Raw genomic sequence first — 230686 nt, forward strand, 5'->3', positions numbered from 1 at the left:
CTTGCCACAGGCTTTAGGTATGGCAGTTGCGTCAACTATTTTTGCTTTTATTACAAAGAGTAATCGACAAGCTAAACCATATAGATCTAAGAGTACTTATTTGAATATTATTAGTGGTATCTTCTTTGCTTTTGCCGCTTTGACATATTTGATCTCATCACGTAAAGATGTGAATGGATTAGCTACTGGATTTACGCTTTCACAAATGAATGTTATTATCGGAACACTTGGTGGTATCTATATCCTGCATGAAAGAAAGACACATAAAGAAATGATCATGGTTATTTCTGGATTGATCTTGGTTGTCGTGGCCGGAATTATTACAGCCTTCATATAAAAATAATTTAAGTCTTGATCTGAAAGGGTTAAGACTCTTTTTTTGAGATTTATAAAAAAATATTATTGACAGCGCTTACACAACAAGATATGATGTGCTCGTAAGCGTAAGTAAAACGGTTTACTGGTTTGAGAGGTGTTTCACTTTGAAAAGAAATCATAAAACAACGATTAGAGATGTTGCTAATAAAGCAGATATTTCGGTCACAACAGTTTCTTTAATTCTAAATGGCAAAGGTGATCGCTTTAGTGAAGAAACAAAAGAAAAAGTTCATAAAGCTCAGACAGAGCTGGATTATTATCCAGACTATTATGCAAGAGGATTGGTAGGACAGAGAACCAATTCAATCGGCATTGTGATTCCGGATATTATGAATCCTTTCTTTGCTAGTTTAGGATTGAGTGTTGAGCAGGCTGCCATCCCTAAGGGTTATTTTCCTCAAATCTTTAGTGTCAACGGTTTTAAAGAGAATATCGATTATTTTATTGAGCAATTTGCTTCAGGAACACAAAAGGGTTTGATTTTAGCGGCTCCAGGAGCATCTAAAGAAATTGTTGATAAATTATCGACGCATAATAATATTCCCATGGTACTAACTGATCAAGCTGATTTAAATATTGATGATGATCGGGTTTTGATCAATGAAGAGGTATCAGGAGAACAGATTGCGGAACATATATTATCTCTAGGTCATAAGCATGTCGCTTTTGTAATACCTGAATCGTTGACAATGAACTTAGTAAAACGTTTTACTGGTTACGAAAAAGCTTTTAAAAATCATAATTTGAGAATTGAAAAGGAGTTGATTTTTAGAGCAACTTTTGGACCAGAAGGTGGTGTTGAGGCAGCACATAAGATTGTTCAGACTAATGCCACAGCTGTTATAGCCATTAATGATGATGTGGCGATGGGTGTTTACAAGGGCTTGAATTTATTGGACAAGAGAATACCCGAAGATTATTCAGTCGTTGGTTTCGATGATATTAATTTAAATAAATATTTGACGCCGAGTTTAACGACTATGGCCCAACCAATAGATGAAATTGGTGAACAAGTGGTAGAACTATTAATTAATCGAATCAAAAATCCCAGTAGTGCAAAGAAGACAATTATTCTAAATACTAAGTTAAAAATTGGAGATTCAACAAGAAAAGTGATTTAAGAGGGGGACGAACTGATGAAAAAAGGTTTAGTTTTGAATACTCAGATTTCCGCAGTGATAGCCGATATGGGTCATTTTGATACTTTGTCAATTGGAGATGCTGGTATGCCAGTACCTGCCGGAACAAAGAAAATTGATTTGGCCGTTCAAAAGGGTTTACCTAGCTTTATTGATGTTTTACAGAATGTACTTTCAGAATTACAAATTCAAAAGGTATATTTGGCAGAGGAAATTAAAACGCAGAATCCTGAACAATTGGCTAATATCAAAAAGTTGATCGATGTACCAATCGAATTTATTCCACATGATGAAATGAAAAAAAGATTAAGTACTAATAAGGCTTTCATCCGTACTGGTGAAGCTAGTCCGTTTTCAAATATCATTTTAGAGAGTGGAGTCACATTTTAACCGGAGGTGATTTTTTATGAAGATTGAAATGAAAAATATTTCTAAAGCCTTTGGTACTAATAAAGTTTTGGAAGGTGTTAATTTCACTGTTCAATCTGGAGAAGTTCATACTTTGATGGGTGAAAATGGTGCTGGTAAATCGACACTAATGAATATTCTTACTGGCCTTTATGATGATGATGGCGGAGAAATTTATGTCGATGGTAAGCAAACACAATTTAATGGTCCGCTTGATGCGGAACAACATGGAATTTCTTTTATCCATCAAGAAATGAATAATTTTTTGGAAATGTCAGTTGTTGATAATATGTTTCTTAATAAGGAAATAAAAAACAAATTTGGCATTATGAATGAAAGCAAAATGCATGAACAAGCTAGATTCTATTTAAATAAATTGGGGACCAAGATTGATGTCGATAAGCCAATTGGAACGTTGAGCGTAGGGCGTCAGCAGATGATTGAAATTGCCAAGTCTTTGATGACGGATGCTAAGATTATTATTATGGACGAACCAACTGCAGCTTTAACTGAAAATGAAATTGCACAACTATTTGAAGTAGTACGTGATTTGAAAAAACAAGGTGTTGGTTTTATCTACATTTCTCACCGTATGGAAGAAATTTTTGAAATTGCGGATAAAGTAACAGTAATGCGTGATGGTATTTCTATTAATGAGTATTCAACTAAAGATGTAAATATGAAACAATTAGTCAAAGATATGGTTGGACGTGAAATTGGAGACTTCTATCCGGACCGTGACCCTCATTTTGGTAAAGTTTCGCTTGAAGTTCAGCACCTATCGGAAAAAGGTGTTTTCAGTGATGTTAATTTTCGAGTTCACGAAGGTGAAATCTTAGCATTTTCTGGATTGATGGGTGCTGGAAGAACAGAAATCATGCGCTCTATCTTTGGAATTGATCCTCATAACGAAGGTAAAATCTTGATTGATGGTAAGGAGGTGCATATTCATTCGCCTCAGGAGGCTATCAAAAATCAAATTGGTTTCTTAACAGAGAATCGTAAGGATGAAGGTCTGATTTTAAATGACTCATTGCGTGACAATATTGCTTTACCATCGATTGGTGGATTTGTTAAACACGGGATTATTGATGACAAATCTGTAAACGATTTCACAAATATGTTAATGAAACGTTTGACGGTTAAGGCTCAAAGTGCTGATGTTAGTGCTGGTAGTTTGAGCGGTGGTAATCAGCAAAAGGTAGTTTTGGCTAAATGGGTCGGTTCAGGATCTAGAGTGTTGATTTTAGATGAGCCTACTCGTGGTGTTGATGTTGGTGCTAAACGTGAAATTTATGACTTGATGAATGAATTAACTGATCGGCATGTTGCTATTATTATGATTTCAAGTGATTTACCAGAAGTTTTAGGTATGAGTGATAAAATTGCAGTCGTTTATGAAGGTAAGATTACAGGAATCGTAGATACAAAGACAGCAACACAAGAGTCAGTTATGACTTTAGCGACAGGGGGATCAAACGATGGAAGAACAAACTAAAATCGCTGAGAAAAGCGAAAAAAGTGGTTTTAATTTCAAAAAGTTTATTAGTAAGTTAGGACCTTTGGTAGCCTTAATTATTTTGATTATCTTGGTTACTGCTCTGAGTCCAGGATTTATTCAACCTAGTAATTTATTAAACCTATTGAGACAAGTATCAATTAATGCCGTAATTGCCTTTGGGATGACCTTTGTAATTTTAACTGGTGGTATTGATTTGTCGGTTGGTTCAATCCTTGCTTTAACTGGTGCGGTAACGGCCTCAATGTTGGCCAGTGGCACTTCAGCAATTGTCGCTTTGCTAGTCGGATTTTTAATGGGTGGACTTCTAGGATTCTTAAATGGGATTTTGATTGCCTATGGTAAAGCCGCACCATTCATTGCTACATTAGCAACTATGACCATTTTCCGCGGTGCTACATATGTATTTACAAATGGTAATCCTATTACTGGGGCCAAGATGAATAACAGTTTTCTTTTCCAATTTATGGGTCGTGGCTACTTGTTAGGAATTCCAGTTCCAATCTTTATTATGGCAATTGTTTATTTAATTTTATATGTCTTGTTACATAAGACAACATTTGGACGTAAAACATATGCTTTGGGTGGCAACGAACAAGCTGCTTACATTGCTGGTGTTAAGACAAAAATTGTTACAATGTGGATCTATACTATTTCTGGATTGATGGCATCATTAGCTGGAATCATTTTAACTTCACGTTTGAGCTCTGCCCAACCGGATGCTGGGACATCTTATGAAATGGATGCTATTGCCGCTGTTGTTTTAGGTGGTACGTCATTGGCTGGTGGTAAAGGTAGAATCTTTGGAACTTTAATTGGTGCCTTGATAATTGGTACATTGAATAACGGTATGAATTTGTTGGGAATTTCCAGTTTCTATCAACAGATCGTTAAAGGTATTGTAATTTTGATTGCTGTACTACTAGATAGACGTTCATCAAATGATTAATCATATTAAGGGGGATTTTCTATTATGAAGAAATCTTTAAAGCGTGTACTTTTAGCAGTTAGTATCTCTGCATTAGCTATGTTTACTCTAGCAGGATGTGGAAAGTCAGGTCTTGACTCAGGTGGATCAAGTGATTCTAAAGTAGAGACTAAGAAACCTAAGGACATTAAAGTTGGAGCTTCACTATCAACTTTGTCCAATCCATTCTTTGTTTCCGTTAAGAAGGGGATCAATGATTTAGCTAAGAAAAATGGAACCAATGTCCAAGTTTCTGATGCACAAAATGATACAGCTAAACAAAATAATGATATTGAAGATTTAATTACTAAAAAGGTTGATGTTTTGATCATTAACCCAGTAGATTCATCAGCTATTACACCGGCTGTTAAAGACGCAAATGATGCGGGTATTCCAGTCATCACCGTTGATCGTTCTAGCGAGGGCGGAAAGGTTTTGACTTTAGTTGCTTCTAATTCCACTAAAGGTGGTAAGATGGCCGCTGAGTTCTTGATCAAGAAGTTGGGTAACAATGCTAAGGTTGCTGAACTACAAGGAATCCCAGGAGCCTCAGCAACTCGTGAACGTGGTAAAGGTTTTGACAAGTATGCTAAAGGTAAACTAGATATTGTTGCTAAACAAACAGCTGGATTTGATCGTGCAAAAGGTTTGAGCACTACAGAAAACATTCTTCAAGGAAATTCAGATATTGTAGGAATTTTCTCACAAAATGATGAAATGGCTCTAGGGGCTGTTCAAGCTGTCAAGTCAGCTAACAAAGATATTGCTATCGTTGGTTTTGATGGTGAAGAAGATGGTATCAAGGCTGTCAAGTCAGGTAAAATGGCTGCAACAGTAGCACAACAACCAGAAGAAATGGGACGTTTAGCACTACAAGCTGCATATGATCATTTCAATGGTAAAAAAGTTAAAAAGAATATTGAATCACCATTGAAATTAGTTACAACTGATAGTTTAAATAAATAGTAATCAACATGAATTAAAGGGGAATATGAATTTACTTCATGTTCCCTTTTTTGGAGGAGAGCAAAATGGCAAATAAAGTAGTTGTAATCGGAAGTATTAACGTTGACAGTATCATGCATATCGATAACTTACCCAAACCTGGTGAGACTATAAAAATGAATTCCTTCTCGAAAGCTGGTGGTGGTAAGGGTGCTAACCAAGCTGTTGCTGCGGCCAGATCAGAAGCAGATACTAGTTTCATTGGTCGTGTTGGGGATGACGGTAATGGAAAATTAATGTTGAAACTCTTAAAAGAGGATCATATAGATACAAAACACGTTACAGTAGTTCCGAAGGAAGATACGGGGCAATCATATATTCTTCTACAAAAATCAGGTCAGAACTCCATTATTTATCAAGCAGGTGCCAATGCTTTGGTAACTGCCGAAGATGTTGATCAAGCTCAAGATACGATTAAGCAGAGTGATTTTATTGTTACAGAATTCGAGACACCAATCCCAGCTGCTATTGCTGCCTTTAAAGTTGCTCATACGGCTAAGAAGGTAAAACGATGTATTAATTGACTCGCCGTTAAAGACATCCCTGAGGAACTCTTAAAATTGACAGATATCATTACTCCTAATGAGACGGAAAGTGAGTTAATTTCAGGTATTAAAATTACTGACGAGGATTCTTTGAAAATGTCTGCTGATTTTTATCATAATTTAGGAATCAGTGGTGTAATTATTACTTTGGGATCAAAGGGTTCATTTGTTTCTCTAAACGGTAAGTCAGAACAAATTCCAGCCTTTAAAGTCAAGGCTGTTGATACCACGGCCGCAGGCGATACCTTTATTGGTGCGTTAGCATCTGAATTGAATCCAGATCTATCTAATATCCATGATGCAATTGTCTATGCAAGTAAAGCTTCATCATTAACAGTTCAAAAATTAGGAGCTTTTCCTTCAATTCCTAAACGCGAGGCTGTTCTAAAATAAACTAAAAAACACGTCGAAAATTAATTCGGCGTGTTTTGTTTATTTATTGATTTTTATATCAGAGAGTTTATAAATTTAATTGATTTGTATCTCAATACTATACAAATTGGGAGGATATTTATTATAAGTAGTATTAATGAGAAAATCACATTTGTAATGTATATATCTAAGGAGAATATTTTCGCCAGATATTTTTGTCTATTTCTATCTGACGGCTATAATATACTTCCTTTTGAAAAAAATGTTAAATAAAAACTCTTGAAATCACTTCTGATATTTACGTAATTTTGGTGGGATATAACTTCGAATGAAGTCGTGAATTTCAGTTAAAGAATTGCTAAATAGCAGAGTTTTTCGAGTTTCAGATTCCATAAATCCTTGATCAACCATTTCATCGAAGAAACTTTCCAATTTGTCATAATAGTGGTTTACATTAAAAAAGATACAGGGATGTGAGCTGACACCGATGATAGTCCACGAAAAGGCTTCGGAGATTTCCTCAAGAGTTCCAGGACCACCGGGTAAAGCAATATTAGCAACAGAATTTTGTAACATGGCTTCTTTACGTTCTGACATGGTTGAAACGATATCCAATTTTGATAAATTAGTGTGTGCTAAATGACGGTCGAAGAGTTGTTGCGTGATAATTCCGTGAACAAAACCATTATCAGATAAAACACTGTCAGCGACGACATTCAGAATATTTGGAATGCCACCGCCATAAGTTAGACCATAATTATTTTGAACCAACCAGTGACCAAGATCTTGGGCGCTAGTAGTATAAATTTCTTGGTTACCAGTAGAGGCACCACAATAAACAGCAATATTTTTCATTTTTTAACCTCGTTATTAAATATCAAAATTGGTTTCTCGTTTGAGTCGACGGTAGTAAAGAACCGAAGCAGTATCTAGAGCATCTAAAGCCCGTAGTTGGTCGTCAGAAAGTTCTTTAGTACTTAGGGCTAATAGGATAAAGGTTGTATAGAGTTTCTTAGGTGACAAATCTAAGCCCGTAGATTCACTGTCACGTTTGAGATCACGATGTAAGGCAGGAACAGTCAATAATGGTGTATTGGCGGCCTTATTTCGACTTAGAAAAAGATTTTGATCATCCCAAAATGATCTGAAAGGTTCAATGTAAGTTTTATAAATGTCGAGAAACTTCTGTTCATCAGGGTTAAAGGTCAGTTGATTGAATTTACGATAGAAATCGGGTGCCAAGGCCTCTTTGTAGTTAAAACCCTTAGAAATGATTAAAATTAATAGTCTCGTATAAACACTCAAATCCGATTTTAAATATTCAGGTAGTTTTAAGAAAACAACTGTAGGAAAATCAGTTTGTTTGGGGACAGCAACACTATTAATATTTAAGGTCGGTATTTCAGGCGTTTTCTTGACGCTAAAGAGATATTTGAAGTAAACATTAAGATTACTGATAACTTTGTTGATTGTACTAGGACTAAGCTGTAAATTCTCGAGCATAAAGTCTTTAAAAAGACGGACATCCATCTCGTGGACATCTTGGATACTTTCAGATATTTTATATTCTGTATTGTGTTGAATTGTGTAATTGAAAAAGTCAGTTAATGAATTCAAATATTCAGTGTGTGCTTTGTCAGAAATATGCCTAGTTTTTAAATGAGCTTCAAAACCAGTTAAATAGGGGATTTTTACCATTTGAGACCCTCCTTTTGTCAATATTATACCGTTACTTAAAACGACTAACCAAATTTAGTCTAATTTTGAACAAATAAATAGTGGCAGCAATCTATGATTACTGTCACTAAGGGATGATACTGTATTAATTAATTGTTACATCTAAAGCTTGATCGCCAGCCAAGACGTCCTTTTCCTCGAAAGTACCCATTTCTTTGACAGCATCAGAATTAGTGATGATAGTCATGATTGAGGAATCTTTCTTAGCAGCTTTGATTTGTTCAAGATCCATCGTTGCTAACTTTTGACCAGTTTTAACAGTTTCACCCTCCTTGATAAACATTTCGAAAGGTTTACCTTTTAATTCAACTGTATCGATTCCTAAGTGTAACATGATCTCTAGACCATGTTTAGAAGTAATCATCAAAGCATGCTTAGTAGGGAACACTGTGCCAATCACACCGCCGATAGGTGCTACAATTGTACCATCTGATGGAGCAACAGCAAAACCATCTCCCATAAGCTTTTGTGAAAAGACTGGATCACTAACTTTATCCAAATGTATTAATTTACCATTTGCGGGTGCAACAAATTCATCAACTTTTTTTCTAGAGAATAACCCCATAATTAAATCTTCCTCCTTGATGTTTTAGCAAGTAAGGATGATACAGATATAAGTTATACTTGCTAATGCGCTTAAATTACTTATGATATAGATAGATTTAAATTCATTGAAAGCGCTTAATCACTCATATATAGTATAACTCCTGAAACATAATTTCAATAAAAAACGGGTATATACCACAATACTTAACATAAAAACAATAAATAGAAATAATTTTTTAATAAATTGAAAGAGGAAAAACAAATGTTTACTAAAATTTATTATCATGTATATTCAATCAGAGGTCATAAGTATGTGATTGGAGCTACCAAAAAGGGACTGTCTTTTGTTGGTTCCCGTGATCAAGATTTTGAAGAAGTAAGACGATTTTATCCAGAAACCGAGTTAATGGACGCTGAACAAATAGTAAATAAATATGCGAACCAAATTCGAGAATATTTGTTAGGAAAAAGACAAGAATTCTCATTAAAATTAGATATTTCTGGAACAAAATTTCAAGAATCAGTGTGGGATCAGTTAAAGAAAATACCATATGGTCAAACAAGCAGTTATACAGAGATTGCACAGTCAATTGGTAATCCTAAAGCTGTTCGTGCCGTTGGATCTGCTGTAGGTAAGAATCCTGTATTAATTGTTATTCCATGTCATCGGGTTATAACCAAGAATCAACAATTGGGCAATTATCGTGGAGGGTTAGCAATGAAACGGGAGCTATTAACTTTGGAAGGAGCAATTAATTAATAATGGTTTACTTTCCAGTAGTCATAGGGTAAACTTACCCTTGAATTTAAGTGAGTAAATACTTACTCACTATACTTTTCTTCAGGGGTGACTATAGATGGTAACAACAGCTATTTCCATAGATGATGTATCTAAGAGTTTTGATAAAAAATTGGTTTTAAAAGATGTCAATTTACAAATCACAGAGGGTAAGATTATTGGGTTAATTGGTCCTTCAGGTGCTGGCAAATCAACTATTATCAAGATTATTTTAGGAATGGAAGTACCAGATTCTGGAACGACAATGATTTTTGATAAAAAGATGCCTAATCGAAGATTATTAGGTCAAATAGGTTATATGGCTCAGACAGATGCCCTATATGAACAATTAACAGGACGAGAAAATCTTAAGTTTTATGCTGACATGAAAGGATTAAATAAACGGGATGTTATAGAACAGATAAAACATGTAGCTCAAGTAGTTGATTTAGTGATCGACTTGGATAGACGTGTTAGTGGTTATTCGGGTGGAATGAAGCGTCGTTTGTCTTTAGCCATTGCTTTACTAGGGTTTAACCAAATTTTAATTTTAGATGAACCGACGGTAGGGGTTGATCCGGCATTACGTAAACAGATTTGGTCTGAGTTGCAAAAATTAAGGGATGATGGAAAGACGATTCTGGTAACGACACATGTTATGGATGAAGCTGAATTAACTGATGAGGTGGCTCTTTTGTTGGGCGGAGAGATTATTGCCGATGATACTCCTACCAAACTGAAACAAGCTTATCAGGTGGATTCGGTTGAAGAAGTATTTTTAAAAGCGGAGGCACAACAAAAATGAGAACGTTAATGATTGCTCAAAGGGTTATTAAAGAACTATTTCGAGATAAAAGAACATTGGCATTGATGTTTCTAGCACCTATTTTAATTCTCTTTTTGATGAAGTTAGTTTTCTCTGTTAATTCACAGACTGATGTTAATGTAGCAACTGTAAATGTTAGCACTAGTTTGAACGAGAGCTTGAATAAGGCTAGTCACGTGTCAATTACTAAATATGACCAAACCAAAAAGGCCCAAAAGGCCTTAAAAGATAAGAAAGTCGATGCCGTAATTAACTATCGCGATAATAATTTTTACGTCAAATATAGCAACGTCGACGCCAGTAAGACTAATGCTACTAAATTAGCTTTAAACAGTGCTTTATTACTCAATTCAATAAAGCAGATGAAACACCAATTACAAAAATTGCAATTGGCTCTGGGAATACCGGCGAATAAAACTAAGTCGGTAAGTAAACCCAAAATTCATAATAGTTACGTCTATGGAAACTCGAAGACAAATTTCTTTGATAAAATAGTACCTATCTTAATGGGATTTTTCGTTTTCTTCTTTGTGTTTTTGATTTCAGGGATGGCTTTATTGAATGAACGAACATCTGGTACTTTGAGTCGATTGTTGGCAACGCCGGTTAAAAGATCGGAAATTGTTTTTGGATATATGCTCAGTTATGGCGTAATTGCTATTCTACAAACACTAGTGATTGTCCTATTTACTGTGTGGGCTTTAAATGTTGAAGTCGTCGGCAGTATTTTTTACGTAATTTTAATTAACTTCGTTTTAGCATTAGTCGCGTTAGCGTTCGGTATTTTAATGTCGACATTTGCTAAATCAGAATTTCAGATGATGCAATTCATCCCATTAGTAGTTATTCCTCAGGTGTTTTTCTCAGGAATCATTCCATTAGATACGATGGCTAAAGGCGTTAGAGTGATTTCTTATATTTTACCTTTAAAATATGCGGGTGATGCGTTAACTGGGATAGTTATGTCAGGAGATGGGTTTGAACGGATAGTAATACCTATAGTAGTATTATTGGGATTCTTAGTCATTTTGACGGTGTTAAATATCTTAGGATTGAAGAAATATAGAAAGGTTTGATTAGATGGAGAAAGCATTTCAGGATTTAGACGATTGGTTAGCTGTAGAGAAGATGCCTAATGGTAAGAAGCGTGTCCTACAGGCGGCTGTGACACTTTTTTCTCAACAGGGATATGACGGGACTTCAACGGCGCAAATTGCTGAGATGTCTAAAATGAGTCAAGCTACAATCTTTAAGTATTTCAAATCAAAAGAGGAATTATTGCTGTTTATAGTAAAACCATTGATTGAACATATATTGCCAGGATATGGTAAATCATTTGCTCAAGAACTACAAAATAATGGGGATGATTTAGAGAGCTTAATCCATTTCATTGTTTTTAATCGTTATCAATTCTTAGTTCAGAATAAAGATGCGGCAATTATTTTGATTTCACAGCTTCTGATCAATGATGAAATTAAGAATATGCTCTTTAATGAAATTCAGGTGATGAAAGATATATTTATCGATAATGTTTGGAAACCATTGGTTAAGACTGGTGAACTGAGGGATGATCTTGATCTATTGCAGCTCCTGAGAACTGTTATTGGGCAAATTCTCTTATATTTCTTACAGAGTCAGCGGATTTTGCAAATTGATGATCAGAAACAGATTGAGTCGGATTTGATTAAGATCGAACATACAGTTATTTTAGCAATTAAAAAATAAGTTCTATTTGCCAAGTGTGATATGCTTGTTTTAATTGATTTTAAACAGTCTGAGGGGTAGTTTACCTTGAATTTAGAAGCCATTTTAAAAGAAGAGTTTGGATATGATACATTTAGAATCGGCCAAAAAGAATTAATTGAAAAAGTTTTATCCGGTGAAAAGGCTATGGGGATAATGCCTACCGGTGGTGGTAAGTCAATTTGTTATCAGCTACCGGCCACTGTTTTACCTGGAGTGACCTTGGTCGTTTCGCCCTTGATTTCCTTGATGAAGGATCAAGTTGACAGTTTGAATGAAGTTGGTATTCCAGCGACCTTTTTGAATAGTACCGTTGAGTGGCATGATCGTGAAGAACGCATGCGCTATATCGAAACTGGTGCTGTCAAATTGCTATTTGTGGCGCCTGAAAAGATTGTTAATGATGAATTCTATAGTTGGCTGTCACAATTAGATATATCATTGATTGCTATTGATGAGGCTCACGTCTTATCTTCCTGGGGACATGATTTTCGTAGTAGTTATTTAGAGATGATACCGTCTTTGAAGAAGCTACCTGGCAGTCCAGCCTGGCTAGCATTGACGGCTACAGCTACACAGCAGGTTCAAGATGACTTGGCAGGCATCTTAGATATACCAGAGCAAAATATCGTTAAAACTGGCTTTAAACGGGCTAATTTAACCTTAAAGATTGAACGTGGTGTTGATAAGCTAAAATTTGTTTCTGATTATGTTCAAAGTCATGCAAAAGAGTCGGGAATTATTTATGCTGGTCGACGTGAAGATGTTGATAATCTATATAATTATTTTCAAGGTAAAGGTATTCGTATTGGACGCTATCATGCTGGTTTGAGTGATGAAGAACGTCATCAGCAGCAAGAAGATTTTCTTTATGATCGTACAGATGTTATCGTTGCTACAAATGCTTTTGGAATGGGAATCAATAAGACTAACGTGCGTTATGTTTTGCATTATTCTATTCCGGGAACAATTGAAAGTTACTATCAGGAAGTTGGTCGTGCGGGACGTGATGGATTACCAGCTGAAGCGGTATTGTTGTATGCACCTGCTGACTTGAATCTACATCGTTTCTTTATTGATAAGTCTTTAGGTGATGACGATTATAAATTAAGCCTAAAGAATAAGTTATTTAAGATGAGTCAATATGCCGAAACTGAATCTTGTTTAATGAAATTCATTCTAGATTATTTTGGTGAGGAGAATACAGAACCGTGTGGTAAGTGTTCAAATTGTTTGGATAATCGTGAGATAGTTGATATTACTGCGGATGCACAAAAAGCTTTGAGTTGTGTTGTAAGGATGGATCAGAAGTATGGTAAGAAGATGATCACAAGAGTTTTGGTGGGAAAAGACGATGTAGCTAATGATTGGCGTCATTTTGAAAAATTATCTACTTTTGGCATTTTTAAAGACAATACTTTGAAACAAACTAGTCGTCTATTGGATTTTTTAACTGCAAATGGTTTTTTAAAGAGCAGTGGAGGAAAATATCCTATTTTACTGTTGTCTGATAAAGGTTTAGATGTTTTGAAGGGAAAAACTTCTGTCACTAGAAGAAAAGAAGAGAAGGTGGCCGCAGAATCGAAATCAATCGTTGCTGATGGTAGTTTCGATGAGGAACTCTTTGAACAATTACGTAAATTACGTTTGAATTTGGCTCGTGAGCAAGGCATAGCACCGTTTATGATCTTCTCTGATAAGACTTTGAAGAATATGTGTCAAAGTATGCCAACTAATAGTGAAGAGTTTTTGGCTGTTAGTGGGGTAGGAAAAGTCAAATTAGAGCAATACGGTGAAAAATTCATTTCAGAAATAGAACAGTATCAGAATGAATTACAGGTTTAATAATTAAATAATAGAGTAGTTAAGCTAAATGTTTTACGAAAACAGAAGAAATAATATAAATTCTGTAAATGTTGGTATAATAGGGTTTATTAAAAGTAGAAAAGCTTAAAAAGACTTATAGATCCTTTAATGGGGAAGAAAAGCCATATTATGGACCATATATGAGACTAAAAATGACTTTTTATGATGAGTTGTTGACTAAAAATAATGAACTTGATGTCTGAGAACGTCTCTCAAACATCAAGATTTTTTAAATTCATATTTTAAATTAAATGTTTTACGAAAACATAAATTAAAAAAACAAAAAAAGAAGGTAACTAAGACGAAAAAAATTGCCATTATCTCAGATATACATGGAAATTTTACAGCATTTGAGAGGGTAGTTGCAGATGCAAAAAAAGAGGGTGTTGATGAATATTGGTTTTTGGGTGACCTATTAATGCCCGGCCCAGGAACAAATTCAATTCTTGAATTACTTGATTCATTAAATGCCCCTATTAAATTGAGGGGAAACTGGGACGATTTTCTTTTTGAGGATATTTTACCTATTAGCAAAGCCTATATTGATGAGCCACAAACTACCTATATTGTTGAATTATATAAGTACATTTATAATCACCTAGACTCCAAGTACCTAAAGGAGATGCGTCAATGGCCTATTTATAGTCAAACTACCATCAGTGGCTTTAATATTGTTTTGGCTCACAATTACCCTAAAAAGAATTTTGGTCACGAGCTATTACCTTATGCTGAGCAAAAGAACTTTGATGAGCTTCTTTTTGATAAGCCTTTTGACATTGCTATTTATGGTCATACACATCACCAATTAATGCGAACTAGCAGCAAAGATCAATTAATTATCAATCCAGGCTCCATTGGACAACCGTATACGGCCTGGGATAAGTTCAGTGCTGACAGACGCGCTCAGTACGTCATTTTAACTTTTGATAAGACAAGTTATCGTGGAATTGACTTCAGAAAAGTCTCTTATTCAATTGATGATGAATTGGCATTTGCTAAGACTAATGAATTACCATTTTATGAATTATATGAACGTATTTTCACTGAAGGCAAAGCTTTTACTCATAATAATGATGCTTTAAATGAAATCATTGCTAAATATAATTATAAATCTGATGTCTTGACGTATTTAAAACATTTGGAAAACGATTAGCAGTTAGATAATGGTTATTGAAATCAAAGATAATGCAGCTCTTTGATCTTTTTTCGTGTGGTTATATATTAATTTAAATTCTTTGTTAAGAAGTCGTATTTTAAAGCTAATATTTCTTCAAATACTTAACTTCATATAATACATATTATGTAACCTTGAATATCTAAAAAGTATTCTATTCTCATAATTTTACTAATTTCAGCTATTCTACTCTTTTCCATATATATACTGATTTGATCAAATATATCTTTTTAATTGGTTAAATAAAAAAACAAAAACACCTCAATTAATTTATTATAATTGAGGTGTTTTTCGATTGCTATTGTAAAGCCTGTAGGAGTTTTTTAAGTACAAATGTATCAACATAATCATAGAATATGCGTAAGCAACACGTAGATTACGAAAAAATAAAAATTTGCTACTAACCCAAGGATTTCAACATTTATGTGATGAGTAACATATATTAACAAATTGTATTTTGAATTGTAATTTAAACCTATACTCCGACAAATTATGATATATATGTTCCTGTTCACATATCTAACATATATATCATGTAATGCTTTATTTCCTTACTAAATATTTCTTCTTTGTTGGAAATGAAAACATAACTGGTAATAACAATATTAAAACAGGAATCCAAATATTATATATCGATAGATATGCATGATTAAGTTTAGTTAGATTTATAATCCTTAAAACCTTTAGATTTGAACTCATCATTGATAAAAATACGGATACGCCTAAAACCGAGCCTATTTGTCTTACCACACTAATGACACTTTGTGACGATGTAAGTAATGATCCGCTGAAATTAGAAGCGGCCAATACATTTATTGGACCTGTAATTACCCCAAAACCAATACCTAGTATAAGTAATGCCATAGAAAGCCAAGTAGAGTTCGTTGCTCCATTCATTACAATCAAAATGTACGACAACAATATACTAATCATACCGACAAGAACTAATAATCTTGGTCCTAATTTATTGATGACTAGACTGCCTAATCCTCCGAATACAAATACAGTCGAAGACATTGGCAATAAAATTAATGCTGCTTCCAACTCTGTTTTGTGATCCACATTTGTTAAAAAGCTTGGAATGACGACCACGACTCCTATATAAAAAAATTGTGCTAGTAAAGCGACAATTGCAGATGCAGAAAAATCCTTAACTTTGAATAAATTTAGATCTATCATCGGATGCTTTACAGTTCTTTCTACAAATATAAAAAGACTTATTAAAACTATGCTAATTAGAAAGCACATGATGGTTTTAGGATCTTGAATTCCCCAATCCTTTAGTTTAATCAAATTAAGTGTTAGAAAGTATAAACTCAACATTGAGATGAGACTACCTACCCAATCGATTTTTTCTTTCAATTTTATATCCTTGTTAAAGTTTAAAGAAATACCAGATAAAAATATTCCAATGATAACAATTGGAATATTCATTAAAAAAATCCAATGCCAACCAAAGAAATCAGTGATGACTCCGCCTAACGTTGGCCCTATTGCAGCAGCCCCTCCTTGAGTCAATCCTAAGATAGCAACTATTTTGATACGATCCTTTATATTCCAAGTAGATAAACCTATAGCATTACCTAATGGAAGTAAGATTGAAGCTCCTAAGCTAGAAAAGATTCGTCCGATTATCAAATATACAAATGTGGTAGCAAAACCTGAAAATAAACTGCCTAGTCCAAATAGAACTAATCCGACAATATAGGTTTTGTTCTTTCCAAAAGTATCACCAAATTTGCTTAAAGGAATTGTACATGTAGCAAATATAATCGTATAAATATTTAAGGCCCAAGAAAGCCGATTGTAATCAACTTCAATTCCCTTTTGTATGGCTGGTAATGCTATATTCATGATCGTTGTATCGAGCATAACAAGAAATATTCCTAATGCCATTGCTATTGTTATGTTTATTTTTCTATTCAAAATCATTCCTCCATGGTAAATCTCAGTAATTGTTCTTTTTTTACGAGTTATTACTCACGTTAAATATGTTCAAAGCACAAAAATGTTGCTAAATAGATTGATTTTCTATGGTCCTGAATAACTTAAGATAGTAAATTTCATATATCACCTCATATATGAGCAAAAGCTCATCTTTTGAATAAGAGTATCAAAAAATAAGCTTAAAAACAGTATTTCGTAAGTAATATTAATTAGAATATTTGCAATAAACATGAGCTAAAACTCATGTTTATGTGATATACTAAATTACTACAAAAAAATATAAATGAAGTGAAGAAATGGATAAAAGAAAAGATACCAGAATCCCTGTTCAAAAAAGAGGTAAAGATAAGAAGAATCGAATTCTTTTAACAGCAAAGAAATTATTCATAGAAAAAAATTATTTTGAGGTTTCAACGAATGAAATTGCAAAACAAGCTGGGGTCTCAATAGGAACACTCTACTCATACTTTTCTAGCAAAGATGATATTCTAGCTGAACTCTTGAATGATTATAATAATTCCTTTTTGCCTATTTTGAAGAAAATAAATAATCAAGAATCCTTTCAGGCGTTTAAAACCGATACTAAATCTTGGTTATCTTATTTAATAGATCAGTTAATTGAGGCGGAAGATAAAAAGTTTCACTTACAAATTGAGATGTTGTCTTTTGTCGTGCCCAAGGTATTCGATCTGCGGAAGAAACATAATGACCAAATTACGGATTTGATCTATGAGTATTTTTTATACTATGCCAATAACACGGCTGTTCATGAAATTAGACTTTTATCTATTATTATTTTCGATTATATATCTGCTCTAGTTGATGAGTTACTATATAATAAACATTCATCTTCCGAAAAAGATGACATAAAAAAGTACGGAATTGATAGCATTTATACTATTATCAAGACGCATTTAAATTAGTATAGAATTTATACACTCTACTCCGCAAAATCAATTAAATACATGATTCTTTATTAAATCGTATTGAGAAATGAATTGATTTTACTTGAAAATTCATTAAAAATAGAGCTTCAACTAGTGAGGCTCTAAATACTGAAATTTTCAGAGTATTTAATGGACAATGAAATGAGTTTAAAGTTATTTGTATTTGTTCTTTTATTTTATTTAACTTGAAAAAGTTATTTTATTTAACTTGAAAAAGTAAGATAATATATTTATTAATAAATGACTTATTGAAAATTTTTTAAGAATGTAGAGGTTTTGTATGACTATACTTTTGGGCATAGGTTTAATAGTTTTAGCAATTTTTGCTATTGTTGGTAATATTAGTAACTCAAAGCAATTTGGCAGGAAAATCATGTCAGATAAATTAATTTTTTATATATTAATGTTGGTTGGTGGCATAGTCTTAATTATCTTCTAATTAATAATTATTAGCAATGAATTAAAAGAGCATCAGATTGGAATGAAGAATTCACAATCTGATGCTCTTTTAAGTCATATTATATTGTTTAATAAACTGGTTTAGTCCTTGAATATCTCTAATGGATAATCTACCAATTCTTTTTATTTTTCCAAGGTATTCTTTATTAATGTTTGCTAAGCTGCCTATGTCAATATATGAGGGCTTATTACACCCTGCTTCTTGCCAATCGGCGATTTTATAGTATTGTCGTTTTATTTTTTCTGACTTGTTTTTGTACTTTGAAGTTATTCTGTATGAAAGTATTTTATTCATTTCATCTTTTAGTACTAAAACGGGCCTTCTTTTACCACCGGGATTATTGTCAAAAGAAATATATATTGTTATCAGGTCATTCTCATTCATCATCAGATAACCATCTCATTGCTTCATCCTTAGATTTGATTTCTCTTACGGGTAATTTATCAACGGTTTTTAATAATTCATTACTAGCTCTTTCTCGATCAGTCAAAGCCAAATTAACAGGATAAGAGTCAGTAGCAACGATTCTTTTGAACAACATTGTTACTGCTGCCGTGGGTGTCATACCCAGATTATTGAGAACCTCTTCAGCATTATCCTTAAGATTTTGATCGACTTGAATTTGAATTCTGGCCTTCTTGGGAGTTTCGTGTTGTTTTCCCATCATAGTATAATTACCGCCTTTTATAAAATTAATACTCAATTAGTAGCTATTTATACTCATATTATAGTATGTATTACTCATTTTGTACAAATTTTAAGTAATGTTTCCCAAGATTTACAATATAAATCCGGCATTAAAGTGCTTAAACTAAAATAGTATAGTCATTATGTTGCCCTCCTTACTTTTAGTTAAATTCGAAACCTGCTTCTACATGTACAAAATGAATTTTTTTAAAAACTTTCAAATATAGTTTCCAGAATCAACAGTTGAATATATCAACTAATTATTCCATACTAACTTTGTAAAGGATGGTATTTTTATGGATAAAGATATTGAAAGAATTAGAGATTTCAATCGCTTCTATGCTAATTACTTTAATCGTTTTGAAAAGGAATTATATCAAGGTTTTCCTTCAATGAATGAAGCTCGAGTTATGGCTTTTTTACACTTCCATCAGTCTAGTACAGCTACCGATATTCAAAATGAACTGGTTTTTGATAAAGGTCAGCTAAGTAAGATGTTGACAAAGCTGGAGAAAAAAGGCATTTTGAAGCGCACTCTCAATCCTGAAGACAGACGACATTATCTTTTGGATTTAACTGATTCTGGTGAAGAGTTACATAAAGAACTTGCTGACAAAGCGAGAGCTTACTTAAAGGATGCTTTTAAGGATTATAATCCTTCTGTTTTAAAAATTATTGCTGATGACGTATCTGAAACACAGACGCTTTTTCAACAAACAGAAAATATTAAGATTCGTCGTGGTAATATGACTGATTTGGGTTTTATTGCTGATTTACATAGTCGAATTTATTCTACCGAAATACCGTTCAATCCAATTTTTCATAAGTATGTCTTACAAGCTTTAGCTGAATTGACGGATGACATATCAAAAAGTCTTATCTGGATTGCTCAGTTAGGCAATCGAAGAGTTGGAACGGTTTCTCTAGTGCTAGATACAACTGGAAAATATCAATTACGTTGGTTCGCGGTTGATCCTGACTATCAGGGTTTGGGGATTGGAACCAAATTGCTGGACACCTTAATGGATCAAGTTAAATTGGATAGTATTGATGAAGTCTATCTTTGGACAGTTGATGAGCTCGTGGGTGCGCGGAATCTATACAGAAAATTCAAATTTGATTTGAGTGAATCGAAAGTAAATAATGATTGGTCCGATCACCCTATTCATGAAGAAAAATGGTTATACCTGAAGGAGAATGAAATTATGGCTGATGAAAAGACAGAATTAATGCGTTTAATCGATACTGCTTACAATAATGTTCAAGATAATAAATATGAAGGGTTTAGAAAAGAATTATTGAAGTATTATACGGCTTTAAACAATGATGAGGATTATATTAAGATAATGCTCGGTTTAAGGTCAGCATTATTACAAGCTGATTTAACTTTAAATCTTAAGCAACGTATTTCAGGGTTGCCAAGTGAATATAGCGATATATTTAAATTCATTGAACCACAACTAAAGAAAGTCGATTCAAAAACTATAGATAAATATTCTCGTTATGGATTTGTTCCTCTTAAGTTAGGTAGTACGGTCAAGTATTTCCAAACTGTAAATAAAAATATACTTTGAAATGGATACTTAAGAATTGAAGTCGGTTTAATTAATATGTCTAATTACATAAATATAGTCAGGCATAACTGTGTGTATTTGTTTTCCTATTTCATTTAATGTTAGTAAATTATTTGAGTTGTTAATTCAATTGTTATTATAAAAAAGATTCCATTTGGTATGCGCAAAGCTATTGAGTTTATTTATCATAATAAGCGTCTCCTTTAGTTTTTGAAGTGTTTGACTTCAGTACTTACATATCCTATAACTAACGAAAATGATTTTGTATAATGAAGTAACGACTACCCACACAGCAGGTGATTTTTTGTTTCACACGCTTTAGTGTACTCAACTGGTCCTTTAAAGGCATAGCCAAGAATGCTTTTCGCATAAGTTCAACAGATTGTTTTCTCATAATCCGTATTTTTCTAATTTGAAAAAAACATTGATAATTTTGAAAAGATCTATTGGACCGTGATTTTTATCTGTAAATAATTTATTTGAATAAAAATCTATACAATAAAATTTACCATTTTTTATAATAAGATATTGAATTGAATTAAAAAGTTGTTTCTCAATGGTCTTTAACTTCTTTTTATCGTCCAACTTATTACTTTTAATAAAAATGAGCAAGTTTGTTAATGCGAGTCCACCCATACCATTCCAAATAGCATTTGATTTTGAATAGTCAGAGTTAATTGTATCTACAAATTCATCAATAATTTCTTGATAACAATTGAAATGACAAATTGCAAATAAGAAACCACTAACGCCATCAAAAAGGTATGGGGATATTTTTAAATAATCAGAGTATGATAATAGATTTGTTTTCCCCTGGAAGCTAACTTTTCTGTCTAAAATTTCCCTTATTAATCGATTTTTACAAGCTATTAGTTTTTTATCTTCTGGGAATTCACTAATTAACAACAAATAACCTGATATACCATTTAAACCGATACTTAAATCGCCTAGTGATTCATTTTTAATATACTCAATCAAAGTTCTTTCAGAAATATTATTCATTAATTTGAATAATAAAACTTGATTGGATCCAAGAAGAATTTTTTCATTCTTTATCGAATTATATACGATATCTTCTAAAGCTTTTTCTGGGTTATAATCCGCTGTATCATTTTTTAGTGTGTTTATGGCATCATCTAATAAAAGGATACTTTTATTTATAGTTGGGTTCTTAGATGTCATAATGTATACCAAAAAGGTCAATACTTGAGGATTGATTCTCATTTCAAAGCATCTTTCTAACATCATATAAAGAGCTTTATAAATATCATCGGTTGATGATGCGAGAAAATTGAAATCACCAAATAAATACATGAATAGTAGTCCAGCTCGTCGAATATCTTTTAACGCATTGCTGTCTTTTTCAAATGAAGTTAACCAATATATTGGAACCTTAGAGTAATCTTTACTTGGAATTCGTTTCAAAGAATCAAGATCTAATAGGTATGTATTTTTTTCGTCCCATCCAATGTTCTTATCGGAGATATCAATATTTTCGTACCCTAATAGATGAACTCTTTTTATATTGACTAGTAATGAGCGTTCGATTGCTAATATATTTATTAATGCCTTACTTTTATTTTCAGCAACAGATGGCCCTTTATTTGCTTGAAACCCTGATAATGAGCCATTAGTTTTATTTTTATAAATGAAAAATAAGGAAAACTTTTCTTCAATTCTTTCTATCGGAATTGGACCATTTAAAAATCCCTTCTTTCTTAAAAGTATTGATAATTGATATTCGTTCTCGCGATTTCTTAATTTTCCTTGATTATCAATATATTTTCGAGCCTGTTTGACAACAACTTGTTCATTATTAAATCGTGATTTACCAATATAGACATTTCCATAATTCGATTTCTTAATAATTCCATTAAGCAGATATTTTTTTAATAATCTCCCACCTTCAAAATATGCCGAATCCTGAAATGGATCCTTGATCCAACTTGGCAAATGAAAATATGGCTTTCTGTCATCAATGAATTCTTCACCGTCTGGACCAAATATTATATTTCCATCCTTTGTGTTTAGTTTAATTTGTCCATAACGATAAAAAACATTTTTAGACGATTTGTACGAGCAATCTGTCAATATTTGTGGGCCTGCATATTTTTTTAATTTGTTATCTAAAAACTCCAAAAGAAATTTAGATTCATTTAAATTTTTCGGATAGATTGTAATTAGTTTTCCTAGTTGTGCTTCAGGGATGCGATCACTTAGGAACAATTGTACATTCTTAAACTCGTTAATAAATTTAAAATTAATTTTCCTATTAACGAGTTCAGGTATAACTATTTTTAATATATCAGGATACTCTTTTATGTTGCTAGAAATATGAATTTTCCAAAAATCATCCCTTATGTTTTGTTCTTTAAAACTTACATAAGTAAAAAATTGGGAACTATACATGTTGTAATTTACTAATTTCTTAGGTGAGTAAAAATGTTTCATGGCTTGATTCTCCCTTGCTTTTTACCCAGATAATATCTTGAATAAATTCTTTTATAAAGTAAAATGCTTTATTATTTGATTACACTGATTATAATCAGTATTAAATAATCAAATGGAAGATATTTTCTATTATTTTTGTTTGATTATTTAACTTATTAAAGAATTAGGAGATACTTAAAGATGACAAATAAATTATTAACTGAAAAGCAAGAAGTTATCAAAGACAATGAAAATTCATGTAGAATTATTTTAACCTTATTACCTGATATGAGTGATAAAGGTCAGAGAATCAAAATAACAAACACCCCAGATAAGAAACTTTATGATTCTATTTTTTGTGAGAATACTGTAGATTGCTAATCTTTGTACACATATATTTGTTTTAATCATTAAATTAAAGGTCCATAATTCACAACTGCTTTATTGTGGATTATGGACCTTGTTCTTATAATAAGTCGTTAAAATAATTATTTAATAGCATTTCTATTCATGATTAGAAAAAATATATAATTCAAAATCTGTTAAATGAGGTTAATGTTACTATGATTAAGACAATGATGGACAACCACCGCAAAATGACCGTATTAGTTATCTTTTTAGCAATAATTTCCAGTGCTATCCAAACTAGCTCCAATTTAATATTAATTTATGCAATTAATGCAATTGTGGCTCATAAACTAAATTTATTTATTAAAAAGCTGGTGATTATGATTCTTCTTTATTTACTTTTCTGGATGACTGGATACTATAAAAATGTATTAGAGGAGATTTTGATTCAACGAGAAAATCACCGTATTCGTAATAAATATATTGATAATCAGATTATCAAGTCCTTTAGTGATAAAATTTCTACTGATAAATCAATTAATTTGTTAACCAGTGATATCTTACTTTATGATCAACAATATTTACAGGGATTTTTTAAGTTATTTAATTGTATTTTTGGAATTCTTTTCGCATCAACTGCTTTAATTATTTTGCATTGGTCCCTTTTTTTATTATCAATTATTATGATAATCTGTTTAATAATGTCTCCAAAATTAGTCGGCCATCGTCTTCAAAAGACAACTAAGAAAATTTCGGAATGTAACAATGATCTCCTTAAAACTCTTAATGATTGGTTTGCTGGCTCTCAAGATCTATTGTGGAATAATGCTATTATCCAACTCTGGAAACATTCTAGACCAGCCTTTGATGATTTAGAGAATTCCTATGTTGATCAAAAGCGGGCTCAACAAACAGCAATTCAATTTGGTGCTTTTATCAATATACTTTCACAAGCATCTATTATTTCTTTAGCAGGTATTTTGGCTATCCATGGGGTTGTTTCCCTGGGGGTTGTAATGAGTGCAGGAAATTTAGCCTTTCAACTCTTTGGAGCTGTTTCAATAGCGACTAACAGTATTATTCTTTTACAATCAGGAACAGGATTACGAGATAAATTGAAAAGGGCAATAAGTCCTTATTCATATGATAGTAATAGCACTAAAATAACTTTCAACGATGTAAAGACAATTACGGCTCATGATTTGTCATATACCTTTAAGAATGGGAAAACTATTAAATATCCCGATTTTCACGTTGAATATGGAGATAAAGTTTTGATTACTGGGCCAAGCGGAAGTGGGAAAACTACTTTAATTAATTTATTAAGCGGTCATTTAAAAAATTACAATGGTTCTTTAACTTTAAACAATTATAGATATTCATCTCTAAGTAATCATTCATTACTAAATGTAATTGGGATACAACCACAATATTATCATATTTTCAATGACAGTATTGTAAATAATATAACTCTATATGATAACAAGTTCAGTCATGCTGATGTGCTGAAGTCATTACGTAGTGCTCAATTATTTGACAAGATATCTTCACTACCAGATGGTTTGGATACTAAAATAGGTAAAACTAGTAATGTACTCTCAGGTGGAGAAATGCAACGAATCTCCTTGGCACGCTTTTTTATTAGGAAGAAAGTCATGTTAATTGTGGATGAAGGGACTTCAGCTCTGGATAAAAGTAGAGCCGAAGATGTGATGCGTCTATTGACGAATCGTCCCAATCTGACACTATTCGTCATTACCCATAGTACTGATAAGAAAATTCTCAATATGTTCAATAAGCATATTGAGCTTAACTGATTGATTAAACTGTGTCCTCAATAATATATAACTTGAAAATTTTTATCTTGTCTAATTGCGTAACTAGCAGCATCACTGCATAAGAATAAAACTACTTGAACCACTTCTTCAGGATGAGCTAGCCTGCCAATTAGAATTTCTCTAATAAGATCATCCATTTCACCCTTTTCAGTTTCATCCATACGATCAACCATCGGTGTATGAATAATATCAGGGCAAACATCATTTATTCTAATTCCATCTTTAGCATATTCCAGAACACTACTCTTAGTTAATCCCAAAACACCGTGTTTAGAAGCGTGATAAGCAGTTCTTCCGGCGGTTCCAACTAATCCTCCATGGAAGAACAATTTACTATTGCATCTTTAGAATATTGTTTGCTCATCTGCTTTAATTCATATTTCATAGATAAGAAAATACCCTTTAAGTTAATATCTAGGACTTTGTTATATTCATCTAAAGATAAATCTTCAGTTTTAGTAACTGGACTTTGAATACCGGTATTATTATAAGCGTAGTCTAGGTGACCAAATTTTTTAACTGTAAAATCAACCATGGCTTTAACGTCAGACTCTTGTGATACGTCACATTCGAAAGAAATTGCTGAATAGCCTTGTTCCGTTAATCTTTGTGCTTTTTTCTTTGGCTTATGTCTTCTGGCTAGAATAACGTTAGCTCCTGCTTTAGCAAATAATGTTGCCGCACTCAAGCCAATGCCTGTTCTTGCTCCTGTAACAATTACTACTTTATTATTGAAATTATTCATATCATTTTACCTTCCTAGTTTTTTGCTAATAATTTTATTTCTTGCTGATCAATGATTTTATTTTTCAGTGAATCTCTAAATTGATTGTAAAAAAATCCATTTTCCAAGTCCGTTGATTTATTTAATGCATAAACAGTAAGTGTATATGCGTGTGGTTTATCCGGTGGGACTGGTCCAGCATAATGATTTATCACATAATCATCATTTAATGTGTAAAACTGAAAGTACCAAGTATTCTTACCATGTGGACCAGTAAAATTACGACTAAAATCTTTCAGTATATTGTTTTGAACAGGAATATCTGAAAGCTTGCTATGTTTATCAGGTAGAAAACCATTATTTAATTCAACTGTTATTTTCATATTTAATTTTCTCCTTATATTTAACTTTTTGTTTATACCGTTATTATCTTACTTGCTCACAATTACTAGTATATAAGGATCAATAGATATTTGAAAAATTTAATAATCGATGTACTATCAACTATAGGTTTATACTGACCGTGGAGGACAACTACAATAATGGATATTACACAACTACAAACATTTGTTAGAGTTAGTCAGTATGGTAGTTTCACCAAGGCTGGCGAACAAAGTTTTATTTCGGGAACAGCAGTCATGAAACAGATTAATCGTTTAGAGAGTGAATTGAATCTGACACTTTTCATACGTAAAGCCACCGGAACCGAATTGACGGTTGAGGGCGAAAGATTTTTACCTTATGTCAAACAGATTCTAAGTTTATTGGATACGGCCGTCGAAGAAACTAGAAAAGCATCCCTTTCAGGACAAAATATTATTACCGTGGGGACTTCGATTTTGCATCCGGCGGAACCTTTTATGGATATTTGGAAAAAAATAACCACACAAATGTCGGATTTTCAGGTCCGAATTGTGCAGTTACAAGAAGATATGCAATCAAAAAACCGTGAATACGCTATGCTAGGAAAAAGTTGCGACTTAATAGTAGGAACATTTGATAATGCAACTTTGAAACAATCGTTCAAGGCTCTTCCATTGGGAGAATATGATTTTGGTATTGCTGTAAGAAGTGATAATCCCTTGGCAAGGTTAAGTGAAATAACATTTGACGATCTCAAGGGAAAATCTTTATTAAGTGTGCCAATGGGAATTAGTGATACTAACGATCAACTACGAAAAATAATCAATGATAAGTATCCACAGATTAAAGTAGTAGAAACCATTGGTCGGTATGATATGAATACCTTCAATCAAGCAGTTGAAGAAAATATTCCTCTGATCACAGTAACACCATGGAAGAGTATCCACCCTAATCTTGTTTCAATACCGTTAAAGACTGATGTTCATGTGCCCTATGGTATTCTGACTACAAAGTTACCTGGTAGCAATGTTGAAGAATTTTTAATGAAGATAACACGATTATTACAGAAAAAATCACCCTCAATCTAAAAATAGATAAAATTGAGAGTGATTTTTTGTTAGTGAATTGCTTTTTTCAAAACTCTAAAGCGAATGAATTTACCTAATTCAGTAATGGCTAGAACAATAACACCAGCCATGATTGGGATAAACCAGCCGTAGTAGAAATTAATATTAGTTGTTTCAAAAATTGATTGCATAAATGGCAAGTAGATAATTCCTAACTGTAGAACGATTAGGATTGCAACGATTATGAATGCCATCTTATTTTGGAAGAAGTATTTAGAAACGACCGGATGATCATTTCTCAAATTGAATAGATAGAAGATCTTACCAAAAATAATGATGTTCAATGCCATTGTACTACCTACGATTGCTGGCAAACCTTTACCAGTTAAGAAATCGAAGGCCCAGATACCTAATCCGGAAATCAATAGAGAAACATAAACTATTTCGAAGGTATCTAATTTGGTTAACAGCCCTGCTTTAACATTTCTCGGACCACGTGCCATAATTCCGGCTTCTGGTGGTTCAAAGATGAACGCAAATTGAATCGTTAAAGCTGAAACCATATTGATCCAAAGTAACTGTGCTGGATAAAGTGGTAATTCTTGTCCCATTAAAATACTGATAACAACAATTAAACCTTCAGCAAAACTAGTTGGTAATAAGAAACGAATTGTTTTACGAATGTTATCGAAGACATGGCGTCCTTCACGTACGGCTACAACGATATCGGAGAAATCATCATCGGCTAGAACCATGTTAGCTGATTCCTTAGCAACTTCGGTACCCTTGATACCCATAGCAACGCCAATATCTGCTTGTTTCAAGGCTGGTGCATCATTGACACCATCCCCTGTCATGGAGACAACGTGATCATTAGCCTGTTGAGCTCTAACAATACGTAATTTATTAGCAGGAGTTGTTCGTGCAAAGACATTATAGTCGTCAATCTTATCTTTTAATTCTTCATCAGACATAGCGTCAATTTCTGGACCAGTAATAGCCTTAACAACGGAATCTAGGTCTAACTTTTTAGCAATGGCAGAAGCTGTATCAGGATGGTCACCGGTGATCATCTTGACCTTTATACCGGCCATTCTTAATTCATGAATTGATTTTCTAGCTTCCTCACGAGGTGGGTCGATGATTCCAACCATCCCTGCCATATTAAGGTTTTCAATAAGATCCTTAGAAATGCTGTCGACAGATGAATCAACTGTTTTATAGGCTAAAGCTACAACTCTAAGACCGTCAGTTGATAGTTCCGTGATTTTTTCATTCCAATAATTCTCATCAGTTCCCTGTTTAGAAGCATTGATGATAGTTGTTGGTGAACCTTTAACCATGAGAATCCTTTGATTTTCAAAATCGACTAATCGAGCTGAATATCGAAAGGCTGAATCAAATGGTAATGAATCAATTTCATTTACTTCAGGGTCTTTACCTGTCAACTTACGATAAAGTGTAGTTAAGGCGCCATCGGTCGGTTCACCAGTTAGTTCCCAACGATTATTTTCAAAATGTAATTGAGCATCGGTAGTTTGACCAGCAATATTGACTAACCATTTCATACCTTCATCTTTTTGCCAGTCATATTTTTTAGTACCTAATTCCAATTCACCATCGAAATCAAGACTACCGTTAGCATCATAACCGACACCAGTAATACTAAAAGTATGTTCTGCCGTGACAGCTTTTTTAACAGTCATTCCATTTTTAGTTAGAGTACCTGTCTTATCAGTATTAACGATATCAACGGCACCTAAAGTTTCAACAGCGGGTAATGACTTAACAATTACCTTACGCTTAGTCATCTTACGTGTTCCCATAGCTAAAACAACTGAAGTACTTGCAGGCAATCCTTCAGGCATAGAACCAACGACCATAGTGATAACTGAGATCAATAAGGTTGGTAAGCTATAAGTATCAAGGAAGTACCCAACCACGAACAAGAGTACCGCAGTAATTACAATGGCAACTGACAAACCGAAGCCCAATGAGTTCAAGTTACGCATTAGTGGTGTTGGTTTCTCTTTAACTGTTTCAACGGAATCTTGAATTTTACCAATTTCGGTATCACCGGCAGTAGCAATAACAATACCTAGACCAGAACCACTGGTAACAGCAGTTGAAGCAAAGACCATATTTTGACGTTCGGCCAAGGGTAACTTGTCCTGATCCATTGATTCTTCAATCTTATTAACTGGATTAGTCTCACCAGTTAAAACAGATTCTTGGATACTTAAGTTATCGGCGGAGATTAGTCGCATATCAGCTGGAACAGCATCTCCGGCTTCTAGGTTGACTAAATCTCCAACAACTAAGTCACGAGCATCTAATTCTAATTTCTCGCCATCTCTGAAGACAAAGTTCTTAGAGACCAGCATTTCTCGAATTTTTTCTAGAGCATTACCGGCTTGCTGTTCCTGAATATAACCGATGATTGCATTGGCTATAATAACAAGTCCGATAACAACTGAATCGGAGTAACGGTGCATTAAGAAAGTCATAATAGCTGCGGCGGCCAAAATATAGATGATACTATTGTTGAATTGCTTAATGAATTGAACGAATTTAGAAACTTTCTTGGCTTCTAACTCATTTTTACCATTCTCTTTGAGGCGCTTTTCAGCTTCAATAGCAGTTAACCCATTTTCAAGGTCAGTTCCGTATATCTTGTGTAATTGTGTTTCGTTTAATTTCCAAATTTTTTCCCTGTGACTCGGGGGAAGATCCGCTTGGGATTCTTCATCGTTTTGGTACGAATTTTCATCTAGCATTTAATATTTCTCCTAATTATATCTATCTGATGTATTTTGATATTTAATCAAAGTTAGAAAGACCAATTTTCTCACATCCCTTTCAGTACAGTATTTAAAAACTAATTAACTGTTCCTTATATGATTAATATATAATATTTTATCTTAATAGTGTTAATAAGTAACTAATAAAATTCTAATGATCAAAATATATCTTCCTTAATAATTGTTTCATTTAATCAAATAGCCTAAATCTGTTTGTTATGAAACACAATTATTCAGAATGTCTCTTATCTGTCAGATTTGATAAATCTGCTTGTATTCAAAGCGAGTTTTAATTTGTATGATGATGACATCAATTAATCGAGGTATTTAAAGTGACTAACAAACAATCAATTAAAATTCATATATTACATACAGGACTAGTAAAAGTGGACAAGGCTTTACCCTTTAATGGTCAATATCGTAATCCTTTAGCTTTTACCGGTTTATTCCGTTCAGAAAAGAATCAAGTTGTGTTACCCGTTTCTAGCTATCTAATTGAACATCCTAAAGGACTGATTCTAATCGATACGGGTTGGAACAAGTTGGTTAGACAGAGTAACTGGAAAGAATTAGGACCACAGGTACAAATCAATACCGGTTATCTTCCCCAAGGCTGGTCAGTTGATGAACGTCTTCAAAAACTTGGTTATAAACCTTCAGACATAGATTATTTACTGTTGAGTCACTTACATTGCGATCATGTCAGTGGCCTGAAGCAAGTTAAGAATGCTAAAAATATTCTTGTATCACAACCAGAATGGGGAATTGCTAATCGTTTACCAATGGTTTACTTACCTCACGAATGGAAAGGGGTTAATGTGCAGACCTACAAGTATGATCATTCTGATATTGGTCCCTTTGGTGAAAGTTTTGATCTTTTTGGTGATGGGAGCATTATACAAATCCATACGCCAGGTCACGCCACAGGAATGTCGGCAACTATGGTTAAAGGCAATGATGGTAAATATGTCCTTTTAGCAGCAGATACTGGATATGCTGCCCGTTCATGGGAAGAAATGCTGACACCAGGTATCTGTACTAGTCGAAAGGATGCCATAACTTCCTTAGGTTGGATTTGCGAACAAGCTCATAGTAAAAGGTGTATAGCCGCAATTGCTAACCATGATCCTAAAGTTGATTCTCAAATCATAGAACTACCCTATTGATTTTTTAACTAATCCATTCATGAATTTGGAAATTTCTTCTTGATGACCATGTTTGAGTGACCAAAGAATCGCTGTTAAAGCACTATTAGCATAAAAGTCGCTCAAAAAATCATTTGGAACTTCTATTTTAATCTGTGATGACACTTTAACAAAATACTGTTTCAAAAGTTTAAAATAAGTAGCTTTTAAATTATCCTTAACATCAGATATTTCTACCAGTGTAGTGATTACTTTACTATCTGGAATAAGACTGTTGTATAGATTAAGTAACAGTTCATCCTGACTTAATTGTTCTATCCTGTCAGAAAGAAGATCATTGAATTTTTCAGTCTGATTATGATTCATTTGCGCTAACAGATCATACTTATCCTGATAGTGATGGTAAAAGGTACTGCGACCAACTAGACTGGCAGTACATATGTCATTCACCGTAATTTTTTCAAAAGTTTTATCCTGTAATACTTGAATAAATCCATTTTGGATATCTCGAATTGTTTTAATTACTCTCAAATCTTCAGTCATTTGTTTACCTTTCTGATTTTAACTTCTAAAACCACCTTACTGTTTTGGAAAAAACAAAGCAATATAAAAAATCCTTACAATTATTCTGTAAGGATTTTTTGATGATTAGAGATCGTGTTCAATCTCTCGAATATGATGAAGCATATTATCTGTACCAGGTTTACTGATACCAAAACTTTCACGTTGATATTTCTCAGGATCATTAATGATTTTAATAACAAAGTCAGCGATGCTACTTCTGGAAATCATAGTTCCCTTAAAGGTTTCGCCTTTTTTAGTTAGTTCATAATCAATTTCAGCATCATCAGTCATATAGGCAGCACGGATAATGGTATATGATAGTTGACTACTTTCAATAATCTTGGCGGCACGTCTCGTGTCTTCTTTTGAAGCGTGTCCAACATAATTTTCAACCCATGAACCAAAAGGATCAGGCACTTCGTGATAAAGTCCAGAGCCAGTTATCCAGATTAACTGTGTTACTGAATTTTGTTGCATTGCGAAAACAATGTTTTGTGCCCATTGTTCCATTTGACCATTGAGGTTGGCATAAACTAGATCTTGACCAGCAATTATCTTTGTCAAAAGGTCTTTGTTGCTGACATCCCCTTCAATTACGGTTACATTATTGTGATTCTTTAAAGAATCCAAACGATTAGCGTGTCTTAAAATCAAAGTTAATTGATAATCGGGGTTATCTAGAAGCCTTTTCTCTACAATACGAGCAATCTTACCGTAAGCTCCTAAAATCAATACTTTTTTCATATGATGTTCTCTCCTATTCTATAGAGAATTCTATATCGGTATCTCCCAATTGATTAAAGAAGGAGATGTCATCTTTAATATGACCAATCTTTTGTAAATCGCCGATTACTTCGCCGGTCTGTTTGTAAAAGATGACAAAGCTATGGCGTGGTGCCCAATAGGCAATATCACCTACTTCATAACCGCTAGTTTTGGCTTTCTTGGCAGGCAAAGCTGTCTTAAAACGATAAGTCATTTCACGTGAGTAAAGGTTCATCATTGATACTTTTAATGGAAAATGAGTCATGATGGCTCTAGATGTATCGTTGTCGTCAAAATTGGCAGTCAATTCTTGATTATTAATAATTAATTTTACTTTTGTCATTTATTTTCTCCCAAATTAATAAAAAGATGGTTTGTCCCATTCAGTATTTGGTTCTACAACACCGATACTTTGTTTAACGTAGAGTGTTGGTTGTTTAACAATATCGGTTATCAATTTAGCAACAGCTTGACGTGTTACTTGAGTTCCCTTCATCGGTTGACCCTGAGGAACTACTTGATAGTTGTAATTACCATCTTGGTTATAAAGCCATGTCATTCTAAAGAAAGTGTAGTTTAATCCACTATTATCAATAACAGCAGCGGCTTGTTTGATAATGGTATAATCTCCCATCATACGAGCATTCCATTGTCCGAATTTCCCAGCGACTTCATCGTAAATACCGAGACCACCGGCAACAATCAAACGACTAACTTTTTTCTGTTTCATAGCTTGAACGACATTTTGATTTGCCTCTACAAAGTGTCCTGTGGCTAGGTAAACTATATCTTGTCCGGCAATAGCGTGCTTGAGGTCCTCTAGTTCATTCCAGTTACCATCGAAGAGTGTTATTCGAGAATTGTCATTGAATTGTGCTAAGCGTTTATTAGCATTTCTAGCGAATAATGTCAGATGAACATTAGTTTCTTTCAACAGCATGGGAATCAAATATTTAGAAATATTACTTGTGGCGCCTAATAAAATAACGTTTTGCATTTTATTCTCCTTAATTATCCTTGTTTAGTTGGGTATACAGTAAACTCATTTACGTTAACATCTTCCGGTTGATCGATAGCAAAGTTGACTACACGGGCAATGGCGTCAGGTGTGATACCGACTGATTGATAAAGCTTGTCCATTCCTTGTTTAGCATTCTTATCAGTAATATGTTGTAGTAATTCGGTATTGATGGCAGCTGGATAAATTGTAGCAGTACGGATATTAGTGTGTTCTTGAGCGCTCTCCATACGGATGACTTCCATTAAATTTCTAACGGCAAATTTAGTAGCACCGTAAACACCTGATCCAACAAAACTCTTTAAACCAGCAACGGATGAGGTTGTAATAATTTGACCATGTTTTTGAGATGTAAAATCGGGCATAACTGCTGCCACGCCATTAAGGACACCTTTCAAGTTAACGTCAATCATGGCGTTCCATTCATTAACCTTTAGAGCACTGATTGGGGATGTGGGCATAATTCCAGCATTGTTATAAATAACATCGATAGTTCCAAATTTTTCTTTGGCTAGGCCAACTAAAGCTTTCAAATCTTCAGGTTCAGTAACATCGGTAACACGATAAGCAGCTTGTCCACCGGCTTCGATAATATCCTGACTAATTTCTTGAAGACGAGATTCACGTCTAGCTCCTAAAACAACTTTGGCACCGTTCCTAGCTAATAGTTTAGCTGTGGCTTCTCCAATACCTGATGATGCTCCTGTAATAACAACGACTTTATTTTCTACTGACATATTAATGTCCTCCTAATTTTTGTTTAAAATATGATTGTAATTAACGACGTTCATTTGTTTCTTGCTGTGTTTATTGAAAACAATTTTTTCATCATATGGTGCAAGCCGAATTGTTCGTTTACCGACTATCTTCCAGGTACCAGAATAAATATTGGTGATACCATGTTGATTTTCTTTCCATTTATGATTTTTAGTAAAAGTAATTTTTTGATGAAGATCTTTGTTGTGATGATTGACCCAGGTGCCGACAATGTCTTGATTAGTGATTTTATGTACCTGACTAGTATTTACGTTGTTCTTGCTGGCCGAGATATCATCTTTGGGTCCAAATTTGATACTGATAATCAATAAAATTCCGAATACCAGTAAAGTACGGATGATGTATTTTAACTTTTTGTTCATTCTCATTTCCTTTCTTTCATATCTCCTTGATTACAAATACTAGTATAGTCGGATATTAACTTATTTGAAGAATCTGATAATTGATATAGTATTAACTAACAGTTGATACTAAAAATACTACTATCCTAATAATGGTTACTTAGAATAGCAGTATTTTTATAGGCCTGTTTGTAAATAAAGAAAAACTAATTAAAGGTTTTCCTTAAAGAAATTAGCAAATTTATCAAATGGAATCAAATTCATTTGATCATATAAGTCAGTATGTGTAGCACCTGGAACAATAACTAACTCTTTTGGATCTTTCAAACGGTTATATGATTCTTCAGCTATATAACGTGAATGAGCTTTTTCACCAGTAACGATAAGGACTGGACGTGGAGAAATCGTTTCAATATGTTCTTGCAAATGGAAATTGTAGTAACCCCATGGAGTTGTGGCAGTCCAAGCTGAAGCTGAATTAACTGAACGGGGATGGAAAGCACGACCACGATAGTAATTAAAGAATTCTTTTGTTACAGAGTCAGCATTAGCTGGTAAGTTTTCTGGAAATAAAGTATCTGATTGAAGTGGTTTGTCATTTCCATCAAATGGCAATTCGTGTAATCCATTAGCAGGTATACCTTTTTCAGCATCCTTCCAACGTTGATTTGCCAAAGTTTGTTTTTCGATTTCGCGTTGTTTCTCAGTTTTAGAATTATTTAATCCCATCCACATAGAATCTGACATATCATACATAACTGATGTGGCAACGGCTTTGATACGAACATCGATTGACGCTGCAGTTAAAACATGACTACCTAAACCACAGATACCAATAGCACCGATTCTTTCACGGTCAACGAACTTCTGAAGTCCAATGAAGTCAACGGCAGCGGAGAAGTCTTCGACAAAAATATCTGGTGAGGCGACATTTCTAACGCTACCAGAACTTTCTCCAGTGGTTGATTGATCAAAAGCTACAGTAACAAAGCCCTTTTCAGCTAATGTTTGAGCATAAAGACCGCTTGGTTGTTCTTTGACCGCACCGAATGGTCCTGAGATAACGATTGCTGGATACTTCTTGTTACTATCAAAGTTTAATGGTGGGTAGAGATGTCCGGCTAGAATGAAACCAAAACGATTTTTGAAACGAACATTTTGAACGTCAATTTCTGGATTAATTTTAAAAACTCTTGTATCATTTGCTAATTTACTCATAATTTATTTTCTCTTTTCTTCTATTATATATCTTGTTTGATTGGACGAATGATAACTTCATTTACATCCATGTTGTCTGGTGAATCAATGGCAAAAGTAACTGATTTTGCAATATTTTGGGCTGACAAACCAATTTGCTTTTCTACTTCAATCTCGGCTTTTTGATTATCAGGATTTTTAATTGATTTATATAATTCTGTAGAAACTGACCCCGGTGAAACTATAGTTGTTCGAATATTGTTGTTGTGCTGTTCTTGACGTAACCCTTCCATAATTGCTCTAACTGCGAACTTGGAACCATTATAGACGGCTAGATTAGGAACAACTACATGTCCAGCTACGGAATCAGTTGCAATAATATGGCCTGACTTTTGCTTGACCATAGTTGGTAGAACAGCCGCAATTCCATTTAGCACACCCATGATATTAACATTTAAAATTTGTTGCCATTCGTCACGAGCACGGTTGATTAATGCATTAACGGGCATTACTCCAGCATTATTGTATAAGACATCGATACGTCCAAATTCATTATTGGCTGTATCTATTAAAGCTTGTACTTCATCAAAGTTAGTTACGTCTACCTTTTGAGTTATGATCTGTTCATCAGGGAATTCGGCTTTTAATTCATTTAGTCGATCTAATCTTCTGGCACCAATAACTAATTTGGCATGATGTTTAGCTAACTCTCTAGTTGTGGCAGCTCCTATACCACTTGAGGCTCCAGTAATAACAATAACTTTATTTTCAATACTCATTTATCTTTCTCCTTTATTTATAATTTTTGCAGGATTACCAGTAACAACACTATAGGCGGCTATATCAGCGGTAACAACTGAGCCGGCAATAACGGTAGCTTCTTTACCAATAGTGACACCAGGTAAAACAGTTACGTGTCCACCAATTTTAGCTCCCTTTTCAATTACGATGGGTTTCTTTTTTGACTTAGTAGAGTAATCTGTTGTCAGCAAAGTTGTGTTAGGACCAATAATTACGTTGTCATCGATTTTGATAGTTCCGATGTCGACCATAGTTACATCACAATTAATAAAAATGTTTTTTCCAAGTTTTATATTGCGACCGTAATCAGTATGAAATGGTAATCTAATTTCATTAGTCGAATCCAATTGATAACCGAATATTTCACTTAGCAATTGATTAGTCTCTTGGGAACAAGTTCGACCAGTATTTAGATGTTGCAGTAAACGTTGATTCTGTTCAACTAATCGTTGGTCAACCTTAAACAGGTCGGTTTGACATGTCATTTAATTGCTCCTTTCAACTGAATGACTATAGTATAAAATGATTTGCTATCTATGTGAAATACTTCTAAAATATGAATAAACATAAATAAAAGTTATAGAAGGAAAAACAAATGGAACTACGAGTTTTACGATATTTCTTAGCTGTTGTTCAAGAAAAAAATATTACTAAAGCATCCGAAAAATTGCTTATCTCCCAACCGGCACTTTCTAAACAGTTATCTGATTTGGAAAATGAATTAGGTGCCCAATTGTTTATTCGTGGACATAGACAAATAACCTTAACGTCCGAAGGCGAATATCTTCGTTCAAAGGCTAGTGAGATTGTTGATTTGGCAGATAAAACTACCGCCAATATTTTAACTGATCAAGTGATTGGTGGGGACTTGACGATTGGTGCCGGTGAAAGTGTTGGAATGAAAAGAATTATTGACGTTATGGGGAATATTAATCGAGATTACCCTGATGTTAAGGTGCATTTAATCAGTGGTGACGCTAATGAGATGGAGAGTAAATTAAACAGCGGTACTCTGGACTTTGCTGTATTCATGGGTGAACGTGACTTAAGTGACTTTAATTATTTACAGATTCCCGAGATAGATCAATGGGGTGTGATTATGCGTCAAGATGCCCCGTTAGCTGCTAAAAAATCTGTGACTTCAAAAGATTTATTGGGATTGCCTATTCTGATTTCTTCACAGGCAAAGACAAATAATCGTTTTGACAATTGGTGGGGAAACCTTGGTCCTAAGATGAATATTATGGGTACCTTCACCCTAGCGTTTAACGCCGAACTATTAGTGGAAAGTAGTCATTCATATATGTTGACGTTTGATCATCTTCTAAGTGACAACGATAGTAAAGTATTAACTTTTCGGCCGTTAGAACCCAAGATAACCGAACCTATTACTGTGGTTTGGAAAAAGAATACTGTCCTATCGAAAGTTGATCAATTATTTGTAAAGAGATTACGTGCTTCACTTAATGAGTGATGATATATTCGAACCGTCCATTCCTAATTGTTTAATCTGCTATGCAGTGGTGCTACTATAACAATGTGCTAAGGGCATAAGACCTCTTTTGTCCATATGTTTCTCCCCTAGATTTGGGAAGAAAAGAATATCATTTTTGTGATCTGTTAAGATTACAAGTCCGTTAAAGTTTAAGATAAACAAGCAAGCTTTGTTTAACTTTAAAGACTAAAAGAAATAATGTGACAGTTTAATTTAAAATAGGTATCCTTACTTAATGAAGCAGTTGCCTAACCCTAAGTGGGATTTGCGTTACATAAATAATATGCTTGAAGCATGAAAAGCTTTTTGTTCATATGTTTCTTCTTTTCCATATTAGAAAAAAGAGACAATTTAAATAAATGTAGCTTTGGAGACCATCCTTTAATATTTTTTAGGATGGTCTTTTTTTATAAGTGCAATATTAAAATCTATATTTTGACTATGCATATGTTCAATTTTTATGAAGTAAGACCCTAATGGGTCTTTTTTACTGTTCAAAATCAGTGATGCTGACAGACGCATTCTACGAAACGAGAATATATAGTTGGTCATTAAAAGAATGAACTGGACCGTAGAATTAAGATTCGTTAAAATTACTTTTTCTCGTCAAAAACAGGGGCTATTTGTAAGAAATAGCCCCTACAAAACATTGACGTAGCAAGCTAAAAAAATTACAATTAATACTTAGGGGTTATTTATTCAATATACTAAATAATAGTCCCTATAACCAAGAAGCCTATTAAACCGGCATTTTAAGTAATTGGCTTCTAAAATCACTATCAATTGTTCTGAATGGAGAAATAATGAAGCAATTAGTTTTACCAATCAAAGACAGTAACATTTTAAGTGAAGTACAAGATACGTTATTACGAAATTTTAAATATGGTCGCAGAAATTATACGATCTTTCAAACTGGCAAGGCTACCCTACTCCGAGTCTCTGATGTTTTAGCTTTGAAGTACAACGATGTCTTTGACAAATATGATGAGTTAAAGAAAACAGCCTTTATCCATGATAAAAAAACTGGCAAGCCCAATACGTTATATTTAAAACCTATTACTCGTGATCTATTGATTTATCAAAAATGGCTGTTAGAGAATAAAGTGAATTCTGAATGGCTGTTTCCGTCAATGCAAAGACCAGAACGACATATAACCGAAAAACAATTTTATAAGGTAATGGCTAAAACTGGTGACTTGTTGAATATTAATTATTTGGGTACACATACAATGAGAAAGACTGGTGCCTATCGTGTGTACGTTCAATCCAATTACAACATTGGTTTAGTGATGAGATTGTTGAACCATAGTAGTCAGCAGATGACTTTAGCATATTTAGGACTTGATCAGGAATCCCGTGAAGCAATGCTTGATCAGATTGATTTTGGATAACGGAAGCTCAATCAAATAATAATATTCTCTATAAGCTTTTCAAATAAAATAGGATTCAGTATTGTGAAATTTCCAATACCGAATCCTATTTTATTATAGTTATAATATCTGCATCATTTAAGGTTACATAACATTAATTAAAATAAGTTGTTTAAAATTGAATTGTTTAATTTATATTTACTGATAACTCTAAACGGCCGATTTTAAATTAACCTTGTCCATCCATGAAAGCAGGATAAAGTGTCATACCACCATCAATAAATAGTGTTACACCAGTTACATAGCTTGATTCATCTGAAGCCAACCAAGCAGCACCGGCTGCAACTTCCTCTGGCTTACCGATTCGATCCATCGGAACCATTGATACAGTTTGATCATATTGTTCTTTATCGGCGAACTTCTTTGCATTGATTGGAGTATTAATAGCACCAGGTCCGATGGCATTAACTCGAATACCGTCTTTTGCATATTCCATGGCAATCGTCTTAGTGAACATCTTTACTCCACCCTTAGCAGCAGCGTAACCTGCAAACGTTGGCCATGGAATTTGTTCGTGGACAGAAGACATGTTAATGATATTACCCTTTTTATTATTCTTCTTGAAATATGCTAGAGCCGTTTTAGAACCTAAGAAAACACCTGTCTGATCAACAGCAATCATCTTATTCCAATCATCTAAGGATAATTCATGAGTAGCTGATTTAATTTCCATACCAGCATTGTTGACCCAAACATCTAAGCCACCAAAGTTATCGAGAGCAGCCTTTAATAATGAAGCATTACCCTCTTCAGTGGCAACATTGGCTTGAACAATCACAGCCTTACCACCATTTTTAATTACTTTGTCTGCTGCTTCTTGAGCACCATTTTCATCGCTGTTGTAGTTGATAACGACCGACTGCGTTCCTTGCCAAAACGTTCTGAAATAGCAGTTCCAATTCCTTTTGAACCACCTGTGATTACTGCTACTTTGTTATTTAGATCTTCATACATAATAAAATTCCTCCAATAAATTTGTTTTAAAAAATAGTTGTTACGATTGCTCCACTAACAATTAGGATCAAACCAATAATTGTTAGTAGTAATTCATGTCTAGTTTTTGATTCATGTAGAAATACCATTCCACCAACGGTCGATAGAACAACTGACAATTGTGAAATGACGAAAGCTGAATTAACACCATTATCACGAACCGATAAAATATATGTAATAGATGCAATCGAGAAAATGAATCCCGCTAGCAAACTTTGCCAACTAGCTTTTTCTTTTAGGACTTGAGGTTGACGAGTAAAAATAATATAAAGTAGAACTGCAATTACCATGCCGACCGATTCCGGTAAAAAGATTGCTAAACCTGATGAAGTCATTGCTCTTGGAATTGAGTTATAAACTAAGAAACCAATTGTTGTTAAGACCAACATGATCACAGTTCTTGTCTGATTATTACTGGGTGCTTTATTGTCCTTCTTGGCTGTAAGTGAAACTCCAACAATCAATAATAAAATTCCGATAATACCAAAGATTTTGGCGTTAGTTGAAGCCCACTCACCAAAAATTAAAACACCGATAAAGGCTGTTCCAATCAACTGCAATCCTGTTGAAATTGGCATCGTTTGTGAAACACCGATTGAACGATAAGCATTATATTGACCAAGTTGACCGATAATCCAAAATCCACCAGCTAAGGCGGCCAAGATAAAACTAGTAATTGAAATACTTGGTCTCATGATTAAAAATACAACGATACTGACAATCAAAGTTCCAATGGCAGTACCAAAGATCTGGTTGATTGGTTTTCCATTTACTCGAGCAACTGCTAACGGTAATATTCCCCAAGCAATAGCAGGTAATAACATTAATACGATATTCATACTGTTCCACTTCCAAAATTTTTTTATATCTCTCTCAAGCGATGAATATAGTATATGTCCATCGTACTAATAAAAAAATTACTAGATAAACATGGTAGTATACGTTTGATGTATGGAGAATATAAAATGATGTTAAGTTTAGTTACTCGCTTTGTTGATGCTTCCACAATCTCAAGCATCAGATAATACTAAAGGATTACATTCGACTAATGATTGAAATTTATCGATTGTGCTTAATTATGTCTCGAGTCAAGTTGTTTGTGATTATTTGATTGTGTATAAAAATAGACTATCTAAACTGTTTTAGATAGCCTATTTTAATTATTAATATACCCTTTGCCAATCCAACTACATTAATTATATAAAAATTGAGATATGATCTTATTATATGTTTTTGAAGGCATCAAAGAAGTTGTTAACTTCTTTTGCAGTTTCACGATTGCCGGCAACTGAATTATTTTTATCGAGTTTAAGAATTTTATTCATCTCTTCACTTGATAAATTAAAATCAAAGATATTCATATTTTCTTTCATTCTAGCGATATGTGTTGTTTTAGGAATTGAAGCAATTCCCCTTTGAAACAACCACCGTAAAATAATTTGCCCAACACTTTTGCCATGAGACTCAGCGATTTTGTTCAAAGTATCGTCCTTGAATACATTGAACTTTCCAGCCGCAAATGGTGACCAAGCGACTTGGACAATATTTTCTGAATTCAAATATTCTAGTTCTTCTGTACGTTGGTAGAACGGATGTGTTTCTAAATAATTAACTTGAGGTTTGATCTTATTAAAATGAACAAAATCAGCCATACGATCTTGACGGAAGTTATCTACTCCTAGTGCCCTGATTTTTCCTGCCTGATATAATTCTTCCATAGCTCTCCAGGCACCATAGTAATCATTATATGGTTGATGAATTATATATAAATCCAAATAGTCTAGGCCTAATAATTTTAATGATTTCTCAAAAGCATTCTTAGTATCATTATAATTAGCATCAGTAACCCACAGCTTTGTGGCAATGAATAATTCTTCACGAGGTATACCAGAACGCTTGATTCCACGTCCGACTGCACCCTCATTCTGATAAGCTGTTGCTGTATCTATGTATCTGTAACCGGCCTTTAATGCTTGATAGACAGTTTTCTCACATTCGTTTGGATCATCTATTCTAAAAACACCAAGACCTTGCATTGGCATTTTTACACCATTATTTAATGTGATATATTCCGTTGACTTTCCCCTTAATATTTTGTGACTATAAATTTTTATTTGTTCCACCTCGTTGTTACTAACTTTATGAGTCTTATTCTATGATCTTGATAGTTTTTTTGAAGATCATTAGATAGATATGCTAATATTCATTCAACGTTTACTACTACTTATTGAAATAAAAAGAGCTCAACTGATTCTAATGACTAATGAGGCTGCTAAGAGCCTTTAATTTATTTTATATACTCTTGTCAACAATAATAAGGGACTTGATAGCTGTACGTTTATCCATTGCTTCATATGCGTCTTGAATTTCATCAAGTGTAAATCTTTTAGTAAAGACTTTTCCGGGGTTAATCTTGCCACTCAAAACAGCATCTAATAAAACATTCTTATCATCAGTTGTTACTGAGGCAATTCCACCACGTAAACCAATATTTCTAAAGAATAATTCATTTGTATTCATTTCAGACTTTTGAGGTACACCTACACGACCAACAACCGCGCCGGGACGACCTACTTTAACAGCCGTATCAACTGATTGTTCTGTTCCGACGCATTCAAGGACAGCATCGGCCCCTGTACCAGTTAATTCCATAACTTTTTCAACTGCCTCATCACCACGTTCAGGAATGATGTCCGTCGCACCAAATTCTTTAGCTAGTTCTTGTCTATCTTCATGACGACTCATAGCGATAATTCTCTTAGTACCAAGCAAATGAGCTGAAAGAACACCACTCAAACCAACGGCACCATCACCCATAACCACGACGGTATCACCTTTTTTAACTTCAGCACTAGTTGCGGCGTGGAAACCAGTAGCCATAACATCAGCTAAGGCCAAAAAGTTGTTAAGCATATCATCAGAGTAATCTTCAGGTTGACCAGGAATCTTAACTAAAGCCCAGTTAGCATTAACAAATCTCAAGTATTCACCTTGATAACCTTCATTGCCACCAGCTTCTTGATTCAAACAATCACCATCAAAACCTGCTAGACAAGCAGCACAGTGACCACAGCCGTGTGTAAATGGAGCAATAACAAAATCCCCAACTTTAACATCTTTTACTTCTGAACCGACGGATTCGATAATACCGATAGCCTCATGCCCCACGGTCGAGCCTGATTCACGCTTTGAAATACCACGATACCACCAAAGATCAGATCCACAGACACAAGCACGAACAATTTTAATAATTGCATCGGTTGGTTCTTGAATTTCTGGCTTATCGTATTCTCTTACTTCTACTTTTCCTGGTTCTACAAAGGTTGCTGCTTTCATATTTAATATTCTCCATTTTTATTATTTTTGATATGGTTTTAATAAAGAAACCAATTCTAATTCACAAAAATCATGAATTATTTTATCTGGATCTTTTTGTTCATTTACAGTCCAACTAAAAATCACTCCATTGACATATGTCAAAATAAAGTCGGCTAAATGTTTAACTGGGGTATTTGGAGACAATTTATTATTATTTACTAGGCCTTGAATCAACTTAACTAATGATAATAAATCATAATCCAGTTTTGTCTTATCATCATTAGGAATAATAATAAATTGAATCCACGTCTTAACTCTAATAACACCCACTCTAGTAATAATATTTACATATTGTTTCAAATAATATCCAATACTTTCTACAGCCGAATGATCATGTGCCAAAGTATCGATTTTTTGATTAATCTCTGAAAAGTGTTTTTTTCCAAGATCATTAATAATGTCGTTCTTCTTCTTGTAATAATTATAGAAAGTACCTTTTGCAATTCCAGAAGCCTTGGTTATATCCGCCACGGAAACATTTTGATAACCATATTTCTGAATCAAATTATCCGTTGTTTCCAATAACCTATTCTTAATTGCAATCGCATTGTCTTCTCTTTTTCCCATATTTATTCTTCAATTCTATTAGATTTATTTCAATACTAACAAAACTACAAAGTTCTGACATATCTTACTTTTCAAAAGTATTAATCCATTGCTCAATTTTCTCATCCGCTTGATCCACCATATTACCATTTACCATCAGTAATGGTTCAAACAGATTATTAGAGCTACCCTTTTGTTTAACAATTCTTTCCATAATATCAATACTGTCTCCTCTTCCAAAACCACCCTGAGTTTCAAAGGGAGCAATTACTTTACCTGATAGTTTTGAACCATATTTCAACAGAAACGCCTTCATCGGTTGGCTCAATGTCATAGCCCAGGTCTGATATCCTAAAAATACAGTATGATATTGATCAAGCTTGGGTAATTCCATATTCAGTTCTGGAGGAATGTTATTCTCTCGTTCAAAATTAGCTCGAGATCTGGTTTTTAAATAATCAGCTGGATAAGGTTCCTTTAAGGTTATTTGCAAAATATCACTATTAGTAATAGACGCTATCTTGCTTGCCAATAACTCAGTTGATCCTGAACGTGACCAATAAATTACGATACTTTTAGCATCTTGAGTCAATTTTTTAACTGTTCCTCCACTCTGAGTGTCACTACCGTCTGAGGGTGTATAACGTCCACCTTCCCAAATCGCATTGTTTTTTCTTAATAACTGATTAGCGTAAATATTCTTATTATTAATTTTACCTACTATTGGACCTAAGCTTGATCGCATATATTTTCTCCTTTCTTTTATCTATCCCCTTGTTTTGATTTAAACGATGATTTAGCTAACACAATTACCGCTACTAGTAATAATATAATTGTCGTTAACATAATATAATGAATCCCGTTATACAAAATTTTTCTCATTGAAGGTAATAGTATTTTAGGTAATTGACCAGCAGTTTGAGAATTAGTTAATTTATTCATCATATGCATCGTAATTTTTCCATCACTTTGTTTAATACCTTTAAATAAATAGTGATTAAGAATTACACCATATATTGAGGACATAAATGTTTGGGCCAATATTCTAACTAAATATGCAAACGATGTTGCTACTGGAACGTCTTGTGTTTCTGCATCCTCTTGAACTGCAATCTGTAGGACGTTAAACGACAATCCTAATCCCAAACCTTCAAGAGCTCCCATTACCAATAAGAAAACAATACTAGTATTCACATTAGCAATCGACATACCTATAAAGCTGATTAAAAATGCGGCTGTTCCCAATCCAACAATTCCATTTTTACCTAATTTATTCTGATAAATTGGACCTATTTCTGAACCGATAAAATTAGTTATTGAACCAGGTATTTGTGTCATTCCCCCAATTAACGCACTTAATCCAAGAATTCCCTGAGCCCACATAGGAATATAAATATTGAAAGCTACAAATGATCCCCATAATAAAGCAAATAAAGAAAAATCTACCATCAGTTCCTTATTCTTAAACAATCGATCAGGAAGAATTGGATCACTAACTTTCTTTTCAACAAATGTTAAAGCTATTAATAAGCCAATACCAACTATTAATAAAACTCCTATTAACCAAGAACTCATTGAACCAATGAATTGGATACCAGTAAGAATAATCACTAATCCTAAAACCATTAATACTGCTCCTAAGTAATCAATATCTTTCTTATTTAATTTCTCAGGAATATTGAAAAATATTAGAACCAATAAAATTGAAATAATAGCTATTGGAATATTAATTAAAAATACCCAATGCCAACTTAATACTTCAACTAGCCAACCACCAACTAATGGACCCACAATAGATGCTGTACTAAAGCTTGCCGTTGCTATACCAATAACCTGTCCACAACGTTTTATATTTTTAAACATTTGGGCATAGATAATGAACGGAATAGTATTCATTCCACCTGCACCAATCCCCATCAATCCACGTGCAATGATAAATAAAATAATATTTGGAGAAATTGCTTGTAACAGGGCCCCAATACCAAATAAGGCCGTTCCAGTTACATAAGCAACTTTATTTCCTTTTCTTTCACCAAACTTACTCCAAAGTGGTGTAGATACCGCCATTCCTAATAAAAAAATAGCAATAATCCATCCCATGAATTGTAATCCATGGAGGTCACTAATAATTGCTGGTAATACTGTATTAACAATTGTGCCGTCAAGTCCTACCATGGCATTTGACATAAGTAAGGCAAGAGTAACTAGTATTTTCCTATTTCTACTCAAAATATCTCCTTTTCAAAAATGACCAATGGTCATCTTTTAACCGAAATAAACTTTATTCTTTATAACTGTTAAACCAATTTTTTAATTTAGAAGCTTCTTCTTTTTCCGAACTGTAAGAAGTCATTCTTAATCCCTTTTCTATTTTTAATTTTCCTCCGAATTTTTTAAAATCATCTTCATAGTTCTGATCACTACCAACACTTGTATAAAACGGAATAACTGTACCCTTGAATTCAGATATTTGTTCTAATAATGATCGAACTGGTGTAGAAACTAATCCACTCCATACGGGACCACCAATCAGTATTAGATCATAACCCTTTAAATCAGGTATTTTATTCATTAATGTTGGCAAATCATCTAACTCTCTCTGTTTCTTTGCAAGATCCGATGTCTCATTTATATTGTCAGAAAAAGTACCATTAGCCACCTTTAATTCCACTAGATCGCCATCAGTAACTTTTTGCATCAAGTTAGCTGCCTGAGCCGTTGTGCCTGACCAAGAATAATATAGAATCATTGTTTTCATAATTTTGTACCTCTGTAATTAATTTACGTATTTATTCTATGTCTTAGCAAATCATTTGAAAATTACTAGATGTATATGCTAGTATGCAAGTGGCGTATACTAAGAGGTGTTATTAATGATTGATAATTACTTATTGGAAGAACTCGTAACGTTTAAAGAATACGGAACTTTGGCCGCAACTGCAGAACATTTGATGGTTACTCAACCGACCGTTACACGAGGAATGCAAAAGTTAGAAGAAGAATTAGATGTCGAAATCTTTGACCGTCAACCTAATCGTATTTCACTAACCAAAACCGGTGAATTGGCAGCCAAGGAAGCTCAAAAGGTCATTGATCAAAACAACAGCTTTATTGATACCATACAAAAGTACGACTATAACCATAAGAACATCCGAATTGGTGCTGTTGCTCCGGGTCCTTTAATGCTGTTGCATCATTTGGATTCAAAACTACCTAACCAGAATATTGCTTTGGTTGATAAACTATTAGAACCTGAATCAGTTACTGAAGAATTATTGAATCATAATTATTCCCTTATCCTAACTAATCAAGAAATTATGACTGACAAAATTGAATCACGTTACATAGGAGCTGAAAAACTATCCGTGAATTTAAATCAATTTACTCTATTAGCTAATAAAAAATCGGTTTCTTTCGATGATTTGAAGGGACTAAGTTTCATTGTTATTTCTGATATTGGTATTTGGAAGAAAATCACTGAAGATCGTATTCCGGATGCAAAATTTTTATATCAGGATCAGCAAGAGGCTTTTCGCGAGATCACAAAATATTCTGACTTTCCTTATTTCACCACTAATATTTCTAAACTTAATCGAGACAGAAACTTTGAAGATAATGATCAGGTCAATGTTCCTATTAGCGACGAAGCAAGCAATGTAGATTTTTATGCAGCTTATTTAAAAACTCAAAAAAAGAACATCATTGCTGTTTTACAAACTATGAGTGATGCTTGGAGCAAATATTTAGACTAAAAAGATATCAATATCGACGACTTACTTAATGGTAATAAAAATTTTTTTGACTCATTCTTTTTTTATTCATGATGTACTTTCAAAACACCAATTGAAAAGATCATCGCAATCAATACTAAAACTGAAATCCAAATGATAGCATGATTGTATGAAACAATTGGCTGGACGTACTGACTTGTCAAGGTGACTATGATTGATAATCCAACTGAACCACCGATTTGATGTGCTGTATTAACAACACCGGAAGCTGAACCGCTCATTTCAGGAGTTGTATTAGCTACACCTGAAACTGTCAAGGGACTAAGAACTAACCCTTGACCAATTCCGATAACAACCATTGGCAAAGCGATTGCCGAGATATAACCTGATTGAACACCAATGATAGCTGAAGCAGTCGTTCCGATAAGAGTAATGACCATTCCACTCATCAAAAGTTTAGAATTACTAACCTTCAGTGACAAACGTGTCAAAACAGTTGCCATCAAGAATTGTGGAATCGTTTCAGGCAAAAATCCTAGGGCTGCTTGTAAAGGACTGAATCCATAAACACGTTGCATAGCTAAAGGAGTTAAGAAAAAATATGATAGTGCAAACCCTACATAAGCGAATCTAGCTAGATAAGCAAAACTTCTCTCTGGGTCTTTAAATAGAGTCAATGGCATGATAGGTTCTTTAGCACGTGTTTCTTGCCAAACAAACAATACCAAACTGATTACGGCGATTACTAAAGCCCCAAAACGATAAATCGTTCCATCAATACTATAGACTAATGCCGAGATACCAAATACTGACCAGACCGTACCCCATATATCGATTTTTTCACTGTAAGTTTTTTCAGATTCCAAATACTTTAATGATAGAAGAAACATTGCAATACCAATTGGGAAATTGAGGAAGAAACCCCAGCGCCATGAGAAGTAACTAGTAATAATACCACCAATAACCAATCCAAAGCTGGCACCCAAACCACCAGTTGCACCATAATAAGCAATTGCTTTGGTACGCATATTATCGGTATAGTTATCCATTAATAAAGCTAAGGTACTAGGGGCCAAAATTGATGAGCCAATGCCTTGAATAGCACGCATTGAAATAATCATTGCGGCATTAGTTGATAATCCAACAAATAATGAACTAATACTAAAAATAACTAGCCCAACTAAAAAGACTTGCTTTCTACCAAAGACATCTCCTGCTTTACCAGAGAAAAGTAATAAACCACCAAATGTTAAAGCATATGCATTCGTAATCCATGATAATACTTGAGTATTAAGTGACAGATCAGTTGCAATTTTAGCTGTACTTGTAAAGATAATTGAATTGTCCAAGAGAATCATAAAGTATGTTAACAGAATGATTGGTAAAGCAATTCCAAATTTTTGTTTATTCAAGATTTAACCTTCTTAATTTATTTTTTTTAACCATTTAATAAACCTCTGTTCAGTCTGTAGTGCGTGCGTATCTTCGACTGTGTAGTTGTTTAAAATTATTGTAGAATCCGGTGTTAGTTGATGTAATAAGTCCTGTGTATCACCAGATCCATAACCAGCATTCGTTGAGAATGAAGCTAGTCTTTTATCGGCTAATCGTGAACCATATTTTTCCAAGAAAGTGCGCATAGGGTTAGCCAACGTCATTGCCCAAATTGGATGACCTAACAAAATCGTGTCATATTTTGATAAATCAGGAATTTTTCCTTCTAATGTAGGCCAATCATGATTCTCACGTTCTTGCGTTGCTCGATTAACAGTTGTTTGATAGTCGGACGGATAAGGATTCGTGATGACTAGTTCATAAACATCCGTCTTGAGAATTTTTTGTGCTAGCCTAACTTGTTTCTCAGTATTACCACTTCTTGAGAAATAAATGATTATTGTTTTGTTTCCTTCTAAAATTCTAGTTGGTGCTTGGTTCTCATTAGTATCTTTGCCATCTGAAACGGCTCCACGTCCCATTGTTATCATATGCGTCCTCCTAATTATGACTTCAAGTCACTTTTTGCTTAAAAGAAAAACTTAGACCTTAGTCAAAGTTTTAATTGAGATACTCATTCATTAAAGCTGTTAATTGCAAATCACAAAAGGTTTTAATATCCTTCACTGGATCAACCGTATTCGGAGAAATACACCAACTGAGGACGATTCCGTAAACTTCCGTCATCAACAGCTTTGCCAAATCATTGATTGGAGTTTTATTTGAAAGCTTTTGTTCGGCAGATAACTTTTCTAGCAACTGTTGCAAAGAATCCAAATCAAATTCCCATTTTTTATAATTTTTCGGATCAACAATATAGCGTATCCATTGCCGAGCCATTTTATCTCCTGACTTAACGACAATTTGCAAATAATTTATTAAATATTTGCGAATAGCATCTTCCGGTTCTAAACCACCGAGTTCAGGAATCAGATTGTTCAAACTAGAAAGATGATTTTGGCTCAATGCCAAAGTGATATCCTCCTTCTTTTTGAAGTAGTTGTAAAAGGTCCCTTTAGCTACCCCACTAGCCTTAGTAATATCCTCAACTGACATCTTTTCGTAACCCTTAGTCCTAATTAATTTGTCAGCCGTCGCAATTAGTTTTTTTCTGGTGGCTTCAGCTGCCACCTGTCTATTTGTCATTTATCTCACCACACTATTTTTATTACGTAGAAAACTATAATTCTTTAATGACCTGAAGTCAATGACTTCGGGTCATATTTTTAAACTTTCAAAATCTGTTAAATTCTTAGTAAACTGGACGATTTTCACCTTGAGTATTCACATCTGACCATCTTGTAGTTCCAACGTCCAAATTCACCGGGAACTTCGTTGTACAATCCTAAAAAATTAGATTCAACTTATTAATTCTCCTAATAATTTGATTTTTATGTTTCTGCTTTGATTTATGAGTACATTATATATTCGTTTATTTGACTTGAAAATTACTAGATTGACATGCTGCTATACGCTATACGTATAGTATTCTTTACTAGAAACATGATAATGATCGTTAACTCTTTGATACTAAATGTTACATTAAAAAAAGTGTTGATTTTATAAAATATGGAAGGTATCCATACAATGAATCAACACTTTTGATTAATACTGACTAATAATTAAATTTCACATTACCCAATTGCTTAACTGTTTCAGGATTGCTCATATTGCCAAACAAACTAACACCTTCATCCAATGAGTTCATCTGTTCCATCTCTTTAGCAGATAACTCAAAATCAAAAATCTGTGAGTTTTCAATAATTCTAGATTCATGAACAGACTTAGGAATAACAACAATATTACGTTGGTTTAACCATCTCAAAATTACTTGACCATTTGTTTTACCATGGTTATCAGCAATTTTCTTGATTGTAGGGTTAGTAAAGATACCTTGTTTCCCTTCAGCAAATGGTCCCCAAGCCTCTGGTACAATATCATTATCTAATAACCATTGAACACGTTCTGGTTGGGCAAAGAATGGATGTAATTCAATTTGATCAACTGCTGGTTTGATTTCATTGTGCATCATCAAATCTTGTAATCTATCATTTTCAAAATTAGCTACACCAATAGATTTTAATTTTCCCGTTTTATAGGCATCTTCCATTGCTCGCCATGAACCATAAACATCGCCAAGTGGTTGATGAATTAAATATAGGTCAATATAATCCAAACCTAATCTTTTTAGTGAAGCATCAATAGCTTTTTGAGTATTTTCATAACCTGCATCTTGTACCCAAAGTTTAGTTGTTACAAAGATCTCTTCTCGATTAATACCACTTTCTCTGATGGCATCCCCCACAGCACCTTCATTCAAATAAGCTGCTGCAGTATCGATCAAATGATAACCATTTTTAAGTGCTTGTAAAACGGCCCGTTTACATTCATCGTAATCAGGAATTTGGAATACTCCAAATCCTAAAGTCGGCATTTCAATGCCATTGTTTAATGTGATTTTTTTATCCATATTTTTCTCCTAGTTTTCGTTTATTCCTACACTGGATCTATTATCTAATGTGGTATTTTCGCTTAATTTAACAACATAGTCAGCAATACTGTTTCTAGAAACATCATGTCCACCAAATGGTTCCCCTTTTTGCGTAATTTCATAATTAACAGGGCCGTTGGTATACCAACCAGGACGAATGATTGTATAGTTCAAGTCTGATTGTTCAATTAAATCTGCAGCTTCTCTGAATGGTCTTAAGATACTATTGCTATAGGGCTCAGGAGAATTACCTAACCAAGAAGGAATCTCTTGATAGATACCCATTGTTGTAATGAATACTAATCTTTGAACATTTTCTTGATCCATTACCTTTACAATATGCTTGGCAAATGTCTTCATATCACCACTTAAAGCCACAAAAATGAAATCCTGATTTTTTACTGCCAGTGCCAATTCAGTATCGTTTGTTACGCTTCCTGAAATAGACTTTTCCCTAGAATTATCTAATTTTAATCTATTGGCTCGTCTGGAAAATAACGTTAACTGAGCATCTGTTTCTCTTAAAAACATCTGTCTTACTGCATTGCCAATTGAACCGGTTGCTCCAATAATTAATACATTTTTCATAATAATATCTTCAAGTAATTTATTTAATATCTTCTGTATGCCAGATAAAGTTTGAATTACGTTCGGAAATCAACCACTTACCATCGACTTTTTGATACTTATCTTGGTATCTAACGCCCTCTTTAGTTGTAACTGTCTTATTTTCGTCGTTATTTTTGACAAGCACAACATAGTTATAGGCAACGCCATTAGCATGAGTTTCATCTACAAAATTAACTGTTTGTTGACCACTCATGTGAAATACGGCTGAATATTCGTCCATTGATGAACTGAAGGCATTAAAAATTTCTTTTCTTCCATTAAGAGTGAAACTGATTTTGCCATCATTAATAATGTTTACAACACCATCTTCAGTGAAGAGTGCTACCTGTTTATCGTTTTCCTTTGTATCTGAGTAATTTGAAAATAAATCTACTAGTTCCTTTAATTCAATACGGTCTGAAATTTCTTGTGTGTTCATAATATAAATACTCCTTAATTTTTAATAATTCTTGTTTACAAGTCCCATTATGGGGGCTCGACAGATATAAAAAAATGGTCAATATTTTTTAATTAGTTACTTATGCCACTGTTTTTATAAATGCGTGGTAATAAATTCTATCTAAGTTGTTTTTCTGGTTCTTTTCTTGTGAGATTGATGATAATAGCAACCACTACTAGGACAAATCCAATCAACATAATGGTATGGAGACTATTAAAGAGAATTGTTCTTAGTTGTGGTAGTAAATCTTGAGGTAAGGTCTTAGCAGAAGATGCATCAGTTAATTTATTGATCATTCGACTTGTTATTTTTCCTCCAACTTGACTGGCCGTACTAATACTCAAAATAGCTCCAAAAATAGCTGACATAAATGTTTGACCTAAAGTACGGAATAATAATCCAAAAGTTGTAGAAACACTGATCAATTCTTTTCTAACTCCATCCTGCAATGACACTTGCATCGGCGTAAAAGACAATCCCATACCAAATCCTTCAAAAGCACCACTAATTAATAACCACCAGTATGGAGAATATTGTGTCGCCATAATCATTGCTAATGCAGAAATGAAAATACTAATACTACCTATTATTACTATTCTTTTGTAAGAAATTTTTGGCATTAGTCTTGCTGTAAAACGTGTTCCTAACAGTAATAGAACTGATCCACCTATTTGAGTTAGACCTCCGTAAGTTGCATTAGTTCCAAGTAATCCTTGAGACCACATTGGAGCATAAACGCTATATCCAATAAAGAATCCATTAATCAAGAACATAATGACGTTTTGTGACTGAATTCTCCAATTCCTTAGTAGTTCAGTTGGAACTAGTGGGTTCTTCTTTGATGCTTCAATTCGATAGAAAATAACCATCAGAATTAAACCAACAATTAATAAGATCACAGCCCTAGTCATACTTGAAGCAATAGAATCACTAGCAAACAACAGAACTATTAAAGTAAGGATTAACATTCCTGAGCCTAAATAATCAAAGGACTTATCAATAGTTTCAGTTCTATTTTCTTGATAGGTAAGCTGCAACATCAATAGAGAAATAATTCCAATTGGCAAATTAATAAAGAAAACCCAATGCCATGATAGTGCATCGACTAACCAACCACCGATAAGTGGTCCAACTACAGTTGAAAGTGTATATGAAGCAGTTACCCAACCTAAGGCTCTTGCACGCTCTGAAGGATTTGGATAAATATCCGCGTAAATAATGAACGGAATAGAAACCATCCCACCGGCACCAATTCCCATGAAGGCTCTAGCAACAATCAACATTATCATGTTTGTCGACATGCCTCCGACTACGGAACTAATAACAAATAACATTAATGAAATTTGAAAAGTGAGTTTTTTCCCGATTATTTCACCAACTCGTCCCCATAAAACAGTGGTGACAGCAGTTCCTAATAGAAAAATCGAACTAATCCAACCAATCAATCTGATCCCGTTTAAATCACTAGTGATTGCTGGTAAAGCAGTGTTAACGATTGTGGCGTCTAAACCACCCATAAAATTAGCAATCAATAATGCGATTGTCGCGATTGCCATTCTTCTCTTTGTCATAAGTTTCCTCCCCTAATACATCTCGGCCTGTGATTTAATGATTTGCCACTGACCACTATTATTTTTTGTTAATTCGGTTCTTGATTGAAGGGGCCAAGTATTACGAAAGCCATAAATTCTAGCATCTAGTTCATTTCTCGAAATCACTAAAGCATTATCTCCATCTACTTCAACCTGCATTAACTTCTCTTTACTATTGAAGTAGTGCATTCTACCGATCTTAATTTGTTTCAACCATTCATCTTTGCTCTGGACAGCTCCGGTTATATGAATAAACTTTGCATCTGATGCAATTACTTTATTCAGAATATCTAAGTTACCATTGACCATACTTGATACTTGTTGTCGAACAACTGTCGCTACTTTTTCTTCTTCACTAATTTTTGTTGTCATAATTAATGCCTCGTTCCTTTGCGATGAGTTCATTATGCAACGACTGATGATTCCAAAAAATGGGCAATGTTTTCCAATTAGTGACATAAGTAACCCTTTCAACAAAAAGGTGTCATAAAATCACGAATTATTGAAATTTTGGTAAAAAAAACAGACGTCTCTACAAATCAACGTCTGTTTTCTATTTATTCATTTTTAAAAAATTATCGACTCCACCTTGCATTAAGGCAATTGTTGCATCAATGACATCATCTATTGGTTCTTTTTTACCATTATCAACCCACTGTTTGTAGACGCTAATTCCAGTCTGTTCTACATATCTTAATAAGATTTGTTTTTTCCAATCGTCAAGTAAATTAAACTCTTTGGACTGTCCCCAAGTTGGATTCATTACATTGTCGATCATCTGTTTACGAATACCTACATATCCACCTACAGAGCTGGAAGTGATTTTATCATAGGCTTCGTCCTGTTTAGCAGAATATATAAAGAAGGCACGAACACTTTTAGCTAGGTCTCTAGGGTATTGAAAATTTTCAATCTCTTTTAAGTATTCCTTAGCATATTGGGCTTGCATTTCAGCTAGCAAATCATCAAGTGTTGGGTAGTATCTATAGAATGTTTTTTTATTGATTTGTGCTAACTCCGACAATTCCTTGACAGTAATTTTTTGATATTCTTTTTCGCAAATCAGCTTTTCAAATGCTTTATATATGCTTGAAATTGTTCTTTGAACACGTAGATCTTCATAACCAGTTAATTTCATTTGGTCCCCCCACTTACTGTTATTTCAAATAAAAACCAACACGTAGTATTTTATCTTTTACAATTTATTATTATATACGTTTTATTAATTTCTGATGATTAAAGCGTGTTGGGCGAACCGGAAATTTTGTTCCTTAAAAAAAAATAAGCAATCAAAACTTAAATGTTCTGATCGCCTATTTGTCATTGTTAATTTAATGATAATTGATTTTGTTGAATCCAAGCATTGGTACCAATACGGTACATCTTAACGTTGGTTGTAGGATTAGTAGCTCTGCGATCAACAATCCATGAAGAACCAGATGCTACTGTGTATCCATCATAAGCCCCACTGTCGTTGTAAACTTTGGCAGTAGTTGTAGCTGTAACAGTTGTTCCGGATAAGAACTTAGCCCATGGTAGAGCATCGTCAGCAGCAACAAATCCGTTAGTACATACATGATAGAAGAAGTTACCATCAATAATTGCAATAATATCTGAAGCCCATGAAGTATCAGGTCCTAAGGCAAGATCAACACGTTTATTACCATTACGATCGTAAATAGGTGTCATCTTATTCTTAGTAGTTACGCCACCTCTTATATCAGCTACAGCATAGTTGTCACGGTTAGCATAATCAGCATTTGTACGACCGGCATCGGCAATATCATACTTAGAAACGTTGGAATAGTCATTTTCATTAGTTAAGTAGTATGAATAAATATCTGAGGCATTGTACTTACTATGAGCTGCTTGATCATTACCCATTTCTTGAGAAAAGTAAACCATACCATCAGAACCGACACTTACACCGATACCAACATAGTTGATATATGGATTAAGCATGTTCTTTCTGTGACCATAATTAGGTTCTGGATCGTACATTTCACTATAAAACTCATGTGTAATCTTTTGAGCAATAGTGGTTGGATCAGATGTACCTAACATTGAATATGGCATTTGAGCAATATTCTCTTCGGCATCCAAGTAATATGGATACATGTTAGCTGAATTCCAGCCGGCATGATTATCCACCCCTGTACTTGTGAAACCATCAGTTCTTGATTGAGCATAATTGTTCAATGCTGTTACAGGACTTAAAGTTGATAGACCATTTTGTGCACGTAGACGATTTAACTCATTCAACATAGCAGTCTTAACGGCAACGATATCAATACTATTGTAAGTCGATTGCGTTTTGGCAGTCGCTGTAGAAGCAGTTGTAGTGTCGTTGTTAGTTGCATTTGTTGTATCATTAGATGGTGTCTTAGTTGCCGGATTAACAACCTGATTGTTTGTATCACTATTGTTATTTGTAGCAGTTGATACACTTGTACCAGTATCAGTAGTTGTAGTGTCACTGTTAGTTGCAGTAGTGCTTGTTACAGAAGTATTATTGCTGGCATCAGCTGATGTTGTGTCAGCATAAACAATATTTCCTCCCAGACTAGTTGCAAGTAATGCACTTGCGGCTACTAAAATAGCTGCCCTCTTTGTTTTAGAAAACATGATACTCCCCTTTTCCTTGTGAAAATAATGGTTACACTCATTTTAACTCAATGAAAGCATTTATAAAGCATTATTTATAATAAATATTTTATATTATTTCGGTAAAATAAAAAAGCCATATGGCTTTTAGTTATGCTTTATCAAAATCCTTGATCCAAGCAATGGCCAATGCATCTTTACCTAAATGAGCACCGATGACAGGTCCAAAGTATGAACGATCTAGTGTAATATCAGGGTATTTCTCATGTAATTCGCTTGCCCATTGATCCCCGTCACTTTTATCGTCAGCATCGATTACTAACAGACGTAGAGGATATGGGGCATCATTCATAGCCGCAGCTAACTTTTCTTCAGCTTTTAACTTGGCTTTTTTCATGGAACGAACTTTATCATAAGCAACAATTTTATGAGAATCATCGTCAAATTCTAGTAATGGTTTAATATTTAACATGGTTCCAATAACAGCAGAAGTATTTGATAATCTTCCACCTTTAACTAAGTTCTTTAAATCGTTTACCACAAACGATTCACCAATAGAGCTTCTTAAATCATCAAGACGTTCAAGAATTTCACTAAGTGGTTTATCTTCCTGAGCCATTTTAGCTGCCTCTTGAGCTAAGTAGCCCATTAGGCGTACAGTGATATGGGAATCATAAACGACAACATTGATATTATCAATTGTTTGAGCGGCACTCTTGAGATTGTTAACAAATCCCGAAATAGTGCTTGCCAAATGAATCGAAATTACGGTATCATAGCCTTCTTTAGCCAGCTTATCGTACACGTTCATCATTTCACCAATTGAAGGTTGAGCCGTTGAGGGTAATTCTGGTGATTCATGTAAGAGTTTGTAGAATTGAGATGTAGTAATATCAATATCTTCACGGTATGTTTTAGTATTAAATACTACCTCTATCGGCACAACTGTTATATTATATTTATCGACTGTTTCTTGTGGCAAATAAGATGTACTATCTGTTACAATGGCTATTTTCATAAATTATCAATTCCTTGTTTGGTTACGTATAATGATTGTATAACCATTAGATTATATCATATTCAATCAGGTTTATATTTGTTACACTGCAAAAGTTTCAGAATTTATCATGTAATATAGAGAGGAAGTCAAATATGTCCTTTGACGGAATGTTTACCCATGTGATGGTAAACGAATTGAATCAGAACCTCCGCGGCGGTAGAATTGCTAAAATTCAACAACCGTTCGCTAACGAATTGATTCTTACAATTAGAAGTAATCGCAAGAATCAACAATTGTTATTATCTGCTCATCCCTCATACGCAAGAGTTCAGATTACAGGTCAGCCATTTGCTAATCCTGCTAAACCCTCAACTTTTGTTATGTCATTAAGAAAGTATATCACTAGTGCTATCGTTCAAGACTTCAAGCAATTGAATAATGATCGTATCGTAATCGTAGATTTAAGTGCAAAAAATGAATTAGGCGATATTCATGAATATCGGTTGATTACCGAAATTATGAGTCGACACAGTAATATTTTCCTTGTAAACAAAGAAAATGGAAAAATAATCGACCTAATTAAACGTGTTTCTCCAGAAAATAATAGTTTCCGAGGACTCCTTCCCGGGGACGATTATAAGTTACCGCCTGCACAGAATAAAATCAATCCATTTTCAACGAAAAATGAAAATCTTCAAGATTTATCAGCCGCTGATATTCGTCAAAAATACGAAGGTATAGGCTTAGATACTTCACAAGAGTTAGAAAAGTTTGCGGAAACAGGTAAAACTTTAGATGACTTCATAGATTTGTATGAAAATCATTTAGCACCTAACACAGCCAATTCTAATGACAAACATAAATTAGGCTTCTTCCCAATTACTTTTGGTAATACCACGACAGAAGTTAACGCTTATGCGAGTCTAAGTGATCTTTTGGATAATTACTATCTGGACAAAGCTCGGGTAGATCGAATCGAACAACAAACTAAGAGTATCACTCACCGTTTGGATATCATTTTGAAGAAAGATAAATCCAAGATTAAGAAATTGAATAAACAGTTATCACAAACTGATGTGATGGCTAAGTACAATCTTTATGGTGAATTGTTGACGACATATATGTCACAAGTTAAACGTGGTTCCAGTTCAATTGTTTTGACTAACTATTATAATAATGAAGAAGTTAAAATTAAATTGAATCCAGAGTACTCCCCTTCTGACAATGCTCAACATTATTATAAAAAATATCGTAAACTTCAAAACTCTATTCCTCATGTTCAAGAACAGTTGGATATCACTACAAATGAAGTTAACTATTTGGAATCAGTTTTGGCATCCCTTGAATATGTAGATATTGAAGATGTTGACGGTATCGTTGATGAATTGATTGATTCAGGTTATATAAAAAAGAAGCGTCGTAATGCTCGTAAGAAACGTAAGAAGCATGTTGGCGAAGATTTTCAATCATCAATGGGTGTTGATATTACCGTTGGTAAGAACAATATCGAAAATGATCAATTGACAATGAAATTATCACAGAAGAATCATTATTGGTTCCACGTCAAAGACATTCCTGGTTCACATGTTATTTTGAAAACAAGTGATCCAGATGAACAGTCAATTACTGAAGCAGCAACGATTGCGGCTTATTATTCTAAGGCTCGTGATTCAAGCAAGGTTCCAGTTGATTATGTCAAAATCAAGAATATTCGTAAACCTAATGGTGCCAAGCCAGGTTATGTTATTTTTGAAGGTCAAAAGACGATCTTAGTTGATCCTGACCGTCAGTTAGTAGCTGATTTAAAAGTTAAATAAAGTAAAAAAGATCGATAACTCAATTTTTAAGTTATCGATCTTTTTTTATCCCAAATTCTTTAATTCGTCTTCCATTTCTTCTTTATTTAACAATTTATAACGCTTATCGTCAATTGTTAGAAGATATTGTTCATCAAAATTATTGAACATTTCCTCAAGTGATAAATTGTCACCAATTTTATTACCAAGTAATAATTTAACCAATGTATCAATAACATGAACAGAACTTGCTAACTCATGTCGAATAATGTCATTAGTCATGCCACGATACTTTTTAGTTACTAACCAGTGATCCTTTTGCTTAATCAGTTCAAAATTATAAATTGCTACTTGATTTTCATCTTCAAGCTCTTGGGCAATCAATTGAGAAAACTCATTATAGTTTTCAGGTGTCATGAAGTTGTTAACGGAACTAACTTCATAAAGATGGTTATTCTTCTTAGTTCGGTAAATTACCGATGGCACTAGGAAGTTCTCACCGTCAGAAACCACCATTACTCTGGCAGAAGTATCAGCTTGAAGATCAATATTTTTAATCTCCTGAGCACTAAACTGAAATGCCCGCTTATCATCGTTATCAATTAAATTCTTTGATAAATCGATAATGTTTAAAATACTATCATTAGGAATTAACTCTAAAGATTTCATTTCCATGTAAGGATCATCAATTTCAACAATTTTTCGACGAATAGCTAACGGTGCATTCCAAGGCTCACGACCAATAATGATAGGCTCCAATCCATTCTGGTCAATTGACTTAGCTAATTGAAACAAAACAAATTGTCTGATAGTTGTATCAGTTTTTGAAGTAATTATTGGTGTGCGTACAATAATTTTTTTGCGGTCGCTTAACTTCAATTCATTGTTGATACCGGCAGTAACAAAGTAATTGTGATTAGGATAATCTTTATTAGCCACAGATATAGAAGTTTTATTTTTTACAACTGATTTAGTAACAATATCAGAACTATCTAATAGTAGCTTACTGTGTCCTACTCCTTTGACACCCATCTCTACCATACGTTCAACATTATGACCATCAATTTCGCCTTCACGGATAATAAGACTGTTATCAATAATGTTTTGTAAAGCCGTTAAATATGGCATATTGATGCCAGTAATTTCTGATAAAACTGGTTTTTCAAAGTTACGACGCATGGCTTCCATTAGAACATCTAACATCCAATTGGTAGGATGAATAATCTTTTCAAATAACTCGTCATCGTCTAACTTGCGTAATTGTTCATAGCGGTCAAAGTTATTATTTAACTTATCATTAAGTGCTCCCTTATTGAGAACCTCCTCGAGACTAAAACCATTGACAATGATACTGGAATTAGATGTCTTGCTAGGGCCTAAATACTTTTGACCAGGGGTATTCCACTGTGGGAAGCGTGAAGTAATGTGATCGACAAATGGTTCAGTTGCTCCATTAAAGAAATTACCTGCATCAAGTTGTAGTTTATCCAAATGGAAACCAACACAAAGTTCCGCTACGGCAGTAGCAACGGGATAACTTGTTGCATATTCTAAAAATTTAGTTTCTTCACTTAAACGAGGAATGAATTCTGTAATATAGCATTCATTAGTAGCGTGGTTATAAGCAAAATGGACCGTACAAACACCAACGATATTAAAAACTCGAGCTAGTTTAATTGAGTAATTTCTTAAACGTTGCAATTTTGAATCATTTAAAGAAATTGCTGGGGAAATTAGATTTGAGTCCAGATGATGAATACCTATTGGTTCGATATCCTCAATTGTACCAACTAAGGATGAGTTGTCGAAACTATCTCGCAAAATAGTAAAGGAATATTCACTGAATCCTCGAATACTTCTTTCAATTTCAATTTTGCTATCTTCTAAATCATCTAAGGCCATGAAATTATCTAGTTCAAAAAGATTATTGATATTAGTCCAACCACTTGAATGACGATTAGAATAGCGCCTTCTAGCAATAATTGGAAAACCGATTGAACGAATGAAGCTATATATTTCTTTTTCGTCATCTGAAGAAATAAAATTAATAACTGGTAATTTGGCTTTGTTTAAACGTTTAATAAATAAGTCACGCTTGAAAGTGGCCAAAGAAGAGGCATAATTAGCTCCTAAAATCTTAGTACTACCGATCTTACCATTTAAACTAGAAACGATTCCTAAGGCGTTACGGTCCCCAACAGTAGGTAAAATAGCATCGGGATGATATTTCTGAACAAATTTAAGTACATTATCACCACTGACTTTTTCAACAATCGTTTTGTCAAAGAAGGTTCCCGAGGAAAGTAATGACGTTGGATCTTCAACAATGATTGAAGTTTTATATCCTAATTGATGCAAAATATCGACTGTATCATAAAGCGCAGTTGATAAATCAACATTTTTATCGCTAATAGTTGGGCCGATGATTAGAATCGTATGTACTTCATTTAATTCCATTGACTTCCAGCCCCCTCTTGTTGTTTCACTGAATCAATTAAATCGATAAACTCATCGAAGACATAATAACCGTCGGTTGGTCCTGGTGCGGCTTCTGGCTCAAATAGTACACCCATGATTGGTAGATACTCATGACGAATTCCCTCAATAGTTCCATCGGCAACACAAATGTTGGTAACGATAAAATCAGATGAACCAATGTATTTTTGATCCAAAGTGTAGGAATGATTGTGATTGACAAAATCAATTTTGCCACTGGCAACTTCTTTAACAGCTAAGGACGATTCGTGATGTGGGGTTGTTAATTTCTCTATTTGGCAATCATTAGCTAAGGCTATTAATAGATTACCGAGACCAATTCCCAAGATTGGATATTTTTTTTGTAAAATTTGAATATTCTTAATGACATTAGGCAAATCCTGTGGATTACCTGGTCCATTAGAATAGATAATACCATCAGGATGTAAGTTCTCAATTTCCTTTGCCGTGGAATTGTAATTAACAATAATTGAATTACAGTCACGATAGGACAATTGACGTAAGATAGAGTACTTGAGTCCTAAATCGACAATAACAATTTTTCGTCCCATGTTGGGATTTGGATATGACTGGCGAGTAGAAACTCTTTTGACTAAATCAGGTGGTAAAACTAAAGCTTTGATTTGATCAATGGCGTGCTCATCATGAGTATCCATAATACTGGCTTTCATTTCACCATGTTCAGCAATGTGTCTCGACAAAGCTCTAACATCGACGTTCTTGATACCAGGTATTCTCAAACTAGTAATCCAATTTTCAAATGAAACCGAATCATCAACCGTTGAGATACTTGATGAACCAATAACAACGCCCTTACACTGTGAATTGATAGATTCATAAAAATCTCGGTTAATTCCTGAGCTACCAACAGAAGGAATTGTGAAAGCAATAATTTGACCCTCGGCATTAGGATCGGTTACGGATTGTTCAATTCCAGTACGATTATTTGATATTACCAATTGTCCCGTGGTAATGATAGAAGATCCGAATCCTTCTCCAGGAAACACAGTTCCGTCTTCTAAAATTAAATAACGTTTCATTCTTCAGCAACTCCTCAAAAATTGTAGTTATTCGATTTCGATCTTATCTTCTCCATCGATTTCTTTCATTGAAACTTTGATTTTTTCCTTTTGAGAAGTTGGGATATTTTTACCAACAAAATCTGCTCGAATTGGTAATTCGCGATGTCCACGATCTACTAAGACAGCCAAAGAGATTTTCTTAGGACGACCTGCACTCATCAAAGCGTCCATAGCTGCACGGATTGTACGACCAGTGTACAAAACATCGTCTGTTAAAATAATATGCTTGTTATTGATATCGATATCCAAAGGTTGTGTTTTCACGTTAGAAATATCTTTTTCTTCATGAGTTTTATCATCACGATAAGGTGTAATATCGAGTTCAGCAACGGGAATTGAGATGTTTTCCAATTGTTTCAGTCGTGATTCAATACGATGAGCAACAAAGACACCGCGTGTTTTGATTCCAACAAGAACTAAATCTTCGATTCCTTTGTTTCTTTCAATAATTTCATAAGTTATACGTGTCAAAGCCCTGGTCATTGTTTGACCGTCAATAATTTCTTTAGCCATATTTTTCCCTACTTTCAAAAAAGCACTCACAAAGTGAGTGCTTCAATTTATTTTATAATCGCACACAATTCTATTTGTAGATTATATCACGACTTAATGTTGAGAACGTAATTGCTTAAGAGTATCTTGAAAAATTTTTGGAGGTTCAATCGAAAATTGCATCCACTCATGGGTCCTTGGATGTTCAAATCCAAGTGTTTGCGCGTGTAAGAATTGTCCCTTACCGGGCAAAGTATTCTTAGGACCATACAGAGGATCTCCCGCAACAGGATGACCAATATACTGCATGTGAACTCTGATTTGATGAGTTCGGCCAGTTTCCAATTTTAATTTTAGTAATGAATAGTCTTCAAATTGTTCTAAAACTTCGAAATGAGTAACCGCATGACGACCGTCTTCTACAACAGCCTGTTTCTTGCGATCAAATTTGGATCGACCTAATGGTGCCGTGATCTTACCCTTTTTCTCTTTGAAGTTACCGTGAACAATTGCCAAGTATTCACGTAAATTACTCTTATCTTTTAACTGTTTCATCAATGATTGTTTGGCCAGATTGTTTTTAGCAATCATCAAAAGACCGGAAGTATCTTTATCGATACGATGTACAATTCCTGGTCGGATAACGTCATCATCATTGATTTGACAATGGTATAAGATGGCATTTACGAGTGTTTTATCTGGATGACCTGCGGCTGGATGAACTACCATCCCTTGAGGTTTGTTAACGACAATAACATCTTGATCTTCGTAAACGACTTCAATTGGAATATTCTCTGGAACAGCCTTGATCGGTTCTTCTTCGGGAATATTAACCGTAATTTTGTCGTTGGCTACAACTTTTTGACCAGTTTTGCTAACTGGCTGGCCGTTTACTAAAACGTTTTGATCCTTAATCAATTTTTGAATCTGTGATCTTGTTAAATCATCTAGTTCACCGTTTAAATAGGTATCCAAACGACTCTTTTTTGGTTCATTATATTCTAATTCGAAAGACTTACTTATTATTTTTCTCACCTGCTAATTGGACAAACAAAGATACAATTATTAATATTACACCAATCGTAATATAAGTGTCCGCTAAATTAAATATTGGGAAATTCATAAAATCTAAATTAAACATATCTACCACAAAATGTCTAGTAAAACGATCAATTGCATTACCAATTGTACCAGCTAACAGAAAAATCAATGCAAATCGATACATATATTCGTTTTTTGCAGCTTTAATAAAGAGATAGACTAGAACAACTACTGCAATAATAGTAATCAAGTAAAAGAACATCATTTTACCTTCAAGCATACTCCAGGCTGCACCGGTATTTGTGATATGTGTAATGGAAAGAATTCCCGGGATGAATTCATGGACACTCATTGGAGCAATATTACTAGTGACATAATATTTTAGTCCTTGATCACCAATAACTAAGATTGCGCAAAGCAACCAATAAATCAACTGCACTAGAATAATCCTCCGATAGTTCCTTCATTATCAACGTCCATATTCAAAGCAGCTGGCTTCTTTGGTAAACCTGGCATTGTCATAATGTTTCCTGTCAATACGACGACAAATCCAGCTCCTAGCTTTGGAACGATGTCAGTAACATGAAGTGTAAAGTCTTTAGGACTACCTAGACGTTTAGGATCATCACTAAGTGAATACTGTGTTTTGGCGATACAGATTGGTAAATCATCCCAAGCATTGTCCTTCAAAGTTTGTAGTTGATTACGAGCTTTCTTGCTGTACTCAACATTGTTAGCTCCGTAAACTTCAGAAGCAATCGTAGCAATCTTAGCTTCAGTAGTTTCTTCATCTTCATAAAGACGTGTATATTGTGATTCTTTTTCAGTTGCCTTAACGACAGCCTTTGCTAAAGCTTGACCACCTTTACTACCTTCATGATGAATTTCAGCTAATTGAACGTCAACACCTAATTCGTCACAAAGACTAGTTAAGAGCTTAATTTCATTATCAGTATCGGTAGCAAATTTATTGATAGCTACGACAACTGGAACGTGATAATAACGCATGTTATGAATGTGACGTTTCAAGTTCTTGAAACCAAGATTCAAAGCATTGAGATCTTCATTTTGAATGTCACTAAGAGCTTGACCACCGTTGTACTTCAAAGCACGAATAGTAGCCACAATGACGATGGCATTAGGAGCATGGCTCAATCTAGGGGCAACAATGTCCATAAACTTCTCACCACCAAGATCGGCACCAAATCCAGCTTCGGTAACAGCGTAGTCACCTAACTTCATAGCTAACTTAGTAGCTAAGATACTGTTACATCCATGAGCAATATTAGCAAATGGACCACCATGAATGATTGCTGGTGTATTCTCAAGTGTTTGTACTAAATTAGGTTTTAGAGCATCTTTTAACAGAACTGTGATTGCACCTTCAACGTGAAGATCACGAACGAAGATTGGCTTCTTATCAAAAGTATAAGCGATAAGGATACTTGAGATTCTTTCCTTCAAGTCATCAATATCTTGTGCTAAACAAAGAACGGCCATTAATTCACTAGCAACAATAATTTCAAAATGTTCTTCACGAGGCATTGAGTTGAAAGGACCACCTAAACCAACGACGGTATTTCTTAATGCACGATCATTGATATCTAAGGCACGCTTCCAAACAATACGGCGAGGATCAATATTCAATTGATTTCCTTGATGAATGTGATTATCAATTAAGGCTGCTAAAGTGTTAACAGCACAAGTCAAGGCATGCATATCACCAGTAAAATGTAAGTTGATGTCTTCCATAGGAACAACTTGAGCATAACCACCACCAGTGGCCCCACCCTTCATTCCCATTACAGGACCCAATGAGGGTTCACGTAAAGCTAAAACAGTCTTTTTACCAATTGATTGTAAGGAATCAGCTAATCCAATAGCGACAGTTGATTTACCTTCTCCAGCTGGAGTTGGGTTGATCGATGTAACTAAAATAAGTTTTCCATCGTCTTTTTCCATTGATTTGGTAATGCTACGACCAGAAAACTTAGCTTTATAGTGTCCATATGGTTCAATATCATCTGGTGTCAAACCGATTTTATTGGCAATTTCGTTAATATTTTTCATATTATCGTGCTCATTTATTTGAGCAATTTCGATATCACTTGGAAATGACATTGCTTTCACCTGCTTCTTTTCTAATTAATTTTAAAATACCCTTTGTGGAAGTAATCTTAAATGGAAAATAGTCGTGATTACTGAAATTAAATTCCAAAGTCCATTGGTTATTTGCCCTAATGTTAACATCTTTACTCTCGAAAATACGTGTTTTGTAGTAAGGTTCCTTAATAACAACTTGACCATTTGTAAACTTTACCCAAGAGTTAGATATAATATAGATTACATAGACAGCGTCTAAAATCCAAATTAAAAATGGAATAATACTCAAAGACATTATCTCCAATTGTAAAATAATCCCCAAACATACAAGACTAAGTGCAAGCGACCACATAATTATCCCCCATGGTCCTACTGGTTGAACAAAATGTTTCTTTGACATAATTTCTCCTGAAAGGTTTTTAATAAATATGATTAAATTGTACACCGATGCCGGATTAAATACTAATTTAAATCTAGGCGTCGTTAGCTTTGTAATAAGGATTGATAACAAAATTTATACTGATGCGCAGATTCAGAATTTTGATGACAATCATTTTTTAGAATTCTTGGCATTAAAAATAGCTTTAACCAATATTATAAAAAAGGGTTGGAATGATGAGATAGTTCTAATTCATTCTGACAGTCAAATTGTAGTTGATAGCGTTGAGAAGAAGTACTCTAAGCACTATCAACCTATATTGAATGAAATTTTGCAAAATCTAGAACAATTTCCTAGCTATTTCATTAAACATGTTGCTGACAAAGATAATCGTGAAGCTCATGCTTTAGTTCATCAAAAAATGTTGACTGTTCGTAAAAATCACCGTTAATTTATTTCTAAATTTTGATAACTGTGCTAGTATTAAAGCGTTTCCAATTCAGATGAGGAGGTACTTTTTATGTACTACGTTGTTATGAAAGATCGCGATATTCGTGATAACCTTGCCACCGAACAATATTTGATGAATAATGTTGAATTCGATGAGCCCCTAGTTCTCTTTTACATTGAAAAACCTTGTATTATCGTCGGTCGTAATCAAAATACGATTGAAGAAATAAATAGTGACTATATTGCTGATAATCACATCACTGTCACTCGTAGAATTTCTGGTGGTGGTGCCGTTTATCAAGATTTAGGTAATCTTTGCTTTAGTTTTGTAGTTGATTCAGATGATAAGAATTTTGGTGATTTTAAGTCATTCACGCAGCCAATTATTGATGCACTTCATCAAATGGGTGCAACCACTGCTGAAGTTTCTGGTCGAAATGATTTACTAGTTGATGGTAAGAAATTCTCTGGTAATGCTATGTATTCTAGAAATGGAAAGACATTCTCACATGGAACACTATCACTTGATGTGGACTTAGATGTCTTGACTAAGGCATTGCATGTTCAAAAGGATAAGATTGCTTCTAAAGGTATTAAATCAATTAGAAGTCGAGTAACCAACTTACGTCCATATTTAGCACCAGAATATCAAGATCTGACAACTGAACAATTCCGTGACAAATTGTTATTAGAATTATTCCATGCCAACAATTTGGATGAAATCAAAGATAAGGAATACATTGTTACTCCTGAAGATCAGAAGCAAATTGATAAGATCAAAGAAGAATACTATTACAACTGGGATTGGGTTTACGGTAAATCCCCTGCTTTCACTGCTAAGCAAAGAAAACATTTTGATATGGGAACTGTCGATGTCCGTTATAATATTGAAAATGGTAAAGTCGGAAATATCGAAATTTATGGTGATTTCTTTGGTATGAAAGATGTTAACGATATTAAACAAAAATTATTGAATATTAAATTTGACCGTGAAGATGTTTTAAAAGTATTAGATCAATTTAATTTAGATGACTATTTCAAAGGTATTCCTGAAGTCGAACTATTAAAACTATTTACGCCATAATTTATTTATATACATAAAAAAGTGGATTGAGAAAAATAATTCTCAACCCACTTTTTATTTTTGGTATCATTATCCTTAATGAGGGGATAAAAAATGATTAATGAAACAGTATTAGACCAAGGACACAAACTAGTAGATGTTCACTCAACTAAGAATCTAAATGATTCCGATCGTACATCATTGATTGAAAACTATAACTTGACCAATGAGATTCTAGATTACGCTGATGATGAAAATGAACGAGCTCGATTTGAATACGACGAATACAGTCAAACCTTTTTGATTGTTTACAATGTTCAAAATGAAAATGAGCAAAGTGATGATCTTTCACAGAGAGTCTTACCCATTTCCTTTGCTATCAAGGATAAACAACTTTTCTTGTTCACAAACGACGCTACTCACTATGTGAGAGATTATCTTCTTTATGCGAAGAAAAACTTTAGTGAAGGTAAAGAAAATTTGTTGTGGGAACTTATTTTTCACACCTTTGATCAGATTTCTAGTGATTACAGCGATCAAATTAGCGAAACTGATTCCAAGAGAAACAAAATTCAACGTTTGATCAAAAAACATCATTCTTCCGAAAATCAAATTTTGGATTTGGCCGAATTACAAGACCTAACAACGTACTTGAGTACTGCCATTAGTGGTAATGCGACGGTTCTTAATGAAATAGAACTCATTTCTAGTGGTAAGGTTCAACAACTACATCTTACTAAAGCTACACATGAACATCTTCATGATTCAGTCATTGAAATTGAACAAATCAAAAACCAAGTTAACCTGAGTTCCGATATTATTGATCGTATTTCTAACACTTACAATAATATTTTGAACAATAGAACAAATACGACCATGAAGGTGCTGACAGTTTACACTATCATTTTAAGCATCCCCACAATCGTATCAGGTTTTTACGGTATGAATATGAAATTACCTATTGCTGACCAAGAATGGTCTTGGATCTTTTCATTAATCATTACCATTGTTATTATTTTAATTATTCTTTGGGACTTACACAGACGCAATAGTCTCTAATGTTTAGCCCAATATTGGTACATATCAGTTCTAATAGAACCATTGTAAAGCTTACGTTTCTTAGTAGCTAATTCACCATAGTATTTTTCAAATTCAACATCACTAGTCAAAATATACTTATTCCAAGTGGGAGCGGTCGAGAAGACTTCTCCCATTTCTTTGTATAGTTTTCTTACTCCAGCCATGTCACTCATACGTTGACCGTAAGGAGGGTTAGAAATGATTGTTCCATACTCCCCTTCAATCTTCAAATCCTTAACGGCAATTTGTTTAAATTGAATATCATGTAGAACACCAGCATCATGGGCATTCAGTTTAGCTACGTCGATCATTGAACCATCAATATCACTAGCAAAGATATCCAAATCAAGATCTTTTTTAACACCAGCCTTAGCTTCTTCCTTTAAGTTAGCAAGAATCTTAGGATCAAACCAGTCGAAATCCTCAAATAGAAAGTGACGTAAAATGCCAGGTGCGATATTTTTGGCCATACGTGCGGCTTCAATCGCAATAGTACCTGAACCTGTTGTTGGATCCATGAAAGGATCTTCCTCGGGATGCCAAACAGTTAAAAGAATCATGGCAGCCGCAAAGTTTTCTTTCAAAGGAGCAGCACCGTGTTCAACACGATAACCACGCTTGTACAACGATTCACCAGTTGTATCCAGGGTTACCTCTACAACATCTTTATGAATACGAGTTTCAATTTGAAATTTTGCACCAGTCTCAGGTAAACGTCCACGACGCATGAAAATATCGGCCATCTTATTAACAATGGCTTTTTTAGTAATAGCTTGAATATCACGTTCTGAATGTAATTGTGATTTAACAGTTCTAGCCTTGATAGGGAAAGCTGCATTTAAAGGTAGCCAATTATCCCAATCGATTGCATAAACTTTATCGAATAGTTCTTCGAAAGTTGTTGCCTTGAAAGTACCAATCAAAATCTTAATTCGATCGGCACTTCTAAGCCACAAGTTAGCCTTAGCAATATCTTCGTATTCACCGTCAAAATAGACCTTACCATTCTCGGTCTTTGTATCGTATCCCAAATTCTGTAATTCTTTTGCGGTTACAGATTCAAAGCCGCTTGACATAGTCGCAATTAATTTCATATTGCTCCCTCTTAATTTAATTTTTAATTGATTGTATAAAAAAAGGACGAACAAGTCGTCCCTTTGCCTCGATAAACTCCTATAGGCCACGTTCTGTTCATGTGTTAGGCTGGCAATCCTAACACAGTTAGTAATCATCTATCTACAATTAAGCCTTCACAGTAGATTCATTTCTCGTTATGAAGCGCCCCTACCAAAGTTTGGGTTGCCCGCTTGCGGGGTTTACCTCGTTCCACCATTGCAATTTCTCACAATAATTCGTCTCTGTGGCACTTTCAAGCTATTAACACATAGTCAAAAGACCTTAGTGCTTTCGCTGCCGTTACCCTAAGGTACCTTGGCTTATTGGGCCAAGCACAAACACTGCAAGCATCTCAGCTCGCGCGGGCGTGGACCTTCCTCAGCCTAGATAACTAGACCGCGATTACTCGTAATTTACCGACTTGAATAGTATACACTAAAATCTGTTAAAATTGTTATTATTATTAAAATTATTTTGATTTTGTCCAGAATTACCATTCATAGGGCGATTTCCTTGAAAATTATTTTGGTTGTTAAAGCCATTATTCATATTAGGATTGATCTCAGTATGACCACTTTCAACCCCGTCATGATTATTCATGTTGTTAGGAACAACAGCTGATGCAAATTGTTTAGCACCGTCATTGTTACTTTCGGGAACGCCATTAGCAAAGTCATGACCAAAGACACGTTTTTCAAGATTAGAAAGGCGTCTTAAAATATCATAATTAGTTGAAGCCTCAGCAATTGAGCTTGAAACTGGTTTTTGTTGTGGTTGTGGTCTTCTGTTTTGAACTTGAGGTCTATGTTGTTGTGCTGATTGATTTGCATTCATACCACGTGATTGCATTAAACTCTCATTTTCAGCCTTTAATTGACCAATTTCATTTGTAAAAGTTTCGTAGTCCTTAATAATACCATCTAAGAATTGATCAACTTCGTTAGGGTCGTAACCTCTCATCTTTGTCTTAAATTCTTTTTGCAAAATATCGTTAGGTTGGTAGTTTAAGGCAAATTCATTGCCACCATTATTGCCGTTGTTACTACCGTTTTGGTTCATTCCATTCATATTGTTCATTATTAAACACCCCAGTGTTAATTATTATTCTAAAAACGACTGAAACTAGCTATCTGATAACATATTAGCAAAATCCTGCATAGAATCAAAATCTATTAATTCCAGTTGATAATCAGTTCCACCATCCTGATAAGATTTAATAGCCTCATAGTCATACTTTGGCTTACCACCGCTATCGGGATCGTAGAAAATCAAAGCTCCGTTTGTATGTTGTAGCATAAAACTTTGCCATACTCTTAATTGTCTACCTGAATGATAACTCATATTGGAAACTTTGTTGACATAGTCAGCGTTTCTTAAAAAATTTTTTAGTAATAGCTGATTGTTCTCATTCCACTTATTTCCAAATTCAGCATATGGTAATATCACTGCATGTCTTATATTATAGCCTTTTTTCTTAACTTCTTGTATAGATTTACCCACAATTTGTTCTGTTCCTAATTGTGCACCAGTAATTATCCATTCTGTTCCATTTTCGGCATAATTAATTAGTCTTTCTTGAAAAAAGTCTTGAATTACTTTGGCTTTTGGGTCATCATCTTTAAAAATACCTAGCTCAAAAGATCGATAACCTGTTACCCATAAATTTTTTAGCATAAAGAATTCTCCTCTAATTAATATTTTCGGCATCATGGTATAATTTGCACAGTGGGAGTTGATATTTTGAAGATAAACTATCCTGATGGTCGAACTTTTAACAATAAACCATCACAATCTCCTCTTAGTGAAACGAGCGCCAAAAAGAAAATGATTTTTGGTGATCGTGGTATGACGCTTGAGGAAGAGATTAATGAAAGTAATAAGTATTATCGTAGTCACGATATAGCGGTAATATATAAGAAGCCAACGCCGATTCAAATAGTTAAGGTAGATTACCCTAAAAGAAGTAAAGCTGTCATTAGAGAAGCTTACTTCCGCCATGCTTCTACTACTGATTACAACGGCGTGTACAATGGCTATTATGTTGATTTCGAAGCTAAGGAAACTAAGAATAAGAATATTTTTCCGTTGAAGAATTTCCATCAGCATCAAATTGATCATCTTAAAATGTGTCAGAAACAAGGTGGCATTTGCTTTGTCATTATAAAATACGTAGAATTAAAACGCTATTTTGTAACGCCTGCTGATGAAATCTTTTTACACTGGGATGCTCAAAAAAATGACGGTCCCAAATCAATACAGTTGAAAGATATCGTCAACAGTTCCATCGAAGTCAAGTCAGATTATAATCCTACTTTACCCTATATTAATGCTGTTCAACAGTTAATCGAAAGTGGGAAGGAGAAAAAATGAAGAATAAGAATACCAGTATATTAACCTTCAAAAATATTTTAAAATGGATTTTGTCCATTGTGGCTGTTCTAGCCGGAATATTCTTGTTTGTCTTTGTATACTACGCCTTCAGTGCTCCCGCGGTTAGTCAAGAAAACCTCCAAAGCGGTGGTTCCTCAACAATCGTAGATTCCACTGGTAAGCAGATTGCGTCTTTAGGCGATAATAAGAGAAATTACGTTACGATCGATAAAGTTCCACAACAAATGGAAGACGCTGTTGTCTCCATTGAAGATAAGAATTTCTATAATGAACCATTAGGTATTGATCCTGTCAGAATTGCCAAATCAGCTTTTAATAATGTTACTAAGGGAACTCTTCAAGGTGGAAGTACTTTAACACAACAATTAGTTAAGTTAACGGTCTTCTCTACTGAAACCAAAGATCAAACCTTTAAACGTAAGATGCAAGAAGCTTGGTTAGCTATGAGAGTTAGTCAAAAATTCTCTAAGCAACAAATCCTTGAATTCTATATGAATAAGGTTTATCTGAATAATGGTATCTATGGTGTTGAAACCGGTGCTAAATACTATTATGGCAAGAATTTGAAACAACTTAGTTTACCTCAAATGGCTTTGTTAGCCGGTTTGCCAAATGCTCCAAGTAATTACGATCCCTATACTCACCCAACCGAAGCTAAGCAACGTCGTGATTTAGTTATTCAAGCAATGTATAACAATAATAAGATCACTAAGGCTCAGGCTGATGAAGCTATGAATACACCAATTACTTCCGGACTACAACCATATAAAAAAGTAAGCAACAGTAATAATTCTAAACGAATTGTCGCTGATCCTTACATCAAGGAAGCAATTACAGAAGTTAAGAAGAAAGGCTTTGATCCATATCGTGATAATCTAAAGATTACTGTTAATATGGATTACGATGCTCAAAAACGTCTTTACAATATTGTAAATTCTTCTAACTATGTATCCTTCCCCGATTCAAAAATGCAAGTTGGTGCAACTGTGGTTAACCCTAATAATGGTAAAGTTGTGGCCATGATTGGTGGACGTAATCTAGGTAATGTTCAATTTGGTTTGAACCGTGCTGTTCAAACTGGACGTAGTAATGGTTCTACAATGAAGCCTTTACTTGACTACGCTCCAGCTATTGAAAATCTAAACTGGTCTACATATCATCAACTTGAAGATACCGAGTATACTTATGCCGGTACTAATATTCAATTGAAGGACTGGGATGAGCAATACGAAGGTCAAATGAGTATGCGTAAGGCTTTAGTCAACTCGAGAAATATTCCAGCTGTTAGAGCTTTATCAGCTGTCGGTCTTTCTAATGCCAAGAGCTTTGTTAAAAAATTAGGAATTACAGTTAAGGACAAAGGTTTGTCAGTTGGTATCGGTGGTAATGTTTCATCACTTCAAGGTGCAGCAGCTTATTCTGCCTTTTCTAATGGTGGTACATACTATAAACCATATTATGTTTCTAAGATTGAAACGGCTGATGGCATTACCCATACTTATGGTAAAAATGGTAAGCAGGCGATGAAAGATTCAACGGCTTATATGATTACCGATATGCTTAAGGGTGTTCCTTCAAGTTATGCTACATATGCTAATATTTCCGGTTTACATCAGGCTGGTAAGACTGGTACAACTAACTACGATTCTAATTCTATCGCTCAAAACTCAGCTTTGAGTGGTACAGCCAGAGATTCGTGGTACAACGGTTATACAAAGAATTATTCAATTAGCGTTTGGACCGGTTATGATTCTCCAAATCAGAACGGTATTTCATCCACATATCAAAGTGTTGCTGGAAAGATTTATAAGGCTGAAATGAGTTACTTAGCTGAGAACACTAACAGCAATCCTAACTGGAAGAAACCAAGTTCCGTTGTTTCAATGAGAATTCAGAACTCTGGTTCAGAAACACCAATTGTTGCCTCCCCTAGTTCCAGTTCATCTAGTTACACTAAAGAGTTATTTGTGAAAGGACATGCACCATCAAATCCATATAAGGATTCTGATTATTCCTCAAGCAGTGCATCTAAGTCCAGCAGCAATGAAGTAACGACAAACAATCATTCAAGTAGTTCATCAGAATCAACTGATTCTGATAATGATACAACTGATAAAGATAATACTGAAACAGGTACAGGTACAAGTTCCGATAGTAATAGTAGTGATAGTGATAACACAACAACCAATAATTCGAGTGACTCATCTACTACAAATAATAACTCCAATACTGGTAATACAAATTCCAATAATAGTAACAATACTAATACAGGAAATAGTAATAACAGCAATAGTGGTGGTACCTCAACTAATAATAATTCCGGTAGTGATAGTAATAACTCATCTAATACTGGCGATTCAAATAGTGGTGGTACAACTAATAGTAATACTGGTGGTTCTACTAACAGTGGAGCTACTACTAATGGATCTTCAACCGATAGTTCTAATTAGTGGTTAAATGAAAAATCCGCATTCAGCTTTTTATGTTGAGTGCGGATTTTTTTGACTAATTAATTATTGTGTAATGAGATACTTTATTAAAATATTGTTGTCTTCTATATGCTTAGTTTGTGACTCTATATGGTACTTATCAGAGATATTTAAATGATAAGTTATATTCTTGGGAATTTGTAATTGCAGTTCAATTTGTTGATCAACCCTTTGCCATTTTGTTTGAATAATCCCAGAAATAGTTTTCAACTGACAGTCAACATGATTTGTTTCAGTATCAAAATAAGGTCTAATACTGATATCAGAGCAACCAACAGATGAATCGCTTATTTGTATTCCACCGAGTGCTTCATAATACCACTGGATATAGCTTGAGAACATTGCGTGATTAGCAGAAGAATGTTTACTTCTGAATGGTTCTGATAAAACTTGGTTTCCGTTATTTAGCATATTATAAAAGCCAATTTCACTTTTTTGTGTAAGCCAATTACTTACAATTCTATCGCAATTATTTTCATGAAGAACACGGTACAATATTGGCATTCCAAATATTCCGGCAGTAAATAATCCCTTATCTTTCTTTATTTGTTTAATTAAAGCAGATAGAAGCTTCTTTTTGTCGCCTAGATTTAATAATAATGCAAAGGCTAGACCACTTTGTGTTCCTTGGCCCAAAGTTCCATCTTCATTTGTAAATTTGGTTTTGATGGTTTTAATTAATTGTTTTTTTTCAACATCAATTTCATTAATATCAGTGATTTTGTTTAAAACTGTTGCCAAACGTTCTATAAGAATACTGAAACTAAGAATTGTACAATAACCAATTAATAATTTATCTGGTGTTTTGTCATAAAAGTTTTTGACAAGAATGCTTCCGTGATCACCTATACAATTATTGGCTAGTTGATCAACTGGAATTGATTGTAGATAATCATATTGCTTTTTAGCAGCATCATAGTATTTATTTAATAAGGCTTTGTCACCATAAAACTGGTAATGCTTCCATAGAAGATATGGCAAAACCAATTGCCAAAGGATAGGTCCCTCGCCTTGGCCAGTTCCATTAGTTTGAATGCCCATATATGGTGCCGTTTCGGGGATACCACCATTTTCTGTTTGTTCAAGTACGAAGTCGGAGATAGTTTTTTCATAGAACTTTTTAAGATCGAAGCTATATAAGTTAGAATTGGCCAATGCAACTATATCACCGCCGTATTGCAATCTTTCACGAGCACAATCTTCAAAAACTGAATGTACATTATTTAATTTTGTTCGCATTCCGGCAACAAATAACTGGTTTAAATAATTGTTGTCTGTTGATATTGTTCCGACTCGTTCTAAGTCAGTATGTACATAAGTACCCTTGATTTCAGATAAAGTATGTTTGTTAATATTAGAAACTAAAACATATCTAAATGAGTGGTATGAGAATTTATTTTCAAATGTTTGGATACCCTCGTGACAAATTATTCGATCCTCTTGAATAGCCTTTTTGGGGGCTCCTGGACCGCCAGTGATTTCAGATATTTCTCCTATATTGCCGACATACGAAGTATTAAATAATAATTTTCCGTTTTCCATGGTTTCACTATATTTTAAAGAAATATTTTGATTTTGATGTCCATTAATCGTTAACTTCATGAATCCGCTAATGGTCTCTCCAAAGTCAATTAATACATCGTTACCAACTTGCGAAACCTGTAATGGCGCGACAATTTTTGCCTTTTTTACTTTAGGAATGAAACTGGCACGCATATTCTTTTGATCTTTTTCATCAATAGGAACCTCAATTGCAGGGTTATCACTAACTTTTGATTGTGTGAAGTTAACGTGTTCTCCTAAGTATAAATTGTTCATCGTAATTATCCCTTGATGAACCATCCATTCCGTATTAGAAAATTGAATTAGTTCTTCGTTATCGAATAAATTAAGTATAAACTTTGGTTCCCCTATTCTTGATAAACGTTGGCGCAAATTATATTTGCCGAATAAATTTAATGGTGATGGATTATACATTCCATTTCCCAATTCAACTTCAATTTCATTTTTCCCATTCTTGGTTAAATCAGTGATGTTATATTCGTCGTAGTAAATTCTTTTAGAAAAGTCAGTCCAATCATTATTCAATTCAAAATTACCGACACGATTGCCATTAACATGAACAATATAATATCCTAATGCGGCAATCTTTAATTTAATGTTATTTAAATCTGTGATTTCAAAAGTTTGTGTGAAGATTGGATTAGGATTTTGCAAATAATAATTGCGATTATCAGGTCCATAGTCCATTTGAGGAGCTTGTATCCAATTACCGATGAATTCTTTGTTACTCATTTCATTTCTCCTCTTCTTGCTTTTCTTCGACCATTATTTCTTTGTCAGCAATTTTGACGAATGGTAACCAGACCAAAATGACAGCAACAAAACAAACTAGTTGTAAAATAGCTCCAGAAATACTTCCTGTTACTAGATAACCGCTAATTACAATTGGAGTTGTCCAAGGTACTTGTACTAAACCGGTTGGTAGCGGTACTAGATGAAGAGCAAATGCTGTATAAGAAATCACGATAGATACTACATTGCTGAATAGTAAGGGAATAAAGTAAGTTACGTTAAGCATTAATGGAATACCGAATAATGTTGGTTCCCCGATATTAAAAAGATATGGAATCCCAGCAACCTTTTTCATTTCACTATAACGATGACTATGTGCAATTAAGATAATGGCGAAGATTGATCCGATAACAACGATACTAGCAAATCCATCCCAGAAACTCTGAGAAATAATATTAGGAATAGCATGATGTGCTAAACTGGCTGTTTTATTTTCGTCTTGTAGAACTTGAAAAATTGGTGTCATAACACCGTTAACTATTGAATCACCATGGATACCGAAGAACCATAGAAGTTGACCAAACATTTTAACTAGAATAATACCAATTAGTGAACCACCCATTGCTTTTAGTGGTGTTCCTAAGATCATATTAAATAGTTCCAACGCACTTAATTTAGCAAAATTATCTAAAATTAATCTAAATATCCAAAATAGCGTAATGACTACAAACGATGGAATAAGCGATTCGAATGGAGATGAAACTGCTGGAGGAACCGAAGCTGGCATTTTAATTTTTATACCTTTACGGTCAATTACTCGATAAATTACAGCAACTGCAATAGATACTAAAATGGCTAGAAAAATTGATTGAGCTCCGATAGTTGTAATATCTAAAAAACTACCAGCTTTAGTTGTCTTGTAAGGTGTTAAAACCATAAAGCTAACTACCGATGTGAGCATAGCTTGCATACCGTTGATCTTCATTTCGTCAGCAAGTGTTCTTGATACTGCTAGTAGAACTAGTAAACCACCAATGGCTAAACTAGCATCGTTAACAATAGCCAGCTTAGTTGACCATTGCGTAACAGTTAAGTTAAAAAGTGAAGCCATCCAAGCATTGACACTTGGAACTGGAAAATTACCAATGATTAAGAATACAGAAGTAATAACTGTAAATGGCATGTATGCTAACATCCCATTTTTAATAGCATTTATATAGATATTCTTATTAAAGGCCATTGATAATTTACCTAATGAGGATTGAAACTTATCCATAATATTACTCAAAATAGTGCACCCCTTTGAATTATTCTTTCTTTACAATGCTATAATAGCAATTAGTTCAGCGCTTTCACAATGTGATAATCTGTTTTAAAAAGTATCTTTTTTTGATATTTAAGGAGTATAAGGATGAACTATCAAGATTTAGAAGAATTTTTATCAGGTCCTTCAACTTATAATCGTGCTACTAGTGATGAAATACGAAAGCATTTCCAAAATAAGTATGAATCAGTACCTTATAAGAATGAACCACTCTTTATTTTTAACGACGATCGGCCATTTGATAATGATAGTCATATGATTCAATTACATCGACGAAATATGAGCAGAGTCCCTTACCATATCTTTCATTTCATTGTTCTAACTTATGTTTATTCAGGAATGATAACAATGCTAGTTGAAGGTCAAAAGATACTTTTAAAAAAAGGTGACCTAATTATACTGGATAAGTATGTTCCTCACGCGGTCTTACCTACTTCTAAGAATGATTTAGGAATTAATATAATTTTAGATAATAATTTCTTTGAAAATACCATTATAAAATCTGATAAAGATAATTCTCTACCTAATTTTATGATTGAATTGATGAGCCATCAGTACGCGCATAATCACTTTTTATTTTTTTCTACAAATGATTTACCAATTATTCATAATTCAATTCAGAATATATTGTGCGAAGATTTGGATAAGAAAAAATTCGCCAGTACCGTCATTGATAATTACATTATGATAATATTTATGACCTTGATTCGATTACAACCAGTTGAAACGAGTTTTAATAACTCCAATTTACACATTCAAAAAATTATCTCTGAGGTTAACAAGTATATTCAGAAAAATTATAAGGAGGGCGAATTGAATAAGCTTTGTCAGCAAATTAATTACAGTCCCTCTCATATTAGTCGAGTTATCCATCAAAATACGGGTAAGACATTTAAGGAGTTAATCAACCATCAACGTATGGAGAGAGCTAAAGTACTTCTACAAGATAGAACTTTAACTGTAAATGAGATTGCTGAAAAAGTTGGTATTAATAATATGACCAATTTTTATAGACGATTTGAAAAATTTGTTGGCGTGACTCCTAAAAAATATCGGGATGAATTAAAAAAATAGAACATTACCCTTTATGAGTAATGCTCTATTTTTTTGGAGATTTTACTTATTTTCTATTTCAAAAGCTTTATTATCATCGTATTTAAAGAATGGATAATAAAACACAAAATGAATAGCTACGGCAAAGATAATGATTAGTGCAAAGATAATTCCACCTTCTGCAAAGGCAGTAATAATTGGTGGTGTAACCCATGGGAAACCTAGCTGAAATGCAGGATTAATATTGAACTTAACTACATTATAGATTCCCCAACCTATTAGTGCTGCCACTGGCTGAGAAAGAATCATAGGAAGAAAATAAACAGGATTCATTACTAGTGGGACACCAAATATTATTGGCTCATTAATATTAAAGAGATTAGGAATAATGAGCACCTTACGTAGTTCTTTGTATTTTTTTGATTTAGCTAAAAGCAGTGAGCAACAAAATCCCAATGTACCACCAAAACCACCGAGATTGGCAACTAGATAAACAACCATAAATGCTCCATATGGTAAAGCCTTACCCGTATTAAATGCCTGCATATTGGCGACAATTGCGCTAATAACAACAGGTGTGTAAAATCCGGTAAGTGATGCAGGATGAACTCCGAAAAACCATAATAAATTGCAGATCAAACTAAATAAAATATAAGCTGCTGGAGAGGTTCCCAAGGTCATTAATGGAGTTTGAATAATGGCATTAAATGAGTCAAATAGATTTCCCTTGGACGTGAATAAGAATAAGACTTTAATTACAAAAACTGATGACAGGATTACAACTGCAGGTATAGATGAGGCTAATGAATTAGCAACCATTGGTGGTACAGAGTCAGGTAAATTAATTCTCAATTTACTGTGCATTAATTTTCCATACAGATAAGTAATCAGAATGCCGACTACCATAGCTAAGAAAATACCTTTACTGCCTAAATAACTATCAGTTAATGCAGTAATAGTATTCTTACCTACCTTCAATTGTGAAGGAATAAGTATTAAAAAGCTTGCGATGGAGATAACTACACCGCTCATTCCTTTCATACCAATTTTCTGACTATATGCATTAGAAACAGTGACAATTAGATAGATTGGTAAGAGTGACAAAGTAACGTTGGTTGCTTGTTGCCCAGCATTATATATGTTTGTTGCAAGAAGAAAATGTTTCCATGAACTGATAGGCAAGTTGATTAAAATGGTAATTAAAGAGACGCCTATTGTAACGGGGACTGTATCAATACATCCCTGTACTACAGCTTGAATTACTTTATTGTTGCCAAATTTTGATGATAATGGACCCAACACATTTGACAAAAAAATTTTAAATTTGTTAAACATTATTGAACACCCTTTCTTTTTTTCAACAATGTTAGATTAGCATTGGGTTCAAATCACAACTCATCAATACTTGACCACTTTTAGTATTCTTCGTAGACCCTATCTAGAAAATACATTAGACCATACTTAGATTCACCATAATAACTATACGTGCCTATTTTTATAACCTCGTCAAATACATTAATATTTTCAGGGATAGTTTGAGTCAACAGTAATTTTTGAAATTTATATGAATCCAAATTCATATTCATTAAAAAATTCCCCTGATCTGAAATTATTATTACTAGATCATTACGATCCAGTGCTTCCAAAGCTTGTTCTGCATTTTGATCAAATAGCGTTTCGACGTACTTATGTTTTAATGCCATTTTAACTTGAAATTCAGTTACAAATGGATAATTGGTAGCAAAGGATAAGATAATGATTCTATCAGAATTTCGTATTCTTTGAACAACATTGTTTATATTCAAATCAGATGTTTCTTCTATATTAAGTAGGACATTCTTTTTATATTCTTCGTTATTAAATCCATCGGTTGGATAAACCAATTTGGGTAATGTAATTATTTTTCTAAGTTGTTTAAAATTATCAAAACCAATTTTTTTAATAAGTCTGTTTAAGGTCGATGGTGAACAATGACAAAATTGAGCTGCTTCTTCTAATGACATCTTACTTATTTTTTCTAAATTGTTAATCATGATTTTAGCAATAGAAGCACTCGAATTATGCTCTTTGTTTTCTCTTAAATATTCTAAAAGCTTAATTATTAGTAATTCCATAAATATCCCCCATCTACTCAAATGTTGAAGAGTTTGAATCAATACTTAACATTATACTTGATTCATATTAACAGAGGTGATTGTAATGGAAACAGAAAATTATTTTCCTAAAGACTTTTTATGGGGTGCTAGTATGAGTGCCTTTCAATCTGAAGGAGCTATAGCCGATGATGGTAGAAAACTCAGTGTCGCAGATATAAGAATCAAAAAAATGAACCAACAATTTCATACAACTGATACATCCACGGCCACTGATTTTTACCATCGCTATAAAGAAGACATTAAGTTAATGGCCGAATGTGGTCTAAGAAGTTTTCGTTTTTCATTTTCCTGGTCAAGAATATTTCCTGATGGTAATGGCAAGGTTAATAAAAAAGGTGTTCAATTCTATGACAATGTTATTGATGAATTGATTAAGTACAATATCAAGCCTATTGTCACATTGCTACACTTTGATTTACCACAGAGTTTAATTGATCAATATCAAGGATTCTATTCAAGAGAATCTATTCAAGACTTTCTGAATTATGCTAAATTTTGCTTTAATCACTTTGGAGATCGTATTCCATATTGGCTAACAATTAATGAACAAGACGTTCTGGCAAATATTCCATTTTTTAATGGGTTAGATAATTTATCACAAAGTATTCAAGCTAGCCATCATATGAACATCGCTAATGCTTTAACTATGAAGCTTTATCATTCACTAGACTTAAAGGGCAAAATTGGACCATGCTTATCCTACCCTACTAGATATCCAGCCTCAACAGATCCTAGGGATCAATTTTTAGCGATGAATTTAGACGACTTAGGTATTTTCTATTTAATTGATACTTTAATTTATGGAAAATATCCGGCCTATTATATTAATCACTTAAAGAGTAAGGGCATAATGTTTAAAACAAAGAAAGAAGATTCTTCCCTATTGAAAAATGTTAAGCCTGATTTTCTAGCTATTAATTGGTATACTTCTGAAGTTGTTGGTCAATACTTGGATGACAGTCAGGTAGACGATTATCAAGGGCCCGAGTTACCTCGACAAAATCGCAGTGAAAAGGGTGTTGCCCAATACTATAAGAATCCATACACGGAATATGGAGATTATAATTGGAATATAGATGGTGTTGGATTACGCTTAGCGCTCAGAAAGATCTATGAACGTTATCACCTGCCCTTAATGATTACTGAAAATGGCTTAGCTCTTAAGGAGAAAATTGATCATGGGAAAATTCATGACCAAAAGAGAATTAAATACTTAAACCAAATGATACAAAGTATGTCTTTAGCAATAAAAGATGGTGTAAAACTGTTTTCCTACAATCCATGGTCATTCACTGATGTTCTATCTAGCAGTCAAGGTATGGATAAACGATACGGATTAGTATTTATTGATCGTACTAACACTGATCTAAAGGTCTTAAAGAGAATTCCTAAGGATTCATTTTATTGGTATCAAAAATGTATACACGAAAATGGTTCTATTTAACAAAAAATCAACAATCCTATATAGAATTGTTGATTTTCTAATCAATATTTAAATGTTTTCTAGCTAAACAGTAGCGTGCAATGAACCAACTTTTTCAATTTTCTTACCAAATCTACTGATGAACAATAATAAGAACATTAATGCTGATAAGATAGTTCCGGCGATGAATGATCCATCCCCTGCTGAGATATTAACCAATGAAATAATGATTGGAGCAAACATACCAGCAACTGAGGAAACAAAGGTATTCATAGCAATAGCGACTGTAAATTGTTTTTCGTCCGTAAGGATTGATAGTTCATATGGAAGTGTAGCATTTACTAGTACGATACCAACACCAGAGAACATGTTACCTAAAATGTGAAGAGCAAAATTATTTGTGAATAAGACTAGAACGAATGACAACATGAAAGCAATGAAGCCCCAAGCAATAGTATTAGTCTTAGTAATTTTACGGATGTATTTGATAAGAACAGCTGTAGCGATACCACCGATATTACCAATAGCTGTAACTAAAGCGACGTAGGCTGTACCCTTACCTTTGCCAGCTAAAACAATAGATTGATTTGTCATAAATAACATCATGCAAAGCGACAAGACAAAAGTAATTCCTAAAATTAAATATACATGCTTGTTTAATGAACCAAAGACGGTTTTAAGACTAGTTTTTTGATTATTTTCTTCAGCGGTCTTTGAAAGTTTGACATCTTGTGGAACTAGGAAAAATACCATTAAAATAATAACAATTGAGAAAGCATAGATCCAAAATAGATTATGCCAATCGCTTCCACCAAGAATACCACCTAAAGCTGTAAAGAGCATCATACCAATGTTATTAGCACCGACTGACCAACCCATGGCCGTGGCACGATCTTCACCATCAAAGTTTGATTGCAATAAAACAGGACTAACATTACTAATGATACCAGTACCAAATCCGACAAGAACCATACATGCTAAGATTAGATTTAAACTACTACCGTAAAATACTGGAAGTAAACCTGCAACTCCGACAACGGCAACGGCTAAAATACCTAAGTTTTTTCTGGTTAGCTTAAATGCTAAATAACTAAAGAGCACCGTAGCAATCAATTGCCCTAATTGAGGAATTGAACCAAGCATTTGAACCTTTGAAATGGGTTCCTTTGGGAAAGATTTTGCTATAGCGGCAATGGCAGCGGAAACGGCTGATGTCGACATCAATAGCAAATTCATACTTAAAATACCAAGAACTAATGGAATCTTCTTTTTATTCATGAAACTGACCTCCAAATTATAATTAATCATGATTGCGCTTTCATTTACAGATTAATCATATTCTGGAAAGTACCTTTCAGCTATATCCAAAGACGAGCTAATCTGTGTTCATTTCACAGGTTGGCTTTTTTAATACATATTTTTATTTATCACCAGGATACTATTCTATCCGTTGTTAGAATGGGCTTTTTGACGATAAAGATCTGGTGAAATACCCAAAACCTTTTTAAAAATTTTATAGAAATATGACGGATTCTCATATCCTACTTTAAAAGAGATTTTGTCAATTGGCGCATTAGTGTAATTCAAATATTCTGCGGCAGCGTTAATTCTTTGCAAATGAACCAGTTTGATAAAGGTCATTCCTGTCGATTTTTTCAAAAATGACGATAAGTAGTTGGCATTGTATCCAAAGTGTTGAGCCATCTCTTCCAATGTTATATCAGCATAATTACTCTCAATATAAAGTAACAATGACAAGATATTAGCTCTTTTTTTATCATTCATTTTCCATTTAACATCAACTGTCTTATATGATTCTCGGATGAGCCGTGAAAATAGAATCATGATTTCTAGTCGAATGATTTTATCTGATTCCTTGTCGGGATGGTAATACTCATCGATAATTTCCCAAACATTTCGACTTATTTTGGAATTATTATTGGTTTTGAAAAAACTATATTGGCCTTTCCCGTAGTTTCTATCCGATAACAACGAAAATAACATCCCTGAAATACTAGTTTGACGATTATCGTGTAAAAGAGTGTTCAGTTCATTTAAAGAAAAGGCTGTATTTCTCAAAGCAATATCGATTACGATATCGTCAGTACCGATAGGTTTAACCGTGTGAACTGATTGATTACCAACAAAAAGCAAGTCGCCTTGCTGCATTTCAATTTCCTTATCTTGAACTACGGCCGTACAATTCCCCATTAAAGGAGCGACGATATCAACAAAATTATGATAGTGGAATGGAATAACAGACTCTATCGGCTGTACTGAAATGGAGATAGGATTAGTGTTCAATTCTAAATCGTCATCATAAGTATTATAGAAACGATAAACTGGTTCCCCATTGGCAGTCTTGATCGGAGTTATATTTTTTTCAGTTTTTTCAACCTTCTCTAGCTTTTTGACGACGTTAGAAAATTCTTTAGGTGAATTTTTAGAACGAAGAATTTCAATAATACTCTTACTCATATTAGTTTTACCTCACTTGTAAATCATTATAAGCTTTTTAAAAAATATGGGAAATGAACATAGTTATAATATTATTTGACAATAGTTGAAATTTATACAAGAGCTTACAATTTAGTTAAATCAATAAATTGTGGAGGAATTTTATGTTAGATTTAACCAAAACACCATATAACCTTTCAACAGAACAAATTGAATATATTAATAATCAGATTAATAAAATGACATTACCAGAAAAAATTGGTCAGTTATTCTTTGTAATCGGTCAAGATGAGAATACCGTTGACTTAAAACAATTCGTTAATAAGTATCATCCTGGTGGAATTATGTATCGTCCCGACAGCGCCGAAAAATTAAAGCGTGAAATCAAGACTATTCAAAAAGAATCCAAGATTCCTGTCTTTGTCGCTGCTAACCTTGAGGCTGGTGGTAATGGACTTTTGAATGAAGGAACTTGGTTTGGACGTCCAATGTCTGTTGCCGCAACTGATGATCCTAAACAAGCCTATAATTTAGGTGATATTTCAGGTTATGAAGCTGCGCAAGTCGGTGACAACATGTCCTTCTCACCTATTGTGGATATTGATAATAACTTCCGTAATCCCATCATGAATGTAAGAACTTTTGGTAGCGACAAATATCGTGTCATGAGAATGGTTGATTCAGAAGTTGAGGGATTAAAACACAATAAAGTTATTCCTGTTGCTAAACATTTCCCCGGTGATGGAGTTGATGAACGTGATCAACACCTTGTTAGTTCAGTTAATTCTTTGGGAACTGATGAATGGATGAATTCTTATGGTCAAATTTATCGTCATTTGATCAAACGTGGACTGCCTGCTGTTATGATTGCTCATATCATGCAACCAGCTTGGGAACGTAAGTTGGACCCCGGTATTGAGGACAAAGATCTACGCGCTGCTTCAACTTCAAAACTTTTAATTGATGGTTTATTGCATCGAGAATTGAAATTCAATGGAATGACAATTACTGATGCTACACCAATGCTTGGTTATACTTCCATCTTGCCAAGGGAACAAGCCATCCCCGCTACAATCAATGCCGGTATCGATATGATTCTCTTCAATAAGAACATTGACGAAGATTATAAGTTCCTTACAGATGCCGTAAACGACGGGGTTGTTTCAATGGAACGTGTTGACGAAGCCATTCGTCGTATTTTAGGTACTAAGTTAGCTCAAGGCGTCATGAATACAGATAATCAATTGATTCAAGAGATTCCTGAAAAGTTAGACTTACAGTTAGAGGATCATAAAGCTAGAACCGTTGATTTAGCTAAACATGCAGTTACTTTGGTTAAAGATCGAGATAAAATTTTGCCCGTTAATAGTAAGAAATATCCTCGTGTCCGTCTGGTCGTCCTTGGTGACAGTGACGATGGTGGTTTTAAAGAAGGTGGGCATGTAACTTCCCTTTTCAAGAAAGAACTAGAGGCCCAAGGATTTAAAGTTTCACTATTTGATCGTAAGAATTTAGATTTTCACGAAGTATTTGAAGAAGGAATTCAAGATTTAAAGGATAAATTTGATTTGGCTATTTATGTGGCCAATATCGAAACTGCAAGTAATCAGACAACAACCAGAATTGATTGGATACATTTGATGGCCGCTGATGCTCCTTGGTATATGCGTTCTATTCCAACGTTGTTTATTTCCATGTGTAATCCATACCATCTCTTTGATATTCCAGATATTTCAACAATGATTAATGCTTATACCGGTAATCCTGAATCAATCGATGCCGTTATTAGGAAAATTACTGGGCAAGAAGAATTTCTTGGTAAGAGCCCTGTAGATCCATTTTGTAATAGATTAGATACTAGACTGTGAGGTAGAAAAAATGAATATTGAAAACATCCAAGTAAACCATATGACTGAACCACTAGGATTTGATCTTAGTGATCTTAAAATTGAATTTGCGGTAAACTCTGAAAAAAATATATCTTTGGAGAAGAAGTTAGAAATTTTTGTTGATGATAATCCCATTTATCAAACTGATTGGCAAGTTTATACGAATAACTATTTCCAACCTGATTTAAAACTAGAGCCAAGAACTAGATATGATTTCACCATAAGCGTACGAAATATTAATGAAAATACCTCTGCTTCCGCAACTAGTTTTTTTGAGACCGGCAAGATGAATGAACCTTTCTCTGCTAAATGGATCGGTAACGATAATAAGGATATTCAGAATACCCTTCTTAAACGTAATTTAGAACTTCCCAAAGAAGTAAAATCAGCTCGTATTTACATGTCAGGTTTGGGCGTCTATGAATTGAATATTAACGATAAAAAAATTGGTGATGAACTCTTAGCTCCTGGAACAACTAACTATGATAAGTTGATTCAAGTTCAAACATATGACGCTACCGATGCATTTGCTCAAGGCAATAACACAGTTGAAATTTCCCTTGGTGATGGCTGGTATAAAGGTAATCTAGGCTTCGATGGTGGTAGAGATAAGATCTATGGTGATCAACAGCGTGCTATTCTAGAGTTACATCTACTCTACAATGACGGCACTGAAGATATAGTTAATACTGATGATCGATGGTTAACAGCCTCCGGAAAAGTTACTAAGTCTGCTATTTATTATGGTGAAGATATCGACGATACAATTATTCCTGACAATTGGGTTAAAGTTAGTGTCTTGGACTACCCTGTTGATACTTTAGCTGATAGATTAAGTTTGCCGCTTAAAGTTCAAGAGTACCTACCCGCTAAAGAATTGATTCATACACCTAAAGATGAACAAGTTATCGATTTTGGACAAAATAATGTTGGTATCATTGAATTTTATAACCGTGAGCCTAAGGGAACTAAGATTACTATTCAAATGGGTGAAATTCTTCAACAAGGTAACTTCTATCGTGATAATTTACGCGAAGCAAGAGCTGCCTTCACTTATATCTCAGATGGTACTAATAAGTGGATTCGTCCACACTTTACTTATTATGGCTATAGATATATCAAGGTTTCTGGAAATACCCAACCGCTACAATTAAAAGATTTTCGTGCCGCTGTAGTTTATTCCGATATGAAGATGACTGGTTCTATTAAGACCGATAATCTGGAAGTTAATCGCTTATTTGAAAATGTCCAATGGAGTCAAAAGGGTAATTTCTTTGATGTACCAACGGATTGTCCTCAACGTGATGAACGTTTAGGTTGGACCGGAGATGCTGAAATTTTCTCTAATACTTCAGCTTTCAATATGAATGTTTATGCATTCTTTAAAAAGTACGCTAAAGATATGAAGGTAGAACAAGATAGTCACGACGGTATGTTAACAATGTACGCTCCTTCCCTTCACGTTGATGAAGGTGGAGCTGCAATTTGGGGCGATGCTGCTACTGTTATTCCTTGGAATATGTATAGTAAATACGGTGATACAGCCATTTTGAAACAAAACTATTCCAGTATGAAAGGCTGGGTCGATTGGATTCATAGAAATGTTGAAAAGAGTGGCACTGGACTTTGGACAGGATCCTTCCAATTTGGTGACTGGTTATCTCTCGACAGTGAAAATCCAGCTGTACCAAATGGTAAAACTGATGAAGACTTTATTGCTTCCATTTATTACTATTACTCATCAAGCATTGTAGCCAATACAGCTAAAATTTTAGGTAACGAAAAAGATCATAAATTCTATACGGATTTGTGTAAAGATATTAAACAAAATATTTTGAAAGAATACATTACTGAAACTGGTCGTGTTGCCGTTGATACACAAACAGCTTATGCCCTAGTTCTTGAATTCAATCTTGTCCCCGAAAATTTGAAGTCACGTGTTGTCGCTGATTTAGTTCAACGTTTGAAGAAAGATAACGATCATCTGCAAACAGGATTCGTTGGTACCCCATTCTTATGCCAAGTTCTATCTGAAAATGGACAACATGAGTTAGCAACAAAGATCTTCCTAAATGAAGATTATCCAAGTTGGCTCTACGCAGTTAAGTTAGGTGCAACAACTATTTGGGAACGTTGGAACTCTGTTTTGTCAGATGGATCAATGAATCCAGAAGGTATGAATTCACTCAACCACTACTCAATTGGTGCCATTATGGAATGGGCTTATAAGTACGTTCTAGGACTTCATGATCAAGACAATGGTTATCAAACTGTTTATGTTGAACCTAAATTTGATTACCGATTGAAACATATTAGTGGTCACTACGACAGTTCTTATGGTGATTTGAAGATCAAGTATGACCTGGAAACAGATGAAAACCACACTATCGCATTACAAATTGATGTGCCTTATGGTCAAACCGTAAAACTAACTCTTCCAAGAGTTGGGTCTAATGTTATAGTTAATGACCAAAAAGTAACTGATCAAGTAATTACTCTAACAAATGGACATCACGAAATTTCATATATCCCTACTTCTGACTATATTGGCAGATACACCATAGACAGCAAACTTGCATCTATCACAGCCGATAAAGAATTATTTGATAAGATCAAATCAGTCACAAAAGAATTAGATATGTTCAATGATCCTGAAAATGTTGATCGATTGGGACATATGTCGATTAAGGAAGCCAATATGCTCTTCCCATTCATCAATATCCCTACTTCGGAGATGAAGCAGATCAACCAAATCCTTACAAGTACACCTGTTTTAAGTGAAAGAAGGGCTCAAGATGTTAGTGAAACAGTATAATAATCCAATAATTAGAGGAATGCGTCCTGATCCTAGTATCGTTCATGTTGGCAAATATTATTATATGGTCAACAGTACTTTTGAATATTATCCAGGAATAACTTTAGCCAGAAGCATTGATTTACTCAATTGGGAAACATTACCTAGTGTGGCAACTAAACACTCTCAAGCTGACTTAACGAAATCCAAATCTAATGAAGGTATTTTTGCCGTTTGTATCAGATATCATAATGATAAATTTTATGTGATCACTACTAATTTTGCTGAATTCAAAACATTTATTATCACTGGAAGTTTAACAGCTGATGGTAACATTTCGTGGGATGAACGCATCAATATTAATGTTAACGGGATTGATCCTGACATCTTCTTTGAGGGTGATCATACCTATGTTCAATACACCGGTTACCTTGAATCTGGAAAAAAGGCCTTACAACAAGTTGAAATTGAATTAGATACTGGTCGTATCTTGGATGGCCCTAAGGTATTGACTGCTGGCACAGGTGGTCGTGATGTAGAAGGTCCACATATCATTAAAAAATCTGACTACTATTACCTCTTAGCCGCCGAAGGTGGAACCGGTTTGGGTCACATGATTACCATTTTTAGAAGTAAGAGTATCTGGGGACCCTTCGAGAGTTGTCCTACTAATCCGATTTTTACTAATCGAGATCGTGCTGATGAACCTTTACAAAACATTGGTCACGGTGATTTATTCCAAGATGAAAATAAAAATTGGTGGCTGGTTTGTTTAGGCACCCGCCCTATCAACATAAATTTCAAAACTTTCACTAATACCGGAAGAGAAACGTTACTTTATCCTGTTGATTGGAATGGCGATTGGCCTGTTGTTAATAAGGGTGTTCCTACAGAAACAGTCGATATGTCAGAATTTCCAGAACATGCTAAAACTTTGCAACCTCAAAATTTAAATGATTTCACAGATTCTTTTAAAAATGGAATTTTAAATCCTGAGTGGGTCTCATTGAGAAACTCATTAAATGATAGATTAACAATTGAGCGTGATAATTTAACATTAACTAGTTCTGACTCAACCCTTTCAGACATTGATACACCTTCATTCTTAGGTTTGAGACAAACTGAACCAGATGAAACTTTTGAGATTGAATTAAACGTCGACAATTGTCAGTTAACTGATGGTCAGATTGGTGTCGCTGTGACAATCGACAGTACTCATTTTGCCAGTTTGACGATCAAGAAAAATGAGAATGATCACTTTGATTTGGTTAAAACAGTTCATGTTTTTGACTTAGTTGTTGAAGAAAAAATTGCTGAAATTAATAAATTACCAAAGAAATTCAGTATTATCAATCACCCTTCCAACAAAGAATTCTTAGTACAAACTATCGACAACAAAAACTTAGGTTTCAAAGTTGCCGCAATGCATTTTTCAAATGAAGCCATCAGTGCTTTGAATACTGGAGATATATTGGGGATCTATGCTCTAGGTACAGATTCGAAGTTATCCGTTAATAAAGCACGTCGCTTCCCTATTAATAAGGAAGAATAATAGTTTTACCTCACTTAACCATATACATATAAAAAGAACAGGATTAGGAAATTTAGTTTTCCTAATCCTGTTCTTTTCACTTAAATATTAAATTCATAGTCCCCGCTACCTAGCTCTTTTGTTTGATGTTTCATCATCAATTGGGCAGTGGCATTGAATGGTACATGTATTTGAATTCTTAAATCGTCATCAACATATTTCCAATTAACTTTGATCAATCCTCTAGTTGAACGATAATTCAATTTTGAACTAGTGAATTGTGATTTATCCGGAATGGTAATTTTAAACTTACGATATCCTGGTTCAATTGGTGATAGTCCGCCAATATTTTCTACGATCCAATGTTCAACACAACCAAACGCATAATGATTAAAAGAATATGTTCCTACCGAACCATCAGGAGCAATGCCACCCCATGATTCCCAAATGGTGGTAGCTCCATGATTAACTTCGTAAAGCCAAGAAGGCATTTTTGTTTGTAAAAGAATGGTTTTTGCTAAGTCCTTGTGACCGTATTGGCACAAGGTATCTAATAGATATGGAACACTTAAAAATCCTGTATCTAAGCAATCATTATTGTCATGAATCATTGTCACTAAATGTTCAACGGCTTGTTCTGTGGCTGTTTTATCTAACAAATTAAAAGCTATTGCTAAGACATAGCAACCTTGAAATTCTGCGGCAAGTTTTTGATTCTTCCAAAAATTTTTTTGGAAAGCCGTTGCTACATTTTTTGCGTAATTTTGATAGTCAAGAGCATTTTCTTCATCGCCTAAAACTGTAGCAATTTGGGAAAGTAAACTACTGGTATAACTTAGAAAAGCTGTTGCCACAACATCTTTAGTGGCTTTAGCTGTTTCCATTGGTCCTAGGGCATCTTTCCCTAACATATAACTAGGAAACATCCAGTCACCGTAATGAAATTTAGTATCCCAGATATATTGACTAGAATCATCACTTTTATCTTCAGCGGCACTTTGTACGGCGTAGTCATGCCATTTTTGCATAGCCGAATAGTTTTCCTTCAAAATGGATATGTCACCATCATTTTTGTAAATCGTCCAAGGAAGCATAATTATCGCATCGCCCCATCCTGCGGAAGAATAAGTACCAGTAAATTGAGGACTGGAAGTATAGAATTCTTTTGGAGCTGGAGCGTAATCTTGAATTTGACCATCAACCCTTTGTTCAGCTCTGACACTTTCTAACCAACGTTTTAACATAGCTGTTACGTCCATATTGAATAAGGCCGTTGGTGCAAAAACTTGGGCATCTCCTGTCCATCCGGCACGTTCTCTTTGAGGACAATCGGTTGGAATTGACAACATATTGCCTCTTTGACTCCATTGAACATTTTTAATTAATTGATTAATTTTTTTATTTGAAGTTTCAAGTGAACCTAACTCTTCCATTTTCGTCATTAAAGGTAAAGCTTCGATTTCATTTAGTGATGGAGTTTGCGTCAAACCAGTTATTTTAATATAACGAAAACCATGGAAAGTAAAGTCAGGGGTCAGTGTTTCAAAATTCCCTCGGCCAACAAAGTAATCTGTTTGATCCTTATTGCGACCGGTAATGTTATTAAAGAAACGTCCCTCTTTATCTAGGACTTCAGAATGCTCAATTTTGATAGAAATTCCTTCACCTAAATAAGTTGACAACTTAATTTTTCCAGCAATAACTTGTCCAAAATCTACTAGAATAGCGTCTCCATCATGCCAGATCTTCTTTGCAGAAATACCTGGTAATTGGTGAACATATTGTGCGTCTTGAGGAGTAAGATTATCCAAGTTATACGAAACTTCATCCACTTTTTGACTATTGTTCCAATCCGGAGTTTGACGAAGATCTTGTTTTTCTCCAATGAAGATATCGCTATAAACATATTTACCGGTGGTTGATCTGAAATCTTGATCAGTTTTGATAATATCTTGAGTTCCGTCAGCATATGTAACAATAATTTCTCCCAAAATACCATTTTTGTTTCCAAATTGACCGCCATTACCAGTAGTACTGATACGACCAGAATACCAGCCATCGGCTAAAACTACCGTCCAATCATTATCTGTTCCCAAAAATTTGGTGATGTCGAAATACTGATACTGTAAGATGTTTTTATACGAGGTGAAATCAGGCATGAATTGGGCCTGAGTAATTTTTTGACCATTAATCAGAGGATAATAAATACCATGTGCCGTCATGAATAACTGAGCCTTTTTGACCGCCTTCTTTAATTCAAAATTCTTACGAAGGTATTGGACAGGACGTAATCTCTGTTCTGGAGCCGTTTGTTTAGGCATCGGTTTACCACCAAACATAGCTGCTAAATCTAAAGGCGCCTCTTCAACAACATCGTCTTGCCTAGGTTCTATCCATATTGCATCCCAATGTTTCAACGCTGTTGTGAATACCATCTTGGGAGACCAAGGACTAGTTGTCTGATAATTGTCAGTAATACGAACCTGCCAAGTATAAGTTGTATGATCTTGTAGTTCCGCTGAATGAAGATGAAACTGATTATTATCTGACTTAATTTGATTTGATGTGTAAATTACTTCACCCACTTCATTCGAAATGATTATCTCAAATGAGATCTGTAAACTGTTCTTCTTGTTACTTTCAGCACTCCATTCAAATTTGAGATTATTTAAAGGAACAACAATATCGTCATTTCCAGTTGTTAAGTTATTAAGTTTCATTGAAGTAATTTTCATAGATATCTCCTCTGTTAAAAATAAATATTCATAATATAATTTAATTAATAATGTGATTTTGGGATGGACAAATGGATAAAAATTTAAAAACAATTATCGACCAGATACCGGTTGTTACGACTTTGGATAAATTCGAGCCAAAATATTTTAATCAGACTCAATATGGAAAAGTTTTTAGATATTATCGAACGTTATCTGATGGAATAGATCATCAATTAAATACAGTTGAACAAAGTATTGCTATTTCTAGGCAGCCGTTGGGACAAACTCCGTGGCACTTGCATAATTATATTGAATTGACGTTTGTCCTATCTGGTCAGGCCGAAATTATGGTTAAAAACAAAACCATCAAGTTATCGACCGGACAAATTCTATTAATGGGGCAAAATACGATTCACTGTTTAAACTTGAATAACCCTAAAACAGTTATCTTCAATTTAGCTATTACAAGCAACTTTTTAACTGAAGAACGGTTGATGGTTTTGCGAAAATTGAGTACCGTGGCAAAAATGTTATTTACTATCTTGCAAAATGACAATATTGATCAAGCTGAATATAGTTTTTTCAATGCAACTAATAATCCTGCCATTCAAGATACTTTGATTGAAATTATTGTTGAGTATTACAAGCCTGATTTTGGTAGTCAGGAAATCATTAATCTCGATGTTTTGAAATTATTAGTTGAGTTAATTCGCTTACGACAGTCTCAACAACCAAATGTTATCGCCAATGATACTTCCGATGTATTTGATATGTTGATTTATATTGAAAATAATTATAGAAATCTTTCGTTGACACAAATGTCAGAAGTATTTCACTTTCACCCTAATTACTTGTCGGCCAAATTAAAATCGGCCACAGGGATGTCCTTTTCGCAACTTATTTCTCTGCAAAAATTGAACGCTGCAGCGGCTTACCTGATTCATTCCAATGATACCGTATCTCAAATTTCTGAACATATCGGTTATTCTGACACTTCCTACTTTTATCAAGAATTCAAAAAGTTTTTCAAAATAACTCCAATTCAGTATCGTAAGAAAAATCAAGCTAATTAGAAGTCTTTACAGAACCTTGATTGGAAACCTTTTTACTAAAGTTAAAGAAAATCATAACGAGAGCAATCACAAGCATAGCAATTCCAATAACCAAAAAAGTCTGTAACCCAGCGGTAACGTTAAACCAACCCAAAATAATAGGACTAACGATGCCCCCTAAGGCGTTGGAAAAAATAAATAATGACATACCTAAAGAATTCTGTTCTTCATTGGTCAAAATAGGAATTTCATAAGGCGCTGTCGCCATGGCAATGCACATCCCCATACCAGATAAGTATGCACCAATGAATAGAAATGGGATTGAATTAGATAGAAACATAACAAAATATGAAGCTGTTAGTAATAAGGCACTCATTTCCAAAAGATGTTTATGTGCAATCTTTCTAATATAAGCCATTAAGAATCCTGTGATCATTCCACCAAGAGTTCCGAATGAACTAAGAATACCAGCAAGGGATGTTCCACCAACTTGTTTTTGAGAAATTAAAATAGAGAGATTATTTGAAAATGCTGTATAGAAAAGGATAGTTAGAAAGACTAATCCGGCGATTGCAAAAACATATTTATTCATCTGTTTTAAAACATCGATGGTTGAAACTTTCTTTTGGATTGAATTTGTATCAACCTTTTCAACTTTATCTAGAGGTAACATAAAGAGAACCAGGAAGAATACCAATACAGCTAATAAAAAGACATAGTAAGAATGGAACCACATTTTGCTTCCGAGGATTCCGGCTGCTGACATCATTAATACTGCACCTAGAGAATTAAATGCGGTGTTGAAACCCATCATTGAGGCCCTAGCTTCACCTTTAAAGAAAATTGAAATCAACATTGGAGTTAAAGTTGATACAAAACCAACTCCAATACCAACAATAAAGGCACATACAAGTAAAACAATAATCTGGCTATGCCAGAAAATAGGAACTATCCCTCCGACAATAACAGCTATAACACCAATTAAAGCCAACCTTTTCTTAGGAATACTCATAGCTAATCTACCAACAATTAAACTAATGATAAGTTGCCCTAGACTTGGCAGTGAGCCAATCATTTGAACTGTAGTGGCAGGTACTTTAGGAAAAGCTTGAATAATTTCACTAAAAACTGGGGTAATCACAATCCCACACATTGATAATAAAGCAATACTTAGAATACCGACTCGAACACGTAACTTACTCATTAAAATCAACTCCTAAACGTTTTTTGTTTTTTACAAATTATATGTTAGCGCTTACTTGCAAAACCAAAAATCCATTTTTCGAAGTTAGATAGTGTTGTAATCAAAGATTATTACCTTGAACGATAAAAATATCCCCCAAATTATTGGAGGATACTTTTTTTGCGTAATTTAATTTAATTGAACACGTAAATCACCGTTTTTAGAAACTATTACTAAAGCAAGCCCATTGAATAGATTTACTTTATCATTGTCCAGATTCTGATCAATAGGATCACCGTTACCATTGCCTATTATCTTGCCATCAGAAACATCCAAATTGACTGTTTCGTTAGCATTTTCAACAAATTTACCATTATCATCAATGGCTTTTAAGGCAAATAATGTTGTGGTCCCTCCTTCATATACTTTTTGAGGTAAAACTTGTTTAGTCTTACTACTACTGAAACGACTATCCTGAGCTACAATTTCGTCTTTTTGATAAGCAACAACTTTTAGTTCACCAAGTTCATATGGAATTGTCCAATTGGCAGAACAGTCAGTTAAATCTTTTTTGCCATAACTATGATCATTAACGAACAGTTCTACTTTTTCAGTATTACTAAATGCTCTAATTTCTACTTGACCTTGCTTGTCCAGGTTCAATTGATCTTTATTCCAACTAGGCATGACATGAACCATCGGTTTCTTAGTCCAATGTGCCTGATAGTAATAATAATAGTCCTTAGGAAAGCCACATAAATCAGCTATTCCAAATTGTGAACTGATAGCAGGCCAATTAAACGGTGATGGTTCACCATAGTAATCAAAGCCTGTCCATAAGAAGACCCCTCCCATGTATGGATTGTCTTTCAAATAAGACATAACTGTTTCAGGATGAGCCGTACCACCAACTCCGGGATCTTCAGGTTTTCTAACCCCAGGTAATACCATAGAGAAATAGGATCCAAAATTGTTACACTGTCTCTTTTCCCCGTTATCCTTGTAAATGCCTCTTGTAGAGAAGTATGAAGCATTTTCAGTGCTCATCATTGGTAATTTAGGATATTTTTTATGAATCAATTTAGCACCTGAACCCATAACACCGGCTTCAGGATAATTAACACCTAAGACATCGAGATTTTTAACGTAATTTTCATCAATAATACCTTCAGGAGTTAGTAATTCGGCACCAATAATCAAATGTTCATGATCGTATTGTTTAATCGTTCGAGTTAATTTTTGTGCAATACGACTACCTGATGGAGTGTTTCCAATAAGTTCTTCATTAGAAATAGACCAGAAACCAATTGAGGGATGCATTCTATCCCTTAGCACCATCTGTTTTAAATCATTAACACGCCAAGGAGAACTTTCCAACAATCGATTCTCATTGATTAGGATAATACCAAAGTGGTCACACGCATTTAGCAACTCCTCGGAAGCAAAATGATGAGTACTACGCCAAGCATTCACTCCCATATTTTTCATAACTTTAACTTTGTAATTAACAATATCTTGATTCATGGCTGTACCGACACCAGCAAAATCTTGATGTTCACAGATTCCATGTAGTTGATAGCTTTGACCGTTTAAGAAGAAACCATCCGTTGTATAGGAAAAGGTATGAATACCAAAGCTCTTTTGGATTTTATCAGTCTCAATTTCAAAACTGGCACTATAACAATATGGATTTTCAGGAGTCCAAAGCTTGGGATCATTTATCTCAATAGTTTTTTTAAAATCATATTTTTGATAACTAGCAATTTCAACTTCGTTAAATCGAATGACATTTTTATCATCTAACGAAACTGTTGGTATAACTGTTTGAAGTTTATCAGTATCGTTTTTAACAGAAAATTCAATTCCTAAAGTGGCGTTACTGTTATCTAAGCTTTTCGTATAAATGTAGCAGTCATCGCTGACAATTGAAACTAAGGGTCTATGTTCGAGCCAAACCGAACGATAAATCCCAGCACCTTCGTACCACCAGCCTTCAGCACCGGTTGTAGTATCAGCACGAACTAAGATGACATTGTCGCCCTCTTCTCCATAACGAGCCATCTCGGTAATATCAAAAGAAAATGAATTATAGCCACTGTTATTGTGCCCTAGATAGACACCGTTAAGCCAAACATCGGCCATTCTCATTACACCGTCAAAATGCAAAACAGTCTTTGTTCTGTTTAATTCATTAGTAGATAGTTTGAATGTTCTACGATAATAACCGACAGCATCGGGTTTAGATCCGCTCATTAATTTCTCTGGTTGATTAACATATGGAACCTTCCGATTCCAATCATGAGGCAAGTCAATTTTTTTCCAATCGTCGGATAACTTATCTGTTAAATCAGTACCGGCTAAATTCAATAATCCTTGCTCGGCATTCCCTTGAGCAATTAACTTTAAAAAGTGATTGCCACCGGCACTAATTGGCAAACGGGAGCCAGTTTCGTTAGCTAACGGAGCAGTAAGTCCACCAAGAGAGACAGCTTTTTTCGTAGTTTTAAGTGGTTGACGTTCTAATTCACCGTAGTGAAACAACCAATTTTTGTTTAGAAGTTCTTTTCTAGTCATTATTTATCAATCCCTTCATCTAACTCAATCTTAATGTAAAAAGCCCTATGCTATAATGTTTATATACGATTTTTAGCAAACGCTTACTGTAATTTTCCAACTTGGAGGTTTAGATTGATGACTAAAGAAGATTTTCATAACTTAGATACGCCGTCCTCAATTAACGGTCCTGAAATCTCCACAAATTCACCTTTATCAATATTTTATAAACGTAAAACTAATCAAAAAGTCCTTTATACGATGGTACAAAATGGTAAGTTCAATGTTTTTGAAGCTGATGACTATCAAAAAATGCATCGTGACCGTGATTTTGAATTAATGTATGTTTTAAAGGGACAACTTACTAACTATTTAGAGGATCAAGTCTTTACTTATAAAACCGGTGAAGGTTGTTTATTGAATCCACAAATGAGACATACTGAAAAACTTCAAGATGACTGTTTAGTTGCCTTTATCAACTTGTCAGAATCATTGTTGAACCAACTTTTAAATGGAATTGATACTTCAGAAGCCGTTTTTTCTTTCTTACAACATAATTTAAAGGATGAAAATAGTTGGCAAAGAAACTATCTACAGTTTCGTACGCAAACAATAGGTTCAGATAAAACCTTTAGAATAATTCTAGATTCTCTGCAACAGGAAATCACCACTGTTAAAGTAGGCTCAAATTATCTTCAGCAAGGATTAATTTTGAGATTGTTGTCTGAATTACAGGATAAAAACCACTTTCAAGTAACCACTAATCTGTTAGATCATTCAAAGAAAGATTATTTGTTAAATCGAATCGTTCAATTAATTGAGGATAATACGGGTAATATCACTCGTAAAACTTTAGAGGAAGAATTGCATTATAATGCCGAATATCTAAATAGAATTTTAAAAGAGCAAACAAATAAAACCCTAACTTCCTATTCACAAGAAGTCAGGGTTCATAAAGCACAGGAATTATTGACGACTACCGAACTAACCGTACAAATGATAGCCGAAAAATTAGGATTTTCTAGCGAAACTTATTTCTATCATTATTTTAAGAAACATGTTCAGTTGTCACCTAACGTTTATCGCCAACGATTTAGGATTAAATGAAATTAATTTTATAAATAAGGAGCGCAATACGCAAGATTTGGCAATAAAAGAATTATTTGGCTCTTGACCAAAGGTGAAAAAGAAAACTGTTATTACATTTCTCTTTAATTAATACCGTTTTTTTGAATAACTTTTTTATACCAGTAAAAGCTATCCTTCTTTATTCTATTTAAGCTCCCGTTTCCTTCATCGTCCTTATCAACGTAAATTAAACCATAACGCTTTTTCATCTCTCCGGTTGATGCACTGACAATATCAATACATCCCCAAATACAATATCCCATTAATTCTACTCCATCGTCGATGGCTTCACTCATTGCATCAATATGCTTACTCAAATAATCTATTCTGTAATCATCGTGAATCCTTTCATTTTCATCAAGAACGTCTATCGCACCCAAACCGTTTTCGACAATGAATAATGGTTTTTGATAACGATCATACAAGTTATTGAGAGTAATTCTTAATCCGATAGGATCAATTTGCCATCCCCATTCACTACTTTTTATATAAGGGTTCTCTACAGATGAAAAGACATTTCCTTTGGTCTTATTTTTACTCACTTCTTTGTCAGAACTAACACAATGAGTTGAATAATACGATAATGAGACAAAATCAACAGTATTTTTCAATATTTTTTTATCTTCTAATGTTATATTTAAAGAAATATTATTTCTGACAAGATACTGTTTTATATAATTGGGATAATATCCTCGAACTTGAACGTCGCTAAAAAAATACTGTTCACGATTTTTTTGTAAAGCCATTAATATATCCTTAGGATTACATGAGTATGGATATACCTCACCGGCAGCCAACATACAACCTATCTGCATTTTAGGATTAACTTGATGAGCCATCTTAGTGGCTGCGGCTGATGCTACTAATTGGTAGTGAGCTGCCTGATATTTCAATTGAGTAAGATTATCTTTTTTATCATAGCATAATCCTCCACCGACAAAGGGTAAGTTTAATATCATATTCATCTCATTAAATGTAATCCAATATTTAACTTTATTTTTATAACGTTCAAATAATGTTTGACAAAGATTCAAATATGCACCAATCATTTTTCTATCTCTCCAGGCACCATATTTTTTTACCAAGCCAACTGGAGTATCAAAATGGTCAATTGTGACTAATGGTTCTATGTTATTTTCTAAACAGCAATCAATTACACGATCATAAAATTTCAATCCATCTTTGTTAGGAGAACTCTCAGTGCCAATTGGATATATTCGAGACCAAGTTATGGAAAATCTGAATGCTTTTAATCCTAAATTAGCTAATAATTTAATGTCAGTTTCGTAATGTTCATAAAAATTTATTCCCGTATGACTAGGATAATAAAAATTTTCAGAATTATAATTTTTTAAAGCATCCGTACCATTGAGCATAGATTTAAATCTTCTATCACCATATGGTAATAAATCAGCCATGCTTAATCCTTTGCCACCTGAATCAAAACCACCTTCAGCTTGACTTCCAGATATAGCCCCGCCCCACAAAAAGCCTTTAGGAAACATTACATTACCTCCAAGTCATTAAAGAATGGAAGTGAATCATCTTTTTGGATGTCCAATGATTCCACATTTAGAATATTTCTCATTGAAAATCCCTTCATATCTTCTTTGAATTCTGGACTATTCATGTATTCCTCATTCTTTTCTTTTGCATTAACATTTTTTTGGAAAGAAACTAGTGCAAATACTCGGCAAGTGTCGTTTAAAGAATTTTTTTTCTCTTTAAAAACGCCTTCAACTTTAATACCGAATTTTGGTAGGCTGACAATGTGTTTTTGCCAATACTTATTCATATATAGTGAAGCAATTTCATTATCTTTTAATGTATAAATTCTTAATTGAAACATTTTAATTTCATCCTCTCTTAAACGGTTAACACCATTTGTTGTGACGTAACATCAGTATTATATTTAACATCAGTATTAACGTGATCATAGTCATTTGTATTAGTTATGATCAACATAATCGTGGTATCATATCCGGCCTTTTGGACTTCCTTAATATCAAAACTACCTAATTTATCTCCCCTATGAACCTTGGTACCTTTATTGACGTTAGTCTTAAAATATTTACCATTTAATTGAACAGTATCAATTCCAATATGAATTAATAATTCAATTCCACTGTTTGATCTAATTCCGTAAGCATGTTTTGTTGGAAAGACCATAACAATCTCACCATCAACTGGTGAATAGACTTCCCCAGTTTTAGATTCAAAAGCCATGCCCTTACCCATTGCACCGCTTGAGAATGTTACGTCATCCACATCCTTTAAATTTTTAACGAGTCCATCTGTTACAGAACTAATCCTCATATCTTTTTGTTTAACAGCCTTTGGTTTCCAAATCACCATTGTTATACCAAATGAAATAGCAAACGAAATAATCATCCCAATGATAGCATTTAATAAATTTGTTGGAGTTTTTGCAAATAATGCTAAGGCCAATATTCCAGGACTAGCAATTGCTGTAGATGTGACACGCGTCAATCCAATATATAATCCCCCGATGGCTCCTCCAAGGACGGCTCCATATAGTGGTTTTTTTAATTTTAAATTGACACCATATAAAACAGGCTCAGTTATACCTAAAGCTGCAGTTGCTCCGGTAGAGATAGCGGTTCCTCGTAGTACTTTTTCTTTTGATTTGACTGCTACAGCAAAGGCTGCACCAGATTGTGCCAAATTTGATACTAGGCCAGATGGTGTGAAAAATGAATCATATCCGAAACTGGAAATTGATTGAATGGCAATTGGAAACAATGAATAGTGCATGCCCATCATTACAATCAATGGCGAAAATGCACCCATAATTGTTGGAGCTAACCAAGGCGCTGTATTATTTAAGAAGGAGATAAACATTCCTAAATAAATACCAACATATGACCCTATTGGTCCAAGTACTATTAATCCGATCAAACTAGATACAAATATTGACACTACTGGGGTAACAAAAAGACCAATAGTTTTTGGTAGATGTTTATTTAGATACTTTTCAATGTATGATTGGAACCAAACAATCAATAGTATCGGAACAACACTGGATGAATAATTAACATCTTTGATGGGAATACCTGCAAATGACAACGCAGTACCTTTTGTCACTAACTTTATCAAAGTGGGATGAACTAATACTCCAGCTAACACTGCGGAAATATAAGGATTAGTATCCAATTTTTTTGCTGCCGAAAATGCTAGTAAAATCGGTAAAAAATAAAAGCAGGCATCAGCTATCATTGATAATAAAATATATTCAATACTCCGTGTTGGTAAGATGCCTATTACATTAAAAATGGCGATAAATCCCTTTAGTAACCCCGCACCAATAATGGCCGGCAAAATTGGAGTGAAGGCACCCGAAATAAAATCAATTAGTCTGCTCCAAATATTGCTTTTTTTCTTCGAAGTAGATTCTAATTTCGTATTACTACCAGATGGGTTATTATCAGTACTATTAAAATACTTGTATACTTCTGCTACATCAGGGCCAATAATAACTTGTAATTGATTGTTTTGATAAATGACATCAATTACCCCATCAATAGCCTTTAGTTTATCAATATCAACCTTTTTCAAGTCGTTTATATTAATTCTTAATCGAGTTGAACAGTGAGTAATGTGATTAATATTCTGTGCCCCGCCAATGGCATTTTTTACTCTCTCAGAAACTTTTTTATAGTCCATAATTCCTTCCTCTATATACAAATTAGTTTATATATAATTTATAACGTCTTTTGTAAGCGCATACTACCAGCAGTATTCTATGAGGAGTTGGTTAAACAACTATTTATCCAAATAAGTTGTTTTACTCTATATTTTCTACAAGATATAATAGTTATTACAAGGGGGGAATCAATCATTACTGAAGATCTAAGAGTTAAAAAAACAAAAAAAACAATCGAGTATGGATTTCTCGATTGTGTAAAAAAGAATACTTTTTCAAAAATAACTGTTAAAGAATTAACAGATACCATGATGATAAACAAATCAACGTTTTATAAATATTATGATGATAAATACGATTTAAGATCGTATATTCTTGCTAAGGGGTTAACCGACTTTTCTAATTCAATCGATGTCTCTTACTTATATTTTCCACATAGAGAAGTTAATTGCTATGAAGAGAAACTACCATCTGCTATTCAACCTATATTTGATCATCGAAAAGAGTTAATGATCTTATGGTCTAAAAATATGGAAAGCAATGTCTTTGAACAGATGCAGGATATTTATGCAAAAAAATTTTTGATTTCTCTTAAGAAAACTAAACATAAAAATCTTCCTGAATCTTTTCAGATTCTAAACGCCAATTTATTTGCAGCATCGGCCATGCAGATTATTAAATGGTGGTTTGAAATAAGTCCTAATTCAACTAGCAAAGAAATCGCGCATATTATTACTATTTGTATAAAATCTGGTTCATATGATATATTGCAAGATACTAATTAATTTTCCCTTACAAAAAAATAAGCTCAAAATAAATTTATTTTGAGCTTATTTTGTGTATGAAAAACAAATATTTTAACTATTTACTGTTTCAGTAGAAAGGAAGCGTGGATTAGGTGTAACACTAAATGATTTGGCAAGATCTCTCAAATCATCGTCGGTAATACTTTGAAGAATATTACCACCTTGGCTTTGAATGGCTGTATAGATCATACATGCTTTCTCGACTGTTTCAATCAATCCATATGTCTCATCCATACTATCACCACAAGCAAAGATACCATGGTGTGGCCACATAACAACTCTAAATTCATTCATCTTATCAGCTGTGGCCTGACCAATTTCATTAGTACCTGGTGTCATATAAGGAATAATTCCTACTCCTTCAGGGAAGACAACTAGAGATTCAGCTTGCATCTTCCATAATAAACGACTAACGCTACCTTCATCCAATTCATGTGTAAATGAAAGTGCAACCCAGTCTGTTGGGTGACAGTGCATTACAACTCGTTGATTAGAATCGATTTTTTGACGTGAAATGTGTGTCATTAGATGAGCTGGGAATTCACTTGTTGGTTGGCCGCCATCATTGAAGCCCCAAAGTAAGTCAACAGAGTTTCCTTCTTCTGTGATTCTTACCAGACCCGTATCGCGGTCAGGATAATTATGAACATTCTTGAAATAACGTCCTGTTCCTGTAACTAAGAAGTATTGTCCTGCCAAAGCACTGGCGTCAAATTTGATAGGAATATTTCTAATAACAGCCTTTAAATCATCAAACTGATCAACTTCTTCTTGGGTTAAACGAAGGCTGACATTACCACCGTTTCTTTCATCCCAGCCATGTTGATATAAACCATTAGTGATTTCACACATTTTTTTTACAAATTTAGAATCGATAAATTTCATAATAGATAACGACCTTTTCCATTAAATTTTTAATTGAGTTTAGTTACGCTTGAATTGAACATCTTTTTCATATTGATGAATATTTTGAAGCCAGTCAGTACCAACAGGAACATTATTTTGAAGACAGAATTCATCCCAAACAGCACCAAATGGATATGATTTTAATTCTTCGGTTTCAGCTAATCTGGTTGTAAAGTCGAAGTTCAATTCGGCTTTCTTCAATTGATCGATAGGTTCAAGCATAGCTTGAAGGATGGCCTTTTGAGTAGCGCGTGCACCAATGACCCATGCGGCAACACGATTAATAGTAGCATCGAAGAAATCGAGTCCAATATTTGTCTTGCTTAATTTATTGTCACGAACTAAGGAACGAGCAATACGAACTAAGGATTCGTCAAAGATAACAACGTGATCACTATCCCAACGAACTGGACGCGAAACGTGAAGCATTAAACCTTTACCGAATGGTAAGAAGGCTGAGAATTTATCTGAGACATCTTCTGTTGGGTGCCAGTGTCCAGCATCAATTGTCCATAATTTATTTCTACTGATAGCATAATTGTTATAGAACAAGTGTGATCCTACAGTATATGACTCGATTCCGGTACCGAACAACTTACCTTCAAATGCCTCAATAGTATTCTTTTCGTCATACTTCTTCTCGATAATTTGATCCAAGGAGTCCATTAAACGTAGACGAGGTGTAGCTTTATCAATTGGATTGTCTTTAAAACCATCTGGGATCCAGAAGTTATTGATTGATTGTTGACCTAATTCTTTACCAAAGTAGTTTGAAATTTCACGACTGATCTTACCGTGTTGAATCCAGAAATCACGAACATTTTTATCAGGACTTGCTAAAGTAAAATTATCTTTGACCATTGAATGTGAGAAGAAGGTTCCGTTCATATCCAAGCCAACTTTCTCTTTTTTAGCCCAATCAACCCAATAACTGAAATCTTCTGGTCCTAAATCATTAAGATCCTTTTTCTTATCTGTAACGGCATAAATGGCATGAAGTTGAACTTTGTGGTTACCAGGAATCAATGACAAAGCTTCACTTAAGTCACTAGTTAATTCGTCAGGAGTTCTAGCAATACCAGGATAGTTACCACTGACACCAATTCCTCCGGTTAATTCTTGATTAGGAAAGAGAAATCCATGAATGTCATCCCCTTGCCAACAGTGAACTGACAATTTGACTTTTTTAAGTTCTTTAAGAACCTTATCTGTATCAACACCAACTGCGGCGTAACGTTCTTTTGCTTCTTGATATGAGTTTTCAACATTTTCTGAACTGATCATTTTGTATCCTTCTTTCTAATTATTTACTTTAATTTTTCCTTTTAAGAAATTCTGGTAGTCTTTTAGAACTCCGCCATATTTATTAATTTCGGGTTTATATTCAGAAATCTGATATGTATTCCGAATAATTTCTCGAGCATCAGCAATGTTATTTATTTCATCTTCAGTAATCATTTGAACTACTAAATTACCAATTGCCGTAGCTTCGCTAGGTCCTGCAAATACAGGAATATCGGCCAAAGTACTTGTTAATTGATTCAACAATTTAACGTTGGAGCCACCTCCGACAATATTTAAAGCGTCCAATTTATAACCTAAAATATTATTGAGATTTTCTAACTCGTTAGCATAATACAAGGCTAATTTGGAATAAATTGCCATGGAAATTTCTCCAGGGGTTTGCGGTACCTTTTGATCCGTTCGAGTACAATAATCTTGAATGGCCTGAATCATATTATCTGGATTAATAAATGACTCATCATTAACATCAATAAACTGTGCAAATGGTTTTTCGTGACCAGCTAACTCTGCTAATTGTGCAAAGCTATACTTGTCATTCAAATTATGTTTAACATTTTGAATCATCCAAAGTCCCATAATATTTTTCAAGAAACGGTAAGTACCATATGCTCCCCACTCATTGGTGTAATTACTTTCAAAAGCTAAATCGCCAATTTCTGGCACGTTCAATTCGGTTCCTAAAAGTGACCAAGTACCTGAACTTAGAAAAGCCCAACGATCACCAATACCAGGTGTGCCAAGTACTGCCGAAGCTGTATCATGAGTAGCAACGGTAATAACTTCTGTTTCCGGAATATCGTATTTGGTATGCCAGACGTGTCTGATATTCCCTAAAACGGTTCCCGATTCGACTAGCCTTGGGAATTGATTTTGATCGACGTGAACTTTCTTCAGTAAATCCTTATCAAATAGTCCTTCACGCAGATTCAACATTTGCGTTGTTGAAGCATTAGTAACTTCAGTCACAGCGTTACCTGTCAAAACATAACCGATATAATCTGGAATCATCATGATCTTATCGGTATTTTTCAATTCATCTTTATTCTCGGTATAGAGTTGATAAAGGGTATTAAAATCGAGAAATTGAATTCCTGTTTTCTTATAAATTAGAGATCTAGGTACATCGGTTGTTAGTTCTTCTAGAGCATTTTTAGTTCTAGAATCGCGATAACTAATCGGATTTTGAATCTTTATGCCGTCCATACCTACTAGAACATAATCAACAGCCCAGGTATCAATGCCAAGGACAATATCGTCGTATCCTAACGCTTTAACTTTTTCCAATCCTTTGAAAATTTCATCGATGATTTGTTCAATTTCCCAACAATCATGACCGTTCTCTTTTTCAAAGCCATTATTGAATCGGTGAATCTCTTTCAAATTCAACTTTTGATCATTAATTTGACTCAACATCAAACGACCACTGGAAGCACCGATATCAACTGCAACGTATGTTTTTGACATTATCTACGCCTCCCTTTTTTATTTTCTATTATTTCAGTAAGATTAATTAACATAACAAAATGTGATATATTTAAACTAAATTTTGTATCTCTTTAAGTACCGGTATCAACATTTCATAAGTTAATATAACCGCTTACAAAGATGTAAACAATGTCATCTATACATTCATTTAGTAACATATTTACAGGAGGATGATAAAATGGATCCTAGAGTCTTAGCACGTTTAAGACAATATGAATTGATTGAAATTGAACAAAAAAAGACAAACCATCACGTGGATGATTTGCCGAATAATGCTGTTAATAAACAGGAGAAACAAGGACAGATTTTAAATGACTATTTCTTTCGTAATCGGGATGTCTATATTAGTAAGCACAGTCGTTTTGCTGATTATCCAGAACATTCGCATCAATTTCTAGAGATGAACTATATGCTCAGTGGCACCTGTAATCAAGTTGTAGATGGACAACCAGTACATATGAATCAAGGGGATTTACTACTGATCGATGTAGGATGTCCGCATTCCATTAAACGCCTCGGAGAAAACGATATTCTGATCAATTTACTCTTTAGAGACAAGAATATCAGTATTAATTTCTTAAATGATATGAGTCGAACTAAATCAGTGCTTTACGAGTTTTTAATCAATCGTGCTGCCGGTGAAAATAACTCAATCAAGTATTTATTATTTGGAAAAAATGTAGATAACGATATCAATAAAACAATGGAGGATATTATTACTGAATACTATTCTAAGAGAGAATTCTCCAATGCAATTATCAAATCTTATTTATCGATTCTATTGGCTAAGTTAGTCCGTCACTATCATGTCTCCCCTACTTCCAAAGATCCCCAGCAACAAATAATCATTAAAATTCTGAAAGATATCTCAGAAGACTTCAAAACTTTGAATTTAACAAAATTAGCTAAAAAATATGGCTACAATAAGAACTATTTGAGCAACTTTATCAAAAAAGAAACTGGTGATACTTTCAGTTCATTAATTATGAAGCAGCGCTTGATTAATGCTCATACTTTGATAACTTCCACCACTATGCCAATATCAGATATCATTGACTCGATTGGTATGAAGAATCGAACCGATTTTTATAAAAAATATCGAGATTACTATCATAATAATCCTGGTTCTGAACGACAATAAAAATCCACCATAAAACTACGAATTATCCCGTAGTCTTATGGTGGATTTTTATTTATTCTATTAATGAATATTTTTTACGGTATTGATTAGGGGACATTCCCACTTGAAATTTGAAATTTCGATAGAACGTTTTATTACTAGAGAAACCAGATTTCACCAAAATATCACTGATAGAAGCATCAGTATTAATTATTTCCCATTTGGATTTATCTATCCGGTAATTATTTAAAAACTCAATGAATGTCTGTCCAACATTTTTCTTAAAAAATCTTGAGAAATAATATGGACTAAATCCAGCTTTTCCTGCGACATCTTGTAAGGATATATGATATTGATAGTTTGACTCTACATAAGTAAACACTTTATTCAAAGTCTCCAGAATCTCTTTACTCTTTAAATTGACATCAATATCCTTAACGTCTTTTGTAGTTGGCAATTGTCTAACCATTATAGAAATTAAATGATACATCAAACTAATGATAATAAAATTCATATCCGTTTGAGTGTTGTCTTCTTCTTCGACGATTTTTAGAAGAATATCACTCATTTCTTTTCTAATAGAATCATCCCACAAGGTACTAACCTGTGAAACTGCATTTAACTTTGTTAGTAAATCAGAATCTTTAATCATCGATTCATTAAAAAGGTTCATATCGAATTGATAAACAAATCGATTAGAATCAGGTGTAGCAACAATATAGTGAATGTCGCCGCTTTTAAAGAAGGCAATGCCATTATCTTTTAACTGATACTGCTTATCATTTATACCTAAATTAAGTTTTCCTTTTGTTAGCAAGATTAGTTCATATTCACGGTGCCAATGAGGAGTGGTTAAGATATCACCTCTGTTTTTAATAAACTTAAATCCTAATTTAGGATCAATCTTAGGCATTTCCAAATAAATTGCCAAGCAATCTCCTCCTATGCTACTTCTTTACAGTCGATTTAACACCATTAATCATAACATTGACAGGATCTCCGGAAATAATCTTTACTTGAACGTCGTCTTGAGAGTAATCAATGTTAAGTAATCGTCCCTTATATTGAATACGAATACTCATTTTATCCCAAGCGTTAGGTAAATTATTTTGAATATAAAGCATATTATTTTTGATTTGAACTCCACCGAAACCAGCCACGATAGCAATCCAACTACCACCTAAATTGGCAATGTGTAAGCCATCATTAGTATTACCTTGGAGATCAATTAAATCTGTTTTAGCAGTATCTAAGAAATATGAATAAGCTTTTTCCTTTAAACCTAATCTAGCTGCCAAAGCACTAAAAATTGAACGTGAAAGTGATGAATCATGTGTCGTAATACGTTCATAATAATCAAATTCCTTAATTAATTGTTCTTTGGAAATATCATCGAATAAAAAGTCTGCAAACAAAGTATCTGCTTGTTTATTAACTTGATATCTATACAGAGTTAAGGGATGGTAATGTAACAACAATGGATAATTTTGTTTAGGGGTATCTTCAAAAGGCCAAATAGGTTTCTTAAAGTATGAGTCGTCCTGTTCATTAATACCCTTTTGGGCATCAAAAGGTAAATAAATTGCGTCACGAATGGTTGTAAATTCATTTAATTCATCTGTATCCACGCCCAACCGTTTTGCTTCTTCAGGAAAATCGGTAATAAGCTTAACTGCAAAAGCAAGATTGAACTTTGCCATACGGTTTGTGTAGTAATTATTATTGACAATAGCGGAATATTCATCTGGACCAGTAACATCAAAGAAACAAAATTTCTGTTGGTTATTTATTTCAGAAAAACTACCAAAATTAACCCAGAATCTAGCCGTTTCCAATACTATTTCTAATCCGTAATCTTTAATTAATCGTTCATCCCCAGTCACATCGAAATAACGATAAATAGAGTATGCAATATCCGCATCAATATGATATTGAGCCGTACTTGCAGGATAATACGCACTAGCTTCTTTACCATTGATAGTTCTCCAACTATATAGAGCTCCATCTTTTACACCTAAGGTTTGAGCACGCTTTTTAGCCTCGGGTAAAATACTATAGCGATACTTTATTAAATTAGCTGCAATACTGGGATTTGTATAAGCAAAAAATGGTGCCATGTACATTTCCGTATCCCAGAAGTAATGTCCTTCATAACCAACTCCCGAAAGCCCTTTAGCGGAAATATTGGTTTTTCCATTTCTACCAGCAGATGACTCAAGTTGATAAAGATTGAAATGAATGGCCCGATTTAGATCATCATCTCCATAAATTTTTACTTCACTTTGATTCCAAAACTTTCCCCAAAAGGAAATTGATTCCTCTTTTATATCTTCAAAGGATGGAGAGTTAGTAAGAGAAATAGCTTCATTAATATCACCAACCACAGCGATTACATCGAATACTATTGGATCACTGTTTAGAGATAATGTTTGATTCAAATCTACATTCGAATACAAGCCCATTTCAAGAGATAAATTACTATTATCAGTAGTTACCTTTAAAGCTTTTTGCTTTTTTGAGTTCAAAACATAATCATATTTTAAAGTTTTAATACCTCTGGATTTTCGTGGGTCGTCGCTATTCTGGGTTGTTTCACTTAATTCAAAATCTTTTATTAATTTGATATTTCCCGCGTAGCCGTCACTAGAAATTTCGTAACGTAATCCAATAAATTGGTTTTTGTCTTGATTAATAACACTAGTTAAAACTAGTCGTATAGATTCGCCCTTATCATTAGATACTTTATAAAACGAATGCAATATTCCCCGTGACATATCCAATGACATATCTAGTAATTGAGAGTGTATAAACCTATTGCCATTTTCATCATAAATAATTATCTGTCGTAAATCAGGTAATTTAACTATGGTCTGATTTTTTTCGGCATATCCGTATGCTTTTTCACCGTATATAATATTAGACTCTTCATAAAATCCATTAACAATGGTTCCTGCATTACCAGATGGACTAATTGGATCACTTGCTCTTATTCCTACGTGTCCGTTGGCAATAGAAAAAATTGATTCTAAGTATTCTGGTTGAGTCGATTTTAAATCATCCAACTTAAGTATTTTTGATAATTTAATCATTTTACTATTCTCCAAGCCAAAGAGAGACCGATAAAAACCGTTCCCTCTTTTTTTATTGTTTAATTAATTGATGAAACACTATTTAAATTCATTTCGGTTTTAGGTTCATTAGTAGTTTTTTTCTTTTCTACAGTTTCTTCGGAACCCTTAGATAGAATTAGACTAGCAATGAAAGAGACAGATAGTGATAAAGCCATCATAATTACACCATTAATTACATTTGTCATTCCTTTAGAACCATTTAGTCCCAGGATAGCCATAAAACTGTTTTGAGGAACATACAAAGTAACACCCATAATTCCACCGTAAAGTCCAGCTACTCCAGCACCGATTACAGCACCAATCATTGGTCTCTTATATTTAAGATTAATACCATACATTGCTGGCTCAGTAATTCCCATAATAGCGGAGATTCCTGAAGATGTAGCTAGTGATTTTTGACTGGGTTTCTTAGCTTTGATTCCAAAGGCCAAAGCCGCTGCGCCTTGTGCCAAGTTAGAACAAACTTGTGCTACTAGAATTAATGATTCATGACCTGTTGAAGCAAATGTTGATAGAAAGATTGGTGTTAATGCATGATGCATACCTGTCATAACAATGAAAGGCATACCAGCAGCTAACAAAGTAACCATAATAAAGCCTAAACGTCCTTGAAGCATATTGATTACCCAAGCTAATCCTGCACCAGCAAATGAGCCTAAAGGTCCTACGACGATCAACGCAATTGGAGCACTGATTAAAAGAATTAAAGTTGGATTTAAAATAATTTTCAGTGAATTGGGAGTTATACGATCCACACCCTTTTCAATAAAACTCATAATCCAAACCATAAGTAACGCAGGAATTACTGTTGCGGCATAAGTATCAGGCACAATTGGAATTGATAAAAATGAAATTGGTTTACCAGACGATACCCATGCTGTGAAATTAGGATGTAATAAGATACCTGCTACAATAACAGCTAAAGAAGTATTAACTTTGAATCGCTTAGAGGCGTTAATTGCTAAAAGAATCGGCATAAAGTAGAAAGCGGAATCGCCCATGATATCAAGAATTCTGTATGTTGGAGCACTAGAACTCATCCAATTAAACGTTGTGGCCAGCGATAGGATAACTTTTATCATACCAGCAGCAGTTAGCGCAGGGATCATTGGCGTCATACATGCTGTAATAGCATCAATAATCTGATTGAATATGCCTTCTTTTTTCTCTGCCACGTCGTTTTGTGTATCAGAGGAAGGAGTTACTGTATCAGAGTCACCATTAATTACACCTAATTTAATGATTTCATCAAAGACGTAACTTACTGCATTGCCTATCACAACCTGATACTGGCTAGGAGTTTTGACTACCGTAACCACTCCATCCAAACTTTCCAACTGATTTTTATTTGCTTTGTCATCATCTTTTAAATCAAATCTTAGTCTAGTAGCACAATGAACTAAAGAGTTGATATTTTGTTTACCGCCAACTCCTGAAATAATATCAGTGGCTAATTTTTGATAATCTTTTTTCATTATTATTCTCCCCCAAACCATTTAGTGACAAATAATTCTTGAACCAAAAGAAACTGTCTTTTTTAATACGCTTGTTTGTTCCATTTTCTGAATCATCTAAATCTACATAGACAACTCCATATCGTTTAGACATTTTTCCTTGACTAACACTTACTAAGTCAATTATTCCCCACATTAGATATCCAATTAACGGGATACCATCCTCTTCAATTGCTTTTTTCATTTCCGTAAAATGCTGATCAAGATATTTGATTCTGTAGGTATCATGAATTTGACCATCGATTACTCTATCTTTCGTAGTTCCTAATCCATTCTCAACAATAAATACTGGTCTCTCATATCTTTCGTATAATTGATTTAAAGTAATTCTTAATCCCAGTGGATCGACCTGCCAGACACCATCTTCATTTGTAAGGTAGGGATTTTTGACCGTCTCAAATCCATTAGTTGCGGTGTGTTTTAAGTTATCACCATCAGCTGCAGAACATGCACTGGAATAATAGCTAAATGAAACAAAATCTACGGTATTCTCTCGAAGAATTTTTAGATCTTTATCAGTTATATCCAAGTTCAAATTATTTTGTTTACATAAATTATCAAAATAACTAGGATAGTTTCCTCTTACTTGCACATCTGAGAACAATAATGCTTTTCTGTCACTTAAATTAGCTGCCCAAACATCTTCAGGATTGGGAGAATATGGGGATGCCATTCCCGCCGCTATCATACAGCCAAACTTAAATGTTGGATTGATTTGATAACCATGTTTAATTACTAAAGAATTGGCTAATAATTGGTAATGTGCCGCCTGATACTCCTTTTGTAAAACATTATCTTTTCTAGTGAAAACTAATCCTCCGCCAATGAACGGGATGTGTAAAATCATATTTAATTCGTTAAATGGAATCCAATATTTTACATATTTAGAGAATTCTGTCATAACAATATCGGCATAATGTAAGAATAAATCAATCACATTTCTACTAGACCAACTACCATATTTAGTTATCAAATTCAATGGAATTTCAAAATGACTTAAGGTTACGATAGGTTCCATATTATATTTCTCAAGCTCTTTAAAAATATTTCTATAAAATTTCATTCCATCCTGATTGGGAATTTCTTCTTCGCCAGTCGGAAAAAGTCTGGTCCAAGAAATAGAAAATCTAAAAGCATTAATTCCTAAATCGTGTAGTAACTTTATATCCTGAATGTAGGTATGATAAAAATCTATCCCCAGATCACTGGGATGATGATCATCATTATAAGTATTAAAAATATTATTGTCATCGTCTTTATAAACAGGTTGGAGTCTTCGTTCATCCATAGGTAACATGTCAAAATTAGACAATTTGGATTTTACGTGGTTTTTATTTCCTTCGGTTTGTCCGGCGGAAATAGCACCACCCCATAAAAAATTAGTTTGCATTGGAGTACCTCTATCGTGTGATTTATAAGAGATGGCCATCTCAATTAACAATTACAGAATACATCATAAACCGCTTACATTCAGCGTACTATCTTGTCCAATTATTCTCATATTTTGCGATTCTGTGAATTACTCCCCTCAAACCTATGATGATACAAAAATAAGACATTCAAAATTGAATGCCCCATTTGCTCTAATATTAATAATAGATTCTAACTGTTCATCGTTATCATACAACCAATTTTACTTTAATAATTAGTATTAACTTATTTTAGATAATGCAAAAGAAAGGACTTTATCGCCGTTCATCGTTCCGTAATCCTTCATGTCAATTACATCAACCGGAACGTCAACCTCATTCACTATATTATCGTATTGAAAACTTATCTGTGGTCCTAATAAGATTACTGCAAGATTATGTCTTTGAGCTTCTTCGGAAATGGCTGCACTGGCAGTAGCAAAAATATAAACATCAATATTTCTTTTTTCTGCGGCTTTTCGCATCTTTGTAACAAGTAAAGAAGTGGACATTCCACCCGCACAAGCTAACATGATTGTTTTCGTCATAATAATTTTCCTTTGTATTCGCTTTCGAGATACTAATAGTATATCGCTGTAAAAAAATAAAGTAACATCAGAAAAAATTTCTGACATTACTTTATTTAATTAATCCTTTTCATTTTCAGCATTCAATTCATCACATTTAATGATTAATTGATTAGTCTCTTTAGCTGGATCAATCTTCATAGAATACTTACGACCGTACTCAATCATCGTATGATGGGCTTGATGTAATTCTTCAGGAGGCATTACACTGACAATCTTCTTCTCAACTTGCAAGGGATTAGCCTTCTCGTCAACAAAGTGTAGTCGCTTGGAAATGGCTGAAACGTGTGTATCCACTGCAAATGTTGGTTGATTGAAGACATCACTTAAAACCACATTAGCAGTCTTTCTACCAGCACCAGGAAGTTCCATAATGCCCTTTCTAGTTTCAGGTACAACATCATTTAACTTTGTATGAACGACTCCAGCTGTTTTGATAATATTTCTAGCTTTATTATGAAATAAACCAACACTTTTGATAATTTGCTCAACATCTTCAACCTTAGCACTCATCAAATCTTTGGGTTCTGGATATTTAGCAAATAAAATTGGCGTAACTTTATTAACGGAAACGTCAGTTGCTTGAGCACTTAAAATTACCGAAATTAAATATTGAAATGGTGTTCTTGAATCTAATGATGGTCCAACGGGTCCAATATCGTCTTCCATTTGACGAATGGCCCAAACTATCTGTTCATCTTTTAACATTAATATCCCAACTTCTTTCGACGATCTTGTAATTGTTCTGCTGTCTTTATATTACTCTTTTCCCAACTAATAAGGATTCGATCCATGTATTTTAATGAATAAGCTTGATTCAATACAGCCTCACGTAAGGCTAGATCAATCAATTCAACACTATAATGGTCGTCGTCAATCCATTGATGAATTTGTTCTTGCTCGATTGGTGACAATGGACGTCCAAATTCAACTTCAATTTTTTTAAACAATTCTTCAGTCTCAGACATCAAACGATTTTGTTGATTAGACTCCTGTTCTTGTTGTAGCAAGTTTTTAATACGATGATAAATTGGTGTTAGTGAATAAATATCTCGTTGTTGATGATGATCCATAATTGTTTTTAATTCAATTACGCCTAACTTGATTAAACCTTGAATAATAGTATAAATGCTAGCTTCATCCATACCAGTGTTCTTGGCTAAGTCCTTTGCCATTGGGAAAGTAACTCCCCTTTGGGCATACATAGAGAGAGCTAGATAAACAATTAGGTCTTTTTCAGTCATCCCCAAGTTATGATAGTTTTGCAGAATCAAATTGTTGATATTAGTGCTGCCACTCTCCACAAATTCATTGAATAATTCATCTTCCATACTTAATTACTCCAATTAACAAAAAAAGCCTGAGAACATATTATCTCGACTTTTTTTATTTGATTTAAATGTTATTTATTATTTGAATACTCTTGCCAGTACGGAAATCAACTAAATTATAGCCGATGTTGCCATTCTTCTTTTGAAAAGCCACTTCCCAAGTTGGCTTATTTTTGTATAGGCCCAAATTAATATGCAAAATCTTCTTGGCCCCATAACGTTGAGCTACATCGTCAATAACAGTTTGACGTACAGGTGCTGTATTCTTGTTGACGATTTCTGTCTTACCACTTTTAGCATTAATAATAATATAACGATATTTTTGACCCTTGGTTAAACCACCAACCGCATAATATTGCTTTTTACAAGTATAGTTACCAAAATAATCTGGTTGAACAATTCCGGCTTTTTCCTTGGCAATATCATTAGCCTGTGATTTTGCACTTGAAAATGGTGCAAATGAAAGATTTAAATACGTTAACGCTGAAACAATAGCAAGTGCGATCAGAGATATGGTCAATAAAACTTTTGTACTTCTATTCATAAGTTCTTCCTTTTCTCAGTTACCAGAATAGTATAGCAATTTTTTGGTTAATTCAAAAACTCATTTATATCTTTTTTAATCGTGTCCATATCTTCATTAACAACTGGTAGTCCTTTTGGTAAAGAATCCAGAATTGTCTTGCCGTAGCTCTTAGTTAAAATGCGATTATCTAATAACAAAATGACACCACGATCATTCGGTGTTCTGACTAAGCGTCCTAAACCTTGACGCAACTGCAATATAGCATTAGGCAAAGAATCAACTTTGAAGACATTGAGATTCTGTTGTTTTAAGATATCCTGTTTAATTTTAACATCTGGTTGTTCAGGTGATTCAAACGGAATCCTTGTGACAATCAGAATTTCTAACATCTTATTCGGAAAATCGACTCCTTCCCAGAAAGAGTTAGCACCAAGTAAAACGGAACGACGACCAATAGCGAAGCGTTTCTTGATCTTCTCATTTGAGCCAGTGACTCCCTGAGCCAAGATTTCCCACTTCTCTTTAACGTCCGTTTCCATCAATCGGTCGTAAACGTTACTTAAAGTGTTCAATGAATTAAACAGAATCATCGTTTGATGATCCAAATTATCCAAAACGTCGACAATATATTTTGTTACCATCGCATAATAATCTTCACTACTCAAAGATTGGATGTCAGGTAAATTGGATGGTAAATAAATTTTACTATTCTTAGAAATACTATTGGCATCGGGCAAAATCACCATCTGATTGATCTGATTCTGATTCAATTGCGTGTCCAAAATAAAATGTGAAAAGTCTTTTTGAATCGTAATTGCGGCCCCGATAGCAAAAATTTGACTGAAACGTTCTGTAGTTTCCTCAATCAAACCTTGAATATCAAATTGACGCCAACTGATTTTAAGTGTGCTGACTTCATAATAATCACGCATATCAATTTGTACACCAAATTTAGTATCTTTTTCTTGAATGGCTTGTAATAAATCATCCAAATTCAAAATGACATCGCGCAACTTATTATTCTCAATTGTTAGATTTGAGATAACTTTAGAAAGTTCAACAGAAATAAAATTCTTTTGAAAATTATATTGATCGAATAAGGTTTCAACACGATTAGAAACAAGTGATAATTCAACAATCAAATCGGATAATAATTCAAATAACTTAGGATTGTTCTGACCAAACTTATGATTACTATCCAAAATTGAAACAAAATCTTCACGATCCTTGAATTTAACTTTATTTTGAACATAAGTTCCAAAAATATTGTATTCCAAACGTTGCATCAATTCGTCAATAGCTTGGAAATGAGTCTCCATCCCCTGTAAATCTTGATAATTCCACAATTGTGTCGTTACTTCAGTGAAAGCATAGCGCAAAGTTACACGATTCTGATAAAGGATGTCACTTATCTTCTTAACATATTCATTCAATTTGAGAAAATCGATTGTAGGCGAACTAGCACTGCGCAAACTTCCAGCAAAATGATTAGCTTCATCGATAACTAAATAAGAGTTCTTGCCCCAGAATTGACTATCTAAATGACGAGCCAAGAAGGCCTGGTTAGTAACTAAAATCTTAGACTCTAAGTATCGGTTCTGTTGGTAGAGCCAGAAATCGTCATTACTAAAAATAGTATTTTCTTTAGATTCACCACGATGACGAATGATACTGAACAGAGGACTATTGTAATTAGTTAAGTGTAGTTCACTCAAATCCCCTGTCGTTGTCATTGTCAACCAAACGATAATCTTCATCTTTAAAATGGCCGTATGACTATGCAGACGATAGTTATCCAAGGCCTCATAGAAACGATCTAAATCAATGAAATTGTAACTACTCTTAACTACTTCAGCGTGATATTCATTGTCGGTAACTTGATTAAGCAATGGAATTGATTGTTCAACGATTTGTTGTTGCAAAACTTTAGTAGTTGTCGCAATCACTAATTTTTGGTCAACATTGATCAAATAAGATAATGGCAAAAGATATCCTAATGTCTTACCAGCACCAGTTGGAGCTTCAATCAGGTTCCATTTCTTAACCTTATCCCGATGCTGACTCGTATGATAAATATTATCCATCAATTTTGATTGATTGACACGATAGTCCAAGATACCATCCAATAACTCTTTTTTAGCTTCACGAGTTTGGGGGTATTTGGTTGTGTGATCAATTCTCTCACTAACATGGAAATCTTTTTTACGTAAGATCAAACCATTCTTCTCATACAAATAAGCTGGTAAGACTGAAGAACGTGAATTCTTCTCTCGTTCTTCTAAAATAGTTTTAAAAACCAAATTAGTCTCACGGATAGTATTCTTACCAAATTTAGCTAGCATTTGTAAAGTTGGAATTGGCAATTGTTGAATTCGTTTTAGAATAATCAAAAACAATTCAGCAGTAACATGAGCATCACTGTTAGCACTATGCGGATTCTTATGTGTGATACTCAAATAATGCGTTAAATCTTGTAGTTTATAACTACTAATGGTTGGAAAAAGTATTTGCGATAATTCAACAGTATCGATAGCTTTAACATTGAGTTGGTTCATTCCGATACGTTTAAGTTCTCGATTTAAAAAGGTCAAATCAAAATTCACATTATGTGCAATAAAAACTCGATTTTTTAAAAGTTTAAAGATATCAGGTGCAACTTCTTCAAATGTTGGTGAATCTTTAACATCGTCATCACTCAATCCCGTTAAAGCAGTGATTCGACCTGGAATCGGTACTTTAGGATTGATTTTTTGATCATAGATATGTGTTATTTCACCGTTTTCGATAAGGGCACAGCCGAATTGAATTATACGCCCGTTGTCATGCCAATTAGAATTGGTTGTTTCTAGATCAACAACAGCGTAAGAATTTTTCAAATCATTCACCTCTCATCTTCATTTTTCTTGTAAATCAACAGCTTTATTGACCTTCAAGAAGTAAAGATATTTACCCACGACGGGTTTGTTCTTAATCACAGAAATAGCTTCTGCGTATAAATTGACTTGTCCGGAATATTTAGAGACTAATTCTTCAAAATTTTGATCAGTCACATGATCAGTTTTATAGTCAAAAATTATTATTCCATGATCTAATTCAATTACTCCATCAATAATACCATGAACTAATATTTTATCGTTAATAGAATAGTCTTTTGACGAGTTTTTAAACAATTTTTGTGCTGGCATCAGAATTGAACAAGGAAATTCACGACTAACATCATTATGATGCTCGATAATCATCTGCCCTAAGTTGCTTTGATAAAAGTTAGCTAAGCTCTGACAATCGATTTTTTCTGCTAATTCATCCGTTAATAGTTTTTCATTGACCATTTGCTGAATCAAGTCCTGAAAGTCGATAATTTCGGGCGTTTTATCCAAACTGATTTTTTGCAGAACTAAATGAGTAGCACTACCTACTTCGGCGGCAGTTACTTTTTTAGTCTTTGTTAAAAATTGTGGTTTTGCAAATGAACCTAAATTATAGCGAGATTTGTCCTCTAACAAGTCTTCGGCCATATTCTCATCATCAGGATCAGCAAACAGACCTTTGATTTCAGAAACTGATTGATAAGCTGTTGTGTCAACTGATTCTTGATAATGATAGTCGAAATCGAGCAACTGTTTAACGGTCTTCTTAAATAGATCGGATGGCTCAACAGGAACCTTCTTAGGAATAATAATTTTAGAGGCCAGATTGCCTTTAGCTTCGGGATAAACTAGATTCAGACGTAAGTTACATTTTTCGTTTAGATACAACTCATCAGAAATCGCTTTACGATCTTCATCAGATAAAGTACTGATACCAACTAAATCTTGGAAATTGTTGGCTTTTAGACGAATAGCTTCGTTGATCACACCTGTCTTAGGACTAACTTCATCCCAAGAATTGATGGTATCTTCAGCTTCTTTAGTAAAACCAAACATGATCAATTTTTGTTTGGCACGAGTCAAAGCTACATATAGCAAACGCATCTCTTCTGAAGTAGTAGCAACTTTACGGCGTTTACTGATAACGCTATGTTGAATAGTACTATACTTCAAGCGAGTCTGACTATTAATTAGTGTGATTCCAATTCCTTGGTCAGTGTCAAAAACAGTTTGACCTTGGAAATCAAGTTTGTTGAATTGTTTAGCCATATCCAAATAAATTACAATTGGAAATTCCAATCCTTTGGAAGCGTGGACTGTCATGACTTTGACGGTATCATCAGTTGCTTCAATGCTATTAGGTTGTGACAAATCTTTATCGAGGTCCTGCATCCGTTGAATAAAATTAATAAATTGATGTAAGCCTTTATAGTTAGTCTCCTCATAAGCATTAGCTCGTTGGTACAAAGCATGTAAATTGGCTGCCCGCTGCTTACCTCCAGGCATCCCTGAGACATATTCTAAGAGACCTGTTTCTTGATAAATCTTCCAAATCAGACGTGCAATAGAATTTTTATTGGCAAAATCACGGTAATTTTCCAATTGTAACAAAAAAGCTTGGACTTTATTCTTAATGCCTTCTTTTGAAGTTTCAGCGTGTAGATATTCGTTCAAAGCTGTAAAGTAGAATTCTTGTTTATCTACAAGACGAATTTCGGCCAGTTCTTCTTCATTTAATCCCACAATTGGTGAGCGTAATACAGCTACTAATGGAATATCTTGATAGGGATTATCAATAATGTTTAACATTGACATCATAATTTGTAATTCGGTCGTTTGAAAATAGTTCTGGGCATCAGTAACCATGATAGGAATATCGGCTTTAGCAAAATAAGAGATTAAATCAGTATTGTTTTCCTTAGTTCTAGAAAGAATGGCAATATCGGAATATTTGATTGTTCTCATCTCATCTTTTTTACTATCATAAATTTGGTATTGATCTTTAATCAACATTTGAATTCTTTTGGCAGCATTTTCAATCAACAATTGACGCTTTTCAACGTCCTCATCATCATTGTTCACTAATAGATTGAATTCATTTTCACTATCGACTGTCTCTGGGAAGTTAGTTCCAGGAATTAATTTAGACTTATCATCATAATCAATATCACCGATTTTTTTATCAAAAATACGTTTGAAAATCTGGTTAACGAAGTCGTCAACTGACTTAGCTGAACGGAAGTTCTTAGATAATTGAATCAATTCACTAGGATTATCCGGATCTTGAAAATCTTCATATTTTTGAGCAAAAATGTACGGTGCGGCTTGTCTGAAGCCGTAAATTGACTGTTTAATATCCCCCACCATGAAGATGTGATTGTCGTCATTTGACAAAAGTTGGATGATTTTTTCTTGCATGGCATTGACATCTTGATACTCGTCAATCATCAATTCATGAAATTTAGTTTGGTAGTAATCAAGTGCCACCATATGTTCATCAACTGGAGTTTGTAAAATTTTTACGGCCATGTGTTCCAAATCGTTGAAATCCAAAGTATGACTATTATTCTTCAAACGACCGTATTCTTTGATAAAGCCACGTTCAACCTCGACTAATTTGGCAATAATGGCTTGTGATTGTACCAAGGATTCTTGAACACCCGCTTCTGATTGCACAAAGAAATCGTTAAACAGTTTATCTAGCTGACGTTTTAATTGGTCACGTACTTTTTTACTTTTTTCTAATAGAGTTAGATCGTTACCTTCTTTATCATCTTTGGAAAGACGTTTAGCAGTTTTTAATTTGAAACCAATCAATTCAGTTCTGATCTCGGAATATGTTTTTGCCCCTACTTCATCTTCCAAGACTCCCAAGTTTTTCTTAGCCTCGTCAAATGTCTCGAAAAGTGAATTATTAACTAAATCATCTTCGCCTGCTAAATCAATTCCTTGATTAGCTAATTCAATTAATTGTTCTAAACGTTGTTTAAGTTGTGGAACAACGTCCCTTTTGTAAAAGTCCGATTCAGAAAAACTGTCAGTAAACTGATATGTAGCAATCAAGTCGTCCAGCCATTGTTGCGTTTCGGCATTGGTGATTGCAAAATCATACAACTTAAAGACAACATCCTTCAAACCATCGTCACTACGATCGTCCGTAAAGTTATCAGTCAATTTAATAAAATCGGCATCATCCTTGTCATAATACTTATTACGCAAATTATCATAGGCTTGTTCTTTCATAATCGACTGTTCAGTCGTATCACTCAATAGACGAAAATTAGGATCTAAATCAATGACGTAATAGAACTTTTTGATAATACTCAAACAAAATGCATGTAGAGTACTGATATTAGAGATGGGAACTCGAAAAATTTGTTTTTGAAGATGTTTGTGAGTTTCTGCATCCAAGTCTCTATCGTTTACAAGTTCTTTGATTCTTTTTAGAAGACGTTCTTTCATTTCTAACGCTGCTGCATCAGTAAAAGTGGCTACCAAAAGATTATCAATGTTTTCGCCGTCTTTTAACATTTCAACGATACGTTCAATCAAAATAGTCGTTTTACCAGAACCAGCCGCCGCTGAAACTAGAATATCGTGTCCACGATGATAAATGGCTTTTTCCTGATCGTCAGTCCATTTAGGCATCCTCTTCACCATCCTCTAAAATATTTTGTATTTCTTTAATAACATTTTCTTTATTGTAATTAATAACATCATGATATTCGTTCTCTGGCAACATTGCATCGAATTCAAAAATAGGTCGATAATCGCTGTATTGTAAACCAGTCATTTGACCATAACGATAAGGGTTCAAATTTAAATTACCAGAATAAATTTTTTCACCAGCCTGACGAATCAGGTGATCGTTGTAATTCAATATTCTGAATAAATCATTTTCAGAAATAACATTATTAGAACCTTTTTTTACGACTGGTGAGGTTTTAGCAACTTTCCCTTGCTTAGTAAGAGCCTGGGTATCGATGTTAGCCAATAATTCTTCATCATTTACTAAAAGTCCGTTTAATTGGAATTCCTTAAAAATCTTATTCTGAATATCACTATCTTGAATATCTGCAGAATCATCTAACGATTTCGTATTGATTAAAGAACGATCCAAAGTGATCAAAGGATTCTGAATGTGTTCATATAGAGCCCCACCAACTTTGGCATTTTTACGTTCGGTCAACAGATGAAGATTATTCAGCACACTTTGAATATAAGTTGGCATCTGCATAGTGATTCCATCTAAGAATTGTGAGAAATCAAAACTTTTATTACCAGACTTGTAATCAATGATAGTTAGATAAGTGATGTCATCCAAAACCATTTCATCGATACGGTCAATTTTTCCACGAACATTAACTAAATGGCCGCCCGGAATCTGATAAGAAAGACCAGGTAGATCCTGTTTATTGTTGATACGACCAAAAGTTACTTCTGATTTCTCGGGTTCAGAGCTGTTACGTAGGAACTGTAGCTTCATATTTTTAACTAATTGAATCAAAGTAGTCTTTAACTTGTTGGCAATATATTGCATTCGAGCAGAAGAGTTAAAAATTCGATTCTCCGGTAAATCAATTTGAGCGGTAAACAAATCAGTAACCAAGTTCTGAATATCACCATCAGACATGTCACGCAATGAACGGCCTTGTTCCTGATGTAAGTATTTAACCAAACTATCCAAGACCGCATGGAAAATTGACCCTGTCTGTGCTGGTGTAATTTCAAATAAACGTCTGGGTTTTAATCTTAGGCCGTACTTTAAGAAATATTCGTATTCGTTCATGTAAAATGTTTCTAATTGAGAAATAGAGACATTGATATTTTTTCCGTATAGAGCTTCGACCGTATCTAGATTTAAACTTTGAGGAATGTTTTGGTAACTCAATGAACTTAAAGCAAATTCTGAAGTTTCTGGTTCCTCATTTAATAAGACACTGCGGACATATTTCCAAGCATCTGGTAAGTCGGTTTTATTGTCTAATGCAGAACGCGAAACTCGAATCAGGTAATTCAAACTGGAAGCTTTAGATCCTAAATAACGGATAACTTCGTTCTCAGATTGATCATCGCTTGAAGGATTCAATAGAACTAACTGTTCATCTAAACGAAAATGATTTTTAATTCGGACTACATAGCTTGATAAGTCTTGCTGCTTATTATCTTCAGTAAAGTTAGGATACGTGAAAATTAACCGTTGGGAACCAGTTGTGAAAGTAATGTCATGCAAGAATGGCTCAGAATTATTCATGACTTCATCTGGTTCATTCAAATACTTGCCATCAGTTAGCTCACCATTGAGGAATAGTCGTTCATCATCGGTTACAATATCGTTGGAAACTGTTGTTCCGGGCATATTGTTGGTTGTTGAACCAAGAATAAATGTGATTTTTCGGTTGTTAGGTTGAATCATCCCTATTTCTGAAATGCTGACAGCATCCAAAGTTGAGGGAATCTGTGAATAAGTAGCATTTTCAAAAGCTGCATCCAAAATCTCAATAAAATCTTTGGAGTCAAATTCACGTTCACCGAAAACTGAAACATACTCATCCAAAATTTGATTGAATAAACTGACGATTTGTTCGGGTTGATTTGCTAAAGTTAGATTTTTTTGTTCAGTTGCTTGCTGTTGCCATAGCAATAATGTGTCAAAAACATGATTCTGTTCTAAGAAATTATATAAGAAGCTGACACTATCAATTGAAGAGTGTTCTTTCTTCAAGAATTTTTCCAATTGATTGTAAACATTTTTTACAAATTCTTTGATTTGATTGATCAATTGGTATTCAGATATTTTGATCTTATCAACTACGGGATCTAATTTAACATCTGGCTTAAAGCTTTTTCCCATCCAACCACGTTTAGTAATTCCGTTAGTCAACGCATAGTTTTCAGTTAAGTCGACCGCTTGTCGGAAAAGTTGAAGGTTATCTCTAAATCCTTCCGGTATCAGCAATTCTGTTCTTAATAAACTAATCACATCATCTACTTGTAAACCACGATTAACGATAGCAAACAGTAAATCAATTAAACGTTTGAAGGGATGATTAGCCATCTTCTTTTGTAGATCAATGAAATATGGTACTTGGTTGTTTTCCATAAAGGACTCAATAAATGAACCATATTCGGATAAATCACGGGCTACAATTAAAAAGTCTTTGTAGCGATAATCTTGTGTAGCCACTAATTGGCGGATATAGGTACTAATAGCTGAAACTTCGGTCTGCTTATCAGTACATTTCCAAATCTGAACGGAATTTTGACTATCTAAACCACTCTTTTTAATACCACCAATATTAGATTCAATCCAGTAATCTTCTAGTTTACTCAAATCTGGACTAATTCTTTTTTCATCGGCAAAGTAATTTCTTGTTACAATACGATTTTGCTTAGCCATCTCGTGAAGCTGTTGATACGTTGCAGCTGGACGGAAGAAAAAGTCGGACTCATCAGTGGATTCAAAAACGGGTTGATCCAATACCAATGAGATATTCAAACTACCACTATTGATCAACATTGATTTAACCAAATTGGATTCCGTCGCTGTAAAGGATGAAAAACCTTCAATGTAAAAGTAATAATGAAAGGTTCCAATCTTAGTATTCAAAAAATCAGCTAATGAATTCAGTTGAAAGTCATTTGTATTGTAGTTTTGAATCTGTTCTAAATAAGCTCCGTACATCAGATTCAATTCCTTGATTTTATCGACAAAAATACCTTGTTGTTCAGAATTTAAAGCTAGATCAATGTCATCTGGTTGAACCTGTCCATTCATGAATTCATCGAATTGAGAAATCATCTGGTCAATGAATCCCGGCTTGTCGATCATTCCAGCAAATATTTTTAACTCAGACTTATGTTCTTGAACAATATTTTTCAATAACATAGCTGATTTAGTTTGTGTTAAGGTTTCTAAATTATAATCGCTACTGTCACGCAAAAAGTACCAAGCTAATCGCGAGAACGAAAAGGTTTGGACGTTATTAGTTGCGATTAATGAATCATTGTCTTTTTGAAAATATTTTAAAATATTGACTTCTGATTCAAATTTTATGTGATTTGGTACTAAAAAGAAGAATTGTCCGGTCGGATCCTTGGTATAATCCTCTTGGAACAACTTCATCATCTTTTTATGATGATCAAATTGGTTTTTACCTAGTACAAAATTTAATGTCATTATTCATCACCCGAAAAAATTCTATCATAGTTGGTCGTTTGAAAGTGGAAATCACACCAATAGATGTATAAAATAAAGACTTAGAGAAATTGAGGTGAGCATGTGCTTAAAGGAATAGGAAAAAGTCATGGGAAAACGATCATAATGGGAGAACATGCGGTAGTTTATGGCTACCCTGCATTTGCAATCCCACTGTTGAGCATCCCCGTGATCGTCAAAATGCAACAAAGTAAAGAAAATTCTTTAATTTCAAAGTACTATGCAGGAAAAATAGATAAAATCCCTGACTCATTGTCAGGCGTAAAGTATTTAGTTAGCTTACTGGATTCTGAGTTGAACAAAGATCATTTAAACTACACTATCAATATAGATAGTGGTTTGCCAATTGAACGAGGTATGGGCTCTTCAGCTGCTATTGCGGCTGCAATCACACGTGCCTTCTTCAATTTTTTCAACAAAGACTTGAGTCACCAACTATTATTAGATTACGTCAACAAATCAGAAACTATTACTCATGGTAAAGCTAGCGGCTTGGATGCCTTGACAGTTAGTTCTGATGATCCAATTAAGTTCGGTAAAGATGTGGAACCTGAACACTTCAACTTTAATTCTGATGGCTTTATTGTTATTGCTGATTCCGGTGTTAAAGGTCGTACCAAAGAAACGGTTGCTGACGTTAGAAAAATGTATGATCAAGAACCTAAGAAAATTGGAGCCTACTTACAACAATTAGGCGACTACGCTACTCAAGCTAGTGACTACCTTATTAAGGGCAATCTCAAAAAATTGGGTCTAGTCTTCACTTTAGCTAATGAAGCCTTAACTAAATTGAACTTAGCTATTCCTAAAACTGACAAATTAATTGAAGCCGCCAACCATGCTGGTGCCTTAGGTAGTAAAATTACTGGTGGTGGCCGTGGTGGTTGTATCATTTGTTTAGCTAGAAATTTAAAAAACGCTCAAATGATTCAAAAGGCTTTGATCAAATCTGGTGCCGAACAAACCTGGATTCAACCATTATCAATTTATGCGGAGGATGAAGACATTGGTTAGAACAGCACGTGCTTTTACAAATATTGCTTTAATCAAATATTGGGGTAAAAAGGATCAAACCTTAAAATTACCATGGACCAATAGTCTTTCATTAACACTGGATCGCTTTTATACCGATACTAAACTAACGGTAGCTGACAATGATCACGATACAGTCTATTTGAATCATAAATTATTGGATGAAACTCAGAATAAACGTATTCTCAAATATTTGGATACCGTTCGTAAGTTTTATAGTTTTGACGATCACTTCATCGTAGATACGGTTAATCACGTTCCCACTTCAGCTGGTTTTGCCTCTTCGGCTTCAGGATTTGCGGCTTTAGCAGCTGCAATTAATGAAACTAAACAATTAAATTTAAATAAAAAAGAACTTTCAATTTTAGCTCGTAATGGTTCTGGCTCCGCTAGTCGGTCAATTTATGGTGGTTTTGTCGAATGGATTGCTGGTGATAATAATGAAACCTCTTTTGCTACACCTATTGACGAGAATCCACAAATTGATTTAACGTTATTATCTGTAGTTATTAATAAAGGTAGTAAAAAGATTTCTTCTACCGTAGGGATGGAAAATAGCGTAAAAACCTCCCCTTTTTATCCAAATTGGGTTACACTAGTGGCTTCAGAGATAAAAGAAATTAAGCAAGCAATTGCCAAAAAAGATATCCAAAGGATTGGAGAAATTGCCGAACACAACGCTATGAGCATGCATGCTTTAACGCTTTCAGCTAATCCTTCATTTACATATTTCGAACCAGAGACGATTCGAATTTTTCAAATAATTCAAGAATTACGTCAAAAAGGCATCCTTGCATATGCTACAATTGATGCCGGTCCGAATGTTAAAATTATATGTACTAATGAATCGATTACTAAGGTTCAAAAATACATTGAGGAACAATTATCCAATGTATCTTGCGTTGTTGCTAATATCGGTAGTGGCATCCAATACATCTGATATAAATTGAAAGGTATGATATTTTGTCTACAGGAAAAGCACCTGGAAAATTATATTTGGCTGGAGAATATGCTGTTGTTGAAACAGGATTTCCCGCCGTACTTACATCAGTAAATAAGTACGTTACCGTTACTGTCAATAAGACCCAGAATGGTGGAACTATCCAGTCAAAAAACTTAAATAAGGAACTTATTCACTGGAATCGTCAAGGAACTGAACTAGTCTTTGATGATTCTGAAAGTCAACTCCAATACATTCTGGCAGCTATTAAGTTCATTGAAAAATACGCCCTAGAACGTGGTAAGAAGTTAAGTTACTACGACTTACTAGTTACAAGTGAACTTGATTCCCAAGATGGTAAGAAATATGGTTTAGGCTCATCGGCAGCCGTAACTGTCGCCGTAGTTAAAACTTTAGGCGATTTTTATCACTTAGATCTGTCAGCGATGGATATTTACAAAATTGCTGCTATTTCACACCTATCCGTTCAAGGAAATGGTAGTTTGGGAGATATCGCTGCTAGTGCCTTTGGTGGCATCGTAGCCTATTACTCTCCAGACCGAAACTGGATCTTTAACATGATTCGCAATCACAGTATTACTGAAATTTTATCCTTAGATTGGCCACAACTAAAGATTCAAAGTTTAGAATTACCTAAAGACCTCGAATTAACAGTTGGTTGGACTGGTTCTCCAGCTTCTACCTCCATTCTAGTTGATCGTATTGCCTTGACTAAGGCTCAAAAAGTTAAAAAATATCAACATTTCTTACAAGAAAGCCGTAAAAATGTTGAACAATTGATCAAAGGCTTTAAGAACAATGATTCAGCCTTGATTAAGAAAATGTTTAGCAAATATCGTTCTTTACTAGATGATTTGGCTGAATTCAGTGACGTTCATATTGAAACTGACCTACTAACTAGCCTTTGTGATATTGCTGAAAAGCTTGGTGGTTCCGCTAAGACTTCCGGTGCCGGTGGAGGCGATTGTGGAATCGTCTTAAGCGATAAGAACTTAAATGTCGCTGAATTGAAAAAAGAGTGGCAAAAAGTTGGAATTACCCCTCTTACTTTAAAAATCGGAGAAATAATTGCTCATGCCTAAACAAGATGCCCAAATTCAACGTAAAGTTGAACATCTTTTCTTAGCTGAAAAATACTTCACAGAAGAGTCATTTGCTGATTTTGATGGTGTTAGATTATTACATAACGCCTTACCCGAATTGAACTTGAAACAGATTGATCTTTCAACTCAATTCATAAATCAGAAAATGGCTTTACCTATATACTTCAACGCAATCACTGGTGGATCTAAGCAATCGACCAGATTTAATACTGAATTAGCTCAATTGGCTCACAAATTGAATATTCCCGTTTCCAGTGGTTCAATGGGAGTCTATCTTCGCTTGCCCGAGGAAACTAAAAATTCATTTTCTGTTCTACGAGATAACGATCCAGAAGGATTCGTAGCCGCCAATGTTTCTGCTAAAGCCAATGCTCAACAAGCTCAAACGGCTATTGATTTGATAGAGGCTAATGCCCTACAGGTTCACTTGAATGCTCTACAGGAATTAGCAATGCCTGAAGGCGACAAAGAATTCATGTGGCTAGACAATATTAAACAAATTGTTGCCTCAGTCAATGTACCTGTAATCGTTAAAGAGGTTGGTTTTGGAATGTCAAAAGATAATCTAGCTGATCTTTATAAAGTTGGCGTCAAATACGTTGATGTCTCCGGATTTGGTGGGACTGATTTTGCCCAAATTGAGAGTGCTCGTAATCATGAATTGGATTTGACTTATTTAGATAGATTTTCACTTTCAACTATCGAATCACTTTTAGAGTCTATCCCCTATCAAAATAAAATGACTATCTTCGCTTCCGGCGGCATTAGAACACCAATGGATGTCATCAAGGCTATCCGCATGGGAGCCAGTGCAGTTGGTATGTCCGGATTAGTTTTACATCACTTACAAAAGTATTCTTTAAGTGAAACGGAAATTTTCTTTGATGAATTCGTTAAACAATTACGATTGATTATGGCTGCCATTGGTGCTAAATCAATCGCAGATATAAAAAAAGCCCCCATCATCTTTGATGGAAGACTAGTGAATTACGCTAAACAACGTAATATTATTTTACCGTCTTAATCCTTTAGGATAGACGTTTTTTATTTGAGAATTGCTGTAACGTCCCCAACTGAAGAGTTTACCTTGATAAGACAAGCCAATCCATTTGTTATCGAAGTCAGGACGCTCTTTTAAAATGATCGATTCACCATGAAGATATTTTTCAAATTGATCATCATCTAATTCAAAAACAGTTTTTAATATTTCAGGTTTGAGTGCCAATATCCAAGCGATATCGGGCTCAAACCTATTTTTTTTGAATTCTCCCAGTTTTAAACCATTTCTCAAGATATGTAATCCCTTAAAACGATTATCCAAGCTAGCAGCTTGATATAAGAAATCACTGATGCGTAACCAGTTATTTTCATTCAAAGAAGTTAAATTGGTTTTAGCAAATTTTCGAACAAACTTGAGATCGTCTTTTTTTAAATTGTTGCTGATTTGACGTTCTTTGGGTTCTTCAACATCGCCATCTTTAACCATCTTGCACATGAAATGTCCTTCACCATTGAATTGATCAGGAAACATTCTTAAAGCTTTGGACAATTCTGGATTGTCATTCCCCCACTCCGGTTTAGCATCTTCCATACCAGAATATTTTTTAACATCTACCAAATGCATATCGGGGTATTTCTTCAAGAACCAGTCGACATTTTGTTCATTTTCCTCTGGTGAAAAAGTACAAGTTGAATATACTAATGAACCACCATTATTTAATAATTTGTAGGCTGAATCGAGGATATGTTGCTGACGGTTAGCACATTGTTCCACATAGTCTAAAGACCAATATTTGACTGATTCAGGATCTTTACGAAACATTCCTTCACCTGAACAAGGCGCATCTACTAGAATTTTGTCAAAAAATTGTCCAAACTTCTTTTCAAAGTCTTTAGGCGAATTGTTAGTAACAACAGTATTAGAAATTCCCATTCTTTCGATGTTAGAAGACAGTACTTTGGCACGCTTAGTGTTTATCTCATTGCTTACTAAAAGGCCCTTAGAGGCCATTTTTGAAGCAATATAAGTAGTTTTACTACCAGGAGCCGCACAGAGATCCAAAATTTTTTCATTTTCCTGTGGATCAAGAATCTCAGTAACATACATGGCACTTGGTTCTTGACTGTAAACGTAGCCTGATAAATGATCAATTGAATTACCATTTATTTCACCGAAATAACCAATATTACTGTATTCAAGTGGTTGATCTAGAGAATAGGAAACATTTTTAAAATTGGGTTTAAGTGGGTTGAGGCGAAAAGCTTCTTGGCTATCTTGTTGAATAGCATCAAATAGTTTGTCAGCACGTTCACCCATTAAATTACGATATTTTTCTTTAAAGTCAGAACTCAAATCGACTTTCATTAAATTATTCACTCCGTTTTTTGGTAAAGATTATTTGTGACATTCCTATTAGGATCGTGATTAATACAGAAACTAATATGAACATATTAAATGTATTGTGACTAATAATAGCAATTTTCCAATTAACTGCGGCATAACCAGCAATAAAGGGAACTAGTGTGTAGATTAAGTAACGAATCATTAAACCATTTTGATAATTATTCTTCAAGTCACCAGTCAAGTGTGATCTAGATAGATCGTACTTCAAAGGAACCAAAATGTAGAAATCAACAATGACAATCAAAACGAATAGTAAAACAATTCCAACCAGATACATTTCACCATTATTAGCTGTTTCAGCGTTAGTGAAATCATCCGTCTGTGGTACATACTTGTGAGATGAATTGGCATGTAGAACATTCTTAATTTTAGATAGACTTTCCTTATTAGAAAGAGCATTACCATCCAAGACCGTCGTTACCTGATTCAAATGAAGTTTTGATTTTGGTTGATTGGGTGACAAGGAGATCAAAGTCTGACCATTTAAAATATCCGCACCGTCAAAACCGATATTACCAATAACTGAAATATAGCGATCACCCATCTGAATGTACGCTTGGCCTTGAGGCTTATAGGATTCCAATTGAGATGATTTACCTTGCACTGCAAATGGAATTTGCGAGATAAAATCATCTTGCGAGAAATAACGTCCCGAAGTTATCGGTAATTTATTAATCTTATTATGCCCATAAATGTATCCTAAATCACTGTTACTTTTTTCAAAGAAGATCAGTTGATAAGATGAAACCTTCTTTTTCTTACTTAATCCCTGAACTGCCGTAACTAAATTCTTTTTAGATTTGGTATGCAAAACAATAGCTTGTTCACTCATACCTAATCGGTTCATTGTATTGTTGTATTTGATCGAATCACTTTTTGAGATAGCAACGCCAGTTAACAAAACTATCAGAAAAATAACAATACTTGATATTATCTTTTTCATAAATATCTCACCTATTATTTTATCTTGTACCTTATTCTACCCTATTTGACTAGATAAAGTTGATCGTGGACTAAATCATAATGTGAATAGGTTTGGTTGATACGTTCAATACGGGGATCATCAATCAGTTTAGCCTGATCCCAAAATTCTTTGCTGTTGGTAGCACCGTATTTTTCACCAATAACCAAGAAATTCACGTCTAATTCACGAATTCTTTTTAACACTTTAACATCAATATCTTCACGATCAGGGCTCCAAGCCAAGATAACATTATCAACTTTATTGCCGTACTCATCTAAAGCTTTTAGGGCATCCATTGATTCAACTTTTGTTAGTAAATCTCTACCCGTTTGATTATGATTGGCCCAACTTAAGTCATCTGTACAGTATGTTTCTACATCCAAATTACGTAATTCTTTAGATAAATAACCATTACCAGCCATCAATTCTAAAAAACTTTGTTTTGGAAATTCTGTTACTAATTTTTTAACAAAATCTTGAGTAATCGTTGCCCAATAACCAAACTCATTCTGTAATTGCGTACGTAATTCGTCGAGATCGTGATCAAATGTTTCCAAATTTTTCAAAAGAGCTTCAAAATCAGCCTCTTTGATATTCATATTCTCACGTAAGCAATCTGTAATTTCATCTTCACTTAATTCCAAAGTAGGAAAATGATATTTTGGCAATTGATGATTAGATAAACTATCAAAAACACGTTCTATAAATCTAATTTTGACATTGAATCTCATCCCATTTGGCAATAATGCTACGTCTTGTTTCAATTTATTAATATAATCCATCTTTTCTCCCAATTGATCCGATATTTATAATATACCGCTAATAGTTTACTAGAATCCTGATACAACATAAAGTTATAATTAGCATGAAAAAATTAAATAATATTAAAATTTTTAGTTAGAATAATACATTTATTTCCAATAATTACGAAAAAGTGTAATATCTTAGTTAGTACATATAAGAGGTGAAACATGGCAGAAAATAATAGAAGACGTCGGCCTCAAAAGGAAGAAGAATCAGGTTGGAAGTTCTGGCTACAAACTATTGCTATGACGCTTGCAATCTACGCTATTTTCTTTTTAGGGTTTAAGTACATTCTTTCTAATGACAAGGTAACGGGACCATCGATGCAACCAACCTTTGAGAATGGGGATAAAGTAATCGCTGCTAGACACTCAAAGATTTCGCGTGGTGATGTTATCGTCTTGAAAGCTCCGGACGAAGCTGGCTCATTTTATATCAAACGGGTAATCGGTTTGCCAGGAGATACAGTGGTTTCTAAGAACAACAAAATGTATATTAATGGTAAACTATACAAGGAGGACTTCCTCAAGGCTGGTTCTAAATTAAAGGAACCTGACACTAGTTTATATGCTGGTAAACCTTATAGTTATACCTACGATTTCACTTTAAGTTCTCTAGCTAAGGATTCACCCGAATATAAGACACGTTACAGCAATTCTTATCTAAAAAAAGTTGAAAAAACTAACAAGGTCCCTGCTGGAACTTACTTTGTTATGGGAGATCATCGAACTGTTTCGAAAGACAGTCGTATTATTGGTTTCATTAATAAAAAGAGTGTCATTGGTGAAGTTAAGTGGCGCTATTGGCCATTTACTAGATGGGCAATCTTTTAGATTTAAGTTTTAAACAAACTTATTGGAGGTAGTTTCATGGATAAACCAAATATTGCTGAAATGATAATTCAGTATGAAAAAGATAAAGATATGAATGATACACAATTTGCATTCGAAAGCCATCTTTCAGTTGAACGTGTTCATAACTTGAAGTCAGGTGACTACGAAGCAACTAAAGACGAAGAAAAAACTATTTTGGAATATATTAAACTACATCAATAATGCAATATTTGTAGTTTACCCTTAAAAAGCCGACAATCCTTTGATTGTCGGCTTTTTCTATACCTTACTTTTTTAATTGATCAAATATTTTGGAATCATGAAAGTAAACAAAACATCCTTTGACCCCACGTTTTAATAGAACATTCATTGAATTCAAAATAATTCTCTTTTTAACATCACTCAAATTAATAATATCGTTATCATGTCGCTTTTTGAAAGCTTCTTGATCCTCATATTTATCGATATCTATCTTGATACGACTATTTTTATCATAAGCAACTGACGGTCCGATAATCACTGCCACATAGTTCAAATCGAATCCTTGCACAGTATAAATTGAGCCAATTTCATTAATTGTTTCTGGCTTCTGAGCCCAAGTGGTATTGGAATAATTATATTGATCCCATGGTAGATGGAAGTTACCTTCATTGACGTAATGTTTTTTTCCATCCAGAGTCGAAGGATAATTGGCAGTCGCTACGATTCTTGACTCTCCTACTTCTTTATTCTTTTCCTTTAAGGCCTGATACATTTTTTCAGCATCTTGATAAACTCGAAAATCATAAGTACTATCCATTGATAAATAGTCCGTATTTTCTTGCTCTAAAGGGGTGATTTGCAAATTATCGGTTAAATCGTTGATCCACTGTAAAACTTTTTGTGGTGCTTGCATACGCATTTGCGTTGTCAATGTTGCACTCTCAAAATTAACTTGGTCTGGAATAATTTGTTGTAAAAAGTTGTCTGACCAATAACTCTTTAATTTCAAAACCTGATGAGCATCGAAAACTAAGATTACGACTTTACTTAGTTTAATGATCTCAGTTAATTGATTTTTCTGTGTAAAGTTATTGTAATTATCACTCTCACTTAGTAATAAATGTGCTTCATCAATTACTACTACATCGGCCTGTTTTTTATTTTTATGCATCCGATTGATAAAGGTTGTTGGTCTGAGAAAACGATTTTTGCGTAACTGATCGAATTCGCCGGCATTTTCTTGATAAACCTTTAATAGCTCGGGATGATTAACTAGAAAGTAATTATCCGTCTTGTTCTGCTTTGCTAACGTTTCAATATTTAAGAATAGTTGCGTTAAGATAACACTCTTACCCGTGCCAGCATCCCCATTTAGTTGAAAAATGGACTTCTGAGGGCTTTTTAATCCTTGATTAGTAAATGATAGTATTTGATCAAAAATCATTTGTTGTTGCTTTGTAAGGTCCTTATTTGGAAAAACTGATTCTAACATTTTACCTCCAAATTAAAAAAAGCCTTTCGGCTTTTAGTTTTCGTCACTCTTTAAGATTCCACCAACAGCGTAGTGTTCTTTAGCCATTTCATTCAAAACGACATGAACATGTTCTGCAGGAGCACCAGTATTTTTAACAATAGCTTCAGTAACGTCTTTAACCATACCCTTCAATTGCTCAGGACTACGGCCTTCGATAAGATCAATGTGCACTAGAGGCATAATAATTTCTCCTTTATTTATATATGGATTGATATTCATTTTTACTACATTTTTACTTTAACAAACTTTTGTGAAATAACAAGGTTTCACAATTTTTATACCATGTAGCAATCAAGGTTTAAAAGACTTTCTTTTGAATAAAACAAAAAGGAATCGAACCATAAAGATCCAACCCCTTAATTAATTTTAAATTTGAAAACTTACATGTACATATTAAGTTCCCCACCAAAATCTTGAATAGCAACATACATACCATTATTCAACTTTTGAACGCCTACACCTACAGCAATATATGTACCATCCAACATAGATTCATTATGTGATGGTGAATTCTTCCATTGCTCCATGGCATTTTGTGCTACTTCATCAGCTGTCGAACCATTAGTTACAGCTAGATTTTCCGCCTTATCGTATGAAGCATATTTATTAATATCTGCTTGTGCTTGATTTGCAAATTCGTCATGATTGGCAGCGTAAATATTATTCTTAGCATTTACATGACCTTGCTCAGTAATTGAACGAGCTACAGCACCATTTGATAAATTAATATCTGTAGTAAGAGCTTTTAGACCCTTTGATTCACGATATTCATTTAATAACGAAACAATTTTACTTGCAGCAACAGAAGTATCCACACTTTGTTCAATAGCATTTTTTGTATATGTGAATGTAATTACTGATGAACCATCAGCAGCTACTTTAACAGACTTAGTTGCTTGATCAACTGTATAACCATTAACTTTAACAGCATCTTCACTAATAGTTGAATCGACTTTTTGATCTTTCAAAGTTTTAGCGTCAGCTACATCTTTACCTTGATTGTCAACATATTTAACAGTTACGTTGGCAGACTTAGTTGCTGGTGTTGTAGTTGAATCCTTTTGGTAAGTGAAAGTAGTTGTGTTACCAACATCTGGATTAACAAGCAAATCTGTTGTTGGTATAGAGATTAATTTGTATCCTGGAATATCAATTGCTTTAGCAGTAACCGTTGAACCTACTTTTTCAGTTGTCACTTTATCCTTAGCAATACGGATTGCATTTTCATCCTTGTACATAACAGTTACGTTAGCAGTGGCATCGGCTGGCAAATTGATTTTTGCGTCTTCACTTGATTTATAAATGAAAGTGATTGTGTTACCAGCTTCATTAACAATAATTCTGTCACTTGTATTTGAATATAGAGTATAGCCGGCTACTTTTGGAGCCAAAACAACAAGTTCTTTGCCGACTTCTTGTTTTTCAGTCTTACTGTCAGCGATTTCTTTACCATTTTCGTCAACATATTTAAGAGTTACATTGGCTGTTTTTGCTGATGGGTCAATAGGAGTGCTGTTCTTTTTGTATGTAAAGTTTATATCTGTATCACCTTCAGCTTTTGCAACAATAGTTTTGCTTGCTTCAACTGGAGTATATCCATCAAGAGTAGGTGCTGTAAAAGTCTTTTCTTTTCCTAGCGGAGCCATATCCCATCTGCCCACTAATTCTTTACCTTGTTCATCGAGTAAATGAATACTTACAAACTTACTTTGAGCACCTGTTGGATCAGCATCATCCTTAGTATAAGGAACAGTAAAAATTTCACCGTCAAGTAGAACTTTATATGTGCCATGTTCTTCACTAGGAACTACTGTGTAACCATCAAATTTAGGTGCATCGATTGTGATATTTGAATTTAGTTTAACTTTACGTGTTTCAGTTTTTAAAACGTATGAATCATTTGTTGTAGTTGAACGTTTAATGTAATTTATGGTAACAGTAACTTCTTTATTAGAATCAGTTGGATTGGTTGGAGTAGTAGTTGAACCACCATTATTTTCACTATCTTTTGTATAAGGAACATTAAACTCTTCGCCATCAAACTGAACTTTATAAGTCCAATGATCTTCACCAGGTACAACCGTATAACCATTGAATACAGGTGCATCAATTGTAATATTTGAATTTAATTTAACTTTACGTTTTTCTGTTTTTAGAATGTAGTGATCATTTGTTGTGGTTGAACGTTTGAAATAGTTGATAGTAATAGTAACTTCTTTATCTGGATCAGCTGGAGTAGTAGTTGAACCACCATTACTACCATTATTAGCATTAGTATTTTCATTATTAGTTGAAGTAGCCTCTGCATCAGGTGCGTTCTTAGTATAAGTTTTTTCACTTCTTGAAGAAACGCTTGTTAGAGAAACATTGCTTGCTTTAATCCATTCGTTAGTAGCGACACGATAATAAGTTTGACCGTCAACAACCACTTTAGTATCGGTCTTCCAAGCTGTATTGTCGCCTAGGCCACGGTTAGTAATAAGTTGGAGACCACCGGCAGCTAATGGATTTGTATAAAGTTTAGATTCAGTGTTAGTTAATACGATACCTTTCAAATCCTGTTTTGATGTTTCATCGGCTAAATCCATTTGGTTAGCATTAGCGTATTCATTGCCACCAACCAATAGATAAGTTTCGCCATCAACACCTTTTACAGCCTTAGCAGTTTTCCAAGATGTACCATTTCCTAAACCACGGTTAGCTTTATGAATATTATTAGAAGTAACATCGCTCCAAAGTTGGACGAAAGTGCTATTACTTGAGTTTGCTACAGCAACATTATTAACGGCACTAGCATCAACAGTTTTTTGACTCAACATAGTAGCACTGAACAATGTAACAAAAGTTAGGCCAATTGTTAACCAGCCCTTCTTTGAGTGTACAAGTTTTACACGGTATGTTTTGTCTTCTAAAGCCTTGTTTAAACGTTTCTTTTTAAAATCCATTTTTTTCTCTCCCTTAATTAATTCCCTATTTTTATTTCCTAATTTCTAGCGTAATCTCGAAATGCTTACGTTAATCGTTATCTATCATTTCAGAGTTATTGGTCTCATAAAGTTTGTCTTTAACCTTTATTCATAAACAGTAATTAACTTATTCCATAACTAAAACAATCTTTAGCGATTGTCTATTTGTCAATTGAAGTCTACTCCCTGCCAAAGGTGTACCATAACCAACTTGTTGCATTTCCGTTACGACGGTAAGGAGATGAATCATCAGTATCACTTTTCATATAAACATATCCGTTTTCAGCAACAATAATTTTGTTTGTTATGCTAGTATCATCAGGATCTTGCCAATAAACTTTATAGTGTGCAGTTACATCTTCTGTACTATCATCATTTAGGTCTTCGTCATTTGAATAGACCGTACAGTTGAATTCACCTTTTCGATAATGAAATACTGTATCTGAATCTCCATTAAGTAGGTAACTACCCTCTATGAATTTTTGAAAATCTTTTAAATTATGTATATGTGTCTTATCAGAAAATTCAGAGTCATCCCAACTGCTTTCGTCTGTATTTTCATCTTTATCTTGATTTTCTTGGCTAACAGTAGATTGATTGTTTTCTTTAGGAGTTACTTTTTGCATTTCATTATCTATATCGTCCACTGCATAGTCCTTAGACCATTTTTTATAGTTTGGAGTGCCACTTACCGTGCCATAGTCCAGCATGTCAATAGTTCCAAAATTTTTACTTTTTGTCATTAGATGAAGCTTATTGTTTTTACTAAGTTTAAATCTTAACTTCTTTGGAACAATATTAGAGTTTGAAGAAAATGTATATTGATTCTTACTAAGTTGTTTTAATGTTCCTTGATAAAAATTGGTATTTTTAATGTTATACATAAGAATATTTTTGCCTTCAACTCTATAATTACCTGTTAATAAAGCAAAAATACCACTATTTTCTGCATTTGATACAGGATATCCATATTTCCAAATAAATTTATCACCCTTAAATGCAATGCCATTTTCTATAGAATCTGTTGAAGGGCTCATGAATCCTCGACCATCTAATGATTCTTTTTTACTAACCTTAGTTACTTTATTGTCATTATTAGAAGCTTTTGAATGATTGTTAACACTACATCCCGCTAATAACAATGTACAGAAAATAACTGATACAATAACTCCTCTTCGCATTCTCTTTAAACCCCTCCAAAATAATTATGTTTCATTTTTAGTGATTCTGTGAGTCGATAAATTGTTGATGGAGTTCTGGACCAACTTTTTCAGGATCTTTTACTTCCAATCCTGGTTGTGGTTTTAAGTCCACGCCATCTTCATTACCCTGAATCACATCACCATCATTAACAATCATGAAACTATTGGCACGAGCACCAGTTTGAACTGCACGAGGATAGCGAGATCCTTTTCCAGTAAAACTGACATCTGTTGGTGTCGTCGACATGATATCGCCGACTGTTGGCCATTTAGCAAAAACAAATGAAGTCTGTGTAGGATATCTGAGATAACCTTCGCTATTTACTTCATATGTACCCTTTTCAAAAGTAATCCCAGGATCTGCCGTAGCATTATTTGCTCTAGTCAAATTGTAGATATACTCACCATTACTCTTTAATAGAAGTGTGTAGGTGTCACCTTTAAAGGTACAAGTATATGGCACATCAAAATATTTCTTTGGAGTTTGTGTCTTTGCATCTGAATCTGATGTTTTATCAGAACTGTCCGACTTTGAGGAGTTACTATTACTGTCATCATTAGTGTCTGAAGATTTCTTCGTATCGACAGCAGTTTTTGTAACTTTTTTCTTTTTCTTAGGTTTTACTTTTACAGTTTGTTCAGTTTTGTCGGCACTAGCCGAACTACTTTCGGAAGGTTTGTTGTGTTCCATTCCCATAACTATTCCAGCAATTAAAACGACTGCTAAAACAGCAATTCCCCCGATAATTTGTAATACTTTTTTCATTATTAAATCCCTTTCAAAATACTAGACATAATAAAAGCCCTAACATTTTTGTTAGAGTTTTTATTTTTGCAGTAAAACAACGACACTATATAAACTACTTACATACCGAAATCCTGAACACCATAAACTGTTCCATTTGATGAAATTCCGACTGCAAATCCTCCTGCTACATAGTTTGGATCCAGAGCATTATCAGCATGTTCCTCATCACCTGTCTCCGCATTGAAAATGTGACGAGCCCATTGAGAAATATCGTTGCCATCTGATCCATTCATTCCAATATTTTCACCGACACCACTGTGTTCGTAAACATACTTAGCTAGGTGTGGTTCTTCACTGAAATCTGTTCCATTTGGTTGTTTATGTCCAATGAAGTTCTCTTGTTGATCTATTCCGTAAACAATTTGGGCAGCACGAGCCTCAGCACCTGCCTGTAAATCACTATTTAACTCAAGAGGTGAAACATTGTGCTCTGCCCTAAATTCATTCTCTATCTTATATAATTCAGCGTTCAATTGTGAGATTACTTGCTTCATTTTAGTTTCATTTCTTCTGTACTTAAATGTAACTATCGTATCAGCATAGATACCACCTTTGCCACTGATAGTAACGGTCTGTTGAGTTGGACCAACAACGTCATATCCTAGAACATTTGGTGCGTCAACTGTTACTTTTTTACCAATTTCTTCGCTTCTCTCAGTTCCATTTCCAACAACATAACCTGTATCGGCGCTAATCAATTGAATGCTCAATGGAGCTTTAGCCTTAGTGGCATTCTTCGTATACTTAAATACCAAAGTTTTATCACCGGATACGGATTTTATTGTTTGAGTATCATCACCATCTACTGTATAGCCTTCAATATCCTTAGACTTAGAAATATATGGTTTAGCATTATCAGTTTTTTTAACTAGAGGGTCAGCTATATCTGTACCATTGGCATCTATATATCTAGTTGTGATTGTTGATTGTTGGACTGGTTCAATCTCTTTATCATATTTAAAGTTAATAACGTTATTATCTGCATTCACTTTAATAGATTGACTAGCTTCACCATTCATTTTGTAACCGTCGATAGTAGGTGCAGTAAAAGTACGTGTTGTATTAACCTCTGTAGTCATAGTTGTAGCTGTTCTAATCACATTACCCTTAGTATCTAAGTAGTTCAATGTAACGGTTGCAGTTTTAGGTTTAACGGCATTCTTTTTATATTTAAATATAACGGTATTACCATTCTCACTAACCTTAACTGTTTGACTCTTAGCACCAATTAATGTGTAACCATCAATATCTTTAGCATCAACTGGAACATTAGCCCCGTAATAACCTGATTGGTTATCAGCATCAGCAATAGGTTTACCATTCTCATCTACATAGTTAACCTTAATATTTCCTTCTTTTGTTTGGTGATAAACGAATGTTACTTCATTAGTACCTTTATGGACTGTGATAATTTGAGTCATCTTTTCAGGCATCCAACCAGTAGTATCGCGTGATTCGGCATCAAATGTTGAACCAACCTCTCTGGTGAAAGTTTCATAATTGCCAAACTTAGTACCATCAGCTTTCACATGATGAACGATAATAGTAGCTTTTTGAGTTGTTGGTGTAGTAGTACCGCCATTATTATGGTTGGTATTATCGATAGTAGAACCACTATTATTTTGATTTGTCTCAGTTGAGCTATTGTTGCTGTTACCAGTTAAATAAGCGTCTTCAGCTTTGACCCATTCATTTGTAGCAACACGATAATAAGTTTCCCCGTTTACGACAACTTTTTTATCGGTCTTCCAATATGTATCTCTGCCTAAAGCACGATTAGTAATTAATTTAGCACCTTGTGTTGGATTGTTATAAAGTCTAGTGATTTCCTTATCTGCTCTTGTATGAACTACCCCTAGTAGTCCTTGTGCTGATGTCTCATTTTGAAGAGCCATATCTTTAACGTTAGCGTATTCGTTACCACCAACTAATAGATAAGTTTCACCATCAACACCCTTAACAGAGGCAGCGGTCTTCCAAGCTGTACCATTACCTAAAGCACGATTAGTTTTATGAATACCATTGGATGTAACGTCACTCCATAATTGAACAAAATTTCCTTTTGCTGCTTTGGCAACCGCTACATTATTATTAGCTGAGGCGTCAACTGTTTTGCCACCCAATGCCGTAAAGCCTAACAATGTAATAAAAGTTAATCCAACTGTCAACCAACCTTTTTTACCATGAACTAGTTTTACACGGTATATTTTGTCCTCAAGCGCTTTATTTAAACGTTGTTTTTTAAAATTCATTCTCTACAAACCCCTCAATATAACTTTAATTATGCAAATACTCTCTTAACACCAGCGATATTTCCACGATTACCGTAAATTGAATGTACTTGAACGGCGTATGGCCATGATTCAATCATTGTGTCACGGTTCAATAGAATACCAACGTGCCAGATAATTCCTGTTGATGGGTCAGTGAAGAAAATCAAATCTCCTCTTTGACGGTCATTAAAGTTGATATGTGGAATTCTTGAATCTGCCCAGTAATCACGACTGTTCCATTCATGACCTGGTTGTGCATGTTGAATGTTTGAAATTGGTGCGGAATCAATACCTGAAGCATAAAGTGCTTGTGTAACTAATCCTGAACAGTCAACACCATAAGCAGGCATACTTCCGGCACCAGAAATCCATGTCTTACCAAGATACTTGTTTGCTTGGTTAATCATAGCTTCAATGTGTTGTGAACGTGTACTTGTAATATTTGTTTGAAGTGGTGCGACGTAAGAATCGATACCATACCAATCAGCTTCTGAATAACCCATGGCTTTCCATGTTGCTAAGTTGACGACACCTGTAACAGGTAGACCTTTTCTTGATTGAAGGGATCTAACACTTGAAGCAACTGATCCATCATAAATCGTGTGTGCATTTGAGTAACCAAAGTATCTTCTAACTAGCCAAACTTTGACACCTTCAACACCGTTATATAAGTCATAACCAACAGAACCACCACTAGGTTTGATTTGACTGTTTTGAATTTGTAACCAACCGTTTGGATTTTGATATGCGGCTCCTTCAGCTGAATCATCACTGTTCAACCAAATATCATTACCAATTTGGTAGTAAGTTCTACCGTTAGCACTATCTGTACGATTGTATTTCCATACTGAATTGGCAGCGTAATTAGCTTGTCCATTCTTGTAAAATCCTGCTTCGTTACGAGAATAACTAGCAGCTCCCCATGATTTAACACGAACGACACCACTCTTTTGGTGTCCATATGTCAAAACAACGTTGTCGGCATTAGCATATTCGTTTGTAGCAACACGGTAAAAAGTTTGACCATTGTAAACTAATTTTTGATCAGTTAACCAGGCAGTATTTCCACCTAATACACGGTTAGAAATAGCAGTACCATCTTGAGTGTAAAGTTGTGTGAATCCTGTTGTGTCAACGATTCCTTTTAATGGTGTGATATTACTTGCTGTAGAATCAGCTTGTGTTGTTGCTTGAGCTGATGTATCTTGAGCAGTTTGTTGAGTAGCAACATTTTGAGCTTGAACATCATCGTTAGTTGTTTGTTCAGTTTGAGTAACTTGTTGATCATTTTGATCTGTTTGAACTTGAGTATCATCAGATACTTGTTCTTGATTTTGAGTCTGATCTGTCTTTTGTGATTGTGAAACAGCTTGTGATTTAGCAACTTGTTCAGTTGTTTGATCAGCATTATCTATTGTTGTGTCAGCTTTAACACTTTGTTGTGACAAAGTAACTGCAGCCAAGGCTACACCGCAAACAAAAGCAAATTGAAACTTTTTATTCATTTTTCTTTCCCCTTAATAACTTATTGCACGTCTTTTTTGCGTGTTCCAATTATTGATAAATTGATTAATCCCCATTTGGAGTGTTTGGTTCGTCCAGCAATCGTTGTAGTAGACGTAATTCTTGTCATAGCCTGTCACAACTAAAGCATGATATGGGAAGCCATATAATGTATTCCATGTCACAACTGGATGACCGATATTGATTTGATACTTAATAGCGTTGAAATTTTGACCAGTCAAATTTTTGGCCGTGCCAGTATATTTCTCGACCAAATTCATCAAGGCTGGTGGAAAAATTGTAATTCCAGTTCCATCCCAAGGTTGACCGATATAACCATAATTAGGATTACTGCTACGAGGCATTTCCTTAGCCATTTGCATCTTATTAACTTTGGCTCCGGCGTATTGCAACATCATCGTTACAGCAGTGATTTCACAACCATTTGGTAATTCAGGTCTTTGAGCAATCAAAGGCACACCAGAAATCCATTTAGCATCTTGATATTGGCCTTGACTAAGGACAACGTAATCTTGTGGTACCCAAGTGTTACTTCCAACTTGGTACCAATCCTTGCCACCAAATTGAGCGCGACTATTAACTTTCCAACTACTACCAGTTGGTAAATTACTTCCTAAGTAAACTGCCTTATCACCAAAACCTTGGAAATCGTGAACACTGGCACCACTCTTATAGACAACTGTGGCTACACCATCATATGGCTGAGCGTAATCACGGTATGTTCCCATCGTTGAATCTACATATTCAGTAGTAGCAACTCGGTAATAGACTTTGTCCTTATACGTACGACGATAATCAGCACGCCATGCAGTATTTGGACCTAAATAGCGATTCGTAATTGGTTGATCATTATTATCGTGTAAATTTACAACGTTACCACCAATAGTAAATACACCATTTACGGCTTCATCATGATAAGTTGCTTGAGCTTCTTGAACGGCCTGAGTAGATTGACTATTTTGAGATGCAACCGGTGTCTGAACATCATTTGAATTATCGGATGTTGTTACAGAAGGTTTATCTCCACTTTGATTAACTGTATTATTCTGAACAGTTTTTTCATTTGAATTCTCAGGAATTTGAATCCAAACTGAACTTTTGTTGTCCTCAGAAACATTGTCTGTTGTGTTTGTCTGAGAACTTGCCTGTGTTGTTATTGCTTGCTGTTGACCACTGGTGTCTTCATCAGCCTTAACGATAGTGGTTGAAAAAAGGCAACTAGAAGCAAACAAAGTTGCATATAGCAATTGTTTTTTTATCAACATATTCTCCCCTAAAAATAAGTTTTATAAATAAATCCTTAGCAATTTTCCGTTTTTCCCATTAATACCCCCGACATAATATGACATGAATAATTCAATATTAATAAGAATGTCATTTTTTACATGTCCCTTCAAATACAAACAACATGTAGAGTCACTGTACTTATTTGCTATTATATTTTCGAATTTTTTAATTGCATTTTTGCATAAAAAATAGAACATCAACTAACTTGGCATTCTATTTTTTACTTATTTTTGCCATTTTTGTTACATAAATTGATCATTTGAAAATGAAGTTTATTTTTTGTTTTTTGTGTTATGTTTTCGTAAAACATTTTATTTTACAATAGGACTATCGTTATTGTTTATAAAAAAAAGGTAGAACATCAATTTTGATGTTCTACCTTTCGAAATTTTAACGACGTTTAATTTGTTGCATATGTTTCCGTGATTTTTTCATAGCTTTTTTACTGCCAAATGCTTGATTAATCTTTTCGTTTTCCAATTGACGTGAATTCATCTTGCTATAAGACATTTCACGTTGCAATTTAAGGTAACTCTTCAATCTGTCAGCATCCAAACGTCCGTCTTTAACTGCCTCTTTTACCGCACAACCAGGTTCATTTTGATGACTACAATCACGAAAACGACACTCTTTTGCTAACTCTGTGATATCCTCAAAAGTCTTAGAGAGATTACCGACAAATAATTGTAATTCTCTCATACCCGGAGTATCAATAACAATACCTCCATTTGGTAATAGTATTAATTGTCGTGATGTAGTTGTATGTCTCCCCTTGTCGTCACCTTCCCTGACTTGCTTGGTCTCTAGTTCAGAATCTCCTAAAAACCAATTAATCAAAGATGATTTACCAACTCCTGACGAGCCAATGAAAGCAACTGTTTTTTGGGGTTTAATATAAGCCGATAGTTTGTCCAATCCTGTTTTCATTTCAAACGAACAAACGACTGTATCAACGCCCATGCAAACATCTTCTAGTTCCCGCAATTTGGCAGTAATATCAGCGCATAAATCTGATTTAGTCAAGACTACTACTGGAGTAGCTCCACTATCCCAAGCCATTGTTAAATAGCGTTCAACCCTACGTGGATTAAAATTAGTATTCAACGACATACAGATAAAAATTGTATCAATATTGCTGGCAATAACCTGACCACTACTATCATTACCCGAAGCCTCGCGGGCTAAAATACTTTTACGTGGCCAAAGTTTTCGAATAATTCCTGTTGCGTTAGCTTCTACTGAAATTAATACCCAATCGCCAACAGCAGGATATTCAGTTGTATTAATAATTTGATGATTCATTTTTCCCGAGATCTTAGCTTGCACAAAGCCTTGGTTGGTTACGACTTGATATAAGTCTCGATGCTGGCTAGTTACACGTGCCCAAACTAATTTTCCAAGATTATTCTCTGATGATTTGATTTCATCTGTAAAACCATATTTTTCAATAATATTCAATTTTTTTATTCCCTTCACAAGTGACGGTACTCTAAAACTTGCGAAAAAAAGGGTGCAGTTTACCCACTGCACCACAAAAAGAGAAAAAGTTATCTTTCGTCCATTCGCAAGGCATTAGGGTACACAAAATAAGATAGGTTTAAAACCTATTTTTTCTATGTTCTAATGAAAATCCTATTAAATGAACAGCATACGCGGTTCCTCCGTTATTTTATTACCGCTAAGATAGCATTATTGATCATTTTAGTCAATTCAATCGTTCTAAGGTTACATAACAAAACTACTATGAAGTACTTACTTCAAAAAAAGCTCTAGCTAAGGTTTTCCCCTCAACTAGAGCCAAATTGAATCTATTTTTTATTCTCACTGTTTAATTTAATAATTTCAAGAACAACATCAACCGCTTTTTCCATTGACTCTTCAGCCACATATTCAAAACGTCCATGCATATTCTCGCCACCAGCAAACAAATTAGGTGTTGGTAAACCTTTAAAGGAAATAGTTGAGCCATCAGTACCACCACGAACAGGTGCTTCATCAGGTTCAATGTCTAAGTTCTTCATTGCCTTTTCAGCAATCTTAACGACATCCATATGATCCTTGATAACATCGATCATGTTGTAATATTGATCACCCATATCAATCTTAACAGTTCCTTCACCATACTTATTGTTCAATTGCTTAACAATCTCAGTAACTTTATTCTTACGTGCTTCCAAACCATCACGTTCAAAATCACGAATGATATAAGACATATCAGTATGATCAACAGTTCCGTTTTCTTCTAGTAAGTGGAAGAAACCTTGACGTCCATCAGTTTGTTCTGGTACTTCACTAGCAGGCAAAGCGTCTTCAAATTCACGAGCAACAGTCAACGAATTGATCATAATACCCTTAGCTTCTGAAGGATGAACATCTTTACCGGTAATATGTACTTTCAAACTTGCAGCACTGAAAGTTTCGTATTCCAATTGACCAACAGGACCACCATCAACTGTATAAGCAAAATCAGCACCAAAGTCAGGAACATCAAAATTCTTAGCACCAGTTCCGATTTCCTCATCAGGTCCCAAACCAATCTTGATCTTACCATGTTTGATTTCTGGATGAGCAATCAAATATTCCATAGTCGTGATAATTTCAGCAACACCTGATTTATCATCAGATCCTAGAAGTGTATCACCACTTGTTGTGATCAATGTTTGTCCAGCATACTTTGTTAATGAAGGGAATACCTTTGGATCTAGTGTGTATTCACCAGCATCGTCAAGCTTAATAACACTCTTGCCATCGTAATTTTCAACGATTTTAGGTTTGATATCTTCTGAATTAAAATCAGCAGTATCAATGTGAGAAATCAATCCCAAGACTGGGACATTATAATCAAGATTAGATGGTAGTTCGGCGGTCAAATATGAATCAACCTTACGAATTTTTACATCTTTCAGACCAATTTCTTCCAATTCTGCAGCCAATTTCTTCAAGAAAACAGTTTGTCTTTCAGTTGAAGGAATCATTGTTGAATTTTCATCTGAACGAGTATTTTGTTTAACATATCCTAAGAAACGAGGAATTAATTTTTCATATTTTATTGCCATTACTACACTCTCCCTATAAGAAATTATATGGTTCTGTATCTACTTCTGATTGTACTATATCTAAGTCCCATTTATTAGATTTTTTCCAATCTTCTAACAAACTTGCCATTTCTTTAATAAAGATTGCCTCAATATGATGCCCTGGATCGATTACATTAAGACCATTAGCCATCATATCGTGTGCAGTATGATAATAAACATCCCCAGTAATAAAGGTGTCAGCACCAGCTTTAATAACTTCTGGATAAAACTTTCCTGCATCGCCACCAATTATGGCAACTTTTTTAACTTTCTGACCTAAATCTGATTTAACATAACGAAGATTAGGAACATGATAAGCATCACGAACCATTTTAGCAAAATCGACTAACTCCATCGGCTCTTTCAATTCACCCATACGCCCCAAAGAGTAATCATCGTCTTCATTTAAATAACTAACATTATTTAAACCCAATTCTTCCATTAACCAATCATTCATACCACCGTGAGCTTTATCAAGGTTAGTATGAACAGCATGTACGGCAATATTGTGTGATAACAAGTCACGATACATTTGATTTTGTGGTGATGTTAGATCTAAATTATGGGCTGGATGAAACATGATTGGATGATGAGCTAAGATGAAATCAACATTTTTGTCGATAGCTTCTTTAACTACTTGTGGACGAACATCTAGTGTCGTCATAAGACGATGAACAGTCTGTTTACGATTACCAATCTGGAAACCAGTTGGATCGCCATCTTCTTTAATTGACAATGGAGCAAATTCTTCAATTCGATTAATAATATCTTGAACTTGAATTTCTACCATTATAATATCTCCTCAATATATTTAATATCTTGGTTCATTAAATCAATTTTGGCTTGATCAATCTTCTTTGCATGGGACATATTCTCAACAGCCTTTTGATAGCTATTGAGCTTATGTTGCCATTTAGCAATAAAGGTTGGAGTCTTCTTGGTCATTAGTACTGGACCCATTAAAAATTGGGCTGAATTCAGCGGCTTAGCTTGTTCAACTTTGTTAGCTTTAATAATTTCATAAACGTGATGTTCTTCTTCAACGATATCTTCATCAACGATTTCAAAATTATTTTCGACTAACCAATGACGTACCAGCGGTTCACCAATATTAGGTTGTAAAATTAACGTCTTAACATTGGACAACTGATCTACGGTTGCTCGTGTGAGAATATTTTGAATCAAAATACCACCCATACCAGCAATTACGACCGTATCAATTTGATCTTCAGGTTTAATAACAGCTAGGCCATCACCCAAACGAACATCAATTTGTTTGCTTAATCCAAACTTATCAACGTCTGCTTTAGAACGTGATATAGGACCGGGTGCAACTTCACCAGCAATTGCAAATTGACAAATTTTTTCTTCTATTAATTCTACTGGCAAATAAGCATGATCTGATCCAATATCAGCCACTCTTGTATCTTTATCAACCATTTGGTAAACGGCTTGTAATCTCTTTGAAAGTAAAGTCACTTTAACCTCTATTCTGCAGTCTTTTTGTCTAAGTCTGTCATGTATTCACGTGTCATTGGCATTGCTGTACCACTAGGTCCATTTGTCAAAAGAAATTGAATAACATCAATATTGCCACTTTCAAACGAAGCAGCACATGCTTGTAGATACAAGTCCCACATACGAACAAATCTTTCACCGTACATTTTATCAACTTGATCTACAACTTTATTAAAGTTACGATCCCAAATTTCAACAGTCTTTTGATAATGACGACGAAGTGGTTCTAAGTCATCAATTTGAAGACCTGCGTCTAAAATATGACCAACATTTTCTTTAACATCAGGAATATAGCCACCTGGGAAGATATACTTAACTAGCCAAGCATCTACACCGACACCATAGTGTTGACCAGTAATACCATGAATTAGAGCATTACCATTTGGTTTCAAAACATTCTTAACTGTTTCAAAGTAACCAGGTAGATTATCTTTACCAACGTGTTCAAACATACCAACAGAAACGACATGATCGAATTTTTCATTAACTTCACGATAGTCTTCAAGCATAACTTCCATTTGATCACTCAAATTTTCATCTTGAATCTTTTGATTTACATAATTGTATTGCTCTTGACTTAATGTAACACCTTTTGCCTTCAAACCATACTCTTTAGCAGCAGTGAACATCATTGTTCCCCAACCACAACCGATATCAAGAATTGTTTCACCAGGTTTAGTGTTTAACTTATTCAAAATATGACGTACTTTGTTCATTTGGGCTTGTTCCAAAGTATCCTCTGGAGTTCTGAAATAAGCACATGAATATGTCATAGTCTTATCAAGCCATAATTTGTAGAAATCATTACCAATATCATAATGTTCTTGAATTTCTTTTTTGTTACCTTCCTCTGAGTGATTAAACTTAGGAATGTATTTTTTCAACTTTAAACTGGACATAAAACTATCAGATTGAGTGTAAGCAGAAGTGATCAATTTTTGGATTGAACCTTCAATTTCAATTTTCTTGTCCATATATGCTTCACCTAAAGTTAGGGTAGCATGTTTTACAACTTCAGAAATAGGAACTTTGTCATTAAACTTAATAGTTATATCAGACTTTCCTTCTGGTCCATAATTCTTTTCTTTCCCGTCCCAAAAAACAACCTTAATAGGAATAGTAAATGAACGTGAAAATATTTCGTCATAAATCTTTTTATCTAACATAACATCCTCCAAAAAAGTAGATATATTAATTGTAAATCAAATTGTGAAAAAATATAAACTAAAACTACTGATTTTCAGAAACATATTAATAAAAATGTCTCAAATACAGCGATTCTATACCTATTTCAGTTTTTAAATGGCCCTTGCCCCAATTAAACTAGATTCTATTTCAATAAAAAAGTGTCCGTACTGACCTATATTGGAATCTTTCCAATCATTGATCAATATGAACACTTATTATTAGTTTGAACTTGAATACTATTTCTTTAAATTAATTTTTGACTTTTAACACATTTAAATACGTTTTTTAAAAATAGCTGGAACGAAGAACAATAGTGCGGCTCCCAAATATGATAGCCAAGAATTCTTCTTATTTCCTGTTTGTGGAAGACTTCCTACTTCTTTCTTTACCACATTGTTTAATACATTGGCAGTACTATTTTCGCTATTCTCGTCGGAATTTAACGAGACAAGTGTATTTTCAGAGTTACTTGTTTCATTCGAATCGCCATGATTCTCAGAATCGATTGATTCCTCAGGGTTGACTGGTTCTTCTGGGTTACTTGGCTCTTCAGGATTACCTGGTTCTTCTGGGTTACTTGGCTCTTCAGGATTACCTGGTTCTTCTGAGTTACCTGGCTCTTCAGGATTACCTGCTTCCTCTGGATTACTTGGTTCTTCAGGATTACCCGGTTCCTCTGGATTGCCTGGTTCTTCGGGATTACCTGGTTCTTCAGGATTGCCTGGTTCTTCAGGATTACTTGGTTCCTCTGGATTGCCTGGTTCCTCTGGATTACCTGGTTCTTCAGGATTACTTGGTTCTTCTGGGTTACTTGGTTCTTCAGGATTGCCTGGTTCTTCTGGGTTACTTGGTTCTTCCTTATCCTTTGCATAATAAACAGTATATTCATGATCAGCATTAGTCTTTTCAGGGTCAGTAACTTTATCCTCAACGCTATCCAAGTTATCAGGATCAACCTCATTCTTATCAACTAAAACAACGTGATAACCAGCAATCTCTGGATTTGGTACTTCTGAAAATTGTGGTACACCGCTACTAATCAAGGCTCTTGAAAGTTTTGATCCAACGTAGTACCAACTATCAGTATCAGTCACTGGTCCATCAGCATTATTATGGTAAAGTTGTGCAGATCTATCATTTGCGCTTCCACTAACAAAGATGATTGATGGGGAAACATAATCCGCATGCAAAGTATCATTTGTTCCAATTTCTACATAATGAATTGTTTCTCTAACTGTATGTGCCCCATAACTGATTCCTGAAGGTGTTGGTACATAAACATAGATGATTGTTCCATTATCACCTATCTCATTTAGAGTTCCCTTACTTGGCAAACTAACTTCACGATTATTTTTTGCATAAATGGTTGCTGGCAGATTAAGTCCAGCCAAACTTATTTCTGGTTTAGAACCGTTTAAACCAATATAAGTATAATTTGGAATATTCTCTTTTGTAGATGAATATTCATTGCCTTGACTAGCTCCGTTAGGATAGGTCAAAGTAGTATCATCAACTATATCTTCACCCGTAAAGTAATCAATATGTCTTACTTTAACCAGGGCATCAGTATCTTTTACATAATAAACTGTATAGTCTCGATCTTTGCCGCCAAATTCAGTCAACTTAGCTTCAACGTTTTCCAAATCAGTTTGGTCTTGAACTTTATAAATCTTGTAACCATCAATTTCAGGATTCTTAACTTCATTAAAGATACCAGTATTACTGATGTTCCAATTTTTAGGATCTTTCAAACTTCCGTTATTGCCATTGTGATAAAAAGTAACTGTTTTATCACCCTTAGTTGCTTGAACAAAAGTAATCTTATTTGCTACATGATCGGTAGCTACTGGTTCATTAGTATCATAGTCAACATAATGGATTGTTTCGTTGACAGTACTTGTCTTGACACTATCCAAAGTTGGTAGATAAACATAAATAACAGTTCCGTTATCACCCTTAGTTAAGGTTCCTGCGGCGAGAAGCCTCTTTTATCTTCTTAACACATTGATAGGAAGTGTCATCGTCTGTCCATTTAAGTTTACAGTTACACTAGATCCATTCAATCCAATATATTTATAACCTGAAATATCCATTGAATTTGATGTGTAATTTTCTCCTGAATGAGCGCCATTTGGATACGTTAAAGTATTATCTGGCACGATATCTTTGCCTGTAAAGTAATCAATATGTCTAACATTGACTAAAGCATCAACATCCCTTGCATAGTAAACCGTATATTCTTGGTCAGCACCTTGATAGTTTGTTGATTTCATTTCAACTTTGTTCAAATCAGAATTAGCATCATTTCTAACAACATGATAACCTGTAATTTCTGGATTCTTAACTTCTTTGAAATTAGCATTTTGATCGTCTGCATTATGCCAAGCATTAGGATCATCCACTGATAAGCCATCATTTTCATTATGGTACATCACTACCGATTTACCATTTCGAGTTACTTGAACAAATACAATTGGATCAGCCTGATAATCACTGGCTAATGGTAGATTTGTTCTTTCTTCTACATAATGAATTGTCTCATTAACGGGAGATTTGATAATTTGAAAATCTGTTGGAACATACACATAAGTTACAGTCCCGTTGTCGCCCTTTATTAAATCACCACTAGCAGGCAAACTAGACTCTACGCCCTTAACATTAATAGGAATTTTTGTTCCTTTAACGTCTATAGTTTGACCATTCAAAGCCACATATTTATATCCAGTAATATTCATTGGGTTAGTAGTATAAGTGCTGCCAACAATTGCTCCATTTGAATAAGTCAGAGTATTATCAGTTGCAATATCTTTTCCAGTGAAATAATCAATATGACGAACTTGAACTGAAGCATCGTTATCCTTTACATAATAAACAGTAATTTCTTTATCCTTATCGCCAAAGAAAGTTCCTTTGGATTCAACTGCTGTCAAATCAGCTTGTGAAACACCATTTTCTTCAACACTTTGAATTTTATAACCATCAATTGCTGGGTTTACAACTTCTTCAAACGAGCCATTATTACTTACACTCCAAGTAGTTTGGTCTGTACTAGATCCATCCTTATCGTTATGATAGAGCGTGATTGTCTTACCGGCTTTAGTTCCTTTAACAAAAGTGATTTCTGGTGCCTTATAATCTGTAGCAATCGTTTCACCAGTGTCCGCATCAACGTAATGAATTGTTTCGTTTACATTACTCTGTTTAATAGCATTATTAACATCAATTTTATCAGGGATTGGCATATAAACATAAACTACAGTTCCGTTGTTTCCTTCTTGTTGCATCTCTCCCATAGCAGGAATGCTATTCTCAACAGCTTTGCCCGTTTCTTTATCAATTACCTTAATAGGAAGGGAGACACTTTGTCCTTGAGCAGTTATTGTTGCTGTTGTTCCATTTAGTCCCACATAATAATATCCAGGAATATCCTTAACAGCTGTTTGATAAGTCCCTCCAACGGAGGCACCATTAGGGTAGCTGACTGTGTCTTCAACCAAATCCTTACCTGTAAAGTAATCAATATGTCTAACATTTACTGATGCAGCCTTAGTGAACTCCAAACTGTCCAGTCTAAATTGATGCTTATTCTTATTGCCACCAGTTGATGAAGTAACACTCAAGGCTAATGAATCACCATAAGATGTGGGCACTGCGCTATTCCATACTAAGGTACCTTTACTATTATCAGCATAACTAATTTTTATTTCCCGATTGTCGGCTGTATACGCAATTGTAAAGTCATGAAATTTGTTGTCCAAATCACTAGCACTTAAAGCCTTAACAGATTTGGCATTAGTTTCAGCCCACCATTTTAATTTACCTAAATAATTGTTATTCTTTTTGAAAGGCTATATAGTTGTCACGAAAGCACCAAATTGAGTCGAGTTGGTCGGATCGGCAGCCCAACCAAAATCATTTGAATTATTGTAATCTATCTCTGCATTATTTTGGGAACTATTAGGTGCCTGATAGTTATTATGATAAGTATCAAGTTTGAATCCAAGGGCATTTTGCAAACCACCAATACCCATATTGCCACCAGCATTACCGAGATCACCGGTATTCCCGTTATGGAAAGCAAAGCCCATTCCATCGGCTCCACCTTTACTTTGCGTTTTATTTCCTAGATTGACTCCACCTTTAAGAGTAAAGTCTTGGCTCAAATCAATTTTTTCATTTAGTGTGAAATTACCAATTTTATTATTTTGGTCAGGTGTTAACGTAACAACTCCTGATTTTTGATCATAGGTAGCAGTCCCATTAGTTGTGAAATAATCATTGAAATTATCCTTATTTACATTCGTAACTTGATTGTTGCCATCAGCTTTAGTTACCGGTGTTGCTTGTGGTTTGGAAACTGAAGCATCTGATACATTATTATCATTTTCCTGTTCTGATGCATCAACATTTTGTGTCGTACTATTTGCTGATGTAGCTGCTTTTAACTGTGTTTCCTCAGGTACTTGCTTTTCCGTAGTTTTTGTATCGGAATTTAGTGCAGTTGTTGCAGGTTTATCTGAAATTACTGTAGATGCTGCTTTGGTCGCAACGCTACTTGTAGTACTATTCGTAGCACTATTTTGTAATTGAGAGACCTCTGTAGAATCATTATCAACGTAACAAGCGGTACTAATTTTTTAATATGTCCAAATTGAAAACCCTTCGGTTCAAAATATAACGTAAGTCAATAGTGAATTCTTAAGTAGTCGGTCTCGTACATAGATTTTTTTCATAATTTCCCCCAATATTACTTCATCTAAAACCGACTTGAGTATAACAATGGTTAATAAATTTGTGAATAATATTCTCACAAATATTATTATTTAATTTTAATAAATTATTCATTTATATTTTTATTTTAATAACATCAAATTATGTAATAAATTAACGTCTTTTTTGGATTTTACAAAAAAACACTCAAAAAGATAGCAAAGGTCTAGACAAATTACAACGAATTATCCAGACTAAAATATTTAAATAAGTCATCATTAAAAATGCGTAGTTTTCTCAAAGCTTTGGCTTCAATTTGACGAATTCTCTCACGAGTAACACCAAATACTTTACCAACTTCTTCAAGAGCTCTTGTTCACAATCCTTCAACGATGTCAACATAATCAATATTTTTTCCAAAACCAACTGACAAAGCATCTAGAACATTCTCTAGTTGTTCCTTCAATAGTTCGTAAGAAGCGTGATCTTCAGGACTTGTAGCATCAGAATCTTCAATAAAGTCACCTAGATGTGAATCATCCTCTTCACCAATAGGTGTTTCCAAAGAAACTCGGTCTTGAGCAATCTTCAAAATATCACGAACTTTACCAGTAGGCATATCCATTTCGGCACCAATTTCTTCAGGAAGTGGTTCACGACCTAAATCTTGAAGCAATTGACGCTGAATTCTGATCAACTTATTAATAGTTTCGACCATATGAACTGGGATACGAATTGTTCTGGCTTGATCGGCAATAGCACGCGTAATAGCCTGTCTAATCCACCATGTTGCATAAGTAGAGAATTTGAATCCTAATCTGTAATCAAATTTTTCAACAGCCTTCATTAGACCCATGTTACCTTCTTGAATCAAATCCAAGAATTGCATTCCACGACCAACATATCTCTTAGCAATGGAAACAACCAAACGAAGGTTAGCTTCAGCCAAAGCTTGTTTAGCTTCTTCGTCACCTTGTTCGATCTTCAAAGCAAGATCAACTTCTTGTTGAGCGTTAAGCAAAGGAACACGACCAATTTCCTTCAAATACATACGTACAGGATCATTAACCTTGATATCAGTTGGAGCTGTTGTATCGTTCTTCTTACTCTTCTTTTCTTCGCTCTTTTCCTTAAGAAGTGCAAGCTTACTTGGATTACCCTTGTCATCAACAACACCGATACCAACATCTTCCAATTCACTGATGAAGTTATTTAGAGCTTCACCCTTCAACTTGTAAGGTTTGATAATCTTTTCTTGTAAGTCATCTTCGGTAATCTTACCAGTTTTCTTAAGATCCTTGATGAGCTTCTTTGTAGCAGTTTTTAATTCTTTTGATACTGTTGTTTTCTTTGTTGCCATATATTATATTCCTCCAGTATGCTTAATTGCTAAGAATTCTTCTAACCTCAATCAATTGCTTAGTTAAATCTAACTGCAATTTATTGTCACCGACCATCGCCGCCTTTTTAAGTTGTTCATTAATTTCTTTAATCTGCTCTTCCAAACTGGAATTCTTAATATTGCCGATATAATCCTCAATTTCTTGATCATTATATTCTTCCGGCATATTCATCATTTCCAAATCAGCTAACAAATTCTTATCATCATTATCCAAAACATTCATGAAATCAGAAATATTGATTTCTTCTTCCGTATCGTCTGAATCGACATAAGATAACAAACTATCAAAAATACGTTGATAACTCTGATGGATAAATTTGAATCCATCACCTTTAAGATTGATACGAACTTCAGGATAATTAATTGCCCAATATAGTAGGTAGCGCTCTGATTTCTCCAAACGATCATACTTGGGCTTAACACTTGAAGTTACTTTCTCTAAAGCTCTCTGTTGAACATCTTTATAATTGTTGGCTGGCTCCTTAATTGCTTGTTGTCGACGCAAGGCATCCAATTCCTTATTGATTGCCTCTTTGGAAACACCCATTTCGTCAGCAACCCGACCAACATACATATCGATTTCAACCGGTGATTGCAACTTAACTATCTCATGCAAAGATTGGTTTAAAAACTCTAACTGATCATGTTCGTTATTTAGATTATAGTTACGTTTAAAGTAATTCAGAATAAACGAAATCGGTGTCTGTACACCATTATTAGTTAAATTCTGAAACTTCTCATTACCCTCACTACGGATAAACTCATCCGGATCCTTCTTATCAGGAATACTGATAACACCGTAGGTGAAACGATCATCATTCATCTGGGTCAAAGCTCGATAAGTAGCCTCAACTCCTGGATCATCACCATCGTAACAAACATTAATTTGATTAGTTAAACGACTTAAAGTATATAACTGATCATCCGTCAAACTAGTACCCATTGAAGCCACACCATTGGTGACACCAGCTTTATAGGCACTAATGACATCCATGAATCCTTCAAATAAAATCACATTACTTTTTTCACGAATCTCTTTTTTGGCATTGTTCAAATTGAACAACGTTTTCCCTTTATTAAAGATCGGCGTTTCCGGACTATTCAGATACTTAGCTGTCGAGGCAGTTTTATCTAAAATACGGCCAGAAAAGGCAAAAATATTTCCAGAATCATCAGACTACCATCAATTTCATATTCTTAGAAATCGATCAAATAATTGTCCCTCTTGATTCTCAGCAAACAATCCTGATTTTCTCAAGATATCTTCACTGACATCCCGTCCCTTAAAGAATTGCAATAAGAGATCGTTATTATTTGGAGCATAACCGATATTAAAAGTTTGGATTAAATCTTCACCCAAATCACGATTATTCAAATACTTCAAAGCTTGTGTACCATTTTCTGTTTAAAGTGATAATTACATAATATATTTACAAAATTGAACACTACATTGATGAGATATAGCATTTTAATTTTCTAATTTTGGCGTACTTGCTTGGTACTGATCGGGTACAGAAATGTTTCCCATTTGAGCGACTTCAATTATAGCTTCCGGGAAAGTCTTATTCTCAATTTCCATAATGAAAAAATTATTATCTAAATATTTTTAAAGATTTCCATCAGTTGTTTTAGAATCTGATTCCCCTACAGAGAATGAAGGAGTTCTTTCTTCATGAAACGGGCAAAGTCCAAACAAATTTTTACCGGATTTTTTCAGCTGTACATACTTACTAATCACATCAACAATATTAGTCTTTGAAGTAACCTCATCGATGAATTCCTGAGGAATTCGTGTTGCCATAGCATACACCTCCTCACAGAATATTTATAAGACAGGCACACAATTTAACACATCCATTTCAAGAAAACAAACATGTTGAACTGCTCACTAACGACCTAGGAATAAAAAAGTGCTCCCACAAAAAAGTGCAAACTGGGACCACTAGTCGTTTGTGAGGCAATGATCATAAAATGATTTTCTTAAATGTCACGTGATTAACCTATTTAATATGATAATCATTTTTTGTAGAAAAATTTCAAATAAAAAAATCACGCCACCAAAGACATGATTATTAATTTTGATTTCTATATATGAGTTCTTCTTTTAGAAGGTTTCTACCTAATGCTTTTCTATTTTCTATTCTTCTTAACTTTCTATTTCGTGCGCGTATCCGACTTCTTTTACCTAAGGACTTAGGACCAAGCCGTACAAGTACTAATCTATCTGGAACAGAAAGTTTATTTTTATCCGGTGCAATCATTGCATATCCAGTAGCCCCCAGCACGGTCATTTCAGTAATAACGTTTCTTTGCTTTTCAAAATTTTGAGATAAATTTGAATCAACAATATCTATATTATCTTCTACAAATTTTTCTAAATCAGTATTTTCTATTTCATTTATGATTTGTTTTTCATTTTCATTCCATCTCATAATAAATTACACCTCCTCAATTTAATCTATTATTTCATAATACATGGAACTCTTTTTTATTACTTCGTTGTCTTTAATACATAGTTCCGCTGAATTTGGAAGTCCCGTTATATAAATATTGACATCTGTCAGGTTATTTTGACTTAATTTATATATTCCTTGAATTTTATCTACTTTTTTATTTTTTACAAGCCAGATTATAAACAAATCCAAAATTGCTCCGTCAAGTTTTGATGCAAATCCATCATTATTATACTTGGATCGTAATGTTTTTATTACCTGAGATGTTTTAGACCAAAACGCTCTGAAAATTTTGATTGTATTAATATCCGTAAAATCTAAAATATAGTCATTTGATTCTATTTCAAAGCCTAGAACTGCAAGTCTTTCCTTAGTCCAACTGTTTCTTCTTTTGGTGAATAAAACTGCACTAATATAATCATCCACAAAACAATAAATTCCTAATCCTAAAGACCCAGGATTATAATTCTTACGACCAATTATATTATTCTTACCTGGAATTTTACCTAATAAAAAGCCATTTTTCATAATTCTTTTTGCATTACCAAATGTTGTTCCATGATAGCATCTTTCTATATTCATTTGCAAAAACCAACCATTATTCAATTTAATATTTTCAAAATAACATTTGACTATTATTTGAACAACAAAAGAAGGCAAATTTTTTAATAAATAAAGTTTCATACATATATTAATTAATTCTAAAAAAAGCTCCCAATATTCCAACGAATATTGAGAGCTTAATTTTTTATATAAAACTATTTTGTAACGATCTTAGAAAGGTCACCAAGCTTAGCAATCAAATTGTTAGCAATAACTAATTGTGTCAAACGGTTATTCTTAACTTTTTCATCTTTAGCCATAATCATATTCTCATCGAAGTATGAATCAATTGTTGGACGTAGAGCTGCCAATTGTTTGAATAAATCCTCAGCATTCTCGTCACTAACTTCAGCAACTTGTTCTTTTAACTTAGCTTCTGATGGATTTTCAAACAATGAATCATCAACTGTCAAATCGTCTGAATAGCCAAACTTAGCTTTCTTAGATAAGTTAACAATTCTACCCAATGCTTCCATGACAACTTTGAAGTCATCATCAGAAATATGATTTTGTAGCACTTTGGCAACGTCAATCATAGCAATCGGATCTACATTTGAACCACCAGCAACAGCATCAATAATATCTCCACGAACATCTTGTTGTTTCAATAGTTGACGTACACGATCGATCATGAAGTCATCAATATCTTTTTCATGTTTGCTTAGGTCTAATTTAGCAGGAACTGTTAAGTTAGCTTTTAAGTAATCTTGAAGGTCATTCAAGTTCAATGACCATTGATATTGATTAAGAATTCTAACGATACCATAAGCTTGACGACGCAATGCGTATGGATCATTTGAACCACTAGGAATTAAATCAACTGCATAGAAAGTAACTAACGAATCTAATTTATCAGCAATGGCTAAGGCTGCACCAACTTTACTTGCAGGCACTTCACCTTCAGCTGAAATAGGCATGTAGTGTTCACGAACAGCATGAGCAACAGCTTCTGTTTCGCCCATAATTTCAGCATACTTTTCACCCATAACACCTTGTAGTTCTGGGAATTCATCAACCATGTTTGTTACTAGGTCAAATTTATAAATGTCACTGGCACGTAGCAAATCTTTAGTTTCATTTTCATCTAGTTTGAATAATTTAGCCAAATGTTCTGCAATTTGGTGAACACGAGCCATTTTTTCATACATTGTACCGATTTTAACGTGGAAGTTAACTGACTTAAGTTTTTCAACATAATCAGCAATTGTCTTCTTTTGATCTTCTTTAAAGAAGAAATCAGCGTCTTCTAGACGAGCAACAAGAACTTTTTCATTACCACGAATAACATTTTCAATATGTTCTGTATTACCATTTCTAACACCGATAAAGTAAGGAGCCAATTTTCCACTTTGGTCACGTACATAGAAGTATCTTTGGTTATCCTTCATTGAAGTGATTAGAACTTCTTCAGGAATTTCCAAATATTTCTTATCGAATGAGCCGTAGAAAGTTGTTGGGAATTCAACTAGATTATTAACTTCTTCCAATAGATCAGCATCAACATCAATATCCCAGTTATTGTCTGTAGCAATTTTACTAATTTGGTCAGAAATAATTTGTTTACGTTCTTTAGCATCAACTATAACAAATTGTGATTTTAATTTTTCAACATAGTTCTTAGCGTCATCGATTTCAACATCTTCACCCAAGAATCTGTGTCCACGAGTCATACGTCCAGAAGTAATATCAAGAATCTTAACTGGTACTTCTTCTGTATCAAGTAGAGATACCAACCAGTGAATTGGACGGATATATTCGAAATCATATGAACCCCAACGCATTCTTGTAGGGAATGTGATAGCTTTAATAACTTCATCCATATGGCTCAATACATCTTCAACTTTTTGACCATCTTCATGTTTTTGAATATAGGCGTATTCAACACCCTTTAATTCTTCAAATGGTCGGTGGTATCGTTACACCTATGTCACTTATCTACATTGGTATTATCTTAGCTGATGCTGGTTTGAAATCTATCAAATTTGACCGTGATATGGACCCTTAGCTTTGACATCGATATCAGTTTGTTTATCAGCAATACCTTTAACTAGGATTGTCAATCTTCTAGGAGTAGAAAATTTTTCAATTGAATCAAAAGAAATACGATTTTCTTTAAGGAATTTCTCTGCCCTTTGAGCAAATTGATTAACACTCTTAGTTACAACATGGGCTGGCATTTCTTCCAATCCAATTTCTAATAAGTAATTTTTAGTCATTTTCGTTCTCCTTTGCTTGACTGTTTGCTAGAAGTGGGAAGCCACGTTTCTTTCTTTCCTCAACAAAGGCTTTAGCAACCTTATGAGCCATCTTTCTAATACGTGATAAGAAAGCAGCACGTTCAGTAACAGAAACAGCACCACGAGCATCTAACAAGTTAAATGTATGTGAACACTTCAAGATGTAATCATAAGCCGGGTGAACCAAACCTAGATCCATCAAACGGTTAGCTTCTTTTTCATATTCATCAAAAAATTTGAAAAGCATATCTTGATTACTTTCTTCAAATGAATATTTTGAATGTTCATATTCTGGTTCTTTAAAGATATCACCGTACAAAACACCGTCGCCCCATTCAAGATCATAAACAGAGTTTACATCTTGGATGTATGATGCTAGACGTTCAACACCATAAGTGATTTCACTAGTTGTTGGATGACATTGAAGTCCACCGACTTGTTGGAAGTATGTAAATTGAGAAACTTCCATACCATCAAGCCAAACTTCCCAACCAACACCGGCACAACCCATTGATGGGTTTTCCCAGTTATCCTCAACGAAACGAATATCATGTTCTAGTGGTTCAATACCTAAAGCACGTAATGAATCCAAATAATACTCTTGAATGTTTTCTGGAGCTGGTTTCATAACTACTTGGAATTGATGATGTTGGTATAAACGGTTAGGGTTTTCACCATAACGACCATCAGCTGGACGTCTTGATGGTTCAACGTAGGCAGCATTCCATGGTTCTGGTCCAATTGCACGTAAAAATGTGTATGGACTCATTGTTCCGGCACCTTTTTCTGTATCATATGCTTGCATTAACATGCAGCCCTTACTACCCCAAAATTTTTGAAGAGTAAGAATCATATCTTGTATATTTAACTTCTTAACCATGTTTTCTCCCTTCAGGCAAAACACAAAAAAATCCCTTGCAGTGTACACTTAGGCACTCTCTGCAAGGGACGATTATTCGCGGTTCCACCCTAATTCAGGACAAAGTCCTGCTCTTTTATATTCAAATGAAAATTATACGCCATAAATCTTAGTCAGGGCTTCCACCATCCCCTGTCGCTGTTTTCACATTTACAAATATAACCATTTTCATAAAGATTGTCAATTGGCTAAAAGCGCCAACGCTTCATTTTATCGATAAAAGTTTTACTTTTAGGATAATATCCAACTGTCCCCAAATAAATAGCATCAATCGCATGTTGGATCAAATCTTTATTATTTTCTTTAATTTCAATTTTACCAACTTGATCTAAATTGATTTTACTGAACAAACGTAGAAAACAAATGATTCGTTTTGGAATATGCAAACGATGAATATCGTTATCAAAGTGATTTGAACAAATTAATCCACCTAAAAGGACGGAAAAATCAAAGACACCTTCAGTTTCACCGCCAACCACACAAGCATCCATATTGGGTTTAACTCCAAAAGCATCCAACAATTTCATTTGCATGATATTGACAATGATCTGCGCATCATAGCCATTATCAATGTACAGCAGAGCTTTAAAGAGTTCTCGATACCAATTATCTGGTACAGGATCATCAATAAAAGCTTCATGATACAAGTCAAATAGAAAAGTAGCGTAGGCGTTCAATTCAATGTCTTGTACGATCTCATCAAATTGTTTGATATTACTAGCTGAATTCAAATATGACAAACCATCATCTCGAACTACACCTGAGTATTCACCATACGAAAAGGTAATCACTGAACCTGATATTTTTGATTTAGAGTTTTGCGTACTACGAACCAAAAAATTTCAAATGAGTACACTTTGAAGATGTTCCAAAGCTTGCTTTCCATCTAACTTATAACGATGACGTCGTACAACAATTCCGAAGAAATTAGTTGCCGTTTGATGCATTAATTATTCAAGTCCTTCAATGAATAGCCAGCACTAGCTAAAAAGGCTGGATCATCACGCCAATTTTTCTTAACACGTACCCAAAGTTTCAAATTGATCTTCTCACCTAACAAATGTTCAATCTTAATACGTGAACCAAATGCTGACAGCCATAAACCCTGAAGATGCACCTGTACCGCAAACCAATATTGCCTTTAAACTCATATTCTCTCCTAAATTGACAATTGAAGTTTACCGGCAGCACTACGTTGATTCATCGATTCAACTACAACCGCAATTGAATGAGGAATTTCATCACGTGTATCTTCCAAAATCTTTTCACGAATCAATTCGCCAACAATAAAGTATTCTGGGTGATCAGTGATTTGGTCATCAGCATAATATTGTGGTCCAACTGGCAAAGCCTTTGTCAAAGAATCAATCAAATCATCAACATTGTTACCATTAGTTGCGGAAATTGGAATAACTTCAGCAAAATCCATCAAATCTTTGTATTCGTCGATTTGTGGCATCATTTCATCAGGATTGATCAAATCAATCTTGTTTAGAATCAAGAAAACTGGAGCCTTAACTTTCTTTAATTCTTCGATGATAAATTTATCTCCAGGACCGGCTTGTTCTCCAGCTTCTGTCATGAATAGTACAGCATCAACTTCTTTAAGAGCTGAAATGGCAGCCTTATCCATATTCATGATATATTTGTTTTCATTATTCATAATTCCTGGTGTATCCAAGAAAATAATCTGACGTTCATCATCAGTAAAAATCCCTTGAATCTTATTACGTGTTGTTTGTGCTTTAGGTGATGTAATAGCAATTTGTTCTTTAATAATACGATTCATAAATGTTGATTTACCAACATTTGGACGTCCAATAATTGCTACAAAACCCGATTTATAATTTTTATTATCCATATTAATTCATATCCTCATCACTGAATGCTAGTGGCAAAATTTCTTTGAAAGTATATTTCTTACAGTCATTACGATTATTAGCTAAGAAAACAATATCATCTGGTCCCATAAATTCACTCATCACTTGACGACAAGCTCCACAGGGTTTTGATATCTCTTTGGTCCCATTAGTGATTACGATTGCCTTAGCCTTCTTAGCACCTTCAGAAACAGCCTTAAAGATAGCTGTCCTTTCAGCACAATTAGTTAAACCAAATGAAGCATTTTCGATGTTAACACCAGAATAGATTTTGTCGTTATCACAAAGAATTGCTGCGCCAACCTGATAATGAGAATAAGGAGCATAAGCATTTTGCATAGCCTTATCAGCAACATCAAATAGCTGTTGTTCGTTAATTTCCACTAGTTTCAGTCTCCTTTTTGTATTTCTACTATGTTTATAATACAAGAGATTAGGCAAACTAAAAAGTAAAAGCTCACTTATTTTTTCAAAAATAAGAGCAGGCAATCAAAATACGATTACCTGCTCTCAATTTTATTTTTCTAAACCGTAAGCACCCAAAATCTTTTCTTGTAAACCAATCATGACTTTCTCGTCTTCTTTCTTGATATGGTCATAGCCATTCAAGTGAAGAATTCCATGCACAATTGTATAACCCAATTCACGATCAAATGAATGTTCATAGTCTTTAGCGTGTTCCGCTACAATCTCAGTACTAATAAACAAATCACCTAAATCAACTGGTAAATCAGGAATTTGATTTTCTAGATAGTCTAGTGAATCCTCACCATCATTAATGGCAAAACTAATAACATCAGTCGCACGATCAACATTACGATACTCTTTATTAATATCATGAATACCATCTTTAGTTACAAAATGAATTGATAGTTGTGTATTTTCCTTTAATTCCAATTGATTAAAAGTAAATTGAACAATATCTTTCACCCAATTTTCTCTATCTTTGTCGATCAAATTATCATCATTAAAAATTTCTAAGTCCATAATAATTCCCCAATATTATTTTTCTTTTTTATCTGAATCCTCATAAGCGTCAATAATTTCAGCAACAACTGGATGTCTAACAACATCAGCTGATGTGAAGTTAACAAATTCAATATGTGGCAAATTCTTCAAAACTGATTGTGCTTGGATCAAACCACTACGAGTATGACCAGGTAGATCAATTTGAGAAATATCACCATTTACAATCATTTTAGAATCAAACCCTAAACGTGTTAAGAACATTTTCATCTGTTCTCTAGTAGTATTTTGAGCTTCATCCAAAATAACAAATGATTCATCCAGTGTACGGCCTCTCATATAAGCCAATGGTGCAACTTCAATCACACCTCTTTCAAGCAAGCGACTAGTGTGGTCAGACCCTAGAATGGCATACAAGGCATCGTAGATAGGTCTCATGTATGGATCAACCTTTTCTTTAAGATCACCTGGTAAAAATCCTAAGCTCTCTCCGGCTTCGACAGCGGGTCTAGTAAGGATGATTCTTTGAACTTTACCTTGTTTCAAGGCTGCCACAGCCATAACAACGGCTAAATAAGTTTTACCAGTACCAGCAGGTCCAATACCAAAGGTAATGTCATTGTGATTAATGGCATTGACATACTGTCTCTGACCAAAATTACGTACACGAACTGGCTTGCCACTGAAATCTTTGATCAACTCATCTTTATATAAGTCGCCAAAATAATCCAGCGTACCACGTTCGTCCATCTTTAGACCGCTTACAACATCAGCTGACCCTAGAGTCACACCACTGTTGACTAATTCCATGAATTTATTTAAAAGATTAACGGCATGCTTAACATTGTCCTCTGCACCCGTAACATCTAATCGATCGCCAAAGGCATGGATTTCAACACTTAATCCTTCTTCAATTAAATGTAAGTTGCTATCATTTACGCCAAAAAGACTGATTGCGTTTTGAGGATTCTTAATTTGAATGCTTTCTTTACTTTGTTCAACTTTTTCTGTCAATAAAAACGAACCTCCATCTTACTTTGAATGATATCACAAAGCTGAATTTTTTTGACAAAAAAAAGGTTAAAACAATTTAAATTGTTTTAACCTTAAAAGAAACTATTAACGACGTTTCTTGTTGCGCTTGCGAGCAGCCTCTGACTTTAACTTTCTCTTGACACTTGGCTTTTCGTAAAACTCACGTTTTCTATATTCTTGAAGTGTACCACTCTTTGAAACAGAACGTTTGAATCGACGAAGAGCATCATCAAGCGACTCGTTTTCACGAACGACGGTTTTTGCCATATGATAATCCCTCCTTCCGCATTCTAACGTAACTGTCTATTGCTCTTGCAGTTCATATGTTATTATAACAAAAAGAAGATAATGTTCAAATATTTTTTTAAATTTTTTTGGAGGAATTTATTATGAAAGAGAAATTAAACGTCTTCGTTCTATCTGATGGTGTCGGTGAAACGGCTCTGAGAGTTGCTAAAGCGGCATTTGCGCAATTCCCCAACATGGATACAACTTACACTAAATATCCATTCGTAAAAAATAATCCGCAGCTAGAAAACATCCTAAATTTAGCAAAAAAGAAGCAAGCGGTCATTTTACACACAATTGTCTCAACCGAAATTTGTAATGTCATCAATGAATTTTGTCAGGATAATCATATAGTTTATTATGATATTCTAAATCCAATCATTGGTACTTTCTCTCAAATGGTTCATCAAAAACCCTTGCGTAAAAAAGGACTCTTACATGAATTGGATAAAGATTATTTTGACATGATCTCCGCTATGGAATTTACTGTAACTAATGATGACGGTCAGAATCCTAAAGGTTTCTTAGAAGCTGACTTAGTTCTTCTAGGTATCTCCAGAACCTCTAAAACACCCCTATCACTCTATCTCGCTAATAAAAACATCAAGGTAGCTAATTTACCTATAGGTCCCTCATTAGCCATCCCAGACGAACTATGGGCCGTTGATTCACATAAGATAGTTGGATTAACTAATGATATGAATGTTTTGCAAAAAATTCGTCGTCAAAGAATGATTGCTTACGGCTTAGATGCCAACACTACTTATTCTGAAGAAGACGAAATTCAAAAAGAATTAGACTACTCAAATAAAATTTACGAAAAATTGGGCTGTCCTGTGATCAATGTAGCCGATCGTTCAATTGAGGAAACCGCTGCTATTATCATGGAACAATTAAATTTTAATGGATATAAGAAGAGCTAACTCAAATGAGTTAGCTTTTTTAATTGTTCTGAATTAATTTCTCTTTCATTTCTGGATCAAATCTACCCGCACGAAGCATTTCAATCTCTGGCTTGAAAGGTGCGATTCCCTTTTTATCATTCTCATCTTTTTTTACATAAGGTGTTTCCATGATTTTAGGGACACTTTCCAGTTGTGGATGATGAGCTACATAATTCAAGGCATCGAAACCAATTGTTCCAAAGCCAATGTCTTCATGACGGTCTTTATGAGAACCACGTTCATTCTTAGAATCATTTAAATGAATCACTGACAACTTGTCCAAACCGATAATATGATCGAATTCATTCAAAACACCATCAAAATCATTTTTAATGTCGTATCCGGCATCACTCATGTGACAAGTATCCATTGTGACGGACAACTTATCATTTTGAACACAATTATCAAAAATTTGTGCAATTTGTTCGAAACTAGTACCGACCTCTGTTCCTTTGCCGGCCATTGTTTCAATTGCTATGGAAACTTTTTGATTAGGGTCAATTGCTTCGTTCAAAGCTTGTCCAATTTGTTTAAGCGCAATATTCGGACCTTGTTTCAAATGTGCTCCCGGATGAAAACTCAATGCCTCAATACCTAAAGCATCAGCACGTTTTATTTCATCGTGCATAAAGGAAATTCCAAATTTAAGATTTTCCGGTTTTACCGTATTACCTAAATTAATAATATATGGGGCATGACCAATAATGTGATCAATTCCATAAAGTTTTAATAAACGTTGACCTTCTGGAATATTCATTTCTGAAATATCCTTACGACGCGTGTTCTGCGGTGCACCGGTAAAAATCATCATTGCATTAGCATCGTAACTATGTGCTTCTCTAGCAGAACCCGCTAGCATTTTAGGTGCCTTCATGGCAACATGTGAACCAATTATCATTTAAATTTCTCCCTCTTTAACAAATCAAACAAGTTAGATTCTATACCTTATTGTTCCCACATTAAAACACAAGCACTGAACCTAACACAAAAAATAATATTTTAAGACGATTCTATACTATGTGTACCAGGCATAAAAAGTAATAACATTAAAAATGTTTCAGTTGAGGATTTCAGATTCAACGAAATAGAACATCATCGTAAGTTAAAGAACCAAAGATACTCAATTACTGACATAAAGGTCTTAAACACTACTCGTAAGGGTCCAATCTAAGATTGTCGAATAATTACCGTTCAATGCATACTTATCATTATTCATATTTAGTAAAACACCATGATACTCATCCCATTTCAAATCATTGGTTCCCACACCAATTTTTCCATCATAAACTTCGGTTGGTTCTGATGAAAGGACATTATCATTATCATTACCATTACCCTTAAAGATCAGTACATTATTTAAAGTATTTGTGTTATCAGAAATATCTGTCAGAGGCCTTTCCATTGAAACTGATAAAGATGCCTGCATAGCTTCTTCTGGATAATTATCATTCATGATCTCTATAGAAAATTCATTCGTCTTTCGATGAACTAAGCCTGAATAGCTTGAAACACTTCCGAACTCTATGTCAGGCACCTTCAAAGATACGTCAATTTTAGGTTGTTGTTGCCAAACATAAGTTACGGCAGGACTTCCAGGTGAAGAGAATTTCTTCATAATTGCCTCATTAGTTATCAAATCACCGACTGGTACATGATCAGTACCCCCATTTACTTTATCTACCTCTTGCCATCTATCACTATCTGCTTTACAAGATGTACCCGGAATAGCCGTTCCTGAAACAGGTGCAGGGATTCCTGATGACGTCCGTAATACAACTTTTGGACCTAGTTCTATTTTCCAAAGGGAAGTGTCATTAGTAAAAATGTTATCAACATTACTATTTTCAGTTTCATTAGTTGAAACAGCATCGGCAACCGTGGCTGCTTTAATAGTATCGAAATTTGAAAGATCCAATGTTTCCAAACTGGTCATCGAATTAAACATAGAATTAAAATTTTTTGCATTAGAAGTATCCCAATTCTCTATTGGCAAATCCGTTAATGTTTTTGCGTTATAAAAGGTTTTGGAAAAATTTGTAACTTTTGAAACATCCCAATTTTGCAAAGGAATTGTTTTTGCACCACTAAATCCTGAAAACATTGAACTCATACTGGTCAATGAACTGGTATTCCAATTTTTTAAAAAATCAATATCAAATATTTCTGCGTCAGCAAACATATTATCCATTGATGTTACTTTGGAAGTATCCCAGTCGGCGATATTAAATTCACTAGTATCACTAAGATTGGTCCCTTTGAACATATAATTCATGCTAGTTACCGAGCTGGTATCAAAATCTCCAATTACCTTCTTTAAATTACTTGCACCGATAAAAAGATAATCCATTGACTTAATACTAGATGTATCATATTTAGACAAATCAATAGTCTTAAAACTCGTAAAACTAAACATTCCTGCCATGTTTGTAACCTTGTCGGTTACCAATGTTTGATACCCTTTTAAATTATCCTCATTCAATAAACGAGAGTTATAAAACATATACCCTACATTGGAAAGACTATTTGTTTTCCATTTAGAAATATCGAGTCCCGTTAAATTAGAATTTCCCGAAAACATATAACTCATATCTTTGACATTAGAAACATCCCAATTTTCAAGAAAAGATAAATCAGTCTCTTTAGTATTACTAAACATACTACTCATACTAGTTACTTTTGATGTATTCCAATCAGCAATATTCTTCACTTTATCAATGTTATTATCACCTGAAAACATACCATTCATTTTGGTTACACTGGAAATATCCCAATTGCTTAAATCTAATGAATCAAAAACTGTATTTCTAAACAAATAATTCATTGTATTTACTTTTGAAACATTCCAGTTTTTAATCTCATTGGAATCGCTCTTTGTGAAATCAACACCAGAAAAAGTATAATTTAAGTTTATTACATTAGAAGTATCAAACTTAGATATATCCATACTAGTCAGTGACTTATCATTTATAAATAAATAGCTTATATCTGTACATTTTGAAGTATTCCAAGTATTCAAACCACTGATTTGAATTAGATTAGAGTCATTTCTAAAAAATGCTTTCAAGGTAGTAGCGTTAGAAACATCCAAATTTGTAACGTCAATAGTTTTAACATTAGTCAATCCCGAGAAGGGCCCATAATCCCCACTTGTACCTAAAATACTGACCCCTTTATCAACAGAAACACTAGTAATTGAACTAGCATACGAAATCCAACTTCCTTGACCATCTGCTAAAACTCCAGCATGAATTGTTAATTTACCATCACTATCAATATCCCACGTACAAGTACCATCTTTACCACTACTAACAATAGTAGTCGTTAACGGTGTGAATAATAAAGAAGTCGTACTTTTGTTAGTCGTAAAATCATTATTTATAGTCATCATTTTCTGAATGCCTATTGTGGTATCCGCCTTAACTGTTTGATTACTTTTTAAAAAAATTGCCGCCATAAAAAAAGTACTAATTAACACAAAAAACAATCGATAATTTACATTATAAATATTTATTTTCTTCCCAAAATAAAACATACAAATATCAATCCTTTCGTCATCAGAAGTATACAACATAAAGAATTATTTAATATCTCTTTTATAAAACATTTTGTAAGTGGCAAATATTTTATAAATTCCATTTTTATGTAGAAAATTTTCTACAAACAAAAATTTGTATTGTATATTGATATATCAAGGATAGTTGTGACAATATTGTTTAATTAATAAAATATTTATTCTTAATCAATCTTTTTTTTAATTACAATGACAAGTAAAAAAGCATTTTTAATACTAAAATCAATCAATATTATGAAATTAACAGCAAATATAAAGAATTATTCTTAAGTCATACAGTCAAACATGAAGCAACTAATTTCGACAAAAAAAGAACAAAACCAAACGGTTTTGTCCTTTTTAATATATATGAGCCTGATAAAATCGTCCCATAACCTTGACAGTATCCGTGACACTGACAAACGCATGTGGATCCGAATTAATCATCGCGGTCTCTAAATCATGTAACTCAGCACGTGAGATAACTGTAAACAGAATTGTTTTCTCTTCATGTTTATAGGCGCCCTCGGCATCATGCACAATCGTAATACCACGTCTCATTTCATTTTGAATCTGTGTAATAACATTCTTAGGTTTGGAAGTAACAATCATAACCTGAAGTTTCTGATCCTTGTTATAAATCATATCAATAACTTGACCATTGATAAAGATACTGACCGCACTATACAAAGCGTGCACCCAACCAAATAAGAAGCCAGCACAGGCAACGATAAAGATATTAAACATAATATTAATCGTTCCCACACTCTTACCAGTTTTCTTACGCAAAATGATTCCTAAAATATCAATTCCACCAGTTGAAATACCATTTCTTAATGCCATCCCTGTACCAAATCCATTAGCTACAGCACCAAAAATTGCACACACCAACGGATCAGCAGTGATTTTGATTGGAGGCAACAAATGCATCATCGTACTGGCCAAAGCAACCGCAATCACTGTAAAAACAGTAAACTTGTGATCAATTTTTCGCCAAGATAACACAAACAGTGGCGCATTCAATGCAAAATACATTACCGCTGTCGATAAATTAAATGGCAGCCAACGATGTGAAATTGTTGAAATCAGCTGAGCGGCACCAGTTACACCGGAACCATAAATCCCCCCCGGTGTCCAAAACATGTTAACCGCAACTGATACAGCAAAAGTTCCATTGCTCCGGGAACTTTGTCTGGATAAGTATTGATGTCTTTCGATCAACTTATCTAATTCACCCATACTAAAAGTTCTCCTAATTGTCTTAAGTTACCTAAACATATTAGCACAAATGATCAGAATTTTAGATTTATTTACGATGTTTTTTAATAAATTCCCCACGACCGCCGCTTTCTTCAAGTTCGTATCTTAGAGGATTCTTCTTGTAAAAGTCTTGGTGGTAGTCTTCAGCGTCATAAAATGGCTTAGCGGGAAGAATTTGAGTAACGATAGGATCATCAAATTCTCCAGACTTAGCTAAGTCCTCTTTAGATTTTTCAGCAATGGCTTTTTGTTCTTCATTAGCGTAATAAATTACTGGGCGGTAGTTATCGCCACGATCCTGAAATTGACCCATAGCGTCAGTTGGATCAGCGACTTGCCAGTAAGTTTCAACTAATTGTTGGTAAGAAATAACATCAGCGTCATAAAACCAATTCCTCGGCCTTCTTGATTCAATGAAATCAATGCTCCATAACCGTTCTTCTCGATTTTTCGTAAGGCCGCCAGTATAACCAGAAATAACAGAAATAATACCAGGTTGTTGATCAAAGGGACTGACCATACACCAGAAACAGCCTCCAGCAAAAATTGCGGTTTCTTCTTTCATTTATTCTGCATCTCCCTCTTCAACGTATTTCTTATAATCTGAGTATCCTTTTTCATCCATCTCATCATATGGAACAAACTTCAAGGCTGCAGAATTAATACAATATCTCAATCCACCTAATTCTTGTGGACCATCAGTGAAAACATGTCCTAAATGAGAATCAGCATTTTCACTTCTTACTTCAGTTCTTTCTCTACTCAATCTTGTATCGCGTTTTTCCTTTAACTTAGCGATTGGTTCACTGAATGAAGGCCAACCACAACCAGCATCATACTTCTTAGCTGATGAAAACAAAGGTTCACCACTTGTGATATCAACGTAGATTCCTTTTTGATAAAAATCATCATACTTGCCACTAAAAGGACGTTCTGTTGCTGCATTTTGGGTTACATCTAATTCCTCACTAGATAAACCTTCTAAATTTTTCTTATACTCTGCCATAAAAAACACTCCTTCTCTATTACTACAGGTTCCAGTATAAACATCAGAAATATTAAATCTACAAATATGCTCAAAAACATACTCCCGCAATCGGTTAGTTTGTTAAATTGCACACAATTTAAATAGTTTTCTAATATTGTTCTAAGTTTACAACAATAAACTATTATATTGCAATGGAATATTCAGATATAAAAATACTTTAGAAAACATTCTCTCATCCGCGGACTTTACAATTTATTTATGAAAACAGAAATACTTTTAGTCAAAACAAATAACCGCAATAATAATCTAAATTGATTATTACCACGGTTATTTTGATGTTTTTAGAGAACCATTGTTCCATTTTCAATTGTGGAAACGAGCTACGAAAGGGTAACTCCCTTGCTTCGCTCTCTAGTCTTTTTTACTTACTTCAATACCTAAGTCATCCAATTGTTGTTTTGCAACTTCAAGTGGAGCGTGTGTCATTGGTTCTGTAGCATTTGAGTTCTTAGGGAACGCAATAACATCTCTGATGTTATCCTTACCTGAAAGAAGCATAGCAAATCTATCCAAACCAATAGCCAAACCACCATGTGGTGGACAACCATATTGCAAGGCATCTAGTAGGAAGCCAAATTGTTCATAAGCTTTTTCTTTGGTGAAGTTCAAGGCTTTAAGCATCTTCTCTTGAATCTTGTAATCGTGAATACGGATTGATCCACCACCAAGCTCATAACCATTCAAGACAATATCATAACTTTGAGCATAGGCTTTATGAGGATCTTCACCATCGTTTAGATAATGAACATCTTCTTCATTTGGCATTGTGAATGGATGGTGAGCGGCAGTCCAACGTTGAATTCCTTCGTCATATTCGAATAATGGCCAGTTAACAACCCAGATAAAGGCAAATTCATTTGGATCATATAAGTGTTGTTCCTTGGCAATAGCTTTTCTCAAGTAACCTAAAGCGTCAGCAACAACTTTCTTCTTATCAGCAACAAATAGTACTAAGTCATTATTTTCAAGGCCTAGACGGTCAACAAGAGCATCTTTGTGATCCTTAATAAACTTAGATACACCACCAGTCATATCATCGTCATTGTACTTGAACCATGCAAGTCCCTTAGCACCAAAACGTTTGATATATTCTTGATAGCTTTCAATATTCTTACGTGAATACTTGTCAGCAGCATCTTTAACAACAATAGCTTTAACTTGACCACCATTATCAATAGTATTCTTGAAGACTTTGAATTCTGTATCTTTCAAAACATCATTCAAATTTTGTAGTTCCATACCAAAACGAACATCGGGCTTATCTGAACCATAACGGTCCATAGCATCGTCCCAGTCAATTCTTGGGAATGGAGTCTTAACTTCAATACCCTTTTCATCCTTCATAACACGGGCAATAAGTCCTTCAGTAACAGTTTGAATTTCTTTCTTGTTCATGAATGAAGTTTCAATATCAATTTGTGTAAATTCTGGTTGACGATCACCACGAAGGTCCTCATCACGGAAACAATGAGCCAATTGGAAGTAACGGTCAAAGCCACCGACCATCAATAATTGTTTGAACAATTGTGGTGATTGTGGAAGTGCAAAGAAACGTCCAGGGTAAACACGTGAAGGAACAAGGTAATCACGAGCACCTTCTGGTGTTGATGGTGTTAGATTTGGTGTTTCGATATCAATAAAACCATTTTCATATAGGTATTCATTAACTGAATGCTTGATTTGAGCACGAGTTCTGATTGCCTTTTGCATTTCAGGTCTACGTAAATCAAGATAACGATACTTTAATTTAGTTTCTTCAGATGAGTCGATACCATCTTTGATTTCAAATGGTGGTGTCAATGATTTGTTAAGAATTTCAACTTTTTCAACGACAACTTCAACTTTACCGGTTGTCATATCATCATTTGTAGCACCTTCACCACGAAGTCTAACTGTACCGATAACATTGATAACATATTCTGATCTCAATGTTTCAGCTACATCAAGTACATCTTGATGATCTGTATTAAATACTAATTGAACAATCCCCTTATAATCTCTTAGGTCAACGAAAACTAGTCCACCTAAATCACGGCGACGTTGAACCCAACCGTCTAGAGAAACTTTTTGACCAACATACTTTTCAGTAATGTTGCCACAATAATCTGTTCTTTCTTCCATGTTTATCCCTCGATTTTTTTCAATTCTTCGGCTAAGTTTTCTAATGATACGCTGACTTGTTCGCCAGTTGCCATATTTTTAACATTGGCTGTATCATTTTCTAACTCTGTATCACCAATAGTTACAGTGTATTTAGCATTCAAATTATTGGCTGTCTTGAATTGAGCTTTGATTTTTCTTTGTAGATAATCTTTATCTGCAACAAAACCTGCTTTACGCAAGTTAGAAAGAATCTTCACTGAAGCACGTTCAGCTTTGTCCCCAATTGTTACTAAGTAAACATCCAAATCATTTTGACTAGGAATGTCTTCGTCCTTAAGCAACAACATTAAACGTTCCACACCAAGTCCAAATCCGATACCTGGTGTTTCTGGTCCACCAAGTTCTTCAACAAGGCCATTGTAACGACCACCAGCCAAAACAGTGATTTCTTTGTTGTCGAATGCAGGATCAGTTACCATGAATTCAAAAATAGTATGGTTATAATAATCAAGTCCACGAACCATTGTTGGATCAATTTCGTAATTTACATCAAGATCATCCAATAATGATTGTAGATATTCAAAGCGTTCCTTAGAAGCATCATTCAAATAGTCCAAGATAGATGGTGCATTAGCAACAATTTTCTTATCTTCTGCATCCTTGCTATCAAGAATACGTAATGGATTCTTTTCCAAACGAACTTTCGAGTCATCGCTCAATTGGTCTTTAAATGGTGTGAAGTAGTCGACTAAAGCTTTATGATAAGCTGCACGTGACTCTGGATCTCCTAATGAGTTCAAAGCCACCTTCAAATTCTTGATTCCTAAACGATTCAAGAACTCTAGACCTACAGTAATAATTTCAGCATCTAATTCAGGAGAATCTGAACCAAAAGCTTCAACCCCAATTTGATGGAATTGACGTTGACGACCAGATTGTGGACGTTCATATCTAAACATTGGACCCTTGTACCAAACTTTGTAAGGTTTGATATGAAATGGTAATAATAACTTATTTTCAACATAAGCACGAACAACACCGGCTGTTCCCTCAGGTCTCAAAGCAATATGTCTATCTCCTTTATCTTTAAAGTCATACATTTCTTTTGAAACGATATCAGATGTATCACCTGACGAACGTTCAAAAACTTCATATGATTCAAAGATTGGTGTTCTGATTTCAGAAAAACGATACTTATTAAAAGTATCTTGGGCAACAGATTCTACATATTGCCATTTTTCTGATTCTCCAGGCAAAATGTCCATTGTCCCTTTTGGTTTTTGATAACGCATAAAATCCTCCTTAATAAAAAAACACCCCTGTCTAATTCAGACAAGGGTGCTCTTTTGCACGGTACCACCTAGTATTTTTGCTGCAGTTAACGCCTGCCAAACGATTAGAAACGTCACGCAATCAATTACTATCTGTTCTCAGCAGCCAGATTCTCTGTAAGGTAATTATCTGATTTCGAATATATTTATAAACTATCCGAAATAGCCTTTAAAGTCAAGGTAGATTTGGAATTTATTGGGAATATGTGAAAAATTATTCCCTCTTCTACGAAGTTTTTCCAAAAAATTCACATTGTATCTTTCAAGTTAGCGCTTTTTTCAGTAATATATACATATAGTAGTATCGGTAAATTAGACTACAAAGGAATCAGTTAAATGAAAAAAATAATTAAATTATTCATTAAAAACCGGATTCTTGTTGCTATTTTGTTATTACTTGCCTTGTCGAGTTGGTCAACGGTTGCTTTAGCTAGTGCTAACTCGGTCGTCGTTCAGTCGAACTCAGTTAATGTTCGTGTTGGACCCGGACTTGCCTACGCTAATATGGGTCAAGTTAAAAAAGGTGACAAACTAGCTATCCTAGCTGAAAAAAACAAATGGTATCAAGTAAGATTATCCGGAGATAAAATCGGCTGGATTGCCAGCTGGCTAATTGATAATACCGAAGTAAGTTCAGCCACTAATAAAGTGGGCATTGTCAAAGTACCGAACACAACTGTTTTCAAAAATGCAGATGCTAATAGTAACGTTCTCGGAACAATCGAACAATCGGAGAAGGTTACTATCATGTATCAAGAACAAGATTGGACACAGATCTTGTATAACGGTACTGCTGGTTGGGTTAAATCCAACTTTATCCAAGGAACTCAGAAAACTTCTGGATCCTCAAATACTTCTGATAATGATATTAAGACAGTGACTGTCACACAACCAAATACTAAAGTTAGAATTGAGCCAGATCAAAATGGACGTGTTGTTAAATCCGTTAAAGTTGGTAAGAAATTCGACTATTTAAGTAAAGATGGCAAATGGTACAAAGTCCGTGATTCTGATGGTACTGTTGGTTATGTTGCCAGTTGGGTTGTAACTATTTCAGGAACTAAGAGTGCCGTTAAATCAGCAGCTACAAATATTTCTGAAGCTACAATCGTTTTGGATCCTGGTCATGGTGGCAACGACTCTGGTGCTGAATCAAAGAAAGACACATTTGAAAAGAACTTTACTCTCAAATATGCCAAAGCCATTAAACAACAACTTGAAAAAACTGGTGCTCGTGTTGTCATGACTCGTTCCGGTGATGATAGTAAATCACTTGGTGAACGTGCCCGTCTCTCCAGCAAGATTCAAGCCGATGCTTTTATCAGTTTGCATTTTGATTCTAGTGCCCAAGCTAATTCTGGCTCTGGCGTCACAACTTATTACTATAATCACAATAAAGATGGTAAATTGGCTGATGACATTAATAGTCAATTGAAGGGCTTGTCTATTGGCAGTCGTGGTACTGCTCAAAAGGATTTGTATGTTTTGCATTATAACAGTCAACCTTCTATCTTAATCGAACTAGGTTATATCAACTCAACCAGTGACTATAAGTACATTAATTCTGATAAATACCGTGAACAAGTGGCCCAAGATGTCACAAATGGTTTAAAAGAATATTTCAAATAAATTAAAAAGAAAGCTCTTTCAATCTAATTAATGATTGAGAGAGTTTTTTTGGTATAGTAAAAGAAAACACTAAAGAAGACATCAAAATGAAAATATACTTAATTCGCCACTCAGAACCAGATTTTTCCCAAGTCGATGCTGCAGGTTACACAGGATTAGCACGTGACCTCACCAGATTGACGCCAAAAGGTATCGAGATTGCTGACAAAGCTGCGCAAGACCCTGCTTTTAATGAAATTCAAATGTTACTGATCTCCCCTTACACTCGAACTATGCAGACAGCACAAGAGATTTTAAAATATCATCAAATTCCCAACCAAGTCGAACTGTTACTTCATGAATGGCGTCCTGATAAATCTGGTAAAATGGATGTCACTGAAAAACAGCTAGCTTTAGCTTACAAAGATTATTTAAATGGCACTCACAAATCAGATTTGGACTTTGAAACACGTGAGGAAGTTAAATCAATCTTCAACTGAGTAGCCAATTGTTTAACGGCTAAATCCTCTTGCATCGGCTGTGTTACTCATGGTGGCGTGATGACTCAATACACAGGTGACCGCATGACTCCTTTCTGCGGAATTTACGAAATTAATTACAAGTAAGTCATTTAATATAATTTTAATTTTGTTATAATACCTTTAATGAATCACTGAGGGGACCTTTTATATGCGTAATTTTAAAAACTTACTAACTAAAAAAAGCACCGCTGAATTGTATGATCAAGATGGCAAATTGCCTAAGTTATTCAGAACTTATAATAAACGACAATATTTTGAATTATTTATCGGTTTGGCTACATTGATGATTCGAGGAGTTGGAATCTTATTTCTAGTCGCTTCTCTACTGGATCTTTATGTCTTTTCCTACGTACTGAACGTTCGAAACCTTGACACCGGTAAAACCTTTCTCATGGACAAACCTGAATGGAAGAAATATCGTCAACAGTACAAAAAAATAACTGAAGAATAAGGAGTAATTTCTTATGAAAGTTTATTTAATTCGTCATTCAGAAACAGATTTTTCACAGGTCGATAGTCATAACTACGTTGGTTATGGTCGTGACCTTAGCCGTATCACACCTAATGGTATTAAAATTGCTCAAAATGCTGCTAAGAATCCAATTTTCAATGATATCCAACTACTTTTAATTTCTCCATATACTCGAACGATGGAAACAGCTTTAGAAATAGTCAAACAACATCCCACTATTCCTACACAAGTAGAATTATTACTTCACGAATGGCGTCCTGATAAGCCCGGTCGAAAATTAGAAAATTACGAACAATTGAAACAAATTCATAATGATTATCTAAATGGTACTCATTTATCAGGTTTCGACTATGAAACAGGTCCAGAAATAATTGATCGTGTTAGTTCAGTACTCGACAAGTATAAAGATAAATATGATTGCATTGGTTGTGTTACCCATGGTCAAGTTATTCGCTGGATGACAGGTATGGATATGACTTCCAGCATACCGTACTGTGGTATTTATCAAATAAATTACTAATAATGCAAAACAGCATCTATTTAGGATAAAATGCACTCGCACAAAAATTAACGATTCTGTTTCAAAGCTCCTAAATAGATGCTGTATTTTTATTCAAAAAAACTATTTACTCGTTTGTACTAGTGTGAATACAACTACTCAATACTAATCTAATTTCCTCTAAATCATCTTTCTTCAATTGATCAGCCTCTTTAATCTTTTTCATTAATTCTGACAATTGGTTTCTTTCTGATTCATTGTCTAAATCTAATTCATGTCCATTTTGACGTAAGAAGAAATCCAAAGCCACTAAGGCCGTCTGTTGATTGTATTTCTCAAAAATATCATCACAGATCATTGTGCAAATTAAGTGTGTTGCATAGAGTTCCAAATCGTTAAACTGATTTAAAAATTCAAGATTACTCTTTAATCTTTTTTCACTAAAAACAATCTCATCGCCAGATTCAATTTGTAAATGCAATGCCACAATTTGATCATACGTTAATTTTACTAATTCAGTATCCAAAGATATATCCTCATTATCTATATTTTTTATTAGAATAACACATTCCCTAAGCATGTGATAGCAATGGAAACATCAACTTCTTATCAGAAAATAAATTTTCAGCAGTACGATAAACAAATAAAGTTTCATCATTTTCTTCACGTACATGAAATTGCAAATCCTTGATTACTGGTGTGAAGCCTAACTGAACAGTCGTTTCTTTACTAACTAATTGACTCAAAATAGCTTGTAATGAATGTTGTGTCGAGCCAAAAACATCCCAACACGTAAAAATCGATTCATCCTGTTCTGCCACCACTATAACCTGATTTCGTTCAGAATAATATAGATTATTTCTTAGAAAACCATCACAATAAAACATCAATAGACCGTAATTATCATCCATTGAAAAAGCAGAATATGGATTCGATTGCTTATAAAAGAGCTGTAACAATTTCCTATCAGAATTACTTTTCATACTCAACCGGCGAAAGTCTCCAGCAGTTGGCTGAACAGTTATCTGGCGCTGATACTCTTTGGCTTCAATAAAATCGAATTTAGGATAAAAATCTAATACCGAATCATTAGCAAAAAGATAAATTGCATCAACTTTAGACTTCCAATCACCCAACACAGTCTTTATCAGCTTCCTAGATAAGCCCTGATACCGATACTTCTCGTTAGTCATAACCGTTCCAATTTGAAGATACTGTCTTCTTTGTCCTCTCCAAGAAAAGTCCATCAAATTTACTGAAACATTAGCTACCACTTGATTATGATCAACTATACAGTATGGAATATAATTATTTGACCAATACCCTTTTTTATACCAATCCTGAAAAGATAAATCAAAAGTTGACTTAGCCAAATCCATAAAACTATTTCTCAACGGCAAATCATCTCGCACTTGCCTAATCAATTGATAAGTCATTTTATCCTCCAAAAAATAAAAAACTCGACCAATTCAAGATCAGTCGAGATTTTATATTTAAATAATTTTTTCAATTTCTAATAAATCACTAACTCGATTCTCATAATCAAAATCCACTTCTTGATCATTGAGTAAAATAGTATGGGCGCCAACACCCTTACCAAATTTAACATCAATTTCTCGATCACCAACTACCCAAAGATCATCTTTCGATAAGCCATATTTTTCTATCAAATATTCTAGCATCTCTGGATTAGGTTTACGTTTATATCCATTTTCAACACTAATAATTTCTTTGAAATAGTGTTCAATACCCAATGATTTGGCTAAATCGTAGATAGATTGATCACGATGTGTCACAATAAATTGCATATAATGTTTTTCATCGCAATACTTCAAAACATTCTTAATGTGAGGAACCAACGTGATTTTATCATGATATTCTTTTTCATATCGATGATAAACACTATAAAATAAGTCGACCGCTTGCTTAAGATCCTCTTGATCCTTTAACAATTCAGTTACGAATTGACGAACTGAAGTCTTCTTTGATTCCTTAAAAATAGTATCTTTTGACAAACTAATATCGAAATTTTCTCGTAGTGATCTCTGAGTAGCAGACACAATTCCCGGATAACCATTAGCAATCGTGTCATCAAAATCCCAAACAATACTTTTCATCATTTATCGCTCCATTAAAATAGTTACTGGTCCATCATTTGTGAGTGATACTTGCATATCGGCTCCAAACTCACCAGTTTCAACTTTTAGATCATAATCTCTCAAAGCTTGATTGAATTGATCGTACTTTTTGCTAGAAGTTTCAAAATTACCAGCTCCCGTAAAACTTGGTCGATTACCATGTTTGGTATCGGCGTACAAAGTAAATTGCGAGATCGACAAAATTGACCCTTTTACATCTTTTATTGATAAATTCATTTTATCATCTGTGTCTGAAAATATCCTCATATTAGCTATCTTGCGTGCCATATAATTAATAGTTTCATCGTTGTCTTCGTCCGCAAAAGCTACTAACAAACAAAATCCTTGATCAATTTGACCAAGGATTTTTTGATCTACAGTAACTTTAGCTTCAGAAACTCGTTGTATTACAACTTTCATCTAAGCTACCGTCCTCTTTATCTCATAAACATTTTGGATGTTCTTCAATTTAGAAATGATGTTATCCAAATGTTCCTTGTTATTAACACCAATACTGACATGAACAATTGCCATCTTCTCTTTATCTAGACGACCAATAACATTATTAAGGGTATTCGTATTTGAATTGATGACTTGTAAAACTTCATTGATCAATCCATTACGATTAAAGGCATAAATATCCAATTCAGCTGTATAACGTTTTTCTTTCGTAACGTTATCCCAACTAACATCAATAAAACGACTCTTAGCCTCTTCACTCTGAACATTTGGACAATCAGCACGATGAATCGTCAAACCACGTCCCTTAGTGATGTAACCGACAATATCATCCCCAGGAATAGGACTACAACACTTTGCCAAACGAATCAATAAATTATCGATTCCCTGAACCGAAATACTATTATTAGCATTATTACGTTCTTTTTGAAGCTTAGGACTTTCAGTTTGTGGTTGCTTAGGTTTCTCATCTGTCTCAGTGATAACCTGATCTTCAAGTTCCTTCTTTTCAGCTTCACGTTTCTTTTCAGGATCTTCGTTTAAGAGTTTATGTACCACGTTAATTGGTGAAAGCTCACCATAGCCAACCGCATTGAACAACTCATCAGGTTCAGTGTAGTTAAAAATCTTCATTGCAATTTCCAAATGTTTCTTATCAAGATACTTCTTACCTGATAAGGAACGATTCTTTAATTCCTCTTCAATCTGTTCGCGACCTAGGACAATATTTTCTTCACGATCTTTTGTTCTAAAGTAACGTTTGATCTTGTTTCTAGCACGAGAAGTGAAGACAACATTCACCCAGTCACGACTTGGCGAAGAACTGGAATTAGTCAACATTTCAACTATGTCGCCATTCTTCAATTGATAATTTAAAGGCACCATTCTGCCATTGATCTTAGCACCAATTGAATGATTTCCGACTTCAGTATGAACTTGATAAGCAAAATCCAAAGTAACCGCACCCTTTGGCAATTCAATAACTTCACCTTCCGGTGTGAACACATAGACGCGATCATTGAAAATTTCACCTTTAACCGACCTCATAAAGTCAGAAGCATTGTCAGAATTCTCCTGTAATTCAAGAATTTCACGGAATTTTCCTAATCTCCTAACTAATGCATCCAAGTGAACTCCCTCAAAATTACCTTCTTTATAAGCCCAGTGAGCCGCAACACCATATTCAGCAACTTGATGCATCGCAAAAGTTCTAATCTGAACTTCTAGTGGCTGTCCACCAGGTCCAATAATTGTGGTATGCAATGATTGATAGCCATTAGCCTTAGGTACGGCAATATAATCCTTGAAACGACCGGGAATTGGTTTCCACTTAGAGTGAATTGAGCCTAAAACAGCGTAACAGTCCTTTACTGACTCGACCACAATTCGGATAGCCAACAAATCATACAACTCGGAGAACTGCTTATGCTTATCACGCATCTTCTTATAAATAGAATAAATATGCTTAGGACGACCATAAATATCATACTTAATATTCAAAGCGTCAACATTCTTCTTAATGTAATCAATAGCCTCGGCGATATAAGCTTCACGTTGATCACGTTTACTATTCATCAAATGAACAATCCGGTAATATTGTTGCGGATTAATATAGTGAAGTGAAAGATCTTCTAGTTCCCATTTAATCTTACTAATACCTAAACGATCAGCCAATGGAGCATAGATCTCCAAAGTCTCATTAGCAATACGACGTTGTTTGTCAGGACGTAAAGCTTTAAGTGTTCTCATATTATGCAAACGATCAGCCAACTTAACCATAATGACACGCAAATCTTTAGCTGTTGCCAATAACATCTTACGGTGATTTTCAGCTAAAAGTTCCTGATGTGAATGATATTTATATTTACTGATTTTAGTTACGCCATCAACGATAGTAGCTACTTGATCTCCAAATAACTCACGAACATCCCCTAACGTGATATTTGTATCTTCGACAACATCATGCAAATATCCAGCAGCGACTGTATAAGGATCCATTTTTAAAGAAGCCAAGATTTGAGCGACTTGTGTTGGGTGAATAATATATGGCTCACCAGTGGCACGTTTTTGTTCTTTATGAACGTAGGCCGCAAAATTATAAGCCTTGTTAACAAACTCAACATGATCATCATTCATATAACCACGACAAATATCTAAAACTTCTTCTGGCGTATAATCCTTAATTTTTTTCATTGAATTCACCCCGCTACAATAAAAAGCACTCAATGAGTGCTTTTTTAATTTATATATTATTATGAGTATTTTATAGTCAAATTACAAATCGTTTTACCGAAATATTGAAAATTACTATAAGTCTATTATATAACAATAGTCCACAATCATATGACTGTGGACTATTTAATTTGGAACTATTTTTGTTCATCTTCAAACAAGAAATATATCAAGATACTTAATACCAAATATATTCCAGCTAAGAAATAGCCATATCTTCCATACTTTACAAAAACACTGATAACAAAAACTACTGGAAAGATGACTAAATTATAGAAAGACAATCCATATTTTCTTGAAAACCAACCAATAAAGCCAGCAAACAAAATATTAATGATAAAGAATAGCCAAATAATACGATTTGTTCTACCTAAATGAAACAAATTAAACAAAATTGGCATAATAAAAACCAAAACAATAGAGATCAAAGTGATATAAGTCGTTTTCGACTTTTCAACCATTTTCCAAATATTTTTCACGTTCTATTTCCTCATTTTACTGTTAATTCATATTTATATGATAGCACTGATAGAAAGTACATGGGTGCTGTTTCTGCACGCATGATTCTTGGTCCTAATCCAACCGATAGGAATTCCTGTTGATTCAAGAAATCATGTTCATCCAATCAAAAACCTTCTTAAGGTCCAATCGTACACATAATTGATTTTGGTTCTTTTTGTAAAGTTTGCGCTAAAAGACTGATTTCTCCCTTTTTAGCTGATTCTTCATAGGCAATTAAGTTGGTATCTTCTTTCATATCAACCAATTTATCTAGCTTATCAAGATAAACTACTTCTGGAATGATTCTTCTCTTAGATTGTTGTGCAGCATTTTTAGCAATTTCTTGTAAACGAACTAACTTCTTTTCAACGACATTATTCTTCCAATGCATAATAGAATACTTTGAGTTGAAAAAAATAATCTTCTTAGCACCTAATTCGGTTGCTTTTTGAGTGATCCATTCAACTTTATCCTTTTTGGACAATGAACAAGCTATTGTTACCCCAATTGGTAATTCAGTTGTAGAACGATTGTCTTTTTCAATTGCTACTGTCAAATTAGAATTATCATTATCAATTTCTGTAACAGTGGCCTTAAAGAGACTTTCAGTATTATCTACTAAATAAACCACATCGCCTACTTTGTGACGTAAAACTTTGACGATATGTTTGTAACTTTCTAAATCATTAATAACAAACTTATCTTCTTCAATTGTTTCTTTAACGAAGTATTGCTCCATCTTCTGCCTCGAATTCCTCTTTTCTTCTGCAAATTAGAGTTGACCAGCCTTTGAGGTGGAAAACCTCTAATACAACAAATCCACGTTCTGCCATCTTTTCAGTGATTAACGCTTCTTTTTCATTAATAATACCAGATAAAATTACAAATCCGTTATCATTTAAATGAGAATCAATTTGCGGAATAAATTGCAAGATGACATCAGCCAACATATTAGCAACGATCACATCTACTTTTCCATCAACACCATCTAATAATGAATTCTCAAAAACTTCAATATCTTCGCATCCAGGATTTAATTGAATGTTTTCTTTAGCTGCTTTAACCGCAACTGGGTCAAGATCGAACGCCTGAATATCCTTTACACCTAATTGTCGAGCCTGAATCGACAAAATACCTGAACCAGTTCCGACATCATAAAGTGACTTGGCATCGCCTAAAATCAATTCTAAAGCTTGCATACAAGAATACGTTGTTGGATGTGTTCCTGTCCCAAAGGACTTGCCTGGATCCATGACAATGATATGTTCATCTGCATGTTTAGGTTGGTAATCGACCCAATTAGGAACAACTGTCAAATAGCGACTAATCTTAACTGGATGATAATACTTTTCCCATTCATTTTGCCAGCTACTATCGTCTAACTCACTGACAGAAACTTCAACACCATTGATATTAAAACCAAATTGCGTCAATTTATTAATTTGTTGTTGTAATTCATTAACAATCTTTTCATCATATGTATCTTCATCAAAATAGGAATTAATTTTTGTTTTTACATCTTTATTTTCATCATCGACCATTTCCGTTCCATTAGCACCAACGCGCATGAAAACTTCGGAAATAATTTCAGGGTCGAAATCATTTGGTATTGCAACTGTTACTTTTTTCCAAATCATAGTGTTCCTCCATTAGTAATAAGATTACTAAAATTCGACCATAAAAAAAAGACGTTTAGCAGCTTAATTTGCTAAAAGTCCAATTGCATTCATAAATTCTATTTCTTTTTGATGAATTTTTCGTTTGGCTTGCTCTAACTTAATATGATCAATTCGGTTGCGGTCGGTATCCAAGCAACTTATAGCATCAATCACTTCCACCAAATAATCATTAAGTTTCTCTGTTAGTTGACTATTTTCCAGGTGATATTTTGCAATATAACTCTCACATAGATCAATAAAGCGATGAACATTTGAAATGTAATTATCGGCTAAGCGAGAATAAGTTTCATAACGCAAAGCTTCTCCCCTTTCAATTACTTTCATTGTCTTGAAATGTTCTGTAAAGACCTCCCGATATGTCAGAAAACGATCCAATAAAACATTTGTTTCTAATAAGCGATAATTATTATTAATAGCTCCCATGATTACACCTCACTTCGTTTTCAATATAATATCATATGTTTTTGTTTATGAAAAGCATTAGTTTTAATTAATAAAGAAACTTATAAAAAAAAACAATCCTTATTTCTCGGATTGTTCCTTTTTGTCAACGACCATCTTACGTAAAGATTCATTGTTTTTAAATAATTTTTGAGCCTCAGATAATTTTTTAGGACTATTCTTAATTTCTTGTGAAATTTTACTAAAATCATTTTCGGCAGGATCTTCTTGATGTTTTTTAAACAAACTCATACTAATCGCTCCTTATCCTGTTGCTTAATTATATAACAATAGCTTTAAAATAAAACAATCTTTTTATGCCAACAATTCTTGATTGCTTTCAAAAATTAATAGCTTTGTTATTATATACTAAGTAAGAGTTAAGTTTTAGGGATTGGTGACGAAAAAATGAGTAAAAAGAAGAAAATACAAAAAACATTAGTAGAAAAAATTCTGGATAAGAAAAAAGTTGATTATGAACCTATGACCTTTGCAACTGAAACCGACGGTGATACTCAAGAGTTGGTTACTGATGAAAGTACGCGCGACGGTTATAAAATTTACAAGACATTAGTTCTGACTGGTAATAAGACTGGCCCACTAGTTGGCATGTTGCCATTAGATAAACATCTAAGCTACAAGAAATTAGCTAAGATCTCTGGTAATAAAAAAGTTGGCATGGTTCCCCTTAAAGACTTGATTAAAACCAGTGGATTTGAACATGGTGCTAACAGTCCTGTCGGCATCCGTTCACTGCACAATTATCCTATCTACTTCTCCAAAGAAGCTGACGAAGCTGAAAAGATCATCGTATCTGCTGGGAAAGTTGGTCAATCCTTACTAGTTGAACCTCACGACTTGGCTAAAGCCGTTGATGCCGAATTTGGTGATTTTGCGGTTGATAATCCAGAATAACAAAAAAGCCGAGATGAATATCATCTCGACTAGATAATTTATAAAATTATTATGCAGCTTTTTGTTTTAAATTAGCAATTGCTTTTTGAATGGTTGTACCGTTACCATAACGATTGCTATCATTAATATCAACTGCTGTGAATAATTGATCGTTTAGATCTAATAGAATTCTGTATTTCATAATTATTCACGCCTCCTTTATGTTCCGTGTTTCTTATAGAGGGTAGCGACTGTGGATTATAATACAGGCTATAGAATTTAAAGTCAACCAAAGTGTCTCACTTGACTTTAAATCAATTATGAATAAGAATTGTCTTACAATAAAAAAGGAGAATTCAATGAACAATATTTGGAAGTATGTTTTAGGCTTCTTTATAGCCTTGCTACTATTTTCGTTTTTCATTCATATAATTTTACCATTGGTCGTTATCTTGGCTATTATTGGTGGAATTCACTACCTATACAAGAAACACCAAAGGGACAAATATACCCCTGAGGGACGTAAAAAAGTTAATTAAAAATACATTTTAAAAACAAACAAATCCCACTGCAATAGCTGTACAAGGCTACTACAATGGGATCTTTTTATTTCTCTACTTTATCAACATAATTTTCAGTTTTAGTTAACAGTAATAGTGCCCCTAATACCGCTGCCGAAATCAGGTTGGAATTGCTGAACCACTTAAAGATAAAACCTAATACTGCAATAACTAATAGCAAAATTCCCAACCAAAGGTCTAATTTCATTAATAATTTCATTTAATACATCCCTTTTATTATTATTTTCAAATAAAGAATACTAAAATAGTAAGTGAAACATTTATTAAGAACATTATACATTATCTTGGAGGATTAAAAATGGACAAAGCACAAAGACTCAGTGTTCTAGATGACTTAATCAAACTAGAGACAGTTAATGATCGTGAAGAAATCGTCGCTAACTATCTTAAAGATTTATTTGAAAAACATGGTATCAACGTTGAATTAAATAAATACGCCGATAATCGTTATAATCTAATTGCAACCATCAAAAATAATGATGGCCCTATCCTTGGCTTTACTGGTCACGAAGATGTTGTCGCAACAGTTGATGACAGTAAGTGGAATTACGGACCATTCAATCCTAAACATATCGATGGTAAAATTTTTGGTCGTGGCTCTTCTGATATGAAGAGTGGTCTTGCCGGTCTTGCCATCGCTTTGATTGAACTAAATGATGATCCTAATTTTAACGGAAATATCAAGTTCATTGCAACTGTCGGTGAAGAAGTTGGAGAAATTGGTTCCGAAAAACTTGCTAAAGAAGGCTATGCTGATGACTTAAATGCCCTTGTTGTTGGTGAACCAAGTAACTCTTCTTCCCGTCTAGTTATGGAACAATTGATTGACAACGGATTAGTTGAAACTAATGGTGCTAAACCTGAAACTAGAATTGCAGCTTTTTGTGCCCATAAAGGATCAGTTACATATAAAGTTGTTTCACATGGTAAAGCTGCTCACAGTTCAATGCCTGAAGTGGGAATCAATGCCTTAGACAACTTAATTACCTACTATAATAAACAAGCTGAATACTTCAAGAATTTAGTAGTTACCGAGGATGACGTTCTTGGTACAACTAAACCATCAGTAACTGTTATGAATGCCGGTAAACAAGAAAATACTATTCCAGATTATGCAGAAATGACAGTTAAAATCAGAACAATTCCTGAATATGGTAATGACAAAATCATTTCCGAATTAAAAGATATGATCGACAAGATGAACCAAGAGAATCCACGTATGAATCTTGAATTTCAATTGAAGAGTAGCAACTGGCCCGTTAAGACTGATATCAATTCAGACTTCATTCAATTAGTGCGTGATAGCATAATTTTCAGCTTTAGTTAAGGCATCGTGATTAGCAAATTCCAACAAATGTAATTTCAATTTGCTATCACGCAAAATCATATTCACATGGATGTCGTTGTTGCCGGACCTGGTAATGAAAGTGCTCATCAAATTAATGAATTTGTCTTTGAAGACGACTATTTGCAATATATTGATATCTACAAGACTCTTGCTGAAAAGTATTTTGCTTAATCCATTTAAAATGTACTTTATATTACAAAAAACTACTAACCTATAAATTTTTGAGGGTTAGTAGTTTTTTTATCTAAATAGGATACTTTTTCATGACAGTCCTTAGTTATGATTTTCATGTTTTATTTTAATATCGAAAAGCAATAACTTATATTTTGTAAATTCTGAAGTATTCATATTTTTTCCTGCCTAATTCCTTTATTTGACTTGGTTGTTAGGTCCCATGTTATTTTATTTTTAAATAAATTCATAGGAGATGTTCTTGATGACGAAAATCTATCGTTATGAATACGCTTCACTATCCATTACTCTATTAATCGTTTATAGCCACATGGGAAATTGGGGGTTGATACCTATTCAATATTTAATTCCCGATATTACTGCATTGGGATTTTTCATTTCCACCAAGACAGGTGAGAAAGCTTATAACTTATCTCATACGTTACTCTTACCACTTATTCTGTTATCCGTAAACTTAATAACTAAATCAAATAACTTATTTACCAGTAGCATGATTATTTGGTTACTCCATATTTCGATAGATCGAACTCTTGGCTGGAATTTATTTCCAAGAAAAACAATGTAGTTCAGATTTCAATTAGTAAAATGTTTTGGTTTCAGCCAAATTATTAAATAAATAGTTAGAAACAATCCCAATAACTTGTCTATTTTCTGGCAAATCTGAATGGCTAGTGTTTTCTCCGGTTAAGGTAATCTCAGTAAAATATCTAACCTGAGATTGATAAATATATTTCCCACTATAAACAGAATCTACCTTGACTAGACCATCGGTCGAATAGTTTTTAGCGCCAGCAATTGAATAAATTGTAGTATTATAAGGAATCTTATTGCGGTTATGAATTAGCTCACCCAACATTTTTGATCCACGCAAATTATAAGGTGTCGCAATCGTCATCAAACAATCGAGATGCATTCTTGAAATTTTAATATACTTTTCAATTGCTAATGTCCAGATTAAACCACCATTCGAATGTCCAAGAGCCCTAAAATTTGTAAAGCCATACCTAGCTTGTAAACTTTGCATAACTTTACCAAGCAACTTAGCCTGTTGATTGATATTCCGATATCCATCACGATTATTTTGAAAGGACACCACTATGATAGGTTGATTATCTATACTTAAAATTCCACCATGAAATTTCATTTTACCGTTCTCGTCCACTTCGACTTTTAAAACACTATGTCTAAAATGATTCTTTTCTCTTGGTAGATTGGAAATTAAAACCCAAATCATTGTGATCTACGCCGATGAACCAGGAACCATGACAATCGGCGACATATAATTTGAATTGAATATCTGCATTATCTTTGATGATTGTTCTACAAAGCCACTAGCTAATAAAATAAAAAAAAGAAAATAAATTATCCATTTCATATTTTTCTTAAGCATCGTTAATTACCTCAACCTTGATAAGTAATATTGAAAGATAACTTTTCTTATTTCAGTACAGATAATAAAACCTAGATACTAATTCAACAATAATCAAAGATGAACACTCTGTTGATTAAATAATTTTTTAAACCGTTTATTAATCAGTTGCTTATAGACAATTTCATGAATTAAAACTGTTCATTTATAAAAAATAAGGCTAGACAAATTCGTTATAAATTTGTCTAGCCTTATTTGCATCGATTGGAAAGTTGTTCAGGATTCAATGTTCTCGTATAGATAAAAATATCGTAAATTTTTTGAGGCTTTAATACAGGAGTACCTTCAAGCCAATAGATCAAAAAGTCCAATATCCCCTGCGACAGGAGTTCATTAGCATAATTTTTTGGCAATTTATCATCATTTTCTGTGGCATTAGATGCAATAGATAGCACTAAATTTTTAATATCTTTAACAAATTTGGAATCATAATCCTTCAACAACAATATAGACAATTCTTTTTGACGATAGAGATATTTGAATAATTGTAAAAAAGCATTATTCTTATTCAATGATTTATCTAAACTTGGTTTCTTATAATTTGAAAATATATTTTGGATATCCAAAATTATTTCTTTTTCATATTGAGATTTCAAATCATATTTATCCAAATAGTGAATATAAAAGGTTCCACGATTGATTTTAGCATCTTTAATCAAAGCGCTAATCGCCAACTTATCAAATCCTTCAGCACTAACAATTTTGATAAAGGCCCGTTGAATTTTCATTTCTGTTTTTAATCTTTTTTCATTAGACTCCATCAGAGAACACCTCTTAAATGAACTGACTGTTTATTTAAAGTCGATAATAATCCAAAATAATTTAAATTCAATAAATAAACACTTCTCGTATTTTTGTCACCGATACAACACAAGCATATTTGGATTTATTTAAAAATACAGTCATATCCACTCAACACTTTATCTGTTTTTGCATATTGCTCCCTCAATATTAAAAATCTATTATGCGGTTGTATAAAAAATTATTGAAGGAGATTTCAATCATGTTTAAATCAGAATGGAAATACCTCATAAATAATAAAAAATTTTTAATAGTGTTATTGGCAATTGCTTTAATTCCTGCCATTTACTGTTATATCTATCTCTCTTCAATGTGGAATACCTATGGGAAAGTAGATCATATTCCAGTAAACATTGTTAACGAAGATAAATCAGTAGTTTTCAATGGCAAAGAAATTACGATTGGTGATAATTTAACAAGAAGTCTCAAGGATAAAGATACCTTTGATTTTGAAGAGACAAGTTCAACAAAGGCTGAACAGCGGTTGCATTCAGGTAAATCCTATATGACCATTATTATTCCCAAAGACTTTTCTAAAAATGCAACCACTTTACTTTCATCACATCCTCAAAAAATGAAAATTAATTATAAAATCAATTCTGGTCAGAACTTTATTGTTTCTAAAATAACTACCGGAGCCGCAACCAATGTTAATCAAAAGGTATCTGAACAAGTAACATCTACATATTCAAAAGTTATTCTCAAAGCTCTAAGTGGTGCTCAAAATGGTATGGTCGAAGCTGGGACAGCTACTAATCAGATATCCAGTCAATCACTGATAATTTGCATTACAGAACCAGAAATATGACCAGCTGCAGCTTTGCTAAGCGGAGCCGCCAGATTGAATACAATTTCTAAAAATGACCAAACAGCCGATCATTTGGCAACTCCTATCTCTGAACATTTAACCGATATTAATAAAGTACCTAATAACGGTACTGGAATGGCTCCATTTGCAATCGCACTTGGCCTCTATGTTGGAGGAATTGCTTTAGGAACCATGTATGACAATGATCCCCGTAAGAAACCAACTTCAGCCTTGGGTTGGTGGCTATCTAAGGCCTCTGTTGTCACAACAGTTGGCATCGTTCAATCAGTTATTCTATTTTTCACTTTGACAAAATTGAATAATTTACAGGTTAATTCTCAATTTAATTTATTTGGTGAGTTGATCTTGGGTTCATTATTATTTCAATCATTGATTTTTTGTTTAAGTACACTTCTGGGAGGTGTTGGTACTTGGTTGGTATCAATTATCTTAGTCACCCAAGTAGTTTCTTCTGGAGGATTATATCCAATGCAATTAGTTGGACATTTTGCTCAAACCATGAATCAGTGGTTACCAATGACTTATCTTATCGATTCATTACGTTCAACCATTTCTACTAATTTAAGTATTCAATCCGATATTCTAATAATGATTGCCATGATCATTGGATTTAATGCCCTATCGATTGCCAAATTTCACTTCGTAATGCTTCATGAACCACTTGAAATTTAATAAAAAGTTCCAAAATAATAGGTCGTAAACTTAAAATTCTAAGTTTGCGACCTATTATTGTAATTACCAATAAAATTCCATCCAAATTTTAAATCAGTTAATCTATCTAATGATGCACTTCAGTAAATAACTATTCTTCTATCCCCAGATTATGTTAATTAAGTATTCTGTAACATATATTTATCACCAATTTTGAGTTAACACTTTAATCATCTGTATGAATTTTGGTCAATACGTGATTCAACATAAGTTGATGATATTTATTATGCAAAGTTGGATCAGCATCTTTAATATCAAGATACATTTGTTCATTTATTTTATCCAAAATATTATTAAGCTGTAACAATTCCTCATCATCTAAAGCTCTTAAGTATTTTGGAATTACTTGCATTCTTTTTTCAATTTCCAATTGACCATTATCAGTCAAACTAACAATCGTCACACGTTTATCATTCTTTGATTTTTTACGCGAAACCAAGCCTCTCTTTTCAAGTTTACGAACAAATTCGGCCATCGATTGAGGCGTCATGTTAAGTCTATCTGCTAAAACTTTTTGTGGCAAATTATTATCGTCTGACAATGCTAACAGTATCTTTCCCTGACCTTGAAATAACATTTTATAATCATTTTTGTGTTGCACGTCATCTTCAGCAATGTTTTGTAACATGCTAAATTCAACCAACTTACCTGCCGTTTTTCCCTGATCAATTAAATTTGTCATCGTTATGTAGCCTCCAATTTCTTATTATACGTGAATATTCAATTTAATTCAGGTCCACCTGATTATTTTTCTTGATTTTTAATCAGGTAGACCTTATAATCTGTTTTTATTAGGTATACCTGATTAACTTTTGAAGAGGTCATTAAAATGCAAAATAACACTGCCATTAACGTAGAACATTTATCTAAAGCATTCAACAATCAAAAAGTAGTCGATGATGTTTCATTCACCGTTACAAAAGGAGAAGTTTTTGGATTATTAGGTCCTAATGGAGCTGGTAAAACCACTATTCTTCGTATGATAACTACTCTATTAAAACCAACTACTGGTAATATAACTATTTTTGGTCATGATATCAAAAAAGAAAGTAAACTGGCACGATCAACTTTTGGAGTAACTGGTCAATACGCTGCCGTGGATGAAGATATTACTGCTAAAGAAAATTTACTAATTTTTTCTAGATTGAATGGTCTAACAAAAAAAGAATCACAAGCTCGAACTGATGAGTTACTCAAAGAGTTCTCACTTGAAGCAAGTGCCAATAAATCAATTAAAGAATTTTCTGGTGGTATGCGCCGTAGATTGGATTTAGCAATTAGCCTAATCACACGACCAGAGATAATTTTCTTAGACGAACCTACAACTGGTTTGGATCCACGAACACGCACGCAAATGTGGGATACAATTCGAAACTTGGTAAACCATGGATCAACAATTTTTTTGACAACACAATATCTTGAGGAAGCTGATAATTTAGCTGATCGAGTTGCAGTGATTGATCATGGTAAATTAATTAGAATTGGTACACCTGATGAATTAAAAAAGGAAACAGGTGAATCAAGAGTATCTTTAAAGGTAATAAAGAATAACGATATTCTTCTTGCTGCCAAAATCCTTCAAAACGCATTGAATTCGAAGCCACAGATACTCAACAATACTATTACTATGAAATTCAAAATGACTGAACAAATAATTGATGGACTATCTCAACTAAATACAGCCAAAATAAACGTTTCAAATTTAACCATTCAGGAACCATCCCTAGATGATGTCTTTATGGCTCTAACAATTGGTAAAAATTAAATACGGAGAAAAATATAATGGAAATTAAAAAAAATCGTATTAGCATAATGCAAAATATTAATACCATGGCCTATCGTAATCTTCTAAAAACTCTACATAATCCTGATCATTTAATGGATGTTCTAATTCAACCAGTTATGTTTATGATACTTTTTGGTTATTTATTCGGTGGCGCCATTGCTGGAGGAGTCCATGCCTATCTGCCAATAATCGTTCCGGGAATATTAATACAAACTATTCTATCTGCCGCTTCAGGTTCTGGTACACAACTCAAAGAAGACATGGAAACGGGAATCTTTGACCGTTTCAAAACATTACCCATCGCCCATATTGCTCCCCTTGCTGGACAATTGCTGGCAGATATTTTACGATTGGTCCTTGCAGTTATTGCATCACTTACAACCGGTTATCTCATGGGGTGGCGTCCAAATGTAGCATTTGGATGGATTATTGTCATCATATTAATCACTGTCTTTACTGGCTGGGCTATATCGTGGATCTATGCATTTATCGGTTTAATGGCAAAAAGTGCAACTATGGTGGAAAGCATTTCTTTAATGACGATGTTACTATTATCATTCTTATCAAACGCTTTTATACCGATCAATACTTTGCCTAAATTTTTACAGATAATTGCTAATTTAAATCCGATGACACATGTGATTACCGCTATTCGACAAATTTTGGCAACAGGAGCCTTTTCAAATGCCGCATGGATTGTTCTTTTATTTGATTTAGGTATTGTACTAATTTTTGCTTCTTTAACAGTCTGGGCATATAACAGACAAAATTAATTTAAAAATAAAGGACCAATGTTGGTCTATAAACCGGCATTGATCCTTTATTTTATTATTTTTGATTTTCTTTACGCATAGTTAATTGAATTCGATTACGATCTTGATCAACACTAAGAACCCAGACAGTAACAATATCACCAATTGTCACCACGGTACTAGGATCACTGACGAAATGATCTGATAATTGTGAAATGTGAACTAGTCCGTCTTGCTTAACGCCAATATCAACAAAAGCACCAAAATCAATTACATTACGAACGGTACCTTGAAGTTCCATCCCTGGTTTCAAATCGGCCATAGTCAAAACGTCTTGACGTAACAATGGTGCTGGCATACTATCACGCAAGTCACGTCCCGGTTTACTCAAACCAGCGATAATATCTGCCAAAGTTGATTCACCGATATCTAACTTTTCAGCCCACTGTTTTTGATCTAGCTTACCTAATTTCTGTTGTAGCTCCGGTGTTCCAATAGAATCAATTGTTACATTGATACCTGACAACAATTTTCGAGTAGCAGCATAACTTTCTGGATGAATATCTGTATTATCTAATGGATCACTACCAGCAATGATTCTCAAGAAACCAACCGACTGTTGATAAGCCTTAGGTCCCAATCGAGGAACAGATTTTAAATCTTGACGTTTAGAGAACGAACCATTTTCATTTCTATAAGTCACAATGTTTTTGGCAGTAGAACCTTATCGTAAGCTCCAAAACCATTTTCAACGATGAACAAAGGTTTATACATTCGAGTTTTCTTGGTTAACAGCAGTCTCAACAACACGATCCAATTGTTCATCCAGTTCCTTTTCAGGTACATCGTGTTGATATTGACCAACACCAATAGCTTTCGGATCAACTTTGATCAATTCAGCTAACGGATCTTGCAGGCGACGCCCAATACTGACAGCCGAACGTTCTTCAACATGCAAATCAGCGAACTCCTTACGAGCATTGGCGCTAGCAGAATAAACGGATGCTCCAGCTTCGTTAACAATCACGTAATAAACCGGATGATCTAAAGTTTTCAAAATTTCACTGACAAACTCTTCAGATTCACGACTGGCAGTTCCATTACCGATAGCAATCATTTCTACATGATATTTTTCCAGTAATTTTTTGAACTCTGGACCGGCTTCAGCACGTTGTTTACTGCTAGCGGGTTTATGTGGATAGATAACTTGTTTAGTCAAAAAGCGACCATTTGCATCCATAATTGCCAATTTACAGCCTGTTCGATAAGCCGGATCAAATCCCATGACTACTTTTCCTTTTAAAGGTGCCTGCATCAAAAGATGGTACAAGTTGTTACCAAATACTTGAATAGCATGTTTATCAGCCTTATCGGATATTTGACGGCGAAGTTCACGTTCAATCGATGGACCAATGAAACGTTTATAAGCATCAGCAAAGGCTACTTCAACTTTTTCTACTGCTGGTCCTTTATGACGTCTGACTAAATGTGAATCTCCATAATGCAAGATTGAAGTATCATCAACTGTTATTCCTACTGTTAAAATCTTCTCACGTTCACCACGATTTATTGCTAAAACACGATACGGTGGAACCTGTTTCAAAGCTTGCGTGAATTCATAATAAGTTTCATAAACCTGTTGTTCATCTTTATCCTTAGCGCCTCGTTTGAGTTTACTAGTTAGTTCTCCGTGAGCCCATGTATAACCACGAATCCATTCACGGAAGTCAGCTCGTTCACTGAAATCTTCGGCTAAGATCTCGTTAACTCCAGCCCAAACCGATGTCAGATCGGGTAAATCTTTATCTGTAGAAATAAAAGTTTTTGCTTTAGCATCAAGTCCACGTTCAGGAAAAGTCATTAACCACTTAGCCAATGGTTCCAATCCTGCTTCACGAGCTATGGTAGCCTTGGTACGGCGCTTTTGTTTATATGGAAGATATAAATCTTCAACTTGTTGCAAAACTGTAGCCTGTTCTAATTGTTGTTTCAAATTAGGCGTTAGCTTACCCTGCTCTTGAATCAATTTCAACACATCATCACGACGTTGATTTAATTTCATTAGCCGATGAGCTTCATCTTCAATATCACGAATAGCGACCTCATCCAAAGTTCCTGTTCGTTCCTTACGATAACGGGCAATAAAAGGTACTGTATTGCCTTCATCTAAAAGTGTTAAAACTGCTTGAATCTGTTGCACACGATACTGATTTAATTGTTGGTGAACTGGTTTGGCCAGATCAACCATGTTATTTTTATTTTGTTTTGACTTTATCTTTAAAAAACGAAAAGGGACTTAACATGCGCACCGCGTCTTCAATTATACCATGGTCAATTCATAATTCAGTCGCTCACCTACACCTAAAATTTCATCCAAATATCGTCAAGAAAAATTAAAGTGATAAAATTAAATTATCTTATTTATACGGAGGACCAAAATGAGTTCAATCTACATCAAGCGTGCACAAATTACAGATTTAAAGGAAATAATGAACATTATTAGTCAAGCTCAAGCAATGTTGAAAGCAGTAGCGAAGATTTCAGCATCAACGCCGTCACTTTCAGCAGCTTCTTTCAAAAATGATACTAGTAAACATCTTGACAGGGCCCTAATGGTCGATAACAAGGTTGCCGGAACAGCAACTTTAATTGTTGCCGATGATCCTAATTATCGTGAAATTACTGATGGTCAATGGGAAAACAATACTGACCCTTATGCAACTATTCATCGTATCGCCATTAGTGGTGATTTTGCTGGTCAACATTTGGGTAAAATCTTTGTTTCTAATCTTATTAGTCAGTCTTATCAAAACGGCGTTCATAACTTTAGAATCGATACTCATAAATTGAACAAAAGAATGCAACACTTGGCTACTAGTGCCGGTTACGTTCATCGTGGAAAAATTTATGTTAGTGAACCCGCTGCCAATCACGAGGATAATGCTCGTTTGGCTTTTGAATTGAATCTATAATTTGTACAAAAATAGGATGTGAATTTGAGGTTAATCAAATTTACATCCTATTTATTTTGTATTGTCTTCGAGGCCAAATACAAATATCTTTATATATAATCTAACGAATAAAAATTTTTACTGTTTTTTGTTGCTAGAGATTTTTCCTTAAGTAATACTTTTAATATTATTACTTAAGGAGAAATACATGAAAAAATCTTTGCTACTAATTATGCTTCTAGCAATCATCTTTCCACTTAGTGCTTGCTCAAGTAAAAGAACCAAAGTATCAGAACCACAAAAGTTACCTGAAAGCCAACAGATAGCTGTTAATTCAAAGAAATGGGAAGAGCAAACTAAGGACCTAGCCGTAGTTCATAATTCACAATATTCTGACGACTACGCTGGTAGTGTTCATTCAGTCGCCGACTTTAAGAAAATTAATTCAGAAACTTGGGTTATCAAGGCAAAGGTACTCAATTTAGGCAAAGTTATTAATAAAAAACACTCTGCTTCAGAATTACCACCAGTTTTTACACGTGGCGAAGTCAAAGTAGATCAAGTGATTGGTGGTAGTAACAAGCTGAACAAAAAAATAATCAATCTTGTCTTTTGGGGTGGTATAACTTCCAAAGATAATAGTTTTTCATTTACATCCAACAAGGGAATTAAGAAATTCGACCATCCCGTATTAATACAGGACGATAACGCTCCCTTACCTAAAATTGGTTCTGAAATTATTCTAGCCATTCAAAGTGTTGATTGGCCATATTATTCTAGCTATGAACATTTAGATGAAAATGGTTTTAAAGAAGACACCACTTTCCAACCGGTCATGGCTAACATTCATTTCTGGGTCAAAGAACCTGGTGCTAAAGAATTTGTTTTGAATAATTCTTTGATTAAGAATAAACAAGATGCATCCCCAATCATCATTGAAAAAAATATGACTGATGAAATAAATCAAGAATATAATAATTAATCTTTATAACGAAAAACTTCCGGGCCAGTATACTCGGAAGTTTTTTATTTCAATTATTATCCTTGACCCAAAACGAGAATAGAATACCCATGAGTGACATCAAACCAGCACACATCATGGCAGCACGAAAACCATTGGTAAATGAACTAACATCTATAGTATTGCCAAATCTATAAAATACAATTACTGAAATAGTGGTTCCTAAGGCACCACCCATCAATCGGAAAACATTATAAATTCCCGATGCTTTACCAATAGATGTAGGATCAACTGCTCCTAAAACAGATTTTTGTAAGGCTGGTCCTGCCATTGAAAGTCCTATACCAGCCAACGCCAACGGAATTATCATGATTAAATAAGAACTTTGTTCAGTAACCAAAATTGAAAGCAACAAATAACCTATTCCCTGCAAAATAAGTCCTAAAGTCGCTATCAACTTTTCTCCAAATTTATCTACTGCCTTACCGGCAAAAGGAGCCACTACAACTAAAGTTCCAGTCCAAGGTAAAATTTCCAAACCTGTAGTTAAAGAGTCTGCTCGCCCAACAACTTGAAGAAACTGCGGTAAAAAAAATACCACGCCATACATTGCTGCATACAACAGAAAAGTTGCTACGTTCCCACCGGTAAACGCCTTTGAACGAAAATATTTTATTTGAGCACTGGAAATATCTTGTTGATAAGGACGAACAACAAACCAGATCCCTAAGACTAAACTTAAGATACCAACCAAGGCTGATATAACTTTTGAACTGGCAGCAGTTATTTCTGACAAGGACCAGATAATACCCGCTGAAGCGAAAATGACTAATAAGGAGTCCAACAGTCCAATTTTGTCACTATTACCAGTACTTTCTGGCAATATCCGTTTTGATAAATAAATTGCAACTAGTCCAATAGGAACATTGTCTAACGGCTTGAATTGCCAAGTTAGTTTAGCAACAATTAGGCCACCTAATGATGGCCCAATATGAATCTTAGCTCCAAGCTCCTTGAAAATCTTTGTCGTCACGGCTCCTCGTTCTGAATAGGAAAAATTATTGGTTAAAATTGCCATAGACATCGGCGTCATGACTGAGGCACCGATTCCTTCAATTATTCGAGCAACAATCAAAACGTTAATATTACTGGACAATGCACAAAATACCGAACCCAAAGTGAAAATGAAAATACCGATATTATAAATTCTTCGGCGACCAATTCTTTCACCCAAGGAAACACCAACCAGCAATACGGCACCAATTGTTATATTGTAAGCATTCAAAGCCCACTGCAAAGTATTCACTGAAATATGAAAATCTGTTCTAATTGCGGTTGAGGCTGTCGTGACAATCATTGAGTCCATCATCGACATGAAAAATCCTAGTGACGTTAATATCAATATCCAGGTGGAACTAATCCTTTTATCAGTGGTTGCTTCCATTTGAATCTCCTCTGTACAGTATTTTAAAATAGTTCAAATATTTTTGAACTATTTAACATTATCATTCAGTAAAATTTGTGACAATAAAAACCGTATAAAAAAAAGACGTCATTAAAACGTCATTTTTTGAGTAATTCAAAGATACCAATGAATTCAGCCATTTAGGATAAATATTTAAATATTCCGATAGAAATCAGTCACATATTTATCAAACGTACTTTTGTTCAAAGTAACGTATTTTTCACGAGCTTCTCGTCGTGTATTAATTAACCCCGCAGATTCCAACAACATGAATTCTTACGACAATTTGCTTTTGCTGATATCAACTGCTCTTCCCACTTCACCACAGGCTATCTCGTGATCAGTATGTTTCAGATATTCAATAATTTCTAAACGAATCGGGTCAGCTAGTGCTTTAAAAATTTGAATTTGTCTATCATCTATTTGATTTTTCAATTTAGTATTTACCATATTTGTTATTTTACTTGAGATTTAATCGGTTATTCAAGACGTTAGCTCAAAAAATCTTGTCTACCATTTTTCCAACTGAATCTTAACATGGCGCTTATTTTTTGAATCGGGATTAGGGTCATTTTTTTCGGCGTTATTTAATACCTTGAACAAATCTGTCATGACCTTTTTTTCACCTTCTGGAGATAAATCTATCTCCCCATGTGCTGAAGTAGTATTGTCTTCATCGGTTTCACTGTTTATAGTTTCTCTCAAAGCGCTAATGAATTCATGATGTTGCAACATCACTAATTGAAGTGTTTGTTCAGCGTGTTCTTTAATCCAATCATCTGAGAAATTTAAAACATTATCATCATCCGCGATATATTTTGTTTTTTGATTCAGAAACAAACTGGAATAATAATTCTCAGTTAAATTCTTAATTTTCTCTTGTTTAACAATTTTTAAAAGATCAGCATCCATCATTTTATTCAATGTGTAATATAGCTGATTATTGGGGATTTTAGTGGCCTTTGAAATCTGTTTGGGAGTTAGTCCCTCTTCAGCTTTAGTGGCTTTTAAAATTTTGCCAACTTTGTCGTCGACCATTAATTTGGCAAATTGATCTACTGTAACTTTGGACATTATTTTCACCTCTTTATCAGCATAAATGTTTGACAAATTGAAATCAAACAATTAAAATTCATTTATCATTTAAATTAATTTAAACGTACAATAATTTTAGATGGACGTGATAATATGAAAAATTTAGTTAAGAACCAAGCTTTTATGACCTTAACTGGTGCTGACTTTTTTGAAACTATCGGTACGAGCTTATTCAATATTATTTTATTAACTTATGCACGTAGCTTTGCTAACGCCAGTATCATGGTTTCCATTGTTTCAGTTGCAACAGTTATGCCTGGTGTCCTCGGTATCGTTACCGGACAAATTGCTGACCGAACTTCTAACAAACGTGTTTGGCTAGCTAGTACCAAATTTATTCAAGCTGGACTCTATTTACTTTTGGCTCTATTAATTACTCAAAAACAAGTCTTCTTACTAATGATTATTATCCTAATTAACATCTTTTCAGATATTATCGGTATGTACAGCAATGGTTTACGTATGCCAATTATTCAAACTAAGATTGACCGTGAATTTCAAGAAGAAGCTATGGGTATCACTCAAGGTATCTTGACTATCATGCAAACTGTCGGTCAAGCCATTGGCGTCAGCTTATTAGCCTTAACAAATGACTATCAACTGGCCGGCTATATCAATGCTTTAACCTTTTTAGTTGCTGGTATTATTCTAATTTTTGGGTACGATTCTCTCAAAGTTGAACAAATTAAACATAAGTCACCTTCCATTCATAAACTTTTGGCCCAAATGAAACAGGCGCTCGAAAAAGGTTCGGACACTAATGCTTGGGCTTTACTGGGCAGTATTTTCTTCATGAATGCTGTTGGGTCCAGTCTAGATGCCGTTATTAATCTCTACCTAGTTGATCAGGGAAATAAATTACCTCTTCCCTTCAGTGTAAGTGTACTAATTATCAACACTGTTCTCGTAGCTGGAACAGTGTTAGGAAGTGTTTTACATTCTGGATGGTTTAAAAATTTATCTTTCAGGTCAGTCATGATCACTTGTGTCGCAACATTGGGACTATTCTATATTAATCTCTTAAGTTTAAAGAGTTTTATCCTTATCATTATTTCTATGGCTATTGGTGGTTTCTGTATGGGTCAAGCTAATCCCAAATTAACGGCCGCCCTATTGAAAACTGCTGATGAAGAAATTATCGGTAGTTTAACTGGACTAATGAATACAGTTTCAATTATTTCAATGCCTTTAGGTACTATTGGTATCGTTCTAATCTACAATTTAATCAATCCTGCCTTAGCATATATTGTATCGATGATACTACTAGCTTTATCAGCCGTTTGTCTTTTACTACCTAAAAAAGGAAACGAGAATTAATCTCATTTCCTTTTTTCATACAATTATTTTAAACAGTCAATTCAATCTGGTTTCCTTCAGGATCAAGAATAACACTTTCGTAATAACCATCGCCTGTTACTCTTGGGCCACTCAAATGAGTGTATCCATCGGCTTCTATACGTGCAGATACTTCATCAACTTTTTCTTTTGAACCCAATGACATAGCCATATGCATGTATCCTAATGGATACCCATTTAACTTATCTTGATTCAAATCCTCACGGGTACATACTTCCAGTCTTGCTCCATCTTCGAATGTTAAAAATCTTGAAGAAAAAGTAGTTTTAACATTATGATATTTTTCAGAAGCAGTTGCTCCAAAATATTTTTCATAAAATGAGACTGTTTTTTCTAAATCATTAACAAAAAGTCCAACGTGTTCAATTTTCATACTATTACTCCCCAGAAAGTTTTTTAATTATCTTTATAAACTTAGTTTACTAAGCTGCAAAATTAATATACCATTGATATATGGAATTGTCTAGAAGAACCAAGGAGTAAAATTCATGGATAAAAATGTCCCCGAACTTATGAGAGAAAGAAATTTTAATGTCATTATTCAAACCATCATTCAAAATGGTCCTCTTTCATCTAAAAAAATAGCTGACAACACCGGATTAAGTGTCGTCAGCATTAATAAATTAATTAAAATTCTTACCGAAAAAGGAATTGTCACTAGCAGTCTGCAAAAAGTTTCAACTGGTGGTAGACGGGCAATACAATATACCATTAATGGCAATAACTTTAATCTATTAACCATTCGTATTTTAGAAATAGATCAAAAAATGATAGCAAAATTAGAAATCATCAATTTAAATGGAGGCATTATCTCTAACAACAATTTGCAAAGAGAAATCGTACATCCCGAAGATCTATTACAGTCCATTGAAGAAGTGTTGCAAAAGCAAAAGATAACGCCAAATTTAATTATCATAGGAACCTCCGGTGTAGAGTCAGCTCAAAAAATGATTCTAAGCGACATCCCCGGATTATCCGAAGTAAATTTGGAACAATATCTTTTTGAACACACTAATATTACCGTCAAAGTAATTAATGACGTTAACGCTATGGTTTTAGGAGTCAACGGAAATAATCAAAAAGATAATATTATAGGAATCTACTATCCCAAAAACTATGCTCCAGGAGTCGGCTTATTAATCTCCGGTAATCTTGTTTTAGGCAAATCAGGAGCGGCTGGAGAGATATCCTTGGGACCATCTTATAAAAATACTCACTACCCAATGAAGCAAGATATTTTTGAGGAATATTTATTAAATGATCTTCAAAGCATGATTGCGCTACTAGACCCCGACAAAATAGTAGTCTTCTCTCCCGATAGAAAAATCGATAGGAATAAACTATTAAGGAATTTGCATGACCGAATTCAGCAGATATCGGAAACCACAATTGATTTTGATGAGAATATTGATCAAGCTTATCAAAACGGTTTAATAAATTATGGTAGAGAAAAAATTTTTGAAAGTATAATTAAAAATATTTAATAGAATCTCATCATACTAAAGTAAATATCAAGCTCTGAAGGATCATACTTCCCATTATTCTTTTTACACGAATAATACAAATCAACCGCAGATTTAGGAAGACTCTTTTTTTGAGTTCTCAAATAGAAAATATAACTATTCATATAGCAATGTATCCTGCCGAAACCAGATTAACATCATTAGTTTTATCTAAAACTTTAGCACATTTCAAAATGAATTTAGCTAGATAATAGTCTGTTTTAATTTCAGGATCAGTATATGCTCGACTCAGTTGGTCCATTAGAACTGTAACCTCTTTACTTTGTTCCATATTCTCCTCCCTTTTTCGTAACTTAACGATTAAAAGATAAAACATATAATCATTTACAGCAACCACTATATACTAAAAGTATTTTTTTATTGTGGGACACTCTCTATATCAAGGATTTATACTGCATAATAACAATTACAATGTCAGTGATTCTGAATATCAAAAGTAATTTCTATAAATTTCTTAATTACTTGTCAAACTTATCTGTTTTAATTAATGGAAGTAATATAAAATGTTCATTATAATTAATGTGTCATGATCTATGAGAAACGGGGGAAATATTATTATGTTTTCTAAAATTAAAAAAACAGCAATCTTAATTGCTACAGGTGCCCTTTTATCTACAAGTATGGGTGGAACAATTGTCCTTGCTGACACTGATTCCACTCCTAACAATGATTCAGCTTCAACTACTACAAACTCTACTGAATTAACTGATACTTCTTCATCAACCACTAAAACGCAAGCTGGTTATGAAAATATCAACCTTGCCGCTGTTAAACTTGCTATGCTAAATGAGCTTAATCGTCTCAGGTCTCAAAACAATTTAGAGCCACTAACTTCAATTGATATTCTCAACAACTACGCTCAAGCTAGAACTGATTCTTTTATCACTTCTGGCGGTGTTGATGATCACTCCAATTGGCATTCGGCAAATATGTATCCATACAACTACACTGCTGAAGAAAATATTGCTCAAATGCCTTTTTCAATGATTGGCTCAACTGATCCCCTAATTATTGCTGAAAAAATCACTGATGAATTTTACAGCGAAACATATGATTCTACCCCCGATTATGGTCACAGAAAGAATATGCTCAATCCATATATAAGCTATGTCGGAATTGGTGTCAGTGTATCAAATACTGGTATGATTTATTTTTCTCAAGAAATGGGTAATGATCAAGAGTCATATAGTAAATACGATCCTAGTGCTGTCAAAGACTACTATATGACCAAATATAATGATTACGCTAATCCTTCCAAATATGATCTGGCCGATACCGACCGTAAAGGTGCTGACTATACTCAACGCAAAGATTATGTCACAGCTGACATACGTGGTGGCGTGACAACTAAAAATTACGCTACTCCTGTTTATGACCGTTATGGAAACAGAAATAAGGACTTAGAACTTGCACCAAATTCTGATTGGATTTCCGATATTGTTGCCACCATCAATGGTAAAAAATACTATCACGTTAGCACCAATGGTTTCGTTTCGGCCGCTGATGTCTTGCCATGGGCCAAGTTCCTATATGGCTCCAGCGTTACAGCAACCACCGATGCCAAGGTTTACGATAACAATGGTAATTTCACAGGCAAAATCGTACCTAAGGACAGTAAATGGATCATGGATCGACGTGCTGTTAATCCCAAGACAAAAGTAAAAATGTACCATATTGCTACTAATTCTTGGCTTCAAGAAAATCAAGTGAATGTAAATTAGAGATACCTTCGGGTATCTTTTTTTGTCCGATTAGAGTCGCCAAGCAATCCAAATTAGTCACTAGTGATCTTGCTTGATTAATCAGTTACCATCAAGTCCTTTCTCCCAAAGATTTTGCCCAAACGTCTTTATGAAACAGTTTTCATAATAAACGAAAGAAGTGCTATAATATTCTTAGGAACTAAATGGATGTTTGAATTACTCTTAGACTGCTTCCTATTAGAAATAGATACGCAGTTAAAGCTACGATCCAAATGGAAACAAAAATCTACCTAGAAATTCTGCATACACGATAAAATCCTGGTTGAGCTTATTCAATGTATATCAAATGATGAAAGAAGTGATTCTTATGATGTTTCCTTATTTGAAATTAGGCCCCAGAGATGGAGTTATGTTGATTTCAGTTTTTATCATGTTGATTTTAACATTAGTCTTTAAATGGTCAGTATGGGAATTCTTAGCTTCTGTTGTTGCAATTATAGTTGCATTCTTAGCAGGAAGCATGAAACCAAATGAGAAAAAAGTGCTTGCTTTCTTGAAAAAGTAGCTTAAATTCTTGTAGGTTCCAAACACATTCTTAACCATTAAAAGTTTAAATATTAAGGGAGCTACACTTTATCGTATTGGTAGATTAATTCTACTAATACGACAGAGTGTAGCTCCTTTTTTGCATAAAAATAGTCGTTATTCAGTTTTCACTAAAAACGACTAATAATTATTTATTGAAAAACTTACGAACTTCTTGTTCATAACCATATTCAGCATTCACTTTCTTCAATAACTTTTGATCATGGGTTACTGTGAACCCAGTTTTACGTAAGTGTTTGTATAAATGAATATAAGGAAGATTTAAATCTTGGGCTAGTTTAATTTCCTCATCAATATCATAGAAAACTTTTCTAAAAGAAACATCTATTCTACCTTCATCATCAACTGTCAAAATTGTATAGCAAGCTCGTTGGTCGGCCATCAATTTGGCATAAGGACTGTATGGCTGACCTGTAGCTCCCGGATTAATAATCAATTGTCCTTTACTGGAAGTACGCATTACTTGTTGATGTGTATGTCCATACAATAAAACATCCTTATCGCCGGCTAAATGATCAAAATTAGCTTGTGCCTCAGATGGAAATAAATCATGTCCCGTCGAACGTTCAGCTTGATTATGTGACAAACCAAAATTTAATCCATTAACAGTTATCGTTGTGGAAATTGGTCTTTGAATCAATTCCTGATAATGTTTAGAGCTTAAGTTATTGATTAAGTATTCAGTCAATCTTGATAAATAAACCTCAGAAGGATCATCGAAATCAGCATCCCCTTTAATAATACTATCAATCTCTTGTTCCCAGTTTCCCTGTAGCCAAACCACTGGATGTAAAGATTCCATAGTTTCATAAAGCCGTTCAGCTCCAGGACCAGGCAAGAATAAATCTCCTAAAAACCAATAATCTGTAACTCCATTTTGTTTAGCATCTCTTAAAACAGCATCCAAAGCAGACACATTACCGTGAACATCAGAAAAAACTGCAATCTTGTGTATCATCTTCAACATCCCCTAAGTTCATAAACCACTTTAACATTGCAGTTTACATAAGAATAATAACCATTATTGTAATCCATTTTATATCCCAATGCTATTATCGATTTGTCTAGACTTAGCTTCTACTATTTATCAACGATTTTTAAGATTAGTTTTATCAAATTAAATCCTACAAATTTTAATATCTTTATTTTCTATTTTTCTAAACGTATACCTCTTGAATTGTATAGATAGAAGAAAAAGCCTAACAATAAAATAAACTCCAATAGAATGATTCCCAATGATTGAAGCGATAATTGAATCGACTGATTCAATGAAACAGCCCTTAACATCTTCAAAAGAATTCCTGTATAAAGGTAATTGGATACTTTTGCCATTGATTGATTAAAAGTAGCAAATTGAGGTATCAAGATTAATGGCAGTATTACTGGCAATACAACATATGATGTGTCCGATACTTTTCGACATAAAATTCCGATTAATAACCCAACAATCATGCTCATCAAGGTCATAACCATGCTAATAACAATATAAATAAGGTAACTCATGATTTGTAGTTTAACGCCACTTAAGAAAGGCAAAATAAAGTTTGTAATCATAATGACAACGAATGGTGGTGTAATCGTTGCAATTACATAATCAGTTTGACTAATCGACGAAGATATTAATAATTTCAAACTTTTTTTCTCTTTTTCTTCTGCCATAGGGATACTAATCATCATAATTGATGCCATAACTGAATTAAACATAACCACCATCATCAAAATGAATGGTGCCTTTTGACCATCAAACGATATATTTGGCAAAGTAGTTCTAAATAATATACTGAAAAATATGGCTAGAATAGAGCCTACCATAGCTGAAAAATTTTTAATTAATAACTTAAATTTAACTTTTAATAAGACAGGAATATTATTAGTTTTCATTAGATATATTTCTCTTTTCAATAGATTGAATGAACACTGTTTCTAAAGTAGGTTCATTAGAATGAATACTTCTTATTCTATTGTTCAAAATAAAGTCTGCTAATTCACTATTTTGCTTAGGCAACACAAAGATATCTGATCTATTATCAAACGTAAAACAAGTTACTTCTATTTTTATACCAGCAAATTTATTTTTGATATTCTCTGGACTCCCCTGCTCAATAATCCGACCTTCATTCATCAATATTAAGTGGTCACAAAAATTCTCGGCCTCATTCATATTATGAGTTGTTAATATCACTGTTTTTCCTGATTTTTTAATTTTATAAATCAAATTTCTGATTTTTTTACTAGTTATGGGATCGACATTACTGGTAGGTTCATCTAATAAAACTATTCCAGCATTATTCAGAAAACATCTAATCAAAGACACTCGTCTTTTCATACCTGTTGATAGTTTGGACATTTTTATTTTTTGACAATCATGTAAACCAGCTGACCGCAATAACTTTTTAACTTTCTTGGGACCTTTACCAAAAATATTGGCATATAACAAAAGATTATCTATCACACTTAGCTCGTCATATAATCCACTATCAACAGCACACAGACTAATTTGTTCAAACACTTTATCATTTTTCTCAACAGGAATTCCATCTATGTCAAGCTCCCCTTTAAAAGAAACTTGATTTGTTAAAACATTCAATAAAGTGGTTTTCCCTGCTCCAGAAGGACCTATAATACCAAATATTTCATTAGTTTTAATTTCAAAATTAATATCCTGTAGGGCATAATTATTTTCTAATTGTAAAAACTTTTTCCTGAACTTAACTGATATATTCTTACACCTAATAACCTCATTCATTTTAAATTTCCTTTTGAAATCATATTTTACAGAACAAAAATTATCACAATTAATAATTTCAAGATATAAATAATCAAGCTATTTACAAAGAATTTACAATGAAACTATCAAACAAAAAAAACGTTCAAATATTGAATATAAATCCAATATCTGAACGTCTTCTATAAAACAATCGCTAAAGCTATACCAAGCATTATCATACCCAGCATGTGATATCTATTACCGATTTCGGAACCTTTAACCATTTTTGACCTGTCCTCAACAAATTGATCCGAAGATTTTTTCAAAATGAGTTGATATAACCTGATTCGATTCTGAGCATACAATCTATATGTGTACAAATAAGCTAAAGAAAATACTATCATCAAAATGGCAAATATCTTTATCAAAGAATAATCATAATAATTAAGAACCACATAAAAACCAGTTACTCCTAATACAATGGAACAGATAAGTAACAAATAAAGACATATCCAAATATACATACTCCGTTTCATACGTTTGTATTCTTGTGGATATTCCTCCATTATATCAGCGGTCCAGCGATATAGTTTTGGTCCATTAACCGTTTTATTGTACTTACGAATTCGTTTAATTTCAGGTAAAGCCTTAAAAATAAAAATTATAATACTGATTAATACCAACACAGCAGATATGATTACTTTCAGTTTTAACATGGAAATATTCTCCTAACTTTCTATGTACGAATAATGTTACACCATAACGTACATTTCAAGATAGGCCTTAATCACATCCAGCTAGGCTTATCACCATCAGTATTGGGTTTGTTCAATCCGACACTTGCTCGTAGGTCTTGACGTGGATTATTGATTAATTTTAGTACAAAATCAGCTACACTAGCACGTGAAACTTCAGTTCCTTTGAACGGTTGATCTTGAGTTGTTTCCTCATAATCAATTTCATCATTATCGGTTAACCATGCTGGACGAATTTCAGTATAGTAAAGGTTTGATTGTTCCAAAAGAGTAGCTGACTCTCTAAACCCTGGTAAAAATGCAGCAATAGCTTGCTCATTCCATTCACCAAACTTACCTGGTACTTCATGATGAGCACCTAAAGCACTAATGAAAATTAAACGCTTCTTTCCCTCTTCTTCCATTGCAGCCAAAATACTTTTAGTTTGAGCACCTAAATCAGTTCCTCCAACATTTGAATAGATAATATCGGCTGGCCTCATAGCTTTTGCTAAATCTTGTGTTTTGAGGACATCCCCATCCACAATTGTGACTCTGTCATTTCCTTGATATTGACTCAATCTTTCAGCCTTCCTCAAAAAAAGAATCAAATTATTCTCTGTTTCCTTTAAAATGCGTTCAATTAATATCCTAGCAGTACCACCATTGGCACCAATAATCATTACTGTACTCATATATTTATTCCTGCTTTCTGATTAGCTTACTAGAATATTCTATGTTCACTTATAAAAGATGTCTAATACCTCTATCTAATATGTATCTATGCTTAAAAAGCATATCATTTATTTTAATTACTTAAGCAGTATTTTTTCTCGATACGTCGACGGACTCATACCATACCAATTCTTAAAGGCTCGTGAGAAGGACTCCGGATCAGAATATCCCAATAAATAACTTATATCGATCAATGTTAAAGTTTCATCTTTCATTAAAGGATTAACTAGACTTTGCCGAGCATACTTTACTTGTTCATTGAAAGAGGTTTTCAATGTTTTCAAATTCCGCTGTAAAGTTCGTTTACTAATATTTAAACTCTTCGATACTTCATCTATTCCAAAATCACCACTAGGAATTCTTTTTATCAAAAGCGCCTGTATATTTTCTTCCAATGATTTATTACTCTTTACTTCTAACTTCTTGCGATCCAATTCAGGACGTATAAATGTCCACATAACATTATTTGAAGATAAAAAGGGTCGGGCTAAGTCATTATTGTCAAATATAATTTCGTTCTCCATTAACTTTTCCGGAGTCATTTTTAAAACATCAATTATATCCGTTCCATAATCATACTTGCTCCCCACTTTAATGGGCACGATTGTCTTCGAAGTACCTGTTCTCAACAGATTAAGTATCAAAAGTTGTTCTAGCATGACAGTAAAACGGGGCAATTCTAATTGTAAATCGATCCCCGAAATATGAATAGAGGTGGTTTTTTCATTAGTCATGATTGTTAATTTCACTGGACCTATTAGAAATTTATATTCAGCCAGCCGCTTTATAGCCTCTAACCCATTTTGGGCTGTCATTGCTGCAAAAAATGATGGCATAAAAGTATTCATCTTTTCTATTTGGGACAAATAAATAATATTTTGATCAGATGTTTTATTATCCAATACATCCAATAAACGCCAGTACTCACTATTTTATTAAGCTCAATGGTTTCTTTCCACAGAACCTTATTGATTCCCGCCTCCTGCAATATATCATTAATGTCGAGGCCCATTTTATTCATAAAAATTTGGAATTGACTAGAAATACTCAGTTTCATTGATTGAACAGCTCCTATCTATTAACTAGCATGCTTCATTATGAAATCAAAAATTGTTGTTGGTAAGATTGTTTTAGCAAATACTAATGGCTTAGCTCCAAAGCCGATAAGATATCTAGTTTTGGGACGATTTGAGCTAACTGCTTTTAAAATAGCTTTGCACCCCTCCTTTGGAATAGTCATCATATTGGATGAGTATTGTTTTCTCATTCCTGCAGCGGCTTTGTCGGCTTGCCCTTCATAGGCACCACCTTGAGCAGATTTTTGTAACTTATCAGCCGCAATGAAGCCCCAATTTGTTTTAATACCACCGGGTTCAATAATGGAAACTTTAATTCCAAATTCCTTAGTTTCCATTCTTAATGCATCACTAAAAGCCTCTACAGCATACTTAGTAGCGTGATACCATGCTCCCATATAACTAACTAAACGTCCTCCCATGGAAGAAGTATTAATGATTCGTCCCTCATGTTGTTTTCTCATATATGGTAATACTAATTGGGTTAATTGTGCCATTCCGAATAAGTTAACATCAAATTGTCGCTTGGCTTCTTCAATTGAGACATCCTCAACTGCTCCATAAGAACCATAACCAGCATTATTGATTAAAACATCAATACGTCCTTCTTCTTTGATAATAGTTTTAACGGCACTTTTAATAGATTCTTCATTAGTAATATCCAATTCCAGTGGACGGACATTATATTTTTTCAATTCATTTAACTTGTCTAATCTACGAGCTGCACCATATACAATATTATTTTGTAATGCTAACAACTCTGCTGTTTGATAACCAATCCCACTACTTGCACCTGTAATTAAAATAACTGACATCTGTCTGCCTCCGTGTCTCAATTTATGTACCTATAATACCGACAAATGACGTCAATCTTAATGGCATAAAGTGACATGTACTTAGCTTATTGTGCCAAATAAAAACTGCCGGATTTTTAAACCAGCAGCTTTTATTTATTAATATCACTAGATATTTGTTTCAAAAAGGCTTCAGCGGCTTGAGAAAGTTCTCGTCCCTTTTGCCAAACTAGATTTGTTCCCGCTGTTCGACGTGGTTCCAATGGCACAAAAATTAAATCGGATTGATTAGTATTGATAATCCCGTCAACACACAGAGCATAACCTACTCCAGCTGATACTAGTAATGATGCGTTATAAAGTAGATTGTAAGTTGCTACGATATTAAATTTCTTAGTGCTTTCACCATACCAATCCTTTAAAGTATCCAAAAAGCCGTTCTGTTGTGTGACAATCATGTCACGATTCTCTAGGTCATCCAGTGTTATATGATCTTTATTAGCTAAATCAGAACTACGTGGCATCAAGACTCCCCAACGACTCTCACCTAATAAGTGAATGAACTCGAAATCCTTCTTTGAGGCCGGATCTACTACAATACCAAAGTCAAAATTCCCTGAATCCAAGTTTCTTCTAACATCGTTAGCATTGGTACTGACGATATTAACTTTAATATGTGGGTACTTATTTCTTAATACTTTGATTGACTGAGCTACACTAATGAAACTTCTTGTTTCAGCGCTACCGATAACAATTGATCCGGTAATATCCTGACCTATCTACATATTATCAAGTGTCTTATCGGTCAAGGCCAGAATCTGATTGACCTGATTAGAAAAATATTCACCCTCACTAGTTAATTCAATTGAACGTCCACCTCTTTTTATCAAGGTTACGCCCACTTCATCCTCCAAATCCTTCAATTGTCTGGAAATGGTTGGTTGAGAAACATGTAATTTTTCGGCAGCACGACTAAAGTTTAATTCTGATGCCACAGCCTGGAAATAACGCAAAACTCGTAATTCCATTTTTATTTCTCCTTACTATTACAATATCGTATGATTTTAGATACATTATAAGCATTAGACATTGCCTAATTCAAGTCTTACTCTAATACACGTAAGCAAATTGATTAACTCAAGGAGAAGTATAAATATGGTTAATATCAAATTGGACCCAATCATGTTGCCTTTGCTATCAATCAACCAGAAGATACTAATGTTAGTGAGTTTACCGTTGGTCCAACAAACCAACCTTGGTAATTAGGTAAAATTATGACGAGTGAAAACAAATGGACATTCGAACAGTTACAAAATTTTGCCGAAGCTGATGATTTTAGAGTCTCGCCATTTTATAGTGATGGTAAAACCTACGGAACACCAACTTGGATCTGGTCGGTCGTTGTCGACGATAAATTATTTATCCGCGCTTGGAATGGTCAAAATTCCCGTTGGTATCGTTCTGCTATTCAACAACAAGGTGGACGAATTTTCTTAGCTGGTTCCAATCATGAAGTGATTTTTGAAAAGTTACATAATGATAAAATTAATGATTTGGTGGATCAAGGTTATCGCGATAAATATCAAAATAGTCCTTACTTTCCACCAATGATTCAGGCAGGACCTCGTAGCACTACTATTGAAGTTATTCCCAAATAAAAAATTCCTCTAGATTTTATCTAGGGGATTTTTTCTATTTATTGATTAATTCTTTAATTGCTGATGACAAATTCATTAACGGATGACCTAATATCTTTTCGAAATCTGCTGTATCAGCCTTATCCTCACCATTATTGCCCTTTAGTGTATATTCCTGATAAGCTTCTGAAACCGAAACCCACTGTGCAGGAATTCCGGAACTTTCTAGTGTGGAAACAAATTTGCTAGCTGGAATCTCTTCGATATCTAATTTTGTATTCAAGGCCTCTTGAGTGGCAAAGGCTATTTGGTGATAAGATTTAGGTTCACCTGCTAAATCAAGTACTTCACCATAATTTCCGTTAGCAATAACTCTAGCCCCAGCTTCGGCATACTCTCTCTTTAAAGCAAAAGACAGATTACCTTCTTTAGCGAAATACGGAAATTGTCTTGTTTTAACAGCATAATCGAATAAAGCTTGATTTAACTCCGTATACCAACTATTTCGTAAAAAGGTATGAGGAATACCTGTTTCTTTAATCCAATTCTCCGTTTGTTTATGAATAGTTTCTAATCCAAATTTTGAATACTCAGGATGAGAAATACTTGTATAAGCAATATATTTTACGTGGTTGACTTGAGCCGCTTGAACAACATTTTGTTGAATATTAGGTCTAGAGACTGACACAAAAAGTAGACGATCAATTCCTTTAAGAGCATCAATCATAGAATTGGCGTCCGTGTAATCACCAATTCTGACACTAACACCTTTAGCTTTTAACACCTCACCCTTAGTCTCATTTCTAACCAATCCAAACAAATTAGCCTCTGGTGCAAATTTCTTCAAGTAATCGATGGCATAATTACCATATTCACCACTTGCTCCGGTTATCATAATATTCATAGTAATTTCTCCTTCTTACTTTTGACATGTTGATAATACTAACGACATTCCTAAGACTTTTCATTATACAAAAATGCCAGAATGTATAAAAATTAGATATAATTACACTTTTATATAAATAGAAGGTTAACCATGACGCTTAAAAATCAAACTAAATTATTGTTCGCCAAAAAATTAGAAGAAATGTTAAAAAACATCCCCATGGATAAAATTCGGATCGTCAATCTCTGCAAAAGACGCGACACCATTCCTCAAACTTTTTATTACCATTTTCATGATAAATATGAATTAGTAGCTTGGATTTTTCTATATGATTTCTCTTTAATTTATGGAGACAAAGAACCGGAATATTCGATTGCCAGTATTAAAAGAAACCTAATTCAAATGGAAAAGCGAAAAACTTTTTACCAACGAACTTATACCGATCACTCTCAAAATTCGATAAATCAATATATTCAGAAATTCAATATAGTTTCGGCTAAAGCAGCCGTAGAAGATTTTTATCAAACTAAATTAACATCTGAACAAGAATATGCTATTAAGTACCACTCGTACGGCAGTATGGGACTATTCAACGAATGGCTCAATAATTTATCTTCTATTACTATAGAAGAATTAGCCACTTTCCAATATCAACACACGCCTGAATTTTTGAAAGCGGCTTATCAAAATTATTCTTTTAGAAATTCAAAAATCTTCAAATAAAAGAACCCTGCTAAATTAGTTAGCAGGGTTCTTTCTTATTGCCTAATTTTATATTTTAGGATGATTCTCAAGCCATTTCTCGAAAAATTCCACTTGAAATTTATTTGCTTCGACACCATACTCGTAAGCCAATGTCTCCGTATCCGTCATTTTACGGCTTGACTTATTGATGTACTTTTCTAAACGTTCACTAAGCAACTCAGTTTCTTCTTTTTCTTTTCGAACATAATCTTCGATTATCTCTCGTAGCTGATCTGGTTCCATATAGTCACCAAACATCAAACGAGCCAGAAAATCAGATTTTTTTATTTGCCTTTCAACTGGAGAACTTAAATATTCAGTAAACTCTTCTTTTCCCTTTTGAGTAATAGTGTAAAGATTTTTATCTGGTTTTCCATCTTGTGGAACGACCTCTTTAGTAACTTTTCCTTCTTTTTCTAATTTGCGAAGTACTGGATAAACCATTCCCGATGAACTATCGAAAAAGAAGGCAAAACTTGTTTGAAACATTTGAGTTATATCATATCCAGTTTGTGGTGATCTCATTAAAATTCCTAGCACAATTTGTCGACTCTTCACGATGATCTAGCTCCTCTTCATTAATAATTTTAGACTAACACACGGATTAAAATTAATCATTAATATCTCTCTTACTCTTCATTAATATTTTTTTATATTCATCACGTTTATAAAATAACAAACAGACTGGTATAAACATTATTGTAAATGGTAATGCCATAAAATAGAGGCTCAAAAATGCCTTACTGATTAAATGGTTAGCATTTTTACTGATTTTATTAGCATCTCGATTGATTATTCGATTATCCTTTTTTACCATTTCCTTAATTTCATTAGTAACTTCAGATGTAATCTGTTCTTTAACCTGTTCTCCTTGTTGATCCGACAACTGACTAATTTTAGCCTTTCTTAATGCCTCAGCAACATTGGCTTGAATTAATCGCTGTTCCTTAGTTTCAGATATTCCTTTTTCATCATTTCCATTTGTTTTGGCATCACTAGATTCAAAATGGCTATGAGTTACCTTTAACATGTCTTTTTTAGAAGTTGATGTTAATTCACTTGTACTAATCAGCTTCTAAGCGTCAGTCCAAGCATTTTCCTTAGCTTTGCTGACATTAGTTGTCAACATAGATACAAAAATTGCCACTGCAATTATATTACCAATTTGTCGTAACACTCCCATGACACTTTGAGATGCCGACAATTTTTCTCCTTTGAAATCAGATGCCGCTAAAACCGTTATGGGTCCAATCACGGTCCCGTAACCAAAACCTATTAAGATTAATCCCAAAAGGATTTGCCAATAATATTCAGAATTAACAGATCCTAAAACAGCGTATCCCATTGACATACTTAAGAATCCAATAAAAATTATTAATCTCGGTCCAAATTTTTCTACTATTATTCCTGTTATTGGGGATACTAAGAATATCATTAGTGATGCTGGTGTTATTAGTAAAGCAGCGATCAATTCAGTCTTTCCTTGTACTTGTGTAAAAAACGTTGGCATAATAACCATTACAGCTACTAATAAAAGCCCTGCTAAAACTACTGTTAATGCCGAGCCAGAAAATTGTCGATTCTTAAACAAATCTAGTCGGATCATAGGATCAGTGACTCTTTTTTCGATAATAATAAATATTATAAAACTGACAATTGTTATTAACGTTAAAGAAATAATTCGATAATTCATCCATCCCCAATCATTTCCTTGTGTTAACCCCAAAGCTAATGAAAACAATGTCACCATCAAAGATATCATGCCACCAACATCAATTTTGGCATCAATCTTTTTCTCATGACTCAATGGCAATTGTAAAATAACACCGACAATTGCTAAAACCACTAACGGTAAATTGATGTAGAACACCCATCGTCAGCTTGATAAGAGGATTTATCAAAGAAGATTTTTTGGTCCCAAGGTTGCTGCTAATCCTTGTGTCAATCCAATTGTTAAAAGTGCTTTACTACGATGTTTTTGATCAATCGTATCAATGGCAATCGTCATACTAGTTGGAAAAACAATTGCTGCACCAATACTTTGAATACCACGGCCAATGATTAAAACAGTTGGGACGTTTGCTATTCCTGAAACAAAGGACCCACTTGCAAAAATTAATAACCCTACTAAATAAATTTTATTCCGTCCCCAAATATCTGCCAATCTTGATAAAGGAATTGTTAAAGCTGCGAAAGTAATAGTATAAATGTTTAACGCCCAAGACAAACTTGTCAAAGGAACATTCATACTAGATTGAATTGCCGGTAAAGCAATATTCATAACTGTTGTATCAAGCATACACAGAAAAGTTCCAATACACATTGTCAAAATTAATAATATTTGTTTTATTTTCATCTTTATTCTCTTTTCATATTAACAAGTATAATATCAATTGATGTTCATACTATAATTGTTAATACTATACTTGTCAATATGAAAAATTAATTGCATAAAATATATCACACAAAAAAGGAGTAGTTATAACCATTTAGGTTACAACTACTCCTTTTAGATACCTTTGATACTTTGTCGTTCTTCTATACGAGTTGGAATCATCTGTTGAAGGTGTGCCAACTTCTTATGCTTCTTTATATCTTCAATTCTTTGTACTCCACTCTTGCCCATTTCAAAGAAATTTTGAGAAACACTTGTCAATTGTGGCTGTACGATCCTACACATTTCTGTACCGTCAATACTTACGATAGATAAATCTTCAGGAACATTCAATCCTAAATTTCTAGCTTTATTCAATAGACCAATTGCCACCATATCACTGACAGCAACAATACCAGTCAAGTCAGTATCTTTTCCATATTGATCCATCGCCTTTTCGCCAGATAGATAACTGTAATCACCAGTCTGTATCCAATCTTCTTTTGAAACAATACCAGCTTCATCTAAAGCTCTCTTATAACCCTTTAATCTTAAACGACCTGTATAGGGATATTTATCAATTCCAGCTAGGCCAATTTTTCGATGACCTTTATCAATTAATAATTTTGTTGCTTTATAACCAACTTCTTCATCATCTGAACTGATGAAAGGCCTTTTATCATCAAAAGCCATTGATAAGAAGCAATAAGGAATTTGTGATTCTTTCAATAATTTCAGATTATCTTCTCCAAGCGCTATCGAAAGTAATAATATTCCCATCACGGGTCTTTCAATGACCGTTAATAGAGCTCTTTTTTGTTCATCAGAATCGGCACTTCCGGCATAAACTACTATCAAATCATAACCATGCTTTAGTGCTTCTTCTTGAATTCCATCAATTATTTCCCCAGCAAAATTGGTTTTTACAGAACTAACTACTGCTGCAATTACGTTACTTTCTCTTTTTACCAGCTCAACGGCCGCTTGATTTTTTTTATATCCTAATTCCTCTGCGGCTTTTTTTACCTTCTCAGCCGTCAAAGAATTATAATACTTAGTCTTATTAGACAAAACCCGAGAGACAGTGGACGGTGCTACTCCAACTTTATTTGCAATATCTTTTATTGTCGCTGACATTCATCCACCCTCTTTGTATTTGCTTACAACAATATTTTAATCGTTTACTTCACTTTTGAATAGTGAATTTTTACTATTTACCTTCATGGACAATAGCTACTGAAAAGCCACCAATTACCATAGCTACAAATCCAATAATCATCATCATGCTTTGGCTACTACCGACCATTGGGAAGATAACGAAACTTGCTAATGAACCAATAATTTGTGGTAAACAAACCGCAATATTGAATAATCCTAAGTATGATCCATTATTTTTACCATCTAATGATGTTGTTAACATAGTAAATGGCAATGTATTAATAGTAAAGTTACCAATTCCATATAATGCAAAGGCAATCAATGCAATCCACTGACTATGCGTAGTGGCAACAATAATGATACTGATAGCGTCAGCAAACAATCCTACTGAATACCATAATTTACGTTGATTAGCTTTTGTTTTGGCATAAAATAGTCCCCAGATCAAAGCTGCAACACTATAAAAGGCTGTCATAACACCATACCAATTACCAGCTGCTTGGAATCCGGCAGATGCTGGATTAGTTGTGTGCCAAATATTATTGGCCATGGCACCTGTTGCGTATGTCCAAGTGTACATAATACCGATCCAACTAAATAATTGAACTACTGATAATTCCCAAAATGCTCTTGGAGCTTTCTTCAATAATTTCCATAAACTTGGTGTAACTTTTTGTGCATCTGACTTAATCTTATGATACTTAGCATATGTTTCAGGATTATATTCCTTAACATTGAGAATTGTTACCACACTAGTAATCAATAACATAGCGGCACCAATTAAATATGCCCAAATAACAGTTAATGGAACTTGTCCTTTAGCAGCAGTATTTGCGATACCCATTTTTGTAAGTATAAATGGTAACAAGGCTGCTAAAATACCACCGGCATAACTAAATATTTGTTGCCATGACCAAGCAAGGTTCTTTTGATCTTCGTTAACCATATCTCCGGCTAACATTTTGTATGGTGCTAAACAAACATTACTAAATAAATCCATTAATGCAATCGCTATAGCCGCATAAATCAGTGCTGTCATTGATCCATATCCGAATCCAAATGATCCGGTAAATGGTAGTAATACCATAACAACAACCGTTATCGGAGCACCTACAATTAAGTAGGGAATTCTTCTGCCCCAGCGAGTCCAAGTACTGTCAGAATACTTACCTAATAATGGTTGAACAAACATCCCTAATAGTGGTGGCAACAAGAAGAACCATCCCAAACTATTAGGATTAACACCAATTGTTTGAGTAATTCTACTCATTTGTGAACCTTGCAATGTAAACGCCATATTGACACCAATACAACCAAAGGTCATTGCAAGGATTGTCTTCATTGGCAACTTTGGCAAAGCATTATCGAAGCCTAATGATTTTTCTTTTTTCTTAGCCGAAGTTGTTTTTACTTTTTCTGTTGACTCCATATCTAGTTCCTTCTATCTTATTAAAATTGATAAACTTTTGCTTCATATGGACGCAATGTATCACCTTGAGAATCGGCATAATTGCTAATTAGTATCTTGGCATCTTCTGGAACATCAAAATGTCTCTTTAGTTTTTTATCCGTATAATTTAGTACTACCAACAATGTTGTATCATTATCTTTTCTAGTGTAAGCATATACGTCAGGATCATTTTGATTGTCTTTAACCAAAGCATAACTACCATCAACCATGACAGGTAATTCATGGCGTAGCTTAATTATCTTTTGATAATAGTAGAATATTGAATCCGGATCAGTCAAAGCTTTCTTTACATTAATTTCTTTATATTGTTTATTAATGTGTTCCCATGGTGTGCCGTCTGAGAATCCAGCATTATTGCTGTCATCCCATTGCATTGGAGTTCTAGCATTATCACGACTGTGCATTCCCATATACTTCAACATTGTTTTCCCATCTAGAAGATGTTGTTCATCGACTATTTGGTGATATGCATTAATACTATCAAGATCCACGTAATCACTTAATTTATCAAAGTAAGCATTTGTCATTCCAATTTCCTCTCCTTCAAATACGAAAGGAGTTCCCTGCTGGAAATGAAGCATAGTTGCTAACATCTTGGCACTTAAAACACGTTTCTCTTCAGTACTATCGTCACCAAAACGTGAAACAACTCTTGGTTGATCGTGATTATTCCAATATAATGAATTCCAAGCTTTACCAGCTAATGCTGTTTGCCATTTCGTCAAATTCTCACGAAGATCAGTAAGTGACGTCTTTTTATCGGACCAACGTCCCAGTGCTGGATTGGAATTGCTATCTAAACCCACATGTTCAAATTGGAAAACCATATCCAATTCTTTGCCATCTAGGTTGGAATATTTTTTAGCCTCGTCCGTTGTAACTGCTGGCGCTTCACCAACCGTAACCATCTTATGTTTGCTCATGACATTTTGATTCATTTCTTGTAAAAATTCGTGAATTCGATGTCCATTGGCAACGACTGGTTCTGGATTTCCATATAATTCATCAGGTGCTTTCTTAACATCAGGTAATCCTTCTGGCTTAGAAATGTAATTGATAACATCCATTCTGAAACCATCTACCCCTTTATCAGCCCACCAGTTCATCATGTCATAAACGGAATGACGAACATTTTTGTTTTCCCAATTCAAGTCGGGTTGTTGTGGAGCAAACAAGTGTAGATAATACTGACCAGTTTGTTCATCATATTTCCATGCTGGTCCTGTAAAGAATGAACCCCAATTATTTGGTGCTTTTCCATCTTTACCATCACGCCAAATATAATAATCACGATATGGATTATCTTTACCCTTCCGGGATTCTTGGAACCATTTATGTTCATCTGATGTATGATTGACAACTAAATCCATCATAATCTTCAAGCCTAATTTGTGAGCCTTGCTGAGTAATTTATCAAAGTCTTCCATGTTACCAAAATCAGGATTAATTGCTCTATAATCCGAAATATCATAACCATTGTCGACTTGAGGTGATTTATAAATAGGACTCAACCACACAATATCGACGCCTAGCTTTTTAATATAATCTAATCGTTTAGTAATACCTGGTAAATCTCCAATTCCATCGCCGTTACTATCTTGATAACTAGCTGGGTATACTTGATATACAACTGCATTTTGCCACCATTTATTCAAAATCAATCATCCTCGCTTTAATTATTTTAGCAAAGCAAACGTTTGCGTAATTTAATGTAAGCCCTTGCAGATATTTTGTCAAGCAAACGTTTGCGTAAAAAGACAATTTTAAAACTAAAATAGCCCACGGTGCTTAGCCGCGAGCTATTATTTATTTTATAAAAATAATTTTATCTAGTAATTTGAATTCAATAGAATTTCTCGTATCACGTTACCATGGGTAAAAACATGAATCAGTGTATAAACATTACTCCCCAAAATAGAACAATGGCTAACAAAACAATCACCCAAGGATTCTTCGACAAAAAATCCCAAAAATTCATTTTGCCATATTTTCTGACATACTTATTATGAATCGGATCAAACGTGAATTCATTTGGATCAATCTTTGAATTCTCCTGCTTTCCTAAAACCAAAGCATCTAAGCTAACATTAAATATATCAGATAACTTAACTAAGTTATTCATATCAGGTGTCGACTCACCTGACTCCCACTTCGAAATAGCTTGTCTAGTCACATACAATTTACCGGCCAACTCATCTTGGGTAATTCCACGATCAGTTCTATATTTCTTTAATTGATTTGAAAACTCAATCATCTTCAATCCCGCCCTCTACACAAATTTCATCTTCATAATTATATTTTCGTATAGCCGTTAACCATAAACAAGCAAAAAATCAATCATATTTGCGTTTAAAAATCATTAACTAGCGCAACTTTAGTTTGCGGAACTAATTATTGATGCTGATAAATCAGACTTTGATGGTTTGCTTTCTAAGTTGCACCATGCATAACGTCGTTACAATATCATTTATCTAATTTAAAAAAATATATCCATATTAATTTATATTAAATTGACCCTGTCATCATTCTTATAATAAAGCGATAATACTTGTAATAAATTATTAGGAGTCTCTATGCGTAAATCAAGTCTATTTATTTTAACCT

The 230686-nt window shown here is 34.2% G+C and carries 203 protein-coding genes, 1 other RNA gene and 15 pseudogenes (2 of these 219 cut by a window edge); 67 read left to right on the forward strand and 152 right to left on the reverse strand.

All coding sequences use genetic code 11. The features are described 5' to 3' along the window. From rbsU to rbsK, 7 genes and pseudogenes are all read left to right on the forward strand, one after another. Positions 1 to 337 carry the 3' portion of a ribose/proton symporter RbsU gene (rbsU, locus tag ATN92_RS09100; RefSeq protein WP_056952396.1) on the forward strand. It extends 548 nt beyond the left edge of the window, so only the last 337 of its 885 coding nucleotides appear in the window; its start codon lies beyond the left edge, outside the window; the stop codon is at positions 335 to 337. 145 nt (positions 338 to 482) lie between these two features. Then, positions 483 to 1499 (forward strand): LacI family DNA-binding transcriptional regulator, encoded by a 1017-nt coding sequence (locus tag ATN92_RS09105; RefSeq protein WP_056952399.1) that lies wholly within the window; start codon positions 483 to 485, stop codon positions 1497 to 1499. Positions 1500 to 1514: 15 nt separating this feature from the next. Continuing rightward, positions 1515 to 1907: a D-ribose pyranase gene (gene rbsD / locus ATN92_RS09110; RefSeq protein ID WP_056952401.1), complete on the forward strand. Its 393-nt coding sequence runs from the start codon at positions 1515 to 1517 to the stop codon at positions 1905 to 1907. A 16-nt stretch (positions 1908 to 1923) separates the two neighbouring features. Beyond that, positions 1924 to 3423, forward strand: a complete 1500-nt coding sequence (locus ATN92_RS09115) for a sugar ABC transporter ATP-binding protein (protein WP_056952403.1) — start codon at positions 1924 to 1926, stop codon at positions 3421 to 3423. Then, positions 3407 to 4393, forward strand: a complete 987-nt coding sequence (locus ATN92_RS09120; RefSeq protein WP_056952405.1) for an ABC transporter permease subunit — start codon at positions 3407 to 3409, stop codon at positions 4391 to 4393. The genes ATN92_RS09115 and ATN92_RS09120 overlap by 17 nt, the downstream gene beginning before the upstream one ends. Positions 4394 to 4417: 24 nt before the next feature. Further along, the gene (locus ATN92_RS09125; RefSeq protein WP_056952407.1) at positions 4418 to 5377 is read left to right on the forward strand and encodes a D-ribose ABC transporter substrate-binding protein; all 960 of its coding nucleotides are present in this window, start codon (positions 4418 to 4420) and stop codon (positions 5375 to 5377) included. Between the two features lie 65 nt (positions 5378 to 5442). After that, positions 5443 to 6354 (forward strand): annotated as a pseudogene (rbsK, locus tag ATN92_RS09130) (ribokinase). Between the two features lie 264 nt (positions 6355 to 6618). On the opposite strand, the gene ATN92_RS09135 reads toward rbsK, so the two are convergent. The 3 genes from ATN92_RS09135 to ATN92_RS09145 all read right to left on the reverse strand — a co-directional run bounded on the left by ATN92_RS09135 (position 6619) and on the right by ATN92_RS09145 (position 8635). Beyond that, on the reverse strand, positions 6619 to 7188 hold the full coding sequence (locus ATN92_RS09135) for an LOG family protein (RefSeq protein WP_158106689.1): 570 nt from the start codon (positions 7186 to 7188) through the stop codon (positions 6619 to 6621). Between the two features lie 15 nt (positions 7189 to 7203). Further along, positions 7204 to 8031, reverse strand: coding sequence for a site-specific integrase (locus ATN92_RS09140; protein ID WP_056952412.1), 828 nt, complete (start codon positions 8029 to 8031; stop codon positions 7204 to 7206). A gap of 124 nt (positions 8032 to 8155) precedes the next feature. After that, positions 8156 to 8635 carry a PTS sugar transporter subunit IIA gene (locus ATN92_RS09145; protein WP_056952414.1) on the reverse strand — a complete coding sequence of 160 codons (480 nt, stop codon included), beginning with the start codon at positions 8633 to 8635 and terminating at the stop codon, positions 8156 to 8158. A 243-nt stretch (positions 8636 to 8878) separates the two neighbouring features. Here ATN92_RS09145 and ATN92_RS09150 point away from each other — a divergent pair, with 243 nt between their 5' ends. The 6 genes from ATN92_RS09150 to ATN92_RS09175 all read left to right on the forward strand — a co-directional run bounded on the left by ATN92_RS09150 (position 8879) and on the right by ATN92_RS09175 (position 14982). Beyond that, positions 8879 to 9376 carry a methylated-DNA--[protein]-cysteine S-methyltransferase gene (locus ATN92_RS09150; RefSeq protein ID WP_056952416.1) on the forward strand — a complete coding sequence of 166 codons (498 nt, stop codon included), beginning with the start codon at positions 8879 to 8881 and terminating at the stop codon, positions 9374 to 9376. 97 nt (positions 9377 to 9473) lie between these two features. Then, complete coding sequence (locus tag ATN92_RS09155; protein WP_056952417.1) at positions 9474 to 10199, forward strand: ABC transporter ATP-binding protein; 726 nt, start codon at positions 9474 to 9476, stop codon at positions 10197 to 10199. Next, a complete protein-coding gene (locus tag ATN92_RS09160) occupies positions 10196 to 11296 on the forward strand; it encodes an ABC transporter permease (RefSeq protein ID WP_056952419.1) in 1101 nt (366 codons plus the stop codon). Before ATN92_RS09155 ends, ATN92_RS09160 begins: the two co-directional genes overlap by 4 nt. A gap of 4 nt (positions 11297 to 11300) precedes the next feature. Continuing rightward, positions 11301 to 11945 (forward strand): TetR/AcrR family transcriptional regulator, encoded by a 645-nt coding sequence (locus tag ATN92_RS09165; RefSeq protein ID WP_056952421.1) that lies wholly within the window; start codon positions 11301 to 11303, stop codon positions 11943 to 11945. 66 nt (positions 11946 to 12011) lie between these two features. Beyond that, entirely contained in the window at positions 12012 to 13808 is a 1797-nt protein-coding gene (gene recQ / locus ATN92_RS09170; protein WP_056952423.1) for a DNA helicase RecQ, read from the forward strand. Positions 13809 to 14148: 340 nt separating this feature from the next. After that, positions 14149 to 14982 (forward strand): metallophosphoesterase family protein, encoded by an 834-nt coding sequence (locus ATN92_RS09175; protein WP_256970549.1) that lies wholly within the window; start codon positions 14149 to 14151, stop codon positions 14980 to 14982. 564 nt (positions 14983 to 15546) lie between these two features. Here the strand turns inward: ATN92_RS09175 and ATN92_RS09180 are convergent. Then, positions 15547 to 16929 (reverse strand): MFS transporter, encoded by a 1383-nt coding sequence (locus ATN92_RS09180; RefSeq protein WP_056952427.1) that lies wholly within the window; start codon positions 16927 to 16929, stop codon positions 15547 to 15549. Between the two features lie 317 nt (positions 16930 to 17246). Here ATN92_RS09180 and ATN92_RS09185 point away from each other — a divergent pair, with 317 nt between their 5' ends. Continuing rightward, a complete protein-coding gene (locus ATN92_RS09185; protein WP_056952429.1) occupies positions 17247 to 17873 on the forward strand; it encodes a TetR/AcrR family transcriptional regulator in 627 nt (208 codons plus the stop codon). A 532-nt stretch (positions 17874 to 18405) separates the two neighbouring features. Here ATN92_RS09185 and ATN92_RS09190 read toward each other — a convergent pair. Next, positions 18406 to 18744 carry a type II toxin-antitoxin system PemK/MazF family toxin gene (locus tag ATN92_RS09190; RefSeq protein WP_056952431.1) on the reverse strand — a complete coding sequence of 113 codons (339 nt, stop codon included), beginning with the start codon at positions 18742 to 18744 and terminating at the stop codon, positions 18406 to 18408. Further along, positions 18734 to 19024, reverse strand: a complete 291-nt coding sequence (locus ATN92_RS09195; RefSeq protein ID WP_056952433.1) for a type II toxin-antitoxin system RelB/DinJ family antitoxin — start codon at positions 19022 to 19024, stop codon at positions 18734 to 18736. The genes ATN92_RS09190 and ATN92_RS09195 overlap by 11 nt, the downstream gene beginning before the upstream one ends. Before the next feature lie 316 nt (positions 19025 to 19340). On the opposite strand from ATN92_RS09195, the gene ATN92_RS09200 reads away from it, so the two are divergent. Continuing rightward, positions 19341 to 20618, forward strand: a complete 1278-nt coding sequence (locus ATN92_RS09200; protein WP_056952434.1) for a bifunctional helix-turn-helix transcriptional regulator/GNAT family N-acetyltransferase — start codon at positions 19341 to 19343, stop codon at positions 20616 to 20618. Positions 20619 to 21008: 390 nt separating this feature from the next. Here the strand turns inward: ATN92_RS09200 and ATN92_RS09205 are convergent, their stop codons facing one another. Beyond that, a complete protein-coding gene (locus ATN92_RS09205) occupies positions 21009 to 23069 on the reverse strand; it encodes a class III lanthionine synthetase LanKC N-terminal domain-containing protein (RefSeq protein WP_056952436.1) in 2061 nt (686 codons plus the stop codon). A gap of 180 nt (positions 23070 to 23249) precedes the next feature. Here ATN92_RS09205 and ATN92_RS09210 point away from each other — a divergent pair, with 180 nt between their 5' ends. Both ATN92_RS09210 and ATN92_RS09215 read left to right on the forward strand, forming a co-directional pair. Then, the gene (locus ATN92_RS09210) at positions 23250 to 23429 is read left to right on the forward strand and encodes a hypothetical protein (RefSeq protein ID WP_056952438.1); all 180 of its coding nucleotides are present in this window, start codon (positions 23250 to 23252) and stop codon (positions 23427 to 23429) included. A 182-nt stretch (positions 23430 to 23611) separates the two neighbouring features. Next, the gene (locus ATN92_RS09215; RefSeq protein ID WP_056952439.1) at positions 23612 to 25213 is read left to right on the forward strand and encodes an ATP-binding cassette domain-containing protein; all 1602 of its coding nucleotides are present in this window, start codon (positions 23612 to 23614) and stop codon (positions 25211 to 25213) included. A 17-nt stretch (positions 25214 to 25230) separates the two neighbouring features. On the opposite strand, the pseudogene ATN92_RS19535 reads toward ATN92_RS09215, so the two are convergent. Beyond that, positions 25231 to 25979 (reverse strand): annotated as a pseudogene (locus tag ATN92_RS19535) (SDR family NAD(P)-dependent oxidoreductase). Between the two features lie 14 nt (positions 25980 to 25993). After that, positions 25994 to 26341, reverse strand: a complete 348-nt coding sequence (locus tag ATN92_RS09225; RefSeq protein ID WP_056952441.1) for a YbhB/YbcL family Raf kinase inhibitor-like protein — start codon at positions 26339 to 26341, stop codon at positions 25994 to 25996. A gap of 159 nt (positions 26342 to 26500) precedes the next feature. On the opposite strand from ATN92_RS09225, the gene ATN92_RS09230 reads away from it, so the two are divergent. Then, positions 26501 to 27409, forward strand: a complete 909-nt coding sequence (locus tag ATN92_RS09230) for a LysR family transcriptional regulator (protein ID WP_056952443.1) — start codon at positions 26501 to 26503, stop codon at positions 27407 to 27409. A gap of 29 nt (positions 27410 to 27438) precedes the next feature. Here the strand turns inward: ATN92_RS09230 and ATN92_RS09235 are convergent, their stop codons facing one another. Next, a complete protein-coding gene (locus ATN92_RS09235) occupies positions 27439 to 30165 on the reverse strand; it encodes an HAD-IC family P-type ATPase (RefSeq protein WP_056952445.1) in 2727 nt (908 codons plus the stop codon). Positions 30166 to 30521: 356 nt separating this feature from the next. Between ATN92_RS09235 and ATN92_RS09240 the strand changes: the two genes are divergently transcribed. Then, a complete protein-coding gene (locus ATN92_RS09240; protein ID WP_056952447.1) occupies positions 30522 to 31355 on the forward strand; it encodes an N-acyl homoserine lactonase family protein in 834 nt (277 codons plus the stop codon). On the opposite strand, the gene ATN92_RS09245 is transcribed toward ATN92_RS09240, so the two are convergent. The 9 genes from ATN92_RS09245 to ATN92_RS09285 form a co-directional block, all read right to left on the reverse strand. Further along, a complete protein-coding gene (locus ATN92_RS09245; RefSeq protein ID WP_056952449.1) occupies positions 31344 to 31877 on the reverse strand; it encodes a TetR/AcrR family transcriptional regulator in 534 nt (177 codons plus the stop codon). The two genes, ATN92_RS09240 and ATN92_RS09245, sit on opposite strands and share 12 nt — an antisense overlap. A 105-nt stretch (positions 31878 to 31982) precedes the next feature. Then, positions 31983 to 32642, reverse strand: coding sequence for an NAD(P)H-binding protein (locus ATN92_RS09250; RefSeq protein ID WP_056952451.1), 660 nt, complete (start codon positions 32640 to 32642; stop codon positions 31983 to 31985). 13 nt (positions 32643 to 32655) lie between these two features. After that, entirely contained in the window at positions 32656 to 33006 is a 351-nt protein-coding gene (locus ATN92_RS09255) for a cyclophilin-like fold protein (protein WP_056952453.1), read from the reverse strand. A gap of 15 nt (positions 33007 to 33021) precedes the next feature. Continuing rightward, the gene (locus ATN92_RS09260) at positions 33022 to 33660 is read right to left on the reverse strand and encodes an SDR family oxidoreductase (protein WP_056952455.1); all 639 of its coding nucleotides are present in this window, start codon (positions 33658 to 33660) and stop codon (positions 33022 to 33024) included. 14 nt (positions 33661 to 33674) lie between these two features. Next, complete coding sequence (locus tag ATN92_RS09265; RefSeq protein ID WP_056952457.1) at positions 33675 to 34418, reverse strand: SDR family oxidoreductase; 744 nt, start codon at positions 34416 to 34418, stop codon at positions 33675 to 33677. Positions 34419 to 34430: 12 nt separating this feature from the next. Then, the gene (locus ATN92_RS09270; protein WP_087721247.1) at positions 34431 to 34820 is read right to left on the reverse strand and encodes a hypothetical protein; all 390 of its coding nucleotides are present in this window, start codon (positions 34818 to 34820) and stop codon (positions 34431 to 34433) included. Positions 34821 to 35009: 189 nt separating this feature from the next. Beyond that, positions 35010 to 36017 (reverse strand): alpha/beta hydrolase, encoded by a 1008-nt coding sequence (locus ATN92_RS09275; protein ID WP_056952461.1) that lies wholly within the window; start codon positions 36015 to 36017, stop codon positions 35010 to 35012. Between the two features lie 23 nt (positions 36018 to 36040). Next, positions 36041 to 36775, reverse strand: a complete 735-nt coding sequence (locus ATN92_RS09280) for an SDR family oxidoreductase (RefSeq protein WP_056952463.1) — start codon at positions 36773 to 36775, stop codon at positions 36041 to 36043. Further along, positions 36776 to 37282, reverse strand: a complete 507-nt coding sequence (locus ATN92_RS09285; protein WP_056952465.1) for an LbetaH domain-containing protein — start codon at positions 37280 to 37282, stop codon at positions 36776 to 36778. 110 nt (positions 37283 to 37392) lie between these two features. On the opposite strand from ATN92_RS09285, the gene ATN92_RS09290 reads away from it, so the two are divergent. Next, positions 37393 to 38271 (forward strand): LysR family transcriptional regulator, encoded by an 879-nt coding sequence (locus tag ATN92_RS09290; RefSeq protein ID WP_056952467.1) that lies wholly within the window; start codon positions 37393 to 37395, stop codon positions 38269 to 38271. An 824-nt stretch (positions 38272 to 39095) separates the two neighbouring features. Continuing rightward, a complete protein-coding gene (locus ATN92_RS09295; protein WP_056952469.1) occupies positions 39096 to 39683 on the forward strand; it encodes a site-specific integrase in 588 nt (195 codons plus the stop codon). Positions 39684 to 39891: 208 nt separating this feature from the next. Here ATN92_RS09295 and ATN92_RS09300 read toward each other — a convergent pair. From ATN92_RS09300 to ATN92_RS09335, 8 genes and pseudogenes are all read right to left on the reverse strand, one after another. Then, positions 39892 to 40676 (reverse strand): annotated as a pseudogene (locus ATN92_RS09300) (glucose-1-dehydrogenase). A 26-nt stretch (positions 40677 to 40702) separates the two neighbouring features. Next, entirely contained in the window at positions 40703 to 41554 is an 852-nt protein-coding gene (locus tag ATN92_RS09305; RefSeq protein ID WP_056952473.1) for a GRP family sugar transporter, read from the reverse strand. Positions 41555 to 41938: 384 nt separating this feature from the next. After that, positions 41939 to 42757 carry an aldo/keto reductase gene (locus ATN92_RS09310; protein WP_056952475.1) on the reverse strand — a complete coding sequence of 273 codons (819 nt, stop codon included), beginning with the start codon at positions 42755 to 42757 and terminating at the stop codon, positions 41939 to 41941. Positions 42758 to 43007: 250 nt separating this feature from the next. Continuing rightward, positions 43008 to 44051 (reverse strand): zinc-dependent alcohol dehydrogenase family protein, encoded by a 1044-nt coding sequence (locus ATN92_RS09315; protein WP_056952476.1) that lies wholly within the window; start codon positions 44049 to 44051, stop codon positions 43008 to 43010. A gap of 21 nt (positions 44052 to 44072) precedes the next feature. Next, positions 44073 to 44660: a TetR/AcrR family transcriptional regulator gene (locus ATN92_RS09320; protein ID WP_056952478.1), complete on the reverse strand. Its 588-nt coding sequence runs from the start codon at positions 44658 to 44660 to the stop codon at positions 44073 to 44075. A 64-nt stretch (positions 44661 to 44724) separates the two neighbouring features. Continuing rightward, on the reverse strand, positions 44725 to 45384 hold the full coding sequence (locus ATN92_RS09325) for a flavodoxin family protein (protein ID WP_056952480.1): 660 nt from the start codon (positions 45382 to 45384) through the stop codon (positions 44725 to 44727). 17 nt (positions 45385 to 45401) lie between these two features. Continuing rightward, the gene (locus ATN92_RS09330) at positions 45402 to 46868 is read right to left on the reverse strand and encodes an MFS transporter (protein ID WP_056952482.1); all 1467 of its coding nucleotides are present in this window, start codon (positions 46866 to 46868) and stop codon (positions 45402 to 45404) included. 52 nt (positions 46869 to 46920) lie between these two features. Beyond that, positions 46921 to 47397, reverse strand: coding sequence for a flavodoxin (locus tag ATN92_RS09335; RefSeq protein WP_056952484.1), 477 nt, complete (start codon positions 47395 to 47397; stop codon positions 46921 to 46923). Between the two features lie 115 nt (positions 47398 to 47512). Between ATN92_RS09335 and ATN92_RS09340 the strand changes: the two genes are divergently transcribed. Further along, positions 47513 to 48391 (forward strand): LysR family transcriptional regulator, encoded by an 879-nt coding sequence (locus ATN92_RS09340; protein WP_056952486.1) that lies wholly within the window; start codon positions 47513 to 47515, stop codon positions 48389 to 48391. Positions 48392 to 48453: 62 nt separating this feature from the next. On the opposite strand, the gene ATN92_RS09345 is transcribed toward ATN92_RS09340, so the two are convergent. The 11 genes from ATN92_RS09345 to ATN92_RS09395 all read right to left on the reverse strand — a co-directional run bounded on the left by ATN92_RS09345 (position 48454) and on the right by ATN92_RS09395 (position 58638). Next, positions 48454 to 49782: an MFS transporter gene (locus ATN92_RS09345; protein ID WP_082604528.1), complete on the reverse strand. Its 1329-nt coding sequence runs from the start codon at positions 49780 to 49782 to the stop codon at positions 48454 to 48456. A 12-nt stretch (positions 49783 to 49794) separates the two neighbouring features. Beyond that, positions 49795 to 50355, reverse strand: a complete 561-nt coding sequence (locus ATN92_RS09350) for a flavodoxin (RefSeq protein ID WP_056952488.1) — start codon at positions 50353 to 50355, stop codon at positions 49795 to 49797. 70 nt (positions 50356 to 50425) lie between these two features. Beyond that, positions 50426 to 51010, reverse strand: a complete 585-nt coding sequence (locus ATN92_RS09355; RefSeq protein WP_056952490.1) for a TetR/AcrR family transcriptional regulator — start codon at positions 51008 to 51010, stop codon at positions 50426 to 50428. Positions 51011 to 51479: 469 nt separating this feature from the next. Further along, positions 51480 to 52334, reverse strand: coding sequence for an aldo/keto reductase (locus ATN92_RS09360; protein WP_056952492.1), 855 nt, complete (start codon positions 52332 to 52334; stop codon positions 51480 to 51482). A 9-nt stretch (positions 52335 to 52343) separates the two neighbouring features. Beyond that, positions 52344 to 52943 carry an NAD(P)H-binding protein gene (locus tag ATN92_RS09365; protein ID WP_056952494.1) on the reverse strand — a complete coding sequence of 200 codons (600 nt, stop codon included), beginning with the start codon at positions 52941 to 52943 and terminating at the stop codon, positions 52344 to 52346. Between the two features lie 19 nt (positions 52944 to 52962). Then, positions 52963 to 53403, reverse strand: coding sequence for a nuclear transport factor 2 family protein (locus ATN92_RS09370; RefSeq protein ID WP_234032564.1), 441 nt, complete (start codon positions 53401 to 53403; stop codon positions 52963 to 52965). A gap of 137 nt (positions 53404 to 53540) precedes the next feature. Then, positions 53541 to 54995 (reverse strand): MFS transporter, encoded by a 1455-nt coding sequence (locus tag ATN92_RS09375; protein WP_056952498.1) that lies wholly within the window; start codon positions 54993 to 54995, stop codon positions 53541 to 53543. 12 nt (positions 54996 to 55007) lie between these two features. Then, on the reverse strand, positions 55008 to 55388 hold the full coding sequence (locus ATN92_RS09380) for a nuclear transport factor 2 family protein (protein ID WP_056952501.1): 381 nt from the start codon (positions 55386 to 55388) through the stop codon (positions 55008 to 55010). 181 nt (positions 55389 to 55569) lie between these two features. Further along, positions 55570 to 56154, reverse strand: a complete 585-nt coding sequence (locus ATN92_RS09385; RefSeq protein WP_056952503.1) for a TetR/AcrR family transcriptional regulator — start codon at positions 56152 to 56154, stop codon at positions 55570 to 55572. A gap of 188 nt (positions 56155 to 56342) precedes the next feature. Further along, positions 56343 to 57641 carry a CAP domain-containing protein gene (locus ATN92_RS09390; protein ID WP_056952505.1) on the reverse strand — a complete coding sequence of 433 codons (1299 nt, stop codon included), beginning with the start codon at positions 57639 to 57641 and terminating at the stop codon, positions 56343 to 56345. A gap of 130 nt (positions 57642 to 57771) precedes the next feature. Beyond that, positions 57772 to 58638, reverse strand: a complete 867-nt coding sequence (locus ATN92_RS09395; RefSeq protein WP_056952507.1) for a DegV family protein — start codon at positions 58636 to 58638, stop codon at positions 57772 to 57774. Positions 58639 to 58772: 134 nt separating this feature from the next. Between ATN92_RS09395 and ATN92_RS09400 the strand changes: the two genes are divergently transcribed. After that, entirely contained in the window at positions 58773 to 60437 is a 1665-nt protein-coding gene (locus ATN92_RS09400; protein WP_056952509.1) for an Rqc2 family fibronectin-binding protein, read from the forward strand. Between the two features lie 45 nt (positions 60438 to 60482). Here the strand turns inward: ATN92_RS09400 and ATN92_RS09405 are convergent, their stop codons facing one another. The 7 genes from ATN92_RS09405 to ATN92_RS09435 form a co-directional block, all read right to left on the reverse strand. After that, positions 60483 to 62873: an ATP-binding protein gene (locus ATN92_RS09405; protein ID WP_056952511.1), complete on the reverse strand. Its 2391-nt coding sequence runs from the start codon at positions 62871 to 62873 to the stop codon at positions 60483 to 60485. Next, positions 62864 to 63952 (reverse strand): carbamoyl phosphate synthase small subunit, encoded by a 1089-nt coding sequence (locus ATN92_RS09410; protein ID WP_056952513.1) that lies wholly within the window; start codon positions 63950 to 63952, stop codon positions 62864 to 62866. The genes ATN92_RS09405 and ATN92_RS09410 overlap by 10 nt, the downstream gene beginning before the upstream one ends. A gap of 27 nt (positions 63953 to 63979) precedes the next feature. Further along, a complete protein-coding gene (pyrR, locus tag ATN92_RS09415; protein WP_025086016.1) occupies positions 63980 to 64507 on the reverse strand; it encodes a bifunctional pyr operon transcriptional regulator/uracil phosphoribosyltransferase PyrR in 528 nt (175 codons plus the stop codon). A 93-nt stretch (positions 64508 to 64600) separates the two neighbouring features. Next, positions 64601 to 65509, reverse strand: coding sequence for an RluA family pseudouridine synthase (locus tag ATN92_RS09420; RefSeq protein ID WP_056952984.1), 909 nt, complete (start codon positions 65507 to 65509; stop codon positions 64601 to 64603). Continuing rightward, entirely contained in the window at positions 65502 to 65966 is a 465-nt protein-coding gene (gene lspA / locus ATN92_RS09425; protein WP_056952515.1) for a signal peptidase II, read from the reverse strand. Before lspA ends, ATN92_RS09420 begins: the two co-directional genes overlap by 8 nt. Next, complete coding sequence (locus tag ATN92_RS09430; RefSeq protein WP_056952516.1) at positions 65966 to 67648, reverse strand: formate--tetrahydrofolate ligase; 1683 nt, start codon at positions 67646 to 67648, stop codon at positions 65966 to 65968. Before ATN92_RS09430 ends, lspA begins: the two co-directional genes overlap by 1 nt. Beyond that, a complete protein-coding gene (locus ATN92_RS09435; RefSeq protein ID WP_056952518.1) occupies positions 67632 to 68030 on the reverse strand; it encodes an EbsA family protein in 399 nt (132 codons plus the stop codon). The genes ATN92_RS09430 and ATN92_RS09435 overlap by 17 nt, the downstream gene beginning before the upstream one ends. 28 nt (positions 68031 to 68058) lie before the next feature. Between ATN92_RS09435 and ATN92_RS09440 the strand changes: the two genes are divergently transcribed. From ATN92_RS09440 to ATN92_RS09450, 3 genes are all read left to right on the forward strand, one after another. Further along, a complete protein-coding gene (locus tag ATN92_RS09440) occupies positions 68059 to 68460 on the forward strand; it encodes a reverse transcriptase-like protein (RefSeq protein ID WP_056952520.1) in 402 nt (133 codons plus the stop codon). Between the two features lie 69 nt (positions 68461 to 68529). Continuing rightward, entirely contained in the window at positions 68530 to 69543 is a 1014-nt protein-coding gene (gene lplA / locus ATN92_RS09445; protein WP_056952521.1) for a lipoate--protein ligase, read from the forward strand. A 93-nt stretch (positions 69544 to 69636) separates the two neighbouring features. After that, positions 69637 to 70581: a magnesium transporter CorA family protein gene (locus ATN92_RS09450; RefSeq protein ID WP_056952523.1), complete on the forward strand. Its 945-nt coding sequence runs from the start codon at positions 69637 to 69639 to the stop codon at positions 70579 to 70581. On the opposite strand, the gene ATN92_RS09455 is transcribed toward ATN92_RS09450, so the two are convergent. The 4 genes from ATN92_RS09455 to ATN92_RS09470 form a co-directional block, all read right to left on the reverse strand. After that, positions 70578 to 71696 (reverse strand): THUMP domain-containing class I SAM-dependent RNA methyltransferase, encoded by a 1119-nt coding sequence (locus tag ATN92_RS09455; RefSeq protein WP_056952525.1) that lies wholly within the window; start codon positions 71694 to 71696, stop codon positions 70578 to 70580. The two genes, ATN92_RS09450 and ATN92_RS09455, sit on opposite strands and share 4 nt — an antisense overlap. A gap of 77 nt (positions 71697 to 71773) precedes the next feature. Beyond that, positions 71774 to 72132: RNase P RNA component class B (rnpB, locus tag ATN92_RS09460), an RNA gene on the reverse strand. A 21-nt stretch (positions 72133 to 72153) separates the two neighbouring features. Further along, positions 72154 to 72795 carry a cell division regulator GpsB gene (gpsB, locus tag ATN92_RS09465; RefSeq protein WP_234032565.1) on the reverse strand — a complete coding sequence of 214 codons (642 nt, stop codon included), beginning with the start codon at positions 72793 to 72795 and terminating at the stop codon, positions 72154 to 72156. Between the two features lie 45 nt (positions 72796 to 72840). Further along, on the reverse strand, positions 72841 to 73392 hold the full coding sequence (locus ATN92_RS09470) for an SLOG family protein (RefSeq protein WP_056952528.1): 552 nt from the start codon (positions 73390 to 73392) through the stop codon (positions 72841 to 72843). 66 nt (positions 73393 to 73458) lie between these two features. Between ATN92_RS09470 and recU the strand changes: the two genes are divergently transcribed. Together recU and ATN92_RS09480 are read left to right on the forward strand one after the other, a co-directional pair. Then, the gene (gene recU / locus ATN92_RS09475; RefSeq protein ID WP_056952529.1) at positions 73459 to 74088 is read left to right on the forward strand and encodes a Holliday junction resolvase RecU; all 630 of its coding nucleotides are present in this window, start codon (positions 73459 to 73461) and stop codon (positions 74086 to 74088) included. Further along, on the forward strand, positions 74085 to 76559 hold the full coding sequence (locus tag ATN92_RS09480) for a transglycosylase domain-containing protein (protein WP_056952531.1): 2475 nt from the start codon (positions 74085 to 74087) through the stop codon (positions 76557 to 76559). Before recU ends, ATN92_RS09480 begins: the two co-directional genes overlap by 4 nt. Positions 76560 to 76622: 63 nt before the next feature. Here the strand turns inward: ATN92_RS09480 and ATN92_RS09485 are convergent, their stop codons facing one another. Beyond that, the gene (locus ATN92_RS09485; protein ID WP_056952533.1) at positions 76623 to 78893 is read right to left on the reverse strand and encodes a family 78 glycoside hydrolase catalytic domain; all 2271 of its coding nucleotides are present in this window, start codon (positions 78891 to 78893) and stop codon (positions 76623 to 76625) included. A 1-nt stretch (position 78894) separates the two neighbouring features. Further along, a complete protein-coding gene (locus ATN92_RS09490) occupies positions 78895 to 80181 on the reverse strand; it encodes a PTS sugar transporter subunit IIC (protein WP_234032566.1) in 1287 nt (428 codons plus the stop codon). A gap of 123 nt (positions 80182 to 80304) precedes the next feature. Between ATN92_RS09490 and ATN92_RS09495 the strand changes: the two genes are divergently transcribed. Further along, positions 80305 to 81291 (forward strand): AraC family transcriptional regulator, encoded by a 987-nt coding sequence (locus ATN92_RS09495; protein WP_056952535.1) that lies wholly within the window; start codon positions 80305 to 80307, stop codon positions 81289 to 81291. A 42-nt stretch (positions 81292 to 81333) separates the two neighbouring features. Here the strand turns inward: ATN92_RS09495 and ATN92_RS09500 are convergent, their stop codons facing one another. After that, the gene (locus ATN92_RS09500) at positions 81334 to 82605 is read right to left on the reverse strand and encodes a PTS sugar transporter subunit IIC (RefSeq protein WP_056952537.1); all 1272 of its coding nucleotides are present in this window, start codon (positions 82603 to 82605) and stop codon (positions 81334 to 81336) included. Positions 82606 to 82685: 80 nt separating this feature from the next. Next, positions 82686 to 83384, reverse strand: coding sequence for a MurR/RpiR family transcriptional regulator (locus ATN92_RS09505; protein WP_056952538.1), 699 nt, complete (start codon positions 83382 to 83384; stop codon positions 82686 to 82688). 85 nt (positions 83385 to 83469) lie between these two features. Here ATN92_RS09505 and ATN92_RS09510 point away from each other — a divergent pair, with 85 nt between their 5' ends. Then, positions 83470 to 84870 (forward strand): glycoside hydrolase family 1 protein, encoded by a 1401-nt coding sequence (locus ATN92_RS09510; protein ID WP_056952540.1) that lies wholly within the window; start codon positions 83470 to 83472, stop codon positions 84868 to 84870. 63 nt (positions 84871 to 84933) lie between these two features. Here ATN92_RS09510 and ATN92_RS09515 read toward each other — a convergent pair whose 3' ends face one another. Beyond that, positions 84934 to 86127: an MFS transporter gene (locus ATN92_RS09515; protein WP_056952542.1), complete on the reverse strand. Its 1194-nt coding sequence runs from the start codon at positions 86125 to 86127 to the stop codon at positions 84934 to 84936. A 165-nt stretch (positions 86128 to 86292) separates the two neighbouring features. Beyond that, complete coding sequence (locus ATN92_RS09520) at positions 86293 to 87327, reverse strand: AraC family transcriptional regulator (protein WP_056952543.1); 1035 nt, start codon at positions 87325 to 87327, stop codon at positions 86293 to 86295. A gap of 143 nt (positions 87328 to 87470) precedes the next feature. On the opposite strand from ATN92_RS09520, the gene ATN92_RS09525 reads away from it, so the two are divergent. From ATN92_RS09525 to ATN92_RS09535, 3 genes are read left to right on the forward strand one after another with little or no spacing between them, the layout of a single operon-like run. Next, a complete protein-coding gene (locus tag ATN92_RS09525; protein WP_056952545.1) occupies positions 87471 to 89174 on the forward strand; it encodes a glycoside hydrolase family 3 protein in 1704 nt (567 codons plus the stop codon). Between the two features lie 10 nt (positions 89175 to 89184). After that, positions 89185 to 92010, forward strand: coding sequence for an alpha-L-rhamnosidase (locus ATN92_RS09530; protein ID WP_056952547.1), 2826 nt, complete (start codon positions 89185 to 89187; stop codon positions 92008 to 92010). After that, a complete protein-coding gene (locus ATN92_RS09535) occupies positions 91991 to 93541 on the forward strand; it encodes a glycoside hydrolase family 43 protein (protein ID WP_056952549.1) in 1551 nt (516 codons plus the stop codon). Before ATN92_RS09530 ends, ATN92_RS09535 begins: the two co-directional genes overlap by 20 nt. Positions 93542 to 93621: 80 nt before the next feature. Here ATN92_RS09535 and ATN92_RS09540 read toward each other — a convergent pair whose 3' ends face one another. Beyond that, positions 93622 to 96255, reverse strand: a complete 2634-nt coding sequence (locus ATN92_RS09540) for an alpha-L-rhamnosidase (RefSeq protein WP_056952550.1) — start codon at positions 96253 to 96255, stop codon at positions 93622 to 93624. 71 nt (positions 96256 to 96326) lie between these two features. Here ATN92_RS09540 and ATN92_RS09545 point away from each other — a divergent pair, with 71 nt between their 5' ends. Then, the gene (locus ATN92_RS09545) at positions 96327 to 97310 is read left to right on the forward strand and encodes an AraC family transcriptional regulator (protein ID WP_056952552.1); all 984 of its coding nucleotides are present in this window, start codon (positions 96327 to 96329) and stop codon (positions 97308 to 97310) included. On the opposite strand, the gene ATN92_RS09550 is transcribed toward ATN92_RS09545, so the two are convergent. Continuing rightward, the gene (locus ATN92_RS09550; protein WP_056952554.1) at positions 97303 to 98493 is read right to left on the reverse strand and encodes an MFS transporter; all 1191 of its coding nucleotides are present in this window, start codon (positions 98491 to 98493) and stop codon (positions 97303 to 97305) included. The genes ATN92_RS09545 and ATN92_RS09550 overlap by 8 nt on opposite strands. Before the next feature lie 168 nt (positions 98494 to 98661). Beyond that, positions 98662 to 101046 (reverse strand): glycoside hydrolase family 2 TIM barrel-domain containing protein, encoded by a 2385-nt coding sequence (locus ATN92_RS09555; RefSeq protein WP_056952555.1) that lies wholly within the window; start codon positions 101044 to 101046, stop codon positions 98662 to 98664. A 117-nt stretch (positions 101047 to 101163) separates the two neighbouring features. Here ATN92_RS09555 and ATN92_RS09560 point away from each other — a divergent pair, with 117 nt between their 5' ends. Next, positions 101164 to 102132, forward strand: a complete 969-nt coding sequence (locus tag ATN92_RS09560) for an AraC family transcriptional regulator (protein ID WP_056952557.1) — start codon at positions 101164 to 101166, stop codon at positions 102130 to 102132. Positions 102133 to 102236: 104 nt separating this feature from the next. On the opposite strand, the gene ATN92_RS09565 is transcribed toward ATN92_RS09560, so the two are convergent. Genes ATN92_RS09565 through ATN92_RS09575 form a run of 3 tightly spaced genes read right to left on the reverse strand, consistent with a single transcriptional unit; the run spans position 102237 to position 105837 of the window. Beyond that, positions 102237 to 103658 carry a 6-phospho-beta-glucosidase gene (locus tag ATN92_RS09565; protein ID WP_056952558.1) on the reverse strand — a complete coding sequence of 474 codons (1422 nt, stop codon included), beginning with the start codon at positions 103656 to 103658 and terminating at the stop codon, positions 102237 to 102239. Further along, complete coding sequence (locus tag ATN92_RS09570; RefSeq protein WP_056952560.1) at positions 103658 to 104002, reverse strand: hypothetical protein; 345 nt, start codon at positions 104000 to 104002, stop codon at positions 103658 to 103660. Before ATN92_RS09570 ends, ATN92_RS09565 begins: the two co-directional genes overlap by 1 nt. A 17-nt stretch (positions 104003 to 104019) precedes the next feature. Next, complete coding sequence (locus ATN92_RS09575) at positions 104020 to 105837, reverse strand: beta-glucoside-specific PTS transporter subunit IIABC (RefSeq protein ID WP_056952562.1); 1818 nt, start codon at positions 105835 to 105837, stop codon at positions 104020 to 104022. An 87-nt stretch (positions 105838 to 105924) separates the two neighbouring features. Between ATN92_RS09575 and ATN92_RS09580 the strand changes: the two genes are divergently transcribed. Further along, the gene (locus tag ATN92_RS09580; protein ID WP_056952564.1) at positions 105925 to 106602 is read left to right on the forward strand and encodes a TetR/AcrR family transcriptional regulator; all 678 of its coding nucleotides are present in this window, start codon (positions 105925 to 105927) and stop codon (positions 106600 to 106602) included. A 72-nt stretch (positions 106603 to 106674) separates the two neighbouring features. Here ATN92_RS09580 and rhaD read toward each other — a convergent pair whose 3' ends face one another. Genes rhaD through rhaB form a run of 3 tightly spaced genes read right to left on the reverse strand, consistent with a single transcriptional unit; the run spans position 106675 to position 110298 of the window. Beyond that, positions 106675 to 107508 (reverse strand): rhamnulose-1-phosphate aldolase, encoded by an 834-nt coding sequence (gene rhaD, locus ATN92_RS09585; protein WP_056952566.1) that lies wholly within the window; start codon positions 107506 to 107508, stop codon positions 106675 to 106677. 39 nt (positions 107509 to 107547) lie between these two features. Further along, positions 107548 to 108813, reverse strand: a complete 1266-nt coding sequence (locus tag ATN92_RS09590; RefSeq protein WP_056952568.1) for an L-rhamnose isomerase — start codon at positions 108811 to 108813, stop codon at positions 107548 to 107550. 15 nt (positions 108814 to 108828) lie between these two features. Continuing rightward, positions 108829 to 110298 carry a rhamnulokinase gene (gene rhaB / locus ATN92_RS09595; protein ID WP_056952570.1) on the reverse strand — a complete coding sequence of 490 codons (1470 nt, stop codon included), beginning with the start codon at positions 110296 to 110298 and terminating at the stop codon, positions 108829 to 108831. A gap of 199 nt (positions 110299 to 110497) precedes the next feature. Between rhaB and ATN92_RS09600 the strand changes: the two genes are divergently transcribed. Then, positions 110498 to 111460, forward strand: a complete 963-nt coding sequence (locus tag ATN92_RS09600; RefSeq protein ID WP_056952572.1) for a helix-turn-helix domain-containing protein — start codon at positions 110498 to 110500, stop codon at positions 111458 to 111460. Between the two features lie 52 nt (positions 111461 to 111512). Here the strand turns inward: ATN92_RS09600 and ATN92_RS09605 are convergent, their stop codons facing one another. The 11 genes from ATN92_RS09605 to ATN92_RS09655 form a co-directional block, all read right to left on the reverse strand. Then, entirely contained in the window at positions 111513 to 112370 is an 858-nt protein-coding gene (locus tag ATN92_RS09605; protein ID WP_056952574.1) for an AraC family transcriptional regulator, read from the reverse strand. Positions 112371 to 112386: 16 nt separating this feature from the next. Beyond that, complete coding sequence (locus tag ATN92_RS09610; RefSeq protein ID WP_056952576.1) at positions 112387 to 114528, reverse strand: glycoside hydrolase family 65 protein; 2142 nt, start codon at positions 114526 to 114528, stop codon at positions 112387 to 112389. 59 nt (positions 114529 to 114587) lie between these two features. Beyond that, positions 114588 to 116045, reverse strand: coding sequence for a PTS transporter subunit EIIC (locus ATN92_RS09615; protein ID WP_056952578.1), 1458 nt, complete (start codon positions 116043 to 116045; stop codon positions 114588 to 114590). Continuing rightward, positions 116014 to 117474, reverse strand: a complete 1461-nt coding sequence (locus ATN92_RS09620) for a family 1 glycosylhydrolase (protein ID WP_158106690.1) — start codon at positions 117472 to 117474, stop codon at positions 116014 to 116016. The genes ATN92_RS09615 and ATN92_RS09620 overlap by 32 nt, the downstream gene beginning before the upstream one ends. A 261-nt stretch (positions 117475 to 117735) precedes the next feature. After that, positions 117736 to 118041, reverse strand: coding sequence for a PTS sugar transporter subunit IIB (locus ATN92_RS09625; protein ID WP_056952581.1), 306 nt, complete (start codon positions 118039 to 118041; stop codon positions 117736 to 117738). Positions 118042 to 118140: 99 nt separating this feature from the next. Continuing rightward, positions 118141 to 118788: an endonuclease III domain-containing protein gene (locus tag ATN92_RS09630; protein WP_056952584.1), complete on the reverse strand. Its 648-nt coding sequence runs from the start codon at positions 118786 to 118788 to the stop codon at positions 118141 to 118143. Next, on the reverse strand, positions 118788 to 119411 hold the full coding sequence (locus tag ATN92_RS09635) for a DnaD domain protein (protein WP_056952586.1): 624 nt from the start codon (positions 119409 to 119411) through the stop codon (positions 118788 to 118790). The genes ATN92_RS09630 and ATN92_RS09635 overlap by 1 nt, the downstream gene beginning before the upstream one ends. Positions 119412 to 119475: 64 nt before the next feature. Next, positions 119476 to 119955: a hypothetical protein gene (locus ATN92_RS09640; protein WP_056952588.1), complete on the reverse strand. Its 480-nt coding sequence runs from the start codon at positions 119953 to 119955 to the stop codon at positions 119476 to 119478. Between the two features lie 47 nt (positions 119956 to 120002). Next, positions 120003 to 122813, reverse strand: a complete 2811-nt coding sequence (locus tag ATN92_RS09645; RefSeq protein WP_056952590.1) for a helicase C-terminal domain-containing protein — start codon at positions 122811 to 122813, stop codon at positions 120003 to 120005. 18 nt (positions 122814 to 122831) lie between these two features. Further along, positions 122832 to 126452: a helicase-exonuclease AddAB subunit AddA gene (addA, locus tag ATN92_RS09650; protein ID WP_158106691.1), complete on the reverse strand. Its 3621-nt coding sequence runs from the start codon at positions 126450 to 126452 to the stop codon at positions 122832 to 122834. Continuing rightward, entirely contained in the window at positions 126445 to 129984 is a 3540-nt protein-coding gene (locus ATN92_RS09655; RefSeq protein ID WP_056952594.1) for a PD-(D/E)XK nuclease family protein, read from the reverse strand. The genes addA and ATN92_RS09655 overlap by 8 nt, the downstream gene beginning before the upstream one ends. A gap of 102 nt (positions 129985 to 130086) precedes the next feature. On the opposite strand from ATN92_RS09655, the gene mvk reads away from it, so the two are divergent. Genes mvk through fni form a run of 4 tightly spaced genes read left to right on the forward strand, consistent with a single transcriptional unit; the run spans position 130087 to position 134143 of the window. Beyond that, positions 130087 to 131037, forward strand: a complete 951-nt coding sequence (gene mvk / locus ATN92_RS09660) for a mevalonate kinase (RefSeq protein WP_087721245.1) — start codon at positions 130087 to 130089, stop codon at positions 131035 to 131037. Beyond that, complete coding sequence (gene mvaD, locus ATN92_RS09665; protein WP_082604529.1) at positions 131021 to 131995, forward strand: diphosphomevalonate decarboxylase; 975 nt, start codon at positions 131021 to 131023, stop codon at positions 131993 to 131995. The genes mvk and mvaD overlap by 17 nt, the downstream gene beginning before the upstream one ends. Positions 131996 to 132018: 23 nt before the next feature. Further along, positions 132019 to 133098: a phosphomevalonate kinase gene (locus ATN92_RS09670; protein WP_056952598.1), complete on the forward strand. Its 1080-nt coding sequence runs from the start codon at positions 132019 to 132021 to the stop codon at positions 133096 to 133098. Then, a complete protein-coding gene (fni, locus tag ATN92_RS09675) occupies positions 133091 to 134143 on the forward strand; it encodes a type 2 isopentenyl-diphosphate Delta-isomerase (protein WP_056952600.1) in 1053 nt (350 codons plus the stop codon). Before ATN92_RS09670 ends, fni begins: the two co-directional genes overlap by 8 nt. On the opposite strand, the gene ATN92_RS09680 is transcribed toward fni, so the two are convergent. The 3 genes from ATN92_RS09680 to ATN92_RS09690 are packed head-to-tail and all read right to left on the reverse strand — an operon-like array spanning position 134132 to position 137269. Next, positions 134132 to 135484: an RsmF rRNA methyltransferase first C-terminal domain-containing protein gene (locus ATN92_RS09680; RefSeq protein WP_056952602.1), complete on the reverse strand. Its 1353-nt coding sequence runs from the start codon at positions 135482 to 135484 to the stop codon at positions 134132 to 134134. The genes fni and ATN92_RS09680 overlap by 12 nt on opposite strands. 4 nt (positions 135485 to 135488) lie before the next feature. Further along, on the reverse strand, positions 135489 to 136466 hold the full coding sequence (locus tag ATN92_RS09685) for a hypothetical protein (protein ID WP_056952603.1): 978 nt from the start codon (positions 136464 to 136466) through the stop codon (positions 135489 to 135491). Between the two features lie 41 nt (positions 136467 to 136507). Then, positions 136508 to 137269, reverse strand: a complete 762-nt coding sequence (locus ATN92_RS09690; protein ID WP_056952605.1) for a hypothetical protein — start codon at positions 137267 to 137269, stop codon at positions 136508 to 136510. Between the two features lie 189 nt (positions 137270 to 137458). On the opposite strand from ATN92_RS09690, the gene lepB reads away from it, so the two are divergent. Together lepB and ATN92_RS09700 are read left to right on the forward strand one after the other, a co-directional pair. After that, positions 137459 to 138124 carry a signal peptidase I gene (gene lepB, locus ATN92_RS09695; protein ID WP_056952606.1) on the forward strand — a complete coding sequence of 222 codons (666 nt, stop codon included), beginning with the start codon at positions 137459 to 137461 and terminating at the stop codon, positions 138122 to 138124. A gap of 36 nt (positions 138125 to 138160) precedes the next feature. Beyond that, the gene (locus ATN92_RS09700; RefSeq protein ID WP_054642159.1) at positions 138161 to 138346 is read left to right on the forward strand and encodes an LBP_cg2779 family protein; all 186 of its coding nucleotides are present in this window, start codon (positions 138161 to 138163) and stop codon (positions 138344 to 138346) included. A 64-nt stretch (positions 138347 to 138410) separates the two neighbouring features. Here ATN92_RS09700 and ATN92_RS09705 read toward each other — a convergent pair whose 3' ends face one another. From ATN92_RS09705 to ATN92_RS19825, 16 genes and pseudogenes are all read right to left on the reverse strand, one after another. Then, positions 138411 to 139598 carry a DUF2075 domain-containing protein gene (locus ATN92_RS09705; RefSeq protein WP_056952608.1) on the reverse strand — a complete coding sequence of 396 codons (1188 nt, stop codon included), beginning with the start codon at positions 139596 to 139598 and terminating at the stop codon, positions 138411 to 138413. A 33-nt stretch (positions 139599 to 139631) separates the two neighbouring features. Continuing rightward, a complete protein-coding gene (gene thmT / locus ATN92_RS09710; protein ID WP_056952609.1) occupies positions 139632 to 139820 on the reverse strand; it encodes a 2-hydroxymuconate tautomerase in 189 nt (62 codons plus the stop codon). Positions 139821 to 140020: 200 nt separating this feature from the next. Beyond that, positions 140021 to 142585 (reverse strand): MucBP domain-containing protein, encoded by a 2565-nt coding sequence (locus ATN92_RS09715; RefSeq protein WP_056952611.1) that lies wholly within the window; start codon positions 142583 to 142585, stop codon positions 140021 to 140023. Between the two features lie 200 nt (positions 142586 to 142785). Continuing rightward, positions 142786 to 143787 (reverse strand): hypothetical protein, encoded by a 1002-nt coding sequence (locus ATN92_RS09720; RefSeq protein ID WP_056952612.1) that lies wholly within the window; start codon positions 143785 to 143787, stop codon positions 142786 to 142788. 37 nt (positions 143788 to 143824) lie between these two features. Then, on the reverse strand, positions 143825 to 144574 hold the full coding sequence (locus ATN92_RS09725; protein WP_056952614.1) for a hypothetical protein: 750 nt from the start codon (positions 144572 to 144574) through the stop codon (positions 143825 to 143827). Positions 144575 to 144672: 98 nt separating this feature from the next. After that, a complete protein-coding gene (locus ATN92_RS09730) occupies positions 144673 to 146868 on the reverse strand; it encodes a MucBP domain-containing protein (RefSeq protein ID WP_056952616.1) in 2196 nt (731 codons plus the stop codon). Positions 146869 to 146897: 29 nt separating this feature from the next. Continuing rightward, complete coding sequence (locus tag ATN92_RS09735) at positions 146898 to 148394, reverse strand: NlpC/P60 family protein (RefSeq protein ID WP_056952618.1); 1497 nt, start codon at positions 148392 to 148394, stop codon at positions 146898 to 146900. A 12-nt stretch (positions 148395 to 148406) separates the two neighbouring features. Beyond that, positions 148407 to 149678, reverse strand: coding sequence for a C39 family peptidase (locus ATN92_RS09740; RefSeq protein ID WP_056952620.1), 1272 nt, complete (start codon positions 149676 to 149678; stop codon positions 148407 to 148409). A 412-nt stretch (positions 149679 to 150090) separates the two neighbouring features. Beyond that, a complete protein-coding gene (gene rsgA / locus ATN92_RS09745; protein ID WP_056952622.1) occupies positions 150091 to 151158 on the reverse strand; it encodes a ribosome small subunit-dependent GTPase A in 1068 nt (355 codons plus the stop codon). Positions 151159 to 151508: 350 nt separating this feature from the next. Beyond that, complete coding sequence (gene pepT, locus ATN92_RS09750) at positions 151509 to 152756, reverse strand: peptidase T (protein WP_056952624.1); 1248 nt, start codon at positions 152754 to 152756, stop codon at positions 151509 to 151511. A gap of 13 nt (positions 152757 to 152769) precedes the next feature. Continuing rightward, a complete protein-coding gene (locus tag ATN92_RS09755; protein WP_056952626.1) occupies positions 152770 to 153567 on the reverse strand; it encodes a Nif3-like dinuclear metal center hexameric protein in 798 nt (265 codons plus the stop codon). After that, positions 153567 to 154256 carry a tRNA (adenine(22)-N(1))-methyltransferase gene (locus tag ATN92_RS09760; RefSeq protein ID WP_056952628.1) on the reverse strand — a complete coding sequence of 230 codons (690 nt, stop codon included), beginning with the start codon at positions 154254 to 154256 and terminating at the stop codon, positions 153567 to 153569. The genes ATN92_RS09755 and ATN92_RS09760 overlap by 1 nt, the downstream gene beginning before the upstream one ends. 8 nt (positions 154257 to 154264) lie before the next feature. Continuing rightward, a complete protein-coding gene (locus ATN92_RS09765) occupies positions 154265 to 155461 on the reverse strand; it encodes an SAM-dependent methyltransferase (protein WP_056952629.1) in 1197 nt (398 codons plus the stop codon). Between the two features lie 294 nt (positions 155462 to 155755). Continuing rightward, complete coding sequence (locus ATN92_RS09770; protein ID WP_158106692.1) at positions 155756 to 157399, reverse strand: mucin-binding protein; 1644 nt, start codon at positions 157397 to 157399, stop codon at positions 155756 to 155758. 72 nt (positions 157400 to 157471) lie between these two features. Beyond that, positions 157472 to 159241: a MucBP domain-containing protein gene (locus ATN92_RS09775; protein WP_158106693.1), complete on the reverse strand. Its 1770-nt coding sequence runs from the start codon at positions 159239 to 159241 to the stop codon at positions 157472 to 157474. Positions 159242 to 159331: 90 nt separating this feature from the next. Then, positions 159332 to 159721 (reverse strand): annotated as a pseudogene (locus ATN92_RS19825) (lectin-like domain-containing protein); the annotation flags it as partial. A 112-nt stretch (positions 159722 to 159833) separates the two neighbouring features. On the opposite strand from ATN92_RS19825, the gene ATN92_RS18840 reads away from it, so the two are divergent. Then, positions 159834 to 160073 carry a hypothetical protein gene (locus tag ATN92_RS18840; RefSeq protein ID WP_234032567.1) on the forward strand — a complete coding sequence of 80 codons (240 nt, stop codon included), beginning with the start codon at positions 159834 to 159836 and terminating at the stop codon, positions 160071 to 160073. Between the two features lie 355 nt (positions 160074 to 160428). On the opposite strand, the pseudogene rpoD reads toward ATN92_RS18840, so the two are convergent. From rpoD to rpsU, 14 genes and pseudogenes are all read right to left on the reverse strand, one after another. Further along, positions 160429 to 161553, reverse strand: a pseudogene (gene rpoD, locus ATN92_RS09785) (RNA polymerase sigma factor RpoD). Positions 161554 to 161575: 22 nt separating this feature from the next. Beyond that, on the reverse strand, positions 161576 to 162610 hold the full coding sequence (locus ATN92_RS18845; RefSeq protein WP_267901960.1) for a toprim domain-containing protein: 1035 nt from the start codon (positions 162608 to 162610) through the stop codon (positions 161576 to 161578). Between the two features lie 36 nt (positions 162611 to 162646). Further along, positions 162647 to 162985 (reverse strand): annotated as a pseudogene (locus tag ATN92_RS18850) (DNA primase); the annotation flags it as partial. 216 nt (positions 162986 to 163201) lie between these two features. Then, positions 163202 to 163396: a CHC2 zinc finger domain-containing protein gene (locus ATN92_RS18855; protein ID WP_234032568.1), complete on the reverse strand. Its 195-nt coding sequence runs from the start codon at positions 163394 to 163396 to the stop codon at positions 163202 to 163204. Positions 163397 to 163667: 271 nt separating this feature from the next. Then, a complete protein-coding gene (locus tag ATN92_RS09795; protein ID WP_158106694.1) occupies positions 163668 to 164027 on the reverse strand; it encodes a hypothetical protein in 360 nt (119 codons plus the stop codon). A gap of 21 nt (positions 164028 to 164048) precedes the next feature. Next, positions 164049 to 164630 (reverse strand): hypothetical protein, encoded by a 582-nt coding sequence (locus tag ATN92_RS09800; protein WP_156638753.1) that lies wholly within the window; start codon positions 164628 to 164630, stop codon positions 164049 to 164051. 176 nt (positions 164631 to 164806) lie between these two features. Then, positions 164807 to 166867 (reverse strand): annotated as a pseudogene (glyS, locus tag ATN92_RS09805) (glycine--tRNA ligase subunit beta). Beyond that, a complete protein-coding gene (gene glyQ, locus ATN92_RS09810) occupies positions 166860 to 167768 on the reverse strand; it encodes a glycine--tRNA ligase subunit alpha (RefSeq protein ID WP_034544297.1) in 909 nt (302 codons plus the stop codon). Before glyQ ends, glyS begins: the two are co-directional and overlap by 8 nt. Before the next feature lie 227 nt (positions 167769 to 167995). Continuing rightward, a complete protein-coding gene (gene recO / locus ATN92_RS09815) occupies positions 167996 to 168643 on the reverse strand; it encodes a DNA repair protein RecO (protein ID WP_234032569.1) in 648 nt (215 codons plus the stop codon). Positions 168644 to 168753: 110 nt separating this feature from the next. Then, a pseudogene (era, locus tag ATN92_RS09820) lies at positions 168754 to 169668 on the reverse strand (GTPase Era). 1 nt (position 169669) lies between these two features. Continuing rightward, positions 169670 to 170128, reverse strand: a complete 459-nt coding sequence (locus ATN92_RS09825; protein WP_476728487.1) for a cytidine deaminase — start codon at positions 170126 to 170128, stop codon at positions 169670 to 169672. A gap of 75 nt (positions 170129 to 170203) precedes the next feature. Further along, the gene (ybeY, locus tag ATN92_RS09830; RefSeq protein WP_054642139.1) at positions 170204 to 170674 is read right to left on the reverse strand and encodes an rRNA maturation RNase YbeY; all 471 of its coding nucleotides are present in this window, start codon (positions 170672 to 170674) and stop codon (positions 170204 to 170206) included. Between the two features lie 15 nt (positions 170675 to 170689). Then, a complete protein-coding gene (locus tag ATN92_RS09835; protein WP_056952646.1) occupies positions 170690 to 171667 on the reverse strand; it encodes a PhoH family protein in 978 nt (325 codons plus the stop codon). A 105-nt stretch (positions 171668 to 171772) separates the two neighbouring features. Next, a complete protein-coding gene (gene rpsU / locus ATN92_RS09840; RefSeq protein WP_010019742.1) occupies positions 171773 to 171955 on the reverse strand; it encodes a 30S ribosomal protein S21 in 183 nt (60 codons plus the stop codon). A gap of 122 nt (positions 171956 to 172077) precedes the next feature. Here rpsU and ATN92_RS09845 point away from each other — a divergent pair, with 122 nt between their 5' ends. Further along, a complete protein-coding gene (locus ATN92_RS09845; RefSeq protein WP_056952648.1) occupies positions 172078 to 172899 on the forward strand; it encodes a pyruvate, water dikinase regulatory protein in 822 nt (273 codons plus the stop codon). 19 nt (positions 172900 to 172918) lie between these two features. On the opposite strand, the gene ATN92_RS09850 is transcribed toward ATN92_RS09845, so the two are convergent. The 7 genes from ATN92_RS09850 to hisS form a co-directional block, all read right to left on the reverse strand. Further along, positions 172919 to 173818, reverse strand: a complete 900-nt coding sequence (locus tag ATN92_RS09850; protein ID WP_056952650.1) for a deoxyribonuclease IV — start codon at positions 173816 to 173818, stop codon at positions 172919 to 172921. A 243-nt stretch (positions 173819 to 174061) separates the two neighbouring features. Continuing rightward, complete coding sequence (locus ATN92_RS09855) at positions 174062 to 176308, reverse strand: BspA family leucine-rich repeat surface protein (protein ID WP_158106695.1); 2247 nt, start codon at positions 176306 to 176308, stop codon at positions 174062 to 174064. Positions 176309 to 176830: 522 nt separating this feature from the next. Next, the gene (locus ATN92_RS09860; RefSeq protein WP_158106696.1) at positions 176831 to 177709 is read right to left on the reverse strand and encodes a YitT family protein; all 879 of its coding nucleotides are present in this window, start codon (positions 177707 to 177709) and stop codon (positions 176831 to 176833) included. A 67-nt stretch (positions 177710 to 177776) separates the two neighbouring features. Further along, positions 177777 to 178295: a peptide-methionine (S)-S-oxide reductase MsrA gene (gene msrA, locus ATN92_RS09865; protein ID WP_158106697.1), complete on the reverse strand. Its 519-nt coding sequence runs from the start codon at positions 178293 to 178295 to the stop codon at positions 177777 to 177779. Further along, on the reverse strand, positions 178296 to 178736 hold the full coding sequence (gene msrB, locus ATN92_RS09870) for a peptide-methionine (R)-S-oxide reductase MsrB (RefSeq protein ID WP_056952655.1): 441 nt from the start codon (positions 178734 to 178736) through the stop codon (positions 178296 to 178298). Between the two features lie 393 nt (positions 178737 to 179129). Next, a complete protein-coding gene (gene aspS, locus ATN92_RS09875) occupies positions 179130 to 180899 on the reverse strand; it encodes an aspartate--tRNA ligase (RefSeq protein WP_056952657.1) in 1770 nt (589 codons plus the stop codon). Between the two features lie 2 nt (positions 180900 to 180901). After that, complete coding sequence (gene hisS, locus ATN92_RS09880) at positions 180902 to 182173, reverse strand: histidine--tRNA ligase (protein ID WP_158106698.1); 1272 nt, start codon at positions 182171 to 182173, stop codon at positions 180902 to 180904. A gap of 375 nt (positions 182174 to 182548) precedes the next feature. On the opposite strand from hisS, the gene ATN92_RS09885 reads away from it, so the two are divergent. The 4 genes from ATN92_RS09885 to ATN92_RS09900 all read left to right on the forward strand — a co-directional run bounded on the left by ATN92_RS09885 (position 182549) and on the right by ATN92_RS09900 (position 185354). Further along, positions 182549 to 183841, forward strand: a complete 1293-nt coding sequence (locus ATN92_RS09885; protein ID WP_056952660.1) for an N-acetylmuramoyl-L-alanine amidase — start codon at positions 182549 to 182551, stop codon at positions 183839 to 183841. A gap of 86 nt (positions 183842 to 183927) precedes the next feature. After that, positions 183928 to 184320 (forward strand): histidine phosphatase family protein, encoded by a 393-nt coding sequence (locus ATN92_RS09890; protein ID WP_158106699.1) that lies wholly within the window; start codon positions 183928 to 183930, stop codon positions 184318 to 184320. A gap of 190 nt (positions 184321 to 184510) precedes the next feature. Continuing rightward, on the forward strand, positions 184511 to 184813 hold the full coding sequence (locus ATN92_RS09895) for a hypothetical protein (protein WP_056952662.1): 303 nt from the start codon (positions 184511 to 184513) through the stop codon (positions 184811 to 184813). Between the two features lie 13 nt (positions 184814 to 184826). Further along, entirely contained in the window at positions 184827 to 185354 is a 528-nt protein-coding gene (locus ATN92_RS09900; protein ID WP_082604532.1) for a histidine phosphatase family protein, read from the forward strand. 106 nt (positions 185355 to 185460) lie between these two features. On the opposite strand, the gene ATN92_RS09905 is transcribed toward ATN92_RS09900, so the two are convergent. From ATN92_RS09905 to ATN92_RS18615, 10 genes and pseudogenes are all read right to left on the reverse strand, one after another. After that, positions 185461 to 185859 carry a hypothetical protein gene (locus tag ATN92_RS09905; RefSeq protein WP_056952664.1) on the reverse strand — a complete coding sequence of 133 codons (399 nt, stop codon included), beginning with the start codon at positions 185857 to 185859 and terminating at the stop codon, positions 185461 to 185463. Positions 185860 to 185905: 46 nt separating this feature from the next. Further along, on the reverse strand, positions 185906 to 186769 hold the full coding sequence (locus ATN92_RS09910) for a GNAT family N-acetyltransferase (protein WP_056952666.1): 864 nt from the start codon (positions 186767 to 186769) through the stop codon (positions 185906 to 185908). 57 nt (positions 186770 to 186826) lie between these two features. Further along, positions 186827 to 187453, reverse strand: coding sequence for an HAD-IA family hydrolase (locus tag ATN92_RS09915; RefSeq protein WP_234032570.1), 627 nt, complete (start codon positions 187451 to 187453; stop codon positions 186827 to 186829). Further along, complete coding sequence (gene dtd, locus ATN92_RS09920; RefSeq protein WP_056952667.1) at positions 187454 to 187891, reverse strand: D-aminoacyl-tRNA deacylase; 438 nt, start codon at positions 187889 to 187891, stop codon at positions 187454 to 187456. Further along, the gene (locus tag ATN92_RS09925) at positions 187892 to 190123 is read right to left on the reverse strand and encodes a RelA/SpoT family protein (protein WP_158106700.1); all 2232 of its coding nucleotides are present in this window, start codon (positions 190121 to 190123) and stop codon (positions 187892 to 187894) included. It abuts the gene before it with no gap. Positions 190124 to 190299: 176 nt separating this feature from the next. Further along, the gene (locus tag ATN92_RS09930) at positions 190300 to 190641 is read right to left on the reverse strand and encodes a hypothetical protein (RefSeq protein WP_056952670.1); all 342 of its coding nucleotides are present in this window, start codon (positions 190639 to 190641) and stop codon (positions 190300 to 190302) included. 11 nt (positions 190642 to 190652) lie between these two features. After that, positions 190653 to 191402: pseudogene (locus ATN92_RS09935) on the reverse strand (RsmE family RNA methyltransferase). Continuing rightward, entirely contained in the window at positions 191383 to 192300 is a 918-nt protein-coding gene (prmA, locus tag ATN92_RS09940; RefSeq protein ID WP_056952674.1) for a 50S ribosomal protein L11 methyltransferase, read from the reverse strand. The pseudogene ATN92_RS09935 and the gene prmA overlap by 20 nt, the downstream one beginning before the upstream one ends. Positions 192301 to 192363: 63 nt before the next feature. Then, the gene (locus ATN92_RS09945) at positions 192364 to 192765 is read right to left on the reverse strand and encodes a hypothetical protein (RefSeq protein WP_056952677.1); all 402 of its coding nucleotides are present in this window, start codon (positions 192763 to 192765) and stop codon (positions 192364 to 192366) included. A 99-nt stretch (positions 192766 to 192864) separates the two neighbouring features. Next, a complete protein-coding gene (locus ATN92_RS18615; RefSeq protein WP_169790146.1) occupies positions 192865 to 193035 on the reverse strand; it encodes a hypothetical protein in 171 nt (56 codons plus the stop codon). A gap of 156 nt (positions 193036 to 193191) precedes the next feature. On the opposite strand from ATN92_RS18615, the gene ATN92_RS09950 reads away from it, so the two are divergent. Next, positions 193192 to 193698, forward strand: coding sequence for an aminoacyl-tRNA deacylase (locus ATN92_RS09950; RefSeq protein WP_056952678.1), 507 nt, complete (start codon positions 193192 to 193194; stop codon positions 193696 to 193698). Positions 193699 to 193747: 49 nt separating this feature from the next. Here ATN92_RS09950 and ATN92_RS19085 read toward each other — a convergent pair whose 3' ends face one another. Beyond that, positions 193748 to 193879, reverse strand: coding sequence for a hypothetical protein (locus tag ATN92_RS19085; RefSeq protein ID WP_087721244.1), 132 nt, complete (start codon positions 193877 to 193879; stop codon positions 193748 to 193750). Positions 193880 to 194036: 157 nt separating this feature from the next. Here ATN92_RS19085 and ATN92_RS09955 point away from each other — a divergent pair, with 157 nt between their 5' ends. Beyond that, positions 194037 to 194216, forward strand: a complete 180-nt coding sequence (locus ATN92_RS09955) for a hypothetical protein (protein ID WP_056952680.1) — start codon at positions 194037 to 194039, stop codon at positions 194214 to 194216. Between the two features lie 67 nt (positions 194217 to 194283). On the opposite strand, the gene ATN92_RS09960 is transcribed toward ATN92_RS09955, so the two are convergent. Continuing rightward, positions 194284 to 194457 carry a hypothetical protein gene (locus ATN92_RS09960; protein WP_158106701.1) on the reverse strand — a complete coding sequence of 58 codons (174 nt, stop codon included), beginning with the start codon at positions 194455 to 194457 and terminating at the stop codon, positions 194284 to 194286. Positions 194458 to 194556: 99 nt separating this feature from the next. Between ATN92_RS09960 and ATN92_RS09965 the strand changes: the two genes are divergently transcribed. The 3 genes from ATN92_RS09965 to ATN92_RS09970 all read left to right on the forward strand — a co-directional run bounded on the left by ATN92_RS09965 (position 194557) and on the right by ATN92_RS09970 (position 196363). Beyond that, entirely contained in the window at positions 194557 to 195585 is a 1029-nt protein-coding gene (locus tag ATN92_RS09965) for a M20/M25/M40 family metallo-hydrolase (protein ID WP_158106702.1), read from the forward strand. A 66-nt stretch (positions 195586 to 195651) separates the two neighbouring features. Next, positions 195652 to 195777, forward strand: coding sequence for a hypothetical protein (locus ATN92_RS19090; RefSeq protein WP_267901947.1), 126 nt, complete (start codon positions 195652 to 195654; stop codon positions 195775 to 195777). Between the two features lie 265 nt (positions 195778 to 196042). Then, entirely contained in the window at positions 196043 to 196363 is a 321-nt protein-coding gene (locus ATN92_RS09970) for a DUF4260 family protein (protein ID WP_056952683.1), read from the forward strand. A 12-nt stretch (positions 196364 to 196375) separates the two neighbouring features. Here ATN92_RS09970 and ATN92_RS09975 read toward each other — a convergent pair whose 3' ends face one another. Together ATN92_RS09975 and ATN92_RS09980 are read right to left on the reverse strand one after the other, a co-directional pair. After that, a complete protein-coding gene (locus ATN92_RS09975) occupies positions 196376 to 197032 on the reverse strand; it encodes an alpha/beta hydrolase (protein WP_158106703.1) in 657 nt (218 codons plus the stop codon). Positions 197033 to 197418: 386 nt separating this feature from the next. Beyond that, positions 197419 to 197988 carry a TetR/AcrR family transcriptional regulator C-terminal domain-containing protein gene (locus tag ATN92_RS09980; protein WP_158106704.1) on the reverse strand — a complete coding sequence of 190 codons (570 nt, stop codon included), beginning with the start codon at positions 197986 to 197988 and terminating at the stop codon, positions 197419 to 197421. A gap of 242 nt (positions 197989 to 198230) precedes the next feature. On the opposite strand from ATN92_RS09980, the pseudogene ATN92_RS09985 reads away from it, so the two are divergent. Continuing rightward, positions 198231 to 199529, forward strand: a pseudogene (locus ATN92_RS09985) (YhgE/Pip domain-containing protein). A gap of 205 nt (positions 199530 to 199734) precedes the next feature. On the opposite strand, the gene ATN92_RS09990 reads toward ATN92_RS09985, so the two are convergent. Then, positions 199735 to 200250: a MarR family winged helix-turn-helix transcriptional regulator gene (locus ATN92_RS09990; protein ID WP_056952689.1), complete on the reverse strand. Its 516-nt coding sequence runs from the start codon at positions 200248 to 200250 to the stop codon at positions 199735 to 199737. A 147-nt stretch (positions 200251 to 200397) separates the two neighbouring features. Between ATN92_RS09990 and ATN92_RS09995 the strand changes: the two genes are divergently transcribed. Together ATN92_RS09995 and ATN92_RS10000 are read left to right on the forward strand one after the other, a co-directional pair. Further along, positions 200398 to 201333: an ATP-binding cassette domain-containing protein gene (locus ATN92_RS09995; protein WP_056952690.1), complete on the forward strand. Its 936-nt coding sequence runs from the start codon at positions 200398 to 200400 to the stop codon at positions 201331 to 201333. Between the two features lie 17 nt (positions 201334 to 201350). Then, positions 201351 to 202127 (forward strand): ABC transporter permease, encoded by a 777-nt coding sequence (locus ATN92_RS10000; protein WP_056952692.1) that lies wholly within the window; start codon positions 201351 to 201353, stop codon positions 202125 to 202127. A gap of 55 nt (positions 202128 to 202182) precedes the next feature. On the opposite strand, the pseudogene ATN92_RS10005 reads toward ATN92_RS10000, so the two are convergent. After that, positions 202183 to 204354, reverse strand: a pseudogene (locus tag ATN92_RS10005) (Tex family protein). Positions 204355 to 204544: 190 nt separating this feature from the next. Between ATN92_RS10005 and ATN92_RS10010 the strand changes: the two are divergent. Beyond that, complete coding sequence (locus tag ATN92_RS10010) at positions 204545 to 205078, forward strand: GNAT family N-acetyltransferase (protein WP_158106705.1); 534 nt, start codon at positions 204545 to 204547, stop codon at positions 205076 to 205078. Between the two features lie 187 nt (positions 205079 to 205265). Further along, the gene (locus tag ATN92_RS10015) at positions 205266 to 206039 is read left to right on the forward strand and encodes a hypothetical protein (RefSeq protein WP_056952698.1); all 774 of its coding nucleotides are present in this window, start codon (positions 205266 to 205268) and stop codon (positions 206037 to 206039) included. A gap of 49 nt (positions 206040 to 206088) precedes the next feature. Here ATN92_RS10015 and ATN92_RS10020 read toward each other — a convergent pair whose 3' ends face one another. From ATN92_RS10020 to ATN92_RS10030, 3 genes and pseudogenes are all read right to left on the reverse strand, one after another. Continuing rightward, entirely contained in the window at positions 206089 to 207462 is a 1374-nt protein-coding gene (locus ATN92_RS10020; RefSeq protein ID WP_158106706.1) for an MFS transporter, read from the reverse strand. A 174-nt stretch (positions 207463 to 207636) separates the two neighbouring features. Further along, positions 207637 to 207933, reverse strand: a pseudogene (locus ATN92_RS10025) (ArsR/SmtB family transcription factor). A gap of 60 nt (positions 207934 to 207993) precedes the next feature. Next, positions 207994 to 208557: a winged helix-turn-helix domain-containing protein gene (locus ATN92_RS10030; RefSeq protein WP_056952704.1), complete on the reverse strand. Its 564-nt coding sequence runs from the start codon at positions 208555 to 208557 to the stop codon at positions 207994 to 207996. Positions 208558 to 208671: 114 nt separating this feature from the next. Between ATN92_RS10030 and ATN92_RS10035 the strand changes: the two genes are divergently transcribed. After that, positions 208672 to 209895 (forward strand): MFS transporter, encoded by a 1224-nt coding sequence (locus tag ATN92_RS10035; RefSeq protein WP_056952706.1) that lies wholly within the window; start codon positions 208672 to 208674, stop codon positions 209893 to 209895. A gap of 28 nt (positions 209896 to 209923) precedes the next feature. On the opposite strand, the gene ATN92_RS10040 is transcribed toward ATN92_RS10035, so the two are convergent. Next, entirely contained in the window at positions 209924 to 210307 is a 384-nt protein-coding gene (locus ATN92_RS10040; RefSeq protein ID WP_056952708.1) for a VOC family protein, read from the reverse strand. A 115-nt stretch (positions 210308 to 210422) separates the two neighbouring features. Between ATN92_RS10040 and ATN92_RS10045 the strand changes: the two genes are divergently transcribed. After that, the gene (locus ATN92_RS10045) at positions 210423 to 211418 is read left to right on the forward strand and encodes an ROK family protein (protein ID WP_056952710.1); all 996 of its coding nucleotides are present in this window, start codon (positions 210423 to 210425) and stop codon (positions 211416 to 211418) included. Positions 211419 to 211557: 139 nt separating this feature from the next. Here the strand turns inward: ATN92_RS10045 and ATN92_RS10050 are convergent, their stop codons facing one another. Then, positions 211558 to 211728, reverse strand: a complete 171-nt coding sequence (locus ATN92_RS10050) for a hypothetical protein (RefSeq protein WP_156638755.1) — start codon at positions 211726 to 211728, stop codon at positions 211558 to 211560. Positions 211729 to 212014: 286 nt separating this feature from the next. On the opposite strand from ATN92_RS10050, the gene ATN92_RS10055 reads away from it, so the two are divergent. After that, positions 212015 to 213178 (forward strand): CAP domain-containing protein, encoded by a 1164-nt coding sequence (locus ATN92_RS10055; RefSeq protein ID WP_056952712.1) that lies wholly within the window; start codon positions 212015 to 212017, stop codon positions 213176 to 213178. Between the two features lie 349 nt (positions 213179 to 213527). Further along, positions 213528 to 213725, forward strand: coding sequence for a hypothetical protein (locus ATN92_RS10060; protein ID WP_087721243.1), 198 nt, complete (start codon positions 213528 to 213530; stop codon positions 213723 to 213725). Positions 213726 to 213893: 168 nt separating this feature from the next. Here ATN92_RS10060 and ATN92_RS10065 read toward each other — a convergent pair whose 3' ends face one another. The 8 genes and pseudogenes from ATN92_RS10065 to ATN92_RS10100 all read right to left on the reverse strand — a co-directional run bounded on the left by ATN92_RS10065 (position 213894) and on the right by ATN92_RS10100 (position 220840). Beyond that, positions 213894 to 214724 carry a metallophosphoesterase family protein gene (locus ATN92_RS10065; RefSeq protein WP_056952714.1) on the reverse strand — a complete coding sequence of 277 codons (831 nt, stop codon included), beginning with the start codon at positions 214722 to 214724 and terminating at the stop codon, positions 213894 to 213896. Positions 214725 to 214915: 191 nt separating this feature from the next. Beyond that, the gene (locus ATN92_RS10070) at positions 214916 to 215647 is read right to left on the reverse strand and encodes an ABC transporter permease (RefSeq protein WP_056952716.1); all 732 of its coding nucleotides are present in this window, start codon (positions 215645 to 215647) and stop codon (positions 214916 to 214918) included. After that, positions 215637 to 216512 carry an ABC transporter ATP-binding protein gene (locus ATN92_RS10075; protein ID WP_056952720.1) on the reverse strand — a complete coding sequence of 292 codons (876 nt, stop codon included), beginning with the start codon at positions 216510 to 216512 and terminating at the stop codon, positions 215637 to 215639. Before ATN92_RS10075 ends, ATN92_RS10070 begins: the two co-directional genes overlap by 11 nt. A 161-nt stretch (positions 216513 to 216673) precedes the next feature. Continuing rightward, the gene (locus ATN92_RS10080) at positions 216674 to 217189 is read right to left on the reverse strand and encodes a hypothetical protein (protein WP_056952722.1); all 516 of its coding nucleotides are present in this window, start codon (positions 217187 to 217189) and stop codon (positions 216674 to 216676) included. Positions 217190 to 217260: 71 nt separating this feature from the next. Beyond that, positions 217261 to 217902: an NAD(P)H-binding protein gene (locus tag ATN92_RS10085; protein WP_056952724.1), complete on the reverse strand. Its 642-nt coding sequence runs from the start codon at positions 217900 to 217902 to the stop codon at positions 217261 to 217263. 117 nt (positions 217903 to 218019) lie between these two features. Further along, a complete protein-coding gene (locus tag ATN92_RS10090) occupies positions 218020 to 218844 on the reverse strand; it encodes a helix-turn-helix domain-containing protein (protein ID WP_234032572.1) in 825 nt (274 codons plus the stop codon). Between the two features lie 176 nt (positions 218845 to 219020). Next, positions 219021 to 219833, reverse strand: coding sequence for an oxidoreductase (locus ATN92_RS10095; protein ID WP_158106707.1), 813 nt, complete (start codon positions 219831 to 219833; stop codon positions 219021 to 219023). A 131-nt stretch (positions 219834 to 219964) separates the two neighbouring features. Next, positions 219965 to 220840, reverse strand: a pseudogene (locus tag ATN92_RS10100) (LysR family transcriptional regulator). Between the two features lie 150 nt (positions 220841 to 220990). On the opposite strand from ATN92_RS10100, the pseudogene ATN92_RS18860 reads away from it, so the two are divergent. Beyond that, positions 220991 to 221074: pseudogene (locus tag ATN92_RS18860) on the forward strand (oxidoreductase); the annotation flags it as partial. A gap of 12 nt (positions 221075 to 221086) precedes the next feature. Further along, a complete protein-coding gene (locus ATN92_RS10105) occupies positions 221087 to 221470 on the forward strand; it encodes a DUF2255 family protein (RefSeq protein WP_056952728.1) in 384 nt (127 codons plus the stop codon). A gap of 34 nt (positions 221471 to 221504) precedes the next feature. Here ATN92_RS10105 and ATN92_RS10110 read toward each other — a convergent pair whose 3' ends face one another. Next, a complete protein-coding gene (locus ATN92_RS10110; RefSeq protein WP_056952730.1) occupies positions 221505 to 222353 on the reverse strand; it encodes an NAD(P)H-binding protein in 849 nt (282 codons plus the stop codon). Between the two features lie 132 nt (positions 222354 to 222485). On the opposite strand from ATN92_RS10110, the gene ATN92_RS10115 reads away from it, so the two are divergent. Further along, positions 222486 to 223058 (forward strand): TetR/AcrR family transcriptional regulator C-terminal domain-containing protein, encoded by a 573-nt coding sequence (locus tag ATN92_RS10115; RefSeq protein WP_158106708.1) that lies wholly within the window; start codon positions 222486 to 222488, stop codon positions 223056 to 223058. A gap of 48 nt (positions 223059 to 223106) precedes the next feature. Here ATN92_RS10115 and ATN92_RS10120 read toward each other — a convergent pair whose 3' ends face one another. The 7 genes and pseudogenes from ATN92_RS10120 to ATN92_RS10155 all read right to left on the reverse strand — a co-directional run bounded on the left by ATN92_RS10120 (position 223107) and on the right by ATN92_RS10155 (position 230336). Further along, positions 223107 to 223637 (reverse strand): PadR family transcriptional regulator, encoded by a 531-nt coding sequence (locus tag ATN92_RS10120; protein ID WP_025086134.1) that lies wholly within the window; start codon positions 223635 to 223637, stop codon positions 223107 to 223109. Positions 223638 to 223689: 52 nt separating this feature from the next. Continuing rightward, a complete protein-coding gene (locus tag ATN92_RS10125) occupies positions 223690 to 224109 on the reverse strand; it encodes a hypothetical protein (RefSeq protein ID WP_056952734.1) in 420 nt (139 codons plus the stop codon). Between the two features lie 45 nt (positions 224110 to 224154). After that, positions 224155 to 225435 (reverse strand): annotated as a pseudogene (locus ATN92_RS10130) (MFS transporter). Positions 225436 to 225588: 153 nt separating this feature from the next. Next, the gene (locus ATN92_RS10140) at positions 225589 to 226590 is read right to left on the reverse strand and encodes a LacI family DNA-binding transcriptional regulator (protein ID WP_056952736.1); all 1002 of its coding nucleotides are present in this window, start codon (positions 226588 to 226590) and stop codon (positions 225589 to 225591) included. 73 nt (positions 226591 to 226663) lie between these two features. Further along, positions 226664 to 228040 carry an SLC45 family MFS transporter gene (locus tag ATN92_RS10145; protein ID WP_056952738.1) on the reverse strand — a complete coding sequence of 459 codons (1377 nt, stop codon included), beginning with the start codon at positions 228038 to 228040 and terminating at the stop codon, positions 226664 to 226666. Positions 228041 to 228060: 20 nt separating this feature from the next. Beyond that, positions 228061 to 229737 (reverse strand): glycoside hydrolase family 13 protein, encoded by a 1677-nt coding sequence (locus ATN92_RS10150; RefSeq protein WP_087721241.1) that lies wholly within the window; start codon positions 229735 to 229737, stop codon positions 228061 to 228063. Positions 229738 to 229970: 233 nt separating this feature from the next. Continuing rightward, positions 229971 to 230336, reverse strand: a complete 366-nt coding sequence (locus ATN92_RS10155; protein ID WP_056952996.1) for a helix-turn-helix domain-containing protein — start codon at positions 230334 to 230336, stop codon at positions 229971 to 229973. A gap of 319 nt (positions 230337 to 230655) precedes the next feature. On the opposite strand from ATN92_RS10155, the gene ATN92_RS10160 reads away from it, so the two are divergent. Further along, positions 230656 to 230686, forward strand: the start of a protein-coding gene (locus ATN92_RS10160; RefSeq protein WP_056952740.1) for a hypothetical protein. 1106 nt of this gene lie beyond the right edge of the window; only the first 31 of its 1137 coding nucleotides appear in the window; the start codon lies at positions 230656 to 230658; the stop codon falls past the right edge of the window.

It is taken from the genome of Companilactobacillus bobalius, from assembly GCF_009764355.1.

What these genes read in the sequence shown, in the direction of transcription:
- ATN92_RS09500 (WP_056952537.1), bottom strand. Translation starts at nt 82,605, where the DNA reads ATGTTTAACAAATTTAAAATTTTTTTGTCAAATGTGTTGGGTCCATTA.
- ATN92_RS09365 (WP_056952494.1), bottom strand. Translation starts at nt 52,943, where the DNA reads ATGAAAAATGTATTAATTATTGGAGCAACCGGTTCAATTGGCAATGCA.
- glyQ (WP_034544297.1), bottom strand. Translation starts at nt 167,768, where the DNA reads ATGGTTAAGAAGTTAAATATACAAGATATGATTCTTACTCTTCAAAAA.
- ATN92_RS09725 (WP_056952614.1), bottom strand. Translation starts at nt 144,574, where the DNA reads ATGAAAAAAGTATTACAAATTATCGGGGGAATTGCTGTTTTAGCAGTC.
- ATN92_RS09185 (WP_056952429.1), top strand. Translation starts at nt 17,247, where the DNA reads ATGGATAAAAGAAAAGATACCAGAATCCCTGTTCAAAAAAGAGGTAAA.
- ATN92_RS09210 (WP_056952438.1), top strand. Translation starts at nt 23,250, where the DNA reads ATGACAAATAAATTATTAACTGAAAAGCAAGAAGTTATCAAAGACAAT.
- ATN92_RS09125 (WP_056952407.1), top strand. Translation starts at nt 4,418, where the DNA reads ATGAAGAAATCTTTAAAGCGTGTACTTTTAGCAGTTAGTATCTCTGCA.
- ATN92_RS10145 (WP_056952738.1), bottom strand. Translation starts at nt 228,040, where the DNA reads ATGGAGTCAACAGAAAAAGTAAAAACAACTTCGGCTAAGAAAAAAGAA.
- rbsD (WP_056952401.1), top strand. Translation starts at nt 1,515, where the DNA reads ATGAAAAAAGGTTTAGTTTTGAATACTCAGATTTCCGCAGTGATAGCC.
- ATN92_RS09410 (WP_056952513.1), bottom strand. Translation starts at nt 63,952, where the DNA reads ATGAAACGTTATTTAATTTTAGAAGACGGAACTGTGTTTCCTGGAGAA.
- ATN92_RS09225 (WP_056952441.1), bottom strand. Translation starts at nt 26,341, where the DNA reads ATGAAAATAACAGTTGAATTAAATAATGGTTTTCTACCTGATAAACAT.
- ATN92_RS09435 (WP_056952518.1), bottom strand. Translation starts at nt 68,030, where the DNA reads ATGTCAAAGAAACATTTTGTTCAACCAGTAGGACCATGGGGGATAATT.
- ATN92_RS09320 (WP_056952478.1), bottom strand. Translation starts at nt 44,660, where the DNA reads ATGGGAAAAAGAGAAGACAATGCGATTGCAATTAAGAATAGGTTATTG.
- ATN92_RS09340 (WP_056952486.1), top strand. Translation starts at nt 47,513, where the DNA reads ATGATTGATAATTACTTATTGGAAGAACTCGTAACGTTTAAAGAATAC.
- ATN92_RS09520 (WP_056952543.1), bottom strand. Translation starts at nt 87,327, where the DNA reads ATGAGTAAGAGTATTATTGAAATTCTTCGTTCTAAAAATTCACCTAAA.
- ATN92_RS09495 (WP_056952535.1), top strand. Translation starts at nt 80,305, where the DNA reads ATGAACTATCAAGATTTAGAAGAATTTTTATCAGGTCCTTCAACTTAT.
- ATN92_RS09215 (WP_056952439.1), top strand. Translation starts at nt 23,612, where the DNA reads ATGATTAAGACAATGATGGACAACCACCGCAAAATGACCGTATTAGTT.
- ATN92_RS09755 (WP_056952626.1), bottom strand. Translation starts at nt 153,567, where the DNA reads ATGGTAGAAATTCAAGTTCAAGATATTATTAATCGAATTGAAGAATTT.
- ATN92_RS10060 (WP_087721243.1), top strand. Translation starts at nt 213,528, where the DNA reads ATGATGTTTCCTTATTTGAAATTAGGCCCCAGAGATGGAGTTATGTTG.
- ATN92_RS09505 (WP_056952538.1), bottom strand. Translation starts at nt 83,384, where the DNA reads ATGGAATTACTAATAATTAAGCTTTTAGAATATTTAAGAGAAAACAAA.
- ATN92_RS10045 (WP_056952710.1), top strand. Translation starts at nt 210,423, where the DNA reads ATGGATAAAAATGTCCCCGAACTTATGAGAGAAAGAAATTTTAATGTC.
- ATN92_RS09690 (WP_056952605.1), bottom strand. Translation starts at nt 137,269, where the DNA reads ATGGATTATATTAATAAATTGAAACAAGACGTAGCATTATTGCCAAAT.
- ATN92_RS09700 (WP_054642159.1), top strand. Translation starts at nt 138,161, where the DNA reads ATGGATAAACCAAATATTGCTGAAATGATAATTCAGTATGAAAAAGAT.
- ATN92_RS09570 (WP_056952560.1), bottom strand. Translation starts at nt 104,002, where the DNA reads ATGTTTCAATTAAGAATTTATACATTAAAAGATAATGAAATTGCTTCA.
- ATN92_RS09375 (WP_056952498.1), bottom strand. Translation starts at nt 54,995, where the DNA reads ATGACAAAGAGAAGAATGGCAATCGCGACAATCGCATTATTGATTGCT.
- ATN92_RS09640 (WP_056952588.1), bottom strand. Translation starts at nt 119,955, where the DNA reads ATGAATAGAAGTACAAAAGTTTTATTGACCATATCTCTGATCGCACTT.
- ATN92_RS09685 (WP_056952603.1), bottom strand. Translation starts at nt 136,466, where the DNA reads ATGAAAAAGATAATATCAAGTATTGTTATTTTTCTGATAGTTTTGTTA.
- ATN92_RS09440 (WP_056952520.1), top strand. Translation starts at nt 68,059, where the DNA reads ATGATTAAATTGTACACCGATGCCGGATTAAATACTAATTTAAATCTA.
- ATN92_RS09335 (WP_056952484.1), bottom strand. Translation starts at nt 47,397, where the DNA reads ATGAAAACAATGATTCTATATTATTCTTGGTCAGGCACAACGGCTCAG.
- ATN92_RS09860 (WP_158106696.1), bottom strand. Translation starts at nt 177,709, where the DNA reads ATGGGTGAATTAGATAAGTTGATCGAAAGACATCAATACTTATCCAGA.
- ATN92_RS10155 (WP_056952996.1), bottom strand. Translation starts at nt 230,336, where the DNA reads ATGATTGAGTTTTCAAATCAATTAAAGAAATATAGAACTGATCGTGGA.
- ATN92_RS09275 (WP_056952461.1), bottom strand. Translation starts at nt 36,017, where the DNA reads ATGAGTAAATTAGCAAATGATACAAGAGTTTTTAAAATTAATCCAGAA.
- dtd (WP_056952667.1), bottom strand. Translation starts at nt 187,891, where the DNA reads ATGAAAGTTGTAATACAACGAGTTTCTGAAGCTAAAGTTACTGTAGAT.
- ATN92_RS10080 (WP_056952722.1), bottom strand. Translation starts at nt 217,189, where the DNA reads ATGTTAAAACTGAAAGTAATCATATCTGCTGTGTTGGTATTAATCAGT.
- ATN92_RS09395 (WP_056952507.1), bottom strand. Translation starts at nt 58,638, where the DNA reads ATGAAAATAGCCATTGTAACAGATAGTACATCTTATTTGCCACAAGAA.
- ATN92_RS09245 (WP_056952449.1), bottom strand. Translation starts at nt 31,877, where the DNA reads ATGACTGAAGATTTGAGAGTAATTAAAACAATTCGAGATATCCAAAAT.
- pyrR (WP_025086016.1), bottom strand. Translation starts at nt 64,507, where the DNA reads ATGGCTAAAGAAATTATTGACGGTCAAACAATGACCAGGGCTTTGACA.
- ATN92_RS09945 (WP_056952677.1), bottom strand. Translation starts at nt 192,765, where the DNA reads ATGGGAGCTATTAATAATAATTATCGCTTATTAGAAACAAATGTTTTA.
- ATN92_RS09900 (WP_082604532.1), top strand. Translation starts at nt 184,827, where the DNA reads ATGAAAGTTTATTTAATTCGTCATTCAGAAACAGATTTTTCACAGGTC.
- ATN92_RS10115 (WP_158106708.1), top strand. Translation starts at nt 222,486, where the DNA reads ATGACGCTTAAAAATCAAACTAAATTATTGTTCGCCAAAAAATTAGAA.
- ATN92_RS09590 (WP_056952568.1), bottom strand. Translation starts at nt 108,813, where the DNA reads ATGATCAGTTCAGAAAATGTTGAAAACTCATATCAAGAAGCAAAAGAA.
- ATN92_RS09890 (WP_158106699.1), top strand. Translation starts at nt 183,928, where the DNA reads ATGAAAATATACTTAATTCGCCACTCAGAACCAGATTTTTCCCAAGTC.
- fni (WP_056952600.1), top strand. Translation starts at nt 133,091, where the DNA reads ATGCCTAAACAAGATGCCCAAATTCAACGTAAAGTTGAACATCTTTTC.
- aspS (WP_056952657.1), bottom strand. Translation starts at nt 180,899, where the DNA reads ATGGAAGAAAGAACAGATTATTGTGGCAACATTACTGAAAAGTATGTT.
- ATN92_RS09280 (WP_056952463.1), bottom strand. Translation starts at nt 36,775, where the DNA reads ATGAGTATTGAAAATAAAGTTATTGTTATTACTGGAGCCTCAAGTGGT.
- ATN92_RS09260 (WP_056952455.1), bottom strand. Translation starts at nt 33,660, where the DNA reads ATGCAAAACGTTATTTTATTAGGCGCCACAAGTAATATTTCTAAATAT.
- ATN92_RS09135 (WP_158106689.1), bottom strand. Translation starts at nt 7,188, where the DNA reads ATGAAAAATATTGCTGTTTATTGTGGTGCCTCTACTGGTAACCAAGAA.
- ATN92_RS09990 (WP_056952689.1), bottom strand. Translation starts at nt 200,250, where the DNA reads ATGACAAATTTAATTGATCAGGGAAAAACGGCAGGTAAGTTGGTTGAA.
- ATN92_RS10020 (WP_158106706.1), bottom strand. Translation starts at nt 207,462, where the DNA reads ATGGAAGCAACCACTGATAAAAGGATTAGTTCCACCTGGATATTGATA.
- ATN92_RS09530 (WP_056952547.1), top strand. Translation starts at nt 89,185, where the DNA reads ATGAATATTGAAAACATCCAAGTAAACCATATGACTGAACCACTAGGA.
- ATN92_RS10000 (WP_056952692.1), top strand. Translation starts at nt 201,351, where the DNA reads ATGGAAATTAAAAAAAATCGTATTAGCATAATGCAAAATATTAATACC.
- ATN92_RS09325 (WP_056952480.1), bottom strand. Translation starts at nt 45,384, where the DNA reads ATGCGATCAAGCTTAGGTCCAATAGTAGGTAAAATTAATAATAAGAAT.
- ATN92_RS10095 (WP_158106707.1), bottom strand. Translation starts at nt 219,833, where the DNA reads ATGTCAGTTATTTTAATTACAGGTGCAAGTAGTGGGATTGGTTATCAA.
- ATN92_RS09560 (WP_056952557.1), top strand. Translation starts at nt 101,164, where the DNA reads ATGACTAAAGAAGATTTTCATAACTTAGATACGCCGTCCTCAATTAAC.
- ATN92_RS09730 (WP_056952616.1), bottom strand. Translation starts at nt 146,868, where the DNA reads ATGAATTTTAAAAAACAACGTTTAAATAAAGCGCTTGAGGACAAAATA.
- ATN92_RS09910 (WP_056952666.1), bottom strand. Translation starts at nt 186,769, where the DNA reads ATGACTTATCAATTGATTAGGCAAGTGCGAGATGATTTGCCGTTGAGA.
- ATN92_RS09350 (WP_056952488.1), bottom strand. Translation starts at nt 50,355, where the DNA reads ATGATAACAATGGGACGTGGAGCCGTTTCAGATGGCAAAGATACTAAT.
- lepB (WP_056952606.1), top strand. Translation starts at nt 137,459, where the DNA reads ATGGCAGAAAATAATAGAAGACGTCGGCCTCAAAAGGAAGAAGAATCA.
- gpsB (WP_234032565.1), bottom strand. Translation starts at nt 72,795, where the DNA reads ATGAACAATATGAATGGAATGAACCAAAACGGTAGTAACAACGGCAAT.
- ATN92_RS09305 (WP_056952473.1), bottom strand. Translation starts at nt 41,554, where the DNA reads ATGAATATCGTATTAATGTTATTACCTGCTATTGCTTGGGGAATATTA.
- ATN92_RS09960 (WP_158106701.1), bottom strand. Translation starts at nt 194,457, where the DNA reads ATGAAATTATTAATGAAATTAGACCTTTGGTTGGGAATTTTGCTATTA.
- ATN92_RS09200 (WP_056952434.1), top strand. Translation starts at nt 19,341, where the DNA reads ATGGATAAAGATATTGAAAGAATTAGAGATTTCAATCGCTTCTATGCT.
- ATN92_RS09370 (WP_234032564.1), bottom strand. Translation starts at nt 53,403, where the DNA reads ATGAACACACAAGAAATTTCAGACCGTATTGAATTAAAGGAACTAGTA.
- ATN92_RS09115 (WP_056952403.1), top strand. Translation starts at nt 1,924, where the DNA reads ATGAAGATTGAAATGAAAAATATTTCTAAAGCCTTTGGTACTAATAAA.
- ATN92_RS10075 (WP_056952720.1), bottom strand. Translation starts at nt 216,512, where the DNA reads ATGAATGAGGTTATTAGGTGTAAGAATATATCAGTTAAGTTCAGGAAA.
- ATN92_RS09150 (WP_056952416.1), top strand. Translation starts at nt 8,879, where the DNA reads ATGTTTACTAAAATTTATTATCATGTATATTCAATCAGAGGTCATAAG.
- prmA (WP_056952674.1), bottom strand. Translation starts at nt 192,300, where the DNA reads ATGATTTGGAAAAAAGTAACAGTTGCAATACCAAATGATTTCGACCCT.
- ATN92_RS09680 (WP_056952602.1), bottom strand. Translation starts at nt 135,484, where the DNA reads ATGAAAGTCGATTTGAGTTCTGACTTTAAAGAAAAATATCGTAATTTA.
- ATN92_RS09515 (WP_056952542.1), bottom strand. Translation starts at nt 86,127, where the DNA reads ATGAATAAAAAGAAGATTCCATTAGTTCTTGGTATTTTAAGTATGAAT.
- ATN92_RS09630 (WP_056952584.1), bottom strand. Translation starts at nt 118,788, where the DNA reads ATGTTAAAAGATGAACAGATAGTTTGGGCCATTCGTCAAATGGAAGAC.
- addA (WP_158106691.1), bottom strand. Translation starts at nt 126,452, where the DNA reads ATGCCTAAATGGACTGACGATCAGGAAAAAGCCATTTATCATCGTGGA.
- ATN92_RS09545 (WP_056952552.1), top strand. Translation starts at nt 96,327, where the DNA reads ATGGATAAAAATTTAAAAACAATTATCGACCAGATACCGGTTGTTACG.
- hisS (WP_158106698.1), bottom strand. Translation starts at nt 182,173, where the DNA reads ATGCGTTATCAAAAACCAAAAGGGACAATGGACATTTTGCCTGGAGAA.
- ATN92_RS09285 (WP_056952465.1), bottom strand. Translation starts at nt 37,282, where the DNA reads ATGACATGTCAAACCGACCTGTTTAAGGTTGACCAACGATTAGTTGAA.
- ATN92_RS10030 (WP_056952704.1), bottom strand. Translation starts at nt 208,557, where the DNA reads ATGTCCAAAGTTACAGTAGATCAATTTGCCAAATTAATGGTCGACGAC.
- ATN92_RS09235 (WP_056952445.1), bottom strand. Translation starts at nt 30,165, where the DNA reads ATGCTAGATGAAAATTCGTACCAAAACGATGAAGAATCCCAAGCGGAT.
- ATN92_RS09950 (WP_056952678.1), top strand. Translation starts at nt 193,192, where the DNA reads ATGAGTAAAAAGAAGAAAATACAAAAAACATTAGTAGAAAAAATTCTG.
- ATN92_RS09355 (WP_056952490.1), bottom strand. Translation starts at nt 51,010, where the DNA reads ATGACAAATAGACAGGTGGCAGCTGAAGCCACCAGAAAAAAACTAATT.
- ATN92_RS09480 (WP_056952531.1), top strand. Translation starts at nt 74,085, where the DNA reads ATGAAGAATAAGAATACCAGTATATTAACCTTCAAAAATATTTTAAAA.
- ATN92_RS09925 (WP_158106700.1), bottom strand. Translation starts at nt 190,123, where the DNA reads ATGAAAAAAATTAAGGATTATACGCCAGAAGAAGTTTTAGATATTTGT.
- ATN92_RS09955 (WP_056952680.1), top strand. Translation starts at nt 194,037, where the DNA reads ATGAACAATATTTGGAAGTATGTTTTAGGCTTCTTTATAGCCTTGCTA.
- ATN92_RS10125 (WP_056952734.1), bottom strand. Translation starts at nt 224,109, where the DNA reads ATGTTAAAGGTAACTCATAGCCATTTTGAATCTAGTGATGCCAAAACA.
- ATN92_RS09855 (WP_158106695.1), bottom strand. Translation starts at nt 176,308, where the DNA reads ATGATGACTATAAATAATGATTTTACGACTAACAAAAGTACGACTTCT.
- ATN92_RS09455 (WP_056952525.1), bottom strand. Translation starts at nt 71,696, where the DNA reads ATGAAATTAATTGCGACTATGTCAAGCGGCTTTGAATCTGTAACCGCA.
- ATN92_RS09525 (WP_056952545.1), top strand. Translation starts at nt 87,471, where the DNA reads ATGTTAGATTTAACCAAAACACCATATAACCTTTCAACAGAACAAATT.
- pepT (WP_056952624.1), bottom strand. Translation starts at nt 152,756, where the DNA reads ATGGCAATAAAATATGAAAAATTAATTCCTCGTTTCTTAGGATATGTT.
- ATN92_RS18855 (WP_234032568.1), bottom strand. Translation starts at nt 163,396, where the DNA reads ATGGCAACACGAATTCCTCAGGAATTCATCGATGAGGTTACTTCAAAG.
- msrB (WP_056952655.1), bottom strand. Translation starts at nt 178,736, where the DNA reads ATGGCAGAGTATAAGAAAAATTTAGAAGGTTTATCTAGTGAGGAATTA.
- ATN92_RS09705 (WP_056952608.1), bottom strand. Translation starts at nt 139,598, where the DNA reads ATGTTAGAATCAGTTTTTCCAAATAAGGACCTTACAAAGCAACAACAA.
- ATN92_RS10065 (WP_056952714.1), bottom strand. Translation starts at nt 214,724, where the DNA reads ATGATACACAAGATTGCAGTTTTTTCTGATGTTCACGGTAATGTGTCT.
- ATN92_RS09615 (WP_056952578.1), bottom strand. Translation starts at nt 116,045, where the DNA reads ATGAAAAAAGATTATCAAAAATTAGCCACTGATATTATTTCAGGAGTT.
- ATN92_RS09430 (WP_056952516.1), bottom strand. Translation starts at nt 67,648, where the DNA reads ATGTCATTTCCAAGTGATATCGAAATTGCTCAAATAAATGAGCACGAT.
- ATN92_RS09845 (WP_056952648.1), top strand. Translation starts at nt 172,078, where the DNA reads ATGAAAGAGAAATTAAACGTCTTCGTTCTATCTGATGGTGTCGGTGAA.
- ATN92_RS09255 (WP_056952453.1), bottom strand. Translation starts at nt 33,006, where the DNA reads ATGACAAAAGTAAAATTAATTATTAATAATCAAGAATTGACTGCCAAT.
- ATN92_RS09120 (WP_056952405.1), top strand. Translation starts at nt 3,407, where the DNA reads ATGGAAGAACAAACTAAAATCGCTGAGAAAAGCGAAAAAAGTGGTTTT.
- ATN92_RS09550 (WP_056952554.1), bottom strand. Translation starts at nt 98,493, where the DNA reads ATGAGTAAGTTACGTGTTCGAGTCGGTATTCTAAGTATTGCTTTATTA.
- ATN92_RS09765 (WP_056952629.1), bottom strand. Translation starts at nt 155,461, where the DNA reads ATGTTAGATAAAAAGATTTATGACGAAATATTTTCACGTTCATTTACT.
- ATN92_RS09400 (WP_056952509.1), top strand. Translation starts at nt 58,773, where the DNA reads ATGTCCTTTGACGGAATGTTTACCCATGTGATGGTAAACGAATTGAAT.
- mvaD (WP_082604529.1), top strand. Translation starts at nt 131,021, where the DNA reads ATGAAGACATTGGTTAGAACAGCACGTGCTTTTACAAATATTGCTTTA.
- thmT (WP_056952609.1), bottom strand. Translation starts at nt 139,820, where the DNA reads ATGCCTCTAGTGCACATTGATCTTATCGAAGGCCGTAGTCCTGAGCAA.
- ATN92_RS09295 (WP_056952469.1), top strand. Translation starts at nt 39,096, where the DNA reads ATGAAGCAATTAGTTTTACCAATCAAAGACAGTAACATTTTAAGTGAA.
- ATN92_RS09405 (WP_056952511.1), bottom strand. Translation starts at nt 62,873, where the DNA reads ATGGAATTAAATGAAGTACATACGATTCTAATCATCGGCCCAACTATT.
- ATN92_RS09535 (WP_056952549.1), top strand. Translation starts at nt 91,991, where the DNA reads ATGTTAGTGAAACAGTATAATAATCCAATAATTAGAGGAATGCGTCCT.
- ATN92_RS09655 (WP_056952594.1), bottom strand. Translation starts at nt 129,984, where the DNA reads ATGACATTAAATTTTGTACTAGGTAAAAACCAATTTGATCATCATAAA.
- ATN92_RS09485 (WP_056952533.1), bottom strand. Translation starts at nt 78,893, where the DNA reads ATGAGTAACAAAGAATTCATCGGTAATTGGATACAAGCTCCTCAAATG.
- rpsU (WP_010019742.1), bottom strand. Translation starts at nt 171,955, where the DNA reads ATGGCAAAAACCGTCGTTCGTGAAAACGAGTCGCTTGATGATGCTCTT.
- ATN92_RS09385 (WP_056952503.1), bottom strand. Translation starts at nt 56,154, where the DNA reads ATGAAATTAACTGGTTATGAAGATCTACGTGTTCAAAGAACAATTTCA.
- ATN92_RS19085 (WP_087721244.1), bottom strand. Translation starts at nt 193,879, where the DNA reads ATGAAATACAGAATTCTATTAGATCTAAACGATCAATTATTCACAGCA.
- ATN92_RS10050 (WP_156638755.1), bottom strand. Translation starts at nt 211,728, where the DNA reads ATGGAACAAAGTAAAGAGGTTACAGTTCTAATGGACCAACTGAGTCGA.
- ATN92_RS09510 (WP_056952540.1), top strand. Translation starts at nt 83,470, where the DNA reads ATGGAAACAGAAAATTATTTTCCTAAAGACTTTTTATGGGGTGCTAGT.
- ATN92_RS09715 (WP_056952611.1), bottom strand. Translation starts at nt 142,585, where the DNA reads ATGGATTTTAAAAAGAAACGTTTAAACAAGGCTTTAGAAGACAAAACA.
- ATN92_RS09795 (WP_158106694.1), bottom strand. Translation starts at nt 164,027, where the DNA reads ATGAGATGGAATGAAAATGAAAAACAAATCATAAATGAAATAGAAAAT.
- ATN92_RS10085 (WP_056952724.1), bottom strand. Translation starts at nt 217,902, where the DNA reads ATGAGTACAGTAATGATTATTGGTGCCAATGGTGGTACTGCTAGGATA.
- msrA (WP_158106697.1), bottom strand. Translation starts at nt 178,295, where the DNA reads ATGAAAGAAGAAACCGCAATTTTTGCTGGAGGCTGTTTCTGGTGTATG.
- ATN92_RS09290 (WP_056952467.1), top strand. Translation starts at nt 37,393, where the DNA reads ATGGAACTACGAGTTTTACGATATTTCTTAGCTGTTGTTCAAGAAAAA.
- ATN92_RS09145 (WP_056952414.1), bottom strand. Translation starts at nt 8,635, where the DNA reads ATGGGGTTATTCTCTAGAAAAAAAGTTGATGAATTTGTTGCACCCGCA.
- ATN92_RS09800 (WP_156638753.1), bottom strand. Translation starts at nt 164,630, where the DNA reads ATGAATATAGAAAGATGCTATCATGGAACAACATTTGGTAATGCAAAA.
- ATN92_RS09620 (WP_158106690.1), bottom strand. Translation starts at nt 117,474, where the DNA reads ATGCAAACTAATTTTTTATGGGGTGGTGCTATTTCCGCCGGACAAACC.
- ATN92_RS09230 (WP_056952443.1), top strand. Translation starts at nt 26,501, where the DNA reads ATGGATATTACACAACTACAAACATTTGTTAGAGTTAGTCAGTATGGT.
- ATN92_RS09975 (WP_158106703.1), bottom strand. Translation starts at nt 197,032, where the DNA reads ATGATTTGGGTTTTAATTTCCAATCTACCAAGAGAAAAGAATCATTTT.
- ATN92_RS10110 (WP_056952730.1), bottom strand. Translation starts at nt 222,353, where the DNA reads ATGAATATTATGATAACCGGAGCAAGTGGTGAATATGGTAATTATGCC.
- ATN92_RS09195 (WP_056952433.1), bottom strand. Translation starts at nt 19,024, where the DNA reads ATGATGGGAAAACAACACGAAACTCCCAAGAAGGCCAGAATTCAAATT.
- ATN92_RS09450 (WP_056952523.1), top strand. Translation starts at nt 69,637, where the DNA reads ATGATTAATGAAACAGTATTAGACCAAGGACACAAACTAGTAGATGTT.
- ATN92_RS09575 (WP_056952562.1), bottom strand. Translation starts at nt 105,837, where the DNA reads ATGGACTATAAAAAAGTTTCTGAGAGAGTAAAAAATGCCATTGGCGGG.
- ATN92_RS09885 (WP_056952660.1), top strand. Translation starts at nt 182,549, where the DNA reads ATGAAAAAAATAATTAAATTATTCATTAAAAACCGGATTCTTGTTGCT.
- ATN92_RS09205 (WP_056952436.1), bottom strand. Translation starts at nt 23,069, where the DNA reads ATGAAACATTTTTACTCACCTAAGAAATTAGTAAATTACAACATGTAT.
- ATN92_RS09390 (WP_056952505.1), bottom strand. Translation starts at nt 57,641, where the DNA reads ATGTTTTCTAAAACAAAGAGGGCAGCTATTTTAGTAGCCGCAAGTGCA.
- ATN92_RS19090 (WP_267901947.1), top strand. Translation starts at nt 195,652, where the DNA reads ATGGATGTCGTTGTTGCCGGACCTGGTAATGAAAGTGCTCATCAAATT.
- ATN92_RS09540 (WP_056952550.1), bottom strand. Translation starts at nt 96,255, where the DNA reads ATGAAAATTACTTCAATGAAACTTAATAACTTAACAACTGGAAATGAC.
- lplA (WP_056952521.1), top strand. Translation starts at nt 68,530, where the DNA reads ATGTACTACGTTGTTATGAAAGATCGCGATATTCGTGATAACCTTGCC.
- ATN92_RS09140 (WP_056952412.1), bottom strand. Translation starts at nt 8,031, where the DNA reads ATGGTAAAAATCCCCTATTTAACTGGTTTTGAAGCTCATTTAAAAACT.
- ATN92_RS10015 (WP_056952698.1), top strand. Translation starts at nt 205,266, where the DNA reads ATGAAAAAATCTTTGCTACTAATTATGCTTCTAGCAATCATCTTTCCA.
- ATN92_RS09995 (WP_056952690.1), top strand. Translation starts at nt 200,398, where the DNA reads ATGCAAAATAACACTGCCATTAACGTAGAACATTTATCTAAAGCATTC.
- ATN92_RS09565 (WP_056952558.1), bottom strand. Translation starts at nt 103,658, where the DNA reads ATGTTTCCTAAAGGCTTTTTGTGGGGCGGGGCTATATCTGGAAGTCAA.
- ATN92_RS09850 (WP_056952650.1), bottom strand. Translation starts at nt 173,818, where the DNA reads ATGATAATTGGTTCACATGTTGCCATGAAGGCACCTAAAATGCTAGCG.
- rhaD (WP_056952566.1), bottom strand. Translation starts at nt 107,508, where the DNA reads ATGAAATTTATCGATTCTAAATTTGTAAAAAAAATGTGTGAAATCACT.
- ATN92_RS10105 (WP_056952728.1), top strand. Translation starts at nt 221,087, where the DNA reads ATGACGAGTGAAAACAAATGGACATTCGAACAGTTACAAAATTTTGCC.
- ATN92_RS10140 (WP_056952736.1), bottom strand. Translation starts at nt 226,590, where the DNA reads ATGTCAGCGACAATAAAAGATATTGCAAATAAAGTTGGAGTAGCACCG.
- ATN92_RS09965 (WP_158106702.1), top strand. Translation starts at nt 194,557, where the DNA reads ATGGACAAAGCACAAAGACTCAGTGTTCTAGATGACTTAATCAAACTA.
- ATN92_RS09190 (WP_056952431.1), bottom strand. Translation starts at nt 18,744, where the DNA reads ATGATGAATGAGAATGACCTGATAACAATATATATTTCTTTTGACAAT.
- ATN92_RS09360 (WP_056952492.1), bottom strand. Translation starts at nt 52,334, where the DNA reads ATGGATAAAAAAATCACATTAAACAATGGCATTGAAATGCCGACTTTA.
- ATN92_RS10010 (WP_158106705.1), top strand. Translation starts at nt 204,545, where the DNA reads ATGAGTTCAATCTACATCAAGCGTGCACAAATTACAGATTTAAAGGAA.
- ATN92_RS09380 (WP_056952501.1), bottom strand. Translation starts at nt 55,388, where the DNA reads ATGACAACAAAAATTAGTGAAGAAGAAAAAGTAGCGACAGTTGTTCGA.
- ATN92_RS09635 (WP_056952586.1), bottom strand. Translation starts at nt 119,411, where the DNA reads ATGGAAGATGAATTATTCAATGAATTTGTGGAGAGTGGCAGCACTAAT.
- ATN92_RS10070 (WP_056952716.1), bottom strand. Translation starts at nt 215,647, where the DNA reads ATGAAAACTAATAATATTCCTGTCTTATTAAAAGTTAAATTTAAGTTA.
- ATN92_RS09895 (WP_056952662.1), top strand. Translation starts at nt 184,511, where the DNA reads ATGCGTAATTTTAAAAACTTACTAACTAAAAAAAGCACCGCTGAATTG.
- ATN92_RS09915 (WP_234032570.1), bottom strand. Translation starts at nt 187,453, where the DNA reads ATGATGAAAAGTATTGTTTGGGATTTTGATGACACGATTGCTAATGGT.
- ATN92_RS09250 (WP_056952451.1), bottom strand. Translation starts at nt 32,642, where the DNA reads ATGAAAAAAGTATTGATTTTAGGAGCTTACGGTAAGATTGCTCGTATT.
- ATN92_RS09600 (WP_056952572.1), top strand. Translation starts at nt 110,498, where the DNA reads ATGGATCCTAGAGTCTTAGCACGTTTAAGACAATATGAATTGATTGAA.
- ATN92_RS18615 (WP_169790146.1), bottom strand. Translation starts at nt 193,035, where the DNA reads ATGAGTTTGTTTAAAAAACATCAAGAAGATCCTGCCGAAAATGATTTT.
- ATN92_RS09165 (WP_056952421.1), top strand. Translation starts at nt 11,301, where the DNA reads ATGGAGAAAGCATTTCAGGATTTAGACGATTGGTTAGCTGTAGAGAAG.
- ATN92_RS09735 (WP_056952618.1), bottom strand. Translation starts at nt 148,394, where the DNA reads ATGAATAAAAAGTTTCAATTTGCTTTTGTTTGCGGTGTAGCCTTGGCT.
- ATN92_RS09970 (WP_056952683.1), top strand. Translation starts at nt 196,043, where the DNA reads ATGACGAAAATCTATCGTTATGAATACGCTTCACTATCCATTACTCTA.
- ATN92_RS09610 (WP_056952576.1), bottom strand. Translation starts at nt 114,528, where the DNA reads ATGATTAAATTATCAAAAATACTTAAGTTGGATGATTTAAAATCGACT.
- ATN92_RS09980 (WP_158106704.1), bottom strand. Translation starts at nt 197,988, where the DNA reads ATGGAGTCTAATGAAAAAAGATTAAAAACAGAAATGAAAATTCAACGG.
- ATN92_RS09270 (WP_087721247.1), bottom strand. Translation starts at nt 34,820, where the DNA reads ATGAACAAAAAGTTAAAATACATCATCCGTACTTTACTGGTATTCGGA.
- ybeY (WP_054642139.1), bottom strand. Translation starts at nt 170,674, where the DNA reads ATGGACTTAGAAATTTTTAATGATGATAATTTGATCGACAAAGATAGA.
- ATN92_RS09720 (WP_056952612.1), bottom strand. Translation starts at nt 143,787, where the DNA reads ATGCGAAGAGGAGTTATTGTATCAGTTATTTTCTGTACATTGTTATTA.
- ATN92_RS09155 (WP_056952417.1), top strand. Translation starts at nt 9,474, where the DNA reads ATGGTAACAACAGCTATTTCCATAGATGATGTATCTAAGAGTTTTGAT.
- ATN92_RS09625 (WP_056952581.1), bottom strand. Translation starts at nt 118,041, where the DNA reads ATGACGAAAACAATCATGTTAGCTTGTGCGGGTGGAATGTCCACTTCT.
- ATN92_RS10055 (WP_056952712.1), top strand. Translation starts at nt 212,015, where the DNA reads ATGTTTTCTAAAATTAAAAAAACAGCAATCTTAATTGCTACAGGTGCC.
- ATN92_RS09265 (WP_056952457.1), bottom strand. Translation starts at nt 34,418, where the DNA reads ATGTCAGTAGAAAATAAAGTCGTTGTTATTACAGGAGCATCATCAGGT.
- ATN92_RS09315 (WP_056952476.1), bottom strand. Translation starts at nt 44,051, where the DNA reads ATGAAAGCAGCAACCTTTGTAGAACCAGGAAAAGTAGAAGTAAGAGAA.
- ATN92_RS09160 (WP_056952419.1), top strand. Translation starts at nt 10,196, where the DNA reads ATGAGAACGTTAATGATTGCTCAAAGGGTTATTAAAGAACTATTTCGA.
- ATN92_RS10040 (WP_056952708.1), bottom strand. Translation starts at nt 210,307, where the DNA reads ATGAAAATTGAACACGTTGGACTTTTTGTTAATGATTTAGAAAAAACA.
- ATN92_RS09740 (WP_056952620.1), bottom strand. Translation starts at nt 149,678, where the DNA reads ATGTTGATAAAAAAACAATTGCTATATGCAACTTTGTTTGCTTCTAGT.
- ATN92_RS09310 (WP_056952475.1), bottom strand. Translation starts at nt 42,757, where the DNA reads ATGCCAATGCAAGGTCTTGGTGTTTTTAGAATAGATGATCCAAACGAA.
- ATN92_RS09555 (WP_056952555.1), bottom strand. Translation starts at nt 101,046, where the DNA reads ATGACTAGAAAAGAACTTCTAAACAAAAATTGGTTGTTTCACTACGGT.
- ATN92_RS10035 (WP_056952706.1), top strand. Translation starts at nt 208,672, where the DNA reads ATGAAAAATTTAGTTAAGAACCAAGCTTTTATGACCTTAACTGGTGCT.
- rhaB (WP_056952570.1), bottom strand. Translation starts at nt 110,298, where the DNA reads ATGTCAAAAACATACGTTGCAGTTGATATCGGTGCTTCCAGTGGTCGT.
- ATN92_RS09470 (WP_056952528.1), bottom strand. Translation starts at nt 73,392, where the DNA reads ATGCTAAAAAATTTATGGGTAACAGGTTATCGATCTTTTGAGCTAGGT.